A 230,686-nucleotide genomic window follows, 5' to 3' on the forward strand; every position below is an offset into this window, starting at 1 on the left:
ATGGATGGATTATCACTCTTTCTAGCAATTTTATCAATCTCATCAATAAACACAATACCTTTTTCAGCTTTTTCTAAATTATAATCAGCGGCTTGTAATAATCGTGTTAAAATACTCTCTACATCTTCACCTACATAACCAGCTTCAGTCAAAACCGTAGCATCAACAATGGCTAGTGGCACATTAAGCATTTTTGCAACTGTTTTTGCCATCAAGGTTTTTCCTGTTCCTGTTTGGCCAACCATTATGATATTACTTTTTTGAATTTCAATATCATCATCCGTTGGCGGTTGCAATAACCTTTTGTAGTGATTGTAAACTGCAACAGACATAACCTTTTTCGTAGCCTCTTGCCCTATAATGTATTCATCTAGAAAACTCTTTATTTTTTGAGGTTTACGCAACATTAATTCGGCAGACAAATCACTGTTATCGCTTTGCTTTGATTCTTCTAAAACAATACCATGAGCTTGCTCAATACACCTATCACAAATATGCGCATCTAATCCGGCAATCAATAAATTGGTTTCTGGCTTTTTACGACCACAAAATGAACATTCTAAATCTTCCTTTGCCATAAATCTAATTTCTGTGTTTTATGTAACGATTAACTACGCACTAATATTTCGTCAATCATGCCATATTCTTTCGCTTTATCAGCTTTCATCCAATAATCACGATCACTATCAGCATATACTTTGTCGTAATCCTGACCTGAATGCTTACTTATTATTTTATACAATTCTTCTTTTAAAATAAGGATTTCTCTAGCCGTAATCTCAATATCACTAGCTTGTCCTTGAGCACCTCCAAGTGGTTGGTGTATCATAACACGCGAGTGCGTTAACCCACTGCGCTTCCCTTTTTCCCCTGCACAGAGCAACACAGCTCCCATTGATGCTGCCATACCAGTACATATCGTTGCAACATCTGGCTTAATGAATTGCATGGTGTCATAAATACCTAACCCAGCATAAACGCTTCCGCCTGGTGAGTTTATGTAAATTTGAATGTCCTTTGTCGAGTCTGTACTCTCTAAAAACAATAATTGAGCTTGAATAATATTAGCCACTTGATCGTTAATTCCTGTACCAAGAAAAATAATACGATCCATCATTAAACGTGAAAATACATCAAAAATAGCAATGTTCATTTGACGTTCTTCAATGATATTTGGAGTTAGATTTGTCGGGTACATACTGCTAATAATCTTATTATAATATGTGCTACTTATCCCTTGATCTTTTATTGCGAATTTTTCGAATTCTTTTGCGTAATCCATAGTTATTTTTAAATTTTTATGTAAAAAATTAGGCGCTGAATTTTTGTGTTTCAGCGCCTAAATATAAGGATTTATTCTTTAAAAGCTTGTTAAGGTTTACACAAGTCTAACCTTGCTTTTTATAGAATATATTGATTATTACTTATCACCATAAACCTCTTTAACAAAATCGTCATAAGTAATTTCTTTTGTTTTTATCTTGGCCTTTTCCTTGTAAAGTGCCAAAAGTCTTTGACTAATAATTTGTTCCGACATACGCCGTGCTTCTTCTTGATTAGATAACACACGTGCTGCAATATCTTCTAGTTCTTTATCTGAAGGATTCATTTGACCAAATTGTGCCATTTGAGCTTTAATCATGTTTTTTGCATGATCTTTAATGTCATCCATGGTTACCCTGATATCATTATCAGTAATTAATTTACCTTCAATTAACTGATAACGTAAACTCTTTTCCGATTTCTCATATTCCTCTTTTGCCTGCTCTTCAGTCAACTCATTTTCACCAGCTGTTTGCATCCATTTTTGTAAGAATGTAGTTGGTAAATCAAATTTGGTGTTTGCCACTAAATGTTCAGTAACGTCGTTCAATAACTTTTGATCCGATTGTTGGGTAAATTGCTTTTCAGCATCTTCTTTAATCTTATCTTTTAATTCAGTTACTGATGTCACTTTACCTTTACCAAACAATTTATCAAATAATTCTTGGTCTAAATCGGCTAACTCACGCGTATTAATTTCAGTGATTTCAAAAGTTACTGGAATATCTAACCCGTGAACATCATCGTGTGACAACTTTAAAGCATGCATAAGTTCATGCTCATCAGCATAAAGACCTTTTGTTTTTAATTCAATGACATCACCTACTTTAGAACCAACAAATTTCTTTTCAGTGGTTTTACCTTTAAATTTATCTAAAGTTAATGTAACTGTATTTTCAATTTCGCGTTCTTCGTTCTTGTAAACTCCAGTTATTTCACTGTCCTTTGAAACTTCAGTTTGAGAAATTAACTTCCCATATTGTTTTTGGATATTCTCAACTTGATCATTGATCATTTTATCACCAGCAACAATATTATAATGTGTGAATGCCTTTTTAGGCTCCAAATTCACCTCAAATTCAGGTGACAAACCTAATTCAAATTCAAATGACAATTTATCAGCATCCCAATCCAAATCGTCTTGAGGTTTTGGTAAAGGATTACCTAAAACGTCTAACTTTTCTTCAGTTAAATATTTGTTCAATGCATCTTGAAGTAATTTATTTACTTCATCAACCAATACAGCTTTTCCGTATTGCTTTTTAACCATTCCCATTGGCACATGTCCTTTTCTAAAACCGGGAATGTTAGCTGTTTTACGATAATCTGATAAGATTTTTTCAACTTTGTCGCTATAATCTTCTTTTGCAATATCTACTTTTACTACAGCATTTAAAGCATCAATGTTTTCTCTTGTAATATTCATTTTCTAACTATAAAAATTGGAGTGCAAAACTACTACTTTTTTTACACTCCAACAAAGTATTTTAACGTATTGTATTTCAGTCTGTTTTCTCGTCTCCCAAAACCGAATAAAATATAGATTGTAAGATGGTTAAAAGGATACTAAATAATAAAGCTGTCCAGAAACTACTCACCGTAAAACCACTTATTAAATTATCGGCTAGAAGTATAATACATGCGTTTATTACAAATAGAAATAGACCCAGTGTTAAAATGGTTGCAGGCAATGTAAACAGCACTAGTAATGGTTTGACAAAAATATTGAGCAGTCCTAAAACTGCCGCAACAATAATAGCTGTTGTGTAACCATCAACAGAAACACCAGATAGTAATTTTGACAATAAAACAACGGCCAAAGCCGTGAGCAATACCTTAAGAATAATTCTCATATTTTGAATTTTTTAATTTTTAAAAAGATACGAATTATTTTAATTCAGAAATGACACAACAGCATCATAAAAATCTTCAGGGTTTTCAGCATGTAACCAATGACCAGCATTTGCAATCGTTACAATTTTTGAATTTGGAAAATGATTTTTAATAATTGTTTCGTCTTGGTGACCAATATACTCTGATTTATCACCTCGCAAAAACAAAGTATTTCCCTCAAATTTAGCGTGCATTGGCAGAGATTCACCTACTTCTGCTACATGTTCCTTTAGCACATCTAGATTCATGCGTAATGCTAATTGACCTTTTTCTTTCCAATATAAATTTTTCAACAAAAACTGTCTTGTTCCAAAGTCTGAAACGTATTGTGCTAATTGTTTATCGGCCGCACCTCTACTCTTCAATTCTGCAAAATCAAAACTACTCAACCCATTAAGAATCGTATCATGATGAATGGGATAATAGCGTGGTGAAATATCTGCAACTAGTAGCTTGTTTACCATTTCAGGGTATTGAGTTGCAAACAACATAGCTGTTTTCCCTCCCATACTATGCCCTAAAAGCACGATATCATCTAGATCATTAGTCTCTAAATAATGTTTTAAATCGTTTACCATATCTTCATAGCTAAAGTTATCATCATGAAAACTTCTACCATGATTGCGTTGGTCAACTAAATGTACCTCATAGCCTATTTCGCTAAATTGTTGTCCAAGGGTTTTCCAATTATCTCCCATTCCTAAAAAACCATGAAGTATGATAAATGGCTTGCCTTCTCCCAAAACATTGGCGTATAATTCCATTACTTTAACTTTCTTAAATACATTTGAATTACATTTTCTGCTCCTAAATACAAACTTTCAGCAATTAACGCATGACCAATAGATACTTCTAACAGATTAGGAATATTTTGCTTGAAGAATTCAATATTATCTAAAGATAAATCGTGACCAGCGTTTACGCCAATATCTAAACTATCAGCCAAAATAGCGCATTCAGTATAAGGTTGAATTGCTTGTTTATTACCTAAACTATACTGGTGCGCGAAGGCTTCGGTATAAAGCTCTATTCTATCAGTTCCCGTTTCTTTGGCGCCTTCAATTTGTTTTAAAACAGGATCAACAAATATTGAAGTTCTTATACCATTGCTTTTAAACTCCTGAATGGTCTCTTGTAGAAAACTTTTATTTGTAATAGTATCCCAGCCTGCATTACTTGTAATCGCATCAACAGCATCTGGCACCAATGTGACTTGTGTTGGCTTTATTTCTAAAACCATTTTCACAAATTTCTCGATTGGATTCCCTTCTATATTATATTCAGTATAAACTTCAGATTTCAAATCGAAAGCGTCTTGATATCGAATATGCCTCTCATCTGGTCTTGGATGAATAGTGACACCTTCACCACCAAACCTTTGAACATCTTGAGCAAACCTAACAACATTTGGTTCGTTTCCTCCTCTCGAATTTCTTAATGTAGCTATCTTGTTTATGTTTACACTTAATTTTGTCATTATCTTATTTTTTGAAATACAAAAATACAAACTCATTAAGGCTTAATGTAGTATTTTTTAATTAATTTGCATGTTCATTAATTCATTCAAAAATGAATCTTTCAGATTACATTATTAACGACATAAAACCACTAAAAAACACTGATAAGGTTGGAGACATGCAAGGACTATTCAACCAGTTAACTTATTCACATATTCCAATAAAAAATGAATATGACGCGTATGTTGGCTGTATGTCAGAAACTGATGCTCATTGTTTTGATAATGACAAATCCATTAGCGAATATGCACATGCTATTGAGGGCTTTTTTGTAAGAGAAAACACCAATTGGTTAGATGTTTTAGAAGCTTTCGCAATGAATTCCACCAATATTATGCCTGTTTTGAGTCCGAAAAACATCTATTTAGGTTATTATGAACTAAACGATATTATTGGACTTTTTAATGAAACACCCTTTTTTGCCGAAGCTGGAGGTATTCTAATTGTTGAAAAAGGCTTGGTTGATTATTCCTTTAGTGAAGCATGTCAAATAGTAGAGTCCAATGATGGTAAACTTCTAGGTGCTTTTATTTCAAAAATTGAAAATGACATGGTACAAATCACTTTAAAAATAGGCAACACTGGACTGAATGATATTATGCAAACCTTCAGGCGTTATAGCTACAATGTGGTTTCTGGGCATGAAGAAGATAGCTATATACAAAGTCTTAAGGAACGATCAGAATATTTAAATAAATATTTAAACATGTAATATGAAAATAGCTGTTTTTGGTCAATCTTTTCAAAAAAGCAATGAAGAATCGCTTCATATTCTATTAAATTGTTTAAAAGACAAAAATATTACGGTTCATATTGAACGTCAGTTTTTTAATACAGCTAAAAATTTATTCAATAATCTTTTAGATTCAAATAATCACAACACATTTGATATACTAGACTCTAGTTTTGACTTACTCATAAGTATTGGCGGTGACGGTACAATCTTACGAGCCATTACTTTCGTGAAAGATTTAAATATCCCAATAATTGGAATAAACACGGGTCGCCTTGGGTTTTTAGCAACTATCCAAAATGAAGATATACCATCGGCTATTAGAGCTATTCTTGACAAAAAATATAAAATATCCGAGCGTAATCTCTTGACAATCTCAACCAATCCTGATTATGACGACTTCAAGATTCTTGATTTTGCTCTAAACGAAATTGCCGTCAGTCGTAAGAATACGACCTCTATGATTACCGTTGAAACGCGATTAAATGGCGAATATCTGACTTCCTACTGGAGTGACGGTTTAATAATATCAACACCTACAGGATCAACAGGGTATTCATTAAGTTGTGGTGGTCCAGTGATTACTCCTGATACCAATAGTTTTGTAATTACACCTATTGCACCACATAATTTAAGTGCTAGACCATTGGTAATTACAGACTCAACCGAGATTCAGTTGAAGGTTAGCGGTAGAGAAGATAATTTTCTGGTTTCATTAGACTCAAGAATTGCAACACTTTCAAACGATACAATTGTAACTATCAAAAAAGCACCCTTTAAAATTAAAATGGTTGAGTTGCTAGACGAAAGCTTTTTAGACACCCTAAGAAAAAAACTACTTTGGGGAGAAGACAAACGCAATTAAACAATAAAATCCTCTAAAAACAGTTTAAATCAAATACAATTTGAATCAAATTGTTATAGGCTAATCATATTTATTATATTTGCAAACTTTTGAACATTTATGAGGTATTTAACCGCAATAGTATTATTCTTTATCAGCAGCCAACTTTGTCAATCTCAAACACATGAAATTGGATTATTTGTTGGTGCCAGTAATTTTATTGGTGATGTTGGATCAACAAAATACATTGCTCCAAACAAACCAGCTTTTGGTGGTATCTATAAATGGAATAGGAGTCCACGTCACTCATTTAGGTTTTCTTTAATTTACAGCGAATTAGAGGGAAAGGATTCAAAATCTGATGACCCTAGGCGTGTACAACGTAATTATGAGTTTACAAATCAAATTATCGAGGCATCTGTAGGATTGGAATTCACATTTTTTGATTTTGATTTACACACAGGTAAAAACGTGGCAACACCTTATTTGTACACAGGAGTTACGGTAGCTTATCATGATAATTATTATTTTAATTCACAAGGAAACTTAACTTCAGAAAACACATCTAGTTATGCCTATGGTATTCCAATGGTCGTTGGTTTTAAAATGAATATTTTTGATAGCATCATCATAGCTGCCGAGATTGGTGCACGCTATACTTTTTCTGATGAATTAGACGGTAGTGTACCAGACTCTAAAAACATACAGGACGTTTATAGTTTTGGCAATATAAACAACAATGATTGGTACATGTTTACTGGCATTACCTTAACTTATACTTTTGGAAAAAAACCTTGCTTTTGCATTTTTTAAATGAACTTAAAAGAATCCATTAATACTAAATCATTACCGAAACACATAGCTATCATAATGGATGGTAATGGTCGTTGGGCTAAACAAAAAGGTCTTTTAAGAACGGTTGGACATGAAAATGGCACGAAATCGGTAAGAGAAACGGTTGAAGCTTGTGCTGAATTAGGTATTGAAAATTTAACCCTATATGCTTTTTCAACCGAAAATTGGAACAGACCTAAAATTGAGGTTCAAACGCTTATGAAGCTTCTAGTCTCTTCATTAAAAAAAGAAATCAAAACTTTAGAGGAAAATGACATCAAACTTACCGCTATTGGTTGCTTGAATGAACTTCCAAAAAAAGCTTACAGAGAATTACAAGAGGTCATTGAAAAAACAAAAGACAACAAGCACATGTGTTTGACGCTAGCTTTAAGCTATGGGTCAAGAGAAGAAATATTAAATACCGTTAAAAAAATAAGTGCTAAAGTTAAAAATAATATAATTTCGCTAGAAAAAATTGATGAATCGGTTATAAATGAGCATCTTTACACGCGAAATTTACCAGACGTAGATTTATTGATACGCACCAGCGGTGAGCAACGTATCAGTAATTTTCTATTATGGCAAATAGCTTATGCTGAATTTTATTTTACACCTGTTCTTTGGCCAGATTTTACCAAGCAGTGTTTATATGAGGCCATTATTGAATATCAAAAAAGAGAAAGACGATTTGGGAAAACAAGTGAACAACTTAATTAAGCTAACTTCATTGAGAACATATATAGGTTTTATAATTACATTCACATTTTTACTAGCTAATTTCAGTGCACTAGCCCAAGATGGCTTAAATACTAGCACAGGTAAAATGTATACGTTAGGTGATATTTCTGTTTCAGGAAATACCCATTTTAGCCCTCAAACTATTGTAACGTATTCAGGATTAAGAAAAGGGCAAGAAATATTAATACCTGGTGATAAAATAAGTGAGGCCATAAAGAAATTATGGAAATCCAACTTATTTAGTGATATCAATATTTATTTAGTAAAAACTGAAGGAGAAACGGCATATCTTGAAATAAGGCTATTTGATTTACCTGAATTGAACGAACTCAAAATTAATGGTATTAAAAAAGGAAAGAAAGATGATTTGATTGATGAAAACAATCTTCAAACAGGCGTTAAAGTAACTGAAAACCTTTTGACAACTACCAAAAATTATCTCACTCATAAATACCAAAAGGAAGGCTATTTAAACACTAAAGTTTACATTAATACCATTGAGGTTAAAGATTCTACCAGCAGACCTCAAGTAAATATGGTATTGAACATTGACAAAGGGCAAAAAGTTAAGGTTAGAGATATTGAATTTATTGGTAACACTGTTTTTAAAGAGTCTAAACTAAAAAAGGCTATGAAAAACACAAAACAAAAAAACTTTGTACGTGTTTTTAAACGATCTAAATATATAGAAGAGAGTTACAAAGAAGATTTAGTTAGTCTAATTGATAAATACAAAGAAAATGGTTATCGTGATGCTCGTGTGATTTCAGATACTATAGTTCATAATAATAGTAAAGATATTACATTGAAAATTAATTTGGAAGAGGGTCAACAATACCGATTTGGGAAAATTGATTTCATTGGAAATACTGTTTATTCAGATCAAACTTTAAAAAATGTACTCCGTATCAATGAAGGTGATATTTATAATGGTGTAGAATTGGAAAAACGCATAGCTGATGATTCAAGACCAGATGCCCAAGATATAACCAATTTATATCAAAATTCTGGTTATTTGTTTTCAACCATTAATCCTGTTGAAGTAAATACCGAAGGTAATGTTATAGATATGGAAATCCGTATCTCTGAAGGAAAGCCAGTTTATTTCAACAACATTTCGGTTTCTGGTAATGATACTACAAATGATAAAGTTATCTATAGGGAGTTACATACTCGCCCAGGTCAACTATATAGTAAAGAAAATGTAGTTAGAACCATTAGGGAATTAAGTCAACTAGGTTATTTTGATGCAGAGCAGATTGGAACAAACTTTAACAACCCAAATCCCAACGAAGGCACTATTGATTTAGAGTATGTAGTAGTTGAAACAGGCTCAAGTCAAATAGAACTACAAGGTGGCTACGGTGGTGGTGGTTTTATAGGAACACTTGGTCTGTCATTTAACAATTTCTCCTTAAAGAACATTTTTAATTTGGATGCTTACAAACCAGTACCAAGAGGAGATGGTCAAAAACTATCATTACGATTACAAATAAGTCGTTTTTTCCGTACCTATAGCTTTTCTTTTACTGAACCATGGATGGGAGGAAAAAAGCCTGTACAGTTTTCAACATCTATATCTCACTCCCAACAGTTTTTATATGACCCTATAAGTGGAAGTGCAGATAAAGATAAGCGTTTCAATATCACAGGTGTTACAGTTGGACTTGCAAAAAGACTTACTATTCCTGATAACTATTTTACACTCTCGCAAGCAATAAGTTTTCAGCATTACAATTTAAAAAATTACAATACAGGACTGTTTACTTTTGGCGATGGTTACTCCAACAACCTATCTTACTCTGTTGGATTGAGTAGAAACAACACTTACAACGATCCTATTTTCCCAATAGGTGGTTCAAACTTTAGTATCAGTACAAAACTATCATTACCTTATTCCCTTTTTAATGGTGTGGATTATGAAGAATTAGCAGAAGAAAGAGAAGATTTAGATGAACTAATTAACAATCCCGATCCAAATATTAATCCAAACTCAAGAACAGATGCTGCTCAACGTATAGCTGAAATTGATCAAGAGCGTTTTAAATGGTTGGAATTTTATAAAATAAAAATGAAAGGTGACTGGTACACTAGATTAGTTGATAAATTAATCGTTAAATCATCAGTTGAATTTGGATTCCTTGGCGCCTACAATCAAGACAGAGGTGTAATTCCTTTTGAAAGGTTCTTTTTAGGTGGTGATGGTCTTGGTAACTTTAGTTTAGATGGACGTGAGGCAATTGCCCTTCGAGGTTATCCAAATCAATCATTACAACCATTAGATGAAAATGGATTTTTAACAAATGATGGTGGGACTATTTATAATAAGTTCTCAATGGAACTACGATACCCAGTAAGTTTAAAACAACAAGCCAAGATTTTTGTTCTTGGTTTTGTTGAAGGTGGTGTATCGTATAATGACTTTAAAGATTATAATCCATTTGCATTGTATAGATCGTCCGGTGCCGGATTACGAATATTCATGCCTGCTTTCGGATTATTGGGTATTGATTTTGGTTACGGATTTGATCCATTACCTGGTCAATCTAAACCAAACGGATGGGAAACACATTTTATAATTGGTCAGCAATTTTAATTTTGGCACGATATTTTCTATTGACAGTTTAGTTATTTAAAACTTGAATTAATTTTTTTAAAATTAAATTTCCTTAATTTTGGAAAGATAAATTCAGAATGATTAGAATAATTATAAAAGTCTGTCGTTTTAGAATTTATAAGCCAACAAATTATAAAATATGAAACAGATGAAATTAAAAGTTCTTTTTTTAGTGACAGCAATGTTCATGTTGAGCCTTTCTTCGTTTGCACAACGAGGTGTTAGAATAGGTTACATTGACACTGAATATATACTTGAAAATGTTCCTGAATATCAAGAAGCAACTTTACAATTGGAGAATAAAGTTCAAAAGTGGAAAAGCGAAATAGAAACACAGTTAAGTAGTATTGAACAAAAACGCAAAGATTTAAGCAACGAAAAAGCCCTTTTAACAAAAGAGCTTATTGAAGAACGTGAGGAAGATATCGCTTTTGAAGAAAAAGAAATATTAGATTATCAACAAAAACGATTTGGACCCAATGGCGATTTAATGATTCAAAAGAAACAATTAATCCAACCCATTCAAGACCAAATTTTTGCAGCTGTTCAGGATATAGCAGATAAGCAGAAATACGATTTTGTTTTTGACAAATCGGCTGATGTAGTCATGCTTTATTCAGCGAAACGTTTTGACTTTAGCGAACAAGTTATTAGAAGTATAACTAGAAGCGCCAAGAGGAAGCAAGCTGGTTCAAAAGCTGAACGTAAAGCAGCCGAAGAAGAAGATGTTGTGATAGAAGTCAATGAAGAACTAGAAGCTAAACAAGCCGCTGATGATGAACGTAAGCAAGCAGTTTTAGATGAGCGCGAAGCCAGAAAACAAGCAGCCCAAAAAAGAAGAGATAGTATTATTGAAGCTCGTAATGCTGCTAGAGAGGCAAAATTAAGAGAACGAAACCAAGAAACGGTTGATGACATTCAGAGTGAAAGTGAAAATGTAAGTGATGGTGAAGCACCGGCAGATGAGGAAACAAAAACACCTGAACAAATAGCTGAAGAAAGAAGACAAGCTAAAATTGCTGATAGAGAACGTAGAAAACAAGAACTTGAAGCGCGTAAACAACAAATTTTAGAAGAAAGACAACGAGCAAAGGAAGAAAGAGAAAATCAAAATAGTAACACGGAAGAGACCGACGACGATGGCGGTGATGACAATTAATAATTTATAACACACATTAATACTTTTAAAAATGAAACAATTTAAAACCCTTTTATTTGCAGCAGCACTATTTATTGGAGCGACAAGTTTTACACAAGCTCAAAGTAAAGTTGCGCATATTAATACTCAAGATTTAATTCAAGCCATGCCAGAAATGGCTGCAGCACAAGCTGAAATGGAAAAACTTGGAAAAACTTACGAGGCTGATATCAAAGCTATGGCTACTGAATATCAAAATAAAATGAAGCAGTACGAGGCCGAAGCATCATCAAAAACAGATGAAGAAAACCAAAAACGTTTAGTTGAAGTTCAAACGATGCAACAAAACATACAACAGTATCAAGGAACTGCTCAACAACAAATGCAAGAAAAAGAATTGGCTTTATTAAAACCAATTACCGAAAAAGCTAAAGCTGCTATATTAAAAGTAGCTAGAGCTCAAGGATTTCAATATGTTTTAGACTCTACTCAAGGTGGTGGTGTCATCATGGCAGATGGTAAAAACCTATTGGACGACGTTAAAAAAGAATTAGGAATTTAATTCCAAAAAAATAAAATTTGAAAAGCCACTTTATAGAGTGGCTTTTTTTATTTTTGATATTATGAGCAGCAAACCTATAGGCATATTCGACTCTGGTGTTGGAGGAACCTCCATTTGGAAAGAACTTAAAGCGCTTTTACCTTTTGAAAACACCATTTATCTAGCTGATAGTAAAAATGCTCCTTATGGTAACAAATCAAAAGAAGCTATACTCGGCTTAAGTATTAAAAATACGGAACTGCTTATAGAAAAGGGTTGCAAAATTATTGTAGTAGCTTGTAATACAGCAACCACAAATGCCATAAAAGAGTTACGAGAAAAATATGATGTCCCTTTTATAGGTATAGAACCAGCCATTAAACCTGCTGCCCTTAAAACACAAACTAAGGCTATTGGTATTTTGGCTACAAAAGGCACCTTGACCAGCGAGTTATTTCATAAAACCACAGATTTATACAGTAATGGTATAAGAGTTGTTGAACAGGAAGGTGAAGGCATTGTTCCACTCATTGAATTAGGGAAAATCCATTCAGAAGAAATGCACGCTTTATTACAGCTTTACATTAAACCCATGATAGATGCCAATATTGATTACTTGGTTCTAGGTTGTACACATTATCCTTACCTGATACCTCAATTACTAAACATACTACCTAGTAATGTAAATATTATTGATTCAGGTGAAGCTGTTGCTAAACAAACAAAAACTGTTTTAGGTCAGCACAATTTGTTGAACTCAAATGCCCAAAAGCCAAAGCATCTTTTTTATAGCAACTCGGAAACAGAAATATTGGCTTCATTAATTGGAAAGGATAAAGACATTCATTATTTAGACTTTTAATCTGATCTTTTAAATAGAAAATCCACCTTGCGCTTTTGTCCATTGACTGAACCTTCTATCCATGCATGAATAGAATCCTGGGTTGGATTTGAATAGGTAATACGCGTTGGGAAATCATGTTCTGGATTTTCAAAAGTGAAAATACCTTTTTTTGAATCACGCATTTTAAACGTTACGGGCTGATCATTATTCTGCTGATAGGCAATTACTGTGAAATACACATCGTCTCCGTTTTGTTTTAGCGTAACTTTTTCTGCAAAAACAGTATCTGTTCCAATTAAGGTAAAACTGTGGCCTAAAAGGGTACTATCGTTTTCTTGAGTCCAATGTTCAAATGATTGTTCGAGTTCAGTAACATTTTCCCAATTACCCTTAAGCCATTTTAACTGTTCTATTTTGGCAAATTTACTAACTGCTATTTCAATTGATTTATCGTCTTTCTTACATGCTAAGATTAAGAGTAAAACAAATACTAATAATATTATATTTTTCATAGGTTATCTTCTTTAAACCAGCTAGAATACTTCACATAATTGTTAGCAATTCTATCTATTTCACCTGAAATTAAAGCTTCGCTCACATCTTTAACTTTTTTGGCTGGAACCCCAGCATATATACTTCCTGCTTTTACATGCGTGTTTTGTGTTACTACAGCTCCTGCAGCAATAATGCTATTGCTTTCCACAATGCAATCATCCATCACTATACTTCCCATACCTATTAAAACATTATCATGAATGGTACAACCATGTACTATGGCATTGTGCCCTATAGAAACATTGTTTCCTATGGTAGTTGGTGATTTTTGATAAGTAGCATGAATAACTGCTCCATCTTGAACGTTAACTTTATTACCCATCTTTATAAAATGCACATCACCTCTAACAACCGCATTAAACCAGATACTGCATGCGTTACCCATACTGACATCGCCAACAATGGTCGCATTTTCTGCTATATAACAATTGCTAGGTATTTCAGGGTTTTTTCCGTTTACAGATTTTATAATAGGCATATTGTTATTTCTTTAATTTGTAAATTTCTTAAAATAAAACAGCTAGAATTTCTTTAAATAATAAAATATAAGCTATTTAAAATACGATAATAAATCTGACTTTTTGGAAGCAGAAACCATAATTTGTTTACCATTGCTTAAAACAACGCTACCTCCTTTTCCTTTCACATACTTAACAACCTCATTGACATTAACTAAATACGATTTGTGAACACGGGCAAAGCCACCAGCATTCAAAGCCTCTTCAAAATACTTCAGTGTTTTACTTACTAATTTCTTTTTATTATTGTTCAAGTAAATTTCGGTGTAGTTATCATCAGCCTTACAAAATAAAATATCTGCTGTATTAATAACTTCAAATCCATCTTGTTGCGGAATAGTAATTTTACCATTTACAGCATTCGTTTTAGGCACCAGTACTTCTTCATGCAGTGCATTTTCCTTTGTTTTTATTTCCGTGACATAATCTACTGCCTTAATTAACTCTTCAATTGAAATAGGCTTCATTAAGTAATACGAAGCATGAGCATTTAGTGCATCAATGGCGTAATGATTGTATGCTGTTACAAAAATAGTTTCAAAATCAATGTCACCTACTTTCTCTAACAAATCAAAGGCATTGCCAAATGGCATTTCAACATCCAGAAAAACTAAATCTAATTCATTGTTTCGAATGAGTATTAAAGCTTCATCTATATTTTCGGCCTCACCCAAAACCTTTACGTTTGGGCAATATTTACTCAAGTAATTCTTTAAAATATCTCGGCTAGTTTTTTCGTCTTCGACTATTATAGCGTTTAGTTTCATAATTAATCTTTTTTTAGTGTTACAACCACTTTGGTTCCGGCATCTTCAGATTCTTGATAATTTGTAATAGATACATCTACCTTATCTTGATACATATCATTTAAAATAGCAACACGCTTTTTAATATTGCTCATTCCTTTTGAATTGTGTTTCTTTTGATTTTCAGTTTTTAAATTTCTTGAGCGTTCACGACCTATACCATCATCTGCAATAGTAATAGTGATTTCAGAATCATTCTTTTTTTGAATATCAATATACAAATGCCCTTTTTCTGATTTATAGCGCAACCCATGCCACACGGCATTTTCAATATAGGGTTGCAATAACATAGGCGGAATTTGGTAGGCAGAAATAGTTATTTCTGGATCAATATTTATAGAATACTCAAATTTATCCTTAAACCTAAAATGCTCTAATTGGGTGTATAATTCCAATAATTCTATTTCCTTTTCAAGTGGAATAAAATCCTCTTCACTGTTTTCTAAAACTGTTCGCATTAAATAAGAAAAATCAGATAAATATTTATTGGCTGTTAGTTCATCACTACTTGCAATAAAACTGTTTACTGAATTTAAAGCATTAAATATAAAATGTGGGTTCATCTGACTTCTCAAGGATTTCAATGCTAGGAGATTGTTAGCCAAACGTTGCTGCTTGATATATTTATACATAAAGTATGCCGTTACGAGTAGTAATACCAGTCCACCTATAAGCGAATATATCCATAATTGCTGTCGCTTATTTCGTTCAGAAGTTAATTGATATTTACTTTCTGACAGTTCTCTATCGGTTTCTAATCCTGTTATTCGGTTTTGTTTATTAGCAATCTCACGACTAAATCTTGCAGCCTGGATAATTTCCTGTTCTTTCTTCACATAAAGTGACTCTACCAATTCTGTATATTCCTTATAAGTTTCTAACGCCTTATTATAATCACCTGAACTACTATATACTTCTGATAATTTCCTTTTGGCATCCTTTTCTACTACCAAATCATTTTTGGTTTTGGCTTCTTCAATACTCTTGTCCAAATAAGTTATAGCACTTTCATAATCCTTTTTTAAATAATATGCATTACCAATTTTATAATTTTGTTTTTGAACAGTCAATGGGCTTTCATTGTCAATAACAGAATCTGATTCAATATTCTTGATGTTTTCTATCGCTTCTTTTCTTAACTGAATTTCGTCATTAAAGTTTCTTTTTGAGCTCTTAAAATCAGCAACTTTAACCTTCTCCTCCAAGGCTCGTTTTTCATTTTCTTTTGAAGCAAGATTTAATGAACTGTTAAAGTAATCTTCTGCCGATTCTAACTCACCTTTAGCTTCATAAGTTTGAGCTATTTTAGAATTTAAATCTGTTATTTTAGGTTTTATTGAATGGATTTTGGCAATTGAAAGACCTTCCTTATAATTGCTTAAAGCCTTTGTGAAATTTTTTATACTAAAGTGAGTATCACCTAAACCCTCATACAAAACTATTTGTTGCCAATTAGACAAATCCTGTATATTGATTGCATTATAAACCTCTATACTTTCCTGATAATTCTTGTTATGCCAATAGGCCTTTCCCAACTTCAGTCTTACTTCATTGGCATTGACACTTTGTAAACTAATTTGGTAATTGGTAACAGCCAAATCATATTGTTTCCATTGCAGATATATATCACCTAGCACTTCATATACCTCGGCATTATTCCTTACTGATTTACTTTGAGCTAAAGCATCGGTTACAAACTGAATGCTTTTTTCAAAATCCGATTTTATATACAAAGATGCTGAATCAATCAGCGAATTAAATGCAGCTTCGTTCTTACGAGGGTTTATAGGTTTGTTCGCACTATAGGGGTTAGCCTGAACCTCTATTTTTATACGCTCCTGATCCTTAATGGTGTAATAAACCGTTTCAAAGTCTTTATGCTTCACAACAAGTTCATCACCTTTTTTTACCTGAATTCTAAAATCACCTGCAAGATTGGTCGTAGTATATGCACCACCATTCACTTCTATATTAACATTGGGAATTGGTTTATATAGTTCGCTATCATAAACCGACCCTCTAACCGTAAAAGAAGAGTTATCTGGTTGACTTCCAAATTGATTTTGTTGTGCACTAACCAAATTTGAAAATACCAGCACAAATAGAATGGTATTAAAAAATGATTTCACTTTTTCGAATTACATTATATAAACATACATACTTTAAATGGTATAACGAAATCACATATTGCCTTTCATAGGCTATTTTTTAAAGAAAAAGCTATGTTCACTCATCCAGAAGTAACAGTTGCTAATTGATTGATGCTGTAGGCTCATTTTTAGTTTTTAAAAATCAATTTTGAACATAAAAAAACCTTTCCGTCTGGAAAGGCTATTTATTAATTCTATACTTATGTTAATTAACCGCAGGACAGTTACAGTGGTAACGTTCTTTTCTACAGTTAAAGTTAAATCCTAAAGTAATTTGATGAAAGCCACCATTATTAAAAACAATAGAGTTGGCTTGATAGGCATAAGTGTATGCAAACATGAATTGGTCAAAATTAATACCTACTAAAGGAGAAATTAATTGCAATTTCTGACTACTCACACTGCCATTGTCAAAATATTCAGCACCATCAAAACTTCTTCTGTAAGAAAGTCCAGCCCAAAGTTTTCCAAAATCCATTTCTTTATAAACTTTAGCATTAATGTCTATTGAAGACTCTTTGGTTGCGTCTCTATATTGGTACATTATTGATGGTTCGTAGCTCCACTCACTTCCAAATTTTCCAAATACATAACCAGCTGAAAGCATATAGCGTCTCAAATTACTGGTGATTTCCAGATCATTGTTTATACCTTCATTCTTAAGTATATTTTTAACCGTTGCATGTGCATAGAAGTTGTATAAGTGATATGAAAAACCGAAGTCAATATTAAAGTTTGTAGAACTCTGCTCAATACCTGAAATTAATCTATCTGGTAATTCGTTCAAGAACTCTGTTTCATCTAATTTATATTGAATAGCACCAACACTTAAACCAAACGATAACATGTTTAAATCTATTTCATTTCTAGAAAATAGGATATGATGTGCATAAGTAATGTATCCACCTGTTTGGGAATGATAACCATTCTTATCAGTATAAAACATTGCTCCAATACCTGAATTCGATTCCCCTATTCTTCCATTGGCACTTATAGTCAACAACTTTGGTGCATTCTCGTGTCCAAACCATTGTTGACGACCAGTCATTCTGATTTTAGCACAATTCGCTGCTCCTGCCATTGATGGGTGAATTAGGTAATAATTATCGGTTAGATAATCTGTATATATTGGAAGCCCTTCTTGTGCGTTTACAAATTGTATAAAAAAGGCAACAATTGCTATTAAATAAAACCTTTTAATTCTCATAGTATTTCTTTCAAGGTAGATTGGCATAAGATTATGGCTTTTCCCTTATATAAACTCAATTTTTTAATTTAAATTATAAATTAAGGTACCAAATATATAAAATTACTTTTTATCCAAAGCATTAGAATAGTTAAAGCCTTTTAATATTCTGAAATTACAAAACGAGCTTTCATTAAAAAGTAACAAAACTCAAATATATGGATATCTCATGTTATCTTTTAGTATTTTTGCAAAAAACAAAATAGCATGAACACATTTAAGGTTTCCATTAAAGAAACTTCAAACGATACAATCATTAAATTTGAACTTAATAAGTTCATAACTAATCATCAAAGCTTTGAGTATAACAACATTGATGAGGCTCAAAAATCACCATTGGCACAGCAGCTTTTTTACTTACCTTTTGTAAAGAAAGTATATGTGACTAGCCACTTTATAGCCATTGAACGCTATAATATTGTTGAATGGAAAGATGTAAAGGAAGAAGTTGCTACCCAAATTGAGGACTACCTTAATTCTGGTGGTGTGGTTGTAGATGACTCCAACACTAGTAAAAAAGTTCCTGTTACGGTATATGCTGAAAGCACCCCTAATCCTGCTGTGCTAAAGTTTGTAGCTAATAAAAAATTAGTTACTGCCACCTATGAATTCACCTCAATTGAAGAGGCTAAACATTCGCCTTTAGCAACCGAATTATTCCATTTCCCTTTTGTGAAAAGTATTTTTATTGAGGATAATTACGTTTCGGTTACAAAATATGATATCGCTGAGTGGGAAACAGTTACTATGGAAGTGCGCGAGTTTATTAAAAGCTTTATTGAAAACGGAAAAACCGTGATTGACGAAAATGCACCTGTAGCTTTACAGAATACGCCTGAACAATTAGACCAATCATTTGAAGCACTTGATGATACTTCGAAAGAAATAGTCAACATTATTGAAGAATATATTAAGCCTGCTGTAGCCAGTGATGGTGGAAATATAAAATTTGAATCCTATAGCCCAGATAAAAAGCTTGTAAAAGTTATATTGCAAGGAGCTTGTAGTGGTTGTCCTTCATCTACTTTTACTTTAAAAAATGGCATTGAAAATATGCTTAAAGAAATGCTAAACGGCAAAGTAGAAACTGTTGAAGCAATTAATGGATAAGTAGTAAATCTCAATATTTTTTTATATATTATAGCTATTGTTTAATTATAAAAAAATAAGAATATGGCAGTATTGAAAGTTATTGAAATTTTATCAAATTCAGATAAAAGTTGGGAAGATGCCACCAGAAAGGCTGTTAAAGAAGCATCGCAAACTATAAATAACATAAAATCAGTTTACGTTAAAGAGCAAAGTGCCATTGTTGATGGTGACAACGTAACTGAATTCAGGGTTAATCTGAAAATTACTTTTGAGGTTAAATAATTTTTAAAAATAGAGCACTCAAGTTGAGTGCTTTTTTTGTTCAATGGATGTTATCATCAATATACTAGTCGGCTTTGTAGCATTAGAACATTTTTATTTCATGTATCTGGAAATGTTTTTATGGACAAAGCCAAAAGGCATTAAAGCATTTGGCTTAAAGTCAAAAATCTTCGCAGAAGAGACTAAAGTTCTAGCAGCTAATCAAGGTTTGTATAATGGATTTCTAGCCGCAGGGTTATTATATTCATTACTTATAGAAAACAATAACATGATGGCATTCCTTCTGGTTTGCATCATTATTGCTGGTATATACGGAGCCTATTCAACTCAAAAGCGAAAACTTTTTTATATTCAATCACTTCCAGCAATTATTACTTTGGTCTTAATTTATTTAAAATCACAAAATTATCTTTAAAGTATTTTCTCTTTATTAAATTTGTATCGCTATTAATTTAAACAAACAAACATGGAAAACTTCAATTTAGAAAAATGGACTGAAACTGGTATGGAATTTATTACCGTTTATGGTTTAAAAATCATTGGTGCCATAGTCATATGGATTATTGGTTCTTGGATTATCAAAAAAATAATTGGTGCGTCAAGAAAAATAATGACTAAAAGCAATTATGATGAGAGTCTTCAAAAATTCTTACTCAACTTATTAACTTGGGGCTTGAAAATTTTACTGGTTATAACGCTTTTAGGAACATTAGGCGTGCCTACCACATCATTCGCGGCTGTTATTGCTGCTGCAGGTTTAGCCGTGGGTCTAGCACTACAGGGTTCATTAGGTAATTTTGCAGGTGGTGTGCTTCTTATGATTTTCAAACCAATAAAAATTGGTGATTTAATTGAAGCTCAAGGTGAAATTGGTGTTGTAAAAGAAATTGAAATTTTCACTACAAAACTCACGGGTTTATCAAACAAAGAAATCATAATTCCTAATGGTGCGCTCTCAAATGGAAATATTGTAAACTATACAACTGAAGGTACTCGTCGTGTAGACTTGGTCTTTGGAGTTGGTTATGATTCAGATATAAAGAAAACCAAAGAAGTGTTGATGAATGTTCTTACATCTCATCCAAAAGTACTTCAAGATCCAGCGCCAGCTGTAACTGTTATGGAACTAGCCGATAGTTCTATAAATTTTGCGACTAGGCCTTGGTGTAAAACGGAAGATTATTGGACCGTTTATTTTGACGTCACAGAACAAACCAAAGAAGCTCTTGATGCCGCAGGTATTGAAATACCTTATCCACATCAAGTTGAAATACATAAAGGAGAATAATTATTTTGATTTTGGCTTTAAAGCCACAAAATCTTTTAAATAATATGGTTCAAAATAGGCGACATCCTCGATGTCGCTTTTTTTATACTTATGGTAAGCTAGTGCTCCCATTTCGCTGGCAGAAGGCAGTTTGTTTTCAATAAAAACAGCATTACTATGTGAAATTATCGTTTTAGTTTTTGCAACAGCATTACCTATAAAATGTACTAACCCATTTTGTAGAAAAAACTCATAGGAATTTTCTGTTAATATTTCTGCTTCAATATCCCTTACAGAATTATGCTTGACATCAAACACTTCAGCATATACTTCCATACGTCTAGCATCTAACATGGAAACTATAAATCCCTCTGAAGCCTCAACTTGATGAGCCAAAGATTCTAGTGTAGATACACTAATTAAGGGAATTCCAAGAGCATAACAGAGTCCTTTGGCTGCTGAAACACCTATGCGTAAACCTGTGTAAGAACCAGGCCCTTTACTAACGGCAATAGCATTGATTTGCGATTTTTTAATAGCATTCTCAAGCAATAATTCTTCTATAAAAACATGCAATCGTTCAGCATGAGAATAGCCTTTGTTATAATCTTCTTTTAAAGCAAAAGTCTCTCCATCTTTTGAAAGAGAGACCGAACAATTGGTTGTTGCTGTTTCTATGCTTAATATTATTGACACCTAATTAATCTGTTAAAGGTTTTCCAAGATAGAAATCTAATACTTTTGTTTTAAATACAAAATCATATTTAGCATTTATTAGTCGTGATTGTGCATTAATAAGTTGTATTCTGGTTTGTTCTAAATCAAATGAATTCATTGATCCTAAATTGTAACGTTCTTGCGAGTTTTGCAACGCCAACAATTGTGCTGCTTTAGATTTTTTTGCTGCTTCGTAAGCCTTTAATGCTGCTTGTGCATCTGTAAAAGCTCTTTGAATATTGCTTTCTAAATCCAATTTAGCTTGGTCTAAATTTAACTTGGCATTTTCTTCTTGAATTTTAGATTTTGCTACAGCAGTTTTGTTTTGGAATTGAGAAAAAATGGGTACACGAAAACTTAAACCGAAGTTTTGTGATTTATTATCATTAAGTTGATTAAAAAATGATGCTTCATCATCAGATAAATTTGAATAAAAGACATTAGAACCAAATCCATAATTAAATGACACTGATGGTAAAAACCCACTTCTTGATATTTCTGTACTTAATTCAGCACTTTCAATATCCTTTTCCGCAACCTTTATCTCATATCTATTATCATATGCATAATCCAAAATTTGGCTAATATCACTATACATGAGTGCAGCTGAAGGACTGTCAATATCAATTATTTCCACCTCAAATCCGTCATAAGGCAATTGCAATAATTGAGATAAAGTTAAAAGTGCTAAATTATAATTGTTTTCAGCAACAGTTAAATTTTGTTCATCGCTACTCAAAGTTGCTTCAACATCATAAATATTAGCTCGAGGTTGCACACCAGCATCTACTAATTCTTTCACCTGCTCTATTTGTGCTTTCGAGAATTCAACTTGAGCCTGCGCTGTTTCAAGGTTTTCCTTATTAAACAACACATTTAAATACGTGTTAACTACATTTAGTGAGATATTATCTTTTATCCTATTTAATTCTAACTGATTACGTTCTAATGTTAGCTGTGATTGTTTGTATAAATTAGTTAATCTAAAGCCATTAAAAATTGGTTGATTGATATTAATACCAATATTGGTGCTATTGGCTGTTCTATCTACAAACTGCCCTGGAAATATCTCTTGATTACCAAGTGTTAAGCCTTGCCTGCCGCTTAAATCTAGAGAAGGTAGCCTGTTTCCATCACTTGCAATAACATCTTGCTCATTGATTAAGAGTGTGTTTTCGCCTTGTCTAACCGAAATATTATTATCTAAAGCATAATTTATACACTCCTCCAAAGTCCATACTTTTTTTTCTTGCGCTATACTTACTATTGAAAATAAGCAAGCAAATATGAACATAACACTTACTTTTTTATTAATCATCTTCATTGTCTTTTGATGCTTTATTCCAAACTTTAATTTTATCACCTTCGCTAATGCCTTCCTTAATTTCCACATTTATTCCATCAGAAATTCCGAGTTCTACATATTTCTCTTCATAAGAACCATCTTCTTTCTGAACTTCGACATATGGCTTTTCAGAAATTCTATTGAATTGTAATAAGGATTCTTTGACGACTAAAATACTGTCCTTGCTTTCCAATTCAATTTCGGCATTTGCACTGTAACCTGCTCTAATTTTAGTTGATTGCTCAACTTGCACATCAGCCTTGATAGTAAATTGAACCGCTCCGTTTTCTTCAATACCTTTAGGAGCTACAAATGTTAATGTAGCCGGAAACTCCTTTTGGTTTATAGCTCCCAGTACTACAATAATTTCCTTACCTTCCTCTATTTTACCAACTTCGGCCTCATCAACTTTTCCTTCAAAAATCATTTTACTCATATCTGCAACAGAGGCGATAGTTGTACCCTCATTAAAGTTGTTACTCTCAATAACTTGATCACCTTCTCTAACTGGGATTTCTAAAATAGTTCCCGAAATTTGAGCTACAATATTAGTATTTGCAGCACTTCCTCCTGACAATGAACCTTGTTTTATAATTTGAAAATCGTTTTGTGCTTGTCTTAATGATTCATTGGCTTGATTTAAAGACAACTCACTGTTTTCAAAATCTTGTTTTGATATGACTCCTTTTTCAAATAGTGCTTTGTTTCTATCATAAAGTGTTTTTGCATTATCATAGGACAATTTAGCGGTATTGATACGGCTGCGTGCACTTACTAAATTCTGCTCATTAGGAACAACACGAATTTTAGCTATAAGGTCTCCTTTTTTTACGATATCACCTTCTTCAACCATGATTTCATCAACAATTCCAGAAATTTGAGGTTTTAATTCAATTTCTTCTTCTGGATTTAATTTACCAGTAGCGACTACCTTGGTGTTTATAGACGTATAGAATGGTTCTTCTACTTTGAACTCTTCAATTTCCTTAGAGTTTGAGTCTTTGAAATATTTAATTACCCATACAAATAGTAATAACAATACTATTCCAACAATGATTTTTAAAGTTTTATTCATTTTATTATGATTGATTGTTTTATTCTTCTCTTAATGCTTCTATAGGTTTTATACTGGTTGCTTTAAAAGCTGGTATTAAACCAATTAATGTTCCTAATATGACTAATATGATTACTGCAATAAACACAACGGCAATAGATACCGATGCATTTACTATAGTTGCGTCATCCCCTTGACCAAAAGCCGAATCCAATGCAATTAAGATCCAACCGCCACTAATTATTCCAAAAAATCCCGCTATTAATGTTAAGGTTACGGCTTCTACAACTATTTGACGCTTTATTTCAAAAGGGGTCGCTCCCAATGCTCGCCTAACTCCTATTTCTTTTGTTCGCTCTTTTACCGTGATTAATAAAATATTTCCAATAGCAAAGACACCTGCAATAAGTGTTGCTATTCCTACGAACCATGTTAAAAACTGCATGCCAGTCAAAAAGCCTGTCATTTTTGCAAATTCACTTCCTAAATTAAAGCTACCAAACGCACGTTTATCTTGCGGATGTATTCTATTAAGGTTTTTAAGCATAAGCTTTGCATCTTCCTCAATTTGCTTAATATCGTATTCTGGCTTTCCAGTTATCATCATCCAGCCAATGCGATCGCCTTGATTATAAATTTGCTGAAATGTAGTAAATGGAATATGAATTTCAGTACGTGGTCCCATATTCATGTTTGAGTCTTCAAACATCCCAACCACCATAAAATTCATGCCATTTATTTGAATGAATTCACCAATAGCTTCTTCATCTTTTTCGAATACTTGCTTATAAATACTTTCAGAAATTACGGCAACTTTGCGGTTTGTATCAATATCATTTTGATTAATAAAACGGCCATGCTGCAACTTCACTTTTTGAACCTTATCTAATAGCGGATAATCTCCATTGATTCCAAATGTGCCCGACAATTCTCTTCTTACTACTAATGCTTGATTTTGATTTCGCGGTATTACAAACTCAATTCCTTGAATATTTTCTTCAATCTTTTTGGCATCGGTAAGAGATAATCTCACTTGTTTACCTTCTTGAAAACCCTTGAATGGTTTACTTGTACTTTGACCCCAAATAAATACACTATTTGTTGCAAAACTTCCAAATAGTCTATTAAATGAATTTTCCAAACCACGTGCTGAACCTAATAATGCGATTAACAACAATATTCCCCACCAGACACCAACCATAGTTAATATGGAACGTAATTTGTTCTTGCTAAGACTGTCTGATACTTCTTGCCAAGTATCTCTTTCAAATAAAAATTTAAACATATTAATCGTCTCTTAATGCAACTATTGGTTTTATACGTGATGCTTTTTTAGCCGGTAAATATCCAGCTATTCCTCCTGCTAAAACTAGTGTAATGGTTGCTCCAATAATTAATGTTGTACTTACGCCAGGATCCTTAATGAAGTAAGTTTCCAACATTGGCTCTGCCAATTTTAATACACCAACACCCATTAACAACCCAACATACCCAGCTATTGCCGTAATTAAAATAGATTCAATTAAAATAATGGATACTATGGATCTTGGTGAAGCTCCTAATGCCTTTCGAATTCCGAGTTCTTTAGTTCTATCTTTTACGATGAATATCATAATATTACTGATTCCAACAATTCCTGCTATTAACGTACCAAATCCAATAACTAAAATGATAATTCCTAAAGCAAATGTCATTTGACCTACAGCTTTAGTTCCTTCAGCCATGTTTCTAACTCTAATGGCTCGTTGATCATTATCTGCTACATCAAATCGTTCTTTTAGTTTTTTATTAATTAAATTTCCGAATGCAAGTGCTTGATCAAAATCCATTTCAGGGTTATAGGTTAAGTTTATTTGATCAATATAATCGTTGTTTCCATAAATACGTTGAGCAGTTGAAACTGGCATATAAATAAGCCTTTCTTCATTATCACCACCATCATCAGTAAAAATGCCTACAATTTTAAACTGAATACCATTCATGTTTAAATATTTACCCAATGCAGTTGTTTTTAGAAATAAATCTTCTTCAACCAAACGACCAATTACCACTACTTTAGTTTCATTATCGATATCCAATTGGTTGATATATCGACCTTCTTTCATCATGGTTTTCTCTAAATATTGATGGTCTGGATGAACAGCTCGTACTGAATAATTATCTTTTTCATTTCTAAATGAAGCGGTAACGTTTCTATATATACGTGATGTAATGTACTGAACATCATCACCAAAATCTTCCTTTAAATATTCATAATCTTCATTCTTAAACTGAATACGTCTTCCTGCTTGTAATCCTTTATGTGCTTTGGTAGTATTACCAGAATTAATAAATATGGAATTATTAGCATCATCAACAAAAGCTTCAGCAAATGTGTTTTGCAATCCGTTAGCCAAACCAAATAAGATAGCAAATAATAAAATAGCAAAAGCAACCGTAAAACCAGATAATAAACTACGGGTCCTGTTTTTATTAATACTTTGAAATATTTCGCGCCAAAGGTCTATATCAAACATACTGCTCTGCTCTTACTTGATCTACTTTTACATCTTCCATAATGACACCATCTTTTAAACGTACAATACGTTTACACATATTAGCTATATCTTCTTCATGAGTTACAATTAAAAGGGTCTTACCTTCATCATTTAATTGCTGAAGAAAGGCCATTATATCATATGAAGTTTTGGTATCTAAAGCACCTGTAGGCTCATCAGCTAACAGTAATTTTGGGTTAGCAGCTAATGCTCTTGCAATGGCTACACGTTGTTTTTGACCACCGGATAATTCACTTGGATGGTGCTCTGCCCAATCACGAAGTCCTACCTTTTCTAAATGAAACAAAGACTTTTCTTGACGTTCTTTACGCTTTAAACCTTGGTAATACAGCGGTAAAGCCACATTTTCTTGAGCCGTTTTAAAATTGATAAGGTTAAAAGATTGGAAAATAAATCCTAAAAATTTATTCCTATAAATAGCTGCTTTCTTTTCGGTAAGGTTTTTAATTGGGACGCCATCTAATATATACTCACCTTCATCAGCTTCGTCAAGCATACCTATGATATTTAACAAAGTAGATTTTCCGGATCCCGACGAACCCATAATGGCTACCATTTCGCCTTCTTTTACTGAAAGGTCTATTCCTTTTAAAACGTGCAAACTTCTATCGCCTATTGGATAAGACTTGTGTAGTTTATTGATGGTTAGCATAATTTACTTTTGTTTTTTTCTTGTAATTAATAGTTAGACTACTTAACCCTGAAAATGTTACAACAAAAGTAAATATTAATTAAGCCTTGCTTTTTTTTGCCTTGTTAAACTTTTTATAAATTAGGAAACCTATAGCTCCTACCAGGATGTATGGTATGGCCATAAGATATATAATTCCATCATTAATTCCCTTGGCAGTTTCTTGACCTTCCTCACTTTCTAAAACTGCACGACACATAGCACATTGTGCTTCTACTGGAAGACTAGCCAAAACTAGTAAAAATAATATGATAAGATGTTTTTTCACTTTAGTAGTAGGGTGAAATCATTATATAAACCACAACGCCTGAAATGGCTACAAACAACCACAAAGGAAATGTTATTCTAGCAATTTTTTTATGTCGTTCAAAATCATTAGTAATAGCTCTAACATAAGTAATTAAAACAAAAGGAATAATTATGATTGACATTAAAATGTGTGTAATTAATATGGCAAAATATAAATACTTCATAGCACCTTCTCCACCATATTTTGTTGAATCACTGGTCATGTGATATAAGACATACATCACCAAAAAGCATACAGAAAGAATAATAGCAAACTTCATTAAACGTTCATGAAGAAGGCGTTTCCCATTTGTTATTGCTAAAAACCCTAGCACTAAAACCAAAGCTGTTATAGCGTTTATTGTTGCATAAATTGGCGGTAAAAAAACTGGTAATTCTATATCCAACTTAACACCAAACAATGCCGCCACTACCAGTGGAATTACTATGGATAAGATTACAATCCATTTATTATATTTTTTTGTATTTATTGTTGTGTTTGCCATTACTCTTTTAACAATTTTGCAATATCCTCTTTTAACATACTTATTTCTTCTTTCATGCCCTCATCATCAACTTTTTCAGCCTCACTAATAATACCTGAATAGAAAATTTTCGGGTTTCCAAAATCGTCTTTTCTGGATCGTATGTAGCCTTCTTTATCAATTAACGCAAAGTTCCCTGAATGTTCAAAACCAGCTTCAACGCTATCATCTTTTCCTACGTAAATATTGAAACCAACATTGGCTAACTCATAAATCTTATCTTCTTCACCTGTCATTAAGTGCCAATTTGGATTTGTAATTCCATATTTAAGGGCATAGGCTTTTAAAACCTCTGGCGTATCAATTTCTGGAGTAATCGTGAATGATGCGACACCAAAATTATCAAACTGGGTAAATTCATTTTGAATTTCAACCAAATTTCTATTCATCCTAGGGCATATTGTTGGACAAGTCGTAAAGAAAAATTCCACAACATATACTTTACCCAAATAATCTTGATTTGATATGGTATCTCCATCTTGATTCACAAAATTGAATTCGGGTACTTTTTTTGGTGAACCGTTAATTTCTAAATAAGCTAAATCACTTTTTGTAGCTCTTTCTTCTTCAGTTTTAATATTTAACCTATCATTTTCAACGGTGTTATTATGCTTTAATCTATCAATAATTTTCGGAACAAAAATTATCCCAAAAACCAAGATGATAAACCCAACACCTACATAGGAATAGTTTGCTTTTTTACTCATCAGTATTGTTTAAATCATTGGCTCTTCTGGATGTAGAATCGAAATTTCCTTTTCTTTTTTGACGGTATTCCGTAAAAAGAACTCTCAAATCTTCAGCACTCATCTTGTTTTTTATGACAGCAACCTCAATGCAATCATAAGAATTCAAGCCATAAATTTCTTTCTTTTTTGCTTTCTCATTGTCAGATCTATCATCCAATCGTCCTCGTTGGTTTAAGTCGGTATCTATAATATACACATGGTCTGACGATAGGTTTTTATCTAATTCTTCATTAGATTTTAAACCTTTAAAAGTACTTAATATCTCATACTCATTGGCAGTAACAAAATGCCAAAAGCGTAAATCTTCATAGGTTGCTATCTCTCTGTACAGTTTTTCAGCCTCTTCTTGGGCGTCTTCAGTAACCAAAACAACTATTTGAAACTTTTTAAAGCCTTTAAATTTGTCATAAACCAATTCTTTTAAATTAGAACCAGCAATAACTTTGTCCAAGGGTTTATTACCAAAAAATGCCAATACGGTAATATGATCTTCTAAAACTATATTGTCTTCATTTACAGGAAGCTCAACAACCCCTTCTTTAACGATGTCAAGTGTATTATAATTTTCTTTTGAAAGCGATAGAATTAAAACAAACATGACGGGAAGAAAGAATAAAATTCCCAAAATCACATTTCGTTTTATTAGCTTTTTTTCCATAGTGCAAAAATAAAAAAAGGCGGTTTAAAAACCGCCTTTAAATATTTATATTTCATTGTTATTAGAAATCTCTTTTTACAAATCCTGAAGAATAAACACCTTCAATGTAACCACCTTCTTGCAATAAGATAAAAATCAAATAACAGATTAAGAAAACTGCAGTCCATACCACCATACGTCTTAATGCTTTAGTTTCGTCGCGCATGTGCATGAAATCCCAGGTGATGTAGTAAGCTTTAACAATAGTAAGGATTATAAATATCCAGTTTAATAATTTCATACCTAAAACTTTGGCCATTAAAGCTTCTGGTTTATAGATACCTAAAACAACTTCAACAGCTGTAACAATTGTTAATAGAATCAATACACCCCAGATTTTTTGGGTATTAGACTTAAATTTTATTAACCCTCTTAATATTTCTAATTTATGTGCGTGTGCCATTTTAATTTTTTTTATCTGAAATTAAACAAGGTAGAAGAATGTAAATACAAATACCCAAACTAAATCTACAAAGTGCCAATACAGACCAACTTTTTCAACCATTTCGTAACTTCTACGTTTTTCATACGTGCCTAATATCACATTGAAAAAGATAATAATATTGATTACAACTCCAGAAAATACGTGAAAACCGTGAAACCCAGTAATGAAGAAAAAGAAATCAGCAAACAATGGAGAACCATACTCGTTAACTTTAAGATTAGCACCTTCAACAACAGCTATACCGTTTTCTTTTACTTGTTTTAGAGATTCAGCTCTTGAAAGTACTGTTTTCTCACCGTGCTCATTAATCATTTGAGTTCTGACTAATACATTTTCATGAGATTCCAAACCATGCATAACTTCATCCATAGTATACGTTGGTAAGGTTCCCTCATCAACAAACCACAAACCATTCTTACGTTCGTGAGCCGTTCTATCTCTATGTCCAGCAACCACAAAATCACCTAAAGCTACACGTTTGCCTTCAGTATCTACAAATTGTAAAATGTTACCACCTTTTGTTTGGATAGCACCATAATCACCTTTAATAAAAGTAGCCCATTCCCAAGCTTGAGAACCAACGAATATTAAACCACCAATTATAGTTAAGAACATGTACCAAGTTACTTTGGTCTTTTGCATTTTATGACCCGCATCTACTGCCAATACCATAGTTACCGATGACATAATAAGAACAAAGGTCATAAAAGCCACATATATCATTGGCAATTCCTGACCATGTAAGAAAGGTACGTGAGTAAAAACCTCATCGGCTATAGGCCATGATTCGATAAATTTAAATCTTGAAAACCCGTAGGCTGCTAAAAACCCTGAAAACGTCAAGGCATCCGATACGATAAAAAACCACATCATCATTTTACCGTAACTTGCTTTTAGAGGCTGATTTCCGCCTCCCCAAGTTTTACCTTCTGTTCCAGTATTTACAACTGTAGTACTCATATTTAAGGTTTAGTTTATAAAAGTTGCACAAAAATAATCATTTTATTTTTCTAAAGAAACATCCTGCTATAAATTATACTGACTCTAAACAAATATCAGCTAGGATGACACTTCAGACCATTAAAATGAACTATAATCTATTTGAAAAAATATAAAAAGAAAAAGAGATATACCCATAGTAAATCCACAAAGTGCCAAAAGGTTGCTGCCAGTTCAAAACCAAGCATATTTGTAGCATCATACTTTTGTTTAAAATGATTATAAATTACCACCATCAAGCAAATTAAACCAACAACTACATGCAAAATATGCATAATGGCTATTAAATACACATAAGACATAGTAACGTTACTTGTAGGGCCAGTAAAATTATAACCTAAATTTATAATTTCTTGAAAGCCTCTAAACTGATTATAAATAAAAAACAACCCCAAAATAAAGGTTGCAACCAACCATTTGGATGTAGTTTGATGTTGACCACTTTTTAAACTGCGCTTTGCCAACAATAAGGTTAAACTACTAATAACAATAACAATGGTACTTATTACAAAGGCATCAGGTATTTTAAAATCCGTTAACCAATCGGGTCTAGAACTACTCACCACAAAAGCACTGGTCCAGCCAGCAAACGACATAATTAGAGAAATGATACCAAACCAGAGCATCATTTTTTTAGCCCTGTTATTTTTTTCTTCTTGAGTTCCTTGGGTTAAATCCATGGTTATCTTATAAATTTATCTAGTACGTAAACTATTTGTAAAAGTGTAATATATGATACGCTAGCTAACATGAGTTGTTTAGCCGCTTTTTCTGTCATTTTTTTATAAAGCTGTATGGCAAAATAAACCATTCCCATTCCTAAAACAGCAACAATAATGGCTGATACTGGTGTTAAATACAAACGTCCAGTAAAACCAAATGCTGGAATTAAAGACACCAACAACGTCCAAATAGAGTACATTAATGTTTGAAGAGCTGTTGCTTTATCTTGCTTTCCTGTAGGCAGCATAAAAAACCCACCTTTTTTATAATCCTCATATAAAAACCAACCAATCGCCCAAAAATGTGGGAATTGCCAAAAAAACTGAATAGCAAATAAGGTTCCTGGTTCTATTCCAAAATCATCGGTAGCTGCAACCCAGCCCAACATAAAAGGTATGGCACCTGGTATAGCTCCAACAAAAACAGACAACGGTGTTTTTGTCTTTAAAGGGGTATAAACACAGGTATATAAAAATATAGAAATAGCCCCAAACATGGCTGTTTGCGGATTAATAATGTATAAAATAACAATACCCAGTATGGTAAAAATTGTAGCGATGGTAAAAGCCACATTTACTGACATTCGTCCTGCAGCCACTGGCCTATTTTTGGTGCGATCCATTAAGGCATCTAAATCTCTTTCTATAATTTGGTTGAACGCATTGGAAGCGCCTACCATAAAATAACCACCAAATGCCAGTAAAATTAGTGTTTGAAAATTGACAACCTCTGCTCCTAACAAATAACCAGCCAAAGACGAAAACACCACACTTAATGCCAAGCGCATTTTGGTAATTTCTTTAAAATCTGAAATTATTGATGGTTTAACTGTTGACGTTATTGGCTTACTCAAAGTAAAGGATTGCTTTTTCGCTTATTTATTGCGGTGCAAAGATACTTTGAAAAGTTAAATTAGCAATTAAATAGCGTTAAAAACATCCCTGACAAATTAGTTCTAACTACTAGAATACAATAAAAGAATATTACAAATCAAAATACCAGTTAAACAAGTCTGTTCTAATACCTAAATTAAACCAAACGGTGTTACTCTTTAAAGCTGTATTGGTAACGGTATTGGGATTAAAGTCTCTAACCGTTACATCAACAAATATTTTAAGATTGGTTGCTGGATTAATTAAATAACCTACTTGCAAATTGGTAAAAAACGTTGTTGTTTTATTGCCTTGACCTAACTCAATACCGTTGTCACTTGGTCTATCGTTATAATTGCGATATATATCACCACCGTAACTAAAATTGTCATCAACCGTATTGAAATCCAGACCACGTTCCCCAACTATCATTTTGGCATTGGCAAACCAACGCTTGTAATGATAACGACCAATAAGTACAAACTCGCTAAAATTTGCTCCCCATAAATGCGCCATAGATTGGTTATTGTGTCCATAATTCAATACAATTGTATTATGGGAATAGGTATATGGTCTGACGCGGTTGTATTCTGCTTGCAACATTAAGTTTTTAACCTTAAACGCATTAAAATATTTCAGACCTAATTGATAACCATACTTATTTTTCCAACTTTTATTACCTCCTGTCATATCATCCAATGAAAATTCATCTAAAATGAATTGCCCATAGCTGTAAATATTATCTGTAAATTTATATTTAGCTGATAATCCCATCACCGCATTTCCTGCATCCTGTCCCGTTTGGAACTCAATAGCGCGATAAAATATAATAGGATTTAAATAACTCACATCAAAACCACGATTATCAGATTTAGCCCAAATAACCGACTCAAACATACCAATGTTCAAACGCTTGGTAGCATTCCAACTCAAAAAATGGGTAGCCATGTACTTGCTTAAATAAGCACCTTCTGGATCAGTTGCTTCTGGTCTAGAATCTTTTAACCACATCCAAGTACTGGTGTATTTTATTTTCCAAAATTTAGTATTCAGTTTTAAAAATGGGTATGGACTTGCGACATCGCTTATAAATAGGGAGCGATACCCATCACCAATAAAGTTTTTACTTTGCCCAAATTGTACATTAAAAAATTTGATAGGAGAATAGGACAAATAAGCTTCAGCTACAGGATAATCATAGGCATCTTTTTTAAATTCTTTAGCTATACCACGACCAGGGATAATGGCAATTTCATCGGCTGCTCTGATGGATTCAGCATACTGATTGAAATATTGTGGAAAACGACCTTGACTTTCAAATACTGAAGTATAAAACGTTAGCTTTTTTCCTAATCCACCTTGAAACATGATACCACGTGTATTATTAAAGGTGCTATTAAATTCTGCTTCGGTATCCTTACCTACTTCAAAATCAAAAATAGGATCAACTGTAAACCAATAATCTTTTCCTTGAACTCTAACAAAGCGTTCATTCCATAATTTTCTACCAGCAAATGATGATTTTTCTTTGGCTAATTTTTCTTGTTCGGCTTCAAAGTCATAATAGTTCGCTACGTCTTCATACATGTAGGGTTTTGATCCTGTATGACTATTAGTACCTACTAAATTGATATTCCTATCAAACTGCGCATAATAACTGTGGGTAAATGGGATATTTAATGTACTTGAAAACTCTCTATTTGAAAAGGGTTGCAGTCCTTTGTTTACACTATCATATTCCGATTTAGCAGCATTCTCGAGCTCCGCCAATTCTTCATCTTCGGATAAATCTTTTGTAGTCACAGATTGATCAACTAACGGAATTCTAATACCCATTGAATATTGCTTAAATGTGGCATTACCATTATAAGTTGCAGGCTGTATTTTTGGGAAATCTTCAAACACGCGTCTAGCTTCATCTTTCAACTCACTATACATGGCGTCAACATATATCACACGAAATTCTCCTTCGGCGTCAACTTCAAATAGGATAACAACTTCGCCGTTATAATTATCTTCAGTTACCTTATCTGGGACTTCAAATTCATTGAAGATTTTAGTGTAGACCTGTTCATCAAAACAAGCTTGAAGTGAATCGACTGAAGTGCTTTCACATTCGGGAAAAACAGGTGGTTTTTCAAAAAATAAATCGTCTTGAGAATACAGATTATATTGTATGGCACAAAGCACTATTACCAGAAATGGTTTCCAATTCATTGATACAATTTTTATGAAAGGAGAAAGATACTATTTTTTTAATAATGTCATAAAAAATACCGCTATCAAAACTTATTAATAGCGGTATGTTACAAAAAACTGTGTCTAATTTTGAATAGTAAATGAAATTGGTAAGGTATATAAAACATCAACTGTTTTATTACCATGTTGACCAGGTGTCATTCTCGGTAATTTATTGACTACTCTATTGGCTTCTTCTCCCAGCTTATTGTGAGTTGCTTGGGTTTGTAAAATCTCTACATCACCTTGTTTATTGATTTTAAAATTAACATAAATTTTCTGTTTTCCTTTTAACCCCAATCTTGAACCTAAATCTGTATCAAATTTCTTTTGAATAAACTTTGATAGTTTATTAGACATACATTCACGTCTCTCTTGATTAGATGTTGCTTTTTCACAGCCAGGAAATACTGGAACAGTTTCTACAAGCATAATATTCATTGGTTCTTTAGGTGCCTCGTCAACTTGGACATCTTCAGGTTTTATAGGCTTGTCTGTTTTTGGTAATTCTTCATTAAATATTTCATCTGCCTTTTCATTAACATCCTTGTCATTATCAGCTACTTCAATTTGATTAGAAAATTTAGTTGGTGTTTTAGGTGTTTTGATAATTTCTTTCACAGGCTCTTTGTAGATTTCATATTTATCCATTGAGAATTCTGACGGAACATCATCAACAAACGCCATGTCTGAAACTTTAGTTTCCGTTTTTAGGAATTTCATTTCTAAAAGGCCGTAAGCAAAAAGCAAACACAGAATTAAGCCAATTTGAAAGTAGAGCGTTGAGTTTTTTTGTAAATTTACCTCGTGCTTTTGCGATTTTCTCACGGTTTTCTCATTTTGCCGAATGAGTTCGTGGTTTTTCTTTGAAAAATTCATAATACTATAGTTTAAATTGTTAATATTATGATAAAATCACAATAAGCATACCAAAAAAGAAATCCCGTTACAAAATATGTAACGGGATTTTAATTTATTTTGAGAACTACTTAAATTTAATCTTGTACTTGAAACTTAATTGGTAAGTAATATGGTACCCTTACAGCCTTACCACGTTGTCTACCAGGCTTCATTTTTGGTAAAATACCAATGACACGTCTAGCTTCTTTTTCTAAACTTGGGTGCGGCGCTCTAACTTGTACATCAACAATATCACCAGTTTTATCTATTTTGAAGAAAACACGAATTTGCTGAATACCTGATAAGCCTAATTCACCAGCTAAATCAGTATTGAATTTTTTTCTGATGAAATCATTCATCTTTTTATTCATACATGCTTTCTTCTCATCGTTATTCCCTTTTTCACATCCTGGGAATACAGGAACATTTTCAATAACCGCAAATGGAACTTCTACATCTTCTTCAACTTCTTCAACCTCAACTTCTTCAACTTCGACAATTTCTTCTTCTTGACTAGTTTCTGTTGATTCAATAACCGTTTCCTCTACTTCTTCTTCATCTTCAACTACCTCAATAACTTCAGGTGCAGCTGGTGGTGGAGGTGGTGGTGGAGGTGTAGTAATCTGTTCAGTAATTGGAACTTCTTCATCAAGTTCTTCATCTAAATTCAATTGTCCAATATCAATATCTGACTTGTCGTAAGTTTTGTAGTTTATAGCATAATTTGTTAAAAACAACATTAATGCTAAACCAATAGCAAAAAACAGCGAACTGTTTCTACCAACATTTGATTCTGGATTTTTTTTAGGCTCCATAATTTTAATTTATTACTGTTTGCTAAAATAACCAATTTAATGGCAAATAAGCAAACGATTAATATTTTTTAACGTCAGTTTTTTTGACGAAGACTATTAACATACTCATAAACATCACACCTAGTATATTTGCTAACATATCTGCCTCATCATAAAACCGTGAGATGGTCAGTACTTTTTGTAGTACCTCAACAATTGTACCAAATACTGCACAAGAGATGCCTACAATCAGTAACGTTTTGATTTTTGAGAACTCAATTTGGTGCTTTATAGCATAAAACCACAATAGTGTGAGTAAGCCATATGCTGTAAAATGAAAGATTTTATCTCCATAAGAAGGCACAATAGAGTCTAAACCTCCAAAATCTACTGTTATTAAGCTAACAATTAGTAATGATACGGTATAGAAAACTGCAATTTGTACGCTTCTTTTTTTAAGCACCTACTAGCTCTTTGTATTCATCTGAAGACATAAGACCGTCCACTTGAGATACATCCGAACATTTAACCTTTATCATCCAACCATTGCCGTAAGGATCAGTATTTACTGTTTCAGGCTCATCTTCTAAAGCCTCATTAAACTCAATAATCTCACCAGCAACAGGTAGAAATAAATCAGATACTGTTTTGACAGCTTCAACGGTTCCAAAAACCTCATCAGCTTCCAAAGTTTCATCAACTGTTTCAACTTCAACGTAAACAATATCTCCTAATTCACTTTGTGCAAAATCAGTAATGCCAACCGTAGCTACATCACCTTCCAACTTTACCCATTCATGATCTTTAGTATACTTTAATTCGGATGGTATATTCATGGTAATTTAATTTTTTACAAATGTATTTATTCAGATTTTAAAATCAAACAATTAGTTTTTAATTACCAAAATTATATCTCAATGTAATTCCAGAACGGATTGTAGTTTGTGGAAAGGCTGTTGAAATGGCATATTCTGAAAATGCATAATCAAAATAGAAAATACCTGTTAGGTTTTTACTGAATGCATAATCAGCTGAAAACTTGGCTGACCAAATAGTTTGTCCAGAGGTTATTTGATTATTGTCTAAATCAAGATATCTAATTATGGTTTTATTATCACGGACAGACACATCTGCTTTCATGTTTAAATCACTTACAATTATTCGTTTTGGCCCAGCAAGTTTAGATCTAATTCTAACATCCTTAATTCTATATCCCAAACCTACTATATATTCATTTCCTTGAATTTCAGTCATCAAATTATTATCAAAACTTAAGGATAATAATCTGTCTTTTTTCATTTCTGCTAAAATTTTAATGGAGTTTTTCATCTCCATATCAATACGGAATAGCGGTGTAAACATCTCCGATAAATTGATATTACTGTATATGGTTTCATTTTTAAAATTACCACTTTGATCAACTTCGGTTGGGTTATCAGGATCATAATCCAAATTTGAACGGAATTGATTGATAGTATAATTTGAACGGTATCCATGAATTATTGAAAAACGCTTAAACTTATCTTTAAACCATTTTAAATTCATAAGCCCTGTGTACTTGATATCCCAGTTAGGAATAGGTACATCTCTAAAAGCACTTAATGAGACTTTTCCAGCATCTTGACCCGAATAAGCTGATAAGAATGAGGGTAGTAATACTGCTTGACTGTTTTTACCAAATCCAACAGGGTATCCTTCTGCATCTACAGGGAATGAGGTAGTTCCGTAAAATTGTTCTGCCAACCTATTGGCCACCTGGATTCTATTATTTCTAAAATCATTAAAGGTTTGTGATTCCCTCTCATCACTTGCACTAAAAGCAGTTTTAATTAAAAGTGTTGATATGTTGAAATTTCCGAAGGAGTTAGGTGTTAATGATTCATACTCCAATTCATCACCTAAATCATTCACGCGATAATTTTCAGTATAATTTTCAGCATAAATTCTGTTCCCAACTAAATCTATTTTAAGGTCATTAAATGGCTCAACACTGGCTGTGTAATCAAATTGACGTGTTTTGTTTACGCGATACTGATCATTAAAATCTGGATAAAGCGTTAGCCATCCTCTTCTAGCTGCCATTTCTCTTACATCATTTTGACTACCAAAAGTGAATCCAGCAGTTGGCTTTAAGGTCCCAATAAAACCAGGAGTTTGCAAATATCCTGGAATGTATGTACCGTTGGTTTCGGCATAGTTAAAAGTCATTCTTTTAACGCTCGTTAAAATACCAATTCCTGTATTCAATAATTTAGTACCACCACTATTGGAAACTTTTTTAGGTGGTTTTTTAGAATCATCACCATCTTTTGATGGTGGTGATGCCGTTTTACTATCTCTACTTATTGGTCTTGAAGTACCACTCCTCCTCACAGGCTTTTTCTTTAAACCTATATAGTTGTAGAATTTATTCATATTAAGCGTGGTGTTCAACGTATGCTGATTAGCATTTGAAATAGTATTACCTAAATCATACGTCTGACCATCTACTTCCAAATCACCAAATAGGTCTGATCCCTTCTGCCATTGAAACTCTCCACTATATGAGTAAGTTGCATCAATAAATGCAAAGGTTGGTATTTTATTAATAGGGATTTCATAATTAACACCTAATTGTTGGTATTGCGTATTAGGGTCTCCAAAATCAAAGAATCCATCCCAAACATCTAATTCTGGATCTTGTTCTCCATTTAGGATATCATTTTTGAAATAATTTCTAACAATATTCACATTGGATGCGGTGAAATTCAAACTCAACGAATTAGTTAAGTTGTAATTAATAGTATAACCAAAATCGAAGGTATAGTTTCTTCTGTATAACTCTTCAAGACCGATGTTACCACCCGTTAAATCGACTTCCCTAAATTTTTGTTTATTAAACTGTCTGTTGATATTTGTATTTACAACAAAACTTGCTGGAAGTGGATTAAAATTAAAATCTTTTAATAGTTTCCAATACTTTCCTGTGAACAGAGAATCATTTTTCTTGAATGGCTCAATAACCAATGGATTGAAATTATAGGCATAATTTACACCTGTTCTTACATTTTTATCAACTGAACTCTCTATTTCAAAGTCTCTATGTTCAACTTTATTGTATGAATAATTGAATGTGAAATTTTCAACATCATAGAATCTTGGCGTAGCTTCACTGGTCCTGATTTTACGAACACCGATAAAGTTTATACTCTTACGTTTGGTATAATTCTCGTTGACATTTAAAATAGAATCATTGTTACTATTGTTGTCCAATTGGGTTTGTAATTCAATGTCCCTATAAAATTCATCATACTTTGGTGTGATTTTTTCTTCACTTACTCCATAATTAAAAGGAATTTCAACTCCCCATTTTTCAGGAAGTAATTGTCCAATGTTCACATTGGTAACAACATCATATTGCACAACATCTTCAATACTTCTTTCTAAAGGTCCTTGTTCTATGGTTCCAAAGCCAGAAGTGCTTTGCCTACCAGTAGCACTTACGCTAGCAAAATCAGCTATATTAGAGTCCATACTTAATATTGCAGCCCAACCACCTTTACTTTCCATATCAGATAAACGCAACTCATTAAACCAAAGCACACCACATTTATCTATATCAGATCGGTTTTTTACCCCTACCATCAATGTTCTTATATCTCCAAAATTTGGATTTCCTACAATTGCCACACGATGGTAAAAATCACCACTACCTAGTCCTGTTGGCAACGGATCGTACTCTAAAACCTCACCTGTTACTTCCTCACTTATAACATCGTAAAAAGTTGGGTCTGGACTACTAATATTTCCGGAAGCTATTGATTTTGCCTTAATCTCTTGAAGAACTTTTAACGGTAAATTTATTTGATTTTCTTCAGGCCATAAGGCTTCGCGAGACAATCCTCTAGACACTTTTAAAGGTACTTCAATCTGATAATAGTTTTGAGTCAAATCATTACCCATCCTAATAAAACCAACTAAATCATCATCATCTAAACCTGGAACATTACCTGGTTCAGCATGCATAAACATTCTAATGCGCTTATACTGTCGCATATCCACGTTGATATTTTTAAAAACAGCCCTACCATCATGTGATTCTAAATCACAAACATCTACCAATAGCGATTGCTCATTTTGTCTAATAACAGTGTTATTATTAAACAACTCTTCTGGATCGACACCAGGAGGTGATTGGTAACTCCCATCATTCTTCAAAGTACTAATCACACCTACAGAAAATTCCGTGTTATCTAAAGAAGGGTCTCCTTCATCCTCGTCCAATGTTTGTGTATAACGTCTCCATTCGCTTCTCACTAAATCTAGTGTACCAAATCTCATAACCGTTTTTTCGGAGAATTCTTTAAGATACATACGTGCAAAACGAATAGACCTTAAATCTGTTATCCCTCCAATAGCATCAGAAAATTCGGTTACAGGAATTCTAAATTGATACCAAATTGGCGTAACTGTTTGTCCGTTGGGAAGACTTCGTATTTGCGTGTTTTTAATATCAACAATGTAAGGGTTATCGATGTTTAAGGTAGAAGGTGTTAGTTCAACTTCATATTCAAAATAACTATCAATCGTGTTCATGGTATTATCACGATTAACGTCTTCTACATCAGGTTGGGCATTGGCTCCACGATCAGTATCAGAAAATGTGTCTGGTGAATTTCCTTGAACGCCGTTATATCGCTTATAACGATCAAATATGTCACCATCAGCATTTAAAAAATAGGTGTAATTATCATTTGCTGGATCGTTCAAAGATGAATATGTTGGGAACTTTATACGTTCATCAACATCATCATAACCATCATAACCTACATCTTGATTAGTACGTTCTTCACCCGTTGTATCAAACGCATAAATTAGTGATTGGTTTTGTGGATAAACAGTTCCCCAGGAAGGTGATTCAGGTAGAACACCAATTACGTTACCATCAGCTGGTAGTCCATTTTCATATAGTTTACGTCCATCTTTTATAATGTCTTCAGATATGTTACCTAAATTAAATACTAATTTACCACCAGTGTTACCTGGGTTGTCTTGATATGGATCTTGTAACCAGAATTCAATATACTCTACGTTTGCCTGCTCAAAATCTGTTGAAGTTAACTGCCTAGTTATACCTGCCCAGCTATCTTCAGGATTGGTTAAGGTATTTGTACTGATGTCAACATCTGTAGTTTGGAAATTATAAGGTCCTCTTTCTTCAGGATAAAACGCTAGATCTAAAGTATTTAATATGGTCGTCTGACCTTGTGCTATGTCTTGTTGCGGAAATAACTCATTGATAAAAACACGACTCGTGAACAAATCTGAAATATCATCATCGGATATGCCATCTGGTGCTCTGTTACTATAAAATATTGGATCAATAAAATACCAGTTTAATAATGCTCGGTTAAAACCTTGTTCAATACCATTTTGGTCATCATCATTGTTATTAATTCCTTTTGGTCTACTGGATAAGAACCAAGATTGCGGAGATTTTAAATCGATATTATTTTGGGTTCCTTCAAAATCATCTACGTAGGATGTTGCTTCACCTTGAAAATCTGTTCCTTTAGGAGAGCCAGGTGCTAGATAAGCAAACTCACCTCTTAATGACACATTTGAAGGAACATCTGTATCAATGTTTGGTAATTTATTAACCATTCGTGTCAGGAACGGGACTTCAGTCGAATAATTTCCGTTAAAGCCAAAAATATGGTTGTTAATAGGTTCTTGGGCATAATTGGCTTTTTGCGTAATTGGCCTCTCATTTAAATGCAACCAGGTACCACCAATAACAAAATTCTCATTGAATTTATGTTCAACATTTACGCCTGTAAAACGTTTTGTCTGTTGACCAAATACCGCATTATTCTCTGTTGAAACTTGAATTGGCGTGTTTGAAGCCTTTAATGCTTCATCTAAAATTTGAACTGTTCCTTGCTGATAATTAACTGTGTAGTCAATTCCCTCAACCAAGGTACGTCCACCTGCAGTTACAGTAACCGAACCTCTGGGCACATTAAATGCACCTATTGGAATTCCGTCTCCACCTGATGATTTATAGCGTCCTTTTAACTTAAATTTATTCTTATCGGCCTCTTCTAAAGCTGCTGTTTTGGTTTCTTTATATAAAATATCATAGACATACTTCGCTTGATTATCGTTATAGGTAGCGGTATTGTTGTAATCCTCTCCACCTAAAGACAGCGTGTTGAATAAATACTCACCAAAAGGCTCAACCTTTGTGAATACAATTTTTCCATTTTGAGGTAAAACGGTTATTCCTGGAACAAAATCAAAAAAACCATCACCATTGGTTTGTGGATCGTTGTTAAAGTTTAATCTATCAAAATTAAAAAGTCTTAATAGTGTTGTTTCCTGAATTGGTTCACCATTAAATGGTGGAAATGGCGTACCATCTACTGGAGTGATAAAATTTAACGGCGAAGCTTCGTTATAAAAAATGTTCAATTTAAAATCCTCTTGACTTAATTGGTAAGCTCCGGTGTCATAGATGTTTTTCATCATCAAATCCCAAATTGGTTGCTGAACATTTGTGACTGGACTTTTCAATAACTTTAAAACCAAACTGTTGTTTGTAACAGTCGTTATACTGCCAGAATTATCAACACCTGTTGGATCAACACCTCCGTTAGCAAATTCACCAACTTGAAAAACTTGACCACCAACTGTATATTGAAATGCAACAGCTATAACTTCATCATTTAATAATCGCTGATTTAATGAAATATAACCTAACTGCGTATTTACTGTATATTCCTGTCCTTCAATTAATTTTCTGGCATTCTCCAATTTAGCATAATCAGAGCCTTCATTTACTCTGTTTGATAAACTACCAAATCCTTGTTGTGCGGTGGCAATATCTCTAATCAAATCATTTAACACAGAACCAGACCCGATAGCTGTTGGATCATAATCGTTATTTCCGTTATCAGGAAATGCATTAGGCCCAGCATTTAAAAACCCTGGTGGTATAGGTTGTAAGTAAATATCATTGTCCACTGGATCTGGGTTTGACTCCCCTAAATCTTGAATTGCTACAACATTCCTTACATTTTCTGTTCTGTTTGTTCTATTGGTTACCCAAACCTCAATTCTTGTAATTTGAACATTGGTGTTTATAAAAGGGTAATTGGCTAATGCCTCATCATAATTATCTCTAAAGTAGTGTGCCAAAAAGAAGTGACGGTTTTCATCATAATCTCTAGCAAAAAAATCAAATTCTTCTAGTGTTCCTCCACCTTGCGCCACAACGGTTCTTCTGTCTGAACGTTGTTCAGAAAAAACACCTGTGATGGTAGTTCTACCAAATTGAAGCTGGGTTTTTACACCAAATAAACTTTGTGCACCCGTAATCAAGGAGCTATTGAGTGGCATACTCACATTACCTACTTCAATTTTTTGAATAATATCATCTTCTGTAGGTGTATATTCTAACTTTATAAGATTTTGAAAATCAAAAGTTGATTCGGTGTCATAGTTGGCTGTTACTTGTAAGCGTGTTCCAACTTTTCCTAATAAACTTAAACTAATACGTTGATCAAAATCAAACGTAAAACTACTTCTATTCCTGGGAGAAAAAGCAGGATTATCCTGTTTGGTGTATAAAATACCCAAATCTATTTCCACAGAACCTTGTGGTATTATTTCAATAGTATTACTTCCAAATATGGTTTCAAAGAAACCAGAATTGATATAGAATTCTGGCAATAAATTTTTCTGTTCTTCTTCGGATCCTTCTTTCTTACCGTCGAATGCATCAATTTGCTGCTTATAATAGGATTGAATGTTTTCTTTTATAACAAGATCTTCATACTCTTCTCGTGTAAGGATAATAGGGTAATTAATATTAAAACTTCCAACCGTTTCTGTGTAGATATATCTATCTGTTATCGGATCATAGGTGTATTTAGATTCAATACTATTGGGATTGGGCATCTGCATATTTCCCAAATTATACCCTGTGGCGGTTGAGTCCTGCTCTACAGGCTCTTGTGACCAAGCCATCACTGAATGCAAAAAAGCGACAGCAATAAAAATATAATATTTACTTGATGTGTATAAACTCGAGTTGGTAGTATTCAAAATCAATTATAAATTTTTAAGCGCTTGCTTTATAATAGTTTCAACGTTAGCATTTGGTTCCTGTGATAGAATTTTGTCTATCACACGTTCAGATTGTTTTTTTGAAAAGCCTAAAACTTCTAAAGCAGATAACGCTTCATCTTTATTTGTATTGCTTTCTAGGGCAGAATTTTCATCAATATCATAGACTTTCAAAATTTTATCTTTCAAATCCAAAATTACTCGTTGAGCGGTTTTGGCTCCAATTCCTTTTATAGATTGAATTAATGCTACATCTCCAACGGCTATTCCTTCCCTTATTTGTTTGGGTGTTAATGATGATAGCATCGTACGAGCTGTGCTAGCACCAATACCACTAACTGATATTAAAAGCCTAAATATTTCTCTTTCTGAAGTTGTGGTAAAACCAAACAACGTATGAGAATCTTCTTTCACCTGTAAATGCGTGAAAAGCTTTAAGTTTTCTTGATCTGGAATTTGCGAAAAGGTATGTAATGAGATATTTAAATTATAGCCAACTCCACCACAGTCAATAACAACGTTCGTTGGTTTTTTCTCGACAAGTTTACCTTGAATATGTGAAATCATTAAATAGGAATCTATTAACTCTCAAATGTAATAAAATTATTTACAAAACAAAGTTGTTTAATGTCCTATTCCTGCTTTTAATTCAAGCTCTTTTTTTTCTTTTTGTTGTGCATCAATTACGGCAATGGCAGTCATATTTACAATTTCATCTACACTGGCATCCAACTGTAAAATGTGAATAGGTTTTCGCATACCCATCATTATAGGACCAATGGAATCAGCCTTATTCAATTCTTTGAGCAATTTGTAAGTGATATTGGCTGATTCTAAATTTGGAAAAATAAGTGTATTTACTTTTTTTCCTGCTAATTTTGAAAAAGGGAAAATATCCTGTAACATTTCGCTATTCAATGCGAAATCTGTTTGTAATTCCCCATCAACCAACAGATTTGGATGTCTTTTATGTAAATAAGTTACAGCCTCACCAACTTTAGTAGCAGTTTGATTTTTAGACGATCCAAAATTTGAATATGATATCATCGCCATAACAGGTTCCATACCAAACATTTTTACCACACCTGCAGTCATCTGAGCTATTTTTGTTAGATCGCTTGCAGTTGGATTAATATTTATAGAAGTGTCACTCAAAAACATAGGACCACGTTGTGTCATCATCACATTGGTTGTTGCTACACGCGTTGATCCTGGCGCTAGTCCTATTAATTCTAACATGGGTTTTACCACAGATGGATAGCTTCTTGAATAACCAGAAATCATAGCATCTGCATCACCTTCATTAACCATCATAGCTGCAAAATAATTACGTTCACGCATAATTTTTTCTGCAGAATATAAGGTCACGCCTTTTCGTTTACGTTGTTCCCAATAAACTTTAGCATATTTATTTTTCCTTACTTCTTCTTCGTCAGATTTAGGATCTATTATTGGCACATCAGCATCAAATTCAATTTCTTCTTTTAGCTTTTCAATGGCGTCGCGTCTTCCAAGTAGAATTGGAAAAGCAATGCCTTCGTCATAAGCAATTTGTGCAGCCTTTAAAACATCCAACTGATCAGCTTCTGCAAATACTACGCGTTTAGGATTGGTTTTAGCACGGTTGAGTAGTAATCGCACTATTTTATTATCAGAACCTGATCGCTCTAGCAATTCATCCTCATACTTTTGCCAATCCGTTATGGGTTGTTGGGCAACACCACTTTCCATAGCAGCTTTGGCAACCGCTGGTGGAACTTGTGCAATTAAACGTGGGTCAAAAGGTTTAGGAATGATATAATCCCTACCAAATGTCAGACGTGTTTCGCCATAAGCAATATTCACTTGTTCAGGCACTGGATCTTTTGCTAACTCTGCCAGCGCCATTACAGCCGCCATCTTCATTTCCTCATTAATTTTAGTGGCACGAACATCTAACGCACCTCTAAAAATAAAAGGGAAGCCAAGAACATTATTTACTTGGTTAGGATGATCACTTCTCCCAGTAGCCATAATAATATCATCGCGTGTATCTATCGCTAAATCATATGCGATTTCTGGATCAGGATTGGACATGGCGAAGACAATTGGGTTTGCGGCCATGGATTTAAGCATGTCTGGCGAAACAATATTTGAAGTAGATAAACCAATAAACACATCAGCGTCTTTCATGGCCTCATCTAAAGTGTCAATTTTTCTGTGAGTCGCAAACTCTGCTTTTTCTTTTGTTAGATTCTCTCTATCTTGCCTTATTACTCCTTTACTATCCAACATTACCATGTTTTCGCGAACAGCACCAAATGCTTGATACAATCGTGAACAAGATATGGCAGCAGCTCCGGCACCACTTATTACAATTCTTACATCTTCAATCTTTTTATTTGCCAACTCTAGGGCATTTAGCAATGCTGCGGCGGAAATTATTGCTGTACCATGTTGGTCATCATGCATAACAGGAATATCCAACTCTTCTTTTAAACGTCGTTCAATTTCAAAAGCTTCAGGAGCTTTGATATCCTCAAGGTTTATGCCTCCAAATGTTGGTGCGATATTTTTAACCGTAGCTATAAATTCTTCAATGTTTTCAGTGTCAACTTCAATATCAAAAACATCAATATCTGCAAATATTTTAAACAACAATCCCTTGCCTTCCATAACAGGTTTAGAAGCTTCTGGACCAATATTACCTAATCCTAAAACTGCTGTTCCATTTGAAATTACTGCTACTAAATTCCCTTTGGTAGTATATTTATAAACGTTGTTTATATCCTTGGCTATTTCTAAACAAGGTTCAGCTACACCTGGTGAATAAGCTAGCGACAAATCTCGCTGACTCGCATATTTTTTAGTTGGAACTACTTTTATCTTTCCTGGTGTTGGCTTTGCATGATAAACCAAGGCCTCACGTCTTCTACTTTGCTTGCTCATAAAAATATTATAATGAAAGCAAAGGTAATAAATAACTAGCTTTATTAAATGGCTTAAATACTATGACTTGTAATAATAATAGTTAAATTTGGTTTTAACTATTAGTTACTTCATTCATATCAAATTACTCACAAGTAATCTATGAGTTTTATTAGAACTTTTTATGTGATGGTGTTTTTTATAAGTGGAACACTCATCCACGCTCAAAACAAACCAGAAGAGAAAGATTCTACGAACATCTATAATAAAATTGAAAAGTTTTCGGAAAAGGGAAAAGTTACTAAAACGTTGCATAGCTTTTTGTTCAGGTCTCAAAAAGAAAATGACAAACCTGTTACAGACCTGCCTGAACGTCCTAACCTAAAAAAATATAATAATAAGATTATCCGAAATATAAATATCATTACGTTTGACCCGTTTGGTAAAAAACTTTCTGACACAACACAAACAGTAGATAACTGGTTAGAACGCACTGGTAATTTCTTGCATGTTAAAACAAAGGACTGGACAGTTAAAAACTTGCTTTTATTTAAAGAAAATCAAGTATTGGACTCACTACTCTTGACTGAATCCGAGCGTTTAATCAGAACAAATAATTATGTTCGTGAAGCCTTGATTACCCCTGAATTGGTTTCTAATGATTCAGTAGATGTCACCGTAATGGTCTTAGATTCTTGGAGTTTAATACCAAATGCTTCAATTTCCACCTCAAAAAACACCTTGAAATTAAAGGAAAGAAATTTGCTGGGGTTTGGTCATAATTATAAAATAAATTACACAACTCGGTTTGAAGATGGTGAAAAGGCCTACGACATAGCCTATAATATTCCAAATTTTAAAAACACCTATATTAACACATCAATAAATTATTATCAAGATCTAGATAAAAATTATAGAAAGAGTATAGACATAAACAGACCTTTTTATTCACCATTAACCAAATGGGCTGGTGGTGTAACTTTTAGCGAACAATATTCCCAAATTTTCCTGCCAAATTCTATGGATAGTTTGTCCATACAAGATTTAAAATTCTATACACAAGATGTTTGGTTAGGATATTCCTATAAAATATTTAAAGGATCTAGTGTAAAAGAACGTACAACCAATCTAGTAACTTCTTTAAGATATATTAATACAGACTACAAAGAAAGGCCAGATATAGCCTATGATAGTATACGCTATTTTTCAAGTGAATCTTTTCCCATTGCTAGTATAGGTCTATCATCTAGACAATATATTCAAGATGAATATCTTTTAAACTATGGTATTATTGAAGATGTGCCAGTTGGAACCATATATTCCCTTACGGGTGGATATGAATATAAAAACCAGAGATATAGAACTTATTTAGGTGCCCGAGTTTCAATGGGTAATTATACCAAATTGGGATATTTAAGTTTTAATTTAGAATATGGCACATACATTAGAGGAAAAACCAGAGAACAAACCACTTATGTTTTAGAAGGCTATTATTTTTCAGATTTGGTCTCTTTGGGAGATAAATGGAAATTAAGGCAGTTTATTAAACCTCAAATAATTATTGGCAGTAAGCGCTTGGGAACCGTGGCTGATAGAATTTCGTTAAATGAAAACAAATCTTTTCAAGGTTTGTATGCTAGTGCGTATGAACGTAATAATGCTAGTGGTTTACCAGATTTTGATTCCTCATTATATGGGACTGAAAAATTTGTTATATCGCTACAAACTCAAGTTTACTCTCCATGGAACCTACTTGGATTTCGGTTGAACCCTTATATCAATATTACTTCTGGACTTATTGGTGACGAAAACAATCGTTTTTATGAAAACAAACTTTACAATGCCTTCAGTCTAGGTTTTTTAATTAGAAACGATTATTTAGTATTTAATTCCTTTCAAATATCCTTTACATATTATCCAAGTATTCCAAATGAAGGCAGTAACATTTTTAAGACTAATACTTTGGAGACAGATGATTTAGGGTTTCCTGATTTTGAATTGGGGAAACCGCGCCCTGTGCTATTTAATTAAATATTGTTTTTAATAAAATTGATGTTTCGCTTCAATCCAGAATATTTGGTACGTTTCACAGGCGATTTTTTAAAGACTTTTTTAAAGGTATCTTCTGTAATTTCATCCCAATCTTTTTTGGTCATATCTAAAAGTTCTGGGTGCGGATTGAATAATGGTTCGTTATGTGATTTTGAAAAACGGTTCCAGGGACATACATCTTGACACACATCACAACCAAACATCCAATCATCCAATTTTCCTTTAAAACTTGTTGGGATATTCTCTTTTAATTCAATGGTTAAGTAAGAAATACATTTACTTCCATCTACCACATAGGGTTGTATAATGGCTTCTGTTGGACAAGCATCAATACAAGCTGTACAAGTACCACAATGGTCAGTTACAGGCGTATCATATTCTAACTCTAAATCAACAATCAGTTCCGCAATAAAATAAAAAGACCCTACTTGTTGGGTTAACAAATTACTGTGTTTACCAATCCAACCTAATCCAGATTTTGCTGCCCAAGCTTTGTCTAAAACTGGCGCAGAGTCTACAAAAGCACGACCATTTACTTCTCCTATTTCATTTTGAATAAATCGCAACAGTGACTTTAATTTGTCCTTGATGACAAAATGATAATCTGTTCCATAAGCGTATTTGGATAACTTATAACTGTTTTCATTTTGTATTTCAGAAGGAAAGTAATTAAGTAATAGAGAAATCACACTTTTTGAACCTTCTACAAGTTTTGTTGGATCAAGGCGTTTATCAAAATGATTTTCCATGTATTGCATCTCACCATGCCTATTATTATTCAACCATTTTTCTAATCGTGGTGCTTCATCTTCTAAAAATTCTGCTTTGCTTATGCCACAGGACAAAAAACCGAGGCGCTTGGCTTCCGTTTTAATTATATGACTATATGTAGATTTACTTTGATTCAACTTTTTAAAATTTCAAATTTTACAAAAGCATTTTTAGGTTTTAGGGTAATCAACGGATTAATTTCAATATTATCTTTTACAGGTTTAATTGAAAATTTTAACAATATCTCTGAAATGGTCAAAATCATTTCAAACATGGCAAAATTATTACCAATACATTTTCGTGGACCTGAACCAAAAGGAAAATACTGTGATGAATAATTTTTAGCTTTTTCAGGTTCGAAACGTTCTGGAACGAAACTATCTGGAAATTTCCACAAAGCTTTATGCCTGTGAATTTCATAGATGGAAAACAGTAAATTATTTCCTTTATCAAAATGATATCCATTACATGAATCACTTTCAATATTGACCCTGTCTATAAAATAGGCAGGTGGATACAATCGTAAGGACTCTTCAACTACTTGTTTTGCTAATTGTGATTGTATGATAGCAGCCATGATATCATTATTGTTGTTTTTTAAAATTGACTGATATTGACTACGTATCTTCTCTTGCCATTCAGGATGTTGAGCCAATAATTGTATTGTAAAACTCAATGCATTAGCGGTTGTTTCATGTCCTGCAACAAATAGCACCAAAATCTCATCTATTAACTGGTTCATGCTCATTTCGGTACCATCTTCATAACGTGCTTCAAGGAGCATATCCAATAAATCATCAAATCTTGTTTGAGATTCTTTTCTTCTGATTATGATGTTTTTTAGAATATCCCTAGATTCATTTGCACGCTTTAGATGTCTATCAATAATGCCAAAGGATTCAAAATACCATTTTAAATATGGTTGCCGGAGCTCTTTTACCAACATAAGTTGATTTTCTTCGGTTACATGTTGTAGGGTTTTGATTTCGGAATCTGTTGCTGCATTACTAAACAAAGCTCTAACAACTACTTTAAATGCCAAATCACTGAAAAGTGGTAGAACATCCGTTTTGACTTCAGTTTTAATTTCAACCAAAGATTCAACAATGGTTTGCTTAACAGTTGCCATCAGGCTTTCTAAATTAGATTTATGAAAGGCTGGTTGAATTAGTTTGCGTTGTCTACGCCAATAAGTCCCTTCAGAAGTTAGCAGACCGTTACCTAAATATTTGGCAAGGTCTTCGGTTTGAATAGCTGACTTTTTATAATTCTTCCAGTTTTTTTGTAGAACATATTCAGCTAAGACTGCATCTCTGGAAAAGATAGCATGTTTACCAAAACCTACATTTAGCTTAAAAATATCACCATAGCGCTCAAAGTTTTTGTGATGAAAAGGTAATGGATTGTTTAATATTTTAATGGCTTGCCTTAAAAAGGTAAAAGTTGAAACTTCTGGTATCTTTTTAATAGGTGTCATTAAAACAAGCCTCCTTGTGTAGGTCCTTTTATTTTCCCTAAATGTTTGTAAGCTTGTTCAGTCACTTCTCGTCCTCTTGGTGTTCGCATGATAAACCCTTGTTGAATAAGGAACGGCTCATAAACTTCTTCAATTGTTTCGGCACTTTCGCTTACTGCTGTGGCCAAGGTTGTGATACCTACTGGTCCACCTTTAAATTTATCAATAATGGTTGACAATATTTTATTGTCCATTTCATCCAAACCGTGAGCATCTACATGAAGTGCTTCTAAAGCAAACTTTGAGATTTTAATATCAATATTGCCATCACCTTTTATTTGGGCAAAATCACGAACACGACGTAATAATGCGTTTGCAATTCTTGGTGTACCTCGACTACGACCTGCAATTTCAACAGCTGCTTCCATGGAAATTGGAACATTTAAGATGCTTGCACTTCGTTGAACGATTGTAGTTAACAACTCGGTGTTATAATATTGTAATCTACTTTGAATACCGAAACGTGCTCGCATAGGAGCCGTCAACAATCCAGAACGCGTGGTTGCACCAACCAATGTAAATGGATTTAAGTTGATTTGAACGGTTCTTGCATTGGGTCCCGACTCAATCATGATATCAATTTTATAGTCTTCCATTGCCGAATACAGATATTCTTCAACTATGGGACTCAATCGATGGATCTCATCAATAAAAAGCACGTCACGATCTTCGAGGTTGGTTAACAAACCTGCCAAATCACCTGGCTTATCTAAAACAGGGCCTGAAGTTACTTTGATACCAACGTTCAATTCACTTGCAAGAATATGTGCCAAAGTAGTTTTGCCTAATCCGGGAGGTCCGTGGAATAAGGTATGATCCAACGCTTCTTCCCTTCCATTGGCTGCTTGAACAAAAATTTGAAGATTTTCCAACACCTGATCTTGACCAGTGAAGTCATCAAAGGATAAAGGTCTCAATTTTTTTTCTACATCCAGTTCTTCTGGTGAAAAGTGTTCGTTTGTTGGATCTAGGTTCTCGTTCATAGAACACAAATATAAACAAAAAGCCTTTCTAAATTAGAAAGGCTTTGTTTGTATTGTAAACTATTTGATTAGTGATGTAACTCTTCCTCGCCTTCTTTTAAAGGTACGTTTTGAGGAACAAAATCTACATCGTGACCTGGCTTATTATAATCATAAGACCAACGGTAAACATGAGGAATTTCACCTTCCCAGTTCCCATGGATATGCTTGATTGGTGCCGTCCACTCTAATGTAGTTGATCTCCAAGGATTCTGAACTGTTTTCTTACCAAAGAAAATACTACTAAAGAAATTATATAAATACACCAACTGAAATACACCTCCAACTAAAGCAAAGATGGTAATAATCACGTTCACATCAGCTAAATCATCAAACAATGGAAAGTTAGAGTTTGTATAATAACGTCTCGGTAAACCGGCCATTCCAATAAAGTGCATAGGGAAGAAAACGCCATAGGCACAAACGGCTGTTACCCAAAAATGGATATACCCTAGATTCTTATTAAGCATACGTCCAAACATTTTTGGGAACCAATGATATATTCCTGCAAACATACCGTATAATGCTGATATACCCATTACCAAGTGGAAGTGAGCCACTACAAAATAAGTATCATGTACATTAATATCTAAAGCACTATCACCTAAAATAATACCTGTTAGACCTCCTGTAATAAATGTTGAAACAAAACCAATAGAGAATAGCATAGCCGGGTTCATCTGGAGATTACCTTTCCATATGGTTGTTATCCAGTTAAAAGCTTTTACCGCTGATGGTATAGCAATTAATAAGGTTGTAAATGTAAATACTGAACCAAGGAATGGATTCATACCTGAAATAAACATGTGGTGACCCCAAACGATGGTTGATAAAAATGCAATTGCTAAAATTGACATAATCATCGCACGATATCCAAAAATTGGTTTTCTAGAACTAGAAGCCATAATTTCAGAAACTAATCCCATTGCAGGTAGGATTACAATATATACTTCAGGGTGTCCTAAAAACCAGAACAAATGTTCAAATAAAACTGGAGAACCTCCTTGATAATGTAATACTTCGCCTTGAATAAATATATCAGAAAGGAAAAACGATGTTCCAAAGCTTCTATCCATGATTAATAACAACGCAGCAGATAATAATACTGGAAACGATACCACACCTATAATGGCTGTCACGAAAAATGCCCAGATTGTTAAAGGTAGTCGTGTCATGGACATACCTTTTGTACGTAAGTTTATAACCGTAACAATATAGTTTAGCGATCCTAATAATGATGATGCAATGAAAATAGCCATTGACACTAGCCATAGCGTCATACCCATTCCAGATCCACCTTGAGCCATTGGTAATGCAGAGAGCGGAGGATAGATTGTCCAACCTGCAGCTGCTGGTCCAGCCTCAACGAAAAGCGAGATAACCATAACCACACTAGACAGGAAGAATAACCAATAAGATACCATGTTCAAGAATCCTGATGCCATATCACGTGCACCAATTTGTAATGGAATTAATAAGTTACTGAACGTTCCACTCAATCCAGCTGTTAGTACAAAGAATACCATAATGGTACCATGTATTGTTACTAAAGCCAAATAAATATCCGCATCCATAACACCATCTGGTGCCCATTTTCCTAATAATGCCTCAAATAATACATTTGGCTCTTCTGGCCATGCAATTTGCATACGAAACATTAAAGACATTAATACACCTATAACACCCATAATAGTACCTGTAATTAGATACTGCTTGGCAATCATTTTATGATCCTGACTAAAAATATATTTAGTCACAAATGTTTCTTTATGATGATGTCCGTGATCGTCGTGTGCGTGAGTATCTGCGTGTGTTGACATAATCTTCTATATACTTTTTAAAACCGTTTTTTATTACTTAATTAAAGAATCTTTGAATTCTTTTTGTTCAGCTATCCAAGCGTCATATTCTTCTTGAGTCTCAACAATTATTTTCATTTGCATATTGTAATGCGATTTACCACAAATCTTATTACACAATAATAAATAATCAAATTCATAACGTTCTAACGCTTCTTCGCCTTTAGCTACTAGCTCTTTACTTTTTTCAGTACGAATACGATTAATGTTTGCAACCTTATCAATCATTTGTTGCGTTTGTCTCATTTCGGCTGTAGTTACTGTAGGAGTAAAACCAAATTGAGTAATCATACCTGGTACACAGTTCATTTGAGCTCTAAAGTGAGGCATATACGCTGAATGCAGAACGTCTTGTGATCGCATTTTAAACAATACTGGTCTGCCAACAGGCAAATGTAACTCTGTCGTGATTACATCATCTTGTGCATTAGGGTCAGATTCATCCAATCCTAGAATGTTAGCATTATCAAGATTTATAAGACGTACATTAGCCTTACCTAGTGTATTGTCGTTACCTGCATAACGTGCCTTCCAGTTAAATTGTTGGGCATATAATTCGATAACTAGTGGATCATCATCTTCATTAACATTCATTATGGTATTCCATGTGAATAAACCGTAAATGATTAATCCTGCTAAAACAATTACTGGTATAATAGTCCAAATAGCTTCTAAAGTGTTATTATCTGCAAAATACAAAGCTTTTTTGCCCTCTTCACCTCTATACTTAAAGGCAAAATAATGTAGCAAGTATTGTGTTATAGTTTGCACAATAAAAATAAGTATCATGGATATAACCATCAGGTTATCTAAACCTGGACCATGTTCAGATGCAGAATTGGACATTAATGGTAAATCACCCCATTTAACAAAACAGACAATTGTTATAGCATAAATGAAGATTAAGAAACCTATCATTAAGTAACCATTGATTCTGTTGTCATTATCATCTGCTACTTGACTATTTGATGCGCCTACTTGAGCTAAATCAAATATCTTTACCATTTGCCAAATTGCAATAGCGATAAAAAGTACTATTATAATTGATAAAAAAGCTGTCATTGTCTTTTCTCTACTTTAATTTAATATTAATAATGAAAGTGTTCACTTTCTTTAATAAATGGATTTCCTTTAGCCAATAATGGTGCTTTAGTTAATGCAGTAAACACAACGAACATAAACAAGCCAGCAAACAACATTATTGAACTTAATTCAGGAATACCAATATACCATCTATCACCAACAGTTGCAGGCATAATCATATTGAATACATCAATGTAGTGACCGCATAAAATAACGATACCAGCCATTACAACAAACCAAGGAATACGCTTATAATCACTGTTCATAAGCACTAATAATGGGAACACAAAGTTCATAACCACCATACCTAGGAACGGTAGTTTATAATCAGCAAAACGTGTTACAAAATAGGTAACCTCTTCTGGTATGTTTGAGTACCAAATAAGCATGAATTGTGAGAACCATAAATACGTCCAAAATATACTAATTGCAAACATGAATTTTGCTAAATCATGTAAGTGACTGTCATTTACAAATGGTAGCAAGTCTTTAGATTTTAAATACATGGTTATTAACGCTATTACAGTAATACCACTTACAAACATACTTGCAAAAACATACCATCCAAACAAGGTGCTAAACCAGTGTGGGTCAACACTCATAATCCAATCCCAAGACATCATAGATTCAGTGTAGATATAGAATACTAAAAATCCAGCTGCAATTCTAAATGACTTTTTGAAATTTCTGTTGTCATTGATATCAGCATTATCTTGAGCAATTGAAAATTTACGAGCAAAATGTCTGTATAAACTCCATCCTGCTATAAAGATTAGACCTCTGATTATAAACCATGGTAAATTTAAAAAACTTGATTTACCTTGTATTAACTTGTCATGTTCTACAACTTCTGGATCCATCCAGATAAAAATATTATAATGACCAATAACTCCAGAAGCTACTGCAATACCCAATACAATTAAAGCACCAGGTAATACATAAGCTGTAATACCTTCCATAACTCGAAACAATACAGGTGACCAACCCGCTTGAGAAGCAAATTGAATAGCATAGAAAGCTAGAACACCTAAAGCAATCATAAAGAAAAAGAATGCAGCAACATACAATGCAGACCAAGGTCTGTTTGCAATTTGGTGTTGCACATGCTCAACATGTTCCGCATGTTCATCAGCCGCATGATGTTCAACATCTGCTAATGCATCATGAGCATTGTCTTGGTGCGTATTATCAGAATGATCTGTATCTCCTGCAACTACATGAGCTTTAGTTTCTGCTTCATGCCCACCACCATGATGTGAAGCTTCTTCAGCTAGCATGGTTTCAACCTCTTCAAAAGATTTATGAGATGTCATGAAACCATACACAACACCCAACGCTCCAATTAGCATTAGTGCGATAGAAACGGTCTTTAATTTTTTTGAGAATGTGTACATATCTATATATAAACTTTATCTATCTTATTTTTCTAATTTAGCTTTAAGGTCCAAGACATATGCCGTTACTTGCCAACGTTCCTCTTCGTTAAGTTGGTTTGCATAAGAACCCATGGCATTTTTGCCATAATAAATAGTGTGGTAAATACTTCCTGCATTAATGGCTCTTCCTGCGTCGTCATAACTAGGAATACCTAGTATTTTTTCACGCTTTACTAAATTACCCTGACCGTCACCTTTGTTTCCGTGACAGATACCACAGTAAATATCATACAGTTCTTTACCTTTAGCCATATCAACTTGCGTAGAATCTAAAGGATTTGTCAAAGTTTCTTTGGCTAAATTGTACCCTTCAGTAGTATTCTCTATTTCAAAAGGCGTATAACCTCTTGGAATTGTTCCTTCAACAGGTAATTGTGCTTCCCATCCACTTCTAAAAGCGTCTGACTCGGCGTAAGTCTCATAAGGTACAGGTTCATACATGTTAGGCATGAATTGATAGTTAGGTCTTGTATCTTTTTTACAGGATACAACAACTACTAATACTAATGCTATAACTGATATTTTTATTAAGCCTTTCATATTAATGTGCTTCATCTTTATCAACTAAATTAACTTCAACAGCTCCAGTTTCTTTTAATAAACTTGCTAATTCTGCTTCATTACCATGAATAGCAATTTCCATCAAGAAGTGGTCATCCGTTGTTCTTGGATCTGGATTTTCGGCTTTTTTAAATGGCCACATTCTACTTCTTAAATAAAATGTGATAACCATTAAATGCGCTGCAAAAAACACCGTTAACTCAAACATAATTGGAACAAAAGCAGGCATGTTCTCTATATAACTAAAACTTGGCTTACCACCGATGTTTTGTGGCCAGTCTTCGATCATAATGAAATTCATCATAACAATAGCGACAGTTAAACCAATACATCCATAAATAAATGAAGCAATAGCTATACGTGTTGGTTCCAAGCCCATAGCTTTGTCTAGTCCGTGGACCGGAAATGGTGTATATATTTCTTCAATGTGATATCTTTCTGACTTAACCCTTTTTACGGCTGACATCAATACATCATCATCAGTATAAATAGCGTGAATTACTTTTGAAGCTTCCATATGCTACTTTTAATTTTTTGATTCTTTATTATTCTCTCCAGATGTTCTTAAATCTGAACCTGTTCCAACTAAACTATCGCCACGCTCTCTTATTTTCTTGTAACGCTCACCTGATGATTTCAAGATAGTTTTTACTTCTGCTTGAGCAATTACAGGGAATGTTCTTGCATATAATAAAAACAATACAAAGAAGAAACCAATAGTTCCTATAAAAATTCCTATGTCAACAAATGTTGGTGAGAACATTGTCCAAGATGATGGTAAATAATCTCTATGCAATGATGTAACGATAATCACAAAACGTTCGAACCACATTCCTATGTTCACCACAATTGAAATAAAGAATGAGAACATAATACTTGTACGTAATTTTTTAAACCACATAAACTGTGGCGAGAATACGTTGCAAGTCATCATAGCCCAATATGCCCACCAGTAAGGACCTGTTGCTCTATTTAAGAATGCATATTGCTCATATTCTACACCAGAATACCATGCAATAAATAACTCTGTAATATAAGCTACACCAACTATAGAACCTGTAATCATGATTACAATGTTCATTAATTCAATATGTTGAACCGTAATATAATCTTCAAGGCTACATACTTTTCTCATAATAATAAGTAACGTATTTACCATGGCGAATCCAGAGAAAATCGCACCTGCAACAAAGTAAGGTGGGAAAATTGTAGTATGCCAACCTGGTATTACCGAAGTTGCGAAGTCAAACGATACAATGGTGTGTACCGAAAGTACTAGTGGTGTTGCTAAACCAGCAAGTACCAATGATACCTCTTCAAAACGTTGCCAATCTTTTGCACGACCAGACCATCCAAAACTTAATAATGAATAAATTTTCTTTTGGAAAGGTTTTACAGCTCTATCACGAATCATGGCAAAATCAGGTAATAAACCAGTCCACCAGAACACTAATGATACCGATAAATATGTAGAAATCGCAAATACATCCCAAAGTAATGGTGAGTTAAAGTTAACCCAAAGCGATCCAAATTGGTTTGGAATTGGTAATACCCAATACCCTAACCATGGACGACCCATGTGAATAATTGGGAATAAACCAGCTTGAACTACCGAGAAAATTGTCATCGCCTCTGCAGAACGGTTAATGGCCATCCTCCACTTTTGACGGAACAATAACAGTACCGCAGAAATTAGTGTACCTGCGTGACCAATACCAACCCACCAAACGAAGTTAGTAATATCCCAAGCCCAACCTACGGTTTTATTTAAACCCCAAGTTCCAATACCTGTTGAAATTGTATAAATAATACAGCCAATTCCCCAAAGGAATGCTACAAGACTTATAGAAAATACAATCCACCAAGATTTATTTGCTTTACCTTCAACAGGAGCTGCGACATCCACTGATACATCGTGGTATGATTTTTCGCCTGTAACTAAAGGTCTTCTAATAGGTGCTTCGTAATGAGACGCCATAATCTATTATAATTGTTTCTTAATTAATTTTTTTATGCTTCAGTTGTATTTCTCACTTTGGTATGATACTGAACGTTTGGTTTAGTACCCACACTTTCCAACAAGTGATACATACGGTCATCTTCTTTAAGTTTTGCAACTTTACTCTCTTTGTCGTTGATATCTCCAAATACCATGGCACCACTACTACAAGCTGCTGAACATGCTGTTTGGAACTCACCATCCTTAATTTCACGTCCATCACGTTTCGCATCAAGAATTGTCTTTTGTGTCATTTGAATACACATAGAACATTTTTCCATAACACCACGAGAACGAACCGTCACATCTGGATTTAAAACCATACGTCCTAAATCATCATTCATATGGTAATCAAACTCATCATTTTGAGCGTACAAGAACCAGTTGAAACGACGTACTTTATACGGACAGTTGTTTGCACAATAACGTGTACCTACACAACGGTTATATGCCATATGATTTTGCCCTTGACGTCCATGTGATGTTGCCGCAACTGGACAAACCGTTTCACATGGTGCATGATTACAATGTTGACACATTACAGGCTGGAAAGCAACTTGTGGGTTATCAGAAGGATTTTCCATTTCTCCTAAAGCAGTAGTCATGGCTAGCCCTTTTGTTTCGTCCTTTTTAGTATTATCACCATCAAAGGTTTCTTCAGATGAATAATATCTATCAATACGTAACCAGTGCATATCACGACTACGACGTACTTCTTCCTTACCAACTACAGGCACATTGTTTTCAGCGTGACATGCAATTACACATGCACCACAACCTGTACAAGCGTTCAAGTCTATAGATAAATTAAAATGGTGACCAATTGAACGATCAAATTCATCCCATAAATCAACATCTGGAGAAGTTACTGGAGTTTCTTTGTGATTTAACGAAACCACAGGAATAGCGTTCCAGTGTTCCTTATCCTTTGTATTGAAAATCTCTAGAGTTGTTTCTTTTATAATATCACCACGACCCATTAACGTATTGTGCAACTGCACACAAGCAAACTCATGCATACCTGCAGCAGGTGAGACACTAACGCTTTGAACGTTATTAAAATCGTGATATAATGTATAGGCATTAACGCCTGTTTTCATTTCTTCTTTTAAACCTGCCGTACGACCATACCCAAAAGATAAACCAACAGAACCTTTAGCTTGACCAGGTTGAATAAGTACAGGCACGTTTTTTAATGTTTTACCATTAACTGTAACATCAGCATAGCTACCATCTAAAGCTCCTGTTGCTACATGAATATTTTCAAGGCCTATTCTTTCAGCATCAGCTCTAGAAACGGTCAAATAGTTATCCCAAGATACTCTTGAAATTGGATCTGGAAATTCTTGTAACCATGGGTTATTGGCTTGTTGTCCATCTCCCATCCCAGTTTTAGAATATAACACCAATTCCATATCGCTAGGCGCAGTTGCACCAGCAAGAGAATTAGCAGCATTTCTTACAGAAATAGCTGAAGAAGCGGTATTTGATTCAGTTGAAACACTCGAATCATTTTCTTCTTCTTTGTCCTTTATTCCAACACCTTCGGCTACGTCATCAATAATACCTCCGACCCAAGTTTTATCTTTTGTTGTCTCACCTTCTAAAACATCTAAATCGTCATATTCGGCTGTATTACTAACAAAGAAACCATCGTGAAGTGCTTTATTGAAAGAACCTCCTCTTAAAATATCTTCGTTCCAGATTAATTTTATATAATCATGATAAGATTTACTCGTATTATTAGTCCATTTCATTAAACCTTCTTGAAATTGTCTAGTATCAAACAATGGACGAATAGCAGGCTGCATTAAACTGTAATGACCTGATTTCATTTCAACATCACCCCAAGATTCTAAATAATGTGGCGCAGCAGCAATATATTGACATTTTGATGATGTTTCATCAGCCTTCATGGAGAAAGCAATTGATAATTCTGTTTTTTCTAATCCAGCAGCAAATTCATCAGCATTAGGCAATGTATATAATGGATTTACTCCACTCATAATAACTGCACCAACCTTACCTGCATTCATATCAGTTATAAGTTGTGCTACTGCTTTGTCATTTCCTTGTCTCGTTTTTATTGAAGCTTCACTATTGAAAGCTGCACTATTTAAGTACTCATTGATTTCCAAAACAACTGCTTGGGCATTGACGTCTTGGATACCTGTAACAACAACAGCTTTCTTTCCTGCTTTTTTCAATTCAGATGCTGCCTTACTTACCGCTTGTGCAATATGTTCAGGCAAGTTAACTGAAACTGATTCTCCAACAACTTCACTATACAATTTAGCTAAAGCCAATTTTTGTTGTGTTGGTGTCATAGGCACACGCTTGTCAGCATTGGCACCTGTTAAAGACATATTAGATTCAAACTGAATATGGCGAGACATTTTACCATGATCTGGCACTCTATTTTTAGAATAACCCGAATCAAATCCGCCACCTTGCCAATCACCTAAAAAGTCAGCACCAACAGAAACAATAGTCATGGCCTTTGAAAAATCATAATCAGCTAGACCTCTTTTATTATATCGCTGTTGAAAAGCTTCTAAAGCAGCCGACTCGGATATAGCATCGTAAATCACATGATTTACATTTCCGTATTCTTCTTTAAAATCAGCTATTAAATTTCTAGTTGATGGGCTTGCATAAGTTTGCGTTAGCAACACAATTTGTTTACCAGAAGCTTTTAGGCTGTTTAATTTTTGAGTTGTTTGAGCATCAAAATCACTCCATGAAATAGGCTCGCCTTCTTTTAATGGACCTTGAACTCTTAAACTATCGTACAAACCTAAAACCGAAGCATTTACCCTAGCATTTGCACAACCGCTAGTAGCTGCCATGGTATTATTTTCAATTTTGATTGGACGACCTTCTCTTGTTTTAACTAAAACACTTGCAAAATCAAATCCGTCAGCTATAGTTGTAGCATAATAGTTGGCAACACCAGGAATAATCTCCTCTGGTTGCACTACATAAGGAATTGACTTAATAACTGGTCCTTCGCAGGCAGCCAAAGAAGCTGCAGCTGTACTAAAACCAACATATTTTAAGAAATCACGACGTGTTGTTTTAGAGCTTTCCAAAGAGTCTTTGTTACCTAAAAACTCATCCGTAGGGATCTCTTGAACAAATTCGTTTTGTTTTAGCGTCTCAACAACAGAGCTATTCTCGTTTAGCTCTTCAACACTTTTCCAGTATTTCTTGTTTGATGACATATTTATTACTAGTTATTAGTTGTTAGTTATTGGTTGTTAGATTTCTCTTCCACCATAACTACTTTTTCTTTATTAATAATGACACTTACCACATTCCAAACCACCCATTTGAGCAGCTGTCAATTGGTCTACTCCATATTTTTTGGATAATTCAGTATGAATTTTATCGTAGTATGCGTTGTCTTTTACATTTACATTTGTCTCTCTATGACAGTTGATACACCATCCCATAGTAAGTGGTGCATGCTGATACATGATTTCCATTTCTTCAACAGGACCATGACAAGTTTGACATTCTATACCAGCAACAGAAACGTGCTGCGAGTGATTGAAATAAGCAAAATCAGGCAAATTGTGAATTCTCACCCATTTAACTGGTTGCGTTTCACCTGTATACTTTTGCTCGGCATCATCCCATCCAACAGCTGCATAAAGCTTTTTGATTTCACCGTCATAAAATTCTTTACTATACTCTTCGGTAGCCGTTTCAGGTGCTACTTCGTAAATAGATTTATGACAATTCATACAAACATTCAAAGAAGGAATTCCTGAATGTTTACTTACTCGCGCTGAAGAGTGACAATATTTACAATCAATACCATTATCGCCAGCATGAATTTTGTGTGAATAATGGATAGGTTGAACCGGTTGGTAACCTTGATCAATACCAATCTGCATGAAATAGCCATAAGCAAAATAACCACTTGCTAATAATAGGAAAATGGCTGTTACCAAAACTAAAAACTGATTTTGAGCAAAAGCCTTCCATATTGGCGTACCTTTTGTTTCGGACACATCAACACCTTTAGCTTCAGCAAAACGGTTAAGTGTTTGTCTAACCAAAATAAGCGCCATAGCTAACAAAGCAAATAATACTGCTAATGCTCCTAGTATTAATTGATTTGAAATACCACCTTCTTGACTTCCACCACCTTCTTGTCCCCCTATTATTTTCTTTTCTACTGGTTCTGGAATATCTTCAGCTGTATAAGCAAGGATATGACTAATATCTTCATCTGTCAATTGTGGCATAGCAGTCATTGCTGCGCCACCATACTCATCATAGATTTTATTGGCATAAACATCTCCAGACTTTATAACAGCAGAACTGTTTCTAATCCATGCTGCTAACCATTCTCTATCCAATCCTTGCTCCTCTGAAAGTCTTTGCTCTACTTTTCGTAGTGCAGGACCTGTCATCTTCTTGTCTAATTTATGACAAGCAGCACAGTTTGCATTAAATAAAGATTTCCCTTTTGCCGGATCGCCTTCTTGAGCAGAAAGTGAGGTAGAAAACGCTAATAAAATAATTAAACTTAAACGGAGAATGTTCTTGCCTAATTTTCGGTGATTCACCTGTTTCATATTATTGGTTGAATTAACTTCTAAACTTTGGTATGATTTTTTCATTTAATAAAAGAAAAAAATACAATAATAAAATCTCATGCAAAAGTAACATTTAAAGTCGATTTGAGAAATGTTACAGAAGTGTTAATTGGTAATTTAGAGAAATTCTAAATAATAAAATACCCGAAGTTTTAGTTATTATCATTTACATTTGCATTAAATACCATTGAAAATGAAATTATTGACAGATATATTCAAAATAACTCTAGTTTTTAGTTTGGCTTTATTGACCACTAATTCTTTTGCACAACAAGGTGGTGTTACCATCAACCAAGATCAAGATTTAGTTAAATTATTAGCTTTAAAAAAGGACATGAACCTTTACGATAATGATTCTGACCGCTATAAAATTCAAATATATTCCGGCAACCGTCAAGATGCGGAAAAGGCTAAATCAAAAATCAGATTAAAAATGCCCGAATTACTTGCTACTTTAGAATTTGAAACACCAAATTATAAAGTTTGGGTTGGAAATTATCGAAGCAGATTGGAGGCGGACAGAAGTTTAGTTAAAGTTCAAAAAGAATTTCAAAACGCTTTTGTTTTTAAGCCTAAAAAAGAGAGAGATTAAAACAAAAAAAGCGACCAATTGGTCGCTTTTTTTTTATAATTCTATTAAACTTATTTTAGTTTTTTCTTAACCTCAACTTCTTGGAATGCTTCAATAATATCACCTTCTTTAATGTCGTTATAATTCTTAATTTGCATACCGCAATCGTAGCCTTTAGAGACCTCTTTAACGTCGTCTTTAAATCGTTTTAACGAAGCTAATTCTCCAGTGTAAACTACTACACCATCACGAATTAATCTTACACCAGAATTTCTGTATATTTTACCACTAGTTACCATACATCCAGCAATACTACCAATTTTAGAAACCTTAAAGATTTCTCTAATTTCAGCAGTACCTGTAATTTCTTCTTTTAACTCTGGAGACAACATACCTTCCATAGCGTCTTTAAGATCATTGATTGCATCATAAATAATTGAATACATTCTGATATCAATTTCTTCTTTATCTGCAATCTGACGCGCATTACCCATTGGTCTTACATTAAATCCAATAATCACCGCGTCTGAAGCTGAAGCTAATAATACATCACTCTCCGTAATTGGACCAACACCTTTATGAATGATATTGACCTGAATTTCTTCAGTTGATAATTTTTGGAACGAATCCGTCAAGGCTTCAACCGAACCATCAACATCACCTTTTAATATGATATTTAATTCTTGGAAATCGCCTAATGCAATACGACGGCCTATTTCATCTAATGTAATATGGCGCTGCGTTCTAACCGATTGCTCACGTTGCAATTGCGTACGTTTGGTTGCAATTTGTTTAGCTTCACGCTCGTCTTCAAATACATTAAATTTATCACCTGCTTGAGGTGCACCATCTAAACCAAGTATTGATACTGGTGTTGATGGGCCAGCAGCTATTACTTCATTACCACGCTCATCATGCATGGCTTTTACTTTACCGCTGTTTTTACCTGCCAATACATAATCACCAACTTTCAGCGTTCCAGCTTGAACCAAAATCGTTGACACATAACCTCTTCCTTTATCTAAAAAGGCTTCAACTACAGTACCTTGAGCTGCTTTATCTGGATTTGCCTGAAGTTCTAATAACTCGGCTTCAAGCAATACTTTCTCTAGTAATTCTTTAACACCATCTCCCGTTTTTGCAGAAATATCGTGGGACTGGATTTTTCCACCCCAATCTTCAACCAAGAGATTCATATTTGCTAAACCTTCTTTAATCTTATCGGGATTTGCTGTAGGTCTATCTATTTTATTTATTGCAAAAACAATTGGGACACTTGCTGCTTGAGCATGTGAAATTGCTTCTTTGGTTTGCGGCATGATATCATCATCTGCAGCAATAACAATAATTGCTATATCAGTAACTTGAGCACCACGAGCACGCATGGCTGTAAAAGCTTCGTGACCTGGTGTATCAAGGAAGGCTATTTTTTGACCGTTCTCAAGTTCCACGCCATAGGCTCCAATGTGCTGTGTGATTCCACCTGACTCGCCAGCGATTACATTTTCTTCACGAATGTAATCTAGTAATGAGGTTTTACCATGATCTACGTGACCCATAACTGTAACTATTGGTGCACGAGGTTGTAAATCTTCTGGTTTATCCTCAACTTCTTCAAATGACTCTTCTATGTCAGCCGTTACAAACTCAACTTCATAACCAAATTCTTCAGCTACGATTGTTAACGTTTCAGCATCTAAACGCTGGTTCATTGTAACCATCATTCCTAATGACATACAAGCTGAAATAATTTCGGTAACAGAAACATTCATCATAGTTGCTACTTCACTAGCTGTTACAAATTCAGTAACCTTTAGTACCTTACTTTCAGCTGCTTCTGCTTGCAAATCCTTTTCAGTTTGTTCTCTATGCTGTTCACGTTTTTCACGACGATACTTTGCTCCTTTACCTTTGCTAGACTTACCTTGAAGTTTTTCTAGTGTTTCACGTACTTGTTTTTGTACTTCTTCTTCACTTGGCTCTTCTTTAACAACATTACGTCTTCCTTTACCTTTACCCTTAAAGCGATCATTACCACCACCTCTATTGTTATTATTTCCAGCAGCTCCTGGTGCTCCAGCTTTGCTTATACGACGACGTTTTTTTCTGGTAGAACTTGAATCTTTTGAGTCAGATTTTTTGTCTTCTTTTTTCTTTTTTGGTTTGTTAAACTGCGTTAAATCAATTTTGTCACCAGCAATTTTTGGTCCAGAAAGTTTTTGGTATTGTGTTTCAACCTTTTCTTCTGGTGCATCTTCTGAAGCTTCAACTTCTTTAGCTTTTTTAGGTGTGGCTTCTTTAGGCTTGCTAGCTACTTTTTCCTTTTTAGGCTCAACAGTTTTTGGAGATTCTTTTTCTGGCTTGACCTCTTCAATTTTAGCTTCTTCAACTTCTTTGGTTTTTGCAGGCTTCTTTTTGTCGGCCTCCAGATCAATCTTACCAACTTGTTTAGGTCCAGAAAGTGTTGATTTTGCTTTAACTACCTCTTGTTCTTTTTCTTTTTGCGCAGCTTCTCTTTTGGCTTTAGCTTGTTCTTTTTCCTCTAACTCACGCTCACGTTGAATCCTTAAAGCTTCTTTTTCCTTCTGCTTCGCCTCGCTTACTTCCTGTGACTTTGCTTTTTTGTTAGCATCCGTTTCAAATTCATCTTGCAGAAGGTTGTGTACCTCTTCAGATATTTTTGTAGTTGGACGCTTCTCTATTTCAATGCCTTTGGAGTCTAAATACTCCACAGCTCGATCTAGAGAGATGTTAAGTTCACGTAATACTTTATTTAATCTAATTGTTTCAGCCATAAATCGCCTTTAATATAACCTAAAAAATATATTTAATCTTCAAATTCTTCCTTAAGAATTCTGATGACGTCTAAAATTGTTTCTTCTTCTAAATCGGTACGCTTTACCAAATCATCTACTTCCTGCTCTAAAATACTTTTAGCCGTATCTAATCCAGCTTTACTGAATTCATCAATAATCCATGCATCAATTTCATCAGTGAACTCACGTAATTCAACATCTTCCTCTGCACCTTCTCTAAACACATCTATTTCATAACCTGTTAGCTGACCAGCCAAACGGATATTGTGACCACCGCGACCAATAGCTTTGCTCACCTCTTCTGGTTTTAAAATAGCTTCAGCTCGTTTGTTTTCCTCATCTATTTTAATTGACGTAACTCTTGCAGGACTTAATGCTCTAGTAATGAACAACTGTAAATTATTGGTGTAATTTATAACGTCAATATTTTCATTTCCAAGCTCACGGACAATACCATGTATTCTTGAACCTTTCATGCCTACACATGCACCTACTGGATCTATTCTATCATCATAAGAATCTACAGCAACTTTTGCTTTTTCACCAGGAATTCTCACTACTTTTTTAACAGTAATCAATCCATCAAATACTTCAGGGATTTCCTGCTCAAACAGCTTCTCTAAAAATTCAGGTGCTGTTCTTGACATGATTATAGCTGGCTTATTGCCTTTTAGTTCAACGCTTTCAATAATGCCACGTACATTATCTCCTTTTCTAAAGAAATCTGATGGAATTTGTTTTTCTTTAGGAAGAATGATTTCATTTCCTTCATCATCTAACAATATAACAGCTCTGTGACGTATGTGATGTACTTCTGCCGTATAAATATCACCTACTAAATCTTTAAATTGCTTATAAATATTAGTATTATCATGTTCATGGATTTTAGAAATTAAATTCTGCCTTAATGCCAAGATAGAACGACGACCTAAATCAATTAACTTGACTTCTTCTGACACATCTTCACCAACCTCAAAATCAGGCTCAATTTTTCTTGCTTCAGATAAAGATATCTCCTGATTAGGTTCTTCTACTTCGCCATCAGCAACAACCACTCGGTTTCTCCAAATTTCTAAATCACCCTTATCTGGATTGATAATGATGTCAAAATTATCATCATCACCAAATTTCTTTTTTAGTGCATTTCTAAAAACATCTTCTAAAATCGCCATCAACGTAACACGATCTATTAATTTATCGTCCTTAAATTCTGAAAAAGACTCAATTAACGCAAGATTTTCCATATCTCTTTTAATTAAAATTTTATCATAACTTTTGCTTCTACTATATCTCCATAGGCTATTTTAGCCTGTTTTTGAACAGTCACTTTACCTTTGCCAACTGGTTTTGGTTCACGCGCCTTCCATTTCAAGGTAATACCATCATCACTAGCATTCTCTAGTGTGCCTTCAACTTTACCATCGTTTGTCAAAACTTCAAGATTTCTACCAATATTTTTGACGTATTGTCTTTGATTTACTAATGGTGCCGCTGCTCCAGCTGAAGCAACTTCTAAAGAAAAATCCTGTTCTTCTCTATCCAAATTGTGCTCAATAGCTCTACTAACAAAAACGCAATCATCAACAGTAACACCACGGTCACCATCAATAATTACTTTTATACTATTGTCGTTAGAAATGGTAAAATCAATCAGAAACAAATCTTCCCGTTCACTTAAGCCATCGACCAATAATTTCTCTACAGTTTCTCTAAACATTTTTTGGTATAAAAAGAGGGGACTTTCCGTCCCCTCATTTATTCTTTTTTCTTTCAACGGTGCAAATATACAATAATTAAATTGAATTGCATAATGATAGGAATATCATTTTTTTTCTTAAATTTAGTGACTACTAAAACAATTCTGAAAATTTCATTTATGAAAAAAATACTCGTTCCAACTGATTTCTCAAAGCAAGCCGAAAACGCACTACAAGTTGCTGCTCAATTAGCCAAAAAACACGATAGCGAAATTTACCTTTTACATATGCTTGAACTACCGCTTCATCAGGTAGATGCTTTAAGCCAACATAGTGAATTACCTGAAGCCATGTTCTTTATGAAACTAGCTCATAAAAAGTTTGAGCAAACTATGAGCCAAGACTACCTAAAGGATGTTGTAGTTCATGAGACTGTAGATTTCAATCAAACTTTTACAGGCATAAAAAACACATGTATAGAGCATAATATCGACCTCATTATCATGGGCTCGCATGGAGCTAGTGGTTTTAAAGAAATGTTTATAGGTTCAAACACTGAAAAGGTTGTAAGAACTGCCGAAGTCCCTGTTTTAGTAATTAAAAATGAACATGAAGAATTCAAGATTGACAATTTTGTTTTTGCATCTGATTTTAAAAATGATAACAAAGAAACATATAAACAAGCAACCGAATTGGCTAAAGCTTTTGATGCCAAAATTCATTTACTTTTTGTGAACACGGCTAACAACTTTATTACCACAGCAACGGCACAAGCTCGTATTTTAGATTTTATTGAAGGTTACGATTTTGAAAATTATTCAATTTCTATTTACAATGATGAATCTGTTGAGAAAGGCATCATGAATTTCTCCCATATCATTGGTGCAGATTTAATTGGTATTAGTACCCATGGCAGACAAGGCATTGCCCATTTCTTCAATGGTAGTATTAGTGAAGATTTGGTAAATCATGCGAAACGACCTGTGATAACTTTTAAAATATAACTATTCCAAACTAATCAAATAAAAAAATCCTAATCAAATGATTAGGATTTTTTACTTACTTGTTGGCCTACTAGGGCTCGAACCTAGACTCTTCTGGACCAAAACCAGACGTGTTGCCAGTTACACCATAGGCCATTGTGCAATTGAGGATGCAAATTTAAAACAAAGTTTTGTTTGCGCAAACATTTTTTAAATAAAATAACCTTTCAAAACTTAACGTTTCCTTAAAAGTATTTTTGATTTGATATTTATTGTTAAATTCGCCTAATCTTTCAAACTTCAATTACATGGCACATATCAGCTTTAGAAAATGGAACACTTTGTTATCTTGGTTTTCATTTTTAGTTGCTTTAATCACTTATAGTCTAACGGTAGAACCCACTGTAAGTTTTTGGGATGCTGGCGAATACATTTTAACATCTTCAAAACTACAAGTTGGGCATCCACCTGGAGCACCTTTGTTCCAAATGTTTGGTGCATTTTTCTCAACCTTCACATTTGGCAATAATGAATTAATAGGCTACATGATGAATATGATGAGTGCCGTTTCAAGTGCATTCACGATTTTATTTATGTTTTGGACAATTTCATTATTGTTAAGAAAATTAATTGGAAATGAAGACACGCTATCAAAAACGAATAAAATTGCCATTTTAGGGAGTTCTTTAGTTGGGAGTTTGGCATTTGCTTTTACAGATTCTTTTTGGTTTAATGCTGTTGAAACAGAAGTGTACGCCATGGCTACGTTAATTATGTCCGTTTTATTCTATCTGGCATTGCGTTGGGAACGTGAAATGGATACACCACGAGGTAATCGTTGGTTGATATTAATTGCTTTTGTTATAGGTCTTTCATTTGGGGTGCATTTTATGGGATTATTAACCATTCCAGCTATTGGGCTTATTTATTATTTTAAAAATTATAAAGAAGTTACTATCAAAGGTTTTATTGTTGCCAATGTAGTTTCAGTTGCTATTCTTCTTTTTATCTTTAAATTATTAGCACCAAACATATTGAGGTACTTCAGTGCTATGGAAATTTTCTTTGTAAATTCTATTGGCTTACCTTTTAACTCGGGATCAATAATAGCAGGTATTCTTTTGGTTGCTTTAATTTATTTTGGTTTAAAATACACAAAAGATAAAGGCTATAAACACTTAAACACTGCTATTCTTTGCGTAACTTTTGTAGTGGTTGGATTCTCTTCTTGGATGATGTTACCAATTCGCGCCAATGCCAACGTAGTTATTAATGAAAATGATCCTTCGGATGCTCGCGAGCTTTTGGCATACTACAACTTGGAACAATATCCAGAAACCCATTTGTTTTATGGTCCACAATTTACAGATCAATATTCTGGTCTTGATGAAAACGAGCCTTATATAGATGATAAGCCTAATTATGAAAAGGATGAAAAAACAGGTAAATACGTTATTATAAACGACTGGGAAAAAGCCAGACAAAATTATAATGCGGATCATGCTTCTATATTACCAAGAATGTGGAGCGGTGAAAATGCAGAAAATTACATGATTTTTACAGGCTATTTAGATTTTAAATTAAAGCCTGAATACCAAATGGAAAACGAATTGCGTGCAGCAGTTTCAAATTTTAAAAATGATGTGGCCAATGGCATGGTTGATTATGAAGATTATCACGCATTTTTAAAACAGTTTAGCCAGTATATAGATGTTGAAAAACCATCTTTGGGCAGTAATGTTGCCTATATGTTGGAATACCAATTAGGTTATATGTATTGGCGTTATTTTATGTGGAATTTTGTTGGAAGACAAGATGATATTCAAGGAAAGTATGACAACCATGGAAACTGGCTAAGTGGTATTGGCTTTATTGATGAATGGCATTTGGATTTATCTCAAAAAGATCTCCCAGGCGACGTAAAAAATAACAAAGCTAGAAACACCTACTTTTTCTTACCATTTATACTGGGTCTTATTGGGCTATTCTTTGTGTTCAATAAAGACAAAAAGCTGTTTTGGGTTATGCTAGTCTTCTTTCTGTTTACAGGTCTAGCCATACAAGTTTATACCAACGTTCGACCGTTTGAACCTCGTGAGCGGGATTATTCGGTTGTTGGTTCGTTTTATGTATTTGCGCTATGGATTGGATTTGGAGTTTATGCGATAATTGATGGTTTGAAATCAAAATTCCAGTCAAAATTATTAGCACCAATAGTAGTCATTGTTTGTTTAATATTAGTACCTGGTGTTTTAGTTGCCAATAATTGGGATGATCATGATCGCTCTGGCAAATATACTGCCAATGCCATGGCAAAAAAATATCTGGATTCATGTGGTGAAAATGGTATTTTATTCTCAATTGGTGACAATGACACTTTTGCACTCTGGTACGCCCAAGAAATTGAAGGTTATAGAACAGATGTTCGTGTAGTTAATACCAGCTTATTTCAAACCGATTGGTATATAGACCAAATGAAGCGAAAAGCTTATGATAGTGATCCCGTTCCATCATCCTTAACCCATGATCAATATCGTTATGGTACACGTGACTATATCATGAAAAAGCTTTTTATCTATGATTCTAAAGGACGTCCTCAAAGATTGTTGAATACGGACACTCTAATGATAGATGATTTTCTAAATTTTGTAACCAGTGACAATCCTAAAACAAAATTTAAGTACGTTTTACAACAGCAGGGTGAAGATCCAAGTTACTATCCTTCGCAGTTAGTTAATTCAAATTACTTCCCAGTTGAAAATATTCGAATTCCAGTTAACAAGAAAAATGCTATTGAATCTGGAATTGTAAAAGAAAAAGATTCTGCCGAAATAGTGGATTATATAGATATTAAAATAACTGATGGTGCACTCTATAAAAACAGGCTTTTAATGCTTGATATTGTTGCCAATAATAACTGGGAGCGACCTATTTACTTTACAGGTGGCGCCTTTGGAAATGATGACTATATTTGGATGAAAGACTACCTACAGTTAGATGGTATGGCTTATAAACTAGTTCCTATTAAAACACCTGTTGATAAAGCAAATCCCTTTGATATGGGACGTGTTGATAGTGACTTAATGTATGAAAAAGTTGTGAATTGGGATTGGGGAAATAGTGGAAATCCTGATATATACCATGATATTGAAACTAGGCGAAATTCCATTACCTATCGTGGCAATCTAGCTAGGTTAATTGAACAATTAATCAATGAAGAAAAGCTAGAAAAAGCTGAAGAAATAGCTGATATAGCTATGGAAAATATGCCAGTTGATTATTTTGGTTATTATACATTATTAGAACCTTATATTGGTGCTTATTATGAAACAGGTGCGACTGAAAAGGCTCAAAAGCTATTCAAGGAAGTTGCCAATAAATATCAAGAAAACTTAACCTATTACAGTAAGTTAGATGCTGAACAACAAAGAAGAGTTTTTGAAGAAATTTACACTGATATTGAACGCTATAAAAGTATTGTTGATGTGGTTATTGAATACGACGAAGATTTTGGCGCTCAAGAAGCCAAGACTTTTTCAAACTTTTTGAATTTATTCAAGCACTTTTATGAAGACGCACCAACAGAAGAGGAAATAACGCCATTGGATTTGGATTTAATCAATGAAGACAGTAGTGTCATTGAACCTGAAGAATAAATTAAAAACAATGGGAATCATCCCTGTTAAAACACCTTTGGTAATTAAAAAAATGCTCCCAGACTATATTTGGGAGCTTCCAGAAACGGATAAGGTGCTCTATCTAACTTTTGATGACGGCCCAACACCAGAAATAACCAATTGGACACTTAAAATACTAAATAAGTATAACGCAAAAGCAACATTTTTTTGCATAGGCAATAACATAAAAAAGCATACTAACATCTTTCATAATATTCTTGATAATGGTCATGCTATAGGTAATCATTCTAACACTCATTTAAAAGGCTGGCTAATAAAAAAAACTGATTATATTTCTGATATTGAAGCTTGTCAAAATAGTATTGATACTGAACTAGAAGAACGAGAATATTGCGGTTCAAAATTGTTTAGACCACCTTATGGTCAAATAAAACCCAAACAAGGCAAAGCTCTCTTAGATCTTGACTATAAAATAATTATGTGGAATGTTTTGTCGTTTGATTGGGATAAAAATGTAAAACCTGAAACCTGTTTAAATAACGTAATAAGCAAAGCTCAATCCGGTAGCATCATAGTATTCCATGATAGCCTAAAAGCATCAAGAAACTTGATGTTTACACTTCCAAAAGTTTTGAAATATTTTAGTGAAAAAGGATATTCGTTTAAAGCTTTAAATGTCTAAACATACTCTTGAATAATGCCTATTAAGGTATTAGCATCTTGTTCGCCGCTATGGCGCCATTTCATTTCGCCATTTTTGTAGATAATTAATGTTGGTAAGCCTTTGACGCGCAATGCTTCAGCTAGTTCTTTATTTTTATCAACATCAATTTTAATGACTTTGGCTTTATCTCCAAGTGCAGCAGCAACGTCTCTCAAAACTGCGTGCATAGCGGTGGATTGCTCATTCCATTCTGTAAAAAAGTCTAACAGCACAGGAATATTTACATCTATAAGTTCCCCAAATTTTGACATACGTTAAAGTTTTTAGTCAAATCTTATATTACAAATATAATATTTTCAGTTGATTATACGTTATTCACACCTTTTTTAAGCTCGATAACCGTTATTTCGGGCCATATTCCAACACGTCCAGGAAAGGCATGATAACCAAAACCTCTATTCACATTTATAAATCTACCAAATTCATTATACAATCCAGCCCATTGTTTATAAACATATTGTGACGGACTCCATCTAAAAAATCCCGGTATTTCAATCCCCATTTGTAAACCATGAGTATGACCACTTAAAGTCAAATGATAATTAAAATCATCCTGTTTAACTCGGTATTCCCAATGCGATGGATCATGAGTCATTAATATTTTAAAATCTTCTTTATTAACTTGGGATGTTGCTTTATCTAAATCACCTGCTTGATTAAATCCTTTTCCCCAATTCTCTACTCCAATTAATGCTAATTTCTGACCATTTTTTTCTATATAGCGGTGTTCATCAAGCAATAAATCAAATCCTATTTTAGGATGAATATCTTTTACTGCTTGAAAATTTTTAAGTTTATCTTCTGGCTTTTCCCATTGTACATAATCACCATAGTCGTGATTACCTAAAATGGAATATTTTCCATAAGGTGCTTTTAACCGTTTAAAAACATCTATCCAATCATCCATTTCAGTTGCCATATTATTTACAATATCGCCTGTGAATAACATAAGATCGGATTGCTGTTCATTTATCAAGTCAACACCATATTCAATCTTTTCTTTGTTGGTAAAACTTCCTGAATGAATATCAGAAATTTGAGTAATTGTAAACCCATCAAAAGCTTCAGGTAAATCTTCAAAAAACACCTGATATTTCAAAACTTTGTAGTTGTAACGACCTTGCCAAATTCCATATAAAAACGAGGCAAATGGAATGGCTGCAATACCTAATGCTATTTTTGAAATAAAAGCTCTTCTGCTGGTAAACATTTCAGTTTCTCCAGACGATGCAATTGAAAAAAGTTTTCTTATTACTCTGAAAACATCCTCCCCAAACATAATGAGTAGTAGCACCAACTTTGGAATTAGGAAAGTCAACAACAAACCTGCTGCTAACTGAAAACCAACCGTTTGACCAGCGCTTCTTGGTGTAGAAAAAATGGTGTAGAGAAAATTGGCATATATCGCAACAGAAACTAAAATCCAAGCCCATTTAATTAATCGGTTTCTTGTTAAAGTTTTAATGACTTGAAAAGCATATAACTCAACAAATAAAAATATTACTGTAAATATTATAATAGTTATTATCCAACGCGACATAAATCTCTTTTTCTTAAGGCTTTACAAATATACTGGCAATTAAGGCGAAGTATTTTAATACTCTGTTAATTTTTTATTCCGTTTAGAGTTTTCATTTTTAAAGATGCTATGCTGCTTGCTTGTGTATAAAACTCAACGGTTTTAACTTCGTTTGGCAACAAATCAAAGTAGTTGTCGGAAAAATGGCCTTTGTCATTACAAAATAAGAACACATCTTTTTGAAGGGTTTCACTCGACAGCTCTATTTTAAAGCCATCTGCGCTTTTTGTGATTTTTTGTTGAATGGATTCAGGTTTGAGTTTTAGGTCTTTTGATTTCGAAAAATAATGTAACCATATTTGATCTGTACTTTCAATCTTTAAGATAGTCGCCTCTTTATCAAAATTCAAAACTGTCAAATCCAAGCTGAATATCTGCTTACTTCGATTAGATGGTACGATTTCCTTTATCTGCTTATGCATGATGCTTTTGCCGTCAAAATCCATCAGTCTAACTGTCAAATTAATTGGAATATCGTCTAAAGCGTCATTTACAGCAAATGTTTTCAATATATCATTTTCTACTTCTGAAGAAATCAATACATTTTCAAAACTCCGTTTGGCTTTATAGTGCAAGGCTTTCCAATTTCCAAAGAAATCAATACTGGACCAGGAAACCGCCGGCCAACAATCATTCAACTGCCAAAATAGTGTTCCCATGTTATAAGGTTTTGCTCTGCGTTGTGCTTCAATACCTTTGCTAATGCCGTAAGCTTGCAATAATTGGCTTATATACACATAATCTTCAGCACGAGTTGGCACTGGAAAATCACGTTCCATATAGTCGTTGATAATTTGAAACCCTCTAGCATGCTTTTGATGATTTTTAAAACCTTGAGAACTGATATCTAAACTATCCTTTTGATTGATATAATTAATGACTTCATAACTTGGAAAAGACTGAAACCCAAACTCGCTCATAAAACGCGGTACATGCTCTTCAAGATGCTCAAACGGATACTCGTCATGCCAAATCCACCAATCGTGCGCATCGCCTTCAAACTCATATTTTGGATTGCCTCTTCCATATTTTGGCGAGGATTCCCAATAATCAACGTTTGAATATTGTTTGACCGTATTGGGCAAAATAGAATCAAAAACCTTTAAATAATTTTCCCAAATCTCATTTTTTTCGGCTTTACTTCTATCAGCTTGCCAACCCCAACGATGCCAGCCTTCAGAGTTTTCATTATTACCACACCATAACGCCATAGACGCATGATTTCTCAAGCGTTTCACATTATCAACAGCTTCTTGTTTTACATTTTCTAAAAACGCCTTATCACCTGGATACATAGCACAGGCAAACATGAAATCTTGCCAAACGAGAATCCCTTTTTCATCACATAAGTCATAGAAAATATCATTTTCATAAATGCCGCCACCCCAAACGCGAAGCATATTCATATTGGCCGAAACGACATCATTTAAAAGTTTTTCATAATGATCATCTGTGACTTGATTTTGAAAACTGTTTTGAGGAATGTAATTGGCGCCTTTTGCATAAACAGGAACATCATTGACCTTAAAGTAAAAGGACTCGCCCAGACTATCCTTTTCAGTAACCAGTTCGATTGTTCTTAATCCGATTTTTTTGGAGATGCTATCTAAAACCGTTTCGCCATCCTTTACTACCACTGTAATATCATACAAATAAGGCTCGCCTAAATTATGTGGCCACCAGCGTTTGGGGCTTTTGATTTGAAATGGTATTCCAGGGTTATAAATTGATGGTTTAAAATTCTTACCTCTAATAAGCGTATCATCTACGAAAATTGAATAATTGATTTCTTTTTTTAGTGATGAATCATAATTAATTTCAGCTACCAAACTGCATATTGAATCATTGAGATTTACTTTTCGAACAAATACATCTTGAATCTTAAAATCATCCCAAGCTTTAAGTTTAATAGGTCGCCAAACACCGGTAGCATTGAGTTTTGGGCCCCAATCCCAACCGTATTGAAATTGTGCTTTACGGGTAAAAATACGATCGCCTTCTGGTAAGCTATAATTAAGTTTTGCTTTGGCTTGCGCTTCATATTTTGAGGTGTTTTCAAAAAGAATGCGTAGTTCGTTTTCAGCTTTTAACAGCGGTTTGACATCCACTGAAAATTCACGAAAAGCGTTATTAGTTTTCAGAACTAAACTGTCATTTAAAAATACCGAAGCATACGTATCCAAACCATCAAAATGGAGTTCGATATGTTTTCGCTTTAATGTTTTAGCATCAACTTGAAAGTTTGTTTTGTACTCCCAATCGGTTTCAGAAACGCCTTGTACTTCTGATTCATTAGCTCCGATAAAAGGGTCTTCAATCAACCCATTTTCCATCAAATCAGAAAACACATTTCCCGGAACGTTTGCTGGCGACCACGTATCAGAATCCACTTGCTTAAATTGCCAACCATTATGTAATTCAATAGTTATAGGTGTTTCATATTTTGACTGACAAGACAAACAAAGCACTAAAACGAAGACAAAAACGCTATATCTCATTGAATCGATTTTAAAATATCTTGAATGCTTTTAACATCAGAAATTGTTTGAGGTGTATTTCCAAAAAAAACGGAAGCATCATTATTTATAGTTTTAGAAGCCGAAGCATGAATTTCGTTAAAACCTGCCTTTTTGAATGCAATAGCATTTTCGGCATTTATACCACTGCCAACTAAAATTTTGATTCTGCTTTCAGCTTGATGGTTTAATTCTTTCAATAGCTCCATACCTTCAATGGCTTTGGGTTGCTGACCGGAAGTTAGCACACGATCTATACCTAAATTTATTAATGCTTCTAATGCTTCTTCAGGATTTGGCACACAGTCGAATGCACGATGAAAGGTAAATTGCATAGGTTTTGACAAGGTTACAAGTTGTTGCGTCCTTTCAACATCTATAGTATTATCTTCATGTAAAACACCAGAAACTATACCACGAATACCCAAGTCCTTACAGATTTGAATATCACGCTTTATAACTTCAAATTCAGCATCAGAATAACAAAAATGTCCACTTCTTGGACGAATCAATACAAGCACAGGAATTGATAAATCCTTAACAACCTGTTTGATCAAGCCAAAACTTGGTGTGATACCTCCAACTGACAATTCACTACAGAGTTCAATACGATGCGCTCCAGCTTCTTGAGCATTTACGGCAGATTGGTAGGAATTAGCACAGATTTCTAGTAGCATATTATTTTATAATAATTTCATCAATAAACGTCCAAGCTTTATGACCTGATCCTTGGTTTCCTTCTGGAATAACACCGTAATTTGGAATTCTTATTTTTATAAACCGTGTTTGAACTTTCTTTTCTAATGAAACATTCACAAGATTGTCATCTGAATCAGGAATTTTCACAATTTGATTTTCGGTTTCATTATCAAATTCGATTTCAAATTCTTTAGGCGCATAAATCCATTGACCTTGTCCGTTATAAAATCGTGTTTCAATAGAGTTAATTTCAATTGCTTTGCTTAAATCAATTTCTATTTCAACATCATCGCCCCAAAACCCTAACCATTCTTTATCACCATATCGCAAATCGCTTCCAGAAATACCGTTAATCAAACCTTGAGAGCCACTCCCTGAATAGACTTTGCTAGGTTCTGGAGTTATGGTTATGGTTTTACCAACTGCTTTATGGTAGTTGAAAGTTTCAGTAAATATAGATCCCAATTGATTTACTTCATTAAAAACAGCTGCTTTTATGACCATGTCCTTGTTGAAAGGTATAGGTTTTTCATATACCTGTGACTGTAAATTTGGCTGGGATTCATCGGTTGTATACCGAATGGTTTTGTCTTTTGTAAGCGTTTTCAACGTATAAAATGACAATCCGTTTTCTGAAAACAATTCACCTTCAACCTCATACAAATGATTGGCATAATTGACGTCCAATGCATCCAAACGCTTGTTAAAGGTTTCAACACGAGATACAAAATCATCATAGTTTTTGTTTTCCGGTAAGCTCCAACCCACTTCACTCATCGCCAAAATTCTAGGGAATATCATATACTCTACGTGTTCAGCATTCGGGATATATTCCGTCCATAAATTACCTTGGACACCCAAAACATATTGAGCTTCATCGTGATTTAATTCCTTCGGGATTGGATTAAAGCTATATACCTTCTCTAAAGGCAAATAACCACCAATAGCTAAAGGCTCATTAGGATTTGTAGATTGATAATAATCAAAATAACAATGTGATGTAGGTGTCATAATCACCTTATGATCTTGTTTAGCTGCCTCAACAGCTCCTTTGGTGCCACGCCAAGACATGACCGTTGCATTTGGAGCCAAACCACCTTCCAGAATTTCGTCCCAACCAATGATTTGTCTTCCATTAGAATTTAAATGTTTTTCAATACGTTGAATAAAATAGCTTTGTAGTTCATGTTCGTCCTTTAAGCCTTCTTCTTTAATTCTTTTTTGACAAACTTGACAGTTTTTCCAATGTGTTTTTGGCGCTTCGTCACCTCCTATATGAATGAATTTACTTGGGAATAACTCTACAACCTCATCTAAAACACCTTCTAAAAACGTGAAGGTATACTCTTTTCCTGCACAGAAAATGTCATCAAAAACACCCCAAGTTTGTGCAACTTTTATGGAATCTCCACTACAACCCAATTCTGGATAAGCCGCAATAGCTGCTTGCGCATGCCCAGGCATTTCAATTTCTGGAATCACGGTTATGTGCTGTTTCAGTGCGTAAGCCACAACCTCTTTTATTTCCTCTTGAGTGTAATATCCGCCGTAACGCTTTCCATCATAAGTTGTTGGTTGATCTGAAAAATGACCTACCAAGGTTTGTTCTCGAAAAGCTGCTATTTCCTGTAGATTTGGATATTTTTTAATCTCTATGCGCCATCCTTGGTCATCAGTTAAATGCCAATGAAATGTATTCATTTTTAGCATGGCCAACGCATCAATATATTTTTTTATGAAATCTACCGAAACCATATGTCTTGCCACATCTAAATGCATCCCACGATATTGAAAACGCGGTTCATCCTCAATGGTCATGCATTGAATCGCAACTTCTTCTTCCTTAAAAGAACCTTTTTCAAAAGCTACCTGAAGCAACTGCCTTAAAGATTGCACAGCATAAAACGCACCTTGATCTGTTTTCGCTTTGATTGTTATATTTTTTGGAAGAATCTCAAGCACATATGCTTCTTCCGTTAAAGTTTCATCTTTTATAAATGATATTGTATTGTTCTCCGTTAGTTTAATTTGACTGCCTTTTTCAATGTATGCTTTCAAAAATTTAGCTGATACTTTAAAGGAATCATTATACTGAACACCTGTCACATTATTCAACAGAAAATATCCTTGAGTAACAGATTGGTTTTTTGGTGTTGGAATGATTTGGGGTTCAATAACATTGTGTGAATTTTGGCTACAACTACAAACCAGCATCACAAAAACAAAGCAAACGATTAATTTCTTGATTGGCATTTTAGTATATTAGAGGCTTTAAATTTAGCAATCCTATTTTAAATGAAACTCCCTATTCCTTTCTTTTTTGCTTTAGTAATCCTATTTACTGCCTGCAAGGAAAACAAAGACATTAAACCCGCTAAAAAAGACAAATCGCTCATCTCTTATGTGAATCCGTTTATTGGCACTGGCGGTCATGGACACACTTATCCTGGAGCAACCATGCCGTTTGGCATGATGCAATTAAGCCCAGATACACGCTTGGATGGTTGGGATGGATGTTCGGGCTACCATTATTCTGATAGTTACATTTACGGATTTTCGCACACACACTTAAGTGGTACAGGTGTTTCTGATTATGGCGATATTTTGTTGATGCCAACCAATGAAATAAACTTCAACAATGGTGCTGACGGTAAGAAAGGCTATCGTGCTCATTTTAGCCATGACAATGAAGTGGCTGAACCAGGCTATTACAAAGTGCGTTTAGATTCCACCAATATTGATGTGGAATTAACCGTTTCAAAACGCAGTGGGATGCACAAATACCAATTTCCATCTTCAGAAAATCAAATTGTTATTTTAGATTTAGAACATCGGGATGAATTGCTTGGCGGTTCAGTTCAAATAATTTCCGAAACTGAAATAATTGGTTTTAGAAATTCTAAAGCTTGGGCTACTGATCAACGTTTGTTCTTCTATACTCAATTCTCTCATAAAATAAAAGACTGGAACAGAAGATATGAAGTATTACCTACTAAATTACATTTAGAGTTCGAAAACCCAAACAACGAATCTGTCTTTGTGAAGATTGGCATTTCAGCAGTTGATATTGAAGGAGCAAAAAAGAATTTAGAGGAAGAAATAGGTGATAAAAGCTTTGAATTGGTTAAACAAGAAGCTCAAGGCGCTTGGGAATCTCAATTAGAAAAAATAGTTATTGAAAGTGACAATAACGATTATAAAACCAACTTTTACACCTCATTGTATCACAGCATGCTTGCACCTAATTTGTACCAAGATGTTGACGGTCGCTATCGCGGCATGGATTTAAACATCCACCAAACAACCGATTTTGATTATTACACCGTATTCTCACTTTGGGATACTTACAGAGCTGGACATCCGCTTTACACCATTATTGAAGAAGAGCGCACCAATGATTTCATCAATACCTTTTTAGCAAAATATGACGAAGGCGGCATCATGCCTATTTGGGATTTAAGTGCCAATTATACTGGCTGTATGATTGGGTATCACGCTGTTCCAGTGATTGCCGATGCGTATTTAAAAGGTATTCGTGATTATGATGCCGAAAAAGCTTTTGAAGCCATGAAACATTCGGCAACTCGTGATCATTTAGGCTTAAAGTCGTATAAAGAATTTGGTTTCATTCCGGTTGAAGAAGAAAGCGAGTCGGTTTCAAAAACTTTGGAATACGCTTACGACGATTGGACTATTGCACAAATGGCAAAGGCCATGAACAAAACCGATGACTATAAAACCTATACCGAACGCGCCCAATATTATAAAAATGTATTTGACCCTGAAAGCCAATTCATGCGTGGTCGATTTCGCAATACGTGGTTTGCACCTTTTGATCCTTATGAAGTCAATTTCAATTATACAGAAGCCAATTCCTGGCAATACAGTTATTACGTGCCACAGGATGTTTCTGGGTTTATAAATCTATTAGGCGGAAAAGATAAATTGGAAGCTCATTTAGATAAATTATTTACAGCCGAAGCGGAAACTTCAGGACGTGACCAAGCCGATATTACCGGCTTGATTGGACAATATGCTCATGGCAACGAACCAAGTCATCACATGGCTTATCTCTATAATTTCGTAAATAAACCATTTAAAACACAAGAAAAAGTTCATCAAATATTAACTGAACTTTACACCAACACACCTGATGGTATTTCTGGCAATGAAGATTGTGGGCAAATGAGTGCATGGTATGTGTTTTCATCAATTGGATTTTATCCTGTTACGCCCGCGAGCAATCAATATATTATAGGCACACCCTTGTTTGATAAAGCAACCATTAATCTAGAAAATGGTAAGCATTTTACTATTCAAGCTAATGACCTTTCCAACGAGAACATTTATATCGAATCAGTCGTACTTAATGGTGAACCACTAAACCATTCCTATATTTCTCACGAAGATATTATGAAAGGTGGCCATTTGGTTTTTAATATGAGCAGCCAACCTACAGAATGGGCAACCCTAGAAGGACAAGAACCTAAAACAAGTATTGATGAACATCTCATTGTTCCTGTGCCATTTATTGCAAAAGGAGATGTAGCCTTTAAAGGCGAAACAGAAGTCACTTTAGAAAATGTGGATAAGGAAACCGAAATACTTTACAAATTAAATGATGATGAATTTAAGGTTTATGAAAACGCCTTCATTATTTCAGAACCGACAACATTAGTAGTTTATGCCAAAAAAGATGGTGTTGAAAGTGCACTAATCACAACTAAATTCTATAAAATAGATCCTAACATCTCCATAAAATTAGAAACTGAATATGCCAACCAATATAATGGTGGTGGACAAAATGCTTTGATTGATGGTATTTATGGCACTCAAGATTTCAGAACGGGCACTTGGCAAGGGTATTTTGATGAAGATGTGATTGCAACTGTTGATTTAGGAAGTATAAAAGCTATTAATGAAATTTCTGTGAATTTCCTTCAAGATCAAAAATCTTGGATATTTCTACCAACACAAGTTGAAGTTTTAATATCTAATGATGGCAATGAATTCAAATCCATATTCACAAAAAATTACGATGCTCCTGAACCTTTAGAAGGTTCACAAATTGAAACCCTAAATTCTAACTTGAAATCTAAAAAAGCAAGATTTATTAAAGTTATCGCCAAAAAATTAGGCAAACTCCCTGAATGGCATTTAGGCTATGAACATGATGGTAGAAGTTGGTTGTTTGTTGATGAAATTACAATTAAATAGATTTTAAAACCTTTAGTTTAAGTGATTATTCTAAATTTAAAATCCTTTTAGTTAATTTTATAAAAAATCAAAACACGTTGAAATGGGAATGATTCATTATTATAATATTGAGGATGGCGAACTTTTTGTGTTTGACGAATTCCTAATCTGTCAAATTACTGAAGGTGTTAACGTTACACCTGATCATTCTGAAATTTTAAATCAAGTTATAAAAAAACACTTTCAAGGAAAGGATTTGGTTTATATCTCCAACCGTGTCAATTCGTATTCCGTTGATCCACTTACCTATGTAGAAACTGAACGTATTCCCAACCTCGTAGCCATTGCCATGGTTCCTGATGATGATATTATGCGAAAAAATGCTGAATACGAACGTAATTTTTATGATAAACCATATGAAATATTCAATAATTTGAGTGAAGCAATTGAATGGTCTCACAGAATGATCAACGATCATGTATTAAATTAAATCCTATTATTTGTTTTAGTTCTATGAAAAGAAGAATCTTTATAAAAAATGCAGCGTTAACCGGAGCAGGAGTTGCTGTTGGAAGTTCCTTATTAAGTTGTGCTGATAGCGAAAACAAAGAAAACAAAGAATTAGAAATTGCGTCCACAACCAATTCGAAAGCATCTTTACCACTCGTTATCGCAACTTGGCATGTTATTGATGCCACAGCTAAAGCTATGGAAGTTTTAGAAGCTGATGGAACAGCACTTGATGCTGTTGAACAAGGTTGTCGGGTTGAAGAGGCCAACGAAAAAGGACAATCAGTAGGGAAAGGTGGACTGCCAGACCGTGAAGGTAATGTGACATTAGACGCTTGTATTATGGACAAGCATGGTAATTGTGGATCTGTAGTTTATTTACAAAATATAACCCATGCTGTTTCGGTAGCTCGCAAAGTCATGGAAGATACGCCTCACGTGATGCTAGCCGGAAAAGGCGCTGAACAATTTGCATTGGAGCAAGGCTTTAAAAAAGAAAATCTATTGACTGAAGCCTCAAAAAAAGCATGGTCAGCGTGGAAAGTAGAATCCAAATATAAACCCATAATTAACATAGAAAATCATGACACTATTGGTATGTTGGCCATTGACAAAAATGGTGATATTTCTGGCGCTTGCACAACAAGTGGATTAGCCTATAAAATGGCTGGACGTGTTGGTGATTCGCCAATAATTGGTTCTGGGTTATTTGTGGATAACGAAATTGGTGGATGTGTTGCTACAGGCTTAGGAGAAGAAGTTGTAAAAACCGTTGGTAGCTTTTTAGTGGTAGAATTGATGCGTCAAGGTAAATCCCCTCAACAAGCTTGTGAAGAAGCTATAGGTAGGATTGTGAATAAACCTAATAGTGACTACAAAAACTTTCAGGTTGGCTATATTGCGGTTAATAAAAAAGGTGAAACAGGTAGTTATTCTATACATCAATGGTTTAGCATGACTAAATTTCAAGATGGCGTGAATGAACAAATTCAATCAGACTTTTTCAATAAAGCTTAAAACCATTTAATCGTTAAGTCAACTATTTTTTGTTTCCAATTAGTATATGGTGGCTTCAATAAATCTACTGCACCTAAAGTATGTTGTTTTAGTAATGATCGCTGATTGGTAAATTCTAAAAATCCAAAATAACCATGTGATTTTCCAATACCACTATTGTTGGAGCCTCCAAAAGGTAAATTGTGATTTAAGTATTGTAATAAATTGTGATTAATGCAGGTACTTCCCGCACGTGTGTTATTCAGAATAAAGTTTATGTTCTTTTTATTCTTGCTGTATATGTATAATGCCAGTGGCTTTTCTTTTGAATTGATATATTCTACAGCCTCTTCAAGGGTTTTATAAGTCTTTATTGGTAAAATCGGACCAAAAATCTCTTCTTGCATCAATTGGCTTTCATTATCTAAATCACTTATTAATGTTGGTTCAATATAATTGTCACTCTGATTGATTTCTCCCCCTGATTCTATTGTTGAATTCCTATTCTTTGAGTCCTCTAAACTGTCAATTAAACGTTTGAAATGCTTGCTATTGACAATTCGACTATAAGCGTCAGAAGACTCTGGTTGTTCAGTAAAAAATGTGTCAATCTGTTTTTTAAAACTAATTATAAATTTTGATTTAATACCCTCGTCAATCAAAACATAATCAGGTGCTATACAGGTTTGACCTGCATTCATAAACTTACCAAAGATAATTTTACTGACTGCTTTTTCAATATTCGCTGAATCATCTATGATAGTTGGTGACTTCCCTCCCAATTCCAAAGTAACAGACGCTAAATGTTTGGATGCTGCTTTCATGACAATTTTACCTACGGCTGGAGAACCTGTGAAGAAAATATGATTAAAAGGTAATTCCAATAAAGCTTGGGACGTTTCTACTTCACCTTCAACTAACGCTATTTCGTTTTCATCAAACAAATCAGATACTATTTTAGCCATCAAACTAGAAGTATTTTGTGTCATTTCAGAAGGCTTTAATATTACGGTATTACCACCTGCAATCGCTGAAATTAACGGTCCAAATGTTAGATTAATGGGGTAGTTCCAAGGCGATATGATTAAACACACTCCTTTAGGTTCATTAATAATATATGAACTACTACCCAACATGGCTAGTGGCGTGCCCACCTGCTCCCTTTTCAACCAAGATTTTAACTGACTACAAACATGCTTTATTTCATCAATTACAGGGTAAATTTCTGTTAAATCAACTTCAAGCTGTGGTTTTTTAAAATCTTTATAAAGCGCATCTCGTATATCTTGCTTATAGGTATGTTCTAAAGCATGTTTTAATTTTTTGAGCTTTTTTATGCGCGTTTTATAACTTGTTTTTCCAATGTTAAATTGGTTCGCTCTTTGTTTATCAAATAAAATCGCAAACTTATTTTCAGAATAGCCCATAAAATCATTAGGCCATGAATGGCTCGCCTTTTAAATCTTGTTCCTTAAATTTCTTCACTAATTCTAAAGCATCAGGAATAACATCACTACATAAAATAATTAAAGATCCTTTCTGCGCATTTTTTACTGCATGAGTAATTGCTTCCCTTTCCGAAGGAATAATCGTAGTCTTCTTATTAGGGTCTTTCATTTGAATACCATCATTTAAAAGTTTGATGAGTTCTTCTTCCGTACGCCCTCGCAATCTTTTGTCTTGTCTTATTATAATTTCATCAAACATTTCTGCTGCAATGCTACCCACTTGATTAGTGTCCTCATCACGTCTATCACCAACACCTGCAATTATACCAACCTTAACAGTAGCTTCCAATTCATCAGTAAACTTTTTAAGAGCCATCATACCAGCCGGATTATGTGCATAATCTAAAAGGATGGTAAAGTCTTTAAATTCAAATAGGTTTAAGCGTCCAGGTGTTTGTGAAGCTGATGGTATAAACGTCTCCAAAGCGGCTTTCATGTCCTCAATACTAATACCCTGAACATGAGCTCCCAATACTGCTGCTAAAACGTTTTGAATCATAAATTTCGCTTTACCACCGTAAGTCAATGGGATATGCTCCGCTTTCATAATGCGCATTTTCCATTCACCTCTGCAAATGGTAACATAACCATTTTCATAAACTGCCGTAATACCGTTTAACCGCTGTAGCGCTTTTATTCTAGGATTGTTCTCGTCCATTGAAAATAAAGCTATATGACATTCTACAGAACGACGCATATCGTAAACCAAATCATCATCGGCATTTAAAATAGCATAACCACTTGGTAGCACTGTTTCTGGAATTACACCTTTTACTTTAGCTAATTGCTCTATGGTATGAATACCTTTTAAGCCTAAATGGTCTGCAGCCACATTGGTTACAATACCTACATCACATTTTTTAAATCCTAAACCAGCACGAAGTAATCCGCCTCTGGCACATTCCAATACCGCAAAATTAACGGTTGGGTCTTTTAGTACAAATTCAGCACTTGCTGGACCAGTACAATCACCTGTCATTAGTAAACGGTTTTGTATGTACACACCATCACTGGTTGTGTAGCCAACACGATAGCCTTTCATTTTAGCTATATGAGCCATCAAACGTGAGGTTGTAGTCTTTCCATTGGTTCCCGTAATAGCCACGATAGGAATACGGCCAGTATCTCCTTTTTGCGGGAATAATTTATCAATAACAGGAGCCGCAACATTACGAGGCAAGCCTGAAGTTGGCGCCAAATGCATTCTAAATCCTGGACCTGCATTAACCTCTAAAACGGCTCCACCTGTTTCCGATAGCGGTTTTGAAATATCTGTTGTCATGATATCAATGCCACAAATATCCAAATCAATGATTTTAGAAATACGTTCAGCCATACTCACATTAGCAGGATGTACAATATCTGTAACATCTTCAGCAGTGCCTCCTGTACTTAAATTAGCTGTGTCTTTTAAAATTAAACGCTCCCCTTCTGCAATTACAGATTCTAAAGTATAGCCTGCATCTTTTATTATGGTTTTGGTCAATTCGTTAACTGTAATTTGAGTGAGCACATTTTCGTGTCCATAACCACGTCGTGGATCTTTATTGACCTCATCTATTAACTCTTGAACAGTAGATTTACCATCACCTATAACATGAGCAGGAGTACGTTTGGCGGCAGCTACCATTTTATTATTGATAACTAAAACTCTATAATCTTCGCCAGTTATAAATTTCTCAACGATTATAGCACCACTTCTGGAACTTTCCTTGGCTTGATGGAACGCTTCAAGTGCTTCATCATAATTTTGAATATTAACCGTTATACCACGACCGTGATTCCCGTCAATTGGTTTTATCACTAAAGGAAAGCCAACATAATCACAAGCCTCTTCCAGACTGCGTTCACGTCTAATGATATCACCACGTGGCACTTCAACTTCGGCTTGTTCTAACAAATATTTTGTATCTTCTTTATCACAAGCCAATTCTACACCAATACTACTAGTTTCACTAGTTACTGTTGCTTGAATACGTTTTTGATTGGCTCCATAACCCAATTGGCATAATGAATATTTATTCAATCGAATCCATGGAATACCACGTGCTTCAGCCTCTTCAACAATAGAACCTGTACTTGGACCCAACCGATCATTCTCACGTAATTCACGCATTTTTTGAATGTCATCTGCCATATCATAGTCTTCGCCTTCAATTAATGCCTCACAAATTCTAACAGCAGCTTTTGCCGCATAACGCCCAACAGACTCCTCCATATAAGCAAAAACCACACTATAAACACCTTCTTCGCCATACCCACGTGTACGACCAAAACCAACGTCCATACCTGCCAAAGTTTGTATTTCTAAAGCAATATGCTCAATTATATGACCCATCCAGGTACCTTCTTCTACACGTTGAAAAAATCCTCCAGGCTCACCAACAGAGCACCTATGCTCATACATAGTTGGAAACATGGCCTTTAATCGGTCATAAAAACCATCAATCTTATTAGACGGTCGTTCTTCCATCTCTTCAAGATCAAGAACCATTACTATTAATTTATGACGACGTACTGACCAATAATTTGGTCCTCTCATAGCATTTATTTCTCGTATAATCATGTGGTTTGGCTTTGTTAATTTTTTAGTGAAAGATTATAAATATATACATTTTTCTAATAAAAAATTAGTTTATTTTTGCTCAATAATTTTGAATGTGATTAGATGAAGTCAATAAAGGGTACACTTATTCCAATTGGAGGAAATGAAGACAAAGGATATAGTGATGATGATTATAACAAGGTTGATTATATTGAAGAAGGCATCTTATCTCATGTGGTACGTGAAGCTGGAGGCCTTAACGCTAATATAGTTGTTATACCTACTGCTTCTAGCATTCCCGTTGAAGTCGGTGAAAGTTATATCGAAGCTTTTAAAACGCTTGGTTGCGAAAACGTAACTGTTTTAGATATTAGAAATCAAAAAGATGCTGAAAAGCCTGAAGCCATTTCATTAATAAAAGCAGCAAACTGCATTATGTTCTCTGGTGGCGATCAATCTAAAATAGCCAAAAAAATAGGTGGTACAACCATTCATAACATTCTACTGGATCGTTTTAAAAACGAAAAAGGGTTTGTTATTGCTGGAACTAGTGCTGGTGCCATGGCTATGGCAAAAGAAATGATTACTGGTGGAAGTGCTTCTGAAGCCTTTGTAAAAGGTGCAGTAAGAATGAGTAACGGACTTGGCCTAATTCCGCAATTAACTATAGATACGCATTTTATTCGAAGAGGCCGTTTTGGACGCTTGGCCGAAGCTGTTGCGAAGCATCCTAAATTGATTGGAATTGGATTAGCCGAAGACACAGGTTTAATTATAAAAAACAATGTTGTTCGTGTAATTGGCTCTGGAATGGTTATCGTTTTTGATCCAAGAAAGTTAAAACACAATAACGAAAAGATATTGAAAGAGGGTACACCTATGTCTCTGACCAATTTAAAAACACATGTTTTGGCTAATGGTGACCGATTTAATATTAAGAAGAAAAAAGTTAAAGTCTTACCTGTAGCAGAACCTTTTATTTAATTTTTATAAATAGATACCGTTTCTATCCCAATTGAAGACTTTGAAGCACGATACATACCTTCTGTATTAAATGGCATAGCAATATTGCCTTGAGAATCGACAGCTATTAAGCCACCATCTCCTCCTATTTCAAGAATGCGCTTGTTTATGACTTCGTTTGAAGCGTCTTTTAGTGACATGTTTTTGTGTTCCATTAAGCAAGACACATCATAAGCAACCACTCCACGAATAAAAAACTCACCACTACCTGTACAAGAAACAGCACAAGTTTTGTTATTCGCATAATTTCCTGCACCTATCATTGGTGAATCACCAACACGTCCCCATTTTTTATTGGTCATACCTCCAGTCGATGTTGCTGCTGCAATATTACCATCGTGGTCACATGCTACCGCTCCAACAGTTCCAAATTTCGAATCTTTTTTTGTTGAATGATCTAATTGAAAACTATCTGTATCTTTAATTTCTAACCATTGTTTATGGCGAAAATCATCATAAAAATAGTTAGCATCTTCAATATGGTAATTCAATCCTTCAGCAAAACGCATAGCACCTTCACCAGCTAAAAAAACATGTTCACTTTTTTCCATAACATCACGTGCCAAACTCACTGGGTTTTTAATACCCGTAATTAAACTAACAGCACCAGCATTCAAAGTTTTTCCATCCATAATACTGGCATCCATTTCATGGGTTTCTTCAGCAGTAAATACACTACCTTTTCCTGCATTAAAAAGATGAGAATCTTCTAAAGATTTAACGGCTACCTCTACAGCATCAACAGCTGTTCCGCCATTTTCCAATAAATAATAACCAGCATCTAATGCATCTTTTAATGCATCTTTATATTTCGCTTCTAATTCAGGAGTCATCATGCCTTTCACTAGAGTACCTGCTCCACCATGTATGGCTATAGAAAATGTTTTCATTTATCTTTTTTTAATGCTGTGAAATTACAAATTGCATTTCAATTGCCGCTCAATTACGCTTAACTTTTTGTAGCTTTGAGTTTCTTTCAAAAACTATCACATGTCTGAACAAAAACGTCTTTTTTTAGTCGATGCTTATGCTTTGATTTTTCGTGGCTATTATGCTTTTATTAAAAACCCAAGAATTAATTCTAAAGGTGAAGACACATCAGCCATAATGGGTTTTATGAATTCACTTTTAGATGTCATAAAACGTGAACGCCCTGACCATTTAGCTGTGTGTTTTGATAAAGGTGGCAGTGTTGACCGTGTTGAAATGTTTGAAGCTTACAAAGCTAATCGTGATGAAACACCTGAAGGCATTAGAACCGCAATACCACATATATGTAATATTTTGGAAGCCATGCATATTCCTATTATGGTTAAAGAAGGATACGAGGCTGATGATGTTATAGGAACCCTTTCACGACAAGCAGAAAAAGAAGGTTACAAAACCTATATGGTGACTCCTGATAAAGATTTTGCACAATTGGTTACTGAAAACATTTTTATGTACAGACCTGTTTTTGGTGGTGGCTATGAGACTTGGGGTATTCCTGAAGTCCAGAAAAAATTTGAAGTAACAGACCCCATGCAAGTCATTGATTTTTTAGGCATGATGGGTGATTCCAGCGATAATATTCCTGGACTTCCTGGAGTTGGTGAGAAAACAGCTAAAAAATTTATAGCACAATTTGGTAGCATGGAGGGCCTTTTAGCCAATACTGACCAGCTTAAAGGTAAAATGAAGGAAAAAGTTGAAGCTAATGGTGAATTAGGTTTACTTTCAAAAAAACTAGCAACCATAATGTTAGATGTCCCTGTAACCTTCAATGCCAAAGATTTTGAATTAGACCATCCTGATATAGAAAAAGTAAAAGCTATTTTTCAAGAATTAGAATTTAGAAGACTTACTGATAATTTCTTAAAAACATTTGCTGTTGAAACAACCGAAACTAATACTTCGGATACTTCTGCTACGCTCAATACAGAATCCAGCGAGAAGCCTGAAAAACCAAAAACAGAAAAAACATCGACAGCTGGCTCTGGTCAGTTTTCACTCTTTGGTAATGATGGAACTACAACAGAAACTAAAAGTATTTCCGATTATACTCGTAAAACTGTGGAAACGACGTCACATTTTTATCAAAGTGTCGCTTCAGGCATGGCGACTAAATTATTTATTAAAAATCTACTGAATCAAGCTTCGGTATGCTTTGATACCGAAACTACAGGTCTCAATCCATTAACGGCCGAATTAGTTGGTATTGCTTTTTCTTGGGAAATTGGCAAGGGGTTTTATGTGCCTTTTCCTGAAGACCGAAATGAAGCCCAAGAACTTATTGAGCAACTCCGACCATTTTTTGAAAGTGAATCCATTGAAAAAGTTGGTCAGAATTTAAAGTACGACATCAAAGTTTTGGCCAAATATAATATTGAAGTAAAAGGCAAGCTCTTTGATACCATGTTGGCACATTATCTTATAAATCCAGATATGCGCCATAATATGGATGTCCTAGCTGAAACCTATTTAAATTACACGCCTATTTCCATTGAAACATTAATTGGAAAGAAAGGGAAAAGCCAGCTATCTATGAGGGAAGTGCCTTTAGATAAACAAACTGAATATGCCGTTGAAGATGCTGATATTACACTTCAACTTAAAGAGCATTTTCAGAACGAATTAGGTGAAGCAAACACACAAAAATTATTTGATGAGATTGAGATTCCACTGTTACGTGTTTTGGCTTCCATGGAATTGGAAGGTATAAATCTTGATACCAATTTTTTAAACAGTTTGTCTGACCAACTCAACAAAGACATTGCAGATTTGGAACAAAAAATATATGCCGAAGCTGGTGAAGAATTCAATATTGCATCGCCAAAACAACTAGGCATCATTCTTTTTGAAAAAATGAAATTGGTTGACAAACCTAAAAAAACCAAAACAGGACAGTATGCTACTTCTGAAGACATTTTGAGCTATCTGGCGAAAGATCATGACATCATAAAGAATATTTTAGAGTATCGTGGTTTATCAAAATTAAAAAGCACCTACGTTGATGCCTTACCGCTTCAAGTTGAACCCTCAACAGGTCACGTACATACTGATTATATGCAAACGGTTGCTGCAACAGGACGATTGAGTAGCAACAATCCAAATTTACAGAATATCCCAATCCGCACCGAACGTGGTCGTCAAGTACGAAAAGCATTTATTCCAAGAAGCGACGAGTACACGTTACTTGCTGCTGATTATTCACAAATAGAACTGCGTATTATTGCCGCCTTAAGTGAAGAAGAGACAATGATTGAAGCTTTTAAAAATGGCGAAGATATTCATGCTTCAACCGCTTCAAAAGTATTTAATGTACCTTTAAATGAAGTCACACGTGAGCAACGTAGTAATGCCAAAACAGTAAACTTCGGGATTATTTATGGTGTTTCTGCTTTTGGCTTAAGTAATCAAACCGATTTATCAAGAAGTGAGTCTAAAGAACTCATTGACACCTATTATGAAACCTATCCAAAACTTAAAAGCTACATTGGTAAGCAAGTCGATTTTGCCAGAGATAATGGCTATGTTCAAACCGTTTTAGGCAGACGACGGTATTTAAAAGATATCAATTCTAGAAATGCTGTAGTTCGTGGTGCTGCAGAGCGAAACGCAGTTAATGCACCTATTCAAGGAAGTGCTGCCGATATTATTAAAATTGCCATGATTAATATCCACGAAAAATTGGAAGCTGGAGACTATAAAACCAAAATGCTTTTGCAGGTTCATGATGAATTGGTTTTTGATGTTTATAAACCTGAATTAGAGGAAATGAAAACCTTAATTAAAACGGAAATGGAAAATGCTTTTAAATTAGAAGTACCTTTAGATGTTGATTTAGACATTGGTGATAATTGGTTAGAGGCGCATTAAGAATTATCGACTCCTTTTATTCTTTTTCTTATACTTTACTTTAGTCTTTCGTTGATTGAAAGGAACTGCATCGTTAAAGGTGTGTTTTGGTTTTCCAGGTTTGTTCTTACGCCATTTTTCGTCTTTATTAGGTAATAAAACATCTAATAAATCTTGACGACCAAGTTTGTTTAAAGTCTTTTTAATCCAAGCCTTGTTTTCGTCTTTATACCAAAAGAAAAAACGATGTTGCTCATCTTTTTCCTTTCGCGTTTTTGGCGTATTGACCTTTTTTAAAGTATATGGATGATAACCGCTATAATAAATAACCGTGGCAACCGTCATTGGAGTTGGCGTAAATCCTTGTACTTGCTCTAACTGAAATCCCATATCCTTGGTTTCGGCAGCGAGGTTTGCCATATCTTCAGCTTCACAAGCCGGATGATTGGAAATAAAATAGGGTATAAGTTGTAGCTTCAACTTATGCTTGCTATTAATCTTATCGAAACGTTCTTTGAATTTATGAAAATAAGAAAATGAAGGTTTTCGCATTAGTTTCAACACAGGATCACTTGTATGTTCTGGAGCGACTTTTAAGCGTCCAGAAACATGCTTTGTCATGACTTCTTCTGTATAATCATCCAATTCTTTTGGATCTGCATTTTTATTAAATTCAGGCACTAACATATCATGACGAATCCCACTTCCAATAAAGGATTTCTTCACTTTAGGATGACTATCTACGGCTTGGTATAATTCGGTTAATGGTTTGTGAGATGTATCTAAATTACTACAAATCACAGGGGAAATACAACTAGGCGCCACACACTTATCGCAAATTGATTGTATCTTCCCTTTCATTTTATACATATTGGCACTTGGTCCACCAATATCAGATAAGTAACCTTTAAAATCTGGCATATTCGCAACCGTATCTACTTCTCTTAAAACAGATTCCTGACTTCTTGAGGCGATAAATTTACCTTGATGCGCCGAAATGGTACAAAAACTACAACCGCCAAAACAACCACGATGGATGTTGATGGAAAACTTAATCATTTCGTACGCAGGAATTGGTCCACGTTTATTGTATTTAGGATGTGGTAATCGTGTGTATGGTAGCTCGAAAGACGCATCAATTTCGTCTTCGGTCATGGTTGGATAAGGCGGATTAATCATCAAGGTTTTATTTCCCACCTTTTGAAAAATACGCCGGGCAGCTAGCTTATTAGATTCTTGCTCAATGATTTTAAAATTAGATGCGTATGCTTTTTTGTCCCTTAAACAAACTTCATGTGAGGCTATTTCAACATCTTCCCAATTACTGTTTTTCGGAATTTTAGCGCCTTCATCTATTAGTACAGCAGTTTGCTTGATGGTTGATATACTCGAAAAAGGCACACCTTTTTGAAGTAAACGAACCACTTCACGGAGTGGTTGCTCACCCATTCCATAGACTAACATATCTGCTTTAGAACTTTCTAAAATAGTAGGCATCAATTTATCACTCCAGTAATCGTAATGCGTGACACGACGCAATGAGGCTTCTATTCCTCCAATTAAGACAGGAACATCAGGCCATTTTTCTTTTAAAATATTACTATAAACCGTTGTGGCGTAATCAGGCCGGAATCCTATATCGCCATTTGGCGTATAGGCATCTTTATCGCGACGCTTTTTATTTGCGTTGTAATTACTAATCATGGGATCCATACAACCGCCTGTAACACCAAAAAATAATTTAGGTGCGCCAAGCTTTACAAAATCCTGCAGATTATCGTTTACATTAGGCTGTGGAACTATAGCTACGCGCAATCCGTAACTCTCTAAAATTCGACCAATAACTGCAGGACCAAACGATGGGTGGTCAACATAAGCATCTCCGCTAAACAATATTACGTCTAGTTCGTCCCAACCACGAATCTTGACCTCTTTGTTTGTGGTAGGTAACCAACTAGAAAGTTTTAGTTCTTGCATAGACTGCAAAAATAGGTAAAATTGATATGATAACTATATGTTTGGGAATTTGAACACGTTTATACTTTAAACAAAATATTGATCAAGGTGATTTCGATAAAATTAAAAAAGCAGGAAATTAACCCTGCTTTTTAAAAATTGAAATTATCTAATTGTTTATGCCATCTGCATATCGTGTTTACCTTCATATACCTCTTCAACTAACTTTGAGTTGAATGCTGGTAAATCTTTAGGTGAACGACTGGTAACCAATCCTTCATCTACAACAACTTCTTCATCTACCCAATTGGCACCTGCGTTAATAATATCTGTCTTAATTGAGTTATAGGATGTAACTTTTCTTCCTTTTAAAACATCTGCTTCAGCCAACAACCATGGTGCATGACAAATTGCAGCTACAGGCTTTTTATTTTCAAAGAATGATTTTACAAAACTAATTGCTTTGTCGTTTCTTCTTAATAAATCTGGGTTTATAACACCACCAGGTAGCATTAAAGCGTTATAGTCACTTTGAGATACCTCATCCAATGTTTTGTCAACTTTATAGGAATCGCTCCAGTTACCATCTGCCCATCCTTTTATTTCTCCAGATTCTAGAGACACAATGTGTACATCGGCTCCGGCTTCTTCTAATGCTTTTTTAGGTTCTTTTAATTCACTTTCTTCAAATCCATTGGTTGCTAAAATTGCAACGGTCTTTTTATTTAAATTTTCCATTTGTAAATATTTTTAATTTGTTAATAATTTCTTCTCCATTTAATATAACATCAAAGACAAGTTAAACCAAATGCTTAAAACAGTTTAACCCAATATTAACGGTTATTGTTAAAGATTCTTAAGAGTACATTTTCAAATGTTGAATATGTTAAAAATCAATTCGTATAAGTCAATATTTGAAATTAAAATCTTATAGATTGCGTAACTGAATTCTTAAATCCATAAAGTCATGATAATTACAAAAATATTAGGTCTCACCAGTGCACTTACAAAAAGCAAAAAAGCCAAACTTGGTATTTTGGCGATTGAAATGGGGTTATTGATTTATGCTATTAGATCAAAAAAGTTGGAAAGGAAAGAGCAGGAATTAATAAATAAAACTAAAGATATAGTTTCGTAACTACCACAACATGCTTATTAACAACAACTTCATCTTTTCTCGAGGCAACTTTTAATGTCGGTCTTTACTTAATTGATTTATAATATTCTCTATTACAATAAATTCATCTACACTATTTGGTAATCAAATATATAATCGTAAATTTGCAAACTCTTTTTAAGAGAGGAATGTTTAATAAGAAAAAATAGAAAGTGTGGACACATTAAGCTACAAAACGATTTCAGCAAACAAAGCTACTGTAAATAAAGAGTGGGTTTTGGTTGATGCTGAAGGTCAGACATTAGGTCGTATGGCTTCTAAAGTTGCAAAACTTTTAAGAGGAAAGCATAAGCCTAACTTCACACCTCATGTTGATTGTGGTGATAACGTTATTGTTATCAATGCAGAAAAAATCAACTTAACTGGAAACAAATGGACAGATAAATCCTATATCCGTCACACAGGTTACCCAGGTGGTCAAAGAAGTTTAACTGCTAGCGAATTGTTTGGAAAAGATCCAGCAAGATTAGTAGAAAAATCAGTAAAAGGAATGTTACCTAAAAACAAATTAGGTGCCGATTTATTCCGTAACCTTAACGTTGTTGTTGGTTCAGAACATGCTCATGAAGCACAAAAACCAAAAACAATCAATTTAAACGAATTTAATTAATGGAAGTAATTCACAAAATTGGCCGTAGAAAGACGGCTGTTGCTCGTGTGTATGTTGCCAAAGGAAAAGGTAACATTACGGTGAACAAAAAAGACATGGCGGAATATTTTCCGACTGCAACTTTGCAGTATAAGGTAAATCAACCTTTAGCTATGACTAACAATGATGGCAGCTTTGATATTACAGTAAATGTATATGGAGGTGGCATTACAGGTCAAGCTGAAGCTATCCGTTTAGCATTATCTCGTGCTATGTGCGAACTTGATGCAGAAAACAGATTAATTTTAAAACCAGAAGGTTTATTAACTAGAGACCCAAGAATGGTTGAACGTAAGAAATTCGGTCAGAAGAAAGCTCGTAAGAAATTTCAATTCTCTAAACGTTAATTTTTCCAACTGGATTGGGAAATGCTCACAAGCTTTCTCAATCTGGTTAAAACAAAACACAATTTTTAACCTAGTTATTGTTGTCCATGACCAAATGGTCAGGATTTAGTTTAGCATCTAAATGATTAAGGCGATTTAAATTAAAGACCACTTAATCATTGCTAATTCAACAGAACGTAAACTATTACAAACATGGCAGTAGAAGTAAAAGAACTACTAGAAGCAGGTGTACACTTCGGACACCTTACACGTAAGTGGGATCCAAATATGGCTCCTTACGTATATATGGAACGTAACGGCATCCATATTATTAACCTTTACAAAACAGCAGCTAAAATGGAAGAAGCTGGAGCAGCATTAAGTAAAATTGCAGCTTCAGGTCGTAAAATTTTATTTGTTGCAACTAAAAAACAAGCAAAAGATATCGTTGCAGAGAAATCTGGTGCTATCAACATGCCTTACATTACTGAAAGATGGCCAGGTGGTATGTTAACTAACTTTGTTACTATTAGAAAAGCTGTTAAGAAAATGGCTGCAATTGATAGAATGAAGAAAGATGGGACATTTAATTCTTTATCTAAAAAAGAACGTTTACAAGTTGATCGTCAACGTGCTAAATTAGAAAAGAATTTAGGTTCTATTTCAGACATGACCCGTTTACCAGGTGCTTTATTTGTTGTTGACATTAAGCGCGAGCACATTGCGATTAAAGAAGCTCAAAAATTAAACATTCCAATCTTTGCTATGGTTGACACAAACTCTGATCCACGTCAGGTTGATTATGTTATTCCTGCAAATGATGATGCTTCTAAATCAATAGATAAAGTATTATCATACGTTACGGGTTCAATCGCTGAAGGTTTATCTGAACGTAAAGCTGAAAAAGATGGTGCTAAAACAGAAAAAAAGGCGCCTAAAGCAAAAGCTTCTGCTAAAAAAGCAGCAGTAGCAACAGAAGAGGAAGAATAAAATAAATTAACAAAACTATTAAAGTCGTTTAATACCTTTCTTCCAAAGAAATAACATTAAACGACTTTTTTAAATTAAAAAAATTATGGAAGCTATAAAAATAACAGCAGCAGAAGTAAATAAATTAAGACAAGCTACAGGTGCCGGAATGATGGACTGTAAAAAAGCTTTAGTTGAAGCTGAAGGTGATTTCGATAAAGCTATTGAAGTACTTCGTAAAAAAGGTCAAAAAGTAGCAGAGAAAAGAGCAGACAGAGATTCATCTGAAGGTGCTGCAATTGCTAAAATTAATGATGCTAACACTGCTGGTGTAGCTATCGTGTTAGGTTGTGAAACAGATTTCGTTGGTAAAAACGAAAACTTCGTAGCATTAGCAAACGAATTGGCTGAAGCTGCAATTAACTACAATTCTAAAGAAGAATTTTTAGCCGCAGATTTCGGCGGTATGACTGTTGCTGAAAAATTAACTGAACAAACTGGTGTTATTGGTGAAAAACTAGATATCACAGCTTTTGAAAAATTAGAAGCACCTTATGTTGGTTCTTACGTTCACATTAATAAAATTGCTGCTTTAGTAGGTTTATCAAGTGAAGTTGATAATGCTGAAACGCTTGTTAAAGATGTGGCTATGCAAGTAGCTTCAATGGGAGCAACTACATTATCATACAAAGATTTTGATCCTGCATACATTGCATCAGAAACTGAAGCTAGAATTGCAGTCATCGAAAAAGAAAATATTGAATTAGGTCGTTTAGGAAAAACGCTTAAAAATGTACCAGAATATATTTCTATGGCACAGTTAACGCCTGAAGTAATTGCAAAAGCTGAAGAAGCTGCAAAAGCGGAATTAAAAGCTGAAGGTAAGCCAGAACAAATCTGGGATCGCATTCTTCCTGGTAAAATGGAGCGTTATATTTCTGATAACACAACATTAGACCAAGAGCAATGTCTATTAGACCAAAAGTTTATTAAAGACGAAAAGAAAACCGTTGCACAATATGTAGAATCTTATGGTGATGTTGAAATCACTGGATTTAAGCGTGTAACAGTAGGATAATATATTATCATATATTTTACAAAAGCCTCTCAAAATATTGAGGGGCTTTTTTTATTTAAACAACATTTTACGGAAAAACCGTAAAACCAATTATGCATTTCATCGAAAAGTTAATAATTACGTATAAGTACGTATTTTTTCTTTTCAAAAATAGCTTTACGTTTGTTTTACATAACCATCAATTATTATGAAATCAAAAATTTTAAACGTATTAAATTCCTTTTTTAATGTTAATTTCAGATTTTTTAGTTTAAAAATTACTGCTGTTATGATTCTCTTGTTATTTTTTAACTGTCAAAATGATGACTTATTAAATGATACTGAATCAAGGCAGAAATTTGATACGGATTTTTCTTATTCAATAAAAACTAAAACTTTTAAAGAATTAAATTCAGATATTAGATTCTCAAAAGCTGTAAATGACTTTTCTAAAAACAAAAGTTTTAAGACTAATTCAAAATCAGCAATTGAAGAAGAATATGGTTTCACTATTGATTCTACGGTAATTAAAGAAATTTCCTCTGATGAATTTACCACCTATACATTTGTAGTTTATAAAGATTCAATTAATAACGAAAACTATTATAATAATCTTGTTTTAAAAATAGATTCTCTAAATATAACAAAGGCATATATCATAACCTATGTTTTGAATTCTGAAAGTTATACGATAACAGAGGATGATTCAAAATATTTAGATAATGTCGTTGAAATTATAGAAATTGATTATACTAATAGTCAAAATAAATTATCTGCGGACTGTGTTGGAACTCCCATGTGTCCATGGAGTCAAAATGGTGATATGCCTCCTCATATAGCTGGAGAAGGATGTTTTGCCCAAAACAGAACAGGGGATGATGCGATATACATGGATTATTCTGGTTGTAGCAGTGATACTGGAAGTGACCCAGATGAAGAAAATACTGGAGGAGGAAATACTAGTGGAGGAGGAAATACTAGTGATGGAAATACTACTGGTGGGCCTAATAGCGAAAGTAATCCAATTGTTACTAGTCCAATAAAACCATGTTCTGGTCGTGATTGTCCTGAAGATTTTGAAGAAGAGGATTGTGATTTTGATAGTTTAATCAATAGGGTATTAAGTACCGAAGGAGGGTTTGTTAATGACCCTACTGATCCAGGTGGAGCAACAAACAAAGGGATATCATGGCCTGTTTGGAAACAAAACGCAAGAGATATCCTTGATTTAGAACCAACAATTGAAAACTTGAGAGATTTATCAGATGAACAAGCTAAATTAATTTATAAAGCCAAATATTGGGATGCGATTTTTGCAGATGAAATAAATGATGGAGATATTAGGTTTTTACTATTTGACTTTTACGTTAATGCTGGAAATAATGCAATTAAAGTTCTGCAAAGTACATTAAACGAATTAGGAAGTAATGTTACTGTGGATGGCGCTATTGGAAATCAGACAATATCGGCGATTAATGACTTTGAGGACATTTTATTATTATATAATACTTTTAAAACAAATAGGCAAGGGTATTACGATTTGATAACTCAAAATAGTATTGATAGGTACTTAACAAATCATCCAAATGCTTCTGACTCTGAATTAAGACTAAAAACTTTTAAAAGATTTATCGATGGATGGACAAATAGAGTAAACGAATTCTTAAACAAAACAACTGAAAATAATATAAACGTAAATTGCTAAAAATAAAATTATGAAAAAAATATTTATTATAACCTTAATTTTTATGATATCAAAATCATGTTTCTCTCAAACTATTTCCGGCAATTGGGCTTGGGAGTACGACAATGGAAAACATATAACCGAAATTACTCTGGAAAATATTAATTCGAATACATTACAAGGAAATTATTGCAGTACATTTTATAGTGGCAGTAAAATTGACTGCAATGAGAATTTAAATGATTTTTGTATACAAGTTTCAAGTACATCAACCAATGTTTTTGAAGGTACTTTTAAAAGTAGTTTTTGTGAAGAATTAGGAATTTTAAGATTGACTTATAATCCAGCAGAAGATCAACTGTTCCTTGAAATATTAAATGAACCTGATGGAGAATATTATTTACCAGACGATGTAATTTTTAATAGATGAAAAGCAAACCGCTGCACAATATGTAGAGTCTTATGGTGATGTTGAAATCACTGGATTTAAGCGTGTAACAGTAGGATAATATATTATCATATATTTTACAAAAGCCTCTCAAAATATTGAGGGGCTTTTTTATGTCAATCCAACAAAAAATTCTCAATCCAAAAACAAAAAAATTATGTAGTTTTGCTAAACGCTCAAAAACAACCATGAAATACAAAAGAATACTCTTAAAATTATCCGGTGAGGCTTTAATGGGTACGCGCCAATACGGTATAGACCCGGAACGTTTATCAGAATATGCTAATGATATCAAATCTATCATTAATGAAGGCGTAGAAGTAGCCATAGTAATTGGTGGTGGAAATATTTTTAGAGGTGTTGCTGGAGCAAGTAATGGCATGGATCGTGTTCAAGGTGATCACATGGGTATGTTGGCTACGGTTATCAATGGTTTGGCATTACAAAGTGCGCTTGAGAATGCTGGCGTACCAACCCGTTTACAAACAGCGATTAAAATTAATGAAGTCGCTGAACCGTTTATTCGTAGAAAAGCCATGCGGCATTTAGAAAAAGGACGTGTGGTTATTTTTGGTGGCGGCACGGGTAATCCTTATTTTACAACTGATTCAGCTGCTGTGTTACGCGCTATTGAGATTGAAGCCGATGTCATTTTAAAAGGTACACGTGTAGATGGTATTTACACATCCGACCCTGAAAAAGATGCCAACGCCATAAAATTTGACCATATTACTTTTGATGATGTTTTACGCAAAGGTTTAAAAGTTATGGATACAACGGCTTTTACATTAAGTCAGGAAAACGAGTTGCCAATAATCGTTTTTGATATGAATAAAAAAGGCAACTTGTTAAAGGTTGTTTCGGGTGAAAAAATTGGAACCAAAGTAAATTTATAATATTTGGCGTGTTTTTTGAATAGATCATTTTAAACTTAATTTTTTAGCGATGAACGAAGACATACAATTTATACTAGACACAGCAAAGGAAGCAATGGATGCTGCTATAAAGCATTTAGAAAAGCAATTAGTAAACATTCGTGCTGGCAAAGCAAGTCCTGCTATGTTAGGTAGCGTAATGGTAGATTACTATGGTTCTCAAACACCATTAAACCAAGTTGCCAACGTAAATACCCCAGATGGTAGAACCATTACAGTGCAGCCATGGGAAAAAGCGATGCTTCAAGAAATTGAGCGTGGCATTATGCATGCTAATTTAGGCTTTAATCCTATGAATAATGGTGATTCCATTATTATAAACGTTCCACCTTTGACTGAAGAACGTAGAACTAATTTAGCCAAGCAGGCAAAAGCAGAAGCTGAGGACGCCAAAGTAGGTGTCAGAAATGCTAGAAAAGATGCCAATAACGATATAAAAAAATTGGATGACGCTTCAGAGGATCTTCAAAAAAATGCTGAAATAGATGTCCAAAATATGACTGACAAGTATATTTCCAAAATTGATCAAATTTTTGAAAACAAGGAAAAGGAAATTATGACAGTTTAAAAACTTTAAAAGCGACACTTAAAGTCGCTTTTTTTAATCCTAATACCTTGCCTGTTGTTTATTTTAAAATATCTTTTATCTGTCGCTTTCATATGGCTTTTCATTTTTACAGAAATCCAGGCGCAGTCTGTTGTAAAAGACACAACTGAAACACAGCAAGACTCCCTAAAAAAAAGAGACTTAATCAAACAATTGGGTAACGGATTTTTTCCAACCAAATACTTCGATATTGATTTAAGGTATCTTATAAAGTTTAATCAATATGAAGGATTAAGAACTGGTGTTGGTGGTGTAACTAATGATGCTTTTTCAGAAAAATATCGCATTAACGGTTATCTGGTTTATGGCTTTAGGGACCACCGATTTAAATATGGAATTGGTGGAGGCATCAGGTTAATTCCAAACACGAATACTTGGTTAAATTTCTCTTACATAGATGACTTGCAAGAAACTGGGAGTTCAAAATTTATTACAGACAAACGCTTTTTTCAATTTTTCGAACCAAGGCTACTGAACATTGATTTATTTTATAAATACATTGCAAAAAACATCTCATTGGAACATCAAATCTCACCGCGTTTAGTTACTGAAACACAACTAGGTGTAAGTAATGTTAACCCAACATACAACTATATTTATGAGGTAGATGGTAAATCCTATTCAGAATTTAACTTAAGTACAGCAGTCATATCGCTACAATGGAGTCCATTTAGCCGTTATGAATTGGTTGACAAGAGGATAAAAGAAGTTAAGATTGGTTTCCCAAAATTCACGCTACAATACACTCAAAGTGTAAAAGGCGTCTTTGAAAGTGATTTTAATTTTGCTAAAATAGATTTTAGAACCATCTATGAGATTAATTATAAAAAAGACAATTTTTCTAGATTTATTTTGTCAGCTGGAATTGCAAGAGGTAATACTCCCCTCTCTCATTTATATCATGCTTATCCCAACAATATCAACAAGGAAACTATTTTGCAACGTTTTTCAGTGGCTGGTATTGATAGTTTTGAAACCATGTACTTTAATGAATTTTTCTCTGATAGATTTACAACCCTGCAATTCAGGCATTATTTTAGTCCCTTTAATATTGCTACCAGATTTAAGCCACAATTAGTGCTTATTTCTAGGTTTGCTATTGGAAACATGAGTAATATTAATAGGCATCAAGGAATTACTTTTGATACGCTTGACAAAGGCTATACCGAATCAGGTTTTGAGATTAATAAGCTTCTTTTCGGATTTGGTTTGAGTGGCACTTATAGATATGGTGCTTATCACTTACCTAAAACAGAAGATAATATTGCTATAAAATTCACATTTAACGTGACATTATAAGCTATTATTTAAGGTAATACATAGGAATTTTCTACCTTTGCAACTCGTTAATTAATGCATGTTTAAACTATTTACAAAAAGTTTTTGGGACGTTGTTGCCAGACTGATTTTACGTAATAAAATTGGTATTCTAGCAGGTATTTTGGTAGCCACTATTTTTTTCGCTTATCAGTGGGAAAACATGCGCTTTACTTATACAGAAGCCAATCTACTACCCGATGACCACGAAGTAAATATTGTTTACAAGGACTTTTTAGACATATTTGGTGAGGAAGGAAACCTTATTGTACTTGGCGTCAAAGATTCAACTCTTTTTACTGTTGAAAATTTAAATGCTTGGAACAATCTTTCGGATGCTTTTAAAAATTTTGACGAAGTTGAAACTGTTGTATCGCTAAAGGACCTACAAAAACTCGTCAAGAATGTTGATGAAGAGCGCTTTGATTTAGAACCTTTTATAAAAGATTCTATTACATCTGCTTCCGAATTAGAGATTCTTCAAGAAGATTTATTTGAAAAGTATCCTTTCTATGACAATTTCCTGTTCAATAAGGAAACTAAAACCATTCGTACAGCTATTTACATGAAAAAGGATATTGTAAATACACCTGTTAGAAAGGATTTTGTATTCAATAGCCTAATTCCAAAAATCGCATCTTTTGAACAAGAAACAGGACTTGATGTTCGGGTTTCAGGAATGCCTTATGTTCGCACATTAAACGCTCAAAATATTGTTGATGAAATTGGCAAATTTATTGCAGCTGCACTTGGCGTTACTTCACTGATATTCTTCTTCTTTTTTAGATCATTCAGAGCCACTTTAATCTCTATGATTGTAGTATGTTTAGGTGTTATGTGGACGTTTGGAATTCTTGGTCTGCTTAATTATGAAATTACGGTGCTTACGGCTTTAATTCCGCCATTGATAATTGTAATTGGTATTCCTAATTGTATTTTTCTTATCAATAAATACCAACATGAGGTCAAATTACATGGTAACAAAGTAAAATCATTACAACGTGTCATAACCAAAATCGGGAATGCAACTTTAATGACCAATGTAACAACAGCATCAGGTTTTGCCACTTTTATTTTAACTGAAAGTACCTTACTTAAGGAATTTGGTATTGTAGCTTCTTTAAGCATACTTGCCATTTTCATATTGTGTTTACTGATTATTCCTATAATCTATACGTTTTTGCCTTTTCCAAAAGATCGTCATTTGGAACATTTAAACAAGCGATGGATAGGTGGTTTTGTCGATTGGATGGAACGTATGGTAAAACAAAGGCGTATTACTATTTATATTACTTCAATCATACTTTTAATTTTAAGTATGATTGGTATGAACCAAATAAAAATTTCAGGTAGTTTAATTGAAGATATGTCAAAAACTTCTGAATTTTTTAGTGACATACGTTTTTTTGAAGAAGAGTTCAATGGCATTATGCCCATGGAAATTCTGGTTGACACCAAACGCAAAAAAGGAGTTATTAAACTAGCCACCTTAAAACGTATGAATGAGCTAGAAGAACTCATAATTGAAACACCTGAATTATCAAGACCTATTTCTGTTGTTAGTCTTGTAAAGTATTCCAAACAAGCTTACACCAATGGTAATCCAAAATATTATCAGCTGCCAACTAGTCAAGAAAACCTGTTTATTTCATCTTACATAAAAAACTCATCATCAGATGTTAGTTTACTCAAAAATTTTGTAGATAGTACGGGTCAATATGCACGCATCACTACATTTATGAAAGATGTTGGAACGGATAAAATGGAGCGTATAGAAGAAGACATTCAAAATAAAATTGACAAAGTCTTTCCTGCAGAGAAATACAACGTAACCATCACTGGGAAAGCCTTGGTTTTTCAAAAGGGAACAAAATATTTGGTTAAAAATTTAGCGATTTCGTTATCATTAGCCATAGTGCTTATTTCATTATTTATGGCATACATGTTTAGGTCATTTAGAATGATTGTTGTTTCCTTAATACCTAACCTATTACCTTTAGTAATAACAGCTGGTCTTATGGGATTTATAGGTGTTCCTATAAAACCATCTACCATTTTAGTGTTTAGTATTGCTTTTGGTATTTCAGTTGATGATACTATTCACTTTTTGGCAAAATATAGGCAAGAATTACAAGCAAATCATTGGAAAATTAGAAAGTCGGTTTACGCGGCACTTCGCGAAACAGGCGTCAGTATGTTTTACACATCCATCGTATTGTTCTTTGGGTTTTCGGTATTCACAATCTCCAGTTTTGGAGGTACTGTAGCATTGGGAGCTCTTGTTTCAGCAACCTTATTATTTGCTATGCTATCAAATTTACTGTTATTGCCTTCACTCCTATTATCACTTGAAAGAAGTATTGCCAACAAAGAAGTTTTAAAGGAACCTTCAATAAATATAATTCCAGAAGAAGACGATGATGAACCTAAAAATGATGCAACAAATACAGCCTAATATTTTAGATTTCTGAATTTGATTTTTGACACATGAAAAGGTTATCTTTGCATTCAAAATTTTTATAGATGAAACCGACGTGACAAAATAATCTTTTGACATTCAACCCAATGATTATTTTGGTCATCAAAAATTACATGTGACCATTAAAAACAAATAAAAATTAACACATGAAAACGCATACCGTAGCAGAATTATTGAAAAAGGATATTAATGCCTTACATGAAGTAGAAATAAAAGGATGGGTACGTACCTTCCGTGCCAACAGATTTATAGCCTTAAATGATGGCTCAACGTTGAATAATATTCAATGTGTTGTTGATTTTGAAAATCTTGACGAATCGCTATTAAAACGCATTACTACAGGTGCTGCTGTCCATGTTTTTGGCGAATTGACTGAAAGCCAAGGAAAAGGTCAAAAAGTTGAAATTCAAGTTTCAAAGATTTCTGTTTTGGGGGATTCTGACCCTGAAACCTACCCTATCCAACCTAAAAAGCATTCGTTTGAATTTTTAAGAGAAAATGCTCATTTGCGTACACGAACGAACACGTTTAGTGCTGTTATGCGTTTGAGATCATCACTGTCATTTGCTATTCACAAGTATTTTAATGAAAATGGATTCTACTATATGCACACACCTATTATTACTGGTAGTGATGCTGAAGGAGCCGGAGAAATGTTTCGTGTGAGTGCTTTAGATGCTAAAAACCCGCCTTTAAATGAAGAAGGAGAAGTTGATTATAAAGAAGATTTCTTTGGGAAGGAAACAAACTTAACCGTTTCTGGTCAGTTAGAAGCTGAAACATATGCTATGTCACTTGGCAAAGTTTATACATTTGGCCCTACGTTTAGAGCTGAAAATTCTAATACATCACGTCATTTAGCAGAATTTTGGATGATAGAACCAGAAGTTGCCTTTATGGATTTGGATGGCAACATGGATTTGGCTGAAGATTTTATGAAGTATGTTTTAAAGTATGTTTTAGAACATAATTTTGAAGATTTAGAGTTTTTAAATAACCGCCTTTTGGATGAGGAAAAAACTAAACCTCAAGCTGAACGTTCTGATATGAACCTTATTGAAAAAATAAAGTTTGTAGTAGAAAATAACTTTAAGCGTGTAAGCTATACAGAAGCTATTGATATTCTCAAGAATAGCAAACCAAATAAGAAAAAGAAATTCAAGTATCTAATAAATGAATGGGGTGCCGATTTGCAAAGTGAGCACGAACGTTTTCTTGTAGAAAAACACTTTAAATGTCCTGTGATTTTATTTGACTATCCAGCAAATATCAAAGCATTTTATATGCGATTAAACGAAGACGGAAAAACTGTACGTGCTATGGATATCTTATTCCCTGGTATTGGTGAAATGGTTGGTGGCTCACAACGTGAAGAGCGTTTAGATGTCCTAAAAGAAAAGATGAAAGCTTTAGATATTGATGAAAAAGAATTATGGTGGTATTTAGATTTAAGAAAATACGGAACCGCTGTACATTCAGGGTTTGGACTTGGGTTTGAACGATTAGTTATGTTTGCAACTGGAATGGGTAATATTCGTGATGTGATTCCTTACCCGCGAACACCTCAAAATGCCGAGTTTTAAAAAATAATTTAGATAATTATTGAAAACAATCTACGTTAAATAATAAATGTAGATTGTTTTTTTTATTTTTATAAAAACCCAAAATCAAAAAATGCTCAAACAGTATTTACAATTTAAATTATCGCAAAAATTATCGCCTCAGCAAATTCAGTTGATGAAGCTAATACAACTGCCTACACAAGCTTTTGAACAACGATTAAAACAGGAACTAGAGGAAAATCCTGCCTTGGAAGGCGGTAAAGAATCTTCAGAGGATGATTTTGACGACACATTTGATAATAGTGCTGATGATTATGATGATAGTGAATCTATTAATTCTGAAGATATTAATGTTGATGAGTATTTAAGTGATGATGAGATACCAGATTACCGAACACAAGCCAATAATTATAGTGCTGATGACGACGAAAAACGTATGCCTTATGCGGCTGGCACATCGTTTACACAACATTTAATAAACCAGTTAAACACCTTCAGGTTGGATGACGAAGAACGTGATATTGCCGAATTTTTAGTTGGAAGCGTTGATGAGAGCGGTTATATTCGTCGTGATTTAAGTGACATTATGGATGATTTAGCATTCACTCAAAATGTTTACACTACTGAAGACAAGATAAAGTCCGTTTTAAAAATAGTCCACCAATTGGATCCTGCTGGTGTTGGGGCACGGAACTTACAAGAATGTTTAAGTATTCAATTACATAGAAAAGAAAAAACGGCTGACTCCGAACTAGCAATTAACATCATTGATAACGCCTTTGAACAGTTTACCAAAAAGCATTATAAAAAATTGTTGCAAAAATTTGACATCACTGAAGACCAATTAAAAGGTGCGATAGGTGTTATTGAACATTTAAACCCAAAACCCGGTGGCTCTTATGCTGGAAACAATAGAATTGTTGAACATGTTGTTCCTGATTTTGCCATTAAAATTGTTGATGGCGAATTAGAGCTAACACTAAATGGTCGAAATGCACCAGAGTTACATGTCTCGCGAGAATATAGCAATATGCTTAAAGGCTATAAGGATAGTAAAGACAAATCAAAATCTCAAAAAGATGCCGTTCAATTTATCAAGCAAAAACTAGATGCTGCCAAATGGTTTATAGAAGCTATTAAACAACGTCAACAGACATTATTTGTCACTATGAGTGCTATTATGCACTACCAAAAAGAATATTTTTTAACAGGCGATGAGCGTAAACTACGCCCAATGATTTTAAAGGATATAGCTGATGAAATTGATATGGATGTATCTACGGTATCACGAGTTGCAAACAGTAAGTACGTGGACACACCTTATGGCACAAAACTCATTAAAGAGTTCTTTTCAGAATCCATGACCAATGACCAAGGCGAAGAAGTTTCAACTAGAGAAATCAAAAAAATTCTTGAAACAGTTATTGAAAATGAAAACAAGAAAAAACCAATGACTGATGAGGCTTTAGCCAAAATACTAAAAGAGAAAGGTTACCCCATTGCAAGACGTACAGTAGCAAAATACAGAGAGCAACTTGACATACCTGTGGCTCGATTACGCAAGAAAATATGATGAATGCTATTTTAAAAAGTATCTCATTTATTTTTCATCCCATATTGATGCCTATGTTAGGTGTCTTGTTTTATTTTTCAAAATCCCCTAGATATATTCCTATTGAAATTGTTCAAGCAAAAATAATTTCACTTTTTATTCTAACTGTTTTGCTTCCTATTTTGTTATACTTTTTATTAAAAACCATGGGCAAAACCTCAACTATATATCTTGAGTCCACTCAAGAACGCATTACCCCATTGATACTTAATAGCATTATTATCTTGCTCATTTTGATGCGTGTATTACCAAGTAGTGAAATTATTGAACTGTATTACTTTTTTATCGGAATTTTAATAACCACATTGAGCTGTTTGATTTTAGCTTTCTTAAAATTTAAGGCTAGTTTACACATGGCTGGAATAGCTGGTATTTTTATGTTTTATGTAGCTTTAAGTATCCATTTCAGTATAAATATAAATGGCACATTAGCATTAATGGCTATTTTGATTGGTGCTATAGCAACCTCCAGATTACATATGAAAGCTCACAGCTACAAAGAACTTATTGTAGGCTTTTTTATGGGTTTTATCCCACAATTGATTCTAGTGAATTATTGGTTATAAAATATAGAATATGAGCCCTACTTTTATAGCGTTCATATCAACAGAAACATCATTTACAGAAATATTATCGAAAATTGGATTAAGACCATAATAAAAATAAATATTCCAAGTATTATATCCAGCACTTATCGTTAATCCATATTGAAAATCATTAAACGATTTTATATTCCCCTCTCTTATGGTTCCTAAATCACCTTTAAACTTTGAAGAGCTATATACTACATATCCAATATTTAATCCTGTATAAATTCGCCAAAATTTATAATCATCACTTGTAGAAGTTCGCCATCTTACTTGAAGTGGCATTTCAACCATGTACATTGTAAACTTGTTTTTGGTGTAGTCTATATCACTTTTATCCAAAACTATATAATCATAACCAGCACCATCTTCCTGTATAAGGAAATTATGGTTAAATGAGTTTGAAGATAAGCCCAACCCTAATCCTAAAGCCCAATTGCGCCTTTTATTTATAGGGAAATCCCTAATAAACCCTAAATGAAATCCACTAGAAAAACCACTTTGTGAAACCATATCAGGTTTATTCCCTAGTAAATTATAGGTTACTGCTATATAAAATTGATCTTCTCTATACTTACTATCCGTCTCTTTTTTAATAGTGTCCGTTTCTACTTGAGCGTAACAATTAGTAAAGCCAATAAGAGCAATTATTACCAATAATATATTTTTCATATAGGTGTTTAAAACGTTGTTCAAAATAATAAAAAATGGCGTACAGATTTCTCTGTACGCCATAAATTATAAAATTAAGACTCTAATTATTTTAAATCTCTCAAGGCATCTCCCTTTCGAGTTTTATAATTTATTTTTAAAGCGTTTACCTTTCTTAATTCCTGTTTAATATCAGAAACAAGTCCCATGTTAGTCTCTTTATCAACACTCAAAACTGTAGTTAAGTAAGGTATTTCTTCTTCACGCTTACTGTCGCGTTCAGCAGCAATAAAAGCAGCAATTTCAGATACGTCAGCAAACTTATCATTTAGTTGCAGTCTGGCAACTGTACCCATATCCTTGTAAGAACTACTTGGTTTACCAGCATATATGTACATTAATAAGTTTCTTTTTGCAAGCTTTTCAACCTGATCTGCAGCTGGTAACGTGTTTTCTATTTTTAACGTGTTTTGACGCATTACCGTTGCTACCATAAAGAAGAATAACAACATAAATACAATATCAGGTAATGATGCCGTAGATATAGCTGGTAAATCGCCTCCTTTTTTCTTTTTAAATTTAGACATAAATTTTACTGTTTATCTAATTTGATTTTTTTGGTTCGGCTTCTGAAAACTTTTGCGGAATCAATAATTTAATTGCCTCAATCTTATCCTTTAAACTAGCTTTATCAGCTGCTGATGTTTTCGGATCAGAATACATTTTATCAGCTTCAACATAACTCATGTTTAGGGATGGGTAGGCCAATTCAAACTCTCTATTACGCAATTCGTTATATGCCGCAATTATTTCATTCTGCACAGCAATATAAGTTTCATAGCTTGTTGCTCTATCATTTTGCAATGATATAATGGCTTTCTCAAAATTATCAGAAGATTGAGGGTTTTTCTTTCCTTTACATTTTGCACAGGCATCTTCACCCTTGCCACCTCCATTATCTAAAAAGGCTACTGCTTTTTTACGCAGATCTTTAAGTTTTATCAATTCCCCATCATTACCATTAGCTTTCAACAATAAATCGTTGTTACGGTTAACAGTTAACTGAAATATATTTCGTTCCTTAATAATTGGCGGTTCTGTTTCCTCTATTGGTGGTAACTTTCTGTTCAACCCTGAATCTATTTCGATTGTAGTTGTTACTAGAAAGAAAATCAATAGTAAGAAAGCAATGTCAGCCATGGAACCTGCATTAACTTCTGGTGCTGATCTTTTAGCCATAATTATTTATTTATTACTTTTTTCATTCCAGAAAGCAACATTGTAGCCGCTGCTGCCAATATTAGTATATAGAAGGCAACTAACCCAGCACCTACCATATGTGATTCACTTTCTGTAGCTTCTACGCCATTATAGAAATATTCATTTGTATCGCCACCTGAAACAGCATAAGCAATAACGAGAACAGCTGCAAAAATCCCTACACCTATAAGTGTGTTTTTTAAAGTTGCTGTATTAGTAAATAGATTTTTTAGCACAAAAATCAATACAAATACAATTGTAAGAGCCATGATTATATAGGCTACAATAGCCATAGGTTCAACAATTGCAGTATCACCACTCATTGCGGCAGCTTTAATAGCTTCATCGCCTTCATTGATTATCCTAACTAAAAAGATAATCCCTGCTAGCGCTAAAATAGCTGCTATTATTTTTAAAATTTTATGTAAACCCATAATTTTTGTATAGTTGTGATTAATTATTACTTCTTATTTCTAATCAATAAATCCATCAATGTGATAGATGCATCTTCCATATCATTAACAATACTGTCAATTTTAGCAATGATATAGTTATAGAAAATTTGAAGAATAATTGCAACAATTAGACCAAATACCGTTGTTAAAAGAGCTACTTTAATACCTCCTGCAACAAGTGATGGTTGCATATCACCAGCAGCTTCAATCTTATCGAAAGCTTGAATCATACCTATTACCGTACCCATGAACCCTAACATTGGTGCTAAAGCGATGAATAAAGAAATCCATGATACATTCTTTTCTAATTGTCCCATTTGAACACCACCATAAGCGATAACTGCTTTTTCGGCAGCCTCAATACCTTCATCTGTTCTATCTAAACCTTGATAGAATATAGAAGCTACAGGTCCTTTAGTATTTCTACAAACTTCTTTGGCCGCATCAACACCACCTGATTGTAATGCATCTTCAACATCTTGAGTCAATTTTTTTGTATTTGTTGTAGAAAGGTTTAAAAAGATAATTCTCTCAATAGCTATGGCTAAACCAAGAATTAAACATAATAATACAATTCCCATAAACCCTGGACCACCTTCAATAAAACGCTTTTTTAATTCTTGATGAAATCCTAATGTTTCTTCAGCAGCTTCTTCAGTAGCTTCTTCTTGGATTGTGTTAACAACTGCCGTTGCACTTGTAGCTGCATTTGTAGTTGCATTTACTGTTCCGATTGCCATAAAACACATAATGGCTAGGATAGAAAATAATCTTTTCATTGTTCTTGTTCTTAATTTTATTAGTTAAAGTGTTAAAGATATAAAAAAAATGTAATTAAAAAATTAAAATTACAGCAGAGAGGAAGGGATTCGAACCCTCGATACGCTTTTGGCGTATACACACTTTCCAGGCGTGCGCCTTCGACCACTCGGCCACCTCTCTGTAATTGTTTCTTATTACAGTGTGCCAAATAACAAAAAAACTAGCAAAAGGGAAAATTTTGAAAGTTAATTTTATGCCATTTCTCCTCTTAAAGAGGTTTCAAATACTGTTTTGAAGGTTTTATTAGAAATTTTCTCTCCAATCAAGTACATTAATTTGGTTATTGCTGCTTCAGTCGTGATATCTTTACCAGATATTACACCTAAATTTTTTAGTTGTGAACTGGTTTCATATTGTCCCATGGCAACGCTCCCACCGGAACATTGCGTCACATTGATAACATGAATGCCTTTTTTGTGAGTTTTGGAGATTAAATCTATAAACCAATCCTCAGTTGTGGCGTTTCCTGCTCCATAGGTTTCCAAAACGACACCTTTTAGATTAGGTGTTTCTAATATGCTTGTTAGAACTATTTCAGAGATTCCCGGGAATAATTTTATGAGCGCAATATTATTATCTAATGTTTTATGTACAACTAATTTCTTCCTTGCATTTGGCGCAAACAAAGCTTCTTTATTTATTTTGAGATGAACACCTGATTCAGCTAAATGCGGATAGTTTAATGATTCAAAAGCTTCAAAATGTTCAGCGTTTATTTTTGTCGTACGATTTCCTCGATATAATTTGTATTCAAAATACAAACCCACTTCCCTTATTAACGGCTTATTACGCAACTGCAATGAAGCCATTTGTATGGAGGTAATTAAATTTTCTTTGGCATCTGTCCTAAGGTCACCAATAGGAAGTTGTGACCCAGTAAGTATGACTGGTTTTGCCAAATTTTCCAACATAAAACTCAAAGCAGATGCCGAATAACTCATGGTATCACTCCCATGCAAAACAACGAAGCCATCAAATTGATCATAATGTTTTTCAATTATTTCTGCTATTTGAACCCAATATTTAGGATTCATATTTGAAGAATCAATAGGGTTTTCAAAAGACACCGTTGAAATATTACAACTTAAAAGTTTGAGTTCTGGTATTTGCTTCAATAAATTATTAAAATCGAAAGACTTCAAGGCTCCAGTATTAGCATTTTTTATCATACCAATAGTTCCACCAGTATAAATTAAAAGTATGTTTGGTTGCAACTTGTTCATCATTTATACTTTAAATATTTTATGCGAGTTTTGAGTAGTAATTTCAGCAATTCTTTCTTTAGGTATATTATACAATTCAGACAATTTATCTAACACTTTTACTATATAACTACTTTCATTACGTTTTCCTCTGTATGGTTTGGGAGCCAAATAAGGGGAATCGGTTTCCAAAACTATATGATTTAAATCTATTTCATTTATAAATTGGTCTATTTTGCCATTTTTAAAAGTAACTACACCTCCAATACCTAGCTTCATGTTAAAGGAAATAGCTCTATGAGCTTGTTCTTTTGTTCCGGTAAAGCAATGAAAAATTCCAAATAAATCATCTGACTTTTCAGATTCAAGAACTTCAAAAATCTCATCGAATGCTTCTCTGCAATGAATAACTATTGGTAATTTATACTTTTTAGCTAATTGAATTTGTCGTTTAAAAGCCTTCTTTTGAATTTCTAATGTGCTTTTATCCCAATACAGATCAATACCTATTTCACCAACTGCATAAAAAGGTCTCGTAGCTAGCATATCTTCAACATGGGCTAACTCCTCCATATAATTCTCCTTTACTGATGTTGGATGCAAGCCCATCATTAAAAAAATATTTTCAGGATAATCTTTTTCCAACTGTAACATGGCAGGAGTATATTGTGAATCAATAGCTGGAATAAAAAACCGCGTAACACCTGCATTAATAGCTCTTTGAATCATGTCGTCTCTTTCTGAATCAAATGCTTCGCTATATAAATGCGTATGTGTATCCGTTATTATCATTTAGCAAAAATATATCTTTTTACATTATTACCTTTGCAATAAAACAGATAGTTTATGGAAAGCCTCAAAGAGTTTCTTACAGAAAAAGGGTATGCAAAAATTAAATTAAAGCTCACTAAAACAAATCATTTTGAAATAAAAGCCACCATTAATGGCGTCAAAGGATTGTTTATTTTAGACACAGGTGCTTCAAGTTCATGTGTTGGTTTTGATGCTATTGAAACTTTTAAACTAAAAGCAAAAGACTCTGAAGTAAAAGCGGCAGGTGCTGGTGCTACAGGTATGTTGACACAAATTTCGAAAAAGAACCATGTAAAAATTGGGAAATGGAAAAAAAATAAAATAGCATTGATTCTCTTTAATATGACTCATGTTAATACTGCGTTAGTTGCACATAACGCTCAACCAGTTGACGGCATCATTGGAGCTGATATATTGAAAAAATCAAAAGCCATTATTGATTATGAAAAGAAATATTTATACTTAAAATTGTAGTACAAATCCTATGATTTAAGTATATTGTGAACTCTGCTTTATTATCAGTTTAACTAAAAATATTCCATGAACACCTCCATAATAATCGCCGATGACCATCCTTTAATGTTAAGAGGTTTGAGCGATTTTTTAACTTCAAAAGGCTATAACATAATTGGTAGTGCTACCAATGGCAATGAAGCTTACAATTTAATTGTAAAACAAAAACCAGATTTAGCAATCTTGGATATTAGGATGCCTTTTAGAACTGGCTTGGAAGTTGCTGAAGAATGTTTTAAAAATAATCTCGAGACAAAAATTATTTTAATAACTTTTGATAAAGGAGAAGAACTTTATGACAAGGCAAAAGAATTAAACATTTACGGGTACATCCTAAAAGAGTTTGCTATAGAAGAGATTGAAATGTGTATTAGCCATGTAATTGAAGGGCAGCCTTATTTTAGCGAAGAAATTGCTTCGTACCTAAAATCTTCTGTTCCATCTGCAAAACCCGGCGAGATACAAAAGTTAACTAAGTCTGAAGTTAAAATTTTAAAGCTCATATCAGAAAACAAAACGAGTCAGCAAATAGCTGAAATACTTGATATTTCATTTAGAACAGTTACAACTCACAGAAGCAATATTGTTCATAAACTCAATCTGGAAAATAGACCATCTTCATTATTTCTATGGGCTAGCAAAAATAAAAGCCTGCTATAAAAATACGTACAAGTACGTATTTTTTAATAGAGTCAAATCACTTATCTTTACAATGCTATTAATTGATTCTTAAAGGGAGAATTACAGAAGGCTTTTTTTGTTCATTCGGAAAAGCCTTCTTTTTTTGGAATTATTTAAGCAGAAAAAATACGTATAAGTACGTATTTTTTAATAGAAATATATCACTTACCTTTACAATGCTATTAATTGATTCTTATAGGGAGAATTATAGAAGGCTTTTTCGTTTATTCAGGAAAGCCTTCTTTTTTTTGGAAGTATTCAAGCAGAAAAAAATACGTATAAGTACGTATTTTTTACACCAATAATCCACCTTACCTTTACCGTGCTATTAATTAGTTCTTAGGGAGAATTATTTTGAAACTCTGTGTTAGTAAAATAACATGGAGTTTTTTTATTCAATTTCAAATGGAAATAAAAATACGTACAAGTACGTATTTTTTAAAAGAAGTTTACCTGCTATCTTTACTTAAATAAAAAAGTCCCCAAATCTATAAACCGTATTCTAATGGAAAATGACACTGGCACAAACAAATACTTTATTATTGGTATCATTTTATTAGTATCAATAGTTATTTCAATAAATATTCTTGTTATATTTTTTAGTTAGTTAATTTCATATCAAGAAAAAAGCGCAACCTTTAAAAGTTGCGCTTTTCAATTTAAATAATTCATTTCTCTAAAGCTCTAATGCTTTCTTAATATTATTATCCATTAATAACTCTTCAGGATTTTCCAACGCTTCTTTCACAGCCACCAAAAATCCAACAGATTCCTTACCATCAATAATTCTATGATCATAAGAAAGAGCCACGTACATTATTGGTCTAATTTCAACTTTACCATCAACAGCTACTGGTCGTTCTACGATATTATGCATACCCAATATACCACTTTGAGGTGGATTTATAATAGGTGTTGACAACATACTTCCAAAAACACCACCGTTTGATATTGTAAAAGTTCCTCCAGTCATTTCATCTACAGTTATTTGACCATCTCTAGCGCGAATTGCCAGGCGTTTTACTTCAGCTTCAACTCCTCTAAATGATAAATTTTCTGCATTTCTTATAACTGGCACCATTAATCCTTTTGGTCCTGATACGGCTATTGAAATATCAACAAAATCATAACTAATCATTTCCTTTCCATCTATCATGGAATTAACAGCTGGGTACATTTTTAACGCACGTACAACTGCCAACGTAAAGAAAGACATAAAGCCTAGACCAACACCATGCTTCTCTTTAAAGGTTTCTTTGTATTCTTTTCGCAATTCAAAAATAGGTGACATATCTACCTCATTAAAGGTTGTCAACATAGCTGTTGTGTTTTTCGCTTCTACCAAACGTTCAGCTACTTTTCTACGCAACATAGACATTTTACTTCTAGACGATGATCTATTACCACCTGTTGGTGTTCCCATTGAAGGTGTTGCTTTAACGGCATCTTCTTTTGTTATACGACCATCTTTACCAGTTCCAGTAACCTCACTTGCTTTCATATCTTTTTCAGCAAGAATCTTTTTTGCAGCTGGACTAGCTACACCTGATGCATAGGTGTCTTTTGCTGGATTAGCTGCTTTTGCTCCAGTATCTTTTGTTTCTTTTTGATCTTTTGCCAAGTCTTTCTCAACATCATCTTGATTTCCACCTTCATCACCACCTTTATATGTAGTACTCGCATCTGCTGATGGTTCTGCACTAGTATCTATTAAACAAACAACTGCGCCTACAGCAACAGCATCTCCTTCCTCTGCTTTCAGTGTTATTGTTCCACTTGCCTCTGCTGGTAACTCTAAAGTAGCTTTATCACTATCCACCTCTGCAATAGCTTGATCTTTTTCTACATAATCACCATCTTCTACTAACCAAGTTGCTATTTCGACTTCTGTGATAGACTCTCCCGGTGACGGAACTTTCATTTCTAAAATCATTGTGTTACCTATTTTAGTTTTTTATTTTTTTAATATTGATTGTTTTTAGATTTATCAAATACAAAATCTATAACTTCTTGATGACGTTTTTTTGAACGCACAGAACTTCCAGCTGCAGGAGCCCCATAAGGTCTTCGTGTTGCTGCTCTGAAAGATTTTGCTTCATCCAAATGCATCAACATGTGACTGTAAGCTCCCATGTTTCTTGGTTCTTCTTGTGCCCAAACCACATCGTCAGCGTTCTTATATTTTTTTAAAACTGCTATTATATCGTCAGTTGGCAAAGGAAATAATTGCTCTATTCTTACCAATGCTACATCCTTACGTTCTAATTTTTCTCGTTCTTCTAATAAATCATAATAAAATTTACCTGTCACAAAAACCAAGGATTTAATTTTATCTGCTTTTGCACTAGCATCATCAATTAACATTTGAAAACTACCGTTAGCAAATTCATCAACAGTCGAGACGACAAGTGGATGACGCAACAAACTTTTTGGAGTGAAAACTATTAAAGGTTTTCTAAAGTTAGCTTTAACTTGCTTTCGCAATAAGTGATACATATTGGCTGGTGTTGTGCAATCTGCTACAAACATATTGTCTTTGGCGCACAACTGTAAATAACGTTCCATACGAGCCGATGAGTGCTCTGCTCCTTGACCTTCATACCCATGTGGCAATAACATGACTAAACCATTTTGTAACTTCCATTTATCTTCAGCTGCTGAAATGTATTGATCTAGCATGATTTGAGCACCATTACTAAAGTCTCCAAATTGAGCTTCCCAAATAGTTAATGTTTTAGGACTTGCCATAGCATAACCATAATCAAAACCTACCACTCCATATTCTGAAAGCAGTGAATTATAAATAAAAAACCTACCTTGACTATCACTTATTTGATTTAGCAAAACCACCTCTTCTTCACTATCTTCAACCTTAACTACTGCATGGCGATGAGAAAATGTCCCACGTTCAACATCTTGTCCTGAAATACGGACATCATAACCTTCTTCTAAAAGGGTTCCATAAGCTAAATGTTCAGCCATAGCCCAATCCAATTTATCCTCATCGAACATGGTTTTTCTAGACTCAACCAGTCTAGAAATTTTACGGATGAATTTTTTATCGCTAGGTAAAGTTGAAATTACATCGGTGATTTTAGACAAGCCTTCCTTTGAATACGTTGTATCAACCGGCTTCATCATTTTGTCTTCCTCAACAGTAGTATAGTTCACCCATTCATTTTCCATAAATGGTGTGATAACTGTTTTGTCTTCTTTACGGGAATCTTCTAATTTCTCTTCTAATGACGCTTTATAATCTTCTTCTAACTTCTTCACAAAAGCATCATCAACAATACCTTCAGCCTTTAGCTTTTCAGCATAAATATCTCTTGGGTTTTTATGTTTCGCTATAGCTTTATAAAGTAAAGGTTGCGTAAAACGAGGTTCATCACCTTCATTATGACCATACTTTCTGTAACCCAATAAATCAATAAACACATCACGTTTAAATGTCATTCTGAAATCTAATGCGAATAACATAGCATGAACTACAGCTTCAGCATCATCAGCATTAACATGTAGAACAGGTGAAAGAGTAACTTTACCAACATCAGTACAATAAGTACTTGAACGAGCATCCAAATAATTAGTTGTAAATCCAATTTGGTTATTAACTACTATATGTATGGTTCCATTGGTTTTATAACCTTCCAATTGAGCCATTTGAACCACTTCATAAACTAACCCTTGTCCTGCAATAGCTGCATCACCATGCACCACAATTGGTAGTACTTGAGATGGATTTTCAGGGTATTTATCATCTTGTTTAGCTCGGGTGATCCCTTCTACTACAGCTCCAACAGTTTCCAAATGCGAAGGGTTTGGTGCTATATTTAAATTTATTTTTTTTCCTGAATCCGTTGTACGATCACTTGTCCATCCCAAATGATACTTTACATCACCATCAAATACTTCCTGCTCATAATCTTTACCATCAAACTCGCTAAAAATATCTTTAGCTGATTTTCCAAAAATATTAGTAAGTGTACTTAAACGACCTCTATGAGCCATTCCCATGACAAACTCCTTAACATCATATTCTGAAGCTTTTTCAATAAGCGTATCCAATGCTGGAATTAGAGATTCCCCTCCTTCTAATGAAAATCGTTTTTGACCCACATATTTCGTATGCAAAAAAGTTTCAAACGAAACAGCTTCATTTAGTTTTTTAAGGATATGTCTTTTTTCATCAGCAGAAAATTTTGGCTGATTATCATTTATGTTTAGCTTATTTTGAATCCACTGAATTTCTTCAGGTTTTCTAATATACATGTATTCAATTCCAATGGAGTCACAGTAAATATTTTCAAGGTGATTTACAATTTGCCTCAACGTTTGTGATCCAATTCCTAATATTTCGCCAGCACTAAAAACCGAATCCATATCAGCTTGAGACAGTCCGAAATTCTCAATTTCGAGTGTGGGAGCATATTTTCTTCTAGCTCTAACAGGATTTGTTTTGGTGAATAAATGCCCACGAGTTCTATATCCATCAATAAGTTTCACTACTTGAAACTCCTTTTGAACATGCTCTGGCACTTGGGTTGAAACACCCTCAACAATCTCGCCGTTCATTCCATAATTTTCACTCCCAAAATCGTAACCTTGAAAGAAAGCTCTCCAACTAGGCTCAATGGAATCTGGGTTTTCTAAATATTGTTCGTATAAATCAGCAAAATAGGCTGTATGTGCGGCGTTTAAAAAGGAATATTTATCCATAAATGACTTAAAACTGAATCTTGTCGATAAAATTTATACAAAAGTACAACTTTTAGTAAAATTAGATATGGTTTTATTATTTTTATAACATGATTATTGCTTCAAAAAAAATGAAAATGAAAAAAGATCACTCTAGATTACATAAGGTATTATTATTTCTACTTCTTTTATGCTGTTTTCAAACAACAGTTTTATCACAAAATCAAAAAAGTGATTTTTGGAATCATATAGCAATTGGTGGAGGTTTGGGCTTAAGTTTTGGTGACGGCTTTTTTAGTGGTACAATAGCTCCCAGCGCTATTTATAGGTTTAGCCCTCAAGTTGCTGCAGGATTGGGTTTGAATTACACTTATAACGAAAGTAAAAACTTTTACAGATCATCTATTATTGGGGGAAGCATTATTGGGCTTTTCAATCCCATAAGAGAAGTTCAATTGTCAGCAGAATTTGAACAATTAAATGTCAATAGAAATTATGATAATTCCACTCCCTTTATAGACGAAGATTATTGGTATCCTGCTTTATTTCTAGGTGCTGGATATAGTATTTTTAGCGAATCTGTATCAGCAACTATCGGTATTCGATTTGATGTATTATATGACAGGGATCAAAGCATTTATGCCAATTCTTGGGCTCCATTTATACGCTTCTATTTCTAATAATTATTGCGGTACCAAACCTTTTGCCATTCCCTTTGAAGAATTAAAAAAGTGATGTGTTCTGACAATTCAACCATGTCATGACTATCAAGTTGTTTAACTTTTTTTTCTGGAACGTCAATTATGTACAATAAATTTAAATATTCCATAAATTTTTCTTGAATCAATTTATAGATAGTTTCATGCAGAATCAACTTTAAACTGGTTGGCAAAACAGTTTCATCAAACTCCAATTGAATATTGGCCAGACCAAAATCTTTATTTAACTGATTTATTAGTTTACAATAAAGATTTAAGTCGTTTGCTTTCTGAATCAATTCATCATATGAAATGGGTAAATTCACTATACTTTACGGTTCATTAATTCGCTCCCGAAATTTTTTAATATCTCTTTTTTATTATCAGAAACCTCTAAATTATCTAAAACGTCCATAGCTTTTTTGGTATAATTAACAATGGCTTGTTTAGTGGCTTCATTAGCTCCCGAATCAATAAAAATTTGCTTTATGGAATTTATTTTATCCATTTGATCTGAAGGACTTAAGCTATATAAATGCTCCAATTGTAATTTATCGTTTTCATTAGACAGCTCTAAAGCTTTTAGAAACAGATATGTTTTTTTGTTTTCAATAATATCTCCTCCAACTTGTTTCCCAAAAGTTTTTGGATCTCCAAAAGCATCCAAAAAATCATCTTGAAGCTGAAAAGCTATCCCCAAGTTTTTACCAAACTCATAAATACTATTCTGGTCTTCAACACTAGCTTGAGCAACGATTGCTCCCATTTTCATAGCAGCACCAACCAATACGGCCGTTTTATATTCTATCATTTTTAGATACTCATGAATTTCAACATGATCTTGCGTTTCAAAATCCACGTCATATTGTTGTCCTTCACAAACTTCCAAAGCGGTTTTACTAAATAATTGAGCTAATGCGTGGAATGTTTTAGTATCATAATTTTCAAACAACTGATAAGCCATAATAAGCATGGCATCACCTGATAATATTCCCGTATTAATATCCCATTTTTCGTGAACCGTCTCTTGACCTCTTCTTAAAGGTGCGTCATCCATAATATCATCATGTATTAATGAGAAATTATGAAATACCTCGATACTTAAAGCAGCATCTAACGCTTTTTTATAGTCGCAATCAAAGATTTCTGCTGTTAGAAGTGTTAAGACTGGTCTTAAACGCTTTCCTCCCAATTCTAAAATATAATTGATAGGCTTATATAAACTTTCAGGCTCTCGGTGTTTTATAAACTTCTGAAGATAGTCCACAAAAGCCTCTTGATAAAATGGAATATTTTGCATCATGCAAAAATAATGCAATTGTAGTCATAAACACAACTAGTTTATTCTAATGTTAAGAAATTATTAAAACTTTGGAAACTTTTATTGTTTTTAAAGTTTCCTTGCTTACTTTTGCATCCTGAATTATGAGAGAAAAGATTTTAACACACTCCGCAGAATTGTTTTTGACCTATGGTTTTAAAAGTGTAACCATGGATGATATTGCCAATAATTTGGGGATTTCAAAAAAAACGATTTATCAACATTTTGATAATAAGACCAAGCTGGTAGAAGCTACAACATTACACATGTTTGATGTTATATCGCATGGTATTGATTGTATATGCGAGCTTAAAAAGAACCCTATTGAAGAACTTTACGATATAAAGAACTTTGTGATGGAGCATTTAAAAAATGAGAAATCATCACCACAATATCAATTACAAAAGTATTACCCTAAAATTTTCTCAACATTAAAGTCTAAACAATTTGAAGTTATGCAAACATGTGTAACCGCAAATCTAGAGCGAGGTGTTAAAGACGGACTTTATAGAAACAATATACACATTGACTTTATAGCTAGATTATATTTTAACGGCATGGTATCACTTAAGGATCAGGACTTATTCCCTTTAACACATTTTTCAATGAATGTATTGTTGGAAAATTATTTAGAATATCATTTACGTGGTTTATGCACAGATAAGGGTAACCAAATATTAAATAAAATTATCAATCAAACCAAAAATCAATAACTGTACTAAAACAATGAAATTTACATTAATCATACTAATCAGTTTCTTTTTCTCTGGGTTAAGCTTTGCTCAAGAAAGCAGCTATAGTTTTAGTTTATCTGAAGCCATAGATTTTGCTTTAGAAAACAATAGAAATGCTAAAAACGCTGTTCGTGATATTGAGATAGCCAAAAAAGAAAAATGGGAAACAACAGCTACAGGCTTACCACAAATAAATGGTAATATTGACTACCAAAACTGGATAAAACAACAAGTCTCCTTAATTCCTGGAGAAATTGCAGGTGGTGAGCCTGGCACTTTTGTCCCTGTTGTATTTGGAACACAGCAAAGCATGAATGTTGGCGCCACTTTAAATCAATTGCTTTTTGATGGCTCTTACCTAGTTGGCCTACAAGCAGCAAAGGTTTATTTACTCATTTCAGAAAATTCAAAAATCAAAACAGACCTTGAAGTGCGTAATGCCGTAATCAATTCATATGGTAACATTTTGTTAGCTGAAGAAAGCTTAAAAATAGTAAACAATAACATTGCAGTTCTAGAGAAAAACCTTGAAGAAACGACTAAAATTTACGAGAACGGTCTTGAGGAAGAAGAAAGCGTAGAGCAACTTCAAATTACCTTATCCAATTTAAAAAACTATTTGAACAACAACATCCGCTTAAAAGATTTGGCTTATAAAATGTTCAACATCACGCTTGGTTTAGATGTTAATACAGATATTGTTTTGACCGATGACCTTGAAACACTCACACTTCAAAATATTTCGTTAGATATTTTAAGTGCTGACTCAAATGTTGAGAACACTATAGATTATAGAATTGCTGCCAATTACATGGAAACGCAAGAACTACTCTTAAAATTAGAAAAAAGCACCTTTTTACCACGACTGAATGCATTTGTATCTGCAGGCTATAATGGCTTTAATGATGAGTTCACTTTTACTAATAATAATCAACAATGGTTTGGTCAGGCATTATTTGGTGTTGGTATGTCTATACCAATATTCAGTTCAGGAATGCGTAATGCCGCAACACAGCGTGCAAAAATAAATGTTGAAAAAGCTAAAGAAGAACTTACTGAAACCGAACAGCAGTTACAATTTCAAATTGCTAATGCCAAAAGCGCCTATCAATTTGCCATAGATGAATATGCTAATAAGAAAGACAACCTAAATCTTGCTGAACGTATAGAATCAAAAAACGAAACTAAATTCTTTGAAGGCATTGCTTCTAGTTTTGATTTAAGACAAGCTCAAACACAATTATATACAGCCCAACAAGAGTATTTACAATCTATGCTTAATGTTATTGCAACAAAAGCAGAACTAGAAACCATTTTAAACACTGTTAATTATTAAGCTATTAATTAGACTATCATGAAAAATATATTATCAATTGCCATTGTAACTCTTATCATAACCTCCTGTGGTAGCGATAAGAAAAATTCACTCGAAAGTGTGTTAAGCTCCAACAATCTAGAGCTTATGCGTAAAAAAAGAGCTGAAATAATTGAGCAACAACAAACAATAAACGACCAATTAACAACATTAGATCAAGCGATTTCAAAAGTAGATACCGTTAAAAAAATCCCACTGATAACTACATTTAAAACTAAAAACCAAGCCTTTAATCATTACTTTGAAATACAAGGAAATGTCACAACAAAAGATCTTTTGGTTATCACACCAGAATATAATGGCATCCTAACACGTGTTTATGTTAAAGAAGGTGAAAAAGTAAAAAAAGGGCAAACCCTTGCCAAAATTGATGATGGTGGATTAAGCCAACAATTAGCCCAGTTGCAAATTCAAGCTGAATTAGCCAAAACAACCTATGAAAGACAAAAACGCCTTTGGGATCAAAATATAGGAAGTGAAATTCAGTTTTTACAGGCAAAATCCAATTATGAGGCACAGGCAAAAGCCGTTAATCAATTGGAGCAACAAATTGCTAAAACAGTTGTAAAAGCCCCTTTTTCAGGAACAATAGATGATGTTATCACAGAACAAGGTAATGTCGTAGCTGCAGGACAATCGCAGCTTTTTCGTTTGGTAAATCTAGATAACATGTACATTGAAACAGAGGTTCCTGAACGTTATATTGAAGACGTAACTAAAGGAAAACATGTTGTGGTTGAGTTTCCAGTATTAAATAAAACCATTGAAACAGAAATTCGTCAGGCAAGTGATTTCATTAATCCTGCCAATAGAACCTTTAAAGTTGAAGTTGCTATTCCTAATTCAGAAAAAAATATTAAACCAAACTTAACAGCAAGACTCAAAATAAACGATTATACGAGTAAAGACGCTATTTTAATCCCTCAAAGTGTGATTTCTGAAAATGCTGAAGGCGAACAATATGTTTATACCGTCGCAGATAAGAACAGTGATAATGAAGGCATAGCAAAAAAAACCATTATTACAACTGGCAAAACGCAAGGCGATGTTATTGAGGTTCTTTCTGGAATAAAAGATAACACCGAAGTTATAAAGGAAGGTGCGCGTAGTGTAAAAGATAGTCAAACCGTTAAGGTTATTGATTACAAGGAAGATGTGCAATAAACTAACTCATTAGCCAAAAGATTTAAAACATGACCGAAAGACAGAAAAAAGTCGATAAAGAATTTGGACTATCATCATGGGCCATTAATAATAAAACCACAATTTATGTCCTGATTTTAGTGTTCTTTTATTTAGGGTTATCAGCATTTTTTGAAATGCCAAGAGAAAATTTCCCGGAAGTAAACGAAACTAAAATATATGTTAGTACCATTTACCCTGGCAATACAGCCGAGGATATTGAAAAACTTATAACAGATCCGTTAGAAGACGAGTTAAAAACCGTTAGTAATGTTGTTGAGATAACCTCTACATCTCAAGAAGATTATTCCATGGTTGTTATAGAATTTGATGAAGGTATTTCAGTTGAAGATGCCAAGCTAAAAGTGAAAGATGAAGTAGAATCAAAAACCACTGGAGAAGATTGGCCAACTTTTAATGGTGCTAAAGTAGAACCTGATGTTTTTGATTTGAGTATGTCTGAAGAAATGCCCATACTCAATATAAATATTTCTGGAGATTACCCTGTTGAGAAACTCAAAGAATACGGTGAATATCTTCAAGATGAAATAGAAGATTTACTAGAAATTAAAGAAGTAGCCATTCGTGGTGCTCAAGAAAAAGAAGTTGAAGTAGCTGTTGATATTTACAAAATGATGGCTGCCCAAGTTTCTTTTGACGATGTTATAAATGCCATCAAAGGCGGTAATGTAACTATGTCTGCTGGAAATATAAAAGCAAGCGGGCAAAGAAGAACGATAAGGATTCTTGGAGAAATTGAAAACCCTGATGAACTAGAAAATTTTGTTGTAAAATCAGAACGAGACAATCCAATTTACCTTAAAGATATTGCAACGGTTAGTTTTCATGAAGAAGATAAAACCACGTTTGCTAGGGAATATGGTGAGCCTGTTGTTATGCTTGATGTAAAGAAGCGTGCTGGAAAAAACATGGTGGCTGCGGCTGAACAGATTCAAGAGATTGTAAAAATTGCTAAAACAGATGTTTTTCCTCCTGATCTAGAAGTGACAATTGCCAACGACCAATCATCCGTAACAATTGGTCAAGTTGATGACTTGGTTAACAACATTATTTTTGGTGTTATTCTAGTAGTAACGGTTTTAATGTTCTTTTTAGGTTTCAAAAATGCCATTTTCGTAGGATTTGCAATACCCATGTCTATGTTCATGTCACTCATGATTTTAAATATGTTTGGCATTACCCTAAATACAATGGTGTTGTTTGGATTAATTATGGGACTTGGTATGTTGGTAGATAACGGTATTGTTGTTGTAGAAAACGTTTATCGTTTAATGGACGAAGAAGGCATGAGTCGTATTGAAGCTGCTAAAAAAGGTATTGGCGAAATAGCTTTTCCAATTATCATTTCAACAGCAACAACAGTTGCAGCCTTTATCCCTCTTGGGTTATGGCCAGGAATTATGGGTGAATTTATGATGATTTTACCTCAAACATTATCTATTGTTTTAGGTTCTTCTCTTTTTGTTGCCATATTTTTTAATTCAGTGTTGGTATCTCAATTCATGAAAATCGAAGATAAAAACATGCCTTTAAAACGAATTGTCACTCTCACTTCAGTTATGGCTTTACTAGGCTTACTGGTTTATTTTGTGGCAGGCGAATATAGAGCATTAGGAACACTTATGGTCTTTACGGCCATAATGCTATGGGTTTATCGCTTATTCTTACGAAAGTGGGCTAATAATTTTCAAACTAAAACATTAGTCAAGCTAGAGCGTTTTTACGAAAGAACGTTGCGCTGGGCACTATCGGGTTGGAAACCCTATGTGTTGAGTTTTGGTACGTTCTTATTATTAATAGTAGCTTTTATGGCTTTTGGTGCTTCACTTTCTACACAACGTACCAAAGTAGAGTTTTTTCCAGATAATATCCCTAATCAAATCATAGTTTACATCGAATATCCTGAAGGAACTGCTATTGAAAAAACCAATGCCATCACAAAAGAAATTGAAAAACGTGTATATAACGTATTGGATGACTCACAGTATAAAGATGGTAATTACAATTTTATGGTTGAAAGCGCTGTTTCGCAAGTTGGTGAAGGTGCCGGAAATCCACAAACAGATGGTGGTTCGGCAGCTGAAATGCCTCATAAAGCTAAAATAACTGCTTCCATGCGTGAGTTTAAATACCGTCAAGGTGAAGACAGTGAGGTTTTACGTCAAAAAGTTCAAAAAGCTTTAGTTGGCATTTATCCTGGCGTTTTGATTTCTGTTGAAAAAGATGCAGCTGGACCACCTGCTGGATCGCCTATTAATATTGAAATAGAAGGTAAAGATTACGATGAATTAATCAATACTGCTGAACAAATGCGCGAGTTTATTAATAGTAAAAATGTTGCAGGTGTTGATGAACTTAAAATAGATGTGAATAAAGACAAACCCGTTATGCGTGTTGTTGTTGACCGTGAAAAAGCGGGTGAATTAGGTATTAGTGCATCACAGGTTGGACAACAACTTCGAAATTCTATTTTTGGTTCAAAAGCTGGTATTTACAAAGAAGATGGTGATGATTATGATATCTATGTGAGGTTTAATGAAGAAAATCGCTATAATAAAAGTGCCCTTTTTAATCAAAAAATAACCTTTAGAGATATGGCTTCAGGGCAAATCAAGGAAATTCCTGTTTCAGCTGTAGCTACTTACGAAAACACATCTGGTTTTAGTGCCATAAAACATAAAGACACTAAACGTGTTGTAACTGTTTATTCAGCTTTAGCTCCTGGTTATACAGATGCTGGTGCAGTAGTAAATCAAATACGAAACGAAATGAAAAGTTTTGAGGGTTTACCACAAAACATTAAAATAGATTATACTGGTCAAATTGAAGAACAAAATAAGCAAATGGCTTTTTTAATGGGAGCTTTCTTTACAGGTTTAGGCCTTATATTCTTTATTTTAATCTTCCAGTTTAACTCCATTTCAAAACCAGCCATAATCATGTTAGCTATATTTTTGAGTTTAATTGGTGTTTTTGGAGGCATTGTCATAACAGGAAGTGCCTTCGTAATAATGATGACCATGGTTGGTATCATCTCTCTGGCTGGTGTTGTGGTTAACAATGGAGTTGTTTTATTGGATTATGCTCAATTATTGATTGATCGTAAAAAAGTAAAACTTAATTTAAGTGACAATGATTACCTGGAGACAGAAGATTTATTTGAATCTATCGTAAAAGCTGGAAAAGCACGTTTACGTCCTGTTTTACTTACAGCCATTACAACAATTTTAGGTTTGATACCATTGGCTGTTGGCTTTAACATTAACTTCTTTACGCTTTTCAAAGACTTTGACCCTAATATTTATATTGGTGGTGATAACGTGATTTTTTGGGGTCCTTTAGCTTGGACCGTAATCTATGGACTATTTGTAGCGACATTTTTAACCCTTATCATAGTGCCAGTTTTATTCTTCTTAATAATGAAGCTTAAAATGTGGATAAGAAAAAAACGCATAGGATCTATACAACCTGAAAGCGAATCCTTATCCCCTGAATAAAGATTGATTAATAGCTGAATGAGCCCTGACAAATGTTAGGGCTTTTTTAATTTGATAATCATTTAACTTCATTAAATTTGCAACTCTAAATTTAGATTATGTATAGAAGTCATAATTGTGGTGAACTAAGAGCATCACATATCAACGAAGAAGTTACGCTAGCAGGTTGGGTACAAAAATCTCGTGACAAAGGATTTATTGTTTGGGTCGATTTACGTGATAGGTATGGTATTACTCAATTGGTTTTTGATGAAGAGCGTACGTCTAAAGATATGATGAAAAAAGCTCAAAATCTAGGTCGGGAATTTGTTATTCAAGTTAAAGGAACAGTCATTGAACGTGCCTCGAAAAACCCGAACATCCCAACTGGTGACATAGAATTATTGGTTTCAGAATTAAACATTTTAAACGAAGCCAAATTGCCACCGTTCACTATTGAAGACAAAACCGATGGCGGTGAAGACATTCGAATGAAATACCGCTATTTAGATATTCGACGTAATCCTGTTAAAAATAGTTTGATATTTAGACATAAAGTTACACAAGAAGTTAGAAATTATTTATCAAAACAAGGCTTTATTGAAGTTGAAACACCTTATTTAATAAAATCTACGCCTGAAGGTGCTCGCGATTTTGTAGTTCCAAGTAGAATGAATGAAGGTCAGTTTTATGCGCTACCACAATCACCTCAAACGTTTAAACAATTGCTAATGGTTGGTGGCATGGATAAGTATTTTCAAATTGTAAAGTGCTTTAGAGATGAAGATCTACGTGCAGATAGACAGCCTGAGTTTACACAGATAGATTGTGAAATGGCATTCATAGAGCAAGAGGATATTTTAAATGCTTTTGAAGGTTTAACAAGACATCTTCTTAAAGAAATAAATGGTGTTGATATTGAAAAGTTCCCTCGAATGCTCTATGACGATGCGATGCGATTGTATGGTAATGACAAACCAGACATCCGCTTTGGAATGGAATTTGGCGAGTTAAATCAAGTTGCACAACATAAAGATTTTAATGTATTCAATTCAGCTGAATTGGTTGTTGGAATTGCTGTTCCTGGTGGAAATTCTTATACTAGAAAAGAAATTGATAAGCTTATTGATTGGGTAAAACGTCCTCAAGTTGGTGCATTAGGCATGGTTTATTGCAGGTATAATGAGGATGGTTCATTCAAATCATCAGTTGATAAATTTTATGACCAAGATGATTTAGCTAAATGGGCAGAAGCTACTAAAGCGAAACCAGGCGATCTAATTTGTGTATTATCAGGTGAGACAAACAAAGTAAGAGCTCAATTAAGTGCTTTACGTATGGAATTAGCTGAACGTCTAGGCTTAAGAAAGCCTAACGAATTTGCACCACTTTGGGTTATGGATTTTCCATTATTAGAATGGGATGAAGAAACCGAGCGTTATCATGCCATGCATCACCCGTTCACTTCACCTAAACCCGGACAGATAGAACTATTAAAAACCAATCCAGGCGAAGTAAAGGCAAATGCATACGATTTAGTTTTAAATGGCAATGAAATTGGTGGTGGTTCTATAAGAATTCATGACAAAGAAACACAAGCTTTAATGTTTGATTATTTAGGATTTACCGAAGAAGAAGCTAAAGCACAATTTGGTTTTCTAATGGATGCTTTTCAATATGGAGCACCTCCTCATGGTGGTCTAGCATTTGGACTAGACCGACTAGTTGCCATTTTAGGTGGTCAAGAAACGATTCGAGATTTTATTGCATTTCCTAAAAATAATGCTGGACGTGATGTCATGATTGATGCGCCTGCGCCTATTGACGAGGAGCAACTTCAAGAATTGAGTTTAAAATTGAATTTGAAATCATAAAAATTAAATCCTGCTAAATGCAGGATTTTTTAGTAGTTTTAATTTGTTCAATTAAAGTAAATGACCATTAGGCAATTTATAAAACGAGTTCACATCTGGAGGTATAAATATATATCTCAAAAGAATTTTGTTATTTTATTAAGTATGCTAATTGGTTTATTAGCAGGTCTCGTATCAGTAACCATAAAAAATATAACTTTTGGGATTGAATGGTTGCTTGAGAAAGTTGTTATTTGGTCTCAAAATAGCATCTATTTTATCCTACCGGTAATTGGTATTTGGTTGGTGTATTTGTTCATGAAATATATTGCCAAAAAACCTGTTGAGCATGCCATTCCCAGTATCCTGTTTTCACTTTCTAAAAAGAATGGGCTTATTAAACCTAGTAAAATTTATTTACCATTAATTACTGCACCGCTAACAGTTGGTTTTGGTGGTTCGGTGGGTTTGTTAGGACCAGCCATTGCATCTGCTTCTGCCATAAGTTCCAATATTGGTCAATTATTCCATATTGATCGAAAAACGCGTACGCTTCTTATTGGTTGTGCTGCTGCAGGTGCTATTGCCTCTATATTTAAGTCGCCAATTGCAGCTATTATTTTTGCCATTGAAGTTTTTAGCCTAGATCTTACATTTGCTTCGTTATTACCATTATTAATCGCTTCAGTTTCATCAGTATTAACTTCTTACTTTTTTCTAGGGGATGGTGTTTTATTTAATTATAACGTATCTGATAAATTCGCGTTAAAAGACACACTTTTTTATATTGTATTAGGGATAGGAACTGGAATTGCATCTATCTATTTTTCCAAAATTTACTTTGCTACTTATTCCTTTTTTAACCGCTTTAAAACTAATGGTCAAAAACTTATAGTTGGTGGTCTTGCCATAGGAGCCATGTTGTACTTTATTCCTCCATTATACGGTGAAGGTTTTGGTTTTATTAATGATCTCTTAGATGGAAATCATCTTCATGCTTTAGGAAAAACCCCTTTTGATAAGTATCTCGATAACATTTGGGTGGTAATTGCCTTACTTATAGGCATTACCATATTTAAGGCTGTTGCTATGACAACAACTTTTGCGGCTGGTGGTTCAGGAGGTATTATTATACCAACAATGGTTATGGGAAGTGCGCTTGGTAATGTTGTTGCAAAAATCATCAATAATATAGGTCTGAACTTTCATGTATCGGAAAGTAATTTCACACTCATTGGTATGGCTGGACTTATATCTGGTGTTTTACATGCACCTTTAACAGCTATATTTTTAATTGCAGAAATTACAGGTGGTTATGAGTTATTCGTACCATTAATGATAACGGTTTCTATGTCATTCATCATTACTCGAAATACCATTGAACATACTATTTACACAAAAGAATTAGCCGAGAAAGGTGCATTACTGACGCATGATAAAGATCAAAGTGTATTAACTATAATGACTTTAGATAGTGTAATTGAACAAAATTTTATTGAATTACATCCTGACATGTCATTAGGTGACATGCTGCATAGAGGTGTTTCAAAATCAAACAGAAACTTATTTCCAGTAGTTGATGAGGAAAAACGGTTAGTTGGTATATTGCTTTTAGACGATATAAGAAATATTATGTTTGACCAATCTCTATATAGTTCAACTTCAGTTGAAACTTTCATGCAAATACCACCTGGTTTTATTGATTATGACAAAGACAACATGAAAAAGGTCATGCAAAAATTTCAAGATTTGGGAGTATGGAATTTACCAGTCATTAAAAATGGTAAGTATTTAGGGTTTGTTTCCAAATCAAAATTACTTACAGCCTACAGGCGTGAACTCATTAATTATACAACCTGATTATGAAGTATTTGATTTTTTTGTTATTTATTTTATCTGTTGGAGCGATTACTACAGGGCTTATTGCAGATTTAGAATATTCTGAAAAGTTAGTAGGATATGGTGTTGCTGGATTATTTTTTATAGTATTCCCATTATTTTCTTGGCATCGATGGAAAAACAAAGATGTTAAAGATTACTTACTGACTAAAGAAAATTTGGATAAAATGCGAGAAAGAGAAAAAAGAAATAATTAGTTCAGATTACGTTTCTCAATAAAAAAACGTTTCAACAGTATAGATGCTTCATCTGCCATAATCCCTCCTTCTATTTTTGTTTTAGGGTGTAGCTTGGTTTGCAATTTGATACATCCACGTTCTTCATCTCGAGCACCAAAAACAATCCTAGAAATTTGACTCCAATACAATGCACCAGCACACATTTGGCATGGTTCTAAAGTAACATAAAGTGTACAATCATGTAAATACTTTCCGCCTAAAAAATTGGCTGCAGCTGTAATGGCTTGCATCTCGGCATGAGCAGTGACATCATTTAATAATTCAGTTAAATTATGTCCTCTGGCAATAATTCTATCCTTAATAACAACAACTGCTCCAACAGGAATCTCACCTTTTTCAAAGGCTAGTTGGGCTTCCTGCAATGCCTTCTTCATAAAATAATTGTCATCAAATAAAACTTCCATAGTATTACAAAAATAAAAAAAGGCAACCATCATTGACGGTTGCCTTAAAATATTTTATTATTTAAAGATTAATTTTTAATAATCTTACTGTTGGAGTTAATGAACTCGCCTTTAATATTTAGAACGTAAATTCCTGACTGGAATAAGTTCATGTTTATTTCAACTTCTCCAAACAAATCAACTTGTTTAGAGTAAACCTGTCTTCCATTGATATCGGTTAATGTCAAGACAACTTTACCAAAGTTTTTATTTGTTTTAATGAATACATTGTTATTTGTTGGGTTCGGATAAATCAAGTAATCATTTTCATTAAACTCATCTACACTTAAGCTCGTACAGTTAGCCAATGAAGGATCTGTATCTGGTGGTAATGTAAAGCTTTCTACTTGATCAGACCTACTACCTGACGTGCCTTGGGATGCATTAAAACCTAAACCTCTATTTGCAAAGACTTCCCAAATCATACATTGATCCTCACCACCTGTCAAAGCAGTATCTGCAGCAAGAATAGCATCTCTACCATTAACAAAACCAGGATTACATTGCTGAAGTTTAAGAGCGTCCATTACCACTTGCATAACTTTATTGTTACCGCCAGTACCATTGTAATAATCCGGATCAAAACCATATTTCTGAACATATGCATATGCTAAATCATAAAGCATAGTAGCCCAAATAGATCCAATTCCATGTGGTTGTGAAAAAGCGGCACCATTATTTGTATCACCATAAGTAAAAGGATTAACAGCGAAATCAATACTGTATTTTGCAGTTCTAATTCCAACTCCGTCCAATCCCTGTCCTGCTGAATATGTTGCTATTCCTCGACCAGCTTCAAAATCTTCATCTGAAGTCATTGAAATCATTAAAGCAAACCAGTCAGACCAACCCTCACCCATTTGAGTAGCATTAGTTAGACAGTTTGCAGCAGCTGCGCCACCAGTCAATCTGTTAGAAATTCCATGTCCATATTCGTGTGCAATTATTGTATTATCTAAACTACCATCTCTTTGGTATGGTCCAGCATCTTGCAATGAAGCATTTATTGTCTCTCCATTTTCTAAAGCTGAAATGATAGCTTCACCATCAGCTTGACTGACACTTATGGATGGAATTGTAACATTATCTCCAACAGCTCCTCCTCCCATAGAAATAAATTCTGGATTAGCTTCATTATTAACAACTATTGCTGCTATTGCTCCAGCATTTTCTGCAGCAAGGACTTTAAAACCAAACTCGCAAACTCCTCTACGAATAACTGCAATATTTCCTGCTATTTCAGTACTATTAGTGATAGTATTACAAGCATCATTAGGATCAGTTGATGCCATACCTCCACGGTCATTATCAACCACCAAAACTAAATTAGCCGTTATAGGCGTTGAAGTCAATACACCTCCAAATTGACCTGGTAGTCCAGGGTAATCTCCTACTAATGACCCCGTATTTATAGTTAAGGGATCACCAGGAATTCCTGGTGCAGACCACAAAAACATAGTCATCCCTGGATTTGACCCATCAGATGGCGTGCCAAATGTCGCATTGTTTAATCCAGCACCATCTTGGGCATCAGCAAAGACAAAATCACTTCCTAATCCTTGTCCTGTATAATTTGTTTCTTGAAAATTTCCACTAGCTTCATCAAATCCATATTGATACCAAACATCGTGCATAATATTATTCAAATAAAATAAGTTTGTTATGGACACATCTTCATAAAGAGCAGGTGCTTGATTTAAATTTAGAGGGAAATCAAAATTTAAAGTTCCTGTACCATCTGGAGCATAGCCAGCACCATCATTTCCATTTCTATCTTCCATAGCCCATACATTATTACCACGAGTTATAGTGAATTCAGCACCATTATTTCCATCAGTATCATGCCACCCAAAAGGTGATGCAACATCGTCAGCTGGTTCGCTTACTAAAGTTCTACTCCCATTATTTGGGCTTTCATCTGGAATGGCAAACACATTATATTGAGATCCATCTACAAGAAGTGAATTATTCTTGAACAAATTAAAATCTTTAGTAACATTCTGTTTTGTGTGTCCATGATTGATGTGGTTAGAATAACCAAAATTACATGTCAATATCCAATCTGTTTGGTTTATTATTTCTCCATTTAATGCATTTACTCTAATGCTCCACCAATTTTTGGCATCCGTAGTATGGATACTTAAATCCCAAGCTAAAACTAACTCTCCATCAGCATTAGGAAAATAAACAAGTTCAACTGGTATTTCAGTTTTAGAAACATTACCATTTGTAAACAAGTATTTCTTACCTTCTACATTAATCGTCTCTAATCCTTCTAACGCACCCAAATTAAGTGCAGACACAACTCTTTCAACAGCTGTCTCAGCATTTATTTGTGGAGTTACTGTGTTAACTCTACTAGCTATATCGCTAATAAAATTGTTAGCATAGTAAAAAACAGAATTATCTTTTATTGCGACACTAGAAATGGCATTAAAAATATTAATGCCTTGGTAACGTTGATTAACATAAACATGTGTAATCTTCGTTTTTTTTGAATAAAATTCTTTACTAATTGATAAATCAGCAATGTCACTGCTTAATAAATTGTAATTTTCTTTTTCTTGGTCAAGGTACATTTGTATCTTAGAGCCATATTCTGATTCTGTTAGGCCATTTTGCGAAAACCCTTTATGGGCAAACAAAATTATTCCTAAAAAAAACAAAAACTTAAAGTAATTGTACTTCATTTTTTCAATTTTTTGTTATTCATATTTGATAATTTCACAAATATAAGGAAGAGTTCGTGATTTTATTGCATTAACTTAAAATAATTAAATTCATAATTGTTTTATACGCTATTTTAATAATTTTACACGTTATTACTCACCAATGATGAACAGCTTTTTAAATACCATTAATTCTCCTGATGATTTAAAAAAATTGACTCACGAGCAACTAAAAGCGCTTGCCAAGGAGTTACGTAAATTCATCATTGACATTGTAGCTGTAAAGGAAGGGCATTTAGGAGCAAGTTTAGGTGTGGTAGAATTAACTTTGGCAATTCATTATGTTTACAACACTCCTGATGATCTACTGATATGGGATGTTGGCCACCAAGCTTATGTACATAAAATATTAACAGGCAGAAAAGAAAAGTTCCATACAAATAGGCAAATTCATGGTATAAGTGGTTTCCCAAAAAGAAGTGAAAGCGAATTTGATACCTTTGGAACAGGACACTCTTCAACGTCAATTTCAGCTATTTTGGGAATGGCGATTGCCTCTAAAATAAAAGGAGATTCAAGCAAACATCATATTGCTGTTATTGGTGATGCTTCAATAGCTAGTGGAATGGCCTTTGAAGGGCTTAATCACGCTGGTGCAACTAACACCAATATTCTTGTTATTCTTAATGATAATGCAATAGGAATAGATCCAAGCGTTGGTGCTTTGAAAGAATATTTAACCAATGTAAAAACAGGAAACCAAAAACAAGATAACATTTTTGAAGCTTTAAATTTTAATTACTCGGGACCAGTAGATGGTCATAATATCTCCAAACTTATTTCTGAATTAGAACGCCTAAAATCTATTAAAGGCCCAAAGTTTTTACATGTCACAACCACCAAGGGTAAAGGACTAAAACAAGCCGAAGAAAATCAAGTTACATATCACGCTCCAGGTAAATTCAACGCTATTACTGGCGATATTGTCCCAAAATCGGAAGTGATACAACCTCCAAAATTTCAAGATGTTTTTGGTATTACTTTAGTGGAACTTGCTAAATCAAACGAATCTATTATTGGAATTACGCCAGCTATGCCAACTGGTAGTTCTATGAAGCTCATGATTGATGAGTTTCCTAACAGGGCTTTTGATGTAGGTATAGCCGAACAGCATGCCGTTACACTTGCTGCAGGCATGGCCACACAAGGAATGATTCCTTTTTGTAATATTTACTCCACTTTTTTACAACGTGCATATGATCAAATCATTCATGATGTAGCACTACAAAACCTACCTGTAATATTCTTTTTAGATAGATCAGGATTGGTTGGAGAAGACGGTGCCACACATCATGGCGCTTTTGATATGGCATATTTGAGATGTATCCCTAACATAACCCTGTTTGCTCCTAGAAATGAAATTGAGCTCCGAAATATTATGTTTACTGCGCAACTTGGTCATTTTAAAGGTCCTCTTGCTATAAGATATCCTAGAGGAAGAGGCGTCATATTAAATTGGAACTTACCGTTTAAAAAAATTAAAATAGGAAAAGCTGTTCAGTTGAAAAAAGGTAAAACAATTGCTGTTTTAAGTATTGGAACAATTTCAAACAATGTGGAAGAAGCTATTAGAAATATGGATATTTCACATTATACCATGAGATTCGTAAAGCCTTTAGACACCAATTTACTTCATGATATTTTTGAAACTTATAAAACTTTAGTAACTGTTGAAGATGGTTGTGTGATTGGTGGGTTTGGTTCTGCTATTTCAGAATTTGCAACTAAAAATAATTACAAGAACATTATTAAGGTTTTAGGAATTCCTGATTATTTTATAGAACATGCTAGTGTGCAAGAACTTCAAGACGAAATTGGCTTAAGCCCTTCAAAAATAAGAACTTATTTAGAGAGTTTAACATAATAAATCTAATCCTCAACATAGTATTGCGCCTCAAATTCTGGAGCGTTATCATTAGATATTTCATTTAATGCCAATAAGCAAGCAAATGTTACAAAGAAAATAACAATGGCTCCAAGAATATTTTTTTTCATGACAGTATCTTTAAGATTCGAGAAGCTAAACTTATAATAAACATCGTTAAAATTCAAATTTATTCGATGTGTTGCGTTTTTAGGAAAGATTATTCTTACTAAATGTAAATTCCACGTATTTTTTTATAATCTAATATGGCACGACTATCAGATAATGATGCGACATAATTACAAACAGCTAATAATTGATCATACAGATTGTCTTCATCCTTAACAAATATTTTATTAGCTAGAGCTTTGAGTATAAGCTTATCATAGTTTGACAGTTTTCCTGAAAATTTATTGATTATAGCACTTACATAAGTTTTCAATAATGTATTTATAACACGATAGCCCATAATCTCTTTATCTATCACTTCTTTTGATTTATATATCTTATTGATGCTTATTTTTATGATATCATTAATTTGGGCTTCATATTTACTTTTATCCAATAGTGCATAATTAAAGCTATCATTGAGTATTTTCTCTTCATTGGAAATAAAAACATCAACAGCTTCATTTATAAGAGTATTGATTGCCAAAGCTCTTAAATAGCTTATTCTATCTTTGGTTGTTTCTAATTGATTGTACTTTTTTGTTTGAATAGTATCCCTTACAAGGTTTATCAAGTACTCCAACGCAAATTCTTCTTGAATCAAACCTAAATTGATACCATCTTCAAAATCTATAATCGTATAGCATATATCATCTGCGGCTTCAACTAAAAAAGCAAGTGGATGTCTAGAAAAACTTAAATTATTATTAGCACCTCTTTTTATTAATCCTAATTCATTTACGATATCAACAAACGCTTCCTTTTCACTTTGAAAAAACCCATATTTTTTGTCGGCAATGTGATTTGATGGTTTTATAGGCAAGGACTCTTTAGGATATTTCATAAAAGCACCAAGGGTGGCATAACTCAATCTCAATCCTCCTTCTCTACCTACTCTGCTTTCGGTTAAAATTTTTAAGCCGTTTGCATTTCCTTCAAAATCGCATAAATCTTGATATTCTTTTTCTGTTAATTGAGATTTAAAAACCTGTCCGTCTCCTGTTTTAAAGAATTCACCAATAGCTTTCTCACCTGAATGTCCAAAAGGTGGATTTCCAATATCATGAGCCAAAGCAGCAGCTGCAACAATAGCCCCAAAATCATTGGGTTGATACCCATGAATATTTTGTAAATGTGGATATTTCTCTATTAATTTTTTACCTGCTTTTCTTCCTAAAGTTCTCCCAACTACACTAACCTCTAAACTGTGAGTTAATCTCGTATGTACAAAGTCTGTTTTAGACAATGGAATAACTTGGGTTTTATCTTGAAGACTTCTAAATTCTGAAGAAAATATCACGCGATCATAATCTACTTCAAAACCTAACCGCGTTTCATCCTGTTCTTTTCTTAATCTTTTGTTAGTATCTCCATACCGCTTTAGAGAAAGTAATTGTTCCCAATTCATAGCTAAATAATTGACTTGCAATATACATTTTTCAATGTTAAGAAATCTTTTCTAAATGCAATTTTTTTATCCATTTGCATAACGTTTAGATAACAGTTTTATGATTTAGGTTTAATCTGTAATTAACCTTGACTTTACATTAGTAAGGTTTCTTTGCCGCAAGAAATTTTACAAAAAACTAAATGAAATATTTTCTTCTAACATTAACATTATTTACTACTCTTTTAGCGTATTCCCAAAATACGGGAACACTTGTAGGTAAACTTACAGATACAGAATATAATGACGAACCATTACCGTTTGCTAATATATTGATTAAAGGGACCACCAAAGGAACTACTTCTGATATGGATGGGTTGTATTCAATAGAAAATATTGAACCTGGTACTTATACTATTGTTTTTAGTTTTGTTGGTTACCAATCACAGGAAGTTGAAGCAACAATAATAGCTGGCAAGGTTACCGAAATAAATTTAGCTATGTCTGCAAGTGCAGCTTCTCTAGATGAAGTAGTAATAACTACAACAACAAAGCGTGAAAGTGAAGTAGCCTTATTATTAGATCAGAAAAAAGCGATTGAAATCAAACAAAGTATTGGAGCTGAAGAACTATCTAGAAAAGGGGTTAGCGATGCAGCTGGCGCAGTTGCAAAAATATCTGGTGTTTCAAAACAAGAAGGCTCTAGTAATGTTTATGTAAGAGGTCTTGGCGATCGATACCTAAATACAACTATGAATGGCCTGGCTTTACCTTCCAATGACGTCAATAAAAAGAACATTGACTTAAATTTATTCTCTTCTGATATTATTGAAAATGTATCAATAAGTAAGGCTTATTCAAGTAACTTTTATGGTGATTTTTCTGCAGGTAATGTAAATGTCACTTCAAAAAACTATAAAGGGAATGGTTATTTTGAAGCCTTTATTGGGAGTGGCTTTAATACCAATGCCATTGGTAAAGACTTCGTAAAAAGTGAAGGCACTGGCTATTTTGGCGACTATGCGAGATATAATCATAATCCGTTCGCCGTAATTCTTTCACATGGAATTGATCCTGAATCTGTTGAGACACCACTTAATGTTTCTTTTGGAGCTTCAGGAGGTAAATCTTTCGATTTTAAAAATGGCTCACGTTTAAGCTTGTTTGCAACAGCATCATTTGAAAATGGTTATGAATATCGAGAAGGAACAAATCAAGATTATACACTAGTTGAGAAAAAAGCCTACATAGATAGTGCTGAAGAATACGAATACGCTACCACAACAACTGCTATGGCTAATGTGAATTATCGTATTGATGACAAGAACAGTTTAAAGTACAATTCATTATACATTAACAGTTCTTCAGATGTTGTAGGTTATTTTGGTGTTGATGGAAAAGGTAGAAATAGGGATGGTATTGCTAGTACTGACGAAGGTTTTTATCAAATGAACGTTCAGTTTGATCAAACACAAATGTTTGTCAATCAGTTATTGGGTGAACATACTTCTGGTAAATTAAAATTAGATTGGGGATTTGGTTATAACAATGTATTCTCAAAACAACCAGATAGAAAACGTATCAGTTTAGAAAACTATCAATTTGCTTTGGATAATGACCCAACAACTAATCCAATTTTCTACAATAATGTTGATTATGATAACCAACGCTATTTCCAAAATATTGAAGATGAAGAATACAATGGCATTGCAAATTTAGCATACGAAGTAAGTGAAAAACTTAAATTGAATTTAGGTTATAACGGCAGAAGTAAGACACGTGACTTTGACAATATTCGTTATGGTTATCGAATAGTTGATACCGACTATGCGGTAACAGATGTAAACAATTTCAACAATATATTCAATCTTGATAATTTAAATATAAATGAGAATAGTAACGGTATTTATGAAATAACTGTTATTAATAATATTCCTGGACAACCAAATACAAACAGACCAGGACTTCCTGAAAACACCTATAACGGTAAATTGGATATTTATGCTGGTTATGTAAATGCTGAAATAAAAGCTGGAGAAAAATGGCTGTTTGTACCTGGTGTGCGTCTAGAATCAGTTGAGCAGCGTATTGCCTATGATGTGATTAATTTAGGGAATAATGGGAAAAATGAAATTGGATTTTATGACAATTTCTTTCTGCCAAGCTTAAATATTAAATATGCTCTTAACGATGAGCAAAATATTCGTTTCTCTGGAAGTCAAACCATATCAATTCCGGAATTTAAGGAAGTGGCACCATTTGTTTATGAAAATATTTCAACACGTATTGGTGGTAACCCAGATTTATTAGAAAAAGGTGTTTCTAAAATCTTAAATTTTGATTTGAAGTATGAGTGGTTTTTCAGTAAAAGTGAAATCTTCTCAGTTGGTCTTTTTACAAAAGAAATCAACGATCCTGTTAATTTAGTTGTAGTAGGTGATGCAACAGGAACACAACGCTATGTAAGAACAGGTGATAAAGCAACTGTCTATGGTGTAGAAGTGGAAGTAAGAAAAGATATCCTGAAAGATGAGAATGACAATTCAACATTATCTGTTGGTTTTAATGCCACGTATATGGAAACTAATCAAGATTTATATGAGCAAATTGATGGTACATTCGATTTAAGCTTTGATAAGGATGAGGATGAATTGCAAGGAGCTTCACCACTTCTATTAAATGCTGATATAAGTTATTCACCAACATTCAATAATTATAAACCTGTTGCCAATTTAGTATTCTCTTATTTTTCTGATAGAATTGACGCACTTGGATCAGGACAGTTAGGAAACATTGTTGAGAAAAGTGTACCCACTTTAGATTTCATTTGGAAAAATACTATTAAAGACAATTTCGAAATCAATTTTAGCGTCAAAAACCTATTAAACCCTACCATTAAATATGTGAGAGAAGCCACATTAGGCGATGTTGTTGTTAATTCAGCAAATGGAACAGGTGTTTCAGATTACAAGCGTGGGATGAATTTAGGGTTACAACTAAAGTATAAATTTTAACACAACTATAAATAATAACATTAAGAATAATTAAACTCAAAAAAAAATGAAAAATAATTTAATTTTAGGATTAGCAGCAATAGCAATGCTTTTCTCGTGTGCATCAGATGATACTTCGGATATCATCATAAATGACAACAGCGTTACCAACAACAATGGTAGTGGTGGCACAACAGACCCTCAAACGATCTTTTTATCTGGAACTTACACTGAAGACTTAACTTTAGATGCTAACAATACCTACAAAATTAATGGCTCTTTGATTATGGCTTCTGGAACTACCTTAACAATTCCTGCTTGTATGACTATTGAAGCTTTGTCTTCAGGTGCAGATGTTTATGTAGCCATATCTCAAGGTGCTAAAATAATTGCAAATGGTACTGCAGACTGTCCAATTGTATTTACTTCTGATGCGTCAAATCCAGTAGCTGGTGATTGGGGAGGACTTATCTTATTAGGTAGAGCTCCAATAAATTCCGTAACAGGATCGGCTACATCAACTTCTGAAATTGCAAGTTTACCTTATGGTGGCACAAATGATGCTGATGATTCTGGAATTTTAAACTATGTGCGTGTTGAGTATTCTGGTGGTGCAGCGGATGGTCAATCTGAAAACAATGGAATTTCTTTTTATGGTGTAGGAAATGGTACAGTTGTAAATTACATTCAAGCATATGAGGGAAAAGATGATGGTGTTGAATTTTTTGGAGGTACCGTAAACGTTAATTATGTATCTGTAGTTAATGCTCAAGATGATTCAATTGACTGGACAGAAGGTTATACAGGGACTATTACTAATGCTTATGTTAAGCATGGTGCTAGCCATGATAAAGGCATTGAAGCTGATGGTTACAACACCGATTTCAGTAATGCAGGTGGATATTTTTCAAAACCAACAGTAAACAATTTAACTATTATAGGTAATGGTTCAGCTACTGGTAATGAAGCCATAAGATTAAGAGCGGGTACACAAGGTATTTTTACCAATGTCTATATTGAAGGTTTCGAAGAAGGCTTTGATTTAGATGGTGATGCTGGGGATAACCCAACAGGAGCAGGTGTATTAAGTGACGATTTAATGGTTACTGATGCAACTTTTGTTGATGTTATTTTAAAGATGAAAAATGATACAGGTGAAACATTTACAGAAGCTGACTTTATTTCTGGTGATGGTAACGCAACCACTACTGATTATGCAACCTGGGGAGCAAACTGGACCAATCAGTAAATAAAAATGTCGTTTTAACGAAAATAAAAAAAGCACCCTAGTTGGGTGCTTTTTTTATTTTCAATATGGTAAGTTTTAATCACGTTGTGCTAACGAGGATTTATTCGTCCATTCATTAACACTTGCAATTGCATTATTACTATAATCTACTTCTTTTAAGGTTTCATTATTCCAATAAAACCACTTGCCGACTTTTTGCCCATTATCATAATTCGCAGAAACAATTTTTTTGCCCTCTGTATTAAAGCTGAACCACTCACCTTGTAGCTTACCATCTAAAGTATATGAACCTGTTTGGCTTACAACTCCATTGTCATGATAATAAGTCACATCAATTAAATTCGTGTCTTCGTTAAGCTTTAATTCTCTCTCTTGTTGCGCAAAAGAGACCACAGTTATTAAAAGAGCAAAAAACAATACCGTTTTCTTCATAATTATGGGTTTTTAAAAAAATTATATCTCAAATATAGGGTTTTGTTAATATTAAAACAACATTCACATAACATTAATTTAACATTAAGCTTTTAATAAGCTGTTTTTAAGACTATTGAATATTTTTTTTAAAACGTTTAAAGTTTAATAATTACTTAATATTTACATTACATTAAGGAGACTTTCTTTTTTAATCTTTGTTAGGTCTTAAGACACAAATAGTAATTTCATATAATCTATTAGTTTTTGTCGACTATATTATCATGAATTCTAATGGCTGCCTTTGGCCAAGGCAGCCTTTTTTTATGAGCTATTAATAACCTTTACATAACATTTATTTAACATTAGATTTGGTTATTTGCAGTGACAAAAACTAAAATTCTAAAATGAAATTAATAGCACCAGTATTTATACTGTTTATCTCCTTTCAAATAAATATTTATTCGCAAGAAATTGAATCTCCAAAATTTGGAAAAGGACTTTTTAATCTTGTAGGCAAAGACAGTTCTTGGACTATGAAAATTGGAACTAGATTTCAATTTTTAGCTAGTAACCTGATGGCAGAGGGTCAGAATCCGGCAACCAATTTTTTAATTCGTAGAGCTCGTTTAAAGTTTGATGGTTTTGCTGTTTCACCAAAACTTAAATACAAAATTGAACTTGGTTTATCAAACAGAGACATGTCTGGAGTATCACAGTTTACAGGTAATACACCAAGATATGTGATGGATGCTGTAATAAAATATAACTTTTATGAAAATTTTGTGCTTTGGGTCGGACAAACTAAACTTCCTGGAAATAGAGAACGAGTAATTTCATCAGCCAATATGCAACAAGTTGACCGATCTATTCTTAACGCAAGATTTAATATAGATCGTGATATTGGATTCCAGTTAAGGCATCATTTTACACTTTTTAATGATTTTTTAATTAGAGAAATTTTTGCACTTTCACAAGGTGAAGGTAGAAATGTTGTAACAGGAAATCTCGGAGGACATCAATACACTGGTCGTATTGAATTACTACCTTTTGGAAAATTTGAAGGTAAAGGCGATTACTTTGGCTCCGATTTGAAGCGAGAGCAGAAACCAAAATTGGCCATTGGTGTTACTTATGATCATAATAATGATGCAGTAAAAACAAGAAGTAATATGGGATCATGGATGGTCACTGATACGGGATTTCATGAGACCAATATCAATACACTTTTTATAGATTCCATGTTCAAATACAAAGGCTTTAGTTTAATGACAGAATATGCTGTTAGGGATGCCGATGATCCTATTGCCAAAAATTCTGATGGGACCGAAACCGGTGATGTTGTTCAAATTGGCGAGGGTATTAACATACAAGGCGGTTACTTATTTAAAAATAACTGGGAGATATCAGGAAGATACTCTGGAGTAACATTGGATGAAAATATTACGGGGAAAAATCCAGAACAACAATATACTTTTGGTATCTCAAAATATATTGTTGGTCATAGCTTAAAAGTTCAAACAGACTTTAGTTTAATAGATTTTGAAAACCAGAGCGATCAGTACTTATATCGCTTACAGTTTGATATACATTTTTAATACAAAATGATAACAATTAGATAACATTTTTGTGAAAATCACTATTGATATTTGCAAATTATTTTAAATAAAATATGGATAATATATACTTATTAATGATTGTTGCCCTAGCGGTTTTGGCTATTGCTGATTTGGTAGTTGGGGTAAGTAATGATGCTGTTAATTTTTTAAATTCAGCTATTGGTTCTAAAGCTATTTCCTTTAGAACTATTATGATTGTTGCCAGTATTGGTGTGGCGGTTGGTGCCATATTCTCTAGCGGTATGATGGAAGTTGCCCGGAAAGGTATTTTTAATCCTGGCGAATTTATGTTCAGTGAAATCATGATCATCTTTATGGCGGTTATGATAACTGACATTTTGCTTTTAGATTTCTTTAATACGGTTGGTATGCCAACTTCTACCACTGTTTCTATTGTTTTTGAATTATTAGGTGCAGCTGTTTGTATGGCCTTTATAAAAATAGGGCATGATAATGGTAGTTTTGGTGATGCTATAAACTATATAAATACTTCTAAAGCATCTCAAATTATTTTTGGCATACTCCTCTCTGTCATTGTTGCATTTACAGTTGGGGCTGTAATTCAATGGTTTTCCAGATTACTTTTGTCCTATAATTTTGAAAAGAAAGCTGCTTGGGTTGGGGCTGTTTTTGGAGGTGTTGCATTGACTGCTATAACTTATTTCATTTTTATGAAAGGGTTAAAAGGTACTTCTTATGCCAGTCAGTCTTTTGAAATACTAGGAGGCGAAACCATGAAAGACTTTCTTGAAACACAAGTCCTTTCTATTGTTGGCGTGAGTCTGGTTTTTTGGTCTTTACTATCATTGGTATTTATTTCAGTTTTAAAAACTAATATTTACAAACTAATTATTATAGTTGGAACCTTTGCATTAGCATTGGCGTTTGCAGGTAATGATTTGGTAAACTTTATTGGTGTTCCTATTGCAGCTTATAATGCATTTGAGCAATGGTCAGCTTCAGGTTTGCCAGCAACTCAATTCCCTATGGATGTTCTAGCGGAAAAAGTACCAACCAATAACTGGTTGTTATTTGCTGCTGGTATGATTATGGTTGCGACATTATGGTTTTCTACTAAAGCTAAAAGTGTTGTAAAAACTTCTCTAGACCTTTCAAGCCAAGGCGATACTAAAGAACGTTTTCAGCCTAACTTTTTATCTCGTGGGTTTGTAAGATTTGCTATGTTGATGTCTCAAATGTCATCTTATATTCTTCCAGAATCATGGCAAGCTAAAATTGACAAACAATTTGAAACACCTGTAATTGCTTTAAAAAAATCTAAAACCTATGAATTACCAGCATTTGATTTGGTACGTGCTGCTGTAAACCTTATGGTTGCTGCTGTTTTAATTTCAGTTGCCACATCTTATAAATTACCACTCTCAACTACTTATGTAACCTTTATGGTTGCCATGGGTACTTCTTTAGCCGATAGAGCTTGGGGAGCTGAAAGTGCGGTATATCGTGTAGCTGGTGTTCTTAATGTTATTGGCGGTTGGTTCTTTACGGCTTTTATAGCATTTGTTTCAGCAGCCTTAATTGCTTTTTTATTGAATTGGAATGTAAATGTAATGGTTCCTGTTTTACTTTTACTGGCTACCATTTTATTAGTTAGAAATTATATTTCTCACAACAAGAAAGTAAAAGAAACTAAAGCTGAAGATAAGCTTCAAAAAGCAGAAAGCAGTTCTGTACAAGGCGTTATTCATGAAAGTGCTCAAAATATTGCCAACGTGGTTAAAAGAGGAAATAAAATATATACAAATGCCATCAATGGCCTTTCTAAACAAGATTTACCGCTTCTAAAGAAAAACAAAAAACAAGTTGAAAAGCTTTCTAATGAAATTGATGATTTAAGAGATAATATCTTCTATTTTATCAAGAATTTAGATGAGTCTAGTGTAGGAGCTAGTAACTTTTATATAAATATTTTAGGCTACTTACAAGATATGGCACAGTCACTAGAGTATATTTCTAAAGTGAGCCATAAACATATTAATAACAATCACAAAAAATTAAAATTCAATCAGATAAAAGAACTCAAACAAGTTGATGAATCACTTGAACAATTTTTTATTGATACCAAAGCAGCTTTTGATTCACGATCTTTTGAGCTAATAGGTGATATTCTTAAAAACAAAAAAGAAATATTTAGTCTTGTTAACGAAAAGATTCAAAAGCAAGTAGAACGCACCAGAACTGAAGAATCAAGTCCTAAAAACACGACATTGTATTTTAGCGTGTTATTAGAGACAAAAGATTTACTAACAGCAACTATGAATCTGCTTGAAGAATATCATAATTCCCATGATAGTTCTGTTGAACCTGCTTCAATAGTAGATGATGCCCAAGAATAAGAAAGCAACGTTATAAATTCCATAAAAAAAGCATCTCATTTGAGATGCTTTTTTTATTATTAACACTTAATTAGATTTAAGAACCACACATCAAGCAATCATCTCCTTCGGCTTCTTTTGCTTGAGCAATTAATGCTTTCATTTCTTCAGCAGTCATAGGCTCTACTTCAGCAGCTTGTTTTTCGGCAAATTTAGCTGCTGTTTTTGCTGCCTTTTGCTTTTGTTGGGCAACAATAGTTTCCGAGACCTCAACGGTTTCGGCAACTGGTTCTTCTTTCTTTTTAGTATCTAATGTAAACTTAATGGCGTCAACGGCACTTTTAGTACGCAGGTAATACATACCTGTTTTTAAACCACTCTTCCATGCATAAAAATGCATAGACGTTAATTTGGCCATAGTAGCACCTTCCATAAATAAATTTAAGGATTGGGATTGATCAATAAAATATCCTCTATGACGTGACATGTCGATAATATCTTTCATACTCAATTCCCAAACGGTCTTATATAATTCTTTTATGTCTTGTGGAATGATATCAATCCCTTGTATGGATCCATTGGCTCTCATAATATCTTGCTTTAAGCCTTCATCCCATAAACCAAGTTCAACCAAATCTTCTAATAAGTGTTTATTGACCACAATAAACTCACCAGATAATACACGACGTGTGTAAATATTTGATGTGTAAGGTTCAAAGCACTCATTATTCCCAAGAATTTGTGAGGTTGATGCTGTTGGCATTGGCGCTACTAATAACGAATTACGAACACCATGTTTTTTAACATCTTTACGCAATTTATCCCAATTCCAACGACCACTTAACTCTTCATCTTTAATACCCCAAAGGTTGTGCTGAAATTCACCCTTACTAATTGGTGAACCCTTGTATGTTTTATAAGGACCGTCTTCTTTTGCCTCTTCCATACTAGCTGTAACAGCAGCAAAATAAAGCGTTTCAAAAATTTCTTGGTTTAAAGCTTTGGCTTCATCACTTGTAAAAGGCATACGCAGTTTAATGAAGGTGTCTGCCAATCCCTGAACCCCTAATCCAATTGGTCTATGACGGAAGTTTGAATTTTCAGCTTCTTTAACTGGATAATAGTTTCTATCAATAACCTTGTTTAAGTTTTTGGTAACACGTTTGGTAATACGGTACAACTCCTTATGGTCAAATTCGTCATTTTTAATAAACATTGGTAATGCAATGGATGCCAAATTACACACAGCTACTTCATCTGGAGAGGTATATTCTAAAATCTCGGTACATAAATTTGATGAGCGAATAGTTCCTAAATTCTGTTGGTTGGATTTGCGGTTGGCTGCATCCTTATAGAGCATATAAGGCGTACCTGTTTCAATTTGAGATTCTAATATTTTTTCCCAAAGTTCTCTTGCCTTTATGGTTTTGCGTCCTTTCCCTTCGGCTTCATATTTTAAATATAATTCCTCAAAGGCTTCGCTGTGTGTTTCATCAAGTCCAGGACACTCATTAGGACACATTAATGTCCAATCTCCATTTTCTTGAACACGTTTCATAAATAAGTCAGAAATCCACATTGCATAAAACAAATCACGTGCTCGCATTTCCTCTTTACCATGATTTTTCTTTAAATCTAAAAAGTCGAAAATATCAGCATGCCATGTTTCAATATAAATTGCAAAACTACCTTTACGTTTTCCGCCTCCTTGATCAACATATCTTGCAGTATCATTAAAAACCTTCAACATTGGAACAATTCCATTTGATGTACCGTTTGTTCCAGCAATATAACTTCCTGTAGCCCGAACATTATGGATAGCCAAACCTATTCCGCCAGCTGACTGTGAAATTTTTGCTGTTTGCTTTAGTGTATCATAAATACCATCGATACTATCTTCTTTCATGGTTAACAGAAAACAAGATGACATTTGAGGTTTTGGTGTTCCTGAATTAAATAATGTTGGTGTAGCGTGTGTAAAATACTTTTTTGACATTAACTCATAGGTTTCAATGGCAGCATCTAAATCATTTAAATGAATCCCTATTGAAACACGCATAAGCATGTGTTGTGGACGTTCGGCTATTTGTCCATTTATCTTCAGTAAATAAGATCTTTCTAGCGTTTTAAACCCAAAATAATCATATCCAAAATCGCGATTATAAATAATAGTTGAATCCAATTTTTCTTTGTTTTCATCTATCACTTTATAAACTTCGTCTGATAAAAGTGGTGCTTTTTTCCCCGTTCTTGGATTTACATACGTGTAAAGATCGTGCATAACATCACTAAATGATTTTTTAGTGTTTTTATGTAAGTTAGATACAGAGATACGAGCTGCCAAACGTGCATAATCTGGATGAGCCGTTGTTAAGGTCGCTGCAATTTCAGCAGCTAAATTATCAAGCTCACTAGTGGTTACACCATCATACAAGCCTTCAATAACTCGCATAGCAACTTTTACTGGGTCCACAAGTTCATTTAATCCATAACACAGCTTTCTAACTCTTGCTGTGATTTTGTCAAACATCATTGGTTCCTTTCTACCGTCTCTTTTTACTACATACATATTTTTACACGTTTTTTAGTCTTTCCTGATACACCTTCAGAAAATGGGTTAATTAGTTGGTTTATTTGTTTCAATAATACTACTGAAACACGCTAGTTTTATAAATAAGGAAATAGAGACTTATGTGAAGATACACAAATGATTGCTATTAACTTATTTTAAGGGTTTTTTGTATTATCTAAAAATCAGCGTCAAAACTGAATTTATCTTTTTCTTCTTCTTTATTTAAAACACCTGCTTTTTGATATTCTGAAACGCGCTTCTCAAAGAAATTGGTTTTCCCTTGCAACGAAATCATATCCATAAAATCAAATGGATTGGCTGTATTATACTCTTTTTCACAACCAAGTTCATGTAATAATCTATCAGTAACAAACTCTAAATATTGTGACATTAATTTAGCATTCATCCCAATTAAACTTGCTGGAAGCGACTCGGTAATAAACTCACGCTCAATATCCAAAGCATCAATAAGAATTTCTCTTATACGCTCTTTAGAAACTTTATTAACCAAATGCTCGTTGTGCAGATGTACGGCAAAATCGCAATGAACACCTTCATCTCTGGAAATTAACTCATTTGAGAATGTTAAACCTGGCATTAAACCTCTTTTCTTTAACCAGAAGATTGAGCAAAATGCTCCAGAAAAGAAAATACCTTCAACAGCTGCAAATGCAATAAGACGTTCTGCAAAACTTGGTGATTCAATCCATTTTAATGCCCAATCTGCCTTCTTTTTGATAGCAGGGAAATTTTCAATAGCATTAAACAACTGATTCTTTTCTTTTTCATCTTTTACATACGTATCAATCAATAAAGAATACGTCTCACTGTGAATGTTCTCCATCATGATCTGGAAACCATAGAAGAATTTGGCTTCACTATACTGAACTTCATTAACAAAATTCTCGGCTAAATTTTCGTTTACTATACCATCACTTGCTGCAAAAAAGGCTAATATATGTTTAATAAAATAGCGTTCGTCATCATTTAATTTAGAAGACCAATCTGTCAAATCTTGATGTAAATCAATTTCTTCAGCGGTCCAAAAACTGGCTTCAGATTTTTTATACCATTCCCAAATATCATGATGTTGAATAGGAAAAATCACAAATCTATCTTTGTTTTCTTGTAAAATTGGTTCTGTTGCCTGAGACATGTTACTAGTTTTTTTATTAAATTTTAATGAATATTTTGGTGTTATTTGGGACTAACAAAGATTGAAAAATGTGTTCGAAAATGAAAGGTTAAGTTATAAACATTGTCAACAAGTTTTTAACAAAAACTTAAGAACAACTAAACACATCAAAAACAAAAAAATATTTCTATATATTTGATATTCAGTTTATTACAATGTTTTTGTCAAGTAGGAAATTACACGTTAAAACAAGGAAACAATACGGCTAGACTGCGATACAACCCATTTGAAAAATGAGTTCTTTTACAAAAGAAAAAAGCAGTAGAGATACTGCTTTTTCTTCTAACTAACTAACTAATAAATTTAATGAAATTTAAATAAAAAAGCTAGACGAGTCTAGCTTTTCAAGATTAATAGCAATTACCCTTTAATAAATGTATAAACCTTTAAATAATTTAATAGCGACACTAATTTCTTACAAAAAAGCTTACCATACACTTCAAAATGTATGGTTGGTAATAAATACTGTATAAGTGGTTTATTGGAATAAAACCTCTCTAAACTTAAAGTAAAATTTAATTTTTAAAATATTTAATATTCCTATATTTGGAACTATGATAAGAGCCGTAATTGTTGACGATGAACAAAAAGCTATTGATAGCCTGTCATGGGAATTGAAGAAATTTAATTCTGAAATAACTGTTATTAAAACTTATAGCAAGCCTGAGGGTGCTATCCAGTTTCTCAATTCCAACTCAACTGATTGTTTATTCCTTGATATTAACATGCCAACAATGGATGGGTTTCAGTTTTTAGATAAATTGGTTAACAGAGATTTTGCAATAGTAATTACCACTGCCTATAACGAATATGCGTTGAAAGCCCTGAAGCATGAAGCAATTGATTACTTATTAAAACCCATAGATTCAGATGATCTTAAGGAAACGATAAAAAAGATTAAGAAACATAACACCAATAGCTTACCCATATCAAAAATTGAAGAAGTTCTTTTAAATTTCAATAAAAACTTCAACCAGAAAAAAATTACCATTAGTACAGATGGAAAGCTTATTTTTCTAGAAACTGACAACATTATATACATAGAATCTGACGGTAACTACAGTACGTTCGTTATGCAGGATCAACAAAAAATTGTAGTCACAAAAAAATTAAAGGAAGTAAATGCCATTTTACCTGAAAATTACTTTTTCAGAATCCATAATTCATACATAATTAATTTAAATAAGATTAAGGAGTTTATAAAAAACGATGGTTATGTTGTTATGCAAACAAACGATAAAATACCTGTTGCCAGACAACGTAAATCAGATTTTTTAGACAAAGTATAGAACATGAATTCCTTTAAACACATCTTATCATTAAAAAAATTCATTGGTTTTATCATTTTTTTTGTTTGTACTAGTAATATCTATGCTCAAGAACAAATTGCTGATTTCTACAAAAGGGTAGATAGTGTCATTGCGTTAAACATTAAAGACTTAACCTCTTTAGATTCTGTTTTTTTAACAACTAAAAAAGACACCATAAAAATGTCTTATCTAGTTCATAAAAGTGCTAAAACAGATTATTTAGAAGGTGAATGTTATGCTTTAAATGCTCTAGGAACTTCTTTTAGAAATATATCTCATTATGATGAAGCTATTTCAATGCATGAAAGAGCTTTAAGAATTTCAAGAGAAATTGAAAACCTCGAAATGGAAGTATTGAGTTTAAACATGCTTGGGGTTGTATATAGGCGTATGGATGCCATTAGGTCAGCACTAGACTACCATAAGGACGCATTGGATTTAGCTGAAGCTGAAGCATCCCCTTCTTTAGAGATTGAACGTAGCATTGCGGTTTCACAGAATAGCATGGGCAATATTTATCTAGCTTTGAAACAATATGATTTGGCGCTGGAACAATTCCACAAATCATTAAAAATTGAAACCAGATTGAACAATCAACTTGGTTTAGCCATAAACAATCACAACATTGGTTATGCAAAAGAGAAAAAAGGGCAGCTTAATGAAGCCCTCGAACACTATCAATTGTCTTTGCGCTATAATAATGAAATTGACTCTGATATTGGACGTGTCATATGCTACAATAGTATTGGCAAAATATACATCTTACAGGATGATTATCAAACAGCTTTACCAATCATAAATCAAGCTCTCGAAAAAGCAATTGAAGTAAATGACCAATATTACATTGCGACGTCTTATCTTAATCTAAGCCTCATACAATTAAGAAAAAATCAATATGATGTTTCAAAGGAAAATCTTAATAAAGCCTTATCAATTGCCAAAAATTATAATTTAAAATCTTCAGAAATTGAAGCGTACAACTATCTTTCAGAACTTCACGAAAAAACAGGTGATGTAAGTACAGCGCTATCATATTATAAAGATTATATTAAGTTGGAAGAAACTTTAACAAGTGAACGTAATCTGCAATATGTAAACGACTTGATAATAAAATATGAAAGCGAAAAAAAGAACAACCAAATTAAGGAATTGGCTAGTGAGAATGAAATAGTAAAACTCAAATTGGCACAGAACAAAAAAACTTTATTATTAAGCCTTTTGGGTGGTTTTTTAATTGTGATTATTCTATTTGTTTTACATAGACAAAGACAACTTCGCAATGAAAAGCGTATTGTAACTTTAGAACAAGAGATGTTACGAAACCAAATGAATCCCCATTTTATTTTTAATTCTCTTAACTCCATTAAACTTTACATAATAAACAATGAAAAGGAAAATGCTGTTTATTATTTAAACAAATTCTCTAAACTCATTAGGAAAATATTGGTCGCTTCAACTGAAAAAGAAATCTCTTTGGAAGGTGAACTAGAAACCATGGCATTGTATATGAACATTGAAAACATAAGGTTTTCAAACGGCATAAATTACCATGTAAATATTGATCCCAATGTGAATACATCAACCGTCAAAGTGCCTTCTCTTATTTTACAGCCTTTTTTGGAAAATGCCATTTGGCATGGGTTGTCAACTAAATCAGATAATAAAGAAATTACTATTGATATTAAAAAAGCAAACCATAGCCATATTACAATATCAATTACAGATAACGGTATTGGCAGAAAGGCTTCACAAAAAATTAAAAATGAAAAAAAACTAAAAAGGCAGTCTGTTGGAATTGAGATAACAAAAGCACGATTGGAGAATTTCTCTAAAAACTTTAATGATGACTACGCTTTAGACATTATTGATTTGTTTGAGGCTGGAACACCAACTGGCACAAAGGTAGTTTTAAGTATTCCAATCAAACAATCTAGTTTGAAAATTGCATGAAATCATCTGTAATCTGCTGCAACCTTCTCCAATTCAGCATACCAATCTTCACCAAATTTTCTTATGAGCGCATCCTTTACAAATTTATAGACAGGCACTTGGAGTTCTTTACCTAACGAACAAGCATCATCACAGATTTGCCATTTTTCATAATTCACTGCTGAAAATTCAGAATATTCCTTAATACGGATTGGGTATAGATGGCATGACAAAGGCTTTTTCCACTTTATTTCACCTTGATTATAAGCCTCTTCAATAGCGCATAAAGCGGTTTTATTTTCATCAAAAATCACATAGGCACAATCTGCTCCATCAATCAAAGGTGTTTCAAAATCACCATTTTCTGTAGTTATAAAAACCCCTTGTTGTTCAATGGCTTTTATACCTTCTTTTCGCAAAAATGGCTTAACATTAGGATATATCTCTTGCAAGATATTGGTCTCGCTTTTTTCCAATGGTGCTCCAGCATCACCATCAATGCAACAAGCTCCTTTGCAAGCCGAAAGATTACAAACAAAATCTTTTTGGATTATATCCTCTGAAATAATGGTTTTTCCTAGTTGAAACATGGTGCAAAAATAACTAAAGTTTATATTTAATTGCTATTGAATATCAGAGATAATAGACTACTTTTGCCGAAAATTTAAAAACTCCAGTAATGGCACTAGATATAAAAGAGATCTTCACAGCGTTTATGGTGCTTTTCGCTGTTATTGATATTATAGGAAATATTCCAATTATTATAGATTTACGCAAAAAAGCTGGGCATATTCAAAGTGAAAAAGCTTCGATTATTGCAGGTATTATTTTGATATTGTTTTTATTTGTTGGAAAGAACATTCTCTCACTTATAGGGATTGGTGTTAACAGTTTTGCTGTAGCTGGTGCTTTTATCTTATTCTTTATTGCTTTGGAAATGATTCTAGGAATAACGCTTTATAAGGAAGATGAAAGCTCTGCAATGACCGCATCGGTATTCCCATTAGCATTTCCACTAATTGCTGGACCTGGAAGTTTAACAACTTTATTATCTTTACGTGCAGAGTTTCGTGTTGAAAATATTATTGTTGCCGTTATATTGAATGTTGTAATCATTTATATTGTTCTTAAAACATCAGCACGCATTGAAAGACTCATAGGACAGAACGGTATCAATATTATCAGAAAAATATTTGGTGTGATATTACTGGCAATAGCCGTTAAACTTTTTGCTCATAACTTTAAAGAACTAATTGCATAACTATGAAAATAATTTCTGCTATACTATCAATTATTGCTGTTGCACTTATTATTTACAACGCGATGATGGTTGATTTGAACAATCCGTTTGAAGGTGACAGTTTAATAGCACTAATAACCATTTTTGCAGCATTATGCGCCATTATATTGCTTCAAATATTGATGGTTTCAAAAAAGATTGAAGCGAAATCTAAAAGTAGAAAATGATTTATGATGCACTTATAATTGGTGGTGGTGCCGCAGGTCTATCGTGTGCACTAGTCCTTGGGTCTGCAGGTCAAAAGGATTTTACTAAAGACAAAATTATAGGTATCATTACGCACCAAAAAGCGTCACATTTACAATCCGCTCTTTTTAATAATGTATTAGGTTTAAATCCTGGGACTACTGGTAAATCGATATTGGAAAATGGCAAAAACCAATTAGCTGAACTGTATCCACATATTGAACAAATTGACAATGAAAAAGTCACAGCTGTTACGTCTAAAAATGATTATTTCATCATTACAACCACCAAAGCTATTTACCAAACCAGAATTGCAGTAATTGCTGTAGGATATACCAATTTATTTAATATTCACGGGTTGGAATCCTACATAAAACCGCATCCACGAGCAAAAGCTGAAAAAAATAGAATTTGGTTAGAAAATACAGACCATTTAGTTAGAAAAGGATTATATGTCGCTGGCACTTTGGCAGGATGGCGCAGTCAGTTTGCCATAGCTTGTGGTAGTGGGTCTCATGTAGCGACCGATATTTTAACTCTTTGGAATGATGGTGAGCACACCAAAGTTCATGATAAACTATAATTTAGTTTTCTTGGTCTAATTTAATGACCTCATCAATCATAATATCATTTTGATTGATGACTTCTTCAAAGGCACCATTACCAAATAATTGAGAAGCTAACGTAGCTTTTATATATTGTTTCACCTCTTCATTGTAGGCTACAAACGTGATATTAGCTTTTGTTTTGGCATTCAAATAATCTTGAAAAGCCATAACCATATCATCACTTACATTGTAAAATTCAATGAATTCATCGCGAGAAATATTCTTGTAAAAACTCCTGTCTTTTTCTAATTCCTCAAAAACAAAATTACTTATAAAACCCCTACGTCTTAAAAACGTTAACGTTTCATTCTGCATACTTAAATCCAATGGCACGAAAATATCAGGTATAATACCACCTCCACCATATACTACTTTCCCTTTTGGTGTCGTGAATTTTAAAGAGTCCGCAACTTCTATTTTTTCGGGATCAAGAAACTCACCTCTGTTTAATCTCTCAAAATAATCATCATAATAATCCTTATTCCCATTTTCATAGGAACGTTGAATGGATCTGCCAGTTGGTGTATAATACCTTGAAACGGTTAATCGAACAGCACTACCATCTCCCAACTCCATCTCACGTTGTACCAATCCTTTACCATAAGAGCGGCGACCCACTATTGTCCCTTTGTCATTATCTTGCAATGCTCCTGCAACTATTTCACTAGCTGAAGCTGAATTTTCATCAATCATTACATAGACTTTAGCATTTTCAAAATCACCTTTTTTAGTAGCGTAGCTTTTCTCAATATTACCACGCTTATTTTTTGTGAAGAGTATTAATTTGTCATCTTCTAAAAATTCATCAACTATTTGCTCGGCTATCCCCAGAAAGCCGCCAGGATTTCCTCTCAAATCAATTGCTAAGTCTTGAACACCTTGTTTTTTAAGCTTTTTAAGTTCTTTAGAAAATTCTTTATACGTAGATTCAGCAAATCTGTTTATCTTAATATACCCTAATGTTTCGGTCAACATATAAGCGGCATCAACACTCTGAATTGGGATATTATCTCGTTTCACATTAAACTTTAGGACTTTAGGCTCACCTTTTCTGACAACTCCTAACTCAACTTTTGAGTTTATTGGTCCTTTTAATTTATTTACAATTTCAGAATTGCTCAAATCCTTTCCAAAAATAGAGTCTCCATTAGCCGTTATAATACGATCTCCACCTTTTATTCCTGCTTTGTCACTAGGACTACCTTCAATAGATCGAATAACAGTTATGGTGTCTTTATAAGTATAAAAGCTAATACCAATACCTACAAAATCACCTTTCATGTTTTCAGATACGCGCTGCATATCTTCCTTGGGAATATAAACAGAATGTGGATCTAGATTTTCTAGAATACCATTAACAGTTACATCAACAATACTATCTGTATTAACATCATCAACATACTCATAGTCAATAAAATCTATTAGTCTGTTTAGTTTGTCTTTTTTACTATTGGAAGAAAACAGTCTATCAGAATTGTCAGAAAAATTCAATTTTCCACCAATAAAGATACCAGCAGCTATGCCGATACCCAATAACAATGGAAGATATTTTTTTTGAATTTTCATGACGACTGTAAATCTTCAATTAATTTTAAATCTATTCCTGCCTTTTTTAAAAACCGTAATCCAGAATCATCCTTGTAAGCTTCACTGTAAACAACTCTAATAATACCAGCCTGATGAATAAGCTTGCTACACTCCTTACAAGGTGATAGTGTTATATATAAAGTAGCTCCTCTTGATGATTGTGTGGAAGCAGCAACTTTTAAAATTGCATTCGCTTCTGCATGCAATACATACCATTTGGTATAACCCTCGTCATCTTCACAATAGTTTTCAAAACCTGTTGGTGTTCCATTATACCCATCAGATATTATCATTCTATCTTTTACAATTATCGCGCCAACTTGCTTTCGTTTACAATAAGAGAGTTTCCCCCATTCTTTTGCCATTCTTAAATACGCTTTATCGTATTTAAGCTGTTTCTGTTCTTTCATACATTTGAATGCTTATAACGAATATAATGGGTTCGTGTTTTAATTACAACCCGAAGATTGAAGTTTTATGAAAACTTTAGGTTATGAAGACTCTTTATTATGACAGAAAATCACTGCCTAAAATCATAGGGATAACTAGACCAACAACTATAGCTGAAATCACCATAATCCAATCGCGTTTCGAAAAACGAAAGACTGTTTGCATGATATATCCTAAAAAAAGAACAATAAATACAATAATCACTTGGGCTATTTCAATACCTAATGCAAACTCCAATAGGGTTACTAGTTTATTATCTGCTCGGCCAACCAAAATTTGAAATTCTCGGGCAAAACCTAAACCATGCACTAAACCAAAAAATAAAGTTGAAAAAAATAAGACACCAACTCGCTCTTTTTGAGCCCCTTTACCAGCGGTAAACACATTAAAAAGTGCTACTACCATAATGGTAATAGGTATTAAAAACTCAACCAATTGGCCATTGACACTAACCACGTTATAGGCAGCCAAGACTAAAGACAATGTATGTCCCAAGGTAAATAATGACACTAATAGTAATACGCGTTTCCAGTCTTTAAATAAATATGGAACGGTTAATACAATAAGAAATAACACATGATCATAAGCATTTATATCAAGTACATGATTAATGCCATATTCAACATTAAACCAAAAATCTTCAAGCATTGTTTATGTAGTTTTAAGGGTGCGTTCAAATATACAATTTAAAACGAAAAGTTTGTGATTTTTGTATGTTATAGATATCTTGTTCAATGATTTTAATCATCATTATCTTATGATAAATAGTGCTAAAAAATTTCTTGTATTATTCTTTATACTAATAGGTTTCTTTGGTTTTGCACAAGAAGAACAAGAAAATTCAGATGAGATTCATCATCATTCCATTTCAATTCTTTTAGGCCACACCACTATTTTTCAAGGTTTTGAAAACGGCAAAAGAAAAACAGAATCAGAACCTTCTTGGGCTGTAAATTATAATTATATGTTCAACGACAAATGGGCTTTAGGCTTACATAACGACATTATAATTGAAAATTTTGTGGTTGAAAAGACTTCAGGCGATGAAATCCTTGAACGAAATACACCTATTACTTCACTAATAGTTGGAACCTATAAAATATTTGATGGTTTTGGTGTTGAGCTTGGTGGTGGATTAGAATTTGATAAAAACGAAAGTTTTAGAGTGGCAAGAATTGGCGCTGAATATGGAATAGAGATTACTAAACACAACCTAGAAGTTCTCTTATCACTTGATTATGACATCGTTATAGACGCATATGATGGACTCAATATTGGGATAGGGATTGCTAAAAAACTTTAAAATTTTCGTTTTTTGTCGATTAGTTTGATTTAATGTTAAAAGTAGATATCTATTCGTCTTATAAATCAGACTTACAGTTATCTGTAATTGTTTTTAATGTTGCCTTTAAGCTTTTTAAATCAGTATCTGAAATATTTTTGAGCGCTATTTTTCTATTCTCAATAATTACAGGAGTTAATTTATCAACAATTGTATGGCCTTTTGCTGTAAGTTTTAAAACAAATTTCCTTCTGTCTGATTGATTAATTGATCGAGACAAATAGCTCTTTTTTACCAATAGTTCAATTATTCGAGTTAACGATGCATAGTCTTTAAATAAAATTTGAGCTAACTCTTTTTGAGAACTATCCGGATCTTCTTTTATAAGGTTTAACGTCAGTAACTGATCTAAAGTTATATTTGGATCAATGACCGATATTTTTTTCTGAGCATACTTTCTATATTCTTTTATAGCCTCATCTATATAATAGAAAATACTTTTACGAGGGTCTACTTTAAACATTTAACATTTTTTTTGATGCAAATATAATTGATATATCAATTAAAAAAATATTTTTGCTCTGAATTATAATTCTATAAAATAGTAATGACACATAAAAAAGCAATAATTGATTATTTTATACTCTTAGCATTTGCACTTGCTCTTGGTTGTCAAGGGAATGGAAACAATAATGAATGGTACTTAACTCATAATTCAAACAAAATAGAGGAATCTGTTCCATTGGCTCCAGGCATTATATCTTCTAATCAAATAGAATATGGCGGAAATATTTCTCAAAAATATAAAGAAATATATTTTACTGTAAATGATTCCAGTTGGAAATCATCCTATCCTGTGGTAAGTAAATTTACAAACAACAAATTAACAACCAGAGATACCGTTCGTTTTGCAGAAAAAAAAATGCAAGGTGGAGACACTCATATCTCACCCGATGGAGATAGATTATTTTTTGCTTCTAGATTTAATATTGATACTACACAAAATGACGGGAATATATGGGTGGCCAATCGTACACAAAACGGTTGGTCTAAAGCTAAAAAGTTACCCCAAGCTATAAATTCAGAACTTGGAGAATATTCGCCTTCTCAAACAAATTCCGGTAATATCTACTTTACAAGATTTTCAGAAGAAACTCATGGTGATATTTATGTTTCTAAACTTATTAATGGTAGTTATCAAGAAGCTGTCAGATTACCCAAAACAGTGAATAGTAAATTTATTGAATGTGATAGTTGGGTTTCACCAGATGAATCTTTCATACTATTTGTTAGAAGATCTGAAGATGGCTTTGAAGACAGTTACGGGTTCTATGATATGTATATCAGTTTTAATACAAACGGAAAATGGTCCCAAGCTAAAAATTTAGGAGGAGCCTATAATACAAAATTTACCGAGGGAAGCCCTTCTTTAACTCACGATTTAAAACATATACTCTATACATCTAATAGAAAATCTAAAGACCCAAAGACATTTGACGGCTCATTAGATATCTACATTCAAAAATTTGATTTGGAAAATGTTAAATCTAAACTATCTTTTTAATGAACTTATAATGAATAGATCTATAGTTGTAAGTATAGTTGTGCTTTTTTTTAATATTAATTTAAATGGACAAAACAATCAGTCTATTAAAGAAGAATTATTGTTTTTATCAAAGCAATTTAAAGATTCATTAAACTTTAACGGCAGTTTGTTTGTAGTTAAAAATAATGAGGTGCTTTTAGACAAGTCTTATGGTTATTCCAATTTTGAGCATCATACTAAAATCACCAATGAAACGCCTTTTAGAATAGCTTCAGTAAGTAAAATGTTTACTTCGTATGCTATTTATATTTTGGCATCTCAAAGTAAACTGACATTAGAAGATAAAGTTGTAAAGTATCTGCCAAAGTTAAACTCAAAATTCAACAATATAAAGATTAGTCATATTTTAAATCACAGAAGTGGTTTAACAAGAACCGTTGATAATTATCTGGAAAATGCACCTCATTTAACATATAGCTCAAAGGAAATAATCAATGCTGTTAATAAAACCGATTTAGCATTTCAACCAGATGAATCGTTTCAATATTCTAATGTTGGGTATAGTTTATTGGGATTAATTATTGAAAGCATAACCAACCAAGATTATGGAGAAGCAATGAAAAGTTTAATTTTTTCACCTTTAAGATTAAAACAAACATCCCACGAAATTGAAGGTCGTGTAATTAAAAATATTGCATCTGGTTATAACTTTTTAGAAGGAGAAACACTTAAAAGCGAGCATGAAAACAAATCGCATGTGTTGGCTGCGGGATCTATCATGTCTTCTATTAACGATTTATATCGCTTTTCTCAAGAAATAATAAAAGGAACGTTACTTACAAAGGAGTTGCATCAACAATACCTTGCATTAGATCAGAACTTTAGAACTCATGGTGGATTAATTACCTGGAACTATTCTTCTAAACTTCCTTTAGAAGAAAAAGGAGGTCAAATAGTAATGCATTCAGGGTTATGCCCTGGGTTTTCAAGTACTGTTGCTATCTTTTTAGAGCACGATTTAGTAGTTATAGGTTTGTCTAATAGAAACCCAATAGACATGTCTAAAATGTATAATAAGCTTGGAAATGTTGCTTTAGGATTTGAAAAAGAAATAGTTAATACAACAACAATTAATAAACTTAATGCTCTAATTGTAAAAGGAAAACTTAATGAAGCTTTAAAACTGTATAGAACTTTATTGGATAAAGATGATGCTCATAAAATTAAAGCTACAGAGCTTAATAATTTAGGATATAACTATTTGCAATATCAAATGAACAAAAAAGCGATAAATGTATTTACTTTTTTTACCATGGTATATCCAGAAAACGCAAATGCTTATGATAGTTTAGGTGAAGCCTATGCAACAGATAATAGTACAGACGAAGCTATTAAGGCTTACAAAAAAGCGATTGATTTAAACCCAAACAATACAACGGCTAAAAAGATTATTAATGAATATAATTTGAGTCAACAAAATGAATAAAATAAACCTAATATTTATTGCAATAGTATGCTTAACAGCATTGACCTTTTCTGAATCTCACATAAAACCCAACGATTTTGAAGAAAAATCAGACACTTATTTTAATTCTCAAAACATTGTAGGGAAGGTAACTTATAAGTCCCATAAAAAGATGAAAACCTTGTTAGATAGCACTAAATACGATAAAGAAACTATAGAAAGCGTACAAGGTTATTTTACAAAACAATTTCAAAAGGAATATGTTTTAGAGTTTAATAAAACCAAATCCTTATTCTTTGAAAAAGAAAAACTAGATCTAAATGGTAGCACCAATAATTCCAGTGATAAATTGTTCAAAGATTTCACCACAAGGCGTTATGTGCATAAAAAGGAATTATTGGGAAAGGTGTTTTCAATTCAAGACACCATTCACGCTAAAGAATGGCAAATTCATCAGGAAATAAAAAACATAGGGATATATTCATGCTCCAAAGCAACACTTCAATACAAAAAAAACGACTCCTTAATTTTGGTTACTGCATGGTTTACAACTCAAATACCAATAGCTAATGGACCTCTATTATATGATGGTCTTCCAGGACTTGTTTTACAGGTAGATGATGGCAACTTCAGCTATTTGTGCACAAATGTAGAACTTCAAAATGAAAGCAAGGAGTTTAAAACTCCTAAAGGCGGTAAGGTAGTCTCTCAATATGAATTTGATGTCATTTTATCAGAGAAATCAAAAAAAGGCAAAGCTCGTGCAGTAGAGTATTTAAAGACAATAGAATCATCTCGCAACTAATTAAAATTTAGTTACTAAATTTTCAAAAAATAGAACTACAAAAAACAAAAAAATGAAGAAGTTAGTAATAGTCTTATTCTTAATGAGCTGTATTAAAGCAAGTCCTCAAAAAAAAGAATTTAATGCTCCTGGTGAGTTTGTTGATATAGGCGGACATAATATTCATTTATTAGTGGAGGGCAAAGACAAAAAAGGACCAACGGTAGTATTTTTTCATGGTGCAGGCGATATTGCATTACATTGGAATTTAGTACTACCAAAAGTTGGAAGGTTTGCAACAGCTGTAGCTATTGATTTTGCAGGAGAAGGCTGGAGTGAACATGGTCACGGACTAGCATTAAACCAACAAGTATATGATACCTATCAGACCTTACAAAAAGCTGGCTACAAAGCACCATACATTGTTGTTGGACATTCTTTGGGCGGTATTCAAGCCAATTTGTTTGCTGTAGAATATAAAGATGAGGTAAAAGGAGTAGTCATGGTTGATGCTACACATCCAGATGTGACACTTAAAATCTTTAACAAGGAAACAAAACAAATGGAATGGAAACGTATGCGTTTAACTGCTGACCAGTCCATAAAAGAAGTGGTAAAAACACCATTGACTGAAAAGCCTGAAATAAAATCGTTTCAAGGGAAACGAGACTTTGGAGATATGCTTAAAAAGTTTTCTGATGAAGATAAAGCGCGCTTCAATTGGATTTATAATGAGCGCCCTTTCACTTACGTAAAAGGACAAAGTAATACTTATGAAGCTGAAATTATGCAAGATATGTATCTAAATAAAGGGAAATACACTTTGGATGACATTCCGTTAATAGTCATTGCTGGAGGAAATAAAAGTATGCCTGAAGGCGATGAAAATTGGAGTTCAGAGCAGTTAGTAAAACATAGAGACTCGTTACAAAAAGATTTACTGAATCTATCTACAAATAGTAAGCTAATTATTGCTAAAAAAAGTGGGCATTACATACAAATTGATCAACCTGAAATAATTGTTAAACAAATAAGACAATTGGTTAAAAATCAATAAGCACAACTGTAACAATTTTATTATGAGGCTATCTTAATTAAAACAAACAGAACAACAATGAATAAAAAAATCTATTTCAATATCATAACTATAGTCTTAATTACTTTAAACGCTCATTCACAAAGCAATATTACTAATCACTTAACTTTTGGAGAGTTTTCCGTAGGCTATAAAGTGTTTCACACCTACGATAATAGCCGCTCTTTCTTCCAAAAATATGATTATTACGGCAATAGAACAGAATACCCAATAGGCAGGCCAATGCAAGTTTCTATTTGGTATCCGTCGAAACTCGGTAATAAATCTAATAACTTACTGTATAAAGATTATATTGGTTTCACGTCATCTGAAATAGACTTTGAAAAAACATCAATAGAAGACAAAGACACTAGTATCAATGCGCTTGTTAATTCCTTAAACAACAAGACAAAACAAGATCAATTAAAAAAAATACTGAATAGCAATACCCATGCTCTTCTAGATGCTGATGAAATCACAGGCGATTTTCCAATCATTCTTTATGCACCACCAATGAATACTTCTGCAATAGATAATAGTATTATGTGTGAATATTTGGCAAGTAAAGGATATGTTGTGCTTTCGGTTATGGCAAAGGGTGAATTTTCACAACTTCAACAAAGAAATTTAAACGCTGTTAAAGTTCAGGCTGAAGATTTAGCATTCTTGTTACAATATGCAAAAAGAAAATATCCGAGTAATAAAATTGGTGTTTTCGGGTTTAGTTTAGGCGGATTGTCAAACATTGTATTCGCCTCAAAAAATAAAGCTGTAGATGCAACCATTTCATTAGATGGCTCCATTATGTCCCAAGGATGGTTGAATGACTTTACAAAAAGTGAATTGTACAATCCAGAACGTTTTACTTCAAATCTACTATTCATTGGTAAAAATTTAAAGTCACCCGATCAAAATCCAGCAACATTTCTTGAAAATGTAAAATATGCTGACAAAGCCTTGATTAGATACGATATTGAAAACCATAATTACTTTTCAGGTTTATTCTTATTGTATGAAATGGTTAATAACAAAACTCTAACTGAAGATGAAAAAGAAACCCATTATAAGTTTTATGCAGAAATGACTAACTATATAGGGCTCTTTTTTGACCACTATTTAAAGGACAAAAATAGTTTTAAAGAGTATGAGCCTATAAGCCATGATTTTAGTTTTCAATTTAAAAAAGGCAAAAGAGCACCTTTAGATCCTAATTCCATAGGACAGTTAATCATTGAAAAAGGGGTTGACTATGTTGAAACGATAATCGACTCAACCTTGACCTATGAAGAAGATTACTTAAATACGGTAGACTGGCGAAGTTTGTTTCAAACCGCTAGTACTTTGAGAAACAACAATCAAGTTAATGAAGCCATTAAAACCTTATTATTAGCAGATCGTGTGATGCCAGACTTTTATACAATCCATCGTGAGCTAGGAAACTTATATTTAGAAAAAAATAACTCAAATTTAGCTGCAAAACATTATCAAAAAGCATTAGCTGACAATCCAAGAGACGTAGAAAGTTCAAATGCTTTAAAGCAACTAAAAATTAAAATACCAGATTATCATGACACCCGTATAGAGGACCTACAACCCTATCTCGGTAAATATATTGTTGATAGCGAAAGATATAGAGAAGTATATCTTAAGGATGGTAAGCTTTATCTGGAGTCTAATTACTGGGTGGAACCCATAATTTTATGGCCATATAAAGCAAATGTATTTTTAGTAGAAAGTGATAACCCAAGAGACAATATGCAGATTCTATTTCAATTTAATACTGATGAAGAAGTTGTTTCGATGAGTATTCGTGGCTTAAATTCAGGAAGGGTAAATGCTCCAAACATAAAGGAATAATAGATTTTAAACTTATAACCGTGAGAGCTTTACTTTCTTCCCTAATAATTAATTTTTTATCAAAACAACACTAAAACAAAAAGCCTGAAAAACAGTAGTTTAACAGGCTTATTATGTACTCAAGGTGGGAATCGAACCCACACTCCCGAAAGAACTGGATTTTGAATCCAGCGCGTCTACCAATTCCGCCACTTGAGCATTTAGGACTGCAAAATTATAAAATAAAATAGTATAAGCAATTAAAAATAGTAGCTTTTATGCTTTTGCAGTTGAAATAAATTCCTAAATTTGCACCTCGTTTAACAAAACCGATTTAATTCGTTATTAAACAACTCATTAACAATGCCTGATATAGCAACTGAAGCCAAGATTTTTACATGCTCTCAAAGCAAAGTATTAGCCGAGAAAATTGCTAACGCTTTTGGTATTAGTATGGGTAATGTTATTACTTCAACTTACAGTGATGGCGAATTTCAACCATCATATGAAGAATCTATTCGTGGTGCTCGCGTATTTATTATTGGTTCTACACATCCTGGACCTGAAAATCTGATGGAAATGTTATTGATGATTGATGCTGCAAAACGTGCATCTGCGAGACACATCACTGCTGTATTACCCTATTTTGGTTGGGCTAGACAAGATAGAAAAGATAAGCCAAGAGTTCCAATTGCAGCTAAACTTGTTGCAAAAATGCTTGAAGCCGCAGGAGCTACTCGTATAATTACTATGGATTTACATGCTGATCAAATTCAAGGATTTTTTGAAAAACCAGTTGATCACTTATTTGCATCAACTATCTTCTTACCTTACTTAAGAAGTTTGAATTTAGATAACTTAACAATTGCTTCACCAGACATGGGTGGATCCAAAAGAGCTTATGCATATTCTAAAGCTTTAGAAAGTGATGTAGTCATTTGTTATAAGCAAAGAGCCAAAGCCAATGTTATTTCGCATATGGAATTAATTGGTGATGTTACTGGTAAGAATGTTGTTTTAGCTGATGATATGGTTGATACGGCAGGCACCTTAACCAAAGCAGCTGATTTAATGATGGAACGTGGTGCGTTAAGTGTAAGAGCTATTTGTACGCATCCAATTTTATCGGGTAATGCTTATGAACGTTTAGAAAACTCAAAATTAGAGGAATTAATCGTCACAGATTCTATTCCCTTAAAACAAGAAAGCAGCAAAATACGTGTATTAAGCTGTGCCGAACTTTTTGCCGAAGTTATGCAGAATGTGCATTACAACAAGTCAATTAGTTCGAAATTTATAATGTAATTTAATAATTAATATAAATAAAAATGAAGTCAATTACAATCAACGGATCTCAAAGAGAAAGCGTGGGCAAAAAGTCAACAAAAGCCTTACGTAATGCTGGACAGGTACCTTGCGTTTTATACGGAGGTGATAAGCCAGTGCATTTCTCTGCTGATGAAATCGCATTTTCAAAACTGGTTTATACGCCTAACGCGCATACAGTTGTGATTACTATGGATAATGGCGAAAGCTACAATGCCATCATGCAGGATATTCAATTTCATCCTGTAACAGATAGAATTCTACATATAGATTTCTACCAACTACACGAAGGAAAACCTATTACTATGGAAGTTCCTGTACACTTTGTTGGTAACTCTAAAGGTGTAAAAGCAGGTGGTGTTTTACGTAAAAACTCTCGTAGATTACGTGTTAAAGCCTTACCTAAAAACTTACCAGATTTTATTGAGGTAGATATTACGCCTTTAAAGCTTGGAAACAAATTATATGTAACGGCTTTAGAAAATGATCTTTATAAAATCATGCACTCTGAAAACACAGTAGTTTGTCAAATTAAACGTGCAAGAGCTGCTATGGTTCTTGAAGTTGAAGATGAAGACGAAGAACTTGAAGAAGGAGCAGAAGGAACTGAAGCTACAGCTGAAGGAGCAGAAGCACCTGCAGAAGCTTCTGAAGCTCAAGAATAAATTTCAATTACATGAAATCATAAAAAGCATTCTGATTATTCAGAGTGCTTTTTTATTTTTACATAAATTCTATTTATGTTTCGTTTCATTTATAATTTATTGAAAAGAAAAGAAGCTGATCAAATTGATCAAGAAAATGATGTTATGAAAAAGTTTTTAATTGTAGGATTAGGTAATATTGGAGAAAAATACGCTCATACCAGACACAATATAGGATTTAAGATATTGGATTTTCTGGCTGAAAAAGAAGATTTAAAGTTTGAAGCTCAAAAATTAGGCGATATTACTACGTACAAATTTAAAGGAAGAACTTTTATTCTTTTGAAACCAAGCACCTATATGAATTTGAGTGGCAAAGCCGTTTTATATTGGCTTACCAAAGAAAAAATTCCTTTGGAAAACCTACTGATTATTACTGATGATTTAAACCTACCTTTTGGTAGCATACGATTAAAAACTAAAGGTAGTGATGGTGGTCACAATGGTTTGAAGGATATTCAAGATAAACTACAGACTACAAAATACAACCGATTCCGATTTGGAATTAGTGATGAGTTTAGTAAGGGACGACAAGTAGATTACGTTTTAGGTGAATGGAATGACGACGAAAAATCCAAACTACCAGAACGCCTAGAAAAATCTGTTGAACTTATAAAATCTTTTGGAACAGCAGGAGTAAATAACACTATGAATACATTTAACGGAAAATAAAAAAGGAAACCGAATGGTTTCCTTTTTTATTTTAGATTGATTGCTAAAATTACTCTACTAAAATCTTTTTAATAGTTTGTTTGTCACCGTCGTTCACTTTTACAAGATATACTCCTGATTGAGCATTATTTAAATCAATAACCTTATTAAAGTTTGCGTTATTGTTAAATGACTTATTATAAACCGAACGACCTCTTATATCATAGACTTCAACAATAATATTACTATTTGAACGCGAATTCAATTTAATTGTAAAAGATCCATTATTAGGATTAGGGAAAATAGCAAATTCTTCAAAACTATTTTCATATATTGATAATGAAGGTATGGTACAAACTTCTAATGTCCATTCACTTAATTGACCACCATCCTGATTAAATGCATCAACGATATTTAATGTCCAATCTCCTTGAGCATCTTCTCCATTAAAAGCAGATAAAGACTCTGTAGGGACAAAAGTTGCACCGTTGATTGGAGGACAAGGTATTGCACTAGGCGTTACAGCATCATCAAATCCAAAATTAAAGTTATCTAAATCGTCACAGATATCACCTACCAATTCTACTTCAGTGCCTGAAGGACTAATTAAGGTGAAAGTTAAATCACTAACCCAGGTATGTAATCCTGTTATATTTGTAACATTTACATCAATTACTTCACCACTATCAGGTATGTTAATAATAGAATTATATTCTAATCCCGCACCTGTTGGAGAAATGGCAACAGGTGTATCGTTGGTAGTTGTAGTACAATTAGGACAACCATCTCCTGAAACTACTGTTATATAATCTTCAATTAATAGAGTATCTGTCCCTTCAGAATTTGTTACTTCTAATGTCACATCAAAAGTACCAATCGCGCTATAAGCTACTGTTGGGTTTTGGTCATTAGAAACAGCCGGAGAACCACCTTCAAATGTCCAAGTCCATGATGTACCTGCTGGTTGCGTTAAATCTGTAAACATAACTGTGTTTTGGGAATCCAAACAAATTACAGTGTTATCTGCTCCTATACCCGCAACTGGTGGCCCATGCAACAAAGCAATAGTGTAACCACAATCTGATAAGCTACTGTATATAATATCTAACTCACTTACATCATAATTAAGATTAACAGCTGCTTGGTAAACAGCATTGGCAGCATCATTTTGGCTTGAACCCCCATTGGTCATTCCTAAACCTTCATAGAAAATTTTATCCATCTGTTGTTGGCCAATTTGATCCCAAACACCCATTAAACAAGTAGCCCAAATTTGACCGTTGGCGTGAATGGAACCTGTAAGTCCTCCTGGATAAGTAGCCCCATAATCGGTTGTGCGACCAGGCCAACATGGGTTGTGTCCATCCCAGTTAAAGACATAATTCCAAGCAGGATCTGTATCAGACCAATAACCATTCGCAATACTAATTCCTCTATTATAGGACTGCGCTACATAATCTCCACAGCCCTCACTTAATCCATCTACTTGAGATAATCCGCCGCTGGTTACCCAATCGTGCAAACCATGACCCAATTCATGATGAATAACGTCAGAATCTTCGGCATCATCTACACAACCTTCTCCAAAAGAAAGTCTTCCAGCGCCTCCAGTATAATAGGAATTGTCCGCTCCACCAGCACCATGAGGATCATACTGAACACCTCCTGAATATTGATATGGCATAACATCACAACCTAAAGTATTATTTATATAATTCATCATATAATCAATATGATAATAAGTGTTTACTGGTTCAAAACCTTGATCTTGTCTATTAAAAATAAAATCAGGTGAATTTTGTGTAAATAAACCTGTATTAGGCGTATCAAAGTCAATAATTTCAGCACGAGGCCCTACCAATGAATAAGTACTTCCATTTTGAGTAATATCATTCAATGTTACACTAAAACGAGCGGCATCTAAAGATGCGTTTGTAGCATCATTTCCATCGACATACTGACCTCCATAAGTAACCGTGTTAGATGTTAATGGGTCTGGGTCAAACACCATTCCTGTTCCATTAACTCGTCTTCTGTAATTTCTGTTTTCGTTATGCTCACAATTTTCTGAACAGTTTTTATCGTGTTCAGTGTAATAACAGTTTTTATCAACTGCCTTAAAAATTTCACCAGTCAAAGCATCAATAAAAACATGCCACTCTCCTAGTGGTTCAGTTGCTGAAATAACAACTTCATGAGCTAATTTTGTGATTTTGGAATTTTTATAAACAACCAAATGACTATCTCTAAAACTAATACTACTTTGTACATTTAGATAACTATTTGCAATTGTAAAAGCATCATTTTCAGATATACTTGGCTGGATATTTCTCAAATTCACATGGCTTTGGTAACTATTCATCACATAAACCACTTTGTTTTCAGGGGAAATTGTAATAGTAACTTCATTATTATTTACTGGGTAATTACCAAAATATTGTCGGTATCTCACTACAGAACCTACATCGGTGGTTCTTGTGGCATGGTGACGTAAATTAGAAATCTCATTGGTAGGAATACCAAGTTTTTTTGATTCCTGTTGCAAATAATACATAGCCATAGATTCTGGCGAACCTTGTGGCACTTCAAAATTAAGATCATATAATGCCACTGGTAAACCTGTTGCAACATTATAGCGGCCAGATTTTCTAATTTCAGTTTCAATTAGTTCATCTGCCTCCAAATTTATCTCAATGGCTCTTTGAGGCATTTCCTTTTGAGCAATTGTAATTTGGGTAACTAGAATAAAAATGCTAAAGAATAAAAGTTGTCTTTTGCAAGTTGCATAACGAGTAGTAATTTTTTGCATTTAATTAATTGTATTAAGTTAATTCTTAAGGTGATACTCAACAAAAATGAGGATATATTTTTTTATTCAATAATTTTTTTGCTAAAAATTTATAAATATTCAATGAATTCAATCTTTTTTGTCAAAAAATCTAAAAAACTAACTTAAAAAACTATTTTTCTTTTGTAATTTAGACGCTCAATTTTCCTTGAACCTTAATTAATTACATTATGAAAAGAACTACATTGCTTAAATTACTATTCATATTTTTCTGTATGCCTAGTTTTTTAATTGCTCAACAAAAAAACTCTCAAGAGTTTACTAAATGTCTTACTGACATTTATAATGCTGAATTACTAGAACAGTATCCTAACATGATGGGTAGCGAATCATTTAGACAGCAACTGAATACTAAAATTGAAGAATTGAGTAATTCACCTCAAAGAAGAGTTGTTATTGAAATTCCACTGGTTGTTCATGTCTTACACAATGGAGAACCTATTGGTAGCGGGCCTAACATTACTGATGCTCAAGTATTATCTCAAGTTACAGTCATGAATGAAGATTTTAGACGTATGGTTGGTACACCAGGTTACAATACAGATCCTGATGGTGCTGACGTTGAAGTAGAATTTGTCATGGCTCAACGAACTCCAGATGGTTGTCCAACCAATGGTATTAACCGTGTTAATATTTGTCAAGATGGCACTGACCAAGCTGATGTTCAGTTTTGGAAAACTCAAACTATTTGGGATCGTGATTTGTATATGAATATGTGGTCTTCAAAATATGTAGGTGATTTAACTACAGTATTGGGTTTTGCTCAATTTCCAGGAGGATCTGCAAACACTGATGGTGTTAGTGCTGGTCATACGTATTTTGGAAGTTCAGATTATGATGATGGTACATTTGCATTGAGTCCACCATATGACAAGGGCAGAACTATGACACATGAAGTAGGACATTATTTAGGATTATTACACACCTTTCAAGGTGGTTGTGGTGGTGGAGATCAGGTTGCGGACACACCTGCTGTAGATGATCCAAATTATGGTTGCCCTACAGGTCATCAGTCATGTGGAACGGTTGATATGATTGAAAATTATATGGATTATACCGACGACACATGTATGAATATTTTTACAAATGGTCAAAAAGCTCGAGTTCAGGCTATATTAGCAAGTTCAAGATCTAGTTTAGCGTCTTCAAATGGTGCGGATCCTCTTCCTCCTGTAAATAATGATAGTGCTGTTGCTATTGAAAGTTTAAATGTTTCTTGTGGTACGGAGGCTAACCCTGAAATAATTTTAACTAATTGGGGAACCAATACACTAACTAGTGCCACTATTACCTATGATATAGATGGAGGTACTTCAGAAAATTATAATTGGACTGGATCATTAGCTAATGGAGAGTCTGAAACAATCACGCTTTCTAGTATAACATCTACAGCTGGAGACCACGATTTAAACGTATCAATTTCAAGCACTGGAGATGCTCGTGCTTGTAATAATAATGCGACATCTTGCTTTACTTTAACTAGTAATTCTGGACCTTGTGCTTCTGTGGGTGATGCTACTGATGGTTATTTCACAAGTGTAAAAGGAGTTAGTTTCAATACAATTAATAATCTTGATAACAACCCACAAGGTGGTGGAGGAAATGACTTAGACGTTGGTTACAGTGATTTTACTAATTTATCAACTGACGTTAACAGAGAAAGCACTTATGATATAACAGTATATGTAAATACTGATGGTAACTTTCCTGTAGGTACGCGAGTTTGGATTGACTGGAATCAAAATTGTTCTTTGGATGATGCTGGTGAGGAATATGATTTGGGTGTTGCTCAAAATGTTGAAAATGGTCCAACTGGTAATTCTCCATTAAGTATTACAATCCCAAGTGACGCAGTACTAGGAAATACTATTATGAGAGTAGCAACACAATTTAATGCTTTCCCTGCACCTTGTTCCAACAATCATGATGCAGAAGTTGAAGATTACACCATAAATGTTTTAGGAAGTTTAAGCATTGAAGACTTTGTGCTTAATTCTATCCGTATTTATCCAAACCCAACAACTAATGTACTAAATATCTCGGTAAGTAATAATGATTTACCAGACTCTTACAGCATTTATAACATGTTGGGACAAACAGTTACAACAAAACAAATATCATCAAATGCTGATTTAAGCATTAATTCTTCTGAATTAAGCAACGGCATGTATTTTGTTAAAATAATAAAGAATGATTCAGCTGTGACGTTACCTTTTATAAAGGAATAACAGTTAGTTTCATAAATAAAAAAGAGGATTGAACAATTGTATCAATCCTCTTTTTTATTTTTGTATAAATACGTTTCACTTTGAAAATTAATCATTCCCTAAAAAATTCTTTCAAAACCAAAACTGTTGTTACCATTGGCACCTTTGATGGTGTACATGTTGGACATAAGAAAATCGTAAAAAGGCTCATAGAAACAGCTAAAAACAATGATTTAGAATCTGTTATTCTTACTTTTTTTCCGCATCCAAGAATGGTTTTGCAAAAAGATGCGAATATAAAATTGTTAAATACACTGAAGGAAAAACAAGCAATATTAGAAAATTTGGGACTGGATCATTTTATAGTTGAAAAATTTACACCTGAGTTTTCAAGATTAACGGCAGAAGAGTTTGTTAAACAATTACTAGTAGAACAATTAAACACTCAAAAAGTCATTATTGGATATGACCACCATTTTGGTAGAAACCGTTCAGCAAATATTGATGATTTAAGAAACTTTGGAAAAGATTATCATTTTGATGTTGAGGAAATTTCTGCTCAAGATGTAAACGACGTTTCTGTTAGTTCAACTAAAATTCGAAAGGCATTGATAAATGGTGACATTGAAACAGCAAATTTATTTTTGGGTTATCCTTATATGCTCACAGGGAAAGTGATTGAAGGCAAAGGGCTTGGTAAGCAAATAACATTCCCTACCGCTAATTTAAAAATAGAAGAAGACTACAAACTTATTCCAAAACAAGGTGTTTATGTTGTAAAAGGTTACTACAAAAATGAGGTTTTGTTTGGTATGATGAATATTGGGACAAATCCTACCATTGAAAAAAACAACGCACAATCTATTGAAATACATTTTTTCAACTTTAATAAGTCCATTTACAATGAAGAAATTCAAGTAGATTTATTACACAGAATACGTGATGAGCGAAAATTTGATTCCATAGACCAATTAAAAAATCAGTTAATCATCGACAAAAAGACAGCCGAAAGCTACCTTAAACCCAATGAACATTAACAGTTTTCTTTTCAAACAAATTGATAATAGTCCTCTAATTGTTTTTAGAATAATTTTTGGTCTTTTATGCTTTTTGGAATCTGTTGGTGCCATTTTTACTGGTTGGGTAAAACGAACCTTAATAGACCCTGAATTTACGTTTACATTTATAGGTTTTGAATGGTTACAACCATTACCTGGTTATGGTATGTATGCATACTATATAGTGATGGGAATTTTTGGACTCTTTATAATGTTGGGTTATAAGTACCGTTTTAGCACAATTATGTTTACCGTCATGTGGCTCATAACCTATTTGATGCAAAAATCCTCTTACAACAACCATTATTATCTACTTATACTTTTAAGTGCTATAATGGCTATTTTACCTGCACATAAATATGCTTCGATTGACGCAAAAAACAACCCTAATTTAAAAATGATTTCCATGCCCAATTGGTGCAGAGTGATTATTATTTTACAAATGTTTATTGTTTATACCTACGGATCTGTTGCCAAGATTTATCCTGACTGGTTGGATTTAACAGTTATGGAAATATTGATGAAAGGCAAACAACATTATTACATTGTAGGCGATCTATTACAGCAACATTGGGTCCATTATTTTTTGGCATATGGTGGTATTTTGTATGATGGCTTAATTATTCCATTACTGTTATACAAACCAACTCGAAAAGCTGCCTTTTTTGCTTCAATTTTTTTCCATTTATTTAATTCCATTGTTTTTCAAGTCGGTATTTTTCCCTACCTATCGTTAGCGTTTACGTTGTTCTTTTTTGATTCAAAAACTATTAATAGACTTTTTTTAAAGAGAAAGCCTTATTACGAAGGCTCCGAAATAAGCATTCCAAGCAACAGAAACATTCTATTAGGTGTGTTTTCAGTTTATTTTGTTATTCAAATTTTTCTTCCCCTTCGTCATCATGTTATAGAAGATAATGTTTTGTGGACTGAAGAAGCGCATCGTATGTCATGGCGCATGATGTTACGATCAAAATATGGTTACGCAACCTATTATGTTGTAGATAACAAAACTAATAAAACCACAACAGTTAATTTAAATGATTATCTGACTAAAAAACAACAACGTCCAGCTAGTACAAAACCAGATTTTATCTGGCAATTTTCTCAACGTTTAAAAAAAGAATATGCGGCAAAAGGACAAGATATTTCGGTGTTTGTTGACTGCAAAATAAGCGTTAATGGACGTCCATTTTCACCATTAATTGATAAGGAAGTAGATTTAGCTGCGATAGATTGGGACACTTTCAAACACAGCTCTTGGATTTTACCCTCAAAACTAGATTAAATCTCTAGGCAATTCCTTAAATTTGTGCCTTAATTTTTTAAGTATATGTTACAAGTATCTTTTATTAGGGAGCACAGAGATTTGGTTGTTGAGCGTTTAGCTAAAAGAAATTTGGATGCTACGCAAATGGTTGATGAAGCAATTCAGTTAGATGAAGAACGTAGAGCTATCCAAACAGAATTAGACAATACCCTTGCTGAATCAAATAGCCTTTCCAAAGAGATAGGGATGCTTTTTAAGAGTGGTGACGTTGATAAAGCCAATGCTCTAAAAACTAAAACTACCGATTTAAAAGAGTCTTCTAAAAGTTTATCTGAACAATTAGCTACAACCTCCAATGCGCTAAATGAGCTTCTATATAAAATTCCTAATATCCCACATGAATCTGTTCCTAATGGAACTTCAGATGAAGACAATGAAGAAATTTTTAAAGAAGGAGCTATCCCAAAACTGTATGATAACGCATTACCTCATTGGGAATTGGCAAAAAAATACGATATCATTGATTTTGAATTGGGAAACAAAATAGCTGGTGCAGGATTCCCAGTTTATAAAAATAAAGGCGCGCGTTTACAACGTGCTTTAATAGCTTACTTTTTGGACAAAAACACCGAAGCAGGCTATACTGAATATCAATTACCTCATTTGGTAAACGAAGCATCTGGTTATGGTACTGGTCAATTACCTGATAAAGAAGGCCAAATGTATCATGTAACTGAAGATAATTTATATTTAATTCCAACCGCAGAAGTACCAGGCACAAATATCTTTAGAGATGTTATTTTAGATCAAAGCGAATTACCAGTTACTATTACTGGCTATACACCATGTTTTCGTCGTGAAGCTGGTAGCTATGGCGCACATGTTCGTGGTTTAAACCGTTTACACCAATTCGATAAAGTTGAAATAATAAGAGTTGAGCATCCAGATAATTCTTATAATGCTTTTAATGGTATGATTGAGCATGTAAAAACCATTCTAAACGAGCTTAAATTACCATATAGAATCTTAAAGCTTTGCGGTGGCGATGTAACATTTGCTTCAGCGTTAACTTACGACTTTGAGGTATTTTCTACAGCTCAAGATCGTTGGTTAGAAATATCATCTGTTTCAAATTTTGAAACCTTTCAAGCGAATAGATTAAAGTTACGTTTCAAAAATAATGAAGGAAAAAAAGAATTGGCTCATACTCTCAATGGAAGTTCTTTAGCATTACCAAGAGTATTGGCTGGAATTTTGGAAAATTACCAAACCGAAAAAGGCATTAAAATACCAGATGTATTAATTCCTTACACTGGATTTTCAATTATTGATTAATTTGTAGTCTTTTTCTGTCTATTATATCAATTTAAGAACATAAAAATCGTTAAAAAGCAAAAATCACATGCTGTTTAACGATTTTTTTTTGTTTTTTAGAAAATAATTTCGATGTTTACAGTCCCAAAACTAAAAAACCTACTTATCATGAAAAATCTTAAACGCATTTTTCTACTATTGGCTTTAGCATTCATAGCGAGTAAAGTTTTATTTTCAGATATTGATATATCTCAAGAAAACAACTCAATAGTTATCGCTACCATAGCTTCTAAATAACATCACGATATAAAAATTGCCCCAATCGAGTAATTGAATCATGTTACAAACTAACAATGATTAATAGCACATTTATTTTGGTTGGTAAATGCCTGAAAAACCTTCAGGCATTTTTTTTATAAAAACATTCACAATAACTAGAGTTCACTTTTGTTATATTTACAAAAAGTACGTGTATGAGATTGCTGTTTATAATAAGTTTCTTAATAACTACTAGCCTGTTTTCACAAGAAGATTTGCTAGCTAAAGAATATTTTAAAAACGGTGAGTTTGAAAAAGCGTTAGCAACATATCAAGCCTTATACAATAAAACACCAAACAACAACACTTATTTTATTGCACTTATTAAATCTCACCAACAGCTTGAACAGTATGATGAGGCAGAAAGTTTGTTACAGAAACAAATTTCAAGAATTACCTATCCCGCTTTATATGTTGAATTAGGGTATAATTTTCAATTAAAAAATAATTTAGAACAAGCAAATGTCAATTATGACAAAGCCATTTCATTTGTAGATACTAACCCAAATTACGCTTTCTCTGTTGGCAAATATTTTGAAGACCGTTCACTATTAGAACGTGCGGTCACTACCTATGAAAAAGCCATGGAACTCAAGGCTGATTTAAATTTCAATTCACAACTAGCCAGAATTTATGGTGAACAAGGTAATATTGAAAAAATGTTTGAAAGCTATTTAAATTTCATGGAGTTTAATGACACCTATGTTAATAGAATCAAACAAGCTTTTAATCAATTTATATCGGAGGATAGTGAAAATGGGAACAATCTCATTCTAAAAAAAATACTACTCAAAAAAATTCAACAAAAACCAGACCTGCTATGGAATGAGTTGTTAAGCTGGCTTTTTATACAACAAAAAGACTATAAAAAAGCTTTCACACAAGAAAAGGCTATTTTCAACAGAAAGCCTGAAAGTTTAGACCGAATAAATGAGCTCGCCTTTATTGCTGAAAATGATCAGGAATATGAGATTGCAAAAACAATTTTTACTTATATCACTGAAACAGCACAAGACCCAGAAATCCAAATTGAGGCTTATAATAATTTACTTCAGATTGAAGTTGAAACCAATGAGGATACCAATACCATTGATAAAAGTTACCAAGAACTTTTTGAAACCTATGGAAGATCTTTAAGAACATTGTCTCTACAAATTTCATACGCTCATTTTTTGGCATTCTACAAACATGAAACTGCAAATGCATCTAAATTACTCAAGAAATGTTTGGATTTACCTTTAACAGACTTACAAGAAGGTAAAGTAAAACTAGAACTTGCAGACATATTGGTATTTGAAGAAAAATTTAACGAAGCATTAATTTATTACTCTCAAATTCAACGAAATTTAAAGAACAGTACCATTTCACAAGAAGCGCGATTTAAGGTGGCGCGAACTAGTTATTTTAAAGGTGATTTTAATTGGGCTGAATCACAACTTAAAGTTTTAAAATCATCAACTTCTCAATTAATAGCCAACGACGCACTAGACCTTATGCTTTTAATTACTGATAACAAGTTTGAAGATTCAACCCAGACAGCTTTAAAGCTTTATGCCAAAGCTGATTTGTTAGCTTTTCAAAACAGAACTGATGAAGCCATTACTATTCTAGACAAAGTTTTAATAGAACACAAAGGAAAAACCATTGAAGATCAAGCATTGTACAAGCAGGCGAAACTTTTTGAAGAGAAAAAAGAATTTGAAAAGGCTGAAGCCAATTATTTAAATATCATTACTAATTACAAAGAAGATCTTTTGGCTGATGATGCGTACTTTGCCTTGGCAGAACTTTACGAAAAACAACTACAGCAGCCTGAAAAAGCCAAAGAATATTATGAGCAAGTTCTGTTTAATTATGAGGACAGTATTTACTTTGTTGAAGCACGAAAAAAATACCGTATGCTTCGTGGCGATGCTATAAATTAATAAAAAGATCATACTTTTCAATGCATCACATATTCGCTTAAATTAAATTCTTGTTATAAAAAAGAGATAAAATACTTTGATTATGGCATATAACTCTTGTACTTTGTCTTGTTATTATTTCCAAAAAATGAGATTATGATTATTTATAACGTTACCATAAATATTGATGATAGTGTTCACAACGAATGGTTAGAATGGATGAAATCTGAACATATACCACAAGTACTTGCTACAGGTAAATTTAAAGAAGCGCGATTAACAAAGGTTTTAGTTGAAGAAGAACAAGGCGGTGTAACTTATTCTATTCAATTTAGAGCTTTGTCACGCCAAGCACTAGACGATTATTATAATAATGATGCAGAAGCTTTAAGAAATGAAAGCTCAAAAAAGTTTGCTGATAAAATGTTAGCCTTTAGAACTGAATTGGAAATAATTGACGAATACACCGTAAATTTTAAGGAATAAACATGTCAGTAAAAGCAAAAAAACATTTAGGTCAGCACTTTTTAAAAGACGAAAATATTGCTCGCAAAATAGCAGCTACTTTGTCTTACAAAAATTACAATCACGTATTGGAGATTGGCCCAGGAATGGGTGTGCTCACCAAATATTTGCTTGAAAAAGACATTACAACTCACGTTATTGAAATCGATACTGAATCAGTTGATTATTTAAAGGCTAACTATCTTAATCTTGCTGATAGGATCATTGAACAAGACTTTTTAAAATATAATTTAAAAGATATATTTAACGATGAACCTTTTGCGATCATCGGAAATTTCCCTTACAACATTTCGTCGCAAATTGTATTTAAACTATTAGAAATACGTCAGCAAGTTCCCGAGTTTTCAGGTATGTTTCAAAAGGAAGTTGCTATGCGTATATGCTCAAAAGAGGGCAGTAAAGCTTATGGTATCCTATCTGTTTTAACTCAAGCTTTTTACAATGCCAACTATCTATTTACAGTTCCTCCTTCAGTGTTTAATCCACCTCCAAAAGTAGATTCTGGTGTGTTGCTGCTCAAACGTAAAGACAACTACACATTACCTTGTGACGAAAAACTATTCTTCAAAGTTGTAAAAACCGGTTTTCAGCAGCGACGCAAGACGCTTCGCAATAGTTTAAAAACACTCAATTTATCTGATAATTTAAAAGCAAATGTTATATTTGACAAAAGACCAGAACAATTAAGTGTTTTAGAGTTTATAGAGCTCACATTGCTTATTGAAAACGATTAAATCCTTTGGTAGAAGAAAACGAAAACATACAATTTCAATTGACTGATGAACTCATTGAAAAGGTTGAAACCCTTATCGAACAACAAGACGATAAAGAGTTAAAAACCCTTTTTAAAGAGTTCCATTACGCTGATATTGCCGAAATTCTTGATGAACTCAATCAAGAGGAAGCAGTGTATGTTATTAAGCTATTAGATTCCGAAACCACTTCGGATGTCTTAATGGAATTAGATGAGGACATTAGAGAAAAGGTTTTAAAAAATCTTTCAGCCAAAGAGATTGCTGAAGAAATTGAGGAGCTAGATACCGATGATGCGGCGGACATGATTTCGGAACTTCCCGAAGAACGTCAGGAAGAAGTTATTTCAAATATTGAAGATGCTGAACACAAAGCCGAAATTGAAGAGCTTTTAGCTTATGATGAGGATACTGCTGGTGGCCTCATGGCTAAAGAGTTGGTAAAAGTCTATGAAACCTGGACCGTTGCTGGTTGTATGCGTCGCATTCGTGGACAAGCCAAAGATGTCACACGTGTGCATTCCATTTACGTGGTTGATAAAGAAGACAAACTTATTGGAAGATTATCATTAAAAGATCTCATTACTGCAAAAAGCGACCAAAAAATTGCTGAAATATCTAACTCCAATGTTGACTATGTTTATGTTGATGAAGATGTGGAAGACGTTGCCAAAATCATGCAAAAATACGATTTGGAAGCCATACCTGTTTTAGACCAAAACAACACGCTTGTTGGACGTATTACTATTGATGATATTGTTGATGTTATTCGTGAAGAAGCTGATAAGGATTACCAGTTAGCAGCAGGTATTTCTCAAGATGTTGAAGCAGATGATAGTATTCTTGAACTCACCAAAGCGCGACTACCTTGGCTTATTTTAGGTCTGTTTGGTGGTTTAGGAAGTGTGTTTATTATGAAAGACTATGAGCATATCATGTCTACAGTCCCTTCCTTGTTTTTTTACACACCTTTAATAGCAGCTATGGCAGGAAATGTTGGTGTACAATCGAGTGCTATTATTGTTCAAGGTTTAGCAAATGACAATGTAAAAGGTAGTCTACTGAAGCGTTTACTAAAGGAAGTTGGCTTAAGTCTTATTAACGGCTTTGCTTTAGCTTTACTAGTTATACTCTTTGGATTTATAATTGGTCAAGACACAACTGAAAGTATTGCAATAGCAGTTTCAATGATGTCGGTTATTGTTGTGGCAGCACTTGTTGGGACATTCGTTCCTATTATTCTAGATAAACGCGGAATTGACCCAGCAATAGCGACAGGTCCATTTATTACAACTAGTAATGATATTTTAGGTATTTATTTATTTTTTGTTTTAGCAGGATTGATTATTGGATTCTAAATACCGATGGCTTTTGTACCTTTATACTATGAAAGCTATAAATATTCAAGATAAATTTTCGAAATTTTCAAAAAACTGGCATCCACATCAGATAGCCTTAGTAGATGATATGCAGGTCATTTTAGCCAAATTAAAAGGTGAATTTGTTTGGCATAAACACGACAATGAAGATGAGCTATTTCAAGTTATAAAAGGAACCCTTTACATGCAATTCCGAGACAGAACTGAAACCGTTAATGAAGGTGAATTAATTGTTGTTCCAAAAGGTGTTGAACACAATCCCATGACCAAAAATGATGAGGAAGTACATGTACTTCTTTTTGAAAAATTAAGTACCGGACATACTGGTAATGTTCAACATGAAAAAACACAAACACATTATCCGAAAATTTAATAATGAAAATCCTCCACCTCGATACGAATCATCCATTATTAATCAATCAACTTAATGATTTAGGCTTCACTAATCATGAAGATTATTCTTCATCAAAAGAGGAAGTTGAAGCAAAAATTCATGATTATGATGGTATAGTTATAAGAAGTCGATTTACAATTGATAAACAATTTTTAAATGCTGCAGCAAACTTAAAATTTATTGGTCGCGTAGGTGCAGGATTAGAAAATATTGATTGTGACTATGCAGAAGGAAAAGGTGTTTATCTTATTTCAGCACCTGAAGGCAATCGAAATGCTGTTGGCGAATATGCATTAGGTATGTTACTGTCACTTTTTAACAACCTCAACAAAGCCGATCGAGAAGTGCGCGAAGGAAAATGGCTTCGTGAAGACAATCGTGGTGTAGAATTAGATGGTAAAATAGTAGGTATTATTGGATATGGCAATATGGGAAAAGCCTTTGCAAAAAAGCTTCGTGGGTTTGATATTGATGTTATTTGTTATGATATAAAAGATGGTGTTGGTGATGAATATGCTAAACAAGTTACTTTAAAAGAATTTCAAGAACGGGTTGATGTAGTTAGTTTACACACACCACAAACAGCCTTAACACTGAACATGATTAATAAGGCATTTATCAATGCCTTTGTAAAACCGTTTTGGTTTATCAATACAGCTCGTGGGAAAAGTGTGGTAACAAATGATTTGGCAAAAGCTTTACAAACAGGTAAAATTCTTGGTGCTGGTTTAGATGTTTTAGAATATGAAAAAGCATCCTTTGAAAATTTATTTAAAAGAAACGATGACGAGATACCATTAGCTTTTCGGTTTTTAATTGAAGCAAATAATGTAATCCTGTCGCCTCACGTTGCAGGATGGACTCTAGAAAGTAAAGAAAAGCTAGCACAGACAATAGTCGATAAAATTAAAGCCAAATTTTGCTAACTTTCTAACATGAAAAAAACAATTCTTGTTTTTGGCTTACTCATTTTAGCACTACTTGTATTATTTCAATTAAGTAAATTTTCTGTTGTTTCTGGAGATATGAATATTGAAAGCACAATTGCAATTGTAGCTGTTATATTCTTTTTTGTTGGTGTTTATATTCACAAAAAAAGCTTGCCAAAAGAGCAGTTGGAATCCAATGAAATAGACACTTCCAAAATTCAGCAACTAGATATAACTAATAGAGAGTATGAAGTTTTAAAATTTATATCTGAAGGCTTATCTAACAAAGAGATTGGTGAAAAATTATTTGTGTCTGAAAGTACCATAAAAACACATGTGTCTAATCTATTGGTAAAATTGAATGCCAAACGACGAACGGAAGCCGTAAAAATTGCCAAACAACTTCAAATTATTTAATTTCTTTACTTTTAGGACTAAAGTATGAGTCATTTGGTACTTTAGTATGAGCTTATTTTCTACTGTTGTGCTACTTTTGACAAACAACATTAAATAACTTTAATTATGAAATTAGGAGCTTTTTCTATGAGCTTAAGTGTAAAAGACTTATCAGCTTCAAAATTGTTTTATGAGAAATTAGGCTTTCAGGTTTTTGCTGGAGACATGGACAAAAATTATCTCATTATGAAAAATGGTAATGCTTTAATAGGCTTATTTCAAGGCATGTTTGAAAACAACATTTTAACCTTTAATCCAGGTTGGGATGAGAATGCAAACACGCTTAAAAACTTCACAGATGTTCGTGATATTCAAGCGCATTTAAAAAAACAAGATGTCTCATTTCACACCGAAGTAAAAGAAAACACTTCTGGTCCTGGAAGTTTTGTGATTTCAGATCCAGATGGAAACATCATTCTAGTAGATCAACACATTCAATAAAACTAACTTAAAATATTATGAAAAACACAGTTATTAAGTACGGACTTTACGCATTATTAAGTGGCTTTATCTTATTCGGATTACCTTTCTTGTTTGGTATGGGAGTCGATTTTGATTATGGTGAACTGATTGGTTATACATCAATGATACTATCTCTATTATTTGTTTATTTTGGTATTAAACACTATCGTGACAAAGTTAATGAAGGGAATGTTTCTTTAGGAAAAGCTATAAAAATCGGCATGCTGATAGCATTGTTTTCTGCTGTTGGTGTTGCGCTATTTGATTACATCTATACAACGCAAATTAACCCTGATTTTGCTAATGAATATCTAGATTATTCTATAAAAAAAATGGAAACCACTTTATCTCCTGAAGAATTAAAGATTAAAAGTGCAGAGCTCAAACAACAAATGGAAGATTATGGAAGCCCAACTTTTATGGCTATCATGATGTTTGCCTCTGTTGTAATCCTAGGATTTGTTATATCTTTAATTTCTGGATTAATTTTACAACGTAAAAACTAATATTATGCAATATGAAGCCACTTCTCCTGAAGATTACATAAGTCAAGTACCTGAAGACCGTCAGGAAGCCTTAAAAACATTACGTAAAACTATAAAAGACAATCTGCCAAAAGGATTTGAAGAAGGTATGCAATACAAAATGATTGGTTATTACGTGCCACATTCAGTGTATCCAGATGGTTACCATTGTGACCCAAAAACACCATTACCATTTATGAGCTTTGCTTCTCAAAAAAACTCGGTAAACTTATATCATAGTGGTATTTATGCCAAAAAAGAATTGCATGATTGGTTTGTAAATGAATACCCAAAGCACTGTAAACGTAAACTGGATATGGGTAAAAGCTGTATTCGTTTTAAAAAAATAGAAGAAATTCCTTTTAAACTCATTGGTGAATTGACTAGAAAAATGACTTGTGACGAATGGATAGACATTTATGAAACAGCTTTAAAAAAGAAATAAAAAATGAAAAAACGCGTAATTGGAATTGGTGGGTTATTTTTTAAAAGTAAAGACCCAAATGCTACAAAAAATTGGTATAACAAACATCTAGGTTTTAATACCGATGATTATGGCTGTACATTTTGGTGGCAAGATAAAGATGGTAACAATTGCTCAACACAATGGAGCCCATTTCCTGAAGACACAAAATATTATGAGCCTTCTAAAAAAGATTTTATGTTTAATTACCGTGTCGAAAATTTAAAGGAATTATTAGACACTTTAAAAGAAGAAGGTGTTACAATTATTGGAGATATTCAAGAGTATGACTATGGAAAATTTGGTTACATTATGGATAATGATGGTAATAAAATAGAACTCTGGGAGCCAGTTGATAGTGCTTTTAAGTAATTTATTCTTCTTGCTGTTCAGAGATTTTTCGCTCTAACTCGGCTTGAAATTCTTCCATGACCGGTTTTACAGTACTTTCTGGAAGATCTGCTATTTTAATATACATCAAACCATCAACCGAATTATTGAACAAGGGGTCCACATTAAAAGCCACTAGTTTAGCGTTTTGTTTGATATATTTTTTGAGTAAGACGGGCAATCTTAAGGCTCCTGGCTCTACCTCATCAATAATTTTATCAAACTTATTCAAATCGGCTTCAGCTTCATCAAAAACAAAATCTTTATCAGCATCTTTGAGCTTCACTTTAAAAGCCTTTTTTGGATGTACATATTGTGCCACATATGGGTCATAATAATGAGACATCATGAACTCAATCATTAACGATTTTGAGAAGTTTGAAAATTGATTGCTAATACTCACACCTCCAATCAAGTACTTGTGTTCAGGGTGACGTAATGTTGTATGTACAATGCCCTTCCAAAGTAAAAATAAAGGCATAGGTTTTTGTTGATAATCTTTAATGATAAATGCGCGACCCATTTCAATAGATTGACTCATCATTTTATACAATTCTGGTTCAAATCGGAATAAATCCTGAAGGTAAAAACCATCAATTCCATATCGTGAAAATATTTCAGAACCCAAGCCCATTCTATAGGCTCCAGCAATCAAATTATTATCTTCATCCCAAAGAAACATGTGATAATAATACGTATCAAAAGCATCTAAATCTATAGCTTCATTGGTGCCCTCTCCCACCTCTCTAAACGTAATCTCTCGGAGTCGCCCTATCTCTTGTAAGATGTTTGGTATTTCTTTTGCAGGTGCCAAAAACACCTCGTAATTTTTACTTTGTAATAATCTAAAGTCATTGGCTCTTAACGCTTCAACTTCCTTGAACATTAATTCTTTATCAACTTGACCAACAATACGTTTCGGTGGTTTTGGAAGTTTTAAAGTTGAAGGAAAGTTACCTAACAACTTATCTTTTTCATCAAATGAATTAGAAAGCATATACGTTTTCTTTCTTAAAAATTCAGAAAACTCCTCTAAAGTAGCGTGCTCCTTTTGATCATTAACCGAAATTGGCCTACCTATCCTGACTTTGATGATTCGGCGTTTTTGAGTTAATAGTTCAGATGGTAATTTTGCTGTTCTGAAAGTGTCACTTATTTTAGATAACTTATAAAACAACTTACTGTTTTTTGCATGAAAATAAATAGGAACAACAGGCACTTCAGCTTTATGAACCAATTTCATGGCTGCCTCTTCCCATGGTCTATCCACAACTAATTTCCCGTCTTTATAAGTAGAAACTTCACCTGCTGGAAAAACACCTAATGGGTGCCCATTTCTTAAATGCATAATAGCATTTTTGAAACCTGAAATACTAGATTTAATATCCTTCCTGTCTTCAAAAGGATTAACAGGCATAATGTAAGGCTTCAGTGGTTCAATTCTATGCAATAAAAAATTGGCAATGATTTTAAAGTCCTTACGTTGTTCTAGCATTAATTTTAGAAGTAAAATCCCATCTATGCCTCCTAATGGATGATTAGACACCGTAATATAAGCACCATCCTTTGGTAAACGCTTTAAGTCTTCTTCGGGTATTTCAAATTTTATTTGGAATTCATCTAAAATGGCATCGAGAAATTCAAGTTCTGTTAAATGCTTGTTACGATTATAAATAGCATTAAGCGTAGAAATTTTTAAAACTTTCATTAAAATCCAACCAACAAATGTTCCTACAAAGCCATATTTATCTAACTGTATGGCAGTTGCAACTTCTTTTGCAGTTACTAGTCCTTTTTTTGGTTGATTTGTCATATTTACAAATGTAGTTATTTTGTTTATTTAGTAACCATTTGCATTGTTTCTTGTGTTAACTGCTTTAGTAATACAACTTTACCTTTCTCTAATTGGTCTATAGCTGCATTATCATAATGCCTAATAGTATATAAGGACACGTTTTCATAACAAGTTACCTTAAACTTTGCCTTTAAATGTTGTAATAACTTTTCTAAATTCTTGTAACCATTATCAAAACAAACTGAAAAACTTATCGCTGAATTTTGAATAACATCAACTTTCATTTTATACAGATGCAACAGATTAAAAATTTCACTGATGTTTTCTTCCACGATATAAGAAAAGTCTAATGAAGACAGTGAGATTAACACTTGATCTTTTTTAAGTATAAAACATGGGATTTCAGGTTCTAATCCTTGGCCTTTAGCAACAGCTGTTCCCGGATTTTTAGGGTTCAGAAATGACTTTACATACAACGGAATCTCCTTTCGCTGCAACGGTTGTAATGTTTTTGGGTGAATAACAGATGCGCCATAAAAAGCTAATTCTATCGCTTCACGATAGGATATTTTATGAAGTAATTGGGCATTCTCAAAATACCGTGGATCAGCGTTTAAAACGCCTGGCACATCTTTCCAAATAGTAACGCTGTCTGCATTTAAACAGTACGCAAAAATAGCTGCTGTATAATCACTTCCTTCTCTACCTAACGTAGTGGTAAAGTTATTGGAATCACTTCCTAAAAATCCTTGAGTAATGTTTAAATTATTTTGCTTAAAGTTTTTTGATATGAGGCTTTGTGTCTTTTCCCAATCAACGTTGGCTCTACGGTAATAATTATCTGTTTTAATAAACTCTCTTACATCTATCCATGTGTTTTTTAAACCCATTTCATTTAGATAAGCACTTACAATTGTTGTTGAAACCAATTCACCAAATCCTATGGTTTGATCATAAACATAGTTGTAATCTGGCGATTTATTACGATCAAAAAATGCAGTTAATTCATCAAATAATGTTGATATTGCTTTAAAGATATTGTGATTTTCATTTTCAAATAAATCCAGTAAAATAGCATTATGGAATTTTCTAACATCCTGAATGGAACTCCTTAAGGCTGCTTTATTATTAAAATAATTATCAATAACCTGTTCAATAGCATTGGTTGTTTTTCCCATTGCTGATATGACAATTAACGTTTTTGAATGACCTGTCTCATTTAAGACACTTAATAAATTCCTTACACCTTCAGCATCTTTTACTGATGCTCCTCCAAATTTAAATATGCGCATATTATATTTTTGATAAATAAGATTTTATACCTTTTTCATTTAAATGAACAACATCCCAATCTCGTTTAACATCCGCTCCTTTCTCCTCGTAAAATTTTATAGCTGGTTCATTCCAGTCCAATACTTCCCAACTTATACGTTTTACCCCTAAATCTTGTCCATACCTTACAACTTCATCCAACAGCAAAGTTCCTAATCCTTTGCCTCTCATGCGCTCACTAACAATCAAATCCTCAAGGTGCAAAATATTCCCTTTCCAAGTAGAATATCTTGTGTAAACAAGAGCCATACCTTCAATATGGCCATCAAATTCAGCAACAAAACATTGAAATTTAGGATTTTCACCAAATCCATCTCGCTCAAGATCTGAAACAGAAATAGCTACTGCATGAGGTTCCTTCTCAAAAATAGCTAACTCTTTTATGAGGTCAAGAATTCTAGACATATCGCTTTTATTGGCTTTCCTTACCTTAATATCCATTTGAAGATTTTGCCTCAAAGATAGCTTTTTATCTTATAATTAAATTTCCGAAAACGTTGTAGTTTATTAAAAAATCCGATATTTGTACAAACAACAACTTACTGGATATTCATGTCTCAAAAAAATCAAACTTTAGGTGAATTTATCATTGAAAATCAATCATCATTTAAATACACCTCTGGAGAACTTTCTCGTTTAATAAATTCCATTCGTTTAGCTGCAAAAGTTGTTAATCATGAGGTCAATAAAGCAGGTCTTGTTGATATTATTGGAGCAGCAGGAGATACAAACATTCAAGGCGAAGACCAACAAAAACTGGATGTTTATGCGAACGACAAATTTATCCAAACCCTTACAAATAGAAATATTGTTTGTGGAATTGCTAGTGAAGAAGAAGATGATTTTATTTCAATTAATAGTCAGGATGAAAACAATAACAATAAATATGTTGTTTTAATTGACCCATTAGATGGTTCATCAAACATTGACGTGAATGTATCTGTTGGAACCATTTTTTCAGTTTACAGGCGCGTTACACCAGTTGGAACTCCTGTAACTATTGAGGATTTTTTACAACAAGGAAACCAGCAAGTGGCAGCAGGTTATGTGGTTTATGGAACTTCAACCATGTTGGTTTACACAACGGGAGCTGGTGTAAATGGGTTTACATTGAATCCAGCCATAGGAACCTTTTATCTGTCGCATCCGGATATGGAATTCCCTGAAAATGGTAAAATCTATTCCGTGAATGAAGGGAATTATATACATTTCCCTCAAGGGATAAAAAACTATATCAAATATTGCCAAATGGAAGAAGGAGACAGACCTTATACATCGAGATATATTGGTTCTTTAGTGTCTGACTTTCATAGGAATATGATAAAAGGTGGTATTTACTTGTATCCTAAAAGTTCGAAAAATTCAAATGGGAAATTACGCTTGCTATATGAATGTAATCCCATGGCGTTTTTGGCAGAACAAGCTAAAGGTAAAGCCAGTGATGGATTTAATAGAATAATGGATATTCAGCCTACAGAACTTCACCAACGTGTACCTTTTATTTGTGGTAGCAGAAACATGGTTGAGAAGGCAGAAGAATTTATGCGATTGGCAGAATAAAAAAATGCGAACCAATAGGCTCGCATTTAAATTATAATATACAGAATTTTTACCTGTTCATATTTCTAATTTCCTCAATAAAAGTATCTAGATCAACACCGTTGGCTACTAAAGTTAAAGCCTTATCAACTACATATTTTACGTTTTCTGGTGAAAAACCTAACCCAATACCTATTTTACGCAACACCAATTCCTCATGATCACCTTGAATATGATCCACATGAACCATGCGTGCCAAATCAAAAAGTCTTTCTAATCGTCTATCATATGATGTTGGTGGGTTGATAGGATGTGATTGATAATCCTTTAGAATCTCTTTGTAAGTGGTTTCACTGATATCTAAATTTCTAGCCAAACGATCTAAAAAAGCTTTCTCCTCATCAGTGATAATTCCGTCATCCATGGCAACTCTAACTATTGCTGCAAAATGGTCTTCATTGCGCTTTTTAAATCCGCTATCAAATAAATCTAAAATTGACATATATTCTTGTTTTATAAAGTGGTGCAAACTTACATATTTTTTCTTTTTTCTGATAAGAAAAAAGACCTAAAATAAGTTCACTCTTCCCTTTTAAAATATAGTCCGTAAGAGTAAATATAATTTTAATAATAGTTTTAATCAATAATCTCTTAAACAAAATTTTATATTTGCACAAAATAACTTGTCTTGAGTAAATCTACCCTCTCGCAAACATATAAACAGGCTTTGCAATCGCAAAATCTGCAAAATGCTATTGCCCAAAGTCAAAATAGAACACACATAAAAGGCCTTGTAGGGTCATCTGTTTCATTTGTTTTTACTGAACTTTTTAAGGAGGCTGACAAACCATTTTTACTCATATTCAATGACAAGGAAGAAGCCGCATTTTACCTGAATGACTTCGAAAGGTTGTTAAACGATAAAGATGTTCTGTTTTACCCTGGAAGTTATAGGCGTCCTTACCAAATAGAAGAAACTGATAACGCCAATGTATTATTACGTGCTGAAGTATTGAACCGGATTAACTCTAGAAAAAAACCAGCAATAATAATTACATATCCTGATGCGCTTTTTGAAAAAGTAGTAACCAGGCGTGAATTAGAAAAAAATACATTAAAGATTTCAGTAAATGATAATCTATCCATTGACTTTGTAAACGAAGTATTGTTTGAATATAAATTTAAACGTGTTGACTTTGTTACAGAACCCGGAGAATTTTCAGTTCGTGGTGGTATTGTAGATGTGTTCTCATTTTCACATGACGAACCCTATCGTATTGAATTTTTTGGCGACGAAGTTGATAGTATCAGAACCTTTGATGTAGAAACACAACTCTCAACCGATCAAATTAAGAAAATTAGCATTATTCCAAATGTGGCTAATAAATTTTTAGAAGAAAGCAGGCAAAGCTTTTTGAAATACATCGCGCAAAAAACTGTGATTTTTACTAAAAATGCGCAATTAGTTTTTGATAGGATTGATGATTTTTATGGGAAAGCAGAAGAGGCCTTTAAAACACTTTCAACTGAAATAAAACATGCCGAACCTGAAGAATTATTTTGTAATTCAACATTATTAAAAAAACAGCTTTTAGATTTTAATTTAGTTGAATTTGGGACTTCAGCTGTCATGTTGAACACAGTTGAGACATCACAAACAATAACTTTTAACACAACACCACAGCCAACCTTCAATAAGCAATTCAATTTATTGATTGATAATTTGAATGCCAATCATGAAAAAGGCTACATCAATTATATAGCTTGTGTAAGCGAACAACAAGCAAAACGTTTTCATGACATTTTTAATGATGTCGATCAAGAGGTTCATTATCAAACCATCGTGCTTTCATTATTTCAAGGCTTTATTGATCATGATAATAAAATAATCTGCTTTACAGACCATCAAATTTTTGAACGCTATCATAAATTCCATTTAAAAAACGGTTATGCAAAAAAACAAGCTATAACCTTACGAGAATTGACCAATTTAGAAATAGGCGATTATGTAACGCATATTGATCATGGTATTGGAAAATTTGGCGGACTTCAAAAAATTGATGTTGAAGGCAAAAAACAAGAAGCTATTAAATTGGTGTATGGTGAACGCGATGTCTTGTATTTAAGTATTCACTCGCTTCATAAAATTACTAAGTTTAATGGCAAAGACGGTAAACCTCCAAAAGTTTACAAATTGGGCAGCAAAGCTTGGAAAACACTCAAACAAAAAACCAAATCTCGTGTAAAAGAAATTGCGTTTAATCTCATAAAAGTTTATGCCAAACGTAAGCTAGAAAAAGGCTTTCAGTATAATCCTGATAGTTATATGCAGCACGAATTAGAGGCATCATTTTTATACGAAGACACGCCAGATCAAACAACTGCAACTGCTGACATTAAAGCTGATATGGAAAGTGACAGACCAATGGACAGATTGGTTTGTGGCGATGTTGGTTTTGGAAAAACCGAAGTTGCAATCCGAGCAGCATTTAAGGCAGTTGATAATGGCAAGCAGGTGGCGGTTCTTGTACCAACAACTATTCTTGCCTATCAGCATTCTAGAACCTTTAAGGAACGACTCAAAGATTTTCCTGTAACCGTTGATTATCTCAACCGGTTTAGAACAGCCAAGGAAAAACGTGAAACGCTTGAAAATCTTGAAAAAGGAGCTATTGATATCATTATTGGAACCCATCAATTAGTAAATAAAAATGTTAAGTTTAAAGATTTAGGATTATTGATTGTTGATGAGGAACAGAAATTTGGTGTTGCAGTCAAGGAAAAGTTAAAAACATTAAAAGAAAACGTTGATGTCTTGACATTAACGGCAACTCCAATACCTAGAACATTACAGTTCAGTTTAATGGCGGCACGTGATTTATCAGTTATTACTACACCTCCACCTAATCGCTATCCAATAGAAAGCCATGTTATTCGTTTTAGCGAGGAAACCATTCGTGATGCCATTACTTATGAAATTCAACGTGGTGGACAAATTTTCTTTATTCATAATCGTATAGAAAACATTAAAGAAGTTGCAGGCATGATTCAGCGTTTAGTTCCAGATGCCAAAATAGGGATTGGTCACGGACAAATGGAAGGCAAAAAATTAGAGCAATTGATGCTCGCCTTTATGAATGGTGAGTTTGATGTTTTAGTGAGTACTACCATTGTTGAAAGCGGATTGGATGTACCCAATGCCAATACCATTTTCATAAATAACGCAAATAATTTTGGGTTAAGCGACTTACACCAAATGCGTGGTCGCGTTGGTAGAAGCAATAAAAAAGCCTTTTGTTATTTCATTACACCTGAGTATTCCGCTATGACCAATGATGCCAGAAAACGAATTACTGCGTTAGAACAGTTTACCGAATTGGGTAGTGGTTTCAACATTGCCATGAAAGATTTGGAAATTAGAGGAGCTGGTGATTTATTGGGTGGTGAACAGAGCGGATTTATTAATGATATTGGCTTTGATACCTACCAAAAAATACTCAATGAGGCCATAGAAGAACTCAAAGAAAATGAATTCAAAGATTTGTATAAAGATGATGGTAAACCAAAGGAATATGTAAAAGATATTACTATTGACAGTGATTTTGAATTATTATTCCCAGATGACTATATCAATAATATAACCGAACGCTTAAACCTTTACACGCAACTTAATAATATAAAAACTGAAGAAGAGCTTCAGAAATTTGAAACAGAATTGATTGACCGATTTGGGGAATTGCCATCACAAGTTGTCGATTTATTAAACAGTGTACGAATTAAATGGATTGCTACCAAAATGGGATTAGAAAAAGTAGTGATGAAAAAAAATAAGCTCATTGGCTACTTTATTAACGACCAAAAGAGTGCTTTTTATCAAAGTCCGCAATTTACCAAGGTTCTTCAATTTGTACAATCACATCCTCATGCCTGTAAAATGAAAGAAAAGCAAACCAGGAATGGACTTCGGTTACTGTTGACTTTTGAAAATATTTCCACAATTCAGAAAGCTTTAACGGCCTTAAAACCGATTATGGATTAGTTTTTGTTACATTGGTTTAACGTCTAAAATGAAATAAACAGCATTATGAAAAAATGGCTTTTAATAATTTCGATTCTTCCACAGTTTCTATTATCGCAACATAGCATTAGAGGTAACTTTTCGCCAGCTGAAGAATTTACTTATGCCTTTCTGTATAAAAACACACCTTCTGGAGCTGATTATATTGATCGTGCTAAATTAAAAGTTGATGGGTCCTTTACTATTGAAATGGCACCTGAAGCAACATCAGGAATTTATAAAATAGTGTATGCCACTCCTCCTGAAGACAATAATTTTAATTTTTTCTACGACGGGAAAGAGGATGTTGTTCTTAATTTTGATTTGGAAATGGGCTTATCATTTATAAGTTCAAACGACAATATACTTTGGGATAGATACCTATCCGATATTAGTAATATTAATGGACAAATTAGCGAGTTTTACGCTTCTGAAAATACCAAAGAGCAAGTCATTAAATCTATTTTTAAAAATTTAGATGAAACTCAAAGGTCTTATGAAGAAACAGCTAAGAACTCTCAAGTTTTGGCATTTATAAAAAGTAACAGAACCTATATTCCTACTGAATACGAAGACATCAATACTTACTCAAAAAACTTAAAAGACCACTATTTTGATCATATTGATTTTAATAATGAACTCTTACAAAGTTCCGAGTTTTTAACTGAACGTGTGTTAGCCTTTATTTATGCCATGCCAGCTACCGCCAACGCTTACAAAAGCGCTGTTGATGAAGTGGTTCTTGCCATTGGAGACAATAGCAATGTACAAATGAACCTTTTAGAGGCTATTTGGGCAAGTATGCTTAATAGCGAACAAGATATTGTAGCCAATTATATAAGTGATACTTATTTATTAGAATTGGCCGAGCAAAACAATAATGAATTACTAATAGAAGTTTTAGAGGAATACAAAAATACGGCTATTGGCAACAAAGCAGTAGATTTTGAATTCACTTATCTAGATAATGATAAACCCAATGAAACAAGTTTATACGAATTGGATAAATCTGATAAGTATTTACTTATTTTTTGGAGTAGTACCTGCAGTCATTGTTTAGAAGAATTACCAAAAGTTAAAAGCATAATGGATGAACATCCAGAAATTACAGTAATTGCTTATGCTCTTGAAGATAGTGTTAGAAATTGGAACAAAACTATTACTAATTACCCAGATTTTTTAAACACTTATGATTTAGGTAAATGGGAAAGCCCAGTAGTTAAAAGTTATGCTATTCATGCAACACCTAGCTTTTTTGTATTAGATAAAGACAAAAACATTCTGGCAAAACCAGAACATGTTGATGATTTAAAAGCTTTTTTAGAAAATTAAAAGTGATAAAATGCATTTTCTAAATGCTCAATACTATAATCCTTTTCTTTTTTAGTAATAGCTATAATATCAAAACGCACCTCAACATCTAAATTATTTACGGTAACGTATTCATCAACAGCTTTAACCAGATTTCTTATTTGTTTGGGTTTAACAAAATCTTGTGGATCTCCAAAATCAGCAGTTGATCTAGCCTTTACTTCAATAATGGCCAATATATCTTGTTGCCTCGCAATGATATCAACTTCGGATTTATCAAATCGGTAATTTCTGGCAATTATAATGTATCCTTTTCCTAAAAGGAAATCAACAGCCATTTGCTCACCTTTTTTACCGAGTTCATTGTGTTGTGCCATATTCACTTCCCAAGAAATTGGGTGTCTAAATTTTATAATTATAAATAAACGAAAAAAGGCACATTTTACAATGTACCTTTTATCTAAAGTTTAATTAAACCTATTAGGTTGGTCCATTATCACCATCATTGTCATCATTATCCTCATCATCATTTGATGTACAACTTGACAAATCAAATTCTGAATACATAGCCCAGCTATTTCCTGAAAATTCTGTGCCTTCAGCCCAAGCTGTTTCTCCTCCTGTTGGTCCTTCAACTTCTGCATGAGCAGCAAAACAATAATTATCACCAACTTCTGTAATTGGTATGATGTAAACTACTTCATTATCCGTTTCAGAAAAAGGTTCTGTGAACTCAAACTGACCAATTTGCGGATTTCCAGAGCCTGTTGTAGGTACCCAATCGTTTTCACAAAGCCCTATACTTAAATGTGTTGTTCCAATAGTCCAGTCTGCATTTACAGTAAATGTTACAATCAGATTATCTCCATCAACATCAATAGTTACTGAACCTGCCGTATGGTGCTGTCCTGCAATTAAATGAGTATATACACAATGTTCACCATTGTCTGTGTCTGGGCTATCATCTTGTTGTTCAAGTTCTGTTTGCTTATTCTTTCTTTTTTCAGAGAGTTCATCTCCTAATTGTTCGTTTGAACAACCAACAATTAAGCATAAGAAAAATACAGCCATAAGGGTAGTAAGTTTTTTCATGATTTGTAGATTTTGGGTTAAGTGATTGAAAGGTAATAAGGTTTACCGATAATAACACAAAAAAATCGCTAAACTGCGCAAAAAAATAAATTTTTGGCGTATTTTCTTACGTTATTCGATGAGCGACATTAAATTTAGAGATGCATCTTATTTTTGAAATATAACTGAAGACTGTTCTTTACTCACGTTCATTTCAATTGTTCTACCCAAAATCATGGCACGATTATCTTTTTCATGACCAGCTGGCATATTAAAGCAAATAGGGAAATCATAATCTGATAGGGCATCTAGTATAAGTTGCTCTACAGAGCTTCCCCAAAGCGTCGTGTTTTTTCGAAGCTTACTCATATCACCTACTAAAAGACCCTTACAATTATCAAAATATCCAGCACGTTTTAAACTTTGCAGCATACGATCAATGTGGTATTTATACTCCCCTATTTCTTCAATAAACAATATTTTTTCTGACGTATCAATACTGGTTTTTGAACCTAACATAGTATGCAGCATGGTTAAGTTTCCGCCTACTAAAGGAGCTGAAACCTTGCCTATTCTGTTATATTGCGACCCTTTTAAATTATATTGTAATGGCTCTCCAAAAATCGCTTTTCTATAGGTCTCTACCGATTCAGAAATATCATTCAAAGCATCTGTTAAACTCGTGCACATTAACGCATGAATACTTTCAAAACCTTCATTATGAAATTGATTGTGCAACGCTGTAATATCACTATAGCCAATTAACCATTTCGGATGTTTTCTAAACTTGGTGTAGTCTAAATTATCAATAATTCTAACCGTTCCATATCCTCCTCTAGCACACCAAATAGCACTAACTTTAGGATCATCCATGGCTTTCTGAAAATCCTCGCATCGTTGAGCATCTGTTCCCGCAAAATGATTATCCTGACTAAAAACGTGATCACCAACAACAGCATGTAATCCCCAACTTTTCAGTAATTCAACAGCCTGTTGTACCTCTTTTTGTCTGTTCTTTAAAATACCTGATGGCGCAACAATAGCTACTGTATCGCCAGGCTTTAAATATGGTGGTTGTATCAAAGTTTTCGATTTTAAATTTTTGGCATCATCCAATTGCTGTCGTTCCTTTTCTCCAAAAAAAAGAAGACAACACAGGCTAAATAACAAGGTGATTTTTGACATATTGTAAATGTACATTTTTTTTCAGAAACGCTCTTAAATTACGTACTTTTGTGGCTTCAAAAAAGATACAACAATGTCAAAACGATATACCATTACAGCTGCATTACCGTATACAAACGGACCCATTCATATTGGTCATTTGGCTGGTGTTTATGTGCCTGCAGATATTTATGCACGTTACCAAAGACTCATCGGGAACGATGTCGCTTTCATTTGTGGTAGTGATGAGCATGGCGTGCCTATTACCATAAAAGCCAAAAAAGAAGGTGTATCACCACAAGATATTGTAGATAAATACCATGCTATTATAAAAAAATCGTTTGTGGATTTTGGAATTACTTTTGACAATTACTCACGTACATCTGCAAAAATTCATCATGATACCGCACAAGAGTTTTTTAAAACACTTTATGATAATGGTGAGTTTATAGAAGAAGTCACCGAACAACTATATGATGAAGAAGCTAATCAGTTTTTAGCTGATAGATTTGTAATTGGTACGTGTCCAAAATGTGGCAACGAAGAAGCCTATGGCGATCAATGTGAAAACTGTGGGAGTAGTTTAAATGCTACAGATTTAATCAATCCTAAATCGGCTATTACAGGTAATGTTCCAACTTTAAAACAAACCAAGCATTGGTTTTTACCACTAGACAAGCATGAAGCTTTTCTTAAAGAATGGATTTTAAAAGGTCATAAAAAAGATTGGAAACCCAATGTTTACGGACAAGTAAAATCATGGATCGATGATGGATTACGTCCTCGTGCTGTAACACGCGATTTAGATTGGGGAATTCCAGTACCTGTTGAAGGTGCAGATGGTAAAGTATTATATGTTTGGTTTGATGCGCCAATTGGTTACATTTCTGCAACCAAAGAATGGGCTGAACGTGTAGGTAAAGACTGGATACCCTATTGGAAAGACGAAAACACAAAACTTGTGCACTTTATTGGGAAAGATAATATTGTGTTTCATTGCATTATTTTTCCAAGTATGTTAAAGGCAGAAGGCACCTATATTCTTCCAGATAATGTACCTGCCAATGAATTTCTAAATTTAGAAGGTAACAAGCTGTCTACTTCTAAAAACTGGGCCGTTTGGTTGCCGGACTATCTAGAAGATTTTCCAAATCAACAAGATATATTACGTTATGCTTTAACAGCAAATGCACCTGAAACAAAAGACAATGATTTTACATGGGCAGATTTTCAAGCACGAAATAATAACGAGTTAGTTGCTATTTTTGGGAATTTTATTAATCGTGTTATAGTATTGACAAACAAATACTACGATGGAATTATTCCGGAACATTCAGAATTCAACAACGTAGATGAAGAAACTTTAGCAGCGGTAAAAGCTTTTCCAGCAGTGATTGCAAGCTCTATTGAACGCTACAGATTTAGAGAAGCTTCGCAAGAATTAATGAATTTGGCCCGTTTAGGCAACAAATATTTAGCCGATGAAGAGCCTTGGAAAGTAATTAAAGAAGATGAAGTACGTACCAAAACCATTATGTATGTTGCCTTGCAAATTGCATCGGCTTTGGCTACGTTAAGTGAACCTTTTTTGCCGTTTACTTCTGCAAAATTAAAAACTATCCTTTGTCATTCTGAACTTGATTCAGAATCTACTTGGTCTGATGTTTCATCAAAAAATATTTTAATCCCATCAGGTCATCAAATAGGCAAAGCTGAATTACTGTTCTCCAAAATTGAAGACAAAACTATGCAAGCGCAATTAGATAAATTAGAAGCAAGCAAATTGGCTAATGAAGCTGCCAATATAACCGTAGAACCACAAAAGGACACCATTACTTTTGAAGATTTCACTAAACTGGATATTCGCGTTGGCACCATCCTAGAAGCCGAAAAATTGCCTAAAACCAAAAAGCTTTTAGTTTTGAAAGTTGATACAGGAATTGATGTACGCACCATAGTTTCTGGTATTGCCGAAACCTTTACTCCTGAAGAAGTTGTTGGTAAAAAAGTAACGGTTTTGGTCAATTTAGCACCAAGAGCTTTGCGTGGTGTAGAAAGTCAAGGAATGATTTTAATGACTGAAACTCCTGAAGGTAAATTGGTATTTGTAAATCCAGATTCTAAAACAGATACTACTAACGGGTTACAGATCTCTTAAACTATATGCATCATCATTTTAACGTATTGAATTAATTATCCAATTGCCTATTCTCTAGTTTTGAATTATAAAATTTAGAACTATGAGAAAACTAATGATTTTAATATTGACTGTAACTTTATTTTCTTGCGGTAGCTCAAAAACCGTTAGAGATTCAAAAAAAGTTATAAAAGGTGAATGGGTTTTAAACTCCATTAATTACAGTGAAGCTGGAACATTTAATGTAACCTTACTTGATGATGCGTCAAAAAAATGTTTTGAATACAGTACATGGCGTTTTATACCTAATAATAATACTGGAATTTATACCATTAACGATTCGTCTTGTGAACAAGGAGACCGTTATTTTGTTTTTACCATTCAAGAAGTAAATGAGCAAACAGGCTTATATGATTTTCTTCTAAAACCTACAAATGAAAAAGGTAAATCTGAAACAAATAAAGGGTTTCGCATGCGACTATCTGCAATTTCAGAAACGTCTATGCAATGGCAACAAACCGTATATGTAGAAGGAGATCCTTTTACAATAACAATGAATTTTAATAAACTTTAATGATATGGGAATGACAATAAATAAATTAAAAGTAATGATACTTTCAAGTATATTTTTAATCAGTTTTACTAATTGTAAATCGGTTCAAAATGCCAATAACAAACAAAAAGGTGCTGTTATTGGTGCTGCAGGTGGTGCCGTTTTAGGTGCCATAATTGGTAATAATGCTGGCAAAGGCGGAAATGGTGAACTTGGTGCTGTGATAGGCGGAGTTGTTGGTGGTGCAGCTGGTGTTATTATAGGGAATCAAATGGATAAACAAGCGCAAAAAATTGAAGAAGAAATCCCTGGCGCACAAGTAGAGCGTGTAGACGATGCTATTGTTGTTACGTTTGATGAAAATAGTGGTGTTTATTTCGCAACAGATAAATACAACATTAATTCAGCTTCTCAAGAGACTTTAAACAAACTTATTGGTGTATTTAAAGAGTATCCTGACACTAATATTTTGGTTGTTGGTCATACAGATAGTGTAGGTTCTGAAGATTATAATATGACCTTATCCAAAAACAGAGCCAATGCTGTGACTGACTATCTTTCTGGAAACGGGATAAGTAGAGGTCGCCTTAACACTAATTGGTTTGGTGAGACGCAACCTATGCATGACAACAGTACAGCTGCAGGAAGAGCTAAAAACAGACGTGTGAATGTGGCCATATTACCAAATGATGATATGATTGAAGATGCCCAACAACAGGCTGGAAATTAAAATCTAAAAATATTTTTTTATTTGGCGTTGACATAGTAATCTTGTCAACGCCTTTTTTATTTTCAAATTTCGATATTAACATGTCAACTATTCTACGATACATCATATCAAATACTAAATTACCTGAATTATCAGTAAAAAATACTATCTCATTACTTAATGATGCTTGTACCATTCCCTTTATTGCGCGATATAGAAAAGAAGCCACCGGAAATTTAGATGAAGTTCAAATTGGTAATATTGTAAAATACAAGGAACTATTTGAAGCTTTAGCAAAACGTAAAATAGCTATTTTAAAAGCCATTGACGAGCAAGATGCTTTAACTCCTGAATTGAAACAGAAAATTGAAGCGGTTCAAGATATTACTGCTTTAGAAGATTTATACTTACCATTTAAAAAAAGCAGAAAAACCAAAGCTGAAAAAGCTAGACAAAACGGATTAGAACCATTGGCTAAAATTATCATGGCACAAAATGCCCATGATATTGAATCTATAGCTTATAAATACGTAAAAGGAGATACAAAATCGGTTGAAGATGCTCTTGAAGGTGCGCGACATATTATTGCCGAATGGATTAATGAACGTACAGATATTAGAAACAACATACGCTATCAATTGGAACGCTTTGCAAACATTTCAACGAAAGTTATTGCAAAAAAAGAATCAGAAGATGACGCCCAAAAATTTCGTGATTATTTTGATTGGAGTGAGTCTTTAAGTCGGATTCCTTCACATCGCTTGTTAGCCATTTTACGTGCCGAAAACGAGGGATTTATTCGGGTGAAAATTGAAATTGATAATGATCGTGCTTTAGATAAAATAGCACAACGTATTATAAAATCAGACAATGCGTGTTCAGAGCAAATTGAGATGGCTATAAAGGATGCTTACAAGCGATTGTTGTTGTCATCATTGAGTAATGAAGCGTTACAAAATGCTAAAGAAAAAGCTGATGAAGCTGCAATTTCTGTTTTTGCTAAAAATTTAAAGCAATTATTACTTGGTTCGCCTTTAGGTGAAAAGCGTATTTTGGCTATTGATCCTGGATTTAGAACTGGTTGTAAAGTAGTTTGTTTAGATGAACATGGTAATTTAAAATACAACGAAACCATCTATCCGCACCCACCAAAAAACGATAGTATTGGAGCCATGAAAAAGATTTCATCGTTGTCTGATGCCTATAAAATTGAAGCCATTGCCATTGGAAATGGAACAGCATCTCGTGAAACCGAAAGCCTAATTAGAAAAATCCGATTTAAAAACGATGTTCAAGTATTTGTAGTGAGTGAAGCCGGAGCATCAATTTATTCTGCCTCAAAAATTGCACGAGAAGAATTCCCCAATTATGACGTTACGGTAAGAGGCGCTGTGTCTATTGGTCGTCGATTGCAAGATCCCTTGGCAGAGTTGGTCAAGATTGATGCCAAATCTATTGGTGTGGGTCAATATCAACACGATGTAGATCAGAATAAACTGAAAAACGAATTAGATCGTGTAGTAGAAAGTTGTGTAAATGCTGTTGGTGTAAATTTAAATACGGCTAGTAAATCGTTATTAAGCTATGTTTCAGGAATTGGTGAAAAATTGGCAGAGGCCATAGTTAAATATCGTGAAACTCATGGCGCATTCTACTCCAGAAATGACTTAAAACGTGTTCCACGTTTGGGTGATAAAGCTTTTGAACAAAGCGCAGGTTTTTTGCGCATTAAGAATTCTAATAATCCGTTAGATGATTCTGCTGTACATCCTGAACGATATGAACTTGTTGAAAAAATGGCTTCAGATATCAATTTAGAAGTCTCAAAATTAATAGGGAATAAAAATTGTCTTAAAAAGATCAATTTGAAGGAGTATTGTACAAATACAGTTGGTTTGCCAACACTTCATGATATTGTACAAGAACTAGAAAAGCCTGGTTTAGATATTAGAGAACAAGCCAAAGTATTCACATTTAATCAAAATATTAAGACCATCAACGATGTGCAAGAAGGTCAATTGCTTCCCGGCATTGTCAATAACGTGACCAATTTTGGTGCTTTTGTAGATATTGGTATTAAAGAAAGTGGTTTAATTCATATTTCAAACTTATCTGATGGTTTTGTAAGCGATATTAATGAGCATATTAGCTTACATCAGCAAGTTATTGTAAAAGTATTAGAGGTAGATATTCCACGTAAACGCATTCAGTTAAAATTGCACACTTAAATTCTTAATAATTTATTATTTTTAAAGAAAAAATCATGAAAACTATCTTCTCTTTATTTTGCGTTACTTTTTTAACAATCACTTCTTTTGCCCAAAACTATGATATCATTTTAAAAACAAATGGCGAAGAAATGGAAGGTCATATTAACAGTATTGATGACAGAACTATAGATTTTAACTATAAAAATGAAACACTCCATTATAAAGTTGACAAGATTGATATTGCTAAAATTACTTTTGCTTCTGGACGCGTAGAGTTTTTTAATGCTAAAAATTCTGACGGAAACAAGGCAGATTTAGAAAACCATCACAATAAAGTTGCCATTTTACCTTTTGCCTATATAAAGGACGAACGTGATGGCTCAAAATCGGTTTCAAATAGAATTCAAGAAGAAACTTATTCCTTATTTAAAAATCATAATGCTGATTTAGAATATCAAGATCCTAAAACCACCAATGCTTTATTAATAAAAGCTGGTGTGACCAATAACAATATAGCCGGCTATACAATGGGCGAAATTTGTCACATTCTCAATGTAGAATATGTGATTCAAGGTACGGTTTCAGTCCAAAAAACGAGTAAAAACACCTACGGTGGAACTGCTTCAACAACCAAAAATTCCGGAAATGCTCATGTAGATAAAAATGGTCACCTAATTGGAGATATCTATGGTAGTGGTAAAAGTAAAACCTATCAAGCTCATACCTCATCAACTATACAGAATTATGGCACTTCCATGGTCATGAATATTTATAATGATCGTGGTGACAATTTATTTAGTCAAGAACATGAATCATTTTGGAATACAGAAGATGCCTATAAAATAACCTTAAAATATCTTGCCAAAAGAACACCTTTTTATAAAAAATAATTATAAAATCAGTCTAACAGATAGTTTACTTAACTTTACATAAAATACAAGTATATGTTATCAAAAAAAATAGAAAAAGCTTTAAACGACCAAATTAGAATTGAGGCAGAGTCTTCTCAAATTTATCTAGCTATGGCATGTTGGGCCGAAGTTAAAGGGCTTGAAGGTGTTGCTGGTTTTATGTACTCACAATCTGATGAAGAACGAGCTCATATGCTTAAACTAGTTAGATATGTAAACGAACGTGGTGGACATGCTCATGTTTCAGCATTAAAAGCACCGAATGTGACCTTTAAATCGTTTAAAGAAATGTTTGAAAAATTGTTTGAACATGAAGTTTTTGTGTCTGAAAGTATTAATGAATTGGTTCATATTTCCTTACAGGAAAAAGACTATTCAACGCATAACTTCTTACAATGGTATGTTGCTGAACAAATTGAGGAAGAAGCTATGGCTCGCACCATTCTTGATAAAATAAATATGATAGGAAACGATAAAGGTGGTTTGTATTTATTTGATCGTGATATTCAACAATTAACCATTAGTACAGCAGCTTCAGAAGGCGCTGAATGAAATTAACATTTAATCTTATTTAGATTTAATAAAAATAATTATTTTTGCCATATATTCTTCAATTGAGTCAAGTTTGGGCAAAAAGAAAAAAGAAAAAAAACAACAGAAAGAAGCTTTAAAAACCTTACATAAAGCTGGAGTAATCAATGCAAATAAGGTAAAAAGTAAGTGTTGTAAAAAATATAAAAAAGGCGAAAACAAGCGTTGTGGCAAATGCCCATGCTTTGATTTGCTTAAAAAAGTTGCCTAATTACTGCCTCCCGTTACATGATTTAAATCATATTTAATACCATTTATGGATTGTAATTTTACATTTTAAATGTAAGATTATGAAAAATTTAGTCATTTTAGGTGCGGGTACTTCAGGGACGATGATGTCTAACCATCTAATTTCTAAACTACCAAAAGATGAATGGACTATAACCATTGTTGATCAGTATAAAACCCACTACTATCAGCCAGGATTTCTGTTTTTACCTTTTGACATTTACACCTCAAAACAGGTTAAAAAAAATGGTAAAAAGTTTATTCCTAAACAGGTTAACTATATCCTGGAAAAAATTGATCTCATTAGACCAGAAGAGAATAAAATCAATCTTGAAAGTGGAACCACATTAGATTATGATATATTAATTATCGCTACTGGAACTAAAATTGCACCAGACGAAATTGAAGGGATGAATGGTCCGGAATGGTATAAGAGTATTTTTGATTTTTATACATATGAAGGTGCCAAAGCTTTAAGAAACAAATTAAGAGAATGGGAAGGTGGTAAATTAGTTGTTCATATAACTGAAATGCCTATAAAGTGTCCTGTGGCTCCTTTAGAATTTGCCTTTCTAGCAGATTCCTATTTTAAAAACAAAGGTATACGAGATAAAGTCGAAATCACTTATGTAACACCATTGGGAGGTGCATTTACAAAACCTAAAGCTACAGAAGCATTGCACTACTTATTGGAAGAAAAAAACATAAAAGAAGTCACTGATTTTAATATTGAGCGTGTTGATTATGAAAATCATAAAATAATAGACTATGCAGATGTTGAAGTAGATTATGATTTATTAGTAACCGTTCCAACTAATATGGGAGATGCTTTAATTGAACGTTCTGGTATGGGTGACGATTTAAATTTTGTACCTACTCATAAAGCAACTTTACAAACTAAAGATTATGAAAATGTATTTGCAATTGGTGATGCCACCAATTTACCAGCATCAAAAGCAGGTTCTGTTGCACATTTCGAAGCAGAAATTCTAACAGATAACATATTAAGATACATAAATGGTGAGCCCTTAAAAGAAGAATTTGATGGTCATGCCAATTGCTTTGTCGAAACTGGAAATGGCAAAGCTTTGTTGATTGATTTTAATTACACACATGAGCCTGTTGAAGGTACATTTCCCATTCCTGGAGTTGGTCCTTTAAAACTTCTTAAGGAAAGTAGAACCAATCATATGGGTAAAATGGCTTTTAGATGGATTTATTGGAACATGCTTATAAAGGGTATTCATATTCCATTTGTATCGGCTACAATGAATGAAAAAGGAAAAAAATTTGATAAAGTAACTAACTAAATATATAGAAATTATGATAAAAGTTATAGCAAACAAGGAAATTGAAGTTAACGAAGAAGGGTATTTAGTGGATTTCAAGCAATGGGATCGCGAGGTTTGCGAATGTATAGCCGGTGAATGTAACGTTGTTTTAACCGAAAAACACTACGAAGTAATTGAATATCTTCAGGAAAAGCATAAAAAAGAAGAACCACTTTCTATTAGAGGCATTAAAAAAAGTGGTGTGATTAACATAAAGAAATTCTATAATCTATTCCCTGGTGGTCCACTGAAGATCTCTACCAAAATTGCTGGTATACCTAAACCAAAAAGTTGTATATAATATAAAAAAACTATGAGTACAAAAGTTAAAAAAATGCTCTTCATTCTATCTAAAGCAACCATAGAAAATGCGTATGCTGCCTTTGTAATGGCTAATGGTGCTAGAATGGAAGGTATAGAATCGGAAATATTTTTTACGTTTTTCGGGCTTGAAGCCATTCAAAAGAAAAAACTTGAACACCTTAAGGTAGCGACTGTTGGTAATCCTGGAATGCATATTCCAACTATGATAGGTGGTCTACCCGGCATGGAGGCTTTAGCGACAAAAATGATGAAAAAAGAAATGGAAAAATTAGATATGCCGCCTATTGACGAGTTTTTGGAAATACTAACTGATTCAGGCTGTAAACTCTGGGCTTGTAAATTGGCTGTAGATATGTTTCACCTAACTAGAGAGGATTTAATTGACGATTTAGATGGCATTCTCACTATTGGTGATTTCTACAGTCGCGCAGACCAAGAAGGTTGTCAGCTACTGTTTATATAAAACAAAAATGCGTTAGAAAATTCTAACGCATTTTTTAAGCCGAATTCCTACTGGCATTAATATTTCCGAATAGTGATCGGGTCACTAATTTTTCAAATACCTCAATTTGTTCTTTGTCTTCAGGCTTTGCTTTTTGAAGTTCCTGAATTTTCTTTAACGCATATTGTTGAATAGTTAACAATGGTAATACAATGGACTCACGAACATCAATTGAAGCCTTTCCTGCAGGTTCTTCTTCCATAAGTTCTTTGTAACCTGTCAGTTTTAATATTAATCGTTTTGATGTTTCATATTCATTATAAATAATTTTCCAAAACTCTCCAAATTCAGGATCATCTGCCATGTATTTTGTTAAATCAAAAAATGATTTTGACAAGGACATCATACTATTTTCTATCAATGTTTTAAAAAAACTAGAACTGTTATATAACTTTTTCACCTTTTCAAATTCACCAACATCCTCATAATGTTTTAAGGCTGTCCCAACGCCATAAAAACCAGGAACATTTTGTTTTAACTGACTCCAACTACCAACAAACGGGATAGCTCTTAAATCTGAAAATACGAGTTCAGAAGATTTACCTCTTTTAGATGGGCGACTACCAATATTCGTTTTGGCATAATATTTTAAAGTACTTATACGCTCTAAATAAGGCAAAAACATGGGGTGTTTTTTAAAATCTGAATAGGTCTTGTAACTTCTTCCTGCCAGATCATTAATTATTTCCCTATTTTCAGGTGACATAGCCAAATTATTTTCATTCAAACGGTTGTAAATTCCTGAACTAATTAATTGCTCTAAGTTATATTGTGAAGAATCCAAGGTTCCAAAATTCGAACTAATGGTTTGTCCCTGAATAGTTAGCTGCACCTCCTTATCTTCAATAGTAGGACCCAAAGATGCATAGAATTGGTGTGTTTTTCCGCCTCCTCTTGCTGGTGGTCCTCCGCGACCATCAAAGAAAATAACGGTAACATCATATTTTCGAGACACTTCCGTGAGTCGTTCTTTTGCTTTAAAAATTCCCCAATTAGCCATAAGATAACCACCATCTTTCGTGCCGTCAGAAAAACCGAGCATAATCGTTTGTTTATTACCCCGTTTTTTTAAATGCACCGCATAATTTGGATTTGTATAAAGCTCTTCCATAACTTGAGGTGCATTTTCCAAATCTTCAATTGTTTCAAATAATGGTCCAATATCCACAGTTAAATCATCATGAAAGGCGACCAATTTAAGCATAGCAAACAACTGCATGACATTAAGGGTCGTTTGATTATTACTAATAATATACCTGTTGGCTGCTCGTTCGCCATTATTGTCCTGAATGGTTTTTATGGCTTTTATCGTTTCTAAAGTTTTTAAAACATCTTCGTCTTGAAAAAGGTCTAAATCCACCTTGCCTTTAATTTTTGACAATACATCTACCTGCTCTTTTGCCGATAGCTCATGATAGTTCTTTGGAAACACAGAGCTACCACTGGAAATAACCACATCCACCATCGAATTAAAAACAGCATCGTGGGCACGACTGTCTTGTCTGATATCCAAAGTCGCAAAATGAAATCCGAATAAATGTACCTTGTTTATCAAACTAGAGACATCGGAAACAAATAATGATTGGTGCTTGTCAATTAACTCCGCTTTAATGTTTTGTAACTCTTCCTTGAATTCCGAAAGCGTTAATGTACCATCCATATGAGAGACAAAACTTTTGGCATATAGTTTTTGTTCCAACTGGGCAATTCTATTATCGATCCCCTCAAAGGTTAAACGTCTCTTTAATTTACGAATATCTCGATAATAGTTCTTTAAAATGGTTTGCTTTAATCGCATAGCAACCTTTAACGTGATATCTGGTGTAACAAATGGATTACCATCACGGTCGCCTCCAGGCCAAAATCCAATATTAATAATATCGTTTTCAATATCCTCACCATCAAAAATATTTTGTTGGATGTAATCAAAAATGCTTCCAAAGGAATTATAAAACACATTCTCCAAATACCAAATCAAACTAACAGCTTCATCATAAGGTGTTGGTTTTTTATGTTTAAAAAAAGGTGTTTTTCCCAACTGCGCCAATAGATCGTTTATTTTTAAAAGGTCATTGGTTTTTATGGCTTCGTCCAAATCAGTTATGATACCCAAAACAGCTCCAGGATAAAATTGAGTTGGGTGGGCTGTTAATACAATACGAACCTTAAAAGCCTCAAGATAAGTTCTTAAGTCTTCCATTTTCCCTTCAGAAGCAGCGGTTTCCTTTAAGCTACGTAATGTTCCAATACCGTCCATGTTGTTGACTATAGGGAAAGCGGCATCTTCAATAGCATCAAATAATACCACTTGGCGTTCTATGTACTGAATAAACCGAAACAATAAATTAATTTGACTTTCTTCAGAACGTCTGGCTTGGTATTTTTTAAAGAAAGTTTCAACTATGGTTGTTGGATTATCACCTTGTTTAAACCCCAATTCACAGGTTTCATGAAACAACGGTAAAAGGGCACCTGTTTTAGTGATTGAATCAAACGGTAATGTCATAAATATACTGTTGTAAATCTGAAATTTAGACAGAACATTTTGTTTAAACCGTACTAATTTTGGTGAAGTTGACATGACCTTGTTTTTCATAAAAATACTAAAGGAATTTCAAAAATGAATGGCTATTCATAATAATTGCGAATAATTCAACCATAACCTGTTTTAAATAAAAAAAGAGCCTTAATAAGGCTCTTTTTTTCGGAATGTTGTAGATACTTTATTTTCCCAGCATCAACAATTCGTTGCAAATTATTTCTGTCATATAGCGTTTATTACCATCTTTATCCTCCCAAGAACGATTAGTCAATTTGCCTTCTATGGCAATTTCTTGACCTTTGGTTACAAAGTTTTCAACCACTTTCACCAAGCCGCCTTTTACAACAATGTTGTGCCAATAAGCACGTTCTACTTTTAAGCCTTTTTTATCTTTATAACTATCGTCTGTAGCTAATGAGAATTTGGCCATCTTGTTACCATCTTCAAAATTGATTATTTCAGGATCTTGTCCTAATCTTCCAATCAACTGTACTTTGTTTCTTAATGCGTTCATAATTTTAATTTTTAATGTTAAACAGTTAATACTATCGAGTTCTTATGTTTCGACAAGGCAAAGATGCAACAGCTTGGAAATAGTAGTCGGTAGTTACCTATTTAAATTCGTTTGTAAATGTTTGTTGTCGTTTGAAAACGCATACTATTTTTTTGCTATATTGCAGCATGGTTGAACTTTTGAGTTATTTGTACCCAGTTACTAAAAAAATAAAATCCCATGTAAATGGTACATTAGAAATAACCTGGTATAATGGAAAAAAACTTTTGAATTCTAAAAATGCTAACTATTCTTATGGATCATTGCAAGAAATTTTAAAATTTGGATTAAAGAAAATTAATATTCATCAAATTAACTCTGTTTTACTTTTAGGTCTTGGTGGTGGTTCTGTTATTCAGACACTTCGTGAAGAATTTAACTATCAAAATAAAATAACTGCAGTTGACTTTGATTCAGAAATTATTAAAATAGCTCTTGAAGAATTCGACCTTCAATACGATATTGATTTAGAGATTATTTGTCAAGATGCTCTAGATTATATCCAACAGGACTCAACACAATTTGATTTAATAATTGTTGATTTATTTATTGACACGGAAGTTCCTGAACAATTTTTAAAAATTTCTTTTTGGGATGAAATTTTAAAACGAAAATCAACATCAGGTGTTTTACTCTTTAATGCTTCTCTTGAAGATTCAATGAGTAAAAAAATTCATGATGTTATTAGTTTTTTAAGATCTCGTGTTTATAAAGTTGATGTTTATAATAAAGTAAATAAAACAAATACGGTAATTATCGCCAAACCTGTTTAATCCAACAATTGTATAATTATTATATTTAGGTAATCTTAAAACAATGAAAAAACAGTTAACATCTCTCGCAATAATATTTTGTATAACAATCGGTTATACACAAATCACTGAAAAAATCACCCTAAATGATTCGATTATTGCGTATTTAAAAAAGACTATTCAAGAAAAGCAATTGCCAGGAATAAACTTTTCAATAATTGACAATAGAGGAAAAATTAAAAACTATTCTGACGGATTTTCAGATATTGAAGAACAGATTCCACTGACTATTGAGCATTCGTTTTTTTCGGGCAGTATTGGTAAAACCTATGCCGCCACGTTAGTGTTTAAGTTGGTAGAATCTGGTGATATTGACCTTAAAAAGCCATATATGGATTATTTTCCTGACACGGAATGGCTGACCAATCTTCCTAATATTGATGACATTACAGTGGAAATGTTATTACAACATTCTTCTGGGTTACCACGTTATGTATTGAAACCCGAAATTTGGAATCAACTTCATGATAATCCTGACAAGATTTGGTCCTATGAAGAAAGGTTATCGGTTATTTTCGAAGACGAACCTGTTCATGAAGCAGGTAAAGGCTGGGCATATTCAGATACCAACTATATTCTCTTGGGTATGCTGATTGAAAAAGTAACCGGACAGAATTATTACGATTTAGTCCGAACTCAAATTCTAAAACCGCATCATCTCACTCACACCTACCCTTCGTTGCAACGAAAAATTACGAATTTAGCTGTTGGCTATTCGCGTATGCCTCCAGCGTTTCATGTCCCTAATAAGACTGTTGATGACAAACTATATTTTATGAATCCACAGGTTGAATGGACTGGAGGTGGTATGGCATCAACAACTGAAGACTTGGCCAGATGGGCCAAGCTCTATTATGAAGGTGCTCTTTTAAATAAGTCAAGCTTAAATTATATCACGACACCAAATCCAAATGGTGTTAGTGTTGAAGGCTCTAGCTCGTATGGTATGGGTAGTTTTATTTATGACACAGAACATGGCGAAGCTTTTGGCCATACAGGTTTTATGCCTGGCTTTAATTCCCTTTTTATTTATTATCCAAAATATGGCATAGCAGCTGCCATCCAAATTAATTGTGACTATGCTGTTAGTGTTTTAAATCTAAACGACTTTATGGATGATTTAATTTCTATTTCACAAATTAGTAAATAGACAAACTATGCAAAAACAATGTCCAGAATGTGGGGATAAAATAGTAGGCAGAATTGATAAAAAATTCTGTAGTGATGCTTGCCGTAATTCGTACAACAACCGGATAAATAAGGATAGCAAAAACCTAATTAGAAATACCAATAACCGCCTGCGAAAAAACTACCGGATATTAGAAGAGCTAAATCCTGATAAGAAGACCAGAACTTCTAGGGCTAAACTAATAGAAAAAGGCTTTGACTTTAATTACTTCACCAGTATTTACACAACCAAAGTGGGTACGGTATATTACTTTGTTTACGACCAAGGTTATCTACCCTTGGAAAATGATTATTATGCTTTGGTTAAACGTGAGGATTAATTATTTCCAGTTTTGTCCTTTAAATTTTATAGCTGCCTTAAGGATATCTTTTTGACTTATTTGACCAACCAACTTACCATCTTCAACGATTGGGAAACGTCTTATTTTTGAGTCCAGAAACTTCTTGGCAGCATCAAATACATTCATATTTCCATCAATAGTTTCAACATTTTTAATCATGCGTTTCTCTACCGTATCTTGCTCCATCGGCATATTATAATAGCGGCTATCACTTATTTGTTTTAAACAATCCCCTTCTGAAATGATACCAACTAATTCATTTCTCTCGTTGACTACAGGTCCTCCAGATATCTTATTGTTTATTAAAGATTCGATAACTTCTTCAACAGATTGTTCTGGTTTAAAAGTAATTAAATCTCGTGTCATGTAATCACTAACCTTTAAAGATTCATTTTCTATAGTGTTTTGTTGTTGCTTCCTAGCGCCTTGAAAACTTTTTATACCCATGATTTTGACTTTTTATTTTACTAAATATAAATAATTTAAATCTGTAATCCTAAAGCCTTAACGCAACTTTACATTTAGCTTGAAAATTGTTTACTTTTATTAAAAAATAAATGATCTGCATTCATGTTTAAAAAAATCACAGCGTTATTACTTATTCTTATTGTTACTTATTGGAGTTTTCATGTTTTATTACCTAGTAGTATTTCAAATATCGATACTCCCGACGAAAATTTCTCAACTGAACGTGCGCTCATTCCTCTAAAAGAAATTTCAAAAGCGCCGCATTATTTAGGAAATAATGAACACACCAGCGTTCGTAATTATATTATTGAACAACTGCAGAAATTAGGTCTAGAAACTGAAATTCAAGAAGGCTACTCCATGAGTAAATGGGGAAATCTGTCAAAGCCTAAAAACATCTTGGCTAGAATAAAGGGTAATGATTCAGAAAAAGCTTTGTTACTCTTAACCCATTATGATAGCAATCCGCATTCATCATTGGGAGCTAGTGACGCAGGCTCTGGAGTTGTTACAATTCTTGAAGGGTTGCGTGCATTTTTACACACAAATAAAACACCTAAAAATGATATTATTATTCTCATTTCTGATGGTGAAGAACTAGGTTTAAATGGCGCTGATATTTTTGTGAATCAACATCCCTGGGCAAATGACGTTGGTTTGGTTTTAAATTTTGAAGCTCGTGGTAGTGGTGGTCCAAGCTACATGCTCATAGAAACCAATCAAGGCAATGCCAATTTAATGAAACACTTTGTTGAAGCCAATCCAGAATATCCAGTAGCTAACTCGTTAGCATACAGTATTTATAAAATGCTTCCAAATGATACAGATTTGACACGTTTTCGTGAAGATGCTGATATTGATGGTTTTAATTTTGCTTTTATAGATGATCACTTTGATTATCATACGGCTTTAGACACCTACTCACGATTAGATAGAAATACACTTGAGCATCAAGGTTCATATCTCATGCCCTTACTCACGTATTTTGCTGATGCCAATTTAAACAACATTAAAAGCAAAGAAGATTACATATACTTCAATGTGCCTTTATTTAAAACTGTTATCTATCCGTTTTCTTGGATACTACCCATGCTACTTTTGGCGCTAATACTATTTATTTATCTCATATTTTATGGTTTTAAAAAAGGTTCCCTTTCTAGCGGTCATGTTGTGAAAAGCTTTGTTGCTTTTTTTACAACACTTATTTTTAGTGCTATTATAGGATTTGGCTTATGGAAGTTATTATGTGTGATTTATCCTCAATACAATGAGATGTTACATGGTTTTACTTACAATGGACATACTTACATTGCTGCTTTTACCTGTATGACCTTAAGTATTTGCTTTTTTGTTTACCACAAAGCTTATAACACTAAAAACACGGCTAGTTTATTGGTTGCTCCCTTGACTATTTGGTTATTAATTTGTGGTTTAATCGCTTTTAAATTAAAAGGAGCTAGTTTCTTTATCATTCCTCTTTATTTTGGACTAATTAGTTTGTGGTTATTAATTCGGCAAAAACGACCCAATACCATTTTATTAGCATTTTTAACCTTTCCAGTTTTGGTCATTATGGCTCCTTTGGTTAAAATGTTTCCTGTTGGACTAGGACTAAAAATTCTATTTGTTTCTTGTATTTTTGTTGTACTTATTTTTGGATTATTGCTTCAAGTATTTGGCTTTTTCAAACATAAAAACCGTTTATCAATACTGTTTTTGTTTTTGACAGGTTGGTTTTTAATTTCTGCACATAATAAATCATCATTTAGCAAAGAAACTCCAAAACCTAACAGTCTATTGTATGTTTTAGATGCTGATAAAAATACAGCTCTTTGGGCTACTTATGATAAGGTGTTAGACGACTGGACAAAAACCTACCTAACAGAGCATCCTGAACCAGCTTCTGAATTACAAAAAAATACCATTGGAAGTAAATATCAAACTGGGTTTTCATTTACCAAAGCGGCTCCAATAAAACCTATACCGCTTCCTAAAATTGAAATTACTCATGATTCTATTATTAATGGCTACAGACAAATTGCTATTTGCTTCACTTCAAATAGAAATGCAGAACGCATTGAGGTATTTGCAGATTCAACTTCAATAATCAAGAAAGCTATGATTAATGGTGTATCTGCAAAAGAAACAGATGCGACAAAAACGGTTTTTAATAATAGGTTTAATAATAGACTTTTTAGCTATTATGTAACTGACAATGAGCCATTGGATATGGTTTTTACACTTCCAAAAAACCAAACCACTCACTTACAGTTTTATGAGGCGACCTATGATTTAATTGAAAATGAGCTATTAGATGTTTCCAAACGTAATGATAATATGATTCCCAAACCTTTTGTGCTCAATGACGCTATAGTTGTTAAAACAGTTTTGACAATTAAATAATTAGCATTGTTTTAAGAGTTTGATTAGCTATTTTTTATAGCTTTGGGCGATTAATAAAAATTTCATTTTATGAAACGTGTAATACTAATTTGTCTTTGTGTTCTGGGCGTAAATTCCTTTGCACAAACTAATCAAGATTTAATAAAACATTACGAAGCTTATTACAAGCAAATGAAGAAACAAGGTGATATTCAAGGGGTTATCAATGGGTTAACACATTTAAACCTTTTAAAACCTTCTCAAGCAAGAGAAGACACCTTGTCTTTAGTATATATGAGTGAGGGTAAATATAGACAGGCCTTAAATACAATTGGAATTAAAAATAATGCTACTGATTCTGACATAGCAATTGAAGTAAAAGCAATTTCGTTAAAGGCCCTAAATGAATTAGAAAGAGCTTCAATATTTTTTGAAAAAATGTTTAATAGAAAACCTGATGTTTCTATAGCATATGAACTAGCCGAATCCTATCTTCAAACTAACCAGTTAGAAAAAGCTAAAACATATACTAGTTATGGTGTTGAAAATTCAACTAATGAGATGAAAAAAACTTTCTATGAAACACAACAGCCTTATCAAGTTTCATTTAAAGCTGCATTTCTACATCTAGATGCATTAATTACCTTTAATAAAAATAAAAAAGCCAATGCTGATTCTGCTGTTGACATTTTAGACGAAGCTTTAAAATTAGCTCCTAATTTTAATTTAGCTCAATTGACTAAAAATGCTTTATTACAACAAAAGCAACAAATAAACAATCAACAAGACTAAACATATAACAACTAAAAAAAGGGCAGTTTAAAACTGCCCTTTTTAGTTCGTAATTATTTAGTTGCCTTACCAGATTCTCACACGATCTTCTGGAGCAATATACATACTATCACCTGCTTTAATATTAAAGGCCTCATAAAACGCATCAACATTTAATAGTGGTTGAACGGCACGGTTCATACCTGGTGAATGCGGATCAGTTTTAATTCTAGTTTTTAATGCATCATCACGCATTTTAATACGCCATACAGTTGCCCAACTCATAAAAAAGCGTTGTTCGGGCGTAAAACCGTCAATATTTTCAGGTCTGCCGTTTTTTTCGAAACTCATTTGTAAGGCATCATAAGCTGCTAAAACACCACCTAAATCACCAATATTTTCACCTAGAGTGAATTTACCATTTATGTTTACATCTGGTAATACTTCAATGGCACTATATTGCTCGGCAAGGGCAGCACCTAGAGCTTCAAATTGTTCTAAATCTTCATCTGTCCACCAATTATTTAGATTCCCATCTTTATCATAACGTGCACCAGAATCATCAAAACTATGTGATATTTCATGACCAATTACTGCTCCTATTCCACCGTAATTTACAGCATCATCAGCCTTATAATTATAAAATGGTGGTTGTAATATGGCTGCCGGGAAAACAATCTCATTATAAGCAGGATTAAAATAAGCATTCACTATTTGTGGTGCCATGTACCATTCAGACTTATCAACTGGTTTACCTAACTTGTCTAAATCCTTTTTGAAATTCCACTTATTGGCATTCAATGAATTCTGTAAATAAGAACCTCCTTCTTCAACACTTTTTATTTCTAAATCAGCATAGTCCTTCCATTTATCAGGATAAGCAATTTTAATTTTGGTAGCTCTTAATTTCTCGATGGCTTTTTGTTTTGTTTCCGCACTCATCCAGTCCAGTTTATTAATTCTGTTTTCAAAAGCTAAAATCACATTTTTAATCATGTTTTCAGCTTTCGTTTTAGCTTCAGGTGGAAACATTTTGTCAACATATAATTTACCTAAAGCTTCGCCAATAGTTCCATTTAAAGCTCCTAAAGCACGTTCATCTCTTGGTCTTTGTTTTTTAGCACCATTTAATTCTTTGCCATAAAATTCCCAATTGGCTTCTTCTAATTCAGTGCTTAATGTTCCTGCGGCATTTCGCAATGTTTTCCACTCTAAATAAGCCTTCCAATTGGCAACATTACCATCTGCCAATACTTCCTGTAATCTGTTGTAATACCCTAGATCTCCAATAATCACAGTATCTATTTGTTTTACACCTATACCTTCTAAAAACTTTTTCCAGTTTACTGCTGGCACCATTTCTTGTACTTGGCCAATAGATCTGGGATTATATCTTTTTCTAGCATCTCTTCTATCTACTTTATCCATTTTGGCTTCGGCTAAACGGGTTTCAAAAGCTAAAACTTGCTTGGCTTTTTCATTAGCTACCGCTTCAGTATCACCAAGGTATTGAAGCATTCTTGTCATGTGTGCTACATACTTTTCGCGCTTTTCCTTTGAATCTTCATCATCTTTAACATAATAATCTCTATCTGGTAATCCTGTACTACCACCTCCTAAATAACCTACATTTCGGTTACTATCTTTAGGGTCTGAACCGACACCAAAACCATATAATCCGCCACCACCAATTGGCTCCATATCAATCATAAAGTTTTGTAAATCATCAAGATTCTGAATGGCATCAATCTTTGCCAAGTAGGGCTTAATTGGCTCTATGCCTTGCTCATTTCTACCAACCGTATCCATTATGGTTTGATAAAAATGAACTGCTTTTTCTTGGTCAGATCCTGGTAAAATTTGAATTTTCTCTATGTCTTTATTATCAGACATAGCCGATTCCAAAATGCTCAATGCATCAGCATCGGTTTTTTTTCGTAGTTCAGAAAAACTTCCCCAAGTTGATCGGTCATCTGGTATTTCATTGGTATCTAACCAGCTTCCGTTTACATAACGAAAGAAGTCATCATTAGGTTTTACAGAAGTATCCATAAAATCAAGATTAATACCAGGAACAGCATCTTCTTCTACAAGAGCTGTTTCTTCATTTGGTTCCTTTTTACATGCTACTAAACCAACGAAGGCTACAGCACTTAAAAGGGATAATTTTTTAAAGTTAGTATTCATTTGTTTGTGTTTATTTTAATGCTACAATTTACTACTATTTAAACCTTGAATTTTAGTCATTAACATAGATTAACAAAATATTAATAAAAAAATCCGCTTGAATTGAAAACCCAAGCGGACGTATAAATTAAAATGATAAATCACTTAATCAGTTAAGATCAACTTTTTGGTTACTGTTGCCTCTGCCGTCTTTAATTGAAGAAAATAGACTCCAGATGCATATGTACTCAAATTTAATGGATAGACTCCAGAAGTAGCATCAATATTTTGTTGGCTAACTATAAGCTTACCTGAAACATCATAAACATCAAAACTAAATGCGTTAGTATTGACAACTTTAATGTTGAATACATTACTAGATGGGTTTGGATATATTGAAAAAGCATTGGTATCAAACTCTTGAGTACTCAAAGTTCCTCTCACAACAAAATCATCAACAATGACACCTTCTTCAACAACAGCTGCATCAGAATGGAATACTATTCTAAACTGAATATTGGTTTCTGAATCAAAACCAGATAAATCATAGGTGTATTCCTCCATATTATAAGATGAGCCTGTCCATTGAGCTCCAGGACAGTTGTAACAAGTATTATTCTCTCCAGATTGTGTATCACTATTATACCAGTTTGGATCATTAGATGTCCCTAACACATTCCAACTATTTCCAGAATCAGTAGAATATTCAACATAAACAATGTCCCAATCTTCTTCAAGTTCATAAGCCATATAAAATGATAGTTCAGGACTTTGAAGGTTACTTAAATCATAGCATCGGGAGAAAAGGTAACTTAAAACACCATCATCATAATCGCCTGATAAATTTGTTCCATAAACTTGAGTCCCTGAATTTGTTGAGTTCAAAAAAGACCCGGATGGAATGCCTCTTTGCCAATATTGAGAAGACGATCCTTCATCAATAACAAGTAACTCATCAGAAAATCTTTCAAATGTATTTATTTGATTAGGGACACCAATCTCATTTGCATAAAGACTAAAAACTTGAGAGTCATTATTAATTTCATAAGCATCGTTTTCAATAGTCGAACTTACTTTAAATTCATGAATACCACTTTCTATTATGAAACTAGGAATATCAATGGTAGCTGTCTCACCAGTGTTTAAAGATCCAACCCAGTCAAAACTGCTACTGACATTGTCAACAAAGTAAGTAACGGTAACATTATTTATAATATTAACGCCATTATTCTCAATTACAACTTGCGCAGAAATTTCGTTATCACATTCAATTCCAGAATCGATACCAGTAACTTCTAATAGTTTAACATCATCAGTCGCTAATACAATTGGTATAGCAGATTGCCATATTCCTCTACCATAAGTAGACGCAGTAATAATATCATCATACAAATTTATTTCCAAATCTGTAACTGTTACATTAGGCAAGTTGTTATTAAATAACTCCCAAGTTAAGGTTGAATCATCATAACGATATACACCTAAACTAGTGCCTAAATACAAAGGGTTTTCTTCATGTAAACCTTGATGCTTTATCACATTTTTAGTTACGCCTGGCAACCCACTTGAAATATTAGTGAAATTTAACCCTCCATCAATAGATTTAAAAACACTGGTTGATGTTGTGACATATACTATGGAATTATCAGTGTTATTAACTTCAATAGATGTAATATTTGATGAAAATGTTTCAACAATTATAAAGTTAAAACCATTATTGGTACTTTTCCTTAAGGTTGCATTGGTCGATATGTATATATTGTTTGGATTAATTTCATCTATTTCCAATCTGTCAATATTAGTTCCAAAACTCGATGAAACTGCAGTCCAACTAGATCCTGTAAGCTTATATAGACTTGAATAGCCTGCAAACAATTCGCTATTTTTACTCATTGCTAATGGTGTTACCCAATTTCCTTGTTCACCAGAAGGGCCTCCTACTTGTCCATTTAAACTGGCTCCAGCTGCTTCAGAAATATTTAAACTTCCTCCAAATTGAACAAAACCATAAAACAAATCTGAATTATTTGGATCTATTGCAGTATCCATTCCATCAGCACCATAATAGTTTTGCCATTGATTGTTACTAAAAGCATGACCTCCATTATCCTGTAAACCTCCAACCATTTTTGAAGATGTTTGTTTTGAAACAGCAACCTTATAAAACTGACTTATTTGCATGCCTGCTGTAAGGTCAGTAAAATTTACACCTGAATCTGAAGACTTATAAAAACCACCATCAGTTCCTGCATATAATTCACCATTGTAAAAACGTAAAAAGTGAATATCTGCATGAGTATAAGCATCTGAAAATGGTGCGTTCCAATAATTTAATTTTTGAAACGTTTGACCGCTGTTGCTAGTTTTCCAAATATTTAAAACACCTACATAAACTTCATCCTCGTCAATATCAGATACGCTCATGGCCATATCATACCAAGATTGAGTACTCTCAAATATATCACCTACTGTTGTTTGATTTGCCACTAAAGAAAAATCGTTGCCTTGATTTGTTGATTTATAAAGACCTTGAAAACCATTAGAATTATTTGCTGAGAGTAAATAAACTACATTTGAATTATCTGGTGTTACGTCTATTACAAGTCTTGACGAAGATAATGGTAATCCGTGTCCAAAGACTATATTAAAATTCTCACCTCCATCAGTAGATTTAAAAAACCTAGTAGACGAAACAGCATAAATGACATCTGGATTACTTGGGTTTATTTTAATATCTCGAATATTATATCCTGATGTTCCGTTATTAGCATTACTGGTATTAGTATTTCTCCAATCACTTCCGGCATCTGTTGTTTTATAGACACCATTACTTGTAGCTACCCATAATACATTAGAATTTGTTGGGTGCATGTAAATATCGTTCATTGAACTTGGGGTGTTATTTGGATTTAAATCAGTTGTTGTCCAAGTGTCACCCCCATCAATAGATTTCATCACACCAACACTGTAAGAGTCATTTGCATCATCATCGCCAGTGGCAATGTAAATAATATCAGAGTTATTATAGTCAATCGCTATTCCTGAAACTCCAATTTGTGGTAAATTGTCCGTTGTAGTAGTCCAATTAGAACCAGCATCCGTTGACTTCCAAAGCCCTCCAGCAGGAGCTCCAACATAATATGTGTTTGGGTTACTAGGATCAACAATAACAGCATTTACCCTTCCTTGTCCAGATGACCACGAACCTGTATTTGTGTGGGTAAAAGGTCCTACTGGTATCCAATTACTTTCATCTACACGTCTTCTATTTTGTTCTGAATTGTTTACTGTCTCCCAGGTTTCCCATAATTCTTGAGAAGTTGGTAACGTTCCATCTTCTTTTACAAAATTTTGCCAATAATTTTTCCATCTCATAAACGGCTTAAAGCCACTCCCTTTTACATTTGGATCTCTTGTTTCCCAATAAGAATCAAAAGCATCAACAATTTCTTGAAATGTAACAGGGTTGGTATTTCGTCTTTGCTCAACATTCAATTCCTTCATCCAAGGAGCTTCTTGGTTAAATTGAGCGTGTGTAAAAGAGAATGCAAGAATAAAAAGTACTGGTAATATCTTTTTCATTTGAATTGTTTTTTGGGGAAATAAGTCAGAAAAAAGAAGATTGCTATTAACCTAAATACTTATAAATGACTGATTTCACAGTAAAATTTGGTAGCCAAAAATAATATAAAAAATCTATAATTAATAGGTTTTAAAAAAATTAGTTGGGCTTTTGAATATTTTGAGACTCTTTTTCTATTTTTTTATTCATTTGAAGGTTGAAATTTGAAAAGGCTATCAAAAATTCCTCAACGGCACCTAGTACAAGTTCCTTTTTGGGATTTGATTGGTTAGCAAAGTTTTCGAGTTTAAAAATTTTGGTTTCCAATGCAACTACACGCGAGAATATCTGTGGCGTATTCATACTTTCTGGGATAGTAGACTTTAGTTCTTCGCAAAGCGCATTTACAATTTCGCTATTCCCTTTAAAAAACGAAAGATTAGCAGCTTTCACATCCTCAACAATACGGTCTAGTTCACTATATTTTTCCCAACCACTTATTTGTTTCTTAACTTTTATGTCAGGCAAAAATTCAATGTATTTTAAGTTTTCAATATCTGCCTGGCTTATTAACGTTTGAGAATTCTGTTCAATGTTAACCTCAACATCTTGTTTGTTTGAATCTTGACAGGATATAAGACAAATAAAAAATAAAAACCTTACGAATTTCATGACTTAACTTTACTATAAAAGACAAATATATTGTATTAATTTTCTTTAAAATCGAAATTAAAACATATCCTTTGATTAAAGTTCTTATTTTAAGTAAAATTTATGATGTCTTTGTTTTTTCTTGTTAAATTTGATGACTTTTTTAAACTTTATTTAGATGAATCCAAAAATATTAATCATTGGAGCTTGTGGACAAATAGGATCTGAATTAACTCAAAAATTAAGAGCTATTCATGGTGCTGATAATGTTATTGCTAGCGACATAAATTATGGAAATTTAGATGTTGTTAATTCAGGATTATTCGAAATCCTAGATGCTCAAGACTACTCCAGTATGAAGATATGCGTTGAAAAATATAACATTGATACTATTTATCTGATGGCAGCCATGTTGAGTGCAACAGGAGAAAAATACCCTATGAAGGCTTGGGATTTAAATATGGATTCACTTTTTAATGTTTTAAATCTTGCCAAAAATAAAATCATCAATAAAATATTTTGGCCTTCTAGTATTGCCGTTTTTGGACCGACAACTCCAAAAGAAAATACACCGCAATATACCGTTATGGAGCCAACCACTGTTTATGGAATAACTAAACAAGTTGGTGAAAGGTGGTGTGAATACTACCACAATAAATATAATGTTGATGTCCGAAGCATTCGATATCCGGGAATAATAAGCTGGAAAACCTTACCAGGTGGTGGCACAACTGATTATGCCGTTGATATTTACCATAAAGCCTTAGCTGACAATCATTATGATTGTTTTTTATCTGAACATACTGAACTTCCAATGATGTTTATGGATGATGCTATAGAAGCGACTATTAAAATCATGCAAGCTCCTCCCGATGCTATAAAAATTAGATCCTCATACAATTTGGCTGCTATTAGTTTTACACCTGAACATGTTGTGAAATCAATAAAATCACATTTGAAAGATTTCACAGTTTCCTATGAGCCTGATTTTAGGCAAGAAATAGCCGATTCATGGCCAAAAAGTATTGATGATAATCATGCTCGTAAAGACTGGAATTGGAGTCATCATTACGATTTGGAAGCTATTACTAATGAAATGCTTACCAATCTTAAAAGTCTAGCCAATCAAAATTCCTAAAAGCTTATTTAGCTTAAATTAAAAAATACGCAACTTATCGTATGTTGCTATAAACAAAGTTTTTCTATTTTAGCCTTAAAATCAATAAACTAACATCATGAAAAACTTATTTTTTATTGCAGCATTGTTATTCTCAACAACGCTATTGGCTCAAAAGGCAAAAGTAACCAAAGGTGATTGGGAGAATCTTAAAGGAATCACTGAATACAATGTTGTCTTTGACTATTCCAACCTCTCAATACCTAAATATGATTCTGAAGAAGAGTTTTTAAAGGATAAAATGGCTAAACGTGACGAGAAAGAGCCAGGAACCGGTAAAAAATTTAAAGAATCTTGGTTTAGTGATAGAGAGGAATATTATGAACCACGATTCATTGAAACATTTAATGATAGATACAAAGATGGTGCAGTAAAAGTTGAAAAAGATTCAGGTGCTGAATATACCATGAAAGTTCATACTACTATGATTTATCCTGGATACAATATTGGGCTTGTAAGGCATAACTCGAAACTCGAAGTAACTTTAAGCGTCTATAAAACTGGAGAGCCAGAAAATGTTATTTTCTCTGCAGATTACACTAAAATTGAAGGTCAAGGAAATGGTGGATACGATTTTAATTCTGGTCAACGTATTGCTGATGCTTATATTATTTTTGCTAGGGCTCTAACAAAGCACATGTATAAAAACAATAAGTAACATACTTAATCAAAATCATAAATAAAAAGCGAGTCTTAAACAGACTCGCTTTGTTCTTTTTCCATATTTATTAAATGAGCCATGGTTTTGACGACTCTGTTGTGCTTCTTAACAAAGGGATTAGTTTGATCCCAAACATAACCAGCTAAAACCGCACAAATTTGTCTTTTTACATCTGGGTTTTCAGGTCTGTGAAAAAATAAAGTTTGTAAATTACCTGTGTACCACTCTTTTACATAAGTAGCAAATACATCAACACCTGATTTAATATAGTCCTCATAATCTGCTTTCCAATCAACAGATTCACCTTGAAGTTCTTTGGCAATAAGCTTGGAAGCTTGAAGTGCTGATTCTGTAGCAAATGTTACTCCAGAAGAAAAAACTGGATCCAAAAATTCGGCACTATTGCCTGTTAACACGAAACCATTACCATAGAATTTTTTTACAGCTTTCGAATAGTTTTTAATACTTTTCGGCTCAAATAATAATGGCGCATCTTTAAAGCGTTCATAATAATAATCTGAATGCTTAAGCATATTCATTAAACGTTCGGATGTATTTCCTTCAAACGAATCTATAAACTCATTCTTGCCAACAAATCCTAGACTAGTATTTCCATTAGAAAACGGAATGACCCAAAACCAGGTATCTTTATCCAACACATCAAAAGTAATGAGCGTGCCTTCTGTTCCTTCTGGCCTATTAACATCATTAACATGGCCAAAAATAGAAGAATGCTCTGGAATCGAAGAAGGTTTATCTAAATCCAATAGACGTGGCAATACACGTCCGTAACCACTGGAATCTACAATATATTTGGCATGCACGTTATAACTAGTACCCACTTCATCCTTCACTACTGTTCTAGACGAGCC

The 230,686-nt window shown here is 33.6% G+C and carries 195 protein-coding genes, 3 tRNA genes and 1 pseudogene (2 of these 199 running past the window's edge); 101 read left to right on the forward strand and 98 right to left on the reverse strand.

Features of this window, described 5'->3' with window-relative positions; all coding sequences use genetic code 11:
* The 6 genes from clpX to C1S72_RS06105 form a co-directional block, all read right to left on the reverse strand.
* A protein-coding gene (clpX, locus tag C1S72_RS06080; RefSeq protein ID WP_104734747.1) for an ATP-dependent Clp protease ATP-binding subunit ClpX crosses the window boundary here: on the reverse strand, positions 1 to 578 show its 5' end (the start). Its footprint begins 655 nt before the window's first position; the window shows 578 of its 1,233 coding nt (coding positions 1-578); the start codon lies at positions 576 to 578; its stop codon lies off the left edge, out of view.
* Positions 579 to 607: 29 nt separating this feature from the next.
* The gene (gene clpP, locus C1S72_RS06085) at positions 608 to 1,282 is read right to left on the reverse strand and encodes an ATP-dependent Clp endopeptidase proteolytic subunit ClpP (RefSeq protein ID WP_104734748.1); all 675 of its coding nucleotides are present in this window, start codon (positions 1,280 to 1,282) and stop codon (positions 608 to 610) included.
* A 138-nt stretch (positions 1,283 to 1,420) separates the two neighbouring features.
* Entirely contained in the window at positions 1,421 to 2,749 is a 1,329-nt protein-coding gene (gene tig, locus C1S72_RS06090) for a trigger factor (protein WP_104734749.1), read from the reverse strand.
* A gap of 76 nt (positions 2,750 to 2,825) precedes the next feature.
* The gene (locus tag C1S72_RS06095) at positions 2,826 to 3,176 is read right to left on the reverse strand and encodes a phage holin family protein (protein ID WP_104734750.1); all 351 of its coding nucleotides are present in this window, start codon (positions 3,174 to 3,176) and stop codon (positions 2,826 to 2,828) included.
* 39 nt (positions 3,177 to 3,215) lie between these two features.
* A complete protein-coding gene (locus tag C1S72_RS06100; protein WP_104734751.1) occupies positions 3,216 to 3,980 on the reverse strand; it encodes an alpha/beta fold hydrolase in 765 nt (254 codons plus the stop codon).
* Positions 3,980 to 4,693, reverse strand: a complete 714-nt coding sequence (locus C1S72_RS06105) for a pyridoxine 5'-phosphate synthase (protein WP_104734752.1) — start codon at positions 4,691 to 4,693, stop codon at positions 3,980 to 3,982. The genes C1S72_RS06100 and C1S72_RS06105 overlap by 1 nt, the downstream gene beginning before the upstream one ends.
* Positions 4,694 to 4,785: 92 nt before the next feature.
* Between C1S72_RS06105 and C1S72_RS06110 the strand changes: the two genes are divergently transcribed.
* The 8 genes from C1S72_RS06110 to murI all read left to right on the forward strand — a co-directional run bounded on the left by C1S72_RS06110 (position 4,786) and on the right by murI (position 13,043).
* Positions 4,786 to 5,445: a CBS domain-containing protein gene (locus C1S72_RS06110; protein ID WP_104734753.1), complete on the forward strand. Its 660-nt coding sequence runs from the start codon at positions 4,786 to 4,788 to the stop codon at positions 5,443 to 5,445.
* A gap of 1 nt (position 5,446) precedes the next feature.
* Entirely contained in the window at positions 5,447 to 6,331 is an 885-nt protein-coding gene (locus tag C1S72_RS06115) for an NAD kinase (protein WP_104734754.1), read from the forward strand.
* A gap of 99 nt (positions 6,332 to 6,430) precedes the next feature.
* Positions 6,431 to 7,123, forward strand: coding sequence for a type IX secretion system protein PorG (porG, locus tag C1S72_RS06120; protein ID WP_104734755.1), 693 nt, complete (start codon positions 6,431 to 6,433; stop codon positions 7,121 to 7,123).
* Complete coding sequence (locus C1S72_RS06125; RefSeq protein WP_104734756.1) at positions 7,124 to 7,864, forward strand: isoprenyl transferase; 741 nt, start codon at positions 7,124 to 7,126, stop codon at positions 7,862 to 7,864. It begins immediately after the preceding gene.
* Positions 7,797 to 10,481, forward strand: a complete 2,685-nt coding sequence (gene bamA, locus C1S72_RS06130; RefSeq protein WP_104734757.1) for an outer membrane protein assembly factor BamA — start codon at positions 7,797 to 7,799, stop codon at positions 10,479 to 10,481. The genes C1S72_RS06125 and bamA overlap by 68 nt, the downstream gene beginning before the upstream one ends.
* A gap of 169 nt (positions 10,482 to 10,650) precedes the next feature.
* Positions 10,651 to 11,661, forward strand: coding sequence for an OmpH family outer membrane protein (locus C1S72_RS06135; protein WP_104735803.1), 1,011 nt, complete (start codon positions 10,651 to 10,653; stop codon positions 11,659 to 11,661).
* 31 nt (positions 11,662 to 11,692) lie between these two features.
* Positions 11,693 to 12,202, forward strand: coding sequence for an OmpH family outer membrane protein (locus tag C1S72_RS06140; RefSeq protein WP_104734758.1), 510 nt, complete (start codon positions 11,693 to 11,695; stop codon positions 12,200 to 12,202).
* A gap of 61 nt (positions 12,203 to 12,263) precedes the next feature.
* Positions 12,264 to 13,043, forward strand: a complete 780-nt coding sequence (murI, locus tag C1S72_RS06145; protein WP_104735804.1) for a glutamate racemase — start codon at positions 12,264 to 12,266, stop codon at positions 13,041 to 13,043.
* Here the strand turns inward: murI and C1S72_RS06150 are convergent.
* The 5 genes from C1S72_RS06150 to C1S72_RS06170 form a co-directional block, all read right to left on the reverse strand.
* A complete protein-coding gene (locus tag C1S72_RS06150; RefSeq protein WP_104734759.1) occupies positions 13,040 to 13,537 on the reverse strand; it encodes a DUF6265 family protein in 498 nt (165 codons plus the stop codon). The two genes, murI and C1S72_RS06150, sit on opposite strands and share 4 nt — an antisense overlap.
* On the reverse strand, positions 13,534 to 14,058 hold the full coding sequence (locus C1S72_RS06155) for a gamma carbonic anhydrase family protein (protein WP_104734760.1): 525 nt from the start codon (positions 14,056 to 14,058) through the stop codon (positions 13,534 to 13,536). The genes C1S72_RS06150 and C1S72_RS06155 overlap by 4 nt, the downstream gene beginning before the upstream one ends.
* Before the next feature lie 72 nt (positions 14,059 to 14,130).
* Positions 14,131 to 14,865: a LytR/AlgR family response regulator transcription factor gene (locus C1S72_RS06160; RefSeq protein ID WP_104734761.1), complete on the reverse strand. Its 735-nt coding sequence runs from the start codon at positions 14,863 to 14,865 to the stop codon at positions 14,131 to 14,133.
* Positions 14,866 to 14,867: 2 nt separating this feature from the next.
* Positions 14,868 to 17,033 (reverse strand): tetratricopeptide repeat protein, encoded by a 2,166-nt coding sequence (locus tag C1S72_RS06165; RefSeq protein WP_230401586.1) that lies wholly within the window; start codon positions 17,031 to 17,033, stop codon positions 14,868 to 14,870.
* Positions 17,034 to 17,259: 226 nt separating this feature from the next.
* Positions 17,260 to 18,261 (reverse strand): PorP/SprF family type IX secretion system membrane protein, encoded by a 1,002-nt coding sequence (locus tag C1S72_RS06170; RefSeq protein WP_104735806.1) that lies wholly within the window; start codon positions 18,259 to 18,261, stop codon positions 17,260 to 17,262.
* A gap of 246 nt (positions 18,262 to 18,507) precedes the next feature.
* Here C1S72_RS06170 and C1S72_RS06175 point away from each other — a divergent pair, with 246 nt between their 5' ends.
* The 4 genes from C1S72_RS06175 to C1S72_RS06190 all read left to right on the forward strand — a co-directional run bounded on the left by C1S72_RS06175 (position 18,508) and on the right by C1S72_RS06190 (position 20,962).
* Complete coding sequence (locus C1S72_RS06175) at positions 18,508 to 19,410, forward strand: NifU family protein (protein ID WP_104734762.1); 903 nt, start codon at positions 18,508 to 18,510, stop codon at positions 19,408 to 19,410.
* Positions 19,411 to 19,473: 63 nt separating this feature from the next.
* Positions 19,474 to 19,674 (forward strand): dodecin family protein, encoded by a 201-nt coding sequence (locus C1S72_RS06180; RefSeq protein ID WP_104734763.1) that lies wholly within the window; start codon positions 19,474 to 19,476, stop codon positions 19,672 to 19,674.
* A gap of 43 nt (positions 19,675 to 19,717) precedes the next feature.
* Positions 19,718 to 20,089: a DUF1304 domain-containing protein gene (locus C1S72_RS06185; protein WP_104734764.1), complete on the forward strand. Its 372-nt coding sequence runs from the start codon at positions 19,718 to 19,720 to the stop codon at positions 20,087 to 20,089.
* A gap of 51 nt (positions 20,090 to 20,140) precedes the next feature.
* A complete protein-coding gene (locus C1S72_RS06190) occupies positions 20,141 to 20,962 on the forward strand; it encodes a mechanosensitive ion channel family protein (protein ID WP_104734765.1) in 822 nt (273 codons plus the stop codon).
* Here the strand turns inward: C1S72_RS06190 and tsaB are convergent, their stop codons facing one another.
* The 22 genes from tsaB to C1S72_RS06300 all read right to left on the reverse strand — a co-directional run bounded on the left by tsaB (position 20,963) and on the right by C1S72_RS06300 (position 47,593).
* On the reverse strand, positions 20,963 to 21,637 hold the full coding sequence (tsaB, locus tag C1S72_RS06195) for a tRNA (adenosine(37)-N6)-threonylcarbamoyltransferase complex dimerization subunit type 1 TsaB (protein ID WP_104734766.1): 675 nt from the start codon (positions 21,635 to 21,637) through the stop codon (positions 20,963 to 20,965).
* A 4-nt stretch (positions 21,638 to 21,641) separates the two neighbouring features.
* Positions 21,642 to 22,976, reverse strand: coding sequence for a TolC family protein (locus C1S72_RS06200; RefSeq protein ID WP_162919936.1), 1,335 nt, complete (start codon positions 22,974 to 22,976; stop codon positions 21,642 to 21,644).
* A complete protein-coding gene (locus C1S72_RS06205; RefSeq protein ID WP_104734768.1) occupies positions 22,969 to 24,078 on the reverse strand; it encodes an efflux RND transporter periplasmic adaptor subunit in 1,110 nt (369 codons plus the stop codon). Before C1S72_RS06205 ends, C1S72_RS06200 begins: the two co-directional genes overlap by 8 nt.
* A 19-nt stretch (positions 24,079 to 24,097) precedes the next feature.
* Positions 24,098 to 25,342 (reverse strand): ABC transporter permease, encoded by a 1,245-nt coding sequence (locus C1S72_RS06210; protein WP_104734769.1) that lies wholly within the window; start codon positions 25,340 to 25,342, stop codon positions 24,098 to 24,100.
* 1 nt (position 25,343) lies between these two features.
* The gene (locus C1S72_RS06215) at positions 25,344 to 26,573 is read right to left on the reverse strand and encodes an ABC transporter permease (protein WP_104734770.1); all 1,230 of its coding nucleotides are present in this window, start codon (positions 26,571 to 26,573) and stop codon (positions 25,344 to 25,346) included.
* Entirely contained in the window at positions 26,566 to 27,267 is a 702-nt protein-coding gene (locus tag C1S72_RS06220; RefSeq protein ID WP_104734771.1) for an ABC transporter ATP-binding protein, read from the reverse strand. Before C1S72_RS06220 ends, C1S72_RS06215 begins: the two co-directional genes overlap by 8 nt.
* A gap of 79 nt (positions 27,268 to 27,346) precedes the next feature.
* Complete coding sequence (locus C1S72_RS06225) at positions 27,347 to 27,574, reverse strand: hypothetical protein (RefSeq protein ID WP_104734772.1); 228 nt, start codon at positions 27,572 to 27,574, stop codon at positions 27,347 to 27,349.
* Position 27,575: 1 nt separating this feature from the next.
* Positions 27,576 to 28,100, reverse strand: a complete 525-nt coding sequence (locus tag C1S72_RS06230; RefSeq protein ID WP_104734773.1) for a DUF420 domain-containing protein — start codon at positions 28,098 to 28,100, stop codon at positions 27,576 to 27,578.
* Positions 28,100 to 28,846 carry an SCO family protein gene (locus C1S72_RS06235; protein ID WP_104734774.1) on the reverse strand — a complete coding sequence of 249 codons (747 nt, stop codon included), beginning with the start codon at positions 28,844 to 28,846 and terminating at the stop codon, positions 28,100 to 28,102. The genes C1S72_RS06230 and C1S72_RS06235 overlap by 1 nt, the downstream gene beginning before the upstream one ends.
* Positions 28,839 to 29,546, reverse strand: coding sequence for a hypothetical protein (locus C1S72_RS06240; RefSeq protein ID WP_104734775.1), 708 nt, complete (start codon positions 29,544 to 29,546; stop codon positions 28,839 to 28,841). The genes C1S72_RS06235 and C1S72_RS06240 overlap by 8 nt, the downstream gene beginning before the upstream one ends.
* A 61-nt stretch (positions 29,547 to 29,607) precedes the next feature.
* Positions 29,608 to 29,988 (reverse strand): cytochrome C oxidase subunit IV family protein, encoded by a 381-nt coding sequence (locus tag C1S72_RS06245; protein ID WP_104734776.1) that lies wholly within the window; start codon positions 29,986 to 29,988, stop codon positions 29,608 to 29,610.
* Positions 29,989 to 30,009: 21 nt separating this feature from the next.
* The gene (locus C1S72_RS06250) at positions 30,010 to 30,990 is read right to left on the reverse strand and encodes a cytochrome c oxidase subunit 3 (RefSeq protein ID WP_104734777.1); all 981 of its coding nucleotides are present in this window, start codon (positions 30,988 to 30,990) and stop codon (positions 30,010 to 30,012) included.
* A 137-nt stretch (positions 30,991 to 31,127) separates the two neighbouring features.
* The gene (locus C1S72_RS06255) at positions 31,128 to 31,709 is read right to left on the reverse strand and encodes a cytochrome c oxidase subunit 3 (RefSeq protein WP_104734778.1); all 582 of its coding nucleotides are present in this window, start codon (positions 31,707 to 31,709) and stop codon (positions 31,128 to 31,130) included.
* 2 nt (positions 31,710 to 31,711) lie between these two features.
* Positions 31,712 to 32,605 (reverse strand): heme o synthase, encoded by an 894-nt coding sequence (gene cyoE, locus C1S72_RS06260; protein WP_104734779.1) that lies wholly within the window; start codon positions 32,603 to 32,605, stop codon positions 31,712 to 31,714.
* Positions 32,606 to 32,735: 130 nt separating this feature from the next.
* Entirely contained in the window at positions 32,736 to 34,841 is a 2,106-nt protein-coding gene (locus C1S72_RS06265; RefSeq protein ID WP_104734780.1) for a gliding motility protein RemB, read from the reverse strand.
* Positions 34,842 to 34,946: 105 nt separating this feature from the next.
* Complete coding sequence (locus C1S72_RS06270; RefSeq protein WP_104734781.1) at positions 34,947 to 35,741, reverse strand: energy transducer TonB; 795 nt, start codon at positions 35,739 to 35,741, stop codon at positions 34,947 to 34,949.
* Between the two features lie 116 nt (positions 35,742 to 35,857).
* Positions 35,858 to 36,577, reverse strand: coding sequence for an energy transducer TonB (locus C1S72_RS06275; RefSeq protein WP_104734782.1), 720 nt, complete (start codon positions 36,575 to 36,577; stop codon positions 35,858 to 35,860).
* Between the two features lie 58 nt (positions 36,578 to 36,635).
* The gene (locus tag C1S72_RS06280; protein ID WP_104734783.1) at positions 36,636 to 37,019 is read right to left on the reverse strand and encodes a VanZ family protein; all 384 of its coding nucleotides are present in this window, start codon (positions 37,017 to 37,019) and stop codon (positions 36,636 to 36,638) included.
* Positions 37,012 to 37,392, reverse strand: coding sequence for a glycine cleavage system protein GcvH (gene gcvH, locus C1S72_RS06285; protein ID WP_104734784.1), 381 nt, complete (start codon positions 37,390 to 37,392; stop codon positions 37,012 to 37,014). Before gcvH ends, C1S72_RS06280 begins: the two co-directional genes overlap by 8 nt.
* Positions 37,393 to 37,450: 58 nt before the next feature.
* A complete protein-coding gene (gene sov, locus C1S72_RS06290; protein WP_104735807.1) occupies positions 37,451 to 44,644 on the reverse strand; it encodes a T9SS outer membrane translocon Sov/SprA in 7,194 nt (2,397 codons plus the stop codon).
* 6 nt (positions 44,645 to 44,650) lie between these two features.
* Positions 44,651 to 45,232: a Holliday junction branch migration protein RuvA gene (ruvA, locus tag C1S72_RS06295; RefSeq protein WP_104734785.1), complete on the reverse strand. Its 582-nt coding sequence runs from the start codon at positions 45,230 to 45,232 to the stop codon at positions 44,651 to 44,653.
* Positions 45,233 to 45,289: 57 nt separating this feature from the next.
* Positions 45,290 to 47,593, reverse strand: a complete 2,304-nt coding sequence (locus C1S72_RS06300; protein WP_104734786.1) for an NADP-dependent malic enzyme — start codon at positions 47,591 to 47,593, stop codon at positions 45,290 to 45,292.
* Between the two features lie 141 nt (positions 47,594 to 47,734).
* On the opposite strand from C1S72_RS06300, the gene C1S72_RS06305 reads away from it, so the two are divergent.
* Complete coding sequence (locus C1S72_RS06305) at positions 47,735 to 49,603, forward strand: BamA/TamA family outer membrane protein (protein ID WP_230401587.1); 1,869 nt, start codon at positions 47,735 to 47,737, stop codon at positions 49,601 to 49,603.
* Here C1S72_RS06305 and queG read toward each other — a convergent pair.
* From queG to C1S72_RS06360, 11 genes and pseudogenes are all read right to left on the reverse strand, one after another.
* A complete protein-coding gene (queG, locus tag C1S72_RS06310) occupies positions 49,600 to 50,532 on the reverse strand; it encodes a tRNA epoxyqueuosine(34) reductase QueG (RefSeq protein ID WP_104734788.1) in 933 nt (310 codons plus the stop codon). The genes C1S72_RS06305 and queG overlap by 4 nt on opposite strands.
* Complete coding sequence (locus C1S72_RS06315) at positions 50,529 to 51,872, reverse strand: cytochrome P450 (protein ID WP_104734789.1); 1,344 nt, start codon at positions 51,870 to 51,872, stop codon at positions 50,529 to 50,531. The genes queG and C1S72_RS06315 overlap by 4 nt, the downstream gene beginning before the upstream one ends.
* Positions 51,872 to 52,894: a Holliday junction branch migration DNA helicase RuvB gene (gene ruvB, locus C1S72_RS06320; protein ID WP_104734790.1), complete on the reverse strand. Its 1,023-nt coding sequence runs from the start codon at positions 52,892 to 52,894 to the stop codon at positions 51,872 to 51,874. Before ruvB ends, C1S72_RS06315 begins: the two co-directional genes overlap by 1 nt.
* Positions 52,895 to 52,962: 68 nt before the next feature.
* Positions 52,963 to 54,753, reverse strand: a complete 1,791-nt coding sequence (locus C1S72_RS06325) for a cytochrome c oxidase subunit I (RefSeq protein ID WP_104734791.1) — start codon at positions 54,751 to 54,753, stop codon at positions 52,963 to 52,965.
* A 33-nt stretch (positions 54,754 to 54,786) separates the two neighbouring features.
* Positions 54,787 to 55,854: a cytochrome c oxidase subunit II gene (locus C1S72_RS06330; RefSeq protein ID WP_104734792.1), complete on the reverse strand. Its 1,068-nt coding sequence runs from the start codon at positions 55,852 to 55,854 to the stop codon at positions 54,787 to 54,789.
* 26 nt (positions 55,855 to 55,880) lie between these two features.
* Positions 55,881 to 57,269, reverse strand: a complete 1,389-nt coding sequence (locus tag C1S72_RS06335) for a quinol:cytochrome C oxidoreductase (RefSeq protein WP_104734793.1) — start codon at positions 57,267 to 57,269, stop codon at positions 55,881 to 55,883.
* 24 nt (positions 57,270 to 57,293) lie between these two features.
* The gene (locus tag C1S72_RS06340; protein ID WP_230401633.1) at positions 57,294 to 57,761 is read right to left on the reverse strand and encodes a c-type cytochrome; all 468 of its coding nucleotides are present in this window, start codon (positions 57,759 to 57,761) and stop codon (positions 57,294 to 57,296) included.
* 91 nt (positions 57,762 to 57,852) lie between these two features.
* Positions 57,853 to 58,389, reverse strand: coding sequence for a DUF3341 domain-containing protein (locus C1S72_RS06345; RefSeq protein WP_104734795.1), 537 nt, complete (start codon positions 58,387 to 58,389; stop codon positions 57,853 to 57,855).
* A gap of 39 nt (positions 58,390 to 58,428) precedes the next feature.
* Positions 58,429 to 59,850: pseudogene (gene nrfD / locus C1S72_RS06350) on the reverse strand (NrfD/PsrC family molybdoenzyme membrane anchor subunit); the annotation flags it as partial.
* A gap of 32 nt (positions 59,851 to 59,882) precedes the next feature.
* Entirely contained in the window at positions 59,883 to 63,095 is a 3,213-nt protein-coding gene (locus tag C1S72_RS06355; protein ID WP_104734797.1) for a TAT-variant-translocated molybdopterin oxidoreductase, read from the reverse strand.
* A 72-nt stretch (positions 63,096 to 63,167) separates the two neighbouring features.
* Entirely contained in the window at positions 63,168 to 64,460 is a 1,293-nt protein-coding gene (locus C1S72_RS06360) for a c-type cytochrome (protein WP_104735808.1), read from the reverse strand.
* Between the two features lie 214 nt (positions 64,461 to 64,674).
* On the opposite strand from C1S72_RS06360, the gene C1S72_RS06365 reads away from it, so the two are divergent.
* Complete coding sequence (locus C1S72_RS06365) at positions 64,675 to 65,073, forward strand: SPOR domain-containing protein (RefSeq protein ID WP_104734798.1); 399 nt, start codon at positions 64,675 to 64,677, stop codon at positions 65,071 to 65,073.
* A gap of 50 nt (positions 65,074 to 65,123) precedes the next feature.
* Here the strand turns inward: C1S72_RS06365 and infB are convergent, their stop codons facing one another.
* Genes infB through rimP form a run of 3 tightly spaced genes read right to left on the reverse strand, consistent with a single transcriptional unit; the run spans position 65,124 to position 69,585 of the window.
* Positions 65,124 to 67,847: a translation initiation factor IF-2 gene (gene infB, locus C1S72_RS06370; protein ID WP_104734799.1), complete on the reverse strand. Its 2,724-nt coding sequence runs from the start codon at positions 67,845 to 67,847 to the stop codon at positions 65,124 to 65,126.
* A 32-nt stretch (positions 67,848 to 67,879) separates the two neighbouring features.
* The gene (nusA, locus tag C1S72_RS06375) at positions 67,880 to 69,112 is read right to left on the reverse strand and encodes a transcription termination factor NusA (protein WP_104734800.1); all 1,233 of its coding nucleotides are present in this window, start codon (positions 69,110 to 69,112) and stop codon (positions 67,880 to 67,882) included.
* 11 nt (positions 69,113 to 69,123) lie between these two features.
* The gene (rimP, locus tag C1S72_RS06380) at positions 69,124 to 69,585 is read right to left on the reverse strand and encodes a ribosome assembly cofactor RimP (protein WP_104735809.1); all 462 of its coding nucleotides are present in this window, start codon (positions 69,583 to 69,585) and stop codon (positions 69,124 to 69,126) included.
* A 159-nt stretch (positions 69,586 to 69,744) separates the two neighbouring features.
* Between rimP and C1S72_RS06385 the strand changes: the two genes are divergently transcribed.
* Positions 69,745 to 70,569, forward strand: coding sequence for a universal stress protein (locus C1S72_RS06385; RefSeq protein ID WP_104735810.1), 825 nt, complete (start codon positions 69,745 to 69,747; stop codon positions 70,567 to 70,569).
* Between the two features lie 62 nt (positions 70,570 to 70,631).
* On the opposite strand, the gene C1S72_RS06390 is transcribed toward C1S72_RS06385, so the two are convergent.
* A tRNA-Gln gene (locus C1S72_RS06390) sits at positions 70,632 to 70,704 on the reverse strand.
* Positions 70,705 to 70,856: 152 nt separating this feature from the next.
* Here C1S72_RS06390 and C1S72_RS06395 point away from each other — a divergent pair.
* Positions 70,857 to 74,204, forward strand: a complete 3,348-nt coding sequence (locus C1S72_RS06395; protein WP_104734801.1) for a glycosyltransferase family 117 protein — start codon at positions 70,857 to 70,859, stop codon at positions 74,202 to 74,204.
* 10 nt (positions 74,205 to 74,214) lie between these two features.
* Positions 74,215 to 74,868 (forward strand): polysaccharide deacetylase family protein, encoded by a 654-nt coding sequence (locus C1S72_RS06400; RefSeq protein WP_104735811.1) that lies wholly within the window; start codon positions 74,215 to 74,217, stop codon positions 74,866 to 74,868.
* Here C1S72_RS06400 and C1S72_RS06405 read toward each other — a convergent pair.
* The 5 genes from C1S72_RS06405 to C1S72_RS06425 form a co-directional block, all read right to left on the reverse strand.
* Positions 74,865 to 75,161, reverse strand: a complete 297-nt coding sequence (locus C1S72_RS06405) for a thioredoxin family protein (RefSeq protein ID WP_103051734.1) — start codon at positions 75,159 to 75,161, stop codon at positions 74,865 to 74,867. The two genes, C1S72_RS06400 and C1S72_RS06405, sit on opposite strands and share 4 nt — an antisense overlap.
* Before the next feature lie 53 nt (positions 75,162 to 75,214).
* On the reverse strand, positions 75,215 to 76,450 hold the full coding sequence (locus C1S72_RS06410; protein WP_104734802.1) for a metallophosphoesterase: 1,236 nt from the start codon (positions 76,448 to 76,450) through the stop codon (positions 75,215 to 75,217).
* 65 nt (positions 76,451 to 76,515) lie between these two features.
* Entirely contained in the window at positions 76,516 to 78,987 is a 2,472-nt protein-coding gene (locus tag C1S72_RS06415) for a beta-mannosidase (protein ID WP_104734803.1), read from the reverse strand.
* Entirely contained in the window at positions 78,984 to 79,682 is a 699-nt protein-coding gene (locus C1S72_RS06420; protein ID WP_104734804.1) for a copper homeostasis protein CutC, read from the reverse strand. The genes C1S72_RS06415 and C1S72_RS06420 overlap by 4 nt, the downstream gene beginning before the upstream one ends.
* Before the next feature lies 1 nt (position 79,683).
* Positions 79,684 to 81,957: a glycoside hydrolase family 20 protein gene (locus tag C1S72_RS06425; protein ID WP_104734805.1), complete on the reverse strand. Its 2,274-nt coding sequence runs from the start codon at positions 81,955 to 81,957 to the stop codon at positions 79,684 to 79,686.
* Between the two features lie 42 nt (positions 81,958 to 81,999).
* On the opposite strand from C1S72_RS06425, the gene C1S72_RS06430 reads away from it, so the two are divergent.
* From C1S72_RS06430 to C1S72_RS06440, 3 genes are all read left to right on the forward strand, one after another.
* Positions 82,000 to 84,921: a GH92 family glycosyl hydrolase gene (locus tag C1S72_RS06430; protein WP_104734806.1), complete on the forward strand. Its 2,922-nt coding sequence runs from the start codon at positions 82,000 to 82,002 to the stop codon at positions 84,919 to 84,921.
* A gap of 82 nt (positions 84,922 to 85,003) precedes the next feature.
* Positions 85,004 to 85,390, forward strand: coding sequence for a hypothetical protein (locus C1S72_RS06435; protein ID WP_104734807.1), 387 nt, complete (start codon positions 85,004 to 85,006; stop codon positions 85,388 to 85,390).
* A gap of 23 nt (positions 85,391 to 85,413) precedes the next feature.
* Complete coding sequence (locus tag C1S72_RS06440) at positions 85,414 to 86,427, forward strand: isoaspartyl peptidase/L-asparaginase family protein (RefSeq protein WP_104734808.1); 1,014 nt, start codon at positions 85,414 to 85,416, stop codon at positions 86,425 to 86,427.
* Here the strand turns inward: C1S72_RS06440 and C1S72_RS06445 are convergent.
* A complete protein-coding gene (locus C1S72_RS06445; RefSeq protein ID WP_104734809.1) occupies positions 86,424 to 87,833 on the reverse strand; it encodes an aldehyde dehydrogenase family protein in 1,410 nt (469 codons plus the stop codon). The two genes, C1S72_RS06440 and C1S72_RS06445, sit on opposite strands and share 4 nt — an antisense overlap.
* 7 nt (positions 87,834 to 87,840) lie before the next feature.
* A complete protein-coding gene (cphA, locus tag C1S72_RS06450) occupies positions 87,841 to 90,480 on the reverse strand; it encodes a cyanophycin synthetase (RefSeq protein WP_104734810.1) in 2,640 nt (879 codons plus the stop codon).
* A 102-nt stretch (positions 90,481 to 90,582) separates the two neighbouring features.
* On the opposite strand from cphA, the gene C1S72_RS06455 reads away from it, so the two are divergent.
* Positions 90,583 to 91,443: a cyanophycinase gene (locus C1S72_RS06455; RefSeq protein WP_104734811.1), complete on the forward strand. Its 861-nt coding sequence runs from the start codon at positions 90,583 to 90,585 to the stop codon at positions 91,441 to 91,443.
* Here C1S72_RS06455 and C1S72_RS06460 read toward each other — a convergent pair.
* On the reverse strand, positions 91,440 to 92,372 hold the full coding sequence (locus C1S72_RS06460) for an isoaspartyl peptidase/L-asparaginase family protein (protein WP_104734812.1): 933 nt from the start codon (positions 92,370 to 92,372) through the stop codon (positions 91,440 to 91,442). The genes C1S72_RS06455 and C1S72_RS06460 overlap by 4 nt on opposite strands.
* A 100-nt stretch (positions 92,373 to 92,472) precedes the next feature.
* Between C1S72_RS06460 and polA the strand changes: the two genes are divergently transcribed.
* On the forward strand, positions 92,473 to 95,340 hold the full coding sequence (polA, locus tag C1S72_RS06465; protein WP_104734813.1) for a DNA polymerase I: 2,868 nt from the start codon (positions 92,473 to 92,475) through the stop codon (positions 95,338 to 95,340).
* A 3-nt stretch (positions 95,341 to 95,343) separates the two neighbouring features.
* Here polA and C1S72_RS06470 read toward each other — a convergent pair whose 3' ends face one another.
* Entirely contained in the window at positions 95,344 to 97,296 is a 1,953-nt protein-coding gene (locus C1S72_RS06470) for a YgiQ family radical SAM protein (RefSeq protein ID WP_104734814.1), read from the reverse strand.
* Positions 97,297 to 97,452: 156 nt separating this feature from the next.
* A complete protein-coding gene (locus C1S72_RS06475) occupies positions 97,453 to 98,013 on the reverse strand; it encodes a type 1 glutamine amidotransferase domain-containing protein (protein WP_104734815.1) in 561 nt (186 codons plus the stop codon).
* 229 nt (positions 98,014 to 98,242) lie between these two features.
* Here C1S72_RS06475 and C1S72_RS14425 point away from each other — a divergent pair, with 229 nt between their 5' ends.
* From C1S72_RS14425 to C1S72_RS06540, 14 genes are all read left to right on the forward strand, one after another.
* Complete coding sequence (locus C1S72_RS14425) at positions 98,243 to 98,413, forward strand: hypothetical protein (RefSeq protein ID WP_162919937.1); 171 nt, start codon at positions 98,243 to 98,245, stop codon at positions 98,411 to 98,413.
* 193 nt (positions 98,414 to 98,606) lie between these two features.
* A complete protein-coding gene (gene rplM / locus C1S72_RS06480) occupies positions 98,607 to 99,062 on the forward strand; it encodes a 50S ribosomal protein L13 (protein WP_104734816.1) in 456 nt (151 codons plus the stop codon).
* Positions 99,062 to 99,448 carry a 30S ribosomal protein S9 gene (gene rpsI / locus C1S72_RS06485; RefSeq protein ID WP_104734817.1) on the forward strand — a complete coding sequence of 129 codons (387 nt, stop codon included), beginning with the start codon at positions 99,062 to 99,064 and terminating at the stop codon, positions 99,446 to 99,448. Before rplM ends, rpsI begins: the two co-directional genes overlap by 1 nt.
* A 192-nt stretch (positions 99,449 to 99,640) precedes the next feature.
* Positions 99,641 to 100,417, forward strand: coding sequence for a 30S ribosomal protein S2 (gene rpsB / locus C1S72_RS06490; protein ID WP_104734818.1), 777 nt, complete (start codon positions 99,641 to 99,643; stop codon positions 100,415 to 100,417).
* A gap of 85 nt (positions 100,418 to 100,502) precedes the next feature.
* Positions 100,503 to 101,474 (forward strand): translation elongation factor Ts, encoded by a 972-nt coding sequence (gene tsf / locus C1S72_RS06495; protein WP_104734819.1) that lies wholly within the window; start codon positions 100,503 to 100,505, stop codon positions 101,472 to 101,474.
* A gap of 187 nt (positions 101,475 to 101,661) precedes the next feature.
* Positions 101,662 to 103,158: a glycoside hydrolase family 108 protein gene (locus C1S72_RS06500; protein WP_104734820.1), complete on the forward strand. Its 1,497-nt coding sequence runs from the start codon at positions 101,662 to 101,664 to the stop codon at positions 103,156 to 103,158.
* Positions 103,159 to 103,168: 10 nt separating this feature from the next.
* Positions 103,169 to 103,567, forward strand: a complete 399-nt coding sequence (locus C1S72_RS06505) for a hypothetical protein (RefSeq protein WP_104734821.1) — start codon at positions 103,169 to 103,171, stop codon at positions 103,565 to 103,567.
* 206 nt (positions 103,568 to 103,773) lie between these two features.
* Complete coding sequence (gene pyrH, locus C1S72_RS06510) at positions 103,774 to 104,481, forward strand: UMP kinase (RefSeq protein ID WP_104735812.1); 708 nt, start codon at positions 103,774 to 103,776, stop codon at positions 104,479 to 104,481.
* A gap of 49 nt (positions 104,482 to 104,530) precedes the next feature.
* The gene (gene frr / locus C1S72_RS06515; protein ID WP_104734822.1) at positions 104,531 to 105,088 is read left to right on the forward strand and encodes a ribosome recycling factor; all 558 of its coding nucleotides are present in this window, start codon (positions 104,531 to 104,533) and stop codon (positions 105,086 to 105,088) included.
* Between the two features lie 54 nt (positions 105,089 to 105,142).
* The gene (locus C1S72_RS06520; protein ID WP_230401588.1) at positions 105,143 to 106,426 is read left to right on the forward strand and encodes a hypothetical protein; all 1,284 of its coding nucleotides are present in this window, start codon (positions 105,143 to 105,145) and stop codon (positions 106,424 to 106,426) included.
* A 58-nt stretch (positions 106,427 to 106,484) separates the two neighbouring features.
* Positions 106,485 to 108,899, forward strand: a complete 2,415-nt coding sequence (locus C1S72_RS06525; RefSeq protein WP_104734823.1) for an efflux RND transporter permease subunit — start codon at positions 106,485 to 106,487, stop codon at positions 108,897 to 108,899.
* 170 nt (positions 108,900 to 109,069) lie between these two features.
* Positions 109,070 to 110,506, forward strand: coding sequence for an asparagine--tRNA ligase (gene asnS, locus C1S72_RS06530; protein ID WP_104734824.1), 1,437 nt, complete (start codon positions 109,070 to 109,072; stop codon positions 110,504 to 110,506).
* Positions 110,507 to 110,597: 91 nt separating this feature from the next.
* Positions 110,598 to 112,058, forward strand: a complete 1,461-nt coding sequence (gene rpoN / locus C1S72_RS06535; RefSeq protein ID WP_104734825.1) for an RNA polymerase factor sigma-54 — start codon at positions 110,598 to 110,600, stop codon at positions 112,056 to 112,058.
* Entirely contained in the window at positions 112,055 to 112,663 is a 609-nt protein-coding gene (locus tag C1S72_RS06540) for a hypothetical protein (RefSeq protein WP_230401589.1), read from the forward strand. Before rpoN ends, C1S72_RS06540 begins: the two co-directional genes overlap by 4 nt.
* On the opposite strand, the gene C1S72_RS06545 is transcribed toward C1S72_RS06540, so the two are convergent.
* The 8 genes from C1S72_RS06545 to C1S72_RS06580 form a co-directional block, all read right to left on the reverse strand.
* Positions 112,658 to 113,356, reverse strand: coding sequence for a porin family protein (locus C1S72_RS06545; protein ID WP_104735815.1), 699 nt, complete (start codon positions 113,354 to 113,356; stop codon positions 112,658 to 112,660). The two genes, C1S72_RS06540 and C1S72_RS06545, sit on opposite strands and share 6 nt — an antisense overlap.
* 86 nt (positions 113,357 to 113,442) lie before the next feature.
* Complete coding sequence (locus C1S72_RS06550) at positions 113,443 to 113,922, reverse strand: ExbD/TolR family protein (protein WP_104734826.1); 480 nt, start codon at positions 113,920 to 113,922, stop codon at positions 113,443 to 113,445.
* 16 nt (positions 113,923 to 113,938) lie between these two features.
* Positions 113,939 to 114,574, reverse strand: a complete 636-nt coding sequence (locus C1S72_RS06555) for an ExbD/TolR family protein (protein ID WP_104734827.1) — start codon at positions 114,572 to 114,574, stop codon at positions 113,939 to 113,941.
* 2 nt (positions 114,575 to 114,576) lie between these two features.
* Positions 114,577 to 115,029: a hypothetical protein gene (locus C1S72_RS06560; protein ID WP_104734828.1), complete on the reverse strand. Its 453-nt coding sequence runs from the start codon at positions 115,027 to 115,029 to the stop codon at positions 114,577 to 114,579.
* A gap of 26 nt (positions 115,030 to 115,055) precedes the next feature.
* Positions 115,056 to 115,829 carry a MotA/TolQ/ExbB proton channel family protein gene (locus tag C1S72_RS06565; RefSeq protein WP_104734829.1) on the reverse strand — a complete coding sequence of 258 codons (774 nt, stop codon included), beginning with the start codon at positions 115,827 to 115,829 and terminating at the stop codon, positions 115,056 to 115,058.
* Between the two features lie 75 nt (positions 115,830 to 115,904).
* Positions 115,905 to 115,992: transfer RNA gene (locus C1S72_RS06570), tRNA-Ser, on the reverse strand.
* A 71-nt stretch (positions 115,993 to 116,063) separates the two neighbouring features.
* The gene (locus tag C1S72_RS06575; RefSeq protein WP_104735816.1) at positions 116,064 to 117,095 is read right to left on the reverse strand and encodes an asparaginase; all 1,032 of its coding nucleotides are present in this window, start codon (positions 117,093 to 117,095) and stop codon (positions 116,064 to 116,066) included.
* A 3-nt stretch (positions 117,096 to 117,098) separates the two neighbouring features.
* Positions 117,099 to 117,866 (reverse strand): TatD family hydrolase, encoded by a 768-nt coding sequence (locus C1S72_RS06580; RefSeq protein ID WP_104734830.1) that lies wholly within the window; start codon positions 117,864 to 117,866, stop codon positions 117,099 to 117,101.
* A gap of 54 nt (positions 117,867 to 117,920) precedes the next feature.
* Here C1S72_RS06580 and C1S72_RS06585 point away from each other — a divergent pair, with 54 nt between their 5' ends.
* Positions 117,921 to 118,361 (forward strand): retropepsin-like aspartic protease, encoded by a 441-nt coding sequence (locus C1S72_RS06585; protein ID WP_104734831.1) that lies wholly within the window; start codon positions 117,921 to 117,923, stop codon positions 118,359 to 118,361.
* 66 nt (positions 118,362 to 118,427) lie between these two features.
* A complete protein-coding gene (locus C1S72_RS06590) occupies positions 118,428 to 119,060 on the forward strand; it encodes a response regulator (RefSeq protein WP_104734832.1) in 633 nt (210 codons plus the stop codon).
* Between the two features lie 697 nt (positions 119,061 to 119,757).
* Here C1S72_RS06590 and odhB read toward each other — a convergent pair.
* Positions 119,758 to 121,014 (reverse strand): 2-oxoglutarate dehydrogenase complex dihydrolipoyllysine-residue succinyltransferase, encoded by a 1,257-nt coding sequence (gene odhB, locus C1S72_RS06595; RefSeq protein ID WP_104734833.1) that lies wholly within the window; start codon positions 121,012 to 121,014, stop codon positions 119,758 to 119,760.
* 29 nt (positions 121,015 to 121,043) lie between these two features.
* The gene (locus C1S72_RS06600) at positions 121,044 to 123,800 is read right to left on the reverse strand and encodes a 2-oxoglutarate dehydrogenase E1 component (RefSeq protein ID WP_104734834.1); all 2,757 of its coding nucleotides are present in this window, start codon (positions 123,798 to 123,800) and stop codon (positions 121,044 to 121,046) included.
* A gap of 116 nt (positions 123,801 to 123,916) precedes the next feature.
* Between C1S72_RS06600 and C1S72_RS06605 the strand changes: the two genes are divergently transcribed.
* Positions 123,917 to 124,459, forward strand: coding sequence for an alpha-ketoglutarate decarboxylase (locus tag C1S72_RS06605; protein ID WP_104735817.1), 543 nt, complete (start codon positions 123,917 to 123,919; stop codon positions 124,457 to 124,459).
* Here the strand turns inward: C1S72_RS06605 and C1S72_RS06610 are convergent.
* The gene (locus tag C1S72_RS06610; protein ID WP_394338524.1) at positions 124,456 to 124,806 is read right to left on the reverse strand and encodes a hypothetical protein; all 351 of its coding nucleotides are present in this window, start codon (positions 124,804 to 124,806) and stop codon (positions 124,456 to 124,458) included. The genes C1S72_RS06605 and C1S72_RS06610 overlap by 4 nt on opposite strands.
* Positions 124,803 to 125,777, reverse strand: a complete 975-nt coding sequence (locus C1S72_RS06615) for a polyprenyl synthetase family protein (RefSeq protein WP_104734836.1) — start codon at positions 125,775 to 125,777, stop codon at positions 124,803 to 124,805. The genes C1S72_RS06610 and C1S72_RS06615 overlap by 4 nt, the downstream gene beginning before the upstream one ends.
* A 125-nt stretch (positions 125,778 to 125,902) precedes the next feature.
* Here C1S72_RS06615 and C1S72_RS06620 point away from each other — a divergent pair, with 125 nt between their 5' ends.
* From C1S72_RS06620 to C1S72_RS06650, 7 genes are all read left to right on the forward strand, one after another.
* Positions 125,903 to 126,511: a TetR/AcrR family transcriptional regulator gene (locus tag C1S72_RS06620; RefSeq protein ID WP_104734837.1), complete on the forward strand. Its 609-nt coding sequence runs from the start codon at positions 125,903 to 125,905 to the stop codon at positions 126,509 to 126,511.
* A gap of 13 nt (positions 126,512 to 126,524) precedes the next feature.
* Positions 126,525 to 127,868 (forward strand): TolC family protein, encoded by a 1,344-nt coding sequence (locus tag C1S72_RS06625; protein ID WP_104734838.1) that lies wholly within the window; start codon positions 126,525 to 126,527, stop codon positions 127,866 to 127,868.
* Between the two features lie 18 nt (positions 127,869 to 127,886).
* Positions 127,887 to 129,071, forward strand: coding sequence for an efflux RND transporter periplasmic adaptor subunit (locus tag C1S72_RS06630; RefSeq protein ID WP_104734839.1), 1,185 nt, complete (start codon positions 127,887 to 127,889; stop codon positions 129,069 to 129,071).
* A gap of 29 nt (positions 129,072 to 129,100) precedes the next feature.
* The gene (locus tag C1S72_RS06635; protein WP_104734840.1) at positions 129,101 to 132,607 is read left to right on the forward strand and encodes an efflux RND transporter permease subunit; all 3,507 of its coding nucleotides are present in this window, start codon (positions 129,101 to 129,103) and stop codon (positions 132,605 to 132,607) included.
* A 98-nt stretch (positions 132,608 to 132,705) separates the two neighbouring features.
* A complete protein-coding gene (aspS, locus tag C1S72_RS06640) occupies positions 132,706 to 134,460 on the forward strand; it encodes an aspartate--tRNA ligase (RefSeq protein ID WP_104734841.1) in 1,755 nt (584 codons plus the stop codon).
* Between the two features lie 60 nt (positions 134,461 to 134,520).
* Positions 134,521 to 136,299 (forward strand): chloride channel protein, encoded by a 1,779-nt coding sequence (locus C1S72_RS06645; protein ID WP_104734842.1) that lies wholly within the window; start codon positions 134,521 to 134,523, stop codon positions 136,297 to 136,299.
* A gap of 2 nt (positions 136,300 to 136,301) precedes the next feature.
* Positions 136,302 to 136,535: a hypothetical protein gene (locus C1S72_RS06650; RefSeq protein WP_104734843.1), complete on the forward strand. Its 234-nt coding sequence runs from the start codon at positions 136,302 to 136,304 to the stop codon at positions 136,533 to 136,535.
* Here the strand turns inward: C1S72_RS06650 and C1S72_RS06655 are convergent.
* Positions 136,532 to 136,981 (reverse strand): nucleoside deaminase, encoded by a 450-nt coding sequence (locus C1S72_RS06655; protein ID WP_104735818.1) that lies wholly within the window; start codon positions 136,979 to 136,981, stop codon positions 136,532 to 136,534. The genes C1S72_RS06650 and C1S72_RS06655 overlap by 4 nt on opposite strands.
* 68 nt (positions 136,982 to 137,049) lie before the next feature.
* On the reverse strand, positions 137,050 to 139,710 hold the full coding sequence (locus C1S72_RS06660; RefSeq protein WP_104734844.1) for a T9SS-dependent M36 family metallopeptidase: 2,661 nt from the start codon (positions 139,708 to 139,710) through the stop codon (positions 137,050 to 137,052).
* A gap of 142 nt (positions 139,711 to 139,852) precedes the next feature.
* Between C1S72_RS06660 and C1S72_RS06665 the strand changes: the two genes are divergently transcribed.
* The gene (locus C1S72_RS06665; protein ID WP_205527085.1) at positions 139,853 to 141,613 is read left to right on the forward strand and encodes a 1-deoxy-D-xylulose-5-phosphate synthase; all 1,761 of its coding nucleotides are present in this window, start codon (positions 139,853 to 139,855) and stop codon (positions 141,611 to 141,613) included.
* Between the two features lie 5 nt (positions 141,614 to 141,618).
* Here the strand turns inward: C1S72_RS06665 and C1S72_RS14560 are convergent, their stop codons facing one another.
* Both C1S72_RS14560 and C1S72_RS06670 read right to left on the reverse strand, forming a co-directional pair.
* Positions 141,619 to 141,744 carry a hypothetical protein gene (locus C1S72_RS14560; protein WP_262496518.1) on the reverse strand — a complete coding sequence of 42 codons (126 nt, stop codon included), beginning with the start codon at positions 141,742 to 141,744 and terminating at the stop codon, positions 141,619 to 141,621.
* Between the two features lie 98 nt (positions 141,745 to 141,842).
* Complete coding sequence (locus C1S72_RS06670) at positions 141,843 to 143,189, reverse strand: deoxyguanosinetriphosphate triphosphohydrolase (RefSeq protein ID WP_104734846.1); 1,347 nt, start codon at positions 143,187 to 143,189, stop codon at positions 141,843 to 141,845.
* Between the two features lie 182 nt (positions 143,190 to 143,371).
* Between C1S72_RS06670 and C1S72_RS06675 the strand changes: the two genes are divergently transcribed.
* Positions 143,372 to 146,182: a TonB-dependent receptor gene (locus tag C1S72_RS06675; protein WP_104734847.1), complete on the forward strand. Its 2,811-nt coding sequence runs from the start codon at positions 143,372 to 143,374 to the stop codon at positions 146,180 to 146,182.
* A gap of 46 nt (positions 146,183 to 146,228) precedes the next feature.
* Positions 146,229 to 147,410, forward strand: a complete 1,182-nt coding sequence (locus C1S72_RS06680) for a multidrug transporter (RefSeq protein WP_104734848.1) — start codon at positions 146,229 to 146,231, stop codon at positions 147,408 to 147,410.
* Positions 147,411 to 147,485: 75 nt separating this feature from the next.
* Here the strand turns inward: C1S72_RS06680 and C1S72_RS06685 are convergent, their stop codons facing one another.
* Positions 147,486 to 147,842, reverse strand: a complete 357-nt coding sequence (locus C1S72_RS06685; protein WP_104734849.1) for a toxin-antitoxin system YwqK family antitoxin — start codon at positions 147,840 to 147,842, stop codon at positions 147,486 to 147,488.
* Between the two features lie 386 nt (positions 147,843 to 148,228).
* Between C1S72_RS06685 and C1S72_RS06690 the strand changes: the two genes are divergently transcribed.
* Positions 148,229 to 149,419, forward strand: a complete 1,191-nt coding sequence (locus tag C1S72_RS06690) for a porin (protein WP_104734850.1) — start codon at positions 148,229 to 148,231, stop codon at positions 149,417 to 149,419.
* Positions 149,420 to 149,493: 74 nt separating this feature from the next.
* Positions 149,494 to 151,797, forward strand: a complete 2,304-nt coding sequence (locus C1S72_RS06695; RefSeq protein ID WP_104734851.1) for an inorganic phosphate transporter — start codon at positions 149,494 to 149,496, stop codon at positions 151,795 to 151,797.
* A 76-nt stretch (positions 151,798 to 151,873) separates the two neighbouring features.
* Here C1S72_RS06695 and C1S72_RS06700 read toward each other — a convergent pair whose 3' ends face one another.
* Together C1S72_RS06700 and C1S72_RS06705 are read right to left on the reverse strand one after the other, a co-directional pair.
* Positions 151,874 to 154,345 (reverse strand): ribonucleoside-diphosphate reductase subunit alpha, encoded by a 2,472-nt coding sequence (locus C1S72_RS06700; protein ID WP_104734852.1) that lies wholly within the window; start codon positions 154,343 to 154,345, stop codon positions 151,874 to 151,876.
* Positions 154,346 to 154,523: 178 nt separating this feature from the next.
* Complete coding sequence (locus C1S72_RS06705; RefSeq protein ID WP_104734853.1) at positions 154,524 to 155,504, reverse strand: ribonucleotide-diphosphate reductase subunit beta; 981 nt, start codon at positions 155,502 to 155,504, stop codon at positions 154,524 to 154,526.
* Positions 155,505 to 156,097: 593 nt separating this feature from the next.
* Here C1S72_RS06705 and C1S72_RS06710 point away from each other — a divergent pair.
* Both C1S72_RS06710 and C1S72_RS06715 read left to right on the forward strand, forming a co-directional pair.
* Positions 156,098 to 156,832 carry a LytR/AlgR family response regulator transcription factor gene (locus tag C1S72_RS06710; protein WP_104734854.1) on the forward strand — a complete coding sequence of 245 codons (735 nt, stop codon included), beginning with the start codon at positions 156,098 to 156,100 and terminating at the stop codon, positions 156,830 to 156,832.
* Positions 156,833 to 156,835: 3 nt separating this feature from the next.
* The gene (locus tag C1S72_RS06715) at positions 156,836 to 158,803 is read left to right on the forward strand and encodes a tetratricopeptide repeat-containing sensor histidine kinase (protein ID WP_104734855.1); all 1,968 of its coding nucleotides are present in this window, start codon (positions 156,836 to 156,838) and stop codon (positions 158,801 to 158,803) included.
* A gap of 2 nt (positions 158,804 to 158,805) precedes the next feature.
* Here C1S72_RS06715 and C1S72_RS06720 read toward each other — a convergent pair whose 3' ends face one another.
* Positions 158,806 to 159,372 carry a DUF3109 family protein gene (locus tag C1S72_RS06720; protein WP_104734856.1) on the reverse strand — a complete coding sequence of 189 codons (567 nt, stop codon included), beginning with the start codon at positions 159,370 to 159,372 and terminating at the stop codon, positions 158,806 to 158,808.
* 89 nt (positions 159,373 to 159,461) lie between these two features.
* On the opposite strand from C1S72_RS06720, the gene C1S72_RS06725 reads away from it, so the two are divergent.
* The 3 genes from C1S72_RS06725 to C1S72_RS06735 are packed head-to-tail and all read left to right on the forward strand — an operon-like array spanning position 159,462 to position 160,851.
* Positions 159,462 to 160,043, forward strand: coding sequence for a MarC family protein (locus C1S72_RS06725; protein WP_104734857.1), 582 nt, complete (start codon positions 159,462 to 159,464; stop codon positions 160,041 to 160,043).
* A 2-nt stretch (positions 160,044 to 160,045) separates the two neighbouring features.
* Entirely contained in the window at positions 160,046 to 160,249 is a 204-nt protein-coding gene (locus C1S72_RS06730; protein ID WP_104734858.1) for a hypothetical protein, read from the forward strand.
* Positions 160,249 to 160,851 carry an FAD-dependent oxidoreductase gene (locus C1S72_RS06735; RefSeq protein WP_104735819.1) on the forward strand — a complete coding sequence of 201 codons (603 nt, stop codon included), beginning with the start codon at positions 160,249 to 160,251 and terminating at the stop codon, positions 160,849 to 160,851. The genes C1S72_RS06730 and C1S72_RS06735 overlap by 1 nt, the downstream gene beginning before the upstream one ends.
* 1 nt (position 160,852) lies before the next feature.
* Here C1S72_RS06735 and C1S72_RS06740 read toward each other — a convergent pair whose 3' ends face one another.
* The 3 genes from C1S72_RS06740 to C1S72_RS06750 form a co-directional block, all read right to left on the reverse strand.
* A complete protein-coding gene (locus C1S72_RS06740; RefSeq protein ID WP_104734859.1) occupies positions 160,853 to 162,442 on the reverse strand; it encodes a S41 family peptidase in 1,590 nt (529 codons plus the stop codon).
* A complete protein-coding gene (locus C1S72_RS06745; RefSeq protein ID WP_104734860.1) occupies positions 162,439 to 162,873 on the reverse strand; it encodes a deoxycytidylate deaminase in 435 nt (144 codons plus the stop codon). The genes C1S72_RS06740 and C1S72_RS06745 overlap by 4 nt, the downstream gene beginning before the upstream one ends.
* Before the next feature lie 97 nt (positions 162,874 to 162,970).
* The gene (locus C1S72_RS06750) at positions 162,971 to 163,561 is read right to left on the reverse strand and encodes a HupE/UreJ family protein (protein ID WP_104734861.1); all 591 of its coding nucleotides are present in this window, start codon (positions 163,559 to 163,561) and stop codon (positions 162,971 to 162,973) included.
* 109 nt (positions 163,562 to 163,670) lie between these two features.
* Here C1S72_RS06750 and C1S72_RS06755 point away from each other — a divergent pair, with 109 nt between their 5' ends.
* Positions 163,671 to 164,216, forward strand: coding sequence for a hypothetical protein (locus C1S72_RS06755; RefSeq protein WP_162919938.1), 546 nt, complete (start codon positions 163,671 to 163,673; stop codon positions 164,214 to 164,216).
* Between the two features lie 58 nt (positions 164,217 to 164,274).
* On the opposite strand, the gene C1S72_RS06760 is transcribed toward C1S72_RS06755, so the two are convergent.
* Positions 164,275 to 164,718, reverse strand: coding sequence for a MarR family winged helix-turn-helix transcriptional regulator (locus tag C1S72_RS06760; protein WP_104734863.1), 444 nt, complete (start codon positions 164,716 to 164,718; stop codon positions 164,275 to 164,277).
* 84 nt (positions 164,719 to 164,802) lie between these two features.
* Here C1S72_RS06760 and C1S72_RS06765 point away from each other — a divergent pair, with 84 nt between their 5' ends.
* From C1S72_RS06765 to C1S72_RS06785, 5 genes are read left to right on the forward strand one after another with little or no spacing between them, the layout of a single operon-like run.
* Entirely contained in the window at positions 164,803 to 165,759 is a 957-nt protein-coding gene (locus tag C1S72_RS06765; RefSeq protein WP_104734864.1) for a TolB-like translocation protein, read from the forward strand.
* Between the two features lie 10 nt (positions 165,760 to 165,769).
* Entirely contained in the window at positions 165,770 to 167,227 is a 1,458-nt protein-coding gene (locus tag C1S72_RS06770) for a serine hydrolase domain-containing protein (RefSeq protein WP_162919939.1), read from the forward strand.
* Positions 167,220 to 168,011 (forward strand): GLPGLI family protein, encoded by a 792-nt coding sequence (locus C1S72_RS06775; RefSeq protein WP_104734866.1) that lies wholly within the window; start codon positions 167,220 to 167,222, stop codon positions 168,009 to 168,011. The genes C1S72_RS06770 and C1S72_RS06775 overlap by 8 nt, the downstream gene beginning before the upstream one ends.
* A 52-nt stretch (positions 168,012 to 168,063) precedes the next feature.
* Entirely contained in the window at positions 168,064 to 169,047 is a 984-nt protein-coding gene (locus C1S72_RS06780; protein WP_104734867.1) for an alpha/beta fold hydrolase, read from the forward strand.
* 57 nt (positions 169,048 to 169,104) lie between these two features.
* Positions 169,105 to 170,922: a dienelactone hydrolase family protein gene (locus C1S72_RS06785; RefSeq protein WP_104734868.1), complete on the forward strand. Its 1,818-nt coding sequence runs from the start codon at positions 169,105 to 169,107 to the stop codon at positions 170,920 to 170,922.
* 116 nt (positions 170,923 to 171,038) lie between these two features.
* Here the strand turns inward: C1S72_RS06785 and C1S72_RS06790 are convergent.
* Positions 171,039 to 171,120: transfer RNA gene (locus C1S72_RS06790), tRNA-Leu, on the reverse strand.
* A gap of 144 nt (positions 171,121 to 171,264) precedes the next feature.
* On the opposite strand from C1S72_RS06790, the gene C1S72_RS06795 reads away from it, so the two are divergent.
* The 3 genes from C1S72_RS06795 to pth all read left to right on the forward strand — a co-directional run bounded on the left by C1S72_RS06795 (position 171,265) and on the right by pth (position 173,603).
* The gene (locus tag C1S72_RS06795; protein WP_104734869.1) at positions 171,265 to 172,206 is read left to right on the forward strand and encodes a ribose-phosphate pyrophosphokinase; all 942 of its coding nucleotides are present in this window, start codon (positions 171,265 to 171,267) and stop codon (positions 172,204 to 172,206) included.
* A 23-nt stretch (positions 172,207 to 172,229) separates the two neighbouring features.
* Positions 172,230 to 172,892 (forward strand): 50S ribosomal protein L25/general stress protein Ctc, encoded by a 663-nt coding sequence (locus tag C1S72_RS06800; RefSeq protein WP_104734870.1) that lies wholly within the window; start codon positions 172,230 to 172,232, stop codon positions 172,890 to 172,892.
* A 144-nt stretch (positions 172,893 to 173,036) separates the two neighbouring features.
* Complete coding sequence (pth, locus tag C1S72_RS06805) at positions 173,037 to 173,603, forward strand: aminoacyl-tRNA hydrolase (RefSeq protein ID WP_394338525.1); 567 nt, start codon at positions 173,037 to 173,039, stop codon at positions 173,601 to 173,603.
* A 49-nt stretch (positions 173,604 to 173,652) separates the two neighbouring features.
* On the opposite strand, the gene C1S72_RS06810 is transcribed toward pth, so the two are convergent.
* A complete protein-coding gene (locus C1S72_RS06810) occupies positions 173,653 to 176,391 on the reverse strand; it encodes a T9SS type A sorting domain-containing protein (RefSeq protein ID WP_104734872.1) in 2,739 nt (912 codons plus the stop codon).
* 209 nt (positions 176,392 to 176,600) lie between these two features.
* On the opposite strand from C1S72_RS06810, the gene C1S72_RS06815 reads away from it, so the two are divergent.
* The 16 genes from C1S72_RS06815 (at position 176,601) to C1S72_RS06885 (ending at position 190,757) form a co-directional block, all read left to right on the forward strand.
* Entirely contained in the window at positions 176,601 to 178,658 is a 2,058-nt protein-coding gene (locus C1S72_RS06815; RefSeq protein ID WP_104734873.1) for a M43 family zinc metalloprotease, read from the forward strand.
* Between the two features lie 80 nt (positions 178,659 to 178,738).
* Positions 178,739 to 179,674, forward strand: coding sequence for a bifunctional riboflavin kinase/FAD synthetase (locus tag C1S72_RS06820; protein ID WP_104734874.1), 936 nt, complete (start codon positions 178,739 to 178,741; stop codon positions 179,672 to 179,674).
* Positions 179,664 to 180,983: an HTTM domain-containing protein gene (locus tag C1S72_RS06825; RefSeq protein WP_104734875.1), complete on the forward strand. Its 1,320-nt coding sequence runs from the start codon at positions 179,664 to 179,666 to the stop codon at positions 180,981 to 180,983. Before C1S72_RS06820 ends, C1S72_RS06825 begins: the two co-directional genes overlap by 11 nt.
* Before the next feature lie 45 nt (positions 180,984 to 181,028).
* Complete coding sequence (gene serS, locus C1S72_RS06830) at positions 181,029 to 182,300, forward strand: serine--tRNA ligase (protein ID WP_104734876.1); 1,272 nt, start codon at positions 181,029 to 181,031, stop codon at positions 182,298 to 182,300.
* A gap of 147 nt (positions 182,301 to 182,447) precedes the next feature.
* Positions 182,448 to 182,576, forward strand: a complete 129-nt coding sequence (locus tag C1S72_RS14565; RefSeq protein ID WP_262496519.1) for a hypothetical protein — start codon at positions 182,448 to 182,450, stop codon at positions 182,574 to 182,576.
* 176 nt (positions 182,577 to 182,752) lie between these two features.
* On the forward strand, positions 182,753 to 184,522 hold the full coding sequence (locus C1S72_RS06835; protein WP_104734877.1) for a tetratricopeptide repeat protein: 1,770 nt from the start codon (positions 182,753 to 182,755) through the stop codon (positions 184,520 to 184,522).
* 135 nt (positions 184,523 to 184,657) lie between these two features.
* The gene (locus tag C1S72_RS06840; protein WP_104734878.1) at positions 184,658 to 184,987 is read left to right on the forward strand and encodes a DUF4286 family protein; all 330 of its coding nucleotides are present in this window, start codon (positions 184,658 to 184,660) and stop codon (positions 184,985 to 184,987) included.
* Positions 184,988 to 184,989: 2 nt separating this feature from the next.
* Positions 184,990 to 185,760 carry a 16S rRNA (adenine(1518)-N(6)/adenine(1519)-N(6))-dimethyltransferase RsmA gene (gene rsmA / locus C1S72_RS06845; protein WP_104734879.1) on the forward strand — a complete coding sequence of 257 codons (771 nt, stop codon included), beginning with the start codon at positions 184,990 to 184,992 and terminating at the stop codon, positions 185,758 to 185,760.
* 26 nt (positions 185,761 to 185,786) lie between these two features.
* Positions 185,787 to 187,136 carry a magnesium transporter gene (gene mgtE, locus C1S72_RS06850; protein ID WP_104735820.1) on the forward strand — a complete coding sequence of 450 codons (1,350 nt, stop codon included), beginning with the start codon at positions 185,787 to 185,789 and terminating at the stop codon, positions 187,134 to 187,136.
* Positions 187,137 to 187,164: 28 nt separating this feature from the next.
* Positions 187,165 to 187,530, forward strand: coding sequence for a cupin domain-containing protein (locus C1S72_RS06855; protein ID WP_104734880.1), 366 nt, complete (start codon positions 187,165 to 187,167; stop codon positions 187,528 to 187,530).
* A 2-nt stretch (positions 187,531 to 187,532) separates the two neighbouring features.
* Positions 187,533 to 188,477: a 2-hydroxyacid dehydrogenase gene (locus tag C1S72_RS06860; RefSeq protein WP_104734881.1), complete on the forward strand. Its 945-nt coding sequence runs from the start codon at positions 187,533 to 187,535 to the stop codon at positions 188,475 to 188,477.
* 9 nt (positions 188,478 to 188,486) lie between these two features.
* Positions 188,487 to 188,897 carry a response regulator transcription factor gene (locus C1S72_RS06865; RefSeq protein ID WP_104734882.1) on the forward strand — a complete coding sequence of 137 codons (411 nt, stop codon included), beginning with the start codon at positions 188,487 to 188,489 and terminating at the stop codon, positions 188,895 to 188,897.
* A 105-nt stretch (positions 188,898 to 189,002) separates the two neighbouring features.
* Positions 189,003 to 189,377, forward strand: a complete 375-nt coding sequence (locus C1S72_RS06870; protein ID WP_104734883.1) for a VOC family protein — start codon at positions 189,003 to 189,005, stop codon at positions 189,375 to 189,377.
* A 17-nt stretch (positions 189,378 to 189,394) separates the two neighbouring features.
* Positions 189,395 to 189,904, forward strand: a complete 510-nt coding sequence (locus C1S72_RS06875; protein ID WP_104734884.1) for a DUF4199 domain-containing protein — start codon at positions 189,395 to 189,397, stop codon at positions 189,902 to 189,904.
* A 4-nt stretch (positions 189,905 to 189,908) separates the two neighbouring features.
* Positions 189,909 to 190,367, forward strand: a complete 459-nt coding sequence (locus tag C1S72_RS06880; protein ID WP_104734885.1) for a DUF1801 domain-containing protein — start codon at positions 189,909 to 189,911, stop codon at positions 190,365 to 190,367.
* A 3-nt stretch (positions 190,368 to 190,370) separates the two neighbouring features.
* Complete coding sequence (locus C1S72_RS06885) at positions 190,371 to 190,757, forward strand: VOC family protein (protein ID WP_104734886.1); 387 nt, start codon at positions 190,371 to 190,373, stop codon at positions 190,755 to 190,757.
* Between the two features lies 1 nt (position 190,758).
* On the opposite strand, the gene C1S72_RS06890 is transcribed toward C1S72_RS06885, so the two are convergent.
* Genes C1S72_RS06890 through C1S72_RS06900 form a run of 3 tightly spaced genes read right to left on the reverse strand, consistent with a single transcriptional unit; the run spans position 190,759 to position 194,343 of the window.
* Positions 190,759 to 192,588, reverse strand: a complete 1,830-nt coding sequence (locus C1S72_RS06890) for a GNAT family N-acyltransferase (protein WP_104734887.1) — start codon at positions 192,586 to 192,588, stop codon at positions 190,759 to 190,761.
* 23 nt (positions 192,589 to 192,611) lie between these two features.
* The gene (locus C1S72_RS06895; protein ID WP_104734888.1) at positions 192,612 to 193,862 is read right to left on the reverse strand and encodes an aspartate kinase; all 1,251 of its coding nucleotides are present in this window, start codon (positions 193,860 to 193,862) and stop codon (positions 192,612 to 192,614) included.
* 1 nt (position 193,863) lies between these two features.
* Positions 193,864 to 194,343: a GNAT family N-acetyltransferase gene (locus C1S72_RS06900; protein ID WP_104734889.1), complete on the reverse strand. Its 480-nt coding sequence runs from the start codon at positions 194,341 to 194,343 to the stop codon at positions 193,864 to 193,866.
* 111 nt (positions 194,344 to 194,454) lie between these two features.
* Between C1S72_RS06900 and fbp the strand changes: the two genes are divergently transcribed.
* Positions 194,455 to 195,462 carry a class 1 fructose-bisphosphatase gene (gene fbp / locus C1S72_RS06905; RefSeq protein WP_104734890.1) on the forward strand — a complete coding sequence of 336 codons (1,008 nt, stop codon included), beginning with the start codon at positions 194,455 to 194,457 and terminating at the stop codon, positions 195,460 to 195,462.
* A 49-nt stretch (positions 195,463 to 195,511) separates the two neighbouring features.
* On the opposite strand, the gene C1S72_RS06910 is transcribed toward fbp, so the two are convergent.
* Entirely contained in the window at positions 195,512 to 195,943 is a 432-nt protein-coding gene (locus C1S72_RS06910; RefSeq protein ID WP_104734891.1) for a fructose 1,6-bisphosphatase, read from the reverse strand.
* Positions 195,944 to 196,129: 186 nt separating this feature from the next.
* Here C1S72_RS06910 and mfd point away from each other — a divergent pair, with 186 nt between their 5' ends.
* Both mfd and C1S72_RS06920 read left to right on the forward strand, forming a co-directional pair.
* Complete coding sequence (mfd, locus tag C1S72_RS06915; RefSeq protein WP_104734892.1) at positions 196,130 to 199,480, forward strand: transcription-repair coupling factor; 3,351 nt, start codon at positions 196,130 to 196,132, stop codon at positions 199,478 to 199,480.
* A gap of 45 nt (positions 199,481 to 199,525) precedes the next feature.
* Positions 199,526 to 200,830, forward strand: a complete 1,305-nt coding sequence (locus tag C1S72_RS06920) for a TlpA family protein disulfide reductase (protein WP_104734893.1) — start codon at positions 199,526 to 199,528, stop codon at positions 200,828 to 200,830.
* Here C1S72_RS06920 and C1S72_RS06925 read toward each other — a convergent pair.
* From C1S72_RS06925 to C1S72_RS06935, 3 genes are all read right to left on the reverse strand, one after another.
* Complete coding sequence (locus C1S72_RS06925) at positions 200,827 to 201,186, reverse strand: YraN family protein (protein WP_104734894.1); 360 nt, start codon at positions 201,184 to 201,186, stop codon at positions 200,827 to 200,829. The genes C1S72_RS06920 and C1S72_RS06925 overlap by 4 nt on opposite strands.
* A 103-nt stretch (positions 201,187 to 201,289) precedes the next feature.
* Positions 201,290 to 201,901 carry a hypothetical protein gene (locus C1S72_RS06930; protein ID WP_104734895.1) on the reverse strand — a complete coding sequence of 204 codons (612 nt, stop codon included), beginning with the start codon at positions 201,899 to 201,901 and terminating at the stop codon, positions 201,290 to 201,292.
* A 147-nt stretch (positions 201,902 to 202,048) separates the two neighbouring features.
* Positions 202,049 to 203,065: a S66 peptidase family protein gene (locus tag C1S72_RS06935; protein ID WP_104734896.1), complete on the reverse strand. Its 1,017-nt coding sequence runs from the start codon at positions 203,063 to 203,065 to the stop codon at positions 202,049 to 202,051.
* 73 nt (positions 203,066 to 203,138) lie between these two features.
* Here C1S72_RS06935 and metG point away from each other — a divergent pair, with 73 nt between their 5' ends.
* From metG to C1S72_RS06980, 10 genes are all read left to right on the forward strand, one after another.
* Positions 203,139 to 205,202, forward strand: coding sequence for a methionine--tRNA ligase (metG, locus tag C1S72_RS06940; protein WP_104734897.1), 2,064 nt, complete (start codon positions 203,139 to 203,141; stop codon positions 205,200 to 205,202).
* Positions 205,203 to 205,284: 82 nt separating this feature from the next.
* Complete coding sequence (locus C1S72_RS06945) at positions 205,285 to 205,755, forward strand: lipocalin family protein (RefSeq protein WP_104734898.1); 471 nt, start codon at positions 205,285 to 205,287, stop codon at positions 205,753 to 205,755.
* Positions 205,756 to 205,759: 4 nt separating this feature from the next.
* A complete protein-coding gene (locus C1S72_RS06950) occupies positions 205,760 to 206,464 on the forward strand; it encodes an OmpA family protein (RefSeq protein ID WP_104734899.1) in 705 nt (234 codons plus the stop codon).
* A gap of 80 nt (positions 206,465 to 206,544) precedes the next feature.
* Positions 206,545 to 208,671 (forward strand): Tex family protein, encoded by a 2,127-nt coding sequence (locus C1S72_RS06955; RefSeq protein ID WP_104734900.1) that lies wholly within the window; start codon positions 206,545 to 206,547, stop codon positions 208,669 to 208,671.
* Positions 208,672 to 208,706: 35 nt separating this feature from the next.
* The gene (locus C1S72_RS06960) at positions 208,707 to 209,543 is read left to right on the forward strand and encodes a hypothetical protein (RefSeq protein WP_104734901.1); all 837 of its coding nucleotides are present in this window, start codon (positions 208,707 to 208,709) and stop codon (positions 209,541 to 209,543) included.
* 54 nt (positions 209,544 to 209,597) lie between these two features.
* A complete protein-coding gene (locus tag C1S72_RS06965) occupies positions 209,598 to 210,116 on the forward strand; it encodes a ferritin (RefSeq protein ID WP_104734902.1) in 519 nt (172 codons plus the stop codon).
* A gap of 73 nt (positions 210,117 to 210,189) precedes the next feature.
* Positions 210,190 to 210,366, forward strand: a complete 177-nt coding sequence (locus C1S72_RS14430; protein WP_162919940.1) for a hypothetical protein — start codon at positions 210,190 to 210,192, stop codon at positions 210,364 to 210,366.
* 79 nt (positions 210,367 to 210,445) lie between these two features.
* Positions 210,446 to 211,693, forward strand: coding sequence for a type III sulfide quinone reductase, selenoprotein subtype (gene sqr / locus C1S72_RS06970; RefSeq protein WP_104734903.1), 1,248 nt, complete (start codon positions 210,446 to 210,448; stop codon positions 211,691 to 211,693).
* Between the two features lie 13 nt (positions 211,694 to 211,706).
* A complete protein-coding gene (locus tag C1S72_RS06975) occupies positions 211,707 to 212,015 on the forward strand; it encodes a TusE/DsrC/DsvC family sulfur relay protein (protein WP_104734904.1) in 309 nt (102 codons plus the stop codon).
* Between the two features lie 12 nt (positions 212,016 to 212,027).
* Positions 212,028 to 212,501, forward strand: a complete 474-nt coding sequence (locus C1S72_RS06980) for a DsrE/DsrF/DrsH-like family protein (RefSeq protein ID WP_104734905.1) — start codon at positions 212,028 to 212,030, stop codon at positions 212,499 to 212,501.
* A 34-nt stretch (positions 212,502 to 212,535) separates the two neighbouring features.
* Here the strand turns inward: C1S72_RS06980 and C1S72_RS06985 are convergent, their stop codons facing one another.
* The gene (locus C1S72_RS06985; protein WP_104735821.1) at positions 212,536 to 215,121 is read right to left on the reverse strand and encodes a phosphoenolpyruvate carboxylase; all 2,586 of its coding nucleotides are present in this window, start codon (positions 215,119 to 215,121) and stop codon (positions 212,536 to 212,538) included.
* Positions 215,122 to 215,263: 142 nt separating this feature from the next.
* Positions 215,264 to 215,596, reverse strand: a complete 333-nt coding sequence (locus C1S72_RS06990; protein ID WP_104734906.1) for a single-stranded DNA-binding protein — start codon at positions 215,594 to 215,596, stop codon at positions 215,264 to 215,266.
* 167 nt (positions 215,597 to 215,763) lie between these two features.
* Between C1S72_RS06990 and C1S72_RS06995 the strand changes: the two genes are divergently transcribed.
* The 3 genes from C1S72_RS06995 to C1S72_RS07005 are packed head-to-tail and all read left to right on the forward strand — an operon-like array spanning position 215,764 to position 217,955.
* Entirely contained in the window at positions 215,764 to 216,408 is a 645-nt protein-coding gene (locus C1S72_RS06995) for a spermidine synthase (RefSeq protein ID WP_104734907.1), read from the forward strand.
* Between the two features lie 43 nt (positions 216,409 to 216,451).
* Positions 216,452 to 217,597: a serine hydrolase domain-containing protein gene (locus C1S72_RS07000; protein WP_104734908.1), complete on the forward strand. Its 1,146-nt coding sequence runs from the start codon at positions 216,452 to 216,454 to the stop codon at positions 217,595 to 217,597.
* 7 nt (positions 217,598 to 217,604) lie between these two features.
* The gene (locus tag C1S72_RS07005) at positions 217,605 to 217,955 is read left to right on the forward strand and encodes a hypothetical protein (RefSeq protein WP_104734909.1); all 351 of its coding nucleotides are present in this window, start codon (positions 217,605 to 217,607) and stop codon (positions 217,953 to 217,955) included.
* On the opposite strand, the gene C1S72_RS07010 is transcribed toward C1S72_RS07005, so the two are convergent.
* Positions 217,956 to 218,423, reverse strand: coding sequence for a CBS domain-containing protein (locus tag C1S72_RS07010; RefSeq protein WP_104734910.1), 468 nt, complete (start codon positions 218,421 to 218,423; stop codon positions 217,956 to 217,958).
* 123 nt (positions 218,424 to 218,546) lie between these two features.
* Between C1S72_RS07010 and C1S72_RS07015 the strand changes: the two genes are divergently transcribed.
* Both C1S72_RS07015 and C1S72_RS07020 read left to right on the forward strand, forming a co-directional pair.
* Entirely contained in the window at positions 218,547 to 220,847 is a 2,301-nt protein-coding gene (locus C1S72_RS07015; RefSeq protein WP_104734911.1) for a M28 family peptidase, read from the forward strand.
* 69 nt (positions 220,848 to 220,916) lie between these two features.
* Complete coding sequence (locus C1S72_RS07020) at positions 220,917 to 221,618, forward strand: hypothetical protein (protein ID WP_104734912.1); 702 nt, start codon at positions 220,917 to 220,919, stop codon at positions 221,616 to 221,618.
* Between the two features lie 66 nt (positions 221,619 to 221,684).
* Here the strand turns inward: C1S72_RS07020 and C1S72_RS07025 are convergent, their stop codons facing one another.
* The 3 genes from C1S72_RS07025 to C1S72_RS07035 form a co-directional block, all read right to left on the reverse strand.
* Positions 221,685 to 223,784: a M13 family metallopeptidase gene (locus C1S72_RS07025; protein WP_104734913.1), complete on the reverse strand. Its 2,100-nt coding sequence runs from the start codon at positions 223,782 to 223,784 to the stop codon at positions 221,685 to 221,687.
* A 144-nt stretch (positions 223,785 to 223,928) separates the two neighbouring features.
* Entirely contained in the window at positions 223,929 to 227,345 is a 3,417-nt protein-coding gene (locus C1S72_RS07030) for a T9SS type A sorting domain-containing protein (RefSeq protein WP_104734914.1), read from the reverse strand.
* Positions 227,346 to 227,484: 139 nt separating this feature from the next.
* Complete coding sequence (locus tag C1S72_RS07035) at positions 227,485 to 227,997, reverse strand: hypothetical protein (protein WP_104734915.1); 513 nt, start codon at positions 227,995 to 227,997, stop codon at positions 227,485 to 227,487.
* A 157-nt stretch (positions 227,998 to 228,154) separates the two neighbouring features.
* Here C1S72_RS07035 and C1S72_RS07040 point away from each other — a divergent pair, with 157 nt between their 5' ends.
* Both C1S72_RS07040 and C1S72_RS07045 read left to right on the forward strand, forming a co-directional pair.
* Positions 228,155 to 229,114 carry an NAD-dependent epimerase/dehydratase family protein gene (locus C1S72_RS07040; protein WP_104734916.1) on the forward strand — a complete coding sequence of 320 codons (960 nt, stop codon included), beginning with the start codon at positions 228,155 to 228,157 and terminating at the stop codon, positions 229,112 to 229,114.
* A gap of 97 nt (positions 229,115 to 229,211) precedes the next feature.
* Complete coding sequence (locus C1S72_RS07045) at positions 229,212 to 229,811, forward strand: hypothetical protein (protein ID WP_104734917.1); 600 nt, start codon at positions 229,212 to 229,214, stop codon at positions 229,809 to 229,811.
* A 35-nt stretch (positions 229,812 to 229,846) separates the two neighbouring features.
* Here the strand turns inward: C1S72_RS07045 and C1S72_RS07050 are convergent, their stop codons facing one another.
* Positions 229,847 to 230,686, reverse strand: the 3' portion of a protein-coding gene (locus C1S72_RS07050; RefSeq protein WP_104734918.1) for an NAD(P)/FAD-dependent oxidoreductase. It continues 411 nt past the right edge of the window; 840 of the gene's 1,251 nt are visible here — the last part of the coding sequence; its start codon lies beyond the right edge, outside the window; the stop codon is at positions 229,847 to 229,849.

The organism is Hanstruepera ponticola (genome assembly GCF_002940745.1).
Lineage (GTDB): Bacteria > Bacteroidota > Bacteroidia > Flavobacteriales > Flavobacteriaceae > Hanstruepera > Hanstruepera ponticola.

Bases quoted from the DNA above. Each gene is read 5' to 3' on its own strand.
- clpP (WP_104734748.1), bottom strand. From the start codon at position 1,282: ATGGATTACGCAAAAGAATTCGAAAAATTCGCAATAAAAGATCAAGGG.
- tig (WP_104734749.1), bottom strand. From the start codon at position 2,749: ATGAATATTACAAGAGAAAACATTGATGCTTTAAATGCTGTAGTAAAA.
- C1S72_RS06095 (WP_104734750.1), bottom strand. From the start codon at position 3,176: ATGAGAATTATTCTTAAGGTATTGCTCACGGCTTTGGCCGTTGTTTTA.
- C1S72_RS06100 (WP_104734751.1), bottom strand. From the start codon at position 3,980: ATGGAATTATACGCCAATGTTTTGGGAGAAGGCAAGCCATTTATCATA.
- C1S72_RS06105 (WP_104734752.1), bottom strand. From the start codon at position 4,693: ATGACAAAATTAAGTGTAAACATAAACAAGATAGCTACATTAAGAAAT.
- C1S72_RS06110 (WP_104734753.1), top strand. From the start codon at position 4,786: ATGAATCTTTCAGATTACATTATTAACGACATAAAACCACTAAAAAAC.
- C1S72_RS06115 (WP_104734754.1), top strand. From the start codon at position 5,447: ATGAAAATAGCTGTTTTTGGTCAATCTTTTCAAAAAAGCAATGAAGAA.
- porG (WP_104734755.1), top strand. From the start codon at position 6,431: ATGAGGTATTTAACCGCAATAGTATTATTCTTTATCAGCAGCCAACTT.
- C1S72_RS06125 (WP_104734756.1), top strand. From the start codon at position 7,124: ATGAACTTAAAAGAATCCATTAATACTAAATCATTACCGAAACACATA.
- bamA (WP_104734757.1), top strand. From the start codon at position 7,797: ATGAGGCCATTATTGAATATCAAAAAAGAGAAAGACGATTTGGGAAAA.
- C1S72_RS06135 (WP_104735803.1), top strand. From the start codon at position 10,651: ATGAAATTAAAAGTTCTTTTTTTAGTGACAGCAATGTTCATGTTGAGC.
- C1S72_RS06140 (WP_104734758.1), top strand. From the start codon at position 11,693: ATGAAACAATTTAAAACCCTTTTATTTGCAGCAGCACTATTTATTGGA.
- murI (WP_104735804.1), top strand. From the start codon at position 12,264: ATGAGCAGCAAACCTATAGGCATATTCGACTCTGGTGTTGGAGGAACC.
- C1S72_RS06150 (WP_104734759.1), bottom strand. From the start codon at position 13,537: ATGAAAAATATAATATTATTAGTATTTGTTTTACTCTTAATCTTAGCA.
- C1S72_RS06155 (WP_104734760.1), bottom strand. From the start codon at position 14,058: ATGCCTATTATAAAATCTGTAAACGGAAAAAACCCTGAAATACCTAGC.
- C1S72_RS06160 (WP_104734761.1), bottom strand. From the start codon at position 14,865: ATGAAACTAAACGCTATAATAGTCGAAGACGAAAAAACTAGCCGAGAT.
- C1S72_RS06170 (WP_104735806.1), bottom strand. From the start codon at position 18,261: ATGAGAATTAAAAGGTTTTATTTAATAGCAATTGTTGCCTTTTTTATA.
- C1S72_RS06175 (WP_104734762.1), top strand. From the start codon at position 18,508: ATGAACACATTTAAGGTTTCCATTAAAGAAACTTCAAACGATACAATC.
- C1S72_RS06180 (WP_104734763.1), top strand. From the start codon at position 19,474: ATGGCAGTATTGAAAGTTATTGAAATTTTATCAAATTCAGATAAAAGT.
- C1S72_RS06185 (WP_104734764.1), top strand. From the start codon at position 19,718: ATGGATGTTATCATCAATATACTAGTCGGCTTTGTAGCATTAGAACAT.
- C1S72_RS06190 (WP_104734765.1), top strand. From the start codon at position 20,141: ATGGAAAACTTCAATTTAGAAAAATGGACTGAAACTGGTATGGAATTT.
- C1S72_RS06200 (WP_162919936.1), bottom strand. From the start codon at position 22,976: ATGATTAATAAAAAAGTAAGTGTTATGTTCATATTTGCTTGCTTATTT.
- C1S72_RS06205 (WP_104734768.1), bottom strand. From the start codon at position 24,078: ATGAATAAAACTTTAAAAATCATTGTTGGAATAGTATTGTTATTACTA.
- C1S72_RS06210 (WP_104734769.1), bottom strand. From the start codon at position 25,342: ATGTTTAAATTTTTATTTGAAAGAGATACTTGGCAAGAAGTATCAGAC.
- C1S72_RS06215 (WP_104734770.1), bottom strand. From the start codon at position 26,573: ATGTTTGATATAGACCTTTGGCGCGAAATATTTCAAAGTATTAATAAA.
- C1S72_RS06220 (WP_104734771.1), bottom strand. From the start codon at position 27,267: ATGCTAACCATCAATAAACTACACAAGTCTTATCCAATAGGCGATAGA.
- C1S72_RS06230 (WP_104734773.1), bottom strand. From the start codon at position 28,100: ATGGCAAACACAACAATAAATACAAAAAAATATAATAAATGGATTGTA.
- C1S72_RS06235 (WP_104734774.1), bottom strand. From the start codon at position 28,846: ATGAGTAAAAAAGCAAACTATTCCTATGTAGGTGTTGGGTTTATCATC.
- C1S72_RS06240 (WP_104734775.1), bottom strand. From the start codon at position 29,546: ATGGAAAAAAAGCTAATAAAACGAAATGTGATTTTGGGAATTTTATTC.
- C1S72_RS06245 (WP_104734776.1), bottom strand. From the start codon at position 29,988: ATGGCACACGCACATAAATTAGAAATATTAAGAGGGTTAATAAAATTT.
- C1S72_RS06250 (WP_104734777.1), bottom strand. From the start codon at position 30,990: ATGAGTACTACAGTTGTAAATACTGGAACAGAAGGTAAAACTTGGGGA.
- C1S72_RS06255 (WP_104734778.1), bottom strand. From the start codon at position 31,709: ATGGATTTAACCCAAGGAACTCAAGAAGAAAAAAATAACAGGGCTAAA.
- C1S72_RS06265 (WP_104734780.1), bottom strand. From the start codon at position 34,841: ATGAATTGGAAACCATTTCTGGTAATAGTGCTTTGTGCCATACAATAT.
- C1S72_RS06270 (WP_104734781.1), bottom strand. From the start codon at position 35,741: ATGAATTTTTCAAAGAAAAACCACGAACTCATTCGGCAAAATGAGAAA.
- C1S72_RS06275 (WP_104734782.1), bottom strand. From the start codon at position 36,577: ATGGAGCCTAAAAAAAATCCAGAATCAAATGTTGGTAGAAACAGTTCG.
- gcvH (WP_104734784.1), bottom strand. From the start codon at position 37,392: ATGAATATACCATCCGAATTAAAGTATACTAAAGATCATGAATGGGTA.
- ruvA (WP_104734785.1), bottom strand. From the start codon at position 45,232: ATGATTTCACATATTCAAGGTAAACTTGTCGAGAAAAAACCAACGAAC.
- C1S72_RS06300 (WP_104734786.1), bottom strand. From the start codon at position 47,593: ATGAGCAAGCAAAGTAGAAGACGTGAGGCCTTGGTTTATCATGCAAAG.
- C1S72_RS06305 (WP_230401587.1), top strand. From the start codon at position 47,735: ATGAGTTTTATTAGAACTTTTTATGTGATGGTGTTTTTTATAAGTGGA.
- C1S72_RS06315 (WP_104734789.1), bottom strand. From the start codon at position 51,872: ATGACACCTATTAAAAAGATACCAGAAGTTTCAACTTTTACCTTTTTA.
- ruvB (WP_104734790.1), bottom strand. From the start codon at position 52,894: ATGAACGAGAACCTAGATCCAACAAACGAACACTTTTCACCAGAAGAA.
- C1S72_RS06325 (WP_104734791.1), bottom strand. From the start codon at position 54,753: ATGTCAACACACGCAGATACTCACGCACACGACGATCACGGACATCAT.
- C1S72_RS06330 (WP_104734792.1), bottom strand. From the start codon at position 55,854: ATGACAGCTTTTTTATCAATTATAATAGTACTTTTTATCGCTATTGCA.
- C1S72_RS06335 (WP_104734793.1), bottom strand. From the start codon at position 57,269: ATGTACACATTCTCAAAAAAATTAAAGACCGTTTCTATCGCACTAATG.
- C1S72_RS06340 (WP_230401633.1), bottom strand. From the start codon at position 57,761: ATGCCTAACATGTATGAACCTGTACCTTATGAGACTTACGCCGAGTCA.
- C1S72_RS06345 (WP_104734795.1), bottom strand. From the start codon at position 58,389: ATGGAAGCTTCAAAAGTAATTCACGCTATTTATACTGATGATGATGTA.
- C1S72_RS06355 (WP_104734797.1), bottom strand. From the start codon at position 63,095: ATGTCATCAAACAAGAAATACTGGAAAAGTGTTGAAGAGCTAAACGAG.
- C1S72_RS06360 (WP_104735808.1), bottom strand. From the start codon at position 64,460: ATGAAACAGGTGAATCACCGAAAATTAGGCAAGAACATTCTCCGTTTA.
- C1S72_RS06365 (WP_104734798.1), top strand. From the start codon at position 64,675: ATGAAATTATTGACAGATATATTCAAAATAACTCTAGTTTTTAGTTTG.
- infB (WP_104734799.1), bottom strand. From the start codon at position 67,847: ATGGCTGAAACAATTAGATTAAATAAAGTATTACGTGAACTTAACATC.
- nusA (WP_104734800.1), bottom strand. From the start codon at position 69,112: ATGGAAAATCTTGCGTTAATTGAGTCTTTTTCAGAATTTAAGGACGAT.
- rimP (WP_104735809.1), bottom strand. From the start codon at position 69,585: ATGTTTAGAGAAACTGTAGAGAAATTATTGGTCGATGGCTTAAGTGAA.
- C1S72_RS06385 (WP_104735810.1), top strand. From the start codon at position 69,745: ATGAAAAAAATACTCGTTCCAACTGATTTCTCAAAGCAAGCCGAAAAC.
- C1S72_RS06395 (WP_104734801.1), top strand. From the start codon at position 70,857: ATGGCACATATCAGCTTTAGAAAATGGAACACTTTGTTATCTTGGTTT.
- C1S72_RS06400 (WP_104735811.1), top strand. From the start codon at position 74,215: ATGGGAATCATCCCTGTTAAAACACCTTTGGTAATTAAAAAAATGCTC.
- C1S72_RS06405 (WP_103051734.1), bottom strand. From the start codon at position 75,161: ATGTCAAAATTTGGGGAACTTATAGATGTAAATATTCCTGTGCTGTTA.
- C1S72_RS06410 (WP_104734802.1), bottom strand. From the start codon at position 76,450: ATGTCGCGTTGGATAATAACTATTATAATATTTACAGTAATATTTTTA.
- C1S72_RS06415 (WP_104734803.1), bottom strand. From the start codon at position 78,987: ATGAGATATAGCGTTTTTGTCTTCGTTTTAGTGCTTTGTTTGTCTTGT.
- C1S72_RS06420 (WP_104734804.1), bottom strand. From the start codon at position 79,682: ATGCTACTAGAAATCTGTGCTAATTCCTACCAATCTGCCGTAAATGCT.
- C1S72_RS06425 (WP_104734805.1), bottom strand. From the start codon at position 81,957: ATGCCAATCAAGAAATTAATCGTTTGCTTTGTTTTTGTGATGCTGGTT.
- C1S72_RS06430 (WP_104734806.1), top strand. From the start codon at position 82,000: ATGAAACTCCCTATTCCTTTCTTTTTTGCTTTAGTAATCCTATTTACT.
- C1S72_RS06435 (WP_104734807.1), top strand. From the start codon at position 85,004: ATGGGAATGATTCATTATTATAATATTGAGGATGGCGAACTTTTTGTG.
- C1S72_RS06440 (WP_104734808.1), top strand. From the start codon at position 85,414: ATGAAAAGAAGAATCTTTATAAAAAATGCAGCGTTAACCGGAGCAGGA.
- C1S72_RS06445 (WP_104734809.1), bottom strand. From the start codon at position 87,833: ATGGGCTATTCTGAAAATAAGTTTGCGATTTTATTTGATAAACAAAGA.
- cphA (WP_104734810.1), bottom strand. From the start codon at position 90,480: ATGATTATACGAGAAATAAATGCTATGAGAGGACCAAATTATTGGTCA.
- C1S72_RS06455 (WP_104734811.1), top strand. From the start codon at position 90,583: ATGAAGTCAATAAAGGGTACACTTATTCCAATTGGAGGAAATGAAGAC.
- C1S72_RS06460 (WP_104734812.1), bottom strand. From the start codon at position 92,372: ATGAAAACATTTTCTATAGCCATACATGGTGGAGCAGGTACTCTAGTG.
- polA (WP_104734813.1), top strand. From the start codon at position 92,473: ATGTCTGAACAAAAACGTCTTTTTTTAGTCGATGCTTATGCTTTGATT.
- C1S72_RS06470 (WP_104734814.1), bottom strand. From the start codon at position 97,296: ATGCAAGAACTAAAACTTTCTAGTTGGTTACCTACCACAAACAAAGAG.
- C1S72_RS06475 (WP_104734815.1), bottom strand. From the start codon at position 98,013: ATGGAAAATTTAAATAAAAAGACCGTTGCAATTTTAGCAACCAATGGA.
- C1S72_RS14425 (WP_162919937.1), top strand. From the start codon at position 98,243: ATGATAATTACAAAAATATTAGGTCTCACCAGTGCACTTACAAAAAGC.
- rpsI (WP_104734817.1), top strand. From the start codon at position 99,062: ATGGAAGTAATTCACAAAATTGGCCGTAGAAAGACGGCTGTTGCTCGT.
- rpsB (WP_104734818.1), top strand. From the start codon at position 99,641: ATGGCAGTAGAAGTAAAAGAACTACTAGAAGCAGGTGTACACTTCGGA.
- tsf (WP_104734819.1), top strand. From the start codon at position 100,503: ATGGAAGCTATAAAAATAACAGCAGCAGAAGTAAATAAATTAAGACAA.
- C1S72_RS06500 (WP_104734820.1), top strand. From the start codon at position 101,662: ATGAAATCAAAAATTTTAAACGTATTAAATTCCTTTTTTAATGTTAAT.
- C1S72_RS06505 (WP_104734821.1), top strand. From the start codon at position 103,169: ATGAAAAAAATATTTATTATAACCTTAATTTTTATGATATCAAAATCA.
- pyrH (WP_104735812.1), top strand. From the start codon at position 103,774: ATGAAATACAAAAGAATACTCTTAAAATTATCCGGTGAGGCTTTAATG.
- frr (WP_104734822.1), top strand. From the start codon at position 104,531: ATGAACGAAGACATACAATTTATACTAGACACAGCAAAGGAAGCAATG.
- C1S72_RS06525 (WP_104734823.1), top strand. From the start codon at position 106,485: ATGTTTAAACTATTTACAAAAAGTTTTTGGGACGTTGTTGCCAGACTG.
- asnS (WP_104734824.1), top strand. From the start codon at position 109,070: ATGAAAACGCATACCGTAGCAGAATTATTGAAAAAGGATATTAATGCC.
- rpoN (WP_104734825.1), top strand. From the start codon at position 110,598: ATGCTCAAACAGTATTTACAATTTAAATTATCGCAAAAATTATCGCCT.
- C1S72_RS06540 (WP_230401589.1), top strand. From the start codon at position 112,055: ATGATGAATGCTATTTTAAAAAGTATCTCATTTATTTTTCATCCCATA.
- C1S72_RS06545 (WP_104735815.1), bottom strand. From the start codon at position 113,356: ATGAAAAATATATTATTGGTAATAATTGCTCTTATTGGCTTTACTAAT.
- C1S72_RS06550 (WP_104734826.1), bottom strand. From the start codon at position 113,922: ATGTCTAAATTTAAAAAGAAAAAAGGAGGCGATTTACCAGCTATATCT.
- C1S72_RS06555 (WP_104734827.1), bottom strand. From the start codon at position 114,574: ATGGCTAAAAGATCAGCACCAGAAGTTAATGCAGGTTCCATGGCTGAC.
- C1S72_RS06560 (WP_104734828.1), bottom strand. From the start codon at position 115,029: ATGGGTTTACATAAAATTTTAAAAATAATAGCAGCTATTTTAGCGCTA.
- C1S72_RS06565 (WP_104734829.1), bottom strand. From the start codon at position 115,829: ATGAAAAGATTATTTTCTATCCTAGCCATTATGTGTTTTATGGCAATC.
- C1S72_RS06575 (WP_104735816.1), bottom strand. From the start codon at position 117,095: ATGAACAAGTTGCAACCAAACATACTTTTAATTTATACTGGTGGAACT.
- C1S72_RS06580 (WP_104734830.1), bottom strand. From the start codon at position 117,866: ATGATAATAACGGATACACATACGCATTTATATAGCGAAGCATTTGAT.
- C1S72_RS06585 (WP_104734831.1), top strand. From the start codon at position 117,921: ATGGAAAGCCTCAAAGAGTTTCTTACAGAAAAAGGGTATGCAAAAATT.
- C1S72_RS06590 (WP_104734832.1), top strand. From the start codon at position 118,428: ATGAACACCTCCATAATAATCGCCGATGACCATCCTTTAATGTTAAGA.
- odhB (WP_104734833.1), bottom strand. From the start codon at position 121,014: ATGATTTTAGAAATGAAAGTTCCGTCACCGGGAGAGTCTATCACAGAA.
- C1S72_RS06600 (WP_104734834.1), bottom strand. From the start codon at position 123,800: ATGGATAAATATTCCTTTTTAAACGCCGCACATACAGCCTATTTTGCT.
- C1S72_RS06605 (WP_104735817.1), top strand. From the start codon at position 123,917: ATGAAAAAAGATCACTCTAGATTACATAAGGTATTATTATTTCTACTT.
- C1S72_RS06615 (WP_104734836.1), bottom strand. From the start codon at position 125,777: ATGCAAAATATTCCATTTTATCAAGAGGCTTTTGTGGACTATCTTCAG.
- C1S72_RS06620 (WP_104734837.1), top strand. From the start codon at position 125,903: ATGAGAGAAAAGATTTTAACACACTCCGCAGAATTGTTTTTGACCTAT.
- C1S72_RS06625 (WP_104734838.1), top strand. From the start codon at position 126,525: ATGAAATTTACATTAATCATACTAATCAGTTTCTTTTTCTCTGGGTTA.
- C1S72_RS06630 (WP_104734839.1), top strand. From the start codon at position 127,887: ATGAAAAATATATTATCAATTGCCATTGTAACTCTTATCATAACCTCC.
- C1S72_RS06635 (WP_104734840.1), top strand. From the start codon at position 129,101: ATGACCGAAAGACAGAAAAAAGTCGATAAAGAATTTGGACTATCATCA.
- aspS (WP_104734841.1), top strand. From the start codon at position 132,706: ATGTATAGAAGTCATAATTGTGGTGAACTAAGAGCATCACATATCAAC.
- C1S72_RS06645 (WP_104734842.1), top strand. From the start codon at position 134,521: ATGACCATTAGGCAATTTATAAAACGAGTTCACATCTGGAGGTATAAA.
- C1S72_RS06650 (WP_104734843.1), top strand. From the start codon at position 136,302: ATGAAGTATTTGATTTTTTTGTTATTTATTTTATCTGTTGGAGCGATT.
- C1S72_RS06655 (WP_104735818.1), bottom strand. From the start codon at position 136,981: ATGGAAGTTTTATTTGATGACAATTATTTTATGAAGAAGGCATTGCAG.
- C1S72_RS06660 (WP_104734844.1), bottom strand. From the start codon at position 139,710: ATGAAGTACAATTACTTTAAGTTTTTGTTTTTTTTAGGAATAATTTTG.
- C1S72_RS06665 (WP_205527085.1), top strand. From the start codon at position 139,853: ATGATGAACAGCTTTTTAAATACCATTAATTCTCCTGATGATTTAAAA.
- C1S72_RS14560 (WP_262496518.1), bottom strand. From the start codon at position 141,744: ATGAAAAAAAATATTCTTGGAGCCATTGTTATTTTCTTTGTAACATTT.
- C1S72_RS06670 (WP_104734846.1), bottom strand. From the start codon at position 143,189: ATGAATTGGGAACAATTACTTTCTCTAAAGCGGTATGGAGATACTAAC.
- C1S72_RS06675 (WP_104734847.1), top strand. From the start codon at position 143,372: ATGAAATATTTTCTTCTAACATTAACATTATTTACTACTCTTTTAGCG.
- C1S72_RS06680 (WP_104734848.1), top strand. From the start codon at position 146,229: ATGAAAAATAATTTAATTTTAGGATTAGCAGCAATAGCAATGCTTTTC.
- C1S72_RS06685 (WP_104734849.1), bottom strand. From the start codon at position 147,842: ATGAAGAAAACGGTATTGTTTTTTGCTCTTTTAATAACTGTGGTCTCT.
- C1S72_RS06690 (WP_104734850.1), top strand. From the start codon at position 148,229: ATGAAATTAATAGCACCAGTATTTATACTGTTTATCTCCTTTCAAATA.
- C1S72_RS06695 (WP_104734851.1), top strand. From the start codon at position 149,494: ATGGATAATATATACTTATTAATGATTGTTGCCCTAGCGGTTTTGGCT.
- C1S72_RS06700 (WP_104734852.1), bottom strand. From the start codon at position 154,345: ATGTATGTAGTAAAAAGAGACGGTAGAAAGGAACCAATGATGTTTGAC.
- C1S72_RS06705 (WP_104734853.1), bottom strand. From the start codon at position 155,504: ATGTCTCAGGCAACAGAACCAATTTTACAAGAAAACAAAGATAGATTT.
- C1S72_RS06710 (WP_104734854.1), top strand. From the start codon at position 156,098: ATGATAAGAGCCGTAATTGTTGACGATGAACAAAAAGCTATTGATAGC.
- C1S72_RS06715 (WP_104734855.1), top strand. From the start codon at position 156,836: ATGAATTCCTTTAAACACATCTTATCATTAAAAAAATTCATTGGTTTT.
- C1S72_RS06720 (WP_104734856.1), bottom strand. From the start codon at position 159,372: ATGTTTCAACTAGGAAAAACCATTATTTCAGAGGATATAATCCAAAAA.
- C1S72_RS06725 (WP_104734857.1), top strand. From the start codon at position 159,462: ATGGCACTAGATATAAAAGAGATCTTCACAGCGTTTATGGTGCTTTTC.
- C1S72_RS06730 (WP_104734858.1), top strand. From the start codon at position 160,046: ATGAAAATAATTTCTGCTATACTATCAATTATTGCTGTTGCACTTATT.
- C1S72_RS06740 (WP_104734859.1), bottom strand. From the start codon at position 162,442: ATGAAAATTCAAAAAAAATATCTTCCATTGTTATTGGGTATCGGCATA.
- C1S72_RS06745 (WP_104734860.1), bottom strand. From the start codon at position 162,873: ATGAAAGAACAGAAACAGCTTAAATACGATAAAGCGTATTTAAGAATG.
- C1S72_RS06750 (WP_104734861.1), bottom strand. From the start codon at position 163,561: ATGCTTGAAGATTTTTGGTTTAATGTTGAATATGGCATTAATCATGTA.
- C1S72_RS06755 (WP_162919938.1), top strand. From the start codon at position 163,671: ATGATAAATAGTGCTAAAAAATTTCTTGTATTATTCTTTATACTAATA.
- C1S72_RS06760 (WP_104734863.1), bottom strand. From the start codon at position 164,718: ATGTTTAAAGTAGACCCTCGTAAAAGTATTTTCTATTATATAGATGAG.
- C1S72_RS06765 (WP_104734864.1), top strand. From the start codon at position 164,803: ATGACACATAAAAAAGCAATAATTGATTATTTTATACTCTTAGCATTT.
- C1S72_RS06770 (WP_162919939.1), top strand. From the start codon at position 165,770: ATGAATAGATCTATAGTTGTAAGTATAGTTGTGCTTTTTTTTAATATT.
- C1S72_RS06775 (WP_104734866.1), top strand. From the start codon at position 167,220: ATGAATAAAATAAACCTAATATTTATTGCAATAGTATGCTTAACAGCA.
- C1S72_RS06780 (WP_104734867.1), top strand. From the start codon at position 168,064: ATGAAGAAGTTAGTAATAGTCTTATTCTTAATGAGCTGTATTAAAGCA.
- C1S72_RS06785 (WP_104734868.1), top strand. From the start codon at position 169,105: ATGAATAAAAAAATCTATTTCAATATCATAACTATAGTCTTAATTACT.
- C1S72_RS06795 (WP_104734869.1), top strand. From the start codon at position 171,265: ATGCCTGATATAGCAACTGAAGCCAAGATTTTTACATGCTCTCAAAGC.
- C1S72_RS06800 (WP_104734870.1), top strand. From the start codon at position 172,230: ATGAAGTCAATTACAATCAACGGATCTCAAAGAGAAAGCGTGGGCAAA.
- pth (WP_394338525.1), top strand. From the start codon at position 173,037: ATGAAAAAGTTTTTAATTGTAGGATTAGGTAATATTGGAGAAAAATAC.
- C1S72_RS06810 (WP_104734872.1), bottom strand. From the start codon at position 176,391: ATGCAAAAAATTACTACTCGTTATGCAACTTGCAAAAGACAACTTTTA.
- C1S72_RS06815 (WP_104734873.1), top strand. From the start codon at position 176,601: ATGAAAAGAACTACATTGCTTAAATTACTATTCATATTTTTCTGTATG.
- C1S72_RS06825 (WP_104734875.1), top strand. From the start codon at position 179,664: ATGAACATTAACAGTTTTCTTTTCAAACAAATTGATAATAGTCCTCTA.
- serS (WP_104734876.1), top strand. From the start codon at position 181,029: ATGTTACAAGTATCTTTTATTAGGGAGCACAGAGATTTGGTTGTTGAG.
- C1S72_RS14565 (WP_262496519.1), top strand. From the start codon at position 182,448: ATGAAAAATCTTAAACGCATTTTTCTACTATTGGCTTTAGCATTCATA.
- C1S72_RS06835 (WP_104734877.1), top strand. From the start codon at position 182,753: ATGAGATTGCTGTTTATAATAAGTTTCTTAATAACTACTAGCCTGTTT.
- C1S72_RS06840 (WP_104734878.1), top strand. From the start codon at position 184,658: ATGATTATTTATAACGTTACCATAAATATTGATGATAGTGTTCACAAC.
- rsmA (WP_104734879.1), top strand. From the start codon at position 184,990: ATGTCAGTAAAAGCAAAAAAACATTTAGGTCAGCACTTTTTAAAAGAC.
- C1S72_RS06855 (WP_104734880.1), top strand. From the start codon at position 187,165: ATGAAAGCTATAAATATTCAAGATAAATTTTCGAAATTTTCAAAAAAC.
- C1S72_RS06860 (WP_104734881.1), top strand. From the start codon at position 187,533: ATGAAAATCCTCCACCTCGATACGAATCATCCATTATTAATCAATCAA.
- C1S72_RS06865 (WP_104734882.1), top strand. From the start codon at position 188,487: ATGAAAAAAACAATTCTTGTTTTTGGCTTACTCATTTTAGCACTACTT.
- C1S72_RS06870 (WP_104734883.1), top strand. From the start codon at position 189,003: ATGAAATTAGGAGCTTTTTCTATGAGCTTAAGTGTAAAAGACTTATCA.
- C1S72_RS06875 (WP_104734884.1), top strand. From the start codon at position 189,395: ATGAAAAACACAGTTATTAAGTACGGACTTTACGCATTATTAAGTGGC.
- C1S72_RS06880 (WP_104734885.1), top strand. From the start codon at position 189,909: ATGCAATATGAAGCCACTTCTCCTGAAGATTACATAAGTCAAGTACCT.
- C1S72_RS06885 (WP_104734886.1), top strand. From the start codon at position 190,371: ATGAAAAAACGCGTAATTGGAATTGGTGGGTTATTTTTTAAAAGTAAA.
- C1S72_RS06890 (WP_104734887.1), bottom strand. From the start codon at position 192,588: ATGACAAATCAACCAAAAAAAGGACTAGTAACTGCAAAAGAAGTTGCA.
- C1S72_RS06895 (WP_104734888.1), bottom strand. From the start codon at position 193,862: ATGCGCATATTTAAATTTGGAGGAGCATCAGTAAAAGATGCTGAAGGT.
- C1S72_RS06900 (WP_104734889.1), bottom strand. From the start codon at position 194,343: ATGGATATTAAGGTAAGGAAAGCCAATAAAAGCGATATGTCTAGAATT.
- fbp (WP_104734890.1), top strand. From the start codon at position 194,455: ATGTCTCAAAAAAATCAAACTTTAGGTGAATTTATCATTGAAAATCAA.
- C1S72_RS06910 (WP_104734891.1), bottom strand. From the start codon at position 195,943: ATGTCAATTTTAGATTTATTTGATAGCGGATTTAAAAAGCGCAATGAA.
- C1S72_RS06920 (WP_104734893.1), top strand. From the start codon at position 199,526: ATGAAAAAATGGCTTTTAATAATTTCGATTCTTCCACAGTTTCTATTA.
- C1S72_RS06925 (WP_104734894.1), bottom strand. From the start codon at position 201,186: ATGGCACAACACAATGAACTCGGTAAAAAAGGTGAGCAAATGGCTGTT.
- C1S72_RS06930 (WP_104734895.1), bottom strand. From the start codon at position 201,901: ATGAAAAAACTTACTACCCTTATGGCTGTATTTTTCTTATGCTTAATT.
- C1S72_RS06935 (WP_104734896.1), bottom strand. From the start codon at position 203,065: ATGTCAAAAATCACCTTGTTATTTAGCCTGTGTTGTCTTCTTTTTTTT.
- metG (WP_104734897.1), top strand. From the start codon at position 203,139: ATGTCAAAACGATATACCATTACAGCTGCATTACCGTATACAAACGGA.
- C1S72_RS06945 (WP_104734898.1), top strand. From the start codon at position 205,285: ATGAGAAAACTAATGATTTTAATATTGACTGTAACTTTATTTTCTTGC.
- C1S72_RS06950 (WP_104734899.1), top strand. From the start codon at position 205,760: ATGGGAATGACAATAAATAAATTAAAAGTAATGATACTTTCAAGTATA.
- C1S72_RS06955 (WP_104734900.1), top strand. From the start codon at position 206,545: ATGTCAACTATTCTACGATACATCATATCAAATACTAAATTACCTGAA.
- C1S72_RS06960 (WP_104734901.1), top strand. From the start codon at position 208,707: ATGAAAACTATCTTCTCTTTATTTTGCGTTACTTTTTTAACAATCACT.
- C1S72_RS06965 (WP_104734902.1), top strand. From the start codon at position 209,598: ATGTTATCAAAAAAAATAGAAAAAGCTTTAAACGACCAAATTAGAATT.
- sqr (WP_104734903.1), top strand. From the start codon at position 210,446: ATGAAAAATTTAGTCATTTTAGGTGCGGGTACTTCAGGGACGATGATG.
- C1S72_RS06975 (WP_104734904.1), top strand. From the start codon at position 211,707: ATGATAAAAGTTATAGCAAACAAGGAAATTGAAGTTAACGAAGAAGGG.
- C1S72_RS06980 (WP_104734905.1), top strand. From the start codon at position 212,028: ATGAGTACAAAAGTTAAAAAAATGCTCTTCATTCTATCTAAAGCAACC.
- C1S72_RS06985 (WP_104735821.1), bottom strand. From the start codon at position 215,121: ATGTCAACTTCACCAAAATTAGTACGGTTTAAACAAAATGTTCTGTCT.
- C1S72_RS06990 (WP_104734906.1), bottom strand. From the start codon at position 215,596: ATGAACGCATTAAGAAACAAAGTACAGTTGATTGGAAGATTAGGACAA.
- C1S72_RS06995 (WP_104734907.1), top strand. From the start codon at position 215,764: ATGGTTGAACTTTTGAGTTATTTGTACCCAGTTACTAAAAAAATAAAA.
- C1S72_RS07000 (WP_104734908.1), top strand. From the start codon at position 216,452: ATGAAAAAACAGTTAACATCTCTCGCAATAATATTTTGTATAACAATC.
- C1S72_RS07005 (WP_104734909.1), top strand. From the start codon at position 217,605: ATGCAAAAACAATGTCCAGAATGTGGGGATAAAATAGTAGGCAGAATT.
- C1S72_RS07010 (WP_104734910.1), bottom strand. From the start codon at position 218,423: ATGGGTATAAAAAGTTTTCAAGGCGCTAGGAAGCAACAACAAAACACT.
- C1S72_RS07015 (WP_104734911.1), top strand. From the start codon at position 218,547: ATGTTTAAAAAAATCACAGCGTTATTACTTATTCTTATTGTTACTTAT.
- C1S72_RS07020 (WP_104734912.1), top strand. From the start codon at position 220,917: ATGAAACGTGTAATACTAATTTGTCTTTGTGTTCTGGGCGTAAATTCC.
- C1S72_RS07025 (WP_104734913.1), bottom strand. From the start codon at position 223,784: ATGAATACTAACTTTAAAAAATTATCCCTTTTAAGTGCTGTAGCCTTC.
- C1S72_RS07030 (WP_104734914.1), bottom strand. From the start codon at position 227,345: ATGAAAAAGATATTACCAGTACTTTTTATTCTTGCATTCTCTTTTACA.
- C1S72_RS07035 (WP_104734915.1), bottom strand. From the start codon at position 227,997: ATGAAATTCGTAAGGTTTTTATTTTTTATTTGTCTTATATCCTGTCAA.
- C1S72_RS07040 (WP_104734916.1), top strand. From the start codon at position 228,155: ATGAATCCAAAAATATTAATCATTGGAGCTTGTGGACAAATAGGATCT.
- C1S72_RS07045 (WP_104734917.1), top strand. From the start codon at position 229,212: ATGAAAAACTTATTTTTTATTGCAGCATTGTTATTCTCAACAACGCTA.